The 230,185-nt window shown below is 37.0% G+C and carries 237 protein-coding genes, 7 tRNA genes, 1 other RNA gene and 5 pseudogenes (1 of these 250 cut by a window edge); 162 read left to right on the top strand and 88 right to left on the bottom strand.

Annotation, left to right across the window (positions count from 1 at the left end; genetic code table 11):
* Positions 1–1,241: the 5' portion of a DUF262 domain-containing protein gene (locus CVT05_RS04740; RefSeq protein WP_107697981.1), read on the bottom strand. The gene continues 472 nt to the left of window position 1, outside the view; only the first 1,241 of its 1,713 coding nucleotides appear in the window; the start codon lies at positions 1,239–1,241; its stop codon lies beyond the left edge, outside the window.
* 138 nt (positions 1,242–1,379) lie between these two features.
* Between CVT05_RS04740 and CVT05_RS04735 the strand changes: the two genes are divergently transcribed.
* The 4 genes from CVT05_RS04735 (at position 1,380) to CVT05_RS04720 (ending at position 5,486) form a co-directional block, all read left to right on the top strand.
* Complete coding sequence (locus CVT05_RS04735; protein WP_107697980.1) at positions 1,380–1,589, top strand: hypothetical protein; 210 nt, start codon at positions 1,380–1,382, stop codon at positions 1,587–1,589.
* 368 nt (positions 1,590–1,957) lie between these two features.
* Positions 1,958–3,157, top strand: coding sequence for an ATP-binding protein (locus CVT05_RS04730; protein WP_107697979.1), 1,200 nt, complete (start codon positions 1,958–1,960; stop codon positions 3,155–3,157).
* Between the two features lie 110 nt (positions 3,158–3,267).
* Positions 3,268–4,197, top strand: coding sequence for a hypothetical protein (locus CVT05_RS04725; RefSeq protein ID WP_107697978.1), 930 nt, complete (start codon positions 3,268–3,270; stop codon positions 4,195–4,197).
* Positions 4,198–4,271: 74 nt separating this feature from the next.
* A complete protein-coding gene (locus CVT05_RS04720) occupies positions 4,272–5,486 on the top strand; it encodes an ATP-binding protein (RefSeq protein ID WP_107697977.1) in 1,215 nt (404 codons plus the stop codon).
* A gap of 42 nt (positions 5,487–5,528) precedes the next feature.
* On the opposite strand, the gene CVT05_RS04715 is transcribed toward CVT05_RS04720, so the two are convergent.
* From CVT05_RS04715 to CVT05_RS04695, 5 genes are all read right to left on the bottom strand, one after another.
* Positions 5,529–7,979, bottom strand: a complete 2,451-nt coding sequence (locus CVT05_RS04715; RefSeq protein ID WP_107697976.1) for an aminotransferase — start codon at positions 7,977–7,979, stop codon at positions 5,529–5,531.
* Positions 7,969–8,331, bottom strand: coding sequence for a plasmid mobilization relaxosome protein MobC (mobC, locus tag CVT05_RS04710; RefSeq protein WP_107697975.1), 363 nt, complete (start codon positions 8,329–8,331; stop codon positions 7,969–7,971). The genes CVT05_RS04715 and mobC overlap by 11 nt, the downstream gene beginning before the upstream one ends.
* 152 nt (positions 8,332–8,483) lie before the next feature.
* Positions 8,484–9,029, bottom strand: coding sequence for a hypothetical protein (locus tag CVT05_RS04705; protein WP_107697974.1), 546 nt, complete (start codon positions 9,027–9,029; stop codon positions 8,484–8,486).
* Positions 9,007–9,309, bottom strand: a complete 303-nt coding sequence (locus CVT05_RS04700) for a hypothetical protein (RefSeq protein ID WP_107697973.1) — start codon at positions 9,307–9,309, stop codon at positions 9,007–9,009. Before CVT05_RS04700 ends, CVT05_RS04705 begins: the two co-directional genes overlap by 23 nt.
* Positions 9,310–9,927: 618 nt before the next feature.
* The gene (locus tag CVT05_RS04695; protein WP_107697972.1) at positions 9,928–10,629 is read right to left on the bottom strand and encodes an IS1595 family transposase; all 702 of its coding nucleotides are present in this window, start codon (positions 10,627–10,629) and stop codon (positions 9,928–9,930) included.
* Between the two features lie 597 nt (positions 10,630–11,226).
* Between CVT05_RS04695 and CVT05_RS04690 the strand changes: the two genes are divergently transcribed.
* From CVT05_RS04690 to CVT05_RS04670, 5 genes are all read left to right on the top strand, one after another.
* Positions 11,227–13,197 carry a site-specific integrase gene (locus CVT05_RS04690; RefSeq protein WP_234400547.1) on the top strand — a complete coding sequence of 657 codons (1,971 nt, stop codon included), beginning with the start codon at positions 11,227–11,229 and terminating at the stop codon, positions 13,195–13,197.
* Between the two features lie 82 nt (positions 13,198–13,279).
* The gene (locus tag CVT05_RS04685) at positions 13,280–13,531 is read left to right on the top strand and encodes a type II toxin-antitoxin system Phd/YefM family antitoxin (protein ID WP_054195888.1); all 252 of its coding nucleotides are present in this window, start codon (positions 13,280–13,282) and stop codon (positions 13,529–13,531) included.
* Positions 13,521–13,808, top strand: a complete 288-nt coding sequence (locus tag CVT05_RS04680) for a type II toxin-antitoxin system RelE family toxin (protein WP_107697971.1) — start codon at positions 13,521–13,523, stop codon at positions 13,806–13,808. The genes CVT05_RS04685 and CVT05_RS04680 overlap by 11 nt, the downstream gene beginning before the upstream one ends.
* A 363-nt stretch (positions 13,809–14,171) precedes the next feature.
* Positions 14,172–14,501, top strand: coding sequence for a plasmid mobilization protein (locus tag CVT05_RS04675; RefSeq protein ID WP_051282759.1), 330 nt, complete (start codon positions 14,172–14,174; stop codon positions 14,499–14,501).
* A 47-nt stretch (positions 14,502–14,548) separates the two neighbouring features.
* Entirely contained in the window at positions 14,549–16,144 is a 1,596-nt protein-coding gene (locus CVT05_RS04670; RefSeq protein ID WP_072595323.1) for a relaxase/mobilization nuclease domain-containing protein, read from the top strand.
* A 672-nt stretch (positions 16,145–16,816) separates the two neighbouring features.
* Here CVT05_RS04670 and CVT05_RS04665 read toward each other — a convergent pair.
* The 6 genes and pseudogenes from CVT05_RS04665 to CVT05_RS04625 form a co-directional block, all read right to left on the bottom strand.
* Complete coding sequence (locus CVT05_RS04665; protein ID WP_009295461.1) at positions 16,817–16,990, bottom strand: transposon-encoded TnpW family protein; 174 nt, start codon at positions 16,988–16,990, stop codon at positions 16,817–16,819.
* 61 nt (positions 16,991–17,051) lie between these two features.
* Positions 17,052–17,868: pseudogene (locus tag CVT05_RS09685) on the bottom strand (ATP-binding protein).
* Positions 17,869–18,087: 219 nt separating this feature from the next.
* Entirely contained in the window at positions 18,088–18,432 is a 345-nt protein-coding gene (locus CVT05_RS09335; RefSeq protein WP_009295465.1) for a hypothetical protein, read from the bottom strand.
* A 769-nt stretch (positions 18,433–19,201) separates the two neighbouring features.
* A pseudogene (locus tag CVT05_RS09490) lies at positions 19,202–19,390 on the bottom strand (DUF3847 domain-containing protein); the annotation flags it as partial.
* A gap of 501 nt (positions 19,391–19,891) precedes the next feature.
* Positions 19,892–20,245, bottom strand: a complete 354-nt coding sequence (locus CVT05_RS04630) for a cupin domain-containing protein (protein ID WP_009295467.1) — start codon at positions 20,243–20,245, stop codon at positions 19,892–19,894.
* A gap of 77 nt (positions 20,246–20,322) precedes the next feature.
* Entirely contained in the window at positions 20,323–21,240 is a 918-nt protein-coding gene (locus CVT05_RS04625) for a type II restriction endonuclease (RefSeq protein ID WP_009295468.1), read from the bottom strand.
* A 128-nt stretch (positions 21,241–21,368) separates the two neighbouring features.
* Between CVT05_RS04625 and dcm the strand changes: the two genes are divergently transcribed.
* On the top strand, positions 21,369–22,550 hold the full coding sequence (dcm, locus tag CVT05_RS04620) for a DNA (cytosine-5-)-methyltransferase (protein WP_009295469.1): 1,182 nt from the start codon (positions 21,369–21,371) through the stop codon (positions 22,548–22,550).
* A 2-nt stretch (positions 22,551–22,552) separates the two neighbouring features.
* Here the strand turns inward: dcm and CVT05_RS09330 are convergent.
* A pseudogene (locus CVT05_RS09330) lies at positions 22,553–24,396 on the bottom strand (DUF4368 domain-containing protein).
* Between the two features lie 74 nt (positions 24,397–24,470).
* Here CVT05_RS09330 and CVT05_RS04600 point away from each other — a divergent pair.
* On the top strand, positions 24,471–25,466 hold the full coding sequence (locus CVT05_RS04600; RefSeq protein ID WP_234400546.1) for a Cj0814 family flagellar-dependent secreted protein: 996 nt from the start codon (positions 24,471–24,473) through the stop codon (positions 25,464–25,466).
* Between the two features lie 245 nt (positions 25,467–25,711).
* Positions 25,712–26,287 carry a hypothetical protein gene (locus CVT05_RS09485; protein ID WP_234400545.1) on the top strand — a complete coding sequence of 192 codons (576 nt, stop codon included), beginning with the start codon at positions 25,712–25,714 and terminating at the stop codon, positions 26,285–26,287.
* Between the two features lie 61 nt (positions 26,288–26,348).
* Here CVT05_RS09485 and CVT05_RS04590 read toward each other — a convergent pair whose 3' ends face one another.
* From CVT05_RS04590 to dnaG, 15 genes are all read right to left on the bottom strand, one after another.
* A complete protein-coding gene (locus CVT05_RS04590) occupies positions 26,349–27,149 on the bottom strand; it encodes a cell surface protein (RefSeq protein WP_103573289.1) in 801 nt (266 codons plus the stop codon).
* Positions 27,150–27,161: 12 nt separating this feature from the next.
* Positions 27,162–28,328, bottom strand: coding sequence for a Cj0814 family flagellar-dependent secreted protein (locus CVT05_RS04585; protein ID WP_103573290.1), 1,167 nt, complete (start codon positions 28,326–28,328; stop codon positions 27,162–27,164).
* 16 nt (positions 28,329–28,344) lie between these two features.
* Positions 28,345–29,136: a cell surface protein gene (locus tag CVT05_RS04580; protein ID WP_413784138.1), complete on the bottom strand. Its 792-nt coding sequence runs from the start codon at positions 29,134–29,136 to the stop codon at positions 28,345–28,347.
* A 12-nt stretch (positions 29,137–29,148) separates the two neighbouring features.
* Positions 29,149–29,919: a hypothetical protein gene (locus CVT05_RS09480; protein WP_069174572.1), complete on the bottom strand. Its 771-nt coding sequence runs from the start codon at positions 29,917–29,919 to the stop codon at positions 29,149–29,151.
* Between the two features lie 26 nt (positions 29,920–29,945).
* A complete protein-coding gene (locus CVT05_RS04570; RefSeq protein ID WP_054195880.1) occupies positions 29,946–31,079 on the bottom strand; it encodes a Cj0814 family flagellar-dependent secreted protein in 1,134 nt (377 codons plus the stop codon).
* Positions 31,080–31,170: 91 nt separating this feature from the next.
* Entirely contained in the window at positions 31,171–32,925 is a 1,755-nt protein-coding gene (locus CVT05_RS04565) for a hypothetical protein (protein ID WP_002941437.1), read from the bottom strand.
* 105 nt (positions 32,926–33,030) lie between these two features.
* Entirely contained in the window at positions 33,031–34,185 is a 1,155-nt protein-coding gene (locus CVT05_RS04560) for a Cj0814 family flagellar-dependent secreted protein (protein WP_107697970.1), read from the bottom strand.
* 267 nt (positions 34,186–34,452) lie between these two features.
* A tRNA-Met gene (locus CVT05_RS04555) sits at positions 34,453–34,529 on the bottom strand.
* Positions 34,530–34,632: 103 nt separating this feature from the next.
* Entirely contained in the window at positions 34,633–35,622 is a 990-nt protein-coding gene (locus tag CVT05_RS04550; protein WP_107697969.1) for an argininosuccinate synthase domain-containing protein, read from the bottom strand.
* Between the two features lie 59 nt (positions 35,623–35,681).
* A complete protein-coding gene (gene pepT / locus CVT05_RS04545; protein WP_107697968.1) occupies positions 35,682–36,905 on the bottom strand; it encodes a peptidase T in 1,224 nt (407 codons plus the stop codon).
* Between the two features lie 11 nt (positions 36,906–36,916).
* Entirely contained in the window at positions 36,917–38,227 is a 1,311-nt protein-coding gene (dcuC, locus tag CVT05_RS04540) for a C4-dicarboxylate transporter DcuC (RefSeq protein ID WP_107697967.1), read from the bottom strand.
* Positions 38,228–38,241: 14 nt separating this feature from the next.
* Positions 38,242–38,940 (bottom strand): dipeptidase PepE, encoded by a 699-nt coding sequence (pepE, locus tag CVT05_RS04535; RefSeq protein WP_107697966.1) that lies wholly within the window; start codon positions 38,938–38,940, stop codon positions 38,242–38,244.
* The gene (locus tag CVT05_RS04530) at positions 38,937–40,256 is read right to left on the bottom strand and encodes an amidohydrolase (RefSeq protein WP_107697965.1); all 1,320 of its coding nucleotides are present in this window, start codon (positions 40,254–40,256) and stop codon (positions 38,937–38,939) included. The genes pepE and CVT05_RS04530 overlap by 4 nt, the downstream gene beginning before the upstream one ends.
* Before the next feature lie 10 nt (positions 40,257–40,266).
* Positions 40,267–41,502, bottom strand: coding sequence for a M20 family metallo-hydrolase (locus tag CVT05_RS04525; protein WP_107697964.1), 1,236 nt, complete (start codon positions 41,500–41,502; stop codon positions 40,267–40,269).
* A 104-nt stretch (positions 41,503–41,606) separates the two neighbouring features.
* Complete coding sequence (gene dnaG / locus CVT05_RS04520) at positions 41,607–43,283, bottom strand: DNA primase (protein ID WP_107698019.1); 1,677 nt, start codon at positions 43,281–43,283, stop codon at positions 41,607–41,609.
* A 55-nt stretch (positions 43,284–43,338) separates the two neighbouring features.
* On the opposite strand from dnaG, the gene CVT05_RS04515 reads away from it, so the two are divergent.
* Genes CVT05_RS04515 through aroC form a run of 4 tightly spaced genes read left to right on the top strand, consistent with a single transcriptional unit; the run spans position 43,339 to position 46,526 of the window.
* Complete coding sequence (locus CVT05_RS04515; protein ID WP_234400544.1) at positions 43,339–44,370, top strand: tetratricopeptide repeat protein; 1,032 nt, start codon at positions 43,339–43,341, stop codon at positions 44,368–44,370.
* On the top strand, positions 44,348–44,782 hold the full coding sequence (gene rnhA, locus CVT05_RS04510; RefSeq protein ID WP_084042002.1) for a ribonuclease HI: 435 nt from the start codon (positions 44,348–44,350) through the stop codon (positions 44,780–44,782). Before CVT05_RS04515 ends, rnhA begins: the two co-directional genes overlap by 23 nt.
* Entirely contained in the window at positions 44,779–45,450 is a 672-nt protein-coding gene (rnc, locus tag CVT05_RS04505; RefSeq protein WP_107697962.1) for a ribonuclease III, read from the top strand. Before rnhA ends, rnc begins: the two co-directional genes overlap by 4 nt.
* Positions 45,451–45,458: 8 nt before the next feature.
* On the top strand, positions 45,459–46,526 hold the full coding sequence (aroC, locus tag CVT05_RS04500; RefSeq protein WP_107697961.1) for a chorismate synthase: 1,068 nt from the start codon (positions 45,459–45,461) through the stop codon (positions 46,524–46,526).
* A 54-nt stretch (positions 46,527–46,580) separates the two neighbouring features.
* On the opposite strand, the gene CVT05_RS04495 is transcribed toward aroC, so the two are convergent.
* Positions 46,581–47,201 carry an autotransporter domain-containing protein gene (locus tag CVT05_RS04495; protein WP_107697960.1) on the bottom strand — a complete coding sequence of 207 codons (621 nt, stop codon included), beginning with the start codon at positions 47,199–47,201 and terminating at the stop codon, positions 46,581–46,583.
* Positions 47,202–47,463: 262 nt separating this feature from the next.
* Here CVT05_RS04495 and CVT05_RS04490 point away from each other — a divergent pair, with 262 nt between their 5' ends.
* A complete protein-coding gene (locus CVT05_RS04490; RefSeq protein WP_107697959.1) occupies positions 47,464–48,726 on the top strand; it encodes a DNA repair protein in 1,263 nt (420 codons plus the stop codon).
* Complete coding sequence (locus CVT05_RS04485) at positions 48,716–49,024, top strand: YolD-like family protein (RefSeq protein ID WP_234400482.1); 309 nt, start codon at positions 48,716–48,718, stop codon at positions 49,022–49,024. The genes CVT05_RS04490 and CVT05_RS04485 overlap by 11 nt, the downstream gene beginning before the upstream one ends.
* Positions 49,025–49,055: 31 nt before the next feature.
* Here the strand turns inward: CVT05_RS04485 and CVT05_RS04480 are convergent, their stop codons facing one another.
* From CVT05_RS04480 to typA, 7 genes are all read right to left on the bottom strand, one after another.
* Positions 49,056–51,500 (bottom strand): molybdopterin-dependent oxidoreductase, encoded by a 2,445-nt coding sequence (locus tag CVT05_RS04480; protein ID WP_107697958.1) that lies wholly within the window; start codon positions 51,498–51,500, stop codon positions 49,056–49,058.
* 20 nt (positions 51,501–51,520) lie between these two features.
* Positions 51,521–52,090 carry a hypothetical protein gene (locus CVT05_RS04475; protein WP_107697957.1) on the bottom strand — a complete coding sequence of 190 codons (570 nt, stop codon included), beginning with the start codon at positions 52,088–52,090 and terminating at the stop codon, positions 51,521–51,523.
* Positions 52,091–52,503: 413 nt separating this feature from the next.
* Positions 52,504–53,193 carry a tetratricopeptide repeat protein gene (locus CVT05_RS04470; RefSeq protein ID WP_107697956.1) on the bottom strand — a complete coding sequence of 230 codons (690 nt, stop codon included), beginning with the start codon at positions 53,191–53,193 and terminating at the stop codon, positions 52,504–52,506.
* Between the two features lie 19 nt (positions 53,194–53,212).
* Entirely contained in the window at positions 53,213–53,446 is a 234-nt protein-coding gene (locus CVT05_RS09475) for a pyrroline-5-carboxylate reductase dimerization domain-containing protein (protein ID WP_234400543.1), read from the bottom strand.
* Entirely contained in the window at positions 53,418–54,128 is a 711-nt protein-coding gene (locus CVT05_RS04465) for a pyrroline-5-carboxylate reductase family protein (protein WP_234400542.1), read from the bottom strand. Before CVT05_RS04465 ends, CVT05_RS09475 begins: the two co-directional genes overlap by 29 nt.
* The gene (locus CVT05_RS09470; protein WP_234400541.1) at positions 54,125–54,502 is read right to left on the bottom strand and encodes a hypothetical protein; all 378 of its coding nucleotides are present in this window, start codon (positions 54,500–54,502) and stop codon (positions 54,125–54,127) included. Before CVT05_RS09470 ends, CVT05_RS04465 begins: the two co-directional genes overlap by 4 nt.
* A gap of 509 nt (positions 54,503–55,011) precedes the next feature.
* The gene (typA, locus tag CVT05_RS04455) at positions 55,012–56,814 is read right to left on the bottom strand and encodes a translational GTPase TypA (protein WP_072595308.1); all 1,803 of its coding nucleotides are present in this window, start codon (positions 56,812–56,814) and stop codon (positions 55,012–55,014) included.
* A 161-nt stretch (positions 56,815–56,975) separates the two neighbouring features.
* Between typA and CVT05_RS04450 the strand changes: the two genes are divergently transcribed.
* Genes CVT05_RS04450 through CVT05_RS04440 form a run of 3 tightly spaced genes read left to right on the top strand, consistent with a single transcriptional unit; the run spans position 56,976 to position 60,699 of the window.
* On the top strand, positions 56,976–58,376 hold the full coding sequence (locus CVT05_RS04450) for a flagellar hook-length control protein FliK (RefSeq protein ID WP_107697955.1): 1,401 nt from the start codon (positions 56,976–56,978) through the stop codon (positions 58,374–58,376).
* A gap of 8 nt (positions 58,377–58,384) precedes the next feature.
* On the top strand, positions 58,385–59,092 hold the full coding sequence (locus CVT05_RS04445) for a flagellar basal body rod modification protein (RefSeq protein WP_021090228.1): 708 nt from the start codon (positions 58,385–58,387) through the stop codon (positions 59,090–59,092).
* A 5-nt stretch (positions 59,093–59,097) separates the two neighbouring features.
* Positions 59,098–60,699, top strand: coding sequence for a flagellar hook protein FlgE (locus CVT05_RS04440; RefSeq protein WP_199906734.1), 1,602 nt, complete (start codon positions 59,098–59,100; stop codon positions 60,697–60,699).
* Positions 60,700–60,744: 45 nt separating this feature from the next.
* Here the strand turns inward: CVT05_RS04440 and CVT05_RS04435 are convergent, their stop codons facing one another.
* Complete coding sequence (locus CVT05_RS04435; protein ID WP_021090327.1) at positions 60,745–61,170, bottom strand: hypothetical protein; 426 nt, start codon at positions 61,168–61,170, stop codon at positions 60,745–60,747.
* A 112-nt stretch (positions 61,171–61,282) separates the two neighbouring features.
* Between CVT05_RS04435 and ffs the strand changes: the two genes are divergently transcribed.
* An RNA gene (gene ffs / locus CVT05_RS04430) (signal recognition particle sRNA small type) lies at positions 61,283–61,380 on the top strand.
* Here ffs and CVT05_RS04425 read toward each other — a convergent pair.
* The 5 genes from CVT05_RS04425 to dnaA form a co-directional block, all read right to left on the bottom strand.
* Positions 61,367–62,602, bottom strand: coding sequence for an HD domain-containing protein (locus CVT05_RS04425; RefSeq protein WP_107697954.1), 1,236 nt, complete (start codon positions 62,600–62,602; stop codon positions 61,367–61,369). The genes ffs and CVT05_RS04425 overlap by 14 nt on opposite strands.
* Positions 62,602–63,222, bottom strand: a complete 621-nt coding sequence (gene queF, locus CVT05_RS04420; RefSeq protein WP_107697953.1) for a preQ(1) synthase — start codon at positions 63,220–63,222, stop codon at positions 62,602–62,604. Before queF ends, CVT05_RS04425 begins: the two co-directional genes overlap by 1 nt.
* A gap of 17 nt (positions 63,223–63,239) precedes the next feature.
* Positions 63,240–65,549, bottom strand: coding sequence for a DNA topoisomerase (ATP-hydrolyzing) subunit B (gyrB, locus tag CVT05_RS04415; protein WP_107697952.1), 2,310 nt, complete (start codon positions 65,547–65,549; stop codon positions 63,240–63,242).
* Between the two features lie 14 nt (positions 65,550–65,563).
* Positions 65,564–66,637, bottom strand: coding sequence for a DNA polymerase III subunit beta (dnaN, locus tag CVT05_RS04410; RefSeq protein WP_103593768.1), 1,074 nt, complete (start codon positions 66,635–66,637; stop codon positions 65,564–65,566).
* Positions 66,638–66,791: 154 nt separating this feature from the next.
* On the bottom strand, positions 66,792–68,102 hold the full coding sequence (gene dnaA / locus CVT05_RS04405; RefSeq protein WP_054195855.1) for a chromosomal replication initiator protein DnaA: 1,311 nt from the start codon (positions 68,100–68,102) through the stop codon (positions 66,792–66,794).
* Positions 68,103–68,224: 122 nt separating this feature from the next.
* Here dnaA and ruvC point away from each other — a divergent pair, with 122 nt between their 5' ends.
* From ruvC to CVT05_RS04385, 4 genes are all read left to right on the top strand, one after another.
* Complete coding sequence (gene ruvC, locus CVT05_RS04400) at positions 68,225–68,704, top strand: crossover junction endodeoxyribonuclease RuvC (protein ID WP_180371756.1); 480 nt, start codon at positions 68,225–68,227, stop codon at positions 68,702–68,704.
* A 16-nt stretch (positions 68,705–68,720) separates the two neighbouring features.
* On the top strand, positions 68,721–69,410 hold the full coding sequence (locus tag CVT05_RS04395) for an MOSC domain-containing protein (protein ID WP_107697951.1): 690 nt from the start codon (positions 68,721–68,723) through the stop codon (positions 69,408–69,410).
* Positions 69,411–69,544: 134 nt separating this feature from the next.
* On the top strand, positions 69,545–70,060 hold the full coding sequence (luxS, locus tag CVT05_RS04390) for an S-ribosylhomocysteine lyase (protein ID WP_107697950.1): 516 nt from the start codon (positions 69,545–69,547) through the stop codon (positions 70,058–70,060).
* A gap of 1 nt (position 70,061) precedes the next feature.
* Positions 70,062–71,168 (top strand): DNA adenine methylase, encoded by a 1,107-nt coding sequence (locus CVT05_RS04385; protein ID WP_107697949.1) that lies wholly within the window; start codon positions 70,062–70,064, stop codon positions 71,166–71,168.
* A gap of 52 nt (positions 71,169–71,220) precedes the next feature.
* Here CVT05_RS04385 and thyX read toward each other — a convergent pair whose 3' ends face one another.
* The 3 genes from thyX to CVT05_RS04370 all read right to left on the bottom strand — a co-directional run bounded on the left by thyX (position 71,221) and on the right by CVT05_RS04370 (position 75,907).
* The gene (thyX, locus tag CVT05_RS04380; protein WP_103595906.1) at positions 71,221–71,850 is read right to left on the bottom strand and encodes an FAD-dependent thymidylate synthase; all 630 of its coding nucleotides are present in this window, start codon (positions 71,848–71,850) and stop codon (positions 71,221–71,223) included.
* Positions 71,851–71,942: 92 nt separating this feature from the next.
* A complete protein-coding gene (gene flgE / locus CVT05_RS04375; RefSeq protein ID WP_107697948.1) occupies positions 71,943–74,417 on the bottom strand; it encodes a flagellar hook protein FlgE in 2,475 nt (824 codons plus the stop codon).
* Positions 74,418–74,539: 122 nt separating this feature from the next.
* On the bottom strand, positions 74,540–75,907 hold the full coding sequence (locus tag CVT05_RS04370; protein ID WP_107697947.1) for a Na+/H+ antiporter NhaC family protein: 1,368 nt from the start codon (positions 75,905–75,907) through the stop codon (positions 74,540–74,542).
* A gap of 119 nt (positions 75,908–76,026) precedes the next feature.
* On the opposite strand from CVT05_RS04370, the gene pyrE reads away from it, so the two are divergent.
* The 15 genes from pyrE (at position 76,027) to CVT05_RS04295 (ending at position 91,674) form a co-directional block, all read left to right on the top strand.
* A complete protein-coding gene (pyrE, locus tag CVT05_RS04365; RefSeq protein WP_107697946.1) occupies positions 76,027–76,635 on the top strand; it encodes an orotate phosphoribosyltransferase in 609 nt (202 codons plus the stop codon).
* A gap of 243 nt (positions 76,636–76,878) precedes the next feature.
* Entirely contained in the window at positions 76,879–77,568 is a 690-nt protein-coding gene (locus tag CVT05_RS04360) for a response regulator transcription factor (protein WP_072595294.1), read from the top strand.
* Positions 77,558–78,985 carry a DUF3365 domain-containing protein gene (locus CVT05_RS04355; protein WP_107697945.1) on the top strand — a complete coding sequence of 476 codons (1,428 nt, stop codon included), beginning with the start codon at positions 77,558–77,560 and terminating at the stop codon, positions 78,983–78,985. Before CVT05_RS04360 ends, CVT05_RS04355 begins: the two co-directional genes overlap by 11 nt.
* Positions 78,986–79,080: 95 nt before the next feature.
* Positions 79,081–81,147, top strand: a complete 2,067-nt coding sequence (locus CVT05_RS04350) for a multiheme c-type cytochrome (protein WP_021090404.1) — start codon at positions 79,081–79,083, stop codon at positions 81,145–81,147.
* A 44-nt stretch (positions 81,148–81,191) separates the two neighbouring features.
* On the top strand, positions 81,192–81,950 hold the full coding sequence (locus CVT05_RS04345) for an FKBP-type peptidyl-prolyl cis-trans isomerase (protein WP_072595292.1): 759 nt from the start codon (positions 81,192–81,194) through the stop codon (positions 81,948–81,950).
* 20 nt (positions 81,951–81,970) lie between these two features.
* Entirely contained in the window at positions 81,971–82,642 is a 672-nt protein-coding gene (locus tag CVT05_RS04340) for a 4Fe-4S dicluster domain-containing protein (RefSeq protein ID WP_072595319.1), read from the top strand.
* Between the two features lies 1 nt (position 82,643).
* A complete protein-coding gene (gene nrfD / locus CVT05_RS04335; protein WP_103582149.1) occupies positions 82,644–83,609 on the top strand; it encodes an NrfD/PsrC family molybdoenzyme membrane anchor subunit in 966 nt (321 codons plus the stop codon).
* Between the two features lie 14 nt (positions 83,610–83,623).
* Entirely contained in the window at positions 83,624–86,239 is a 2,616-nt protein-coding gene (ccsA, locus tag CVT05_RS04330; protein WP_107697944.1) for a cytochrome c biogenesis protein, read from the top strand.
* Between the two features lie 8 nt (positions 86,240–86,247).
* On the top strand, positions 86,248–87,072 hold the full coding sequence (locus CVT05_RS04325) for an SEL1-like repeat protein (RefSeq protein ID WP_103619466.1): 825 nt from the start codon (positions 86,248–86,250) through the stop codon (positions 87,070–87,072).
* A 73-nt stretch (positions 87,073–87,145) separates the two neighbouring features.
* Positions 87,146–88,267, top strand: a complete 1,122-nt coding sequence (locus CVT05_RS04320; protein ID WP_107697943.1) for a nitrous oxide reductase accessory protein NosL — start codon at positions 87,146–87,148, stop codon at positions 88,265–88,267.
* A gap of 1 nt (position 88,268) precedes the next feature.
* Positions 88,269–88,454 carry a hypothetical protein gene (locus CVT05_RS04315; protein ID WP_107697942.1) on the top strand — a complete coding sequence of 62 codons (186 nt, stop codon included), beginning with the start codon at positions 88,269–88,271 and terminating at the stop codon, positions 88,452–88,454.
* Positions 88,444–89,553, top strand: coding sequence for an ABC transporter permease (locus CVT05_RS04310; protein WP_107697941.1), 1,110 nt, complete (start codon positions 88,444–88,446; stop codon positions 89,551–89,553). Before CVT05_RS04315 ends, CVT05_RS04310 begins: the two co-directional genes overlap by 11 nt.
* A complete protein-coding gene (locus tag CVT05_RS04305) occupies positions 89,550–90,218 on the top strand; it encodes an ABC transporter ATP-binding protein (RefSeq protein ID WP_107697940.1) in 669 nt (222 codons plus the stop codon). Before CVT05_RS04310 ends, CVT05_RS04305 begins: the two co-directional genes overlap by 4 nt.
* Positions 90,215–91,168: a hypothetical protein gene (locus CVT05_RS04300; protein WP_107697939.1), complete on the top strand. Its 954-nt coding sequence runs from the start codon at positions 90,215–90,217 to the stop codon at positions 91,166–91,168. The genes CVT05_RS04305 and CVT05_RS04300 overlap by 4 nt, the downstream gene beginning before the upstream one ends.
* Positions 91,165–91,674, top strand: a complete 510-nt coding sequence (locus CVT05_RS04295; protein WP_107697938.1) for a hypothetical protein — start codon at positions 91,165–91,167, stop codon at positions 91,672–91,674. The genes CVT05_RS04300 and CVT05_RS04295 overlap by 4 nt, the downstream gene beginning before the upstream one ends.
* Positions 91,675–92,104: 430 nt before the next feature.
* Here CVT05_RS04295 and CVT05_RS04285 read toward each other — a convergent pair whose 3' ends face one another.
* The 4 genes from CVT05_RS04285 to rsmA are packed head-to-tail and all read right to left on the bottom strand — an operon-like array spanning position 92,105 to position 96,780.
* Positions 92,105–92,878: a pseudouridine synthase gene (locus tag CVT05_RS04285; protein ID WP_107697937.1), complete on the bottom strand. Its 774-nt coding sequence runs from the start codon at positions 92,876–92,878 to the stop codon at positions 92,105–92,107.
* Between the two features lies 1 nt (position 92,879).
* Positions 92,880–93,833, bottom strand: coding sequence for a KpsF/GutQ family sugar-phosphate isomerase (locus CVT05_RS04280; protein ID WP_107697936.1), 954 nt, complete (start codon positions 93,831–93,833; stop codon positions 92,880–92,882).
* 9 nt (positions 93,834–93,842) lie between these two features.
* Positions 93,843–95,972: a ribonuclease J gene (locus CVT05_RS04275; RefSeq protein WP_199906061.1), complete on the bottom strand. Its 2,130-nt coding sequence runs from the start codon at positions 95,970–95,972 to the stop codon at positions 93,843–93,845.
* On the bottom strand, positions 95,938–96,780 hold the full coding sequence (gene rsmA / locus CVT05_RS04270; RefSeq protein ID WP_107698016.1) for a 16S rRNA (adenine(1518)-N(6)/adenine(1519)-N(6))-dimethyltransferase RsmA: 843 nt from the start codon (positions 96,778–96,780) through the stop codon (positions 95,938–95,940). Before rsmA ends, CVT05_RS04275 begins: the two co-directional genes overlap by 35 nt.
* A gap of 106 nt (positions 96,781–96,886) precedes the next feature.
* On the opposite strand from rsmA, the gene CVT05_RS04265 reads away from it, so the two are divergent.
* Genes CVT05_RS04265 through rlmN form a run of 4 tightly spaced genes read left to right on the top strand, consistent with a single transcriptional unit; the run spans position 96,887 to position 102,736 of the window.
* A complete protein-coding gene (locus tag CVT05_RS04265; protein ID WP_107697935.1) occupies positions 96,887–100,171 on the top strand; it encodes a DEAD/DEAH box helicase in 3,285 nt (1,094 codons plus the stop codon).
* Positions 100,168–100,923 carry an imidazole glycerol phosphate synthase subunit HisF gene (hisF, locus tag CVT05_RS04260; protein WP_107697934.1) on the top strand — a complete coding sequence of 252 codons (756 nt, stop codon included), beginning with the start codon at positions 100,168–100,170 and terminating at the stop codon, positions 100,921–100,923. The genes CVT05_RS04265 and hisF overlap by 4 nt, the downstream gene beginning before the upstream one ends.
* The gene (locus CVT05_RS04255; RefSeq protein WP_107697933.1) at positions 100,923–101,603 is read left to right on the top strand and encodes a purine-nucleoside phosphorylase; all 681 of its coding nucleotides are present in this window, start codon (positions 100,923–100,925) and stop codon (positions 101,601–101,603) included. Before hisF ends, CVT05_RS04255 begins: the two co-directional genes overlap by 1 nt.
* On the top strand, positions 101,600–102,736 hold the full coding sequence (rlmN, locus tag CVT05_RS04250) for a 23S rRNA (adenine(2503)-C(2))-methyltransferase RlmN (protein ID WP_107697932.1): 1,137 nt from the start codon (positions 101,600–101,602) through the stop codon (positions 102,734–102,736). Before CVT05_RS04255 ends, rlmN begins: the two co-directional genes overlap by 4 nt.
* 272 nt (positions 102,737–103,008) lie before the next feature.
* On the opposite strand, the gene CVT05_RS04245 is transcribed toward rlmN, so the two are convergent.
* Positions 103,009–103,923: a pseudouridine synthase family protein gene (locus tag CVT05_RS04245; protein ID WP_103589212.1), complete on the bottom strand. Its 915-nt coding sequence runs from the start codon at positions 103,921–103,923 to the stop codon at positions 103,009–103,011.
* A 185-nt stretch (positions 103,924–104,108) separates the two neighbouring features.
* On the opposite strand from CVT05_RS04245, the gene purB reads away from it, so the two are divergent.
* Entirely contained in the window at positions 104,109–105,440 is a 1,332-nt protein-coding gene (gene purB, locus CVT05_RS04240) for an adenylosuccinate lyase (RefSeq protein WP_107697931.1), read from the top strand.
* A 217-nt stretch (positions 105,441–105,657) separates the two neighbouring features.
* Positions 105,658–108,033, top strand: coding sequence for a ribonucleoside-diphosphate reductase subunit alpha (locus CVT05_RS04235; protein WP_107697930.1), 2,376 nt, complete (start codon positions 105,658–105,660; stop codon positions 108,031–108,033).
* Positions 108,034–108,066: 33 nt separating this feature from the next.
* Here CVT05_RS04235 and CVT05_RS04230 read toward each other — a convergent pair whose 3' ends face one another.
* Positions 108,067–110,025 (bottom strand): AAA family ATPase, encoded by a 1,959-nt coding sequence (locus CVT05_RS04230; protein ID WP_107697929.1) that lies wholly within the window; start codon positions 110,023–110,025, stop codon positions 108,067–108,069.
* 327 nt (positions 110,026–110,352) lie between these two features.
* Between CVT05_RS04230 and CVT05_RS04225 the strand changes: the two are divergent.
* The 12 genes and pseudogenes from CVT05_RS04225 (at position 110,353) to CVT05_RS04165 (ending at position 121,748) form a co-directional block, all read left to right on the top strand.
* Positions 110,353–112,635, top strand: a pseudogene (locus CVT05_RS04225) (ribonucleoside triphosphate reductase).
* Positions 112,636–112,720: 85 nt separating this feature from the next.
* Positions 112,721–113,395, top strand: a complete 675-nt coding sequence (locus CVT05_RS04215) for an anaerobic ribonucleoside-triphosphate reductase activating protein (protein ID WP_084109932.1) — start codon at positions 112,721–112,723, stop codon at positions 113,393–113,395.
* Between the two features lie 74 nt (positions 113,396–113,469).
* Positions 113,470–114,615, top strand: coding sequence for an iron-containing alcohol dehydrogenase (locus CVT05_RS04210; protein WP_107697928.1), 1,146 nt, complete (start codon positions 113,470–113,472; stop codon positions 114,613–114,615).
* A 29-nt stretch (positions 114,616–114,644) separates the two neighbouring features.
* Positions 114,645–115,286, top strand: a complete 642-nt coding sequence (locus tag CVT05_RS04205) for an NAD(P)H-binding protein (protein ID WP_107697927.1) — start codon at positions 114,645–114,647, stop codon at positions 115,284–115,286.
* A complete protein-coding gene (locus tag CVT05_RS04200; RefSeq protein ID WP_107697926.1) occupies positions 115,283–116,053 on the top strand; it encodes an SDR family NAD(P)-dependent oxidoreductase in 771 nt (256 codons plus the stop codon). Before CVT05_RS04205 ends, CVT05_RS04200 begins: the two co-directional genes overlap by 4 nt.
* A 39-nt stretch (positions 116,054–116,092) precedes the next feature.
* Complete coding sequence (locus tag CVT05_RS04195; protein WP_107697925.1) at positions 116,093–117,529, top strand: subtype B tannase; 1,437 nt, start codon at positions 116,093–116,095, stop codon at positions 117,527–117,529.
* 15 nt (positions 117,530–117,544) lie between these two features.
* Entirely contained in the window at positions 117,545–118,225 is a 681-nt protein-coding gene (locus tag CVT05_RS04190) for a putative quinol monooxygenase (protein WP_107697924.1), read from the top strand.
* A gap of 8 nt (positions 118,226–118,233) precedes the next feature.
* Positions 118,234–119,808: a tannase/feruloyl esterase family alpha/beta hydrolase gene (locus CVT05_RS04185; RefSeq protein WP_107697923.1), complete on the top strand. Its 1,575-nt coding sequence runs from the start codon at positions 118,234–118,236 to the stop codon at positions 119,806–119,808.
* 29 nt (positions 119,809–119,837) lie between these two features.
* On the top strand, positions 119,838–120,398 hold the full coding sequence (locus CVT05_RS04180; protein ID WP_107697922.1) for an NAD(P)H-dependent oxidoreductase: 561 nt from the start codon (positions 119,838–119,840) through the stop codon (positions 120,396–120,398).
* A gap of 61 nt (positions 120,399–120,459) precedes the next feature.
* Positions 120,460–120,618, top strand: a complete 159-nt coding sequence (locus tag CVT05_RS04175) for a DUF2798 domain-containing protein (protein WP_234400540.1) — start codon at positions 120,460–120,462, stop codon at positions 120,616–120,618.
* 93 nt (positions 120,619–120,711) lie between these two features.
* Complete coding sequence (locus CVT05_RS04170; RefSeq protein WP_021091887.1) at positions 120,712–121,356, top strand: ferritin family protein; 645 nt, start codon at positions 120,712–120,714, stop codon at positions 121,354–121,356.
* A gap of 101 nt (positions 121,357–121,457) precedes the next feature.
* Entirely contained in the window at positions 121,458–121,748 is a 291-nt protein-coding gene (locus CVT05_RS04165) for a DUF5339 domain-containing protein (RefSeq protein WP_107691581.1), read from the top strand.
* A gap of 29 nt (positions 121,749–121,777) precedes the next feature.
* Here the strand turns inward: CVT05_RS04165 and rmuC are convergent, their stop codons facing one another.
* Together rmuC and ilvD are read right to left on the bottom strand one after the other, a co-directional pair.
* Positions 121,778–123,346, bottom strand: coding sequence for a DNA recombination protein RmuC (rmuC, locus tag CVT05_RS04160; RefSeq protein ID WP_107697921.1), 1,569 nt, complete (start codon positions 123,344–123,346; stop codon positions 121,778–121,780).
* A gap of 80 nt (positions 123,347–123,426) precedes the next feature.
* Positions 123,427–125,100, bottom strand: a complete 1,674-nt coding sequence (gene ilvD, locus CVT05_RS04155) for a dihydroxy-acid dehydratase (RefSeq protein ID WP_107697920.1) — start codon at positions 125,098–125,100, stop codon at positions 123,427–123,429.
* 243 nt (positions 125,101–125,343) lie between these two features.
* Between ilvD and CVT05_RS09260 the strand changes: the two genes are divergently transcribed.
* Both CVT05_RS09260 and CVT05_RS04150 read left to right on the top strand, forming a co-directional pair.
* Complete coding sequence (locus tag CVT05_RS09260; RefSeq protein ID WP_159071215.1) at positions 125,344–125,547, top strand: hypothetical protein; 204 nt, start codon at positions 125,344–125,346, stop codon at positions 125,545–125,547.
* Between the two features lie 75 nt (positions 125,548–125,622).
* Positions 125,623–125,973, top strand: a complete 351-nt coding sequence (locus CVT05_RS04150; RefSeq protein ID WP_107697919.1) for a hypothetical protein — start codon at positions 125,623–125,625, stop codon at positions 125,971–125,973.
* Between the two features lie 35 nt (positions 125,974–126,008).
* Here the strand turns inward: CVT05_RS04150 and CVT05_RS04145 are convergent, their stop codons facing one another.
* The 4 genes from CVT05_RS04145 to CVT05_RS04130 form a co-directional block, all read right to left on the bottom strand.
* Positions 126,009–127,778: an aryl-sulfate sulfotransferase gene (locus tag CVT05_RS04145; RefSeq protein WP_107697918.1), complete on the bottom strand. Its 1,770-nt coding sequence runs from the start codon at positions 127,776–127,778 to the stop codon at positions 126,009–126,011.
* A 265-nt stretch (positions 127,779–128,043) separates the two neighbouring features.
* Positions 128,044–129,168, bottom strand: coding sequence for a cytochrome d ubiquinol oxidase subunit II (locus CVT05_RS04140; protein WP_107697917.1), 1,125 nt, complete (start codon positions 129,166–129,168; stop codon positions 128,044–128,046).
* Positions 129,161–130,696, bottom strand: coding sequence for a cytochrome ubiquinol oxidase subunit I (locus CVT05_RS04135; RefSeq protein WP_107697916.1), 1,536 nt, complete (start codon positions 130,694–130,696; stop codon positions 129,161–129,163). The genes CVT05_RS04140 and CVT05_RS04135 overlap by 8 nt, the downstream gene beginning before the upstream one ends.
* A gap of 1 nt (position 130,697) precedes the next feature.
* Entirely contained in the window at positions 130,698–130,913 is a 216-nt protein-coding gene (locus CVT05_RS04130) for a DUF4492 domain-containing protein (RefSeq protein ID WP_072595258.1), read from the bottom strand.
* Positions 130,914–131,038: 125 nt separating this feature from the next.
* Here CVT05_RS04130 and CVT05_RS04125 point away from each other — a divergent pair, with 125 nt between their 5' ends.
* The 7 genes from CVT05_RS04125 (at position 131,039) to CVT05_RS04105 (ending at position 138,344) form a co-directional block, all read left to right on the top strand.
* A complete protein-coding gene (locus tag CVT05_RS04125) occupies positions 131,039–132,673 on the top strand; it encodes a CTP synthase (protein ID WP_084109918.1) in 1,635 nt (544 codons plus the stop codon).
* Positions 132,674–132,776: 103 nt separating this feature from the next.
* On the top strand, positions 132,777–133,328 hold the full coding sequence (locus tag CVT05_RS04120; protein ID WP_107697915.1) for an NAD(P)H-dependent oxidoreductase: 552 nt from the start codon (positions 132,777–132,779) through the stop codon (positions 133,326–133,328).
* Between the two features lie 234 nt (positions 133,329–133,562).
* Positions 133,563–133,685 (top strand): hypothetical protein, encoded by a 123-nt coding sequence (locus CVT05_RS09625; protein WP_021091888.1) that lies wholly within the window; start codon positions 133,563–133,565, stop codon positions 133,683–133,685.
* A complete protein-coding gene (recJ, locus tag CVT05_RS04115; protein ID WP_107697914.1) occupies positions 133,675–135,249 on the top strand; it encodes a single-stranded-DNA-specific exonuclease RecJ in 1,575 nt (524 codons plus the stop codon). The genes CVT05_RS09625 and recJ overlap by 11 nt, the downstream gene beginning before the upstream one ends.
* A gap of 226 nt (positions 135,250–135,475) precedes the next feature.
* Positions 135,476–135,934 carry a TonB-dependent receptor plug domain-containing protein gene (locus CVT05_RS09320; RefSeq protein ID WP_199906733.1) on the top strand — a complete coding sequence of 153 codons (459 nt, stop codon included), beginning with the start codon at positions 135,476–135,478 and terminating at the stop codon, positions 135,932–135,934.
* 25 nt (positions 135,935–135,959) lie between these two features.
* A complete protein-coding gene (locus CVT05_RS04110) occupies positions 135,960–137,474 on the top strand; it encodes a TonB-dependent receptor domain-containing protein (RefSeq protein ID WP_199906732.1) in 1,515 nt (504 codons plus the stop codon).
* Between the two features lie 285 nt (positions 137,475–137,759).
* Positions 137,760–138,344 (top strand): hypothetical protein, encoded by a 585-nt coding sequence (locus CVT05_RS04105; protein ID WP_107697913.1) that lies wholly within the window; start codon positions 137,760–137,762, stop codon positions 138,342–138,344.
* A 36-nt stretch (positions 138,345–138,380) separates the two neighbouring features.
* Here the strand turns inward: CVT05_RS04105 and CVT05_RS04100 are convergent, their stop codons facing one another.
* The 7 genes from CVT05_RS04100 to CVT05_RS04070 form a co-directional block, all read right to left on the bottom strand.
* Positions 138,381–139,013 carry a protein-L-isoaspartate(D-aspartate) O-methyltransferase gene (locus CVT05_RS04100; protein ID WP_103579928.1) on the bottom strand — a complete coding sequence of 211 codons (633 nt, stop codon included), beginning with the start codon at positions 139,011–139,013 and terminating at the stop codon, positions 138,381–138,383.
* A 60-nt stretch (positions 139,014–139,073) separates the two neighbouring features.
* Positions 139,074–139,841: a carbon-nitrogen hydrolase family protein gene (locus CVT05_RS04095; protein ID WP_107697912.1), complete on the bottom strand. Its 768-nt coding sequence runs from the start codon at positions 139,839–139,841 to the stop codon at positions 139,074–139,076.
* Positions 139,842–140,330 carry a hypothetical protein gene (locus CVT05_RS04090; RefSeq protein ID WP_107697911.1) on the bottom strand — a complete coding sequence of 163 codons (489 nt, stop codon included), beginning with the start codon at positions 140,328–140,330 and terminating at the stop codon, positions 139,842–139,844.
* Positions 140,320–141,342 (bottom strand): ribonucleotide-diphosphate reductase subunit beta, encoded by a 1,023-nt coding sequence (locus CVT05_RS04085; protein ID WP_009494790.1) that lies wholly within the window; start codon positions 141,340–141,342, stop codon positions 140,320–140,322. The genes CVT05_RS04090 and CVT05_RS04085 overlap by 11 nt, the downstream gene beginning before the upstream one ends.
* A 71-nt stretch (positions 141,343–141,413) precedes the next feature.
* Positions 141,414–142,538: a PepSY-associated TM helix domain-containing protein gene (locus CVT05_RS04080; protein WP_107697910.1), complete on the bottom strand. Its 1,125-nt coding sequence runs from the start codon at positions 142,536–142,538 to the stop codon at positions 141,414–141,416.
* 75 nt (positions 142,539–142,613) lie between these two features.
* The gene (locus tag CVT05_RS04075; protein ID WP_107697909.1) at positions 142,614–143,348 is read right to left on the bottom strand and encodes a spore coat protein; all 735 of its coding nucleotides are present in this window, start codon (positions 143,346–143,348) and stop codon (positions 142,614–142,616) included.
* Positions 143,349–143,450: 102 nt separating this feature from the next.
* Positions 143,451–143,526: transfer RNA gene (locus CVT05_RS04070), tRNA-Ala, on the bottom strand.
* 105 nt (positions 143,527–143,631) lie between these two features.
* Between CVT05_RS04070 and CVT05_RS04065 the strand changes: the two genes are divergently transcribed.
* The 5 genes from CVT05_RS04065 (at position 143,632) to CVT05_RS04050 (ending at position 144,215) form a co-directional block, all read left to right on the top strand.
* Positions 143,632–143,706: transfer RNA gene (locus CVT05_RS04065), tRNA-Gly, on the top strand.
* A gap of 8 nt (positions 143,707–143,714) precedes the next feature.
* Positions 143,715–143,801, top strand: a tRNA-Leu gene (locus CVT05_RS04060).
* Between the two features lie 6 nt (positions 143,802–143,807).
* A tRNA-Cys gene (locus CVT05_RS04055) sits at positions 143,808–143,881 on the top strand.
* A gap of 30 nt (positions 143,882–143,911) precedes the next feature.
* Positions 143,912–144,067, top strand: a complete 156-nt coding sequence (locus CVT05_RS09315; RefSeq protein ID WP_187422162.1) for a hypothetical protein — start codon at positions 143,912–143,914, stop codon at positions 144,065–144,067.
* A gap of 58 nt (positions 144,068–144,125) precedes the next feature.
* Positions 144,126–144,215: transfer RNA gene (locus CVT05_RS04050), tRNA-Ser, on the top strand.
* A 524-nt stretch (positions 144,216–144,739) separates the two neighbouring features.
* Here the strand turns inward: CVT05_RS04050 and frr are convergent.
* From frr to CVT05_RS04025, 5 genes are all read right to left on the bottom strand, one after another.
* On the bottom strand, positions 144,740–145,297 hold the full coding sequence (gene frr / locus CVT05_RS04045) for a ribosome recycling factor (RefSeq protein ID WP_002941557.1): 558 nt from the start codon (positions 145,295–145,297) through the stop codon (positions 144,740–144,742).
* Positions 145,287–146,246: a polysaccharide deacetylase family protein gene (locus CVT05_RS04040; RefSeq protein ID WP_107697908.1), complete on the bottom strand. Its 960-nt coding sequence runs from the start codon at positions 146,244–146,246 to the stop codon at positions 145,287–145,289. The genes frr and CVT05_RS04040 overlap by 11 nt, the downstream gene beginning before the upstream one ends.
* Before the next feature lie 2 nt (positions 146,247–146,248).
* Positions 146,249–146,578 carry a preprotein translocase subunit SecG gene (gene secG / locus CVT05_RS04035; RefSeq protein WP_087577410.1) on the bottom strand — a complete coding sequence of 110 codons (330 nt, stop codon included), beginning with the start codon at positions 146,576–146,578 and terminating at the stop codon, positions 146,249–146,251.
* Between the two features lie 66 nt (positions 146,579–146,644).
* Positions 146,645–147,034: a thiamine-phosphate pyrophosphorylase gene (locus tag CVT05_RS04030; RefSeq protein WP_087580439.1), complete on the bottom strand. Its 390-nt coding sequence runs from the start codon at positions 147,032–147,034 to the stop codon at positions 146,645–146,647.
* A complete protein-coding gene (locus CVT05_RS04025) occupies positions 147,021–147,719 on the bottom strand; it encodes a Bax inhibitor-1/YccA family protein (protein ID WP_084109905.1) in 699 nt (232 codons plus the stop codon). The genes CVT05_RS04030 and CVT05_RS04025 overlap by 14 nt, the downstream gene beginning before the upstream one ends.
* 170 nt (positions 147,720–147,889) lie before the next feature.
* Here CVT05_RS04025 and CVT05_RS04020 point away from each other — a divergent pair, with 170 nt between their 5' ends.
* From CVT05_RS04020 to CVT05_RS04005, 5 genes are read left to right on the top strand one after another with little or no spacing between them, the layout of a single operon-like run.
* Complete coding sequence (locus CVT05_RS04020) at positions 147,890–148,534, top strand: carbonic anhydrase (protein ID WP_103618982.1); 645 nt, start codon at positions 147,890–147,892, stop codon at positions 148,532–148,534.
* Positions 148,527–150,371, top strand: coding sequence for a mechanosensitive ion channel domain-containing protein (locus CVT05_RS04015; RefSeq protein ID WP_107697907.1), 1,845 nt, complete (start codon positions 148,527–148,529; stop codon positions 150,369–150,371). Before CVT05_RS04020 ends, CVT05_RS04015 begins: the two co-directional genes overlap by 8 nt.
* Positions 150,372–150,381: 10 nt before the next feature.
* Positions 150,382–150,540, top strand: coding sequence for a hypothetical protein (locus tag CVT05_RS09310; protein ID WP_180997316.1), 159 nt, complete (start codon positions 150,382–150,384; stop codon positions 150,538–150,540).
* A 46-nt stretch (positions 150,541–150,586) separates the two neighbouring features.
* Complete coding sequence (locus CVT05_RS04010) at positions 150,587–151,666, top strand: GGDEF domain-containing protein (RefSeq protein ID WP_234400539.1); 1,080 nt, start codon at positions 150,587–150,589, stop codon at positions 151,664–151,666.
* Positions 151,659–152,711, top strand: coding sequence for a GGDEF domain-containing protein (locus tag CVT05_RS04005; RefSeq protein WP_107697906.1), 1,053 nt, complete (start codon positions 151,659–151,661; stop codon positions 152,709–152,711). Before CVT05_RS04010 ends, CVT05_RS04005 begins: the two co-directional genes overlap by 8 nt.
* 25 nt (positions 152,712–152,736) lie before the next feature.
* Here CVT05_RS04005 and CVT05_RS04000 read toward each other — a convergent pair whose 3' ends face one another.
* The 3 genes from CVT05_RS04000 to CVT05_RS03990 are packed head-to-tail and all read right to left on the bottom strand — an operon-like array spanning position 152,737 to position 155,566.
* Positions 152,737–154,020 carry a TRAP transporter large permease gene (locus CVT05_RS04000; RefSeq protein ID WP_107697905.1) on the bottom strand — a complete coding sequence of 428 codons (1,284 nt, stop codon included), beginning with the start codon at positions 154,018–154,020 and terminating at the stop codon, positions 152,737–152,739.
* 11 nt (positions 154,021–154,031) lie between these two features.
* Entirely contained in the window at positions 154,032–154,574 is a 543-nt protein-coding gene (locus CVT05_RS03995; RefSeq protein WP_084041037.1) for a TRAP transporter small permease, read from the bottom strand.
* The gene (locus tag CVT05_RS03990; RefSeq protein ID WP_087577416.1) at positions 154,574–155,566 is read right to left on the bottom strand and encodes a DctP family TRAP transporter solute-binding subunit; all 993 of its coding nucleotides are present in this window, start codon (positions 155,564–155,566) and stop codon (positions 154,574–154,576) included. The genes CVT05_RS03995 and CVT05_RS03990 overlap by 1 nt, the downstream gene beginning before the upstream one ends.
* 444 nt (positions 155,567–156,010) lie before the next feature.
* Between CVT05_RS03990 and sodB the strand changes: the two genes are divergently transcribed.
* The gene (gene sodB, locus CVT05_RS03985; RefSeq protein ID WP_107697904.1) at positions 156,011–156,628 is read left to right on the top strand and encodes a superoxide dismutase [Fe]; all 618 of its coding nucleotides are present in this window, start codon (positions 156,011–156,013) and stop codon (positions 156,626–156,628) included.
* A gap of 494 nt (positions 156,629–157,122) precedes the next feature.
* On the opposite strand, the gene CVT05_RS03980 is transcribed toward sodB, so the two are convergent.
* Complete coding sequence (locus CVT05_RS03980; RefSeq protein WP_107697903.1) at positions 157,123–158,289, bottom strand: MalY/PatB family protein; 1,167 nt, start codon at positions 158,287–158,289, stop codon at positions 157,123–157,125.
* A gap of 99 nt (positions 158,290–158,388) precedes the next feature.
* Between CVT05_RS03980 and CVT05_RS03975 the strand changes: the two genes are divergently transcribed.
* The 3 genes from CVT05_RS03975 (at position 158,389) to tpx (ending at position 160,742) form a co-directional block, all read left to right on the top strand.
* The gene (locus tag CVT05_RS03975) at positions 158,389–158,844 is read left to right on the top strand and encodes a DIP1984 family protein (protein ID WP_107697902.1); all 456 of its coding nucleotides are present in this window, start codon (positions 158,389–158,391) and stop codon (positions 158,842–158,844) included.
* Between the two features lie 216 nt (positions 158,845–159,060).
* The gene (locus CVT05_RS03970; RefSeq protein WP_107697901.1) at positions 159,061–160,203 is read left to right on the top strand and encodes a trans-sulfuration enzyme family protein; all 1,143 of its coding nucleotides are present in this window, start codon (positions 159,061–159,063) and stop codon (positions 160,201–160,203) included.
* Positions 160,204–160,217: 14 nt separating this feature from the next.
* A complete protein-coding gene (gene tpx, locus CVT05_RS03965) occupies positions 160,218–160,742 on the top strand; it encodes a thiol peroxidase (RefSeq protein ID WP_084109897.1) in 525 nt (174 codons plus the stop codon).
* Positions 160,743–160,787: 45 nt separating this feature from the next.
* On the opposite strand, the gene CVT05_RS03960 is transcribed toward tpx, so the two are convergent.
* From CVT05_RS03960 to CVT05_RS03945, 4 genes are all read right to left on the bottom strand, one after another.
* Positions 160,788–161,339 (bottom strand): ribonuclease HII, encoded by a 552-nt coding sequence (locus CVT05_RS03960; protein WP_107697900.1) that lies wholly within the window; start codon positions 161,337–161,339, stop codon positions 160,788–160,790.
* A complete protein-coding gene (locus tag CVT05_RS03955; RefSeq protein ID WP_107697899.1) occupies positions 161,339–162,193 on the bottom strand; it encodes an S-adenosylmethionine tRNA ribosyltransferase in 855 nt (284 codons plus the stop codon). The genes CVT05_RS03960 and CVT05_RS03955 overlap by 1 nt, the downstream gene beginning before the upstream one ends.
* 78 nt (positions 162,194–162,271) lie before the next feature.
* On the bottom strand, positions 162,272–163,366 hold the full coding sequence (locus CVT05_RS03950; protein WP_107697898.1) for an ATP-binding protein: 1,095 nt from the start codon (positions 163,364–163,366) through the stop codon (positions 162,272–162,274).
* Complete coding sequence (locus CVT05_RS03945; RefSeq protein ID WP_107697897.1) at positions 163,329–166,385, bottom strand: Eco57I restriction-modification methylase domain-containing protein; 3,057 nt, start codon at positions 166,383–166,385, stop codon at positions 163,329–163,331. The genes CVT05_RS03950 and CVT05_RS03945 overlap by 38 nt, the downstream gene beginning before the upstream one ends.
* A 257-nt stretch (positions 166,386–166,642) precedes the next feature.
* On the opposite strand from CVT05_RS03945, the gene rpsJ reads away from it, so the two are divergent.
* From rpsJ to CVT05_RS03730, 43 genes are all read left to right on the top strand, one after another.
* On the top strand, positions 166,643–166,951 hold the full coding sequence (gene rpsJ / locus CVT05_RS03940) for a 30S ribosomal protein S10 (protein WP_009295257.1): 309 nt from the start codon (positions 166,643–166,645) through the stop codon (positions 166,949–166,951).
* A gap of 20 nt (positions 166,952–166,971) precedes the next feature.
* The gene (gene rplC, locus CVT05_RS03935; protein WP_002941563.1) at positions 166,972–167,550 is read left to right on the top strand and encodes a 50S ribosomal protein L3; all 579 of its coding nucleotides are present in this window, start codon (positions 166,972–166,974) and stop codon (positions 167,548–167,550) included.
* A complete protein-coding gene (rplD, locus tag CVT05_RS03930) occupies positions 167,547–168,161 on the top strand; it encodes a 50S ribosomal protein L4 (protein WP_021092445.1) in 615 nt (204 codons plus the stop codon). Before rplC ends, rplD begins: the two co-directional genes overlap by 4 nt.
* A gap of 1 nt (position 168,162) precedes the next feature.
* Positions 168,163–168,444, top strand: a complete 282-nt coding sequence (locus CVT05_RS03925; RefSeq protein ID WP_002941535.1) for a 50S ribosomal protein L23 — start codon at positions 168,163–168,165, stop codon at positions 168,442–168,444.
* Position 168,445: 1 nt separating this feature from the next.
* A complete protein-coding gene (rplB, locus tag CVT05_RS03920) occupies positions 168,446–169,279 on the top strand; it encodes a 50S ribosomal protein L2 (RefSeq protein WP_107697896.1) in 834 nt (277 codons plus the stop codon).
* Between the two features lie 2 nt (positions 169,280–169,281).
* Positions 169,282–169,563: a 30S ribosomal protein S19 gene (rpsS, locus tag CVT05_RS03915; RefSeq protein WP_002941639.1), complete on the top strand. Its 282-nt coding sequence runs from the start codon at positions 169,282–169,284 to the stop codon at positions 169,561–169,563.
* 11 nt (positions 169,564–169,574) lie between these two features.
* Positions 169,575–169,907, top strand: coding sequence for a 50S ribosomal protein L22 (rplV, locus tag CVT05_RS03910; protein WP_002941544.1), 333 nt, complete (start codon positions 169,575–169,577; stop codon positions 169,905–169,907).
* Between the two features lies 1 nt (position 169,908).
* Entirely contained in the window at positions 169,909–170,607 is a 699-nt protein-coding gene (gene rpsC, locus CVT05_RS03905) for a 30S ribosomal protein S3 (RefSeq protein WP_002941650.1), read from the top strand.
* A 2-nt stretch (positions 170,608–170,609) separates the two neighbouring features.
* Complete coding sequence (gene rplP / locus CVT05_RS03900; protein WP_021091116.1) at positions 170,610–171,035, top strand: 50S ribosomal protein L16; 426 nt, start codon at positions 170,610–170,612, stop codon at positions 171,033–171,035.
* Positions 171,022–171,216: a 50S ribosomal protein L29 gene (gene rpmC, locus CVT05_RS03895; RefSeq protein WP_002941625.1), complete on the top strand. Its 195-nt coding sequence runs from the start codon at positions 171,022–171,024 to the stop codon at positions 171,214–171,216. The genes rplP and rpmC overlap by 14 nt, the downstream gene beginning before the upstream one ends.
* 1 nt (position 171,217) lies before the next feature.
* On the top strand, positions 171,218–171,469 hold the full coding sequence (gene rpsQ / locus CVT05_RS03890) for a 30S ribosomal protein S17 (RefSeq protein WP_021091107.1): 252 nt from the start codon (positions 171,218–171,220) through the stop codon (positions 171,467–171,469).
* Positions 171,469–171,837 carry a 50S ribosomal protein L14 gene (rplN, locus tag CVT05_RS03885; protein ID WP_021091075.1) on the top strand — a complete coding sequence of 123 codons (369 nt, stop codon included), beginning with the start codon at positions 171,469–171,471 and terminating at the stop codon, positions 171,835–171,837. The genes rpsQ and rplN overlap by 1 nt, the downstream gene beginning before the upstream one ends.
* Positions 171,837–172,073, top strand: coding sequence for a 50S ribosomal protein L24 (gene rplX / locus CVT05_RS03880; RefSeq protein ID WP_002941666.1), 237 nt, complete (start codon positions 171,837–171,839; stop codon positions 172,071–172,073). Before rplN ends, rplX begins: the two co-directional genes overlap by 1 nt.
* 5 nt (positions 172,074–172,078) lie before the next feature.
* The gene (rplE, locus tag CVT05_RS03875; protein ID WP_002941643.1) at positions 172,079–172,624 is read left to right on the top strand and encodes a 50S ribosomal protein L5; all 546 of its coding nucleotides are present in this window, start codon (positions 172,079–172,081) and stop codon (positions 172,622–172,624) included.
* Position 172,625: 1 nt separating this feature from the next.
* Positions 172,626–172,811: a type Z 30S ribosomal protein S14 gene (locus tag CVT05_RS03870; RefSeq protein ID WP_002941532.1), complete on the top strand. Its 186-nt coding sequence runs from the start codon at positions 172,626–172,628 to the stop codon at positions 172,809–172,811.
* A 9-nt stretch (positions 172,812–172,820) separates the two neighbouring features.
* On the top strand, positions 172,821–173,216 hold the full coding sequence (rpsH, locus tag CVT05_RS03865; protein WP_021091129.1) for a 30S ribosomal protein S8: 396 nt from the start codon (positions 172,821–172,823) through the stop codon (positions 173,214–173,216).
* A gap of 190 nt (positions 173,217–173,406) precedes the next feature.
* Positions 173,407–173,943: a 50S ribosomal protein L6 gene (gene rplF, locus CVT05_RS03860; protein ID WP_054197279.1), complete on the top strand. Its 537-nt coding sequence runs from the start codon at positions 173,407–173,409 to the stop codon at positions 173,941–173,943.
* 10 nt (positions 173,944–173,953) lie between these two features.
* Positions 173,954–174,310, top strand: a complete 357-nt coding sequence (gene rplR, locus CVT05_RS03855) for a 50S ribosomal protein L18 (protein ID WP_085658472.1) — start codon at positions 173,954–173,956, stop codon at positions 174,308–174,310.
* A gap of 15 nt (positions 174,311–174,325) precedes the next feature.
* Complete coding sequence (gene rpsE, locus CVT05_RS03850) at positions 174,326–174,769, top strand: 30S ribosomal protein S5 (protein ID WP_002941646.1); 444 nt, start codon at positions 174,326–174,328, stop codon at positions 174,767–174,769.
* Positions 174,770–174,784: 15 nt separating this feature from the next.
* Positions 174,785–175,186 carry a 50S ribosomal protein L15 gene (gene rplO / locus CVT05_RS03845; RefSeq protein WP_084041206.1) on the top strand — a complete coding sequence of 134 codons (402 nt, stop codon included), beginning with the start codon at positions 174,785–174,787 and terminating at the stop codon, positions 175,184–175,186.
* The gene (gene secY / locus CVT05_RS03840) at positions 175,186–176,448 is read left to right on the top strand and encodes a preprotein translocase subunit SecY (RefSeq protein WP_103580105.1); all 1,263 of its coding nucleotides are present in this window, start codon (positions 175,186–175,188) and stop codon (positions 176,446–176,448) included. The genes rplO and secY overlap by 1 nt, the downstream gene beginning before the upstream one ends.
* A 1-nt stretch (position 176,449) precedes the next feature.
* Complete coding sequence (map, locus tag CVT05_RS03835; protein WP_107697895.1) at positions 176,450–177,208, top strand: type I methionyl aminopeptidase; 759 nt, start codon at positions 176,450–176,452, stop codon at positions 177,206–177,208.
* Positions 177,209–177,240: 32 nt separating this feature from the next.
* Positions 177,241–177,459, top strand: a complete 219-nt coding sequence (infA, locus tag CVT05_RS03830; protein ID WP_002848031.1) for a translation initiation factor IF-1 — start codon at positions 177,241–177,243, stop codon at positions 177,457–177,459.
* A 189-nt stretch (positions 177,460–177,648) separates the two neighbouring features.
* Positions 177,649–177,762: a 50S ribosomal protein L36 gene (rpmJ, locus tag CVT05_RS03825; RefSeq protein WP_002941545.1), complete on the top strand. Its 114-nt coding sequence runs from the start codon at positions 177,649–177,651 to the stop codon at positions 177,760–177,762.
* Positions 177,763–177,765: 3 nt separating this feature from the next.
* The gene (rpsM, locus tag CVT05_RS03820; protein WP_012140556.1) at positions 177,766–178,134 is read left to right on the top strand and encodes a 30S ribosomal protein S13; all 369 of its coding nucleotides are present in this window, start codon (positions 177,766–177,768) and stop codon (positions 178,132–178,134) included.
* 22 nt (positions 178,135–178,156) lie between these two features.
* Complete coding sequence (gene rpsK, locus CVT05_RS03815; RefSeq protein WP_021091081.1) at positions 178,157–178,549, top strand: 30S ribosomal protein S11; 393 nt, start codon at positions 178,157–178,159, stop codon at positions 178,547–178,549.
* Between the two features lie 25 nt (positions 178,550–178,574).
* A complete protein-coding gene (gene rpsD, locus CVT05_RS03810) occupies positions 178,575–179,201 on the top strand; it encodes a 30S ribosomal protein S4 (protein WP_107697894.1) in 627 nt (208 codons plus the stop codon).
* A 14-nt stretch (positions 179,202–179,215) separates the two neighbouring features.
* A complete protein-coding gene (locus tag CVT05_RS03805) occupies positions 179,216–180,232 on the top strand; it encodes a DNA-directed RNA polymerase subunit alpha (protein ID WP_107695885.1) in 1,017 nt (338 codons plus the stop codon).
* An 11-nt stretch (positions 180,233–180,243) separates the two neighbouring features.
* Positions 180,244–180,600 carry a 50S ribosomal protein L17 gene (gene rplQ, locus CVT05_RS03800; RefSeq protein WP_002941584.1) on the top strand — a complete coding sequence of 119 codons (357 nt, stop codon included), beginning with the start codon at positions 180,244–180,246 and terminating at the stop codon, positions 180,598–180,600.
* A 280-nt stretch (positions 180,601–180,880) separates the two neighbouring features.
* Positions 180,881–181,885 carry a hypothetical protein gene (locus CVT05_RS03795; protein ID WP_107697893.1) on the top strand — a complete coding sequence of 335 codons (1,005 nt, stop codon included), beginning with the start codon at positions 180,881–180,883 and terminating at the stop codon, positions 181,883–181,885.
* Positions 181,886–182,008: 123 nt separating this feature from the next.
* A complete protein-coding gene (locus CVT05_RS03790; protein WP_107697892.1) occupies positions 182,009–182,617 on the top strand; it encodes a hypothetical protein in 609 nt (202 codons plus the stop codon).
* Positions 182,614–183,363 carry an ABC transporter permease gene (locus CVT05_RS03785; RefSeq protein ID WP_107697891.1) on the top strand — a complete coding sequence of 250 codons (750 nt, stop codon included), beginning with the start codon at positions 182,614–182,616 and terminating at the stop codon, positions 183,361–183,363. The genes CVT05_RS03790 and CVT05_RS03785 overlap by 4 nt, the downstream gene beginning before the upstream one ends.
* Positions 183,360–184,052, top strand: a complete 693-nt coding sequence (locus CVT05_RS03780) for an ABC transporter ATP-binding protein (RefSeq protein ID WP_107697890.1) — start codon at positions 183,360–183,362, stop codon at positions 184,050–184,052. The genes CVT05_RS03785 and CVT05_RS03780 overlap by 4 nt, the downstream gene beginning before the upstream one ends.
* Positions 184,053–184,128: 76 nt before the next feature.
* A complete protein-coding gene (locus tag CVT05_RS03775) occupies positions 184,129–185,046 on the top strand; it encodes an NrtA/SsuA/CpmA family ABC transporter substrate-binding protein (protein ID WP_107697889.1) in 918 nt (305 codons plus the stop codon).
* Between the two features lie 208 nt (positions 185,047–185,254).
* A complete protein-coding gene (locus CVT05_RS03770; RefSeq protein ID WP_021091089.1) occupies positions 185,255–185,530 on the top strand; it encodes a NifU family protein in 276 nt (91 codons plus the stop codon).
* Positions 185,517–186,071, top strand: a complete 555-nt coding sequence (locus CVT05_RS03765; protein ID WP_021091130.1) for a hypothetical protein — start codon at positions 185,517–185,519, stop codon at positions 186,069–186,071. Before CVT05_RS03770 ends, CVT05_RS03765 begins: the two co-directional genes overlap by 14 nt.
* Positions 186,049–187,332 (top strand): UDP-N-acetylmuramoyl-L-alanyl-D-glutamate--2,6-diaminopimelate ligase, encoded by a 1,284-nt coding sequence (locus CVT05_RS03760; protein WP_107697888.1) that lies wholly within the window; start codon positions 186,049–186,051, stop codon positions 187,330–187,332. The genes CVT05_RS03765 and CVT05_RS03760 overlap by 23 nt, the downstream gene beginning before the upstream one ends.
* A 2-nt stretch (positions 187,333–187,334) precedes the next feature.
* The gene (gene panD / locus CVT05_RS03755) at positions 187,335–187,682 is read left to right on the top strand and encodes an aspartate 1-decarboxylase (RefSeq protein WP_002941539.1); all 348 of its coding nucleotides are present in this window, start codon (positions 187,335–187,337) and stop codon (positions 187,680–187,682) included.
* A 3-nt stretch (positions 187,683–187,685) separates the two neighbouring features.
* Complete coding sequence (locus CVT05_RS03750; RefSeq protein WP_002941513.1) at positions 187,686–188,000, top strand: YbaB/EbfC family nucleoid-associated protein; 315 nt, start codon at positions 187,686–187,688, stop codon at positions 187,998–188,000.
* Entirely contained in the window at positions 187,997–189,106 is a 1,110-nt protein-coding gene (locus tag CVT05_RS03745) for a PDZ domain-containing protein (protein ID WP_107697887.1), read from the top strand. Before CVT05_RS03750 ends, CVT05_RS03745 begins: the two co-directional genes overlap by 4 nt.
* Positions 189,103–190,002 carry a polyprenyl synthetase family protein gene (locus tag CVT05_RS03740; protein ID WP_107697886.1) on the top strand — a complete coding sequence of 300 codons (900 nt, stop codon included), beginning with the start codon at positions 189,103–189,105 and terminating at the stop codon, positions 190,000–190,002. Before CVT05_RS03745 ends, CVT05_RS03740 begins: the two co-directional genes overlap by 4 nt.
* A 134-nt stretch (positions 190,003–190,136) precedes the next feature.
* Positions 190,137–192,047, top strand: coding sequence for a transketolase (gene tkt, locus CVT05_RS03735; protein ID WP_107697885.1), 1,911 nt, complete (start codon positions 190,137–190,139; stop codon positions 192,045–192,047).
* 57 nt (positions 192,048–192,104) lie between these two features.
* On the top strand, positions 192,105–192,899 hold the full coding sequence (locus CVT05_RS03730; protein ID WP_107697884.1) for an undecaprenyl-diphosphate phosphatase: 795 nt from the start codon (positions 192,105–192,107) through the stop codon (positions 192,897–192,899).
* Positions 192,900–193,007: 108 nt separating this feature from the next.
* On the opposite strand, the gene CVT05_RS03725 is transcribed toward CVT05_RS03730, so the two are convergent.
* Genes CVT05_RS03725 through moaC form a run of 3 tightly spaced genes read right to left on the bottom strand, consistent with a single transcriptional unit; the run spans position 193,008 to position 194,974 of the window.
* Positions 193,008–194,246: a hypothetical protein gene (locus CVT05_RS03725; protein ID WP_021091078.1), complete on the bottom strand. Its 1,239-nt coding sequence runs from the start codon at positions 194,244–194,246 to the stop codon at positions 193,008–193,010.
* A 10-nt stretch (positions 194,247–194,256) separates the two neighbouring features.
* Complete coding sequence (locus CVT05_RS03720) at positions 194,257–194,523, bottom strand: DUF493 domain-containing protein (RefSeq protein WP_021091143.1); 267 nt, start codon at positions 194,521–194,523, stop codon at positions 194,257–194,259.
* A complete protein-coding gene (gene moaC, locus CVT05_RS03715) occupies positions 194,498–194,974 on the bottom strand; it encodes a cyclic pyranopterin monophosphate synthase MoaC (protein WP_180998499.1) in 477 nt (158 codons plus the stop codon). The genes CVT05_RS03720 and moaC overlap by 26 nt, the downstream gene beginning before the upstream one ends.
* A gap of 418 nt (positions 194,975–195,392) precedes the next feature.
* Here moaC and CVT05_RS03710 point away from each other — a divergent pair, with 418 nt between their 5' ends.
* From CVT05_RS03710 to CVT05_RS03645, 14 genes and pseudogenes are all read left to right on the top strand, one after another.
* Positions 195,393–196,211: an ATP-dependent protease gene (locus CVT05_RS03710; RefSeq protein ID WP_107697883.1), complete on the top strand. Its 819-nt coding sequence runs from the start codon at positions 195,393–195,395 to the stop codon at positions 196,209–196,211.
* Between the two features lie 12 nt (positions 196,212–196,223).
* Positions 196,224–198,812 (top strand): Sec-dependent nitrous-oxide reductase, encoded by a 2,589-nt coding sequence (gene nosZ / locus CVT05_RS03705; RefSeq protein WP_107697882.1) that lies wholly within the window; start codon positions 196,224–196,226, stop codon positions 198,810–198,812.
* 83 nt (positions 198,813–198,895) lie between these two features.
* Entirely contained in the window at positions 198,896–199,651 is a 756-nt protein-coding gene (locus tag CVT05_RS03700) for a cytochrome C (RefSeq protein ID WP_072595072.1), read from the top strand.
* Positions 199,644–200,900 (top strand): nitrous oxide reductase family maturation protein NosD, encoded by a 1,257-nt coding sequence (locus tag CVT05_RS03695; RefSeq protein WP_072595071.1) that lies wholly within the window; start codon positions 199,644–199,646, stop codon positions 200,898–200,900. Before CVT05_RS03700 ends, CVT05_RS03695 begins: the two co-directional genes overlap by 8 nt.
* On the top strand, positions 200,893–201,570 hold the full coding sequence (locus tag CVT05_RS03690; protein ID WP_084041224.1) for a 4Fe-4S dicluster domain-containing protein: 678 nt from the start codon (positions 200,893–200,895) through the stop codon (positions 201,568–201,570). Before CVT05_RS03695 ends, CVT05_RS03690 begins: the two co-directional genes overlap by 8 nt.
* Positions 201,567–202,115: a c-type cytochrome gene (locus tag CVT05_RS03685; protein ID WP_084109872.1), complete on the top strand. Its 549-nt coding sequence runs from the start codon at positions 201,567–201,569 to the stop codon at positions 202,113–202,115. The genes CVT05_RS03690 and CVT05_RS03685 overlap by 4 nt, the downstream gene beginning before the upstream one ends.
* The gene (locus CVT05_RS03680) at positions 202,115–202,576 is read left to right on the top strand and encodes a c-type cytochrome (RefSeq protein WP_072595068.1); all 462 of its coding nucleotides are present in this window, start codon (positions 202,115–202,117) and stop codon (positions 202,574–202,576) included. Before CVT05_RS03685 ends, CVT05_RS03680 begins: the two co-directional genes overlap by 1 nt.
* 2 nt (positions 202,577–202,578) lie before the next feature.
* Positions 202,579–203,478: a NapH/MauN family ferredoxin-type protein gene (locus CVT05_RS03675; protein ID WP_107697881.1), complete on the top strand. Its 900-nt coding sequence runs from the start codon at positions 202,579–202,581 to the stop codon at positions 203,476–203,478.
* 9 nt (positions 203,479–203,487) lie between these two features.
* Positions 203,488–204,141 (top strand): ABC transporter ATP-binding protein, encoded by a 654-nt coding sequence (locus tag CVT05_RS03670; protein WP_054197251.1) that lies wholly within the window; start codon positions 203,488–203,490, stop codon positions 204,139–204,141.
* On the top strand, positions 204,134–204,961 hold the full coding sequence (locus CVT05_RS03665) for an ABC transporter permease (protein WP_103601062.1): 828 nt from the start codon (positions 204,134–204,136) through the stop codon (positions 204,959–204,961). Before CVT05_RS03670 ends, CVT05_RS03665 begins: the two co-directional genes overlap by 8 nt.
* Positions 204,962–205,096: 135 nt before the next feature.
* Positions 205,097–205,504: a tetratricopeptide repeat protein gene (locus tag CVT05_RS03660; RefSeq protein WP_107697880.1), complete on the top strand. Its 408-nt coding sequence runs from the start codon at positions 205,097–205,099 to the stop codon at positions 205,502–205,504.
* Positions 205,505–205,946: 442 nt separating this feature from the next.
* Positions 205,947–207,002 (top strand): annotated as a pseudogene (locus CVT05_RS03655) (PepSY-associated TM helix domain-containing protein); the annotation flags it as partial.
* Positions 206,983–209,097 (top strand): TonB-dependent siderophore receptor, encoded by a 2,115-nt coding sequence (locus tag CVT05_RS03650; protein ID WP_107697878.1) that lies wholly within the window; start codon positions 206,983–206,985, stop codon positions 209,095–209,097. The pseudogene CVT05_RS03655 and the gene CVT05_RS03650, both read left to right, overlap by 20 nt.
* A gap of 88 nt (positions 209,098–209,185) precedes the next feature.
* A complete protein-coding gene (locus tag CVT05_RS03645; protein ID WP_107697877.1) occupies positions 209,186–209,719 on the top strand; it encodes a chemotaxis protein in 534 nt (177 codons plus the stop codon).
* Between the two features lie 7 nt (positions 209,720–209,726).
* On the opposite strand, the gene CVT05_RS03640 is transcribed toward CVT05_RS03645, so the two are convergent.
* Together CVT05_RS03640 and CVT05_RS09255 are read right to left on the bottom strand one after the other, a co-directional pair.
* Positions 209,727–209,939 carry a molybdopterin biosynthesis protein MoeB gene (locus CVT05_RS03640; RefSeq protein WP_107697876.1) on the bottom strand — a complete coding sequence of 71 codons (213 nt, stop codon included), beginning with the start codon at positions 209,937–209,939 and terminating at the stop codon, positions 209,727–209,729.
* Positions 209,939–210,097 (bottom strand): hypothetical protein, encoded by a 159-nt coding sequence (locus CVT05_RS09255; protein ID WP_159071214.1) that lies wholly within the window; start codon positions 210,095–210,097, stop codon positions 209,939–209,941. Before CVT05_RS09255 ends, CVT05_RS03640 begins: the two co-directional genes overlap by 1 nt.
* A gap of 25 nt (positions 210,098–210,122) precedes the next feature.
* On the opposite strand from CVT05_RS09255, the gene CVT05_RS09465 reads away from it, so the two are divergent.
* Positions 210,123–210,383 carry a hypothetical protein gene (locus CVT05_RS09465; protein WP_234400538.1) on the top strand — a complete coding sequence of 87 codons (261 nt, stop codon included), beginning with the start codon at positions 210,123–210,125 and terminating at the stop codon, positions 210,381–210,383.
* A gap of 177 nt (positions 210,384–210,560) precedes the next feature.
* Here CVT05_RS09465 and CVT05_RS03630 read toward each other — a convergent pair.
* The 3 genes from CVT05_RS03630 to CVT05_RS03620 form a co-directional block, all read right to left on the bottom strand.
* Positions 210,561–210,648 (bottom strand) — tRNA-Ser (locus tag CVT05_RS03630).
* A gap of 43 nt (positions 210,649–210,691) precedes the next feature.
* Complete coding sequence (locus CVT05_RS09460) at positions 210,692–210,997, bottom strand: GNAT family N-acetyltransferase (RefSeq protein ID WP_265094345.1); 306 nt, start codon at positions 210,995–210,997, stop codon at positions 210,692–210,694.
* Between the two features lie 169 nt (positions 210,998–211,166).
* The gene (locus tag CVT05_RS03620) at positions 211,167–211,970 is read right to left on the bottom strand and encodes a M48 family metallopeptidase (protein WP_087577988.1); all 804 of its coding nucleotides are present in this window, start codon (positions 211,968–211,970) and stop codon (positions 211,167–211,169) included.
* 386 nt (positions 211,971–212,356) lie between these two features.
* On the opposite strand from CVT05_RS03620, the gene CVT05_RS03615 reads away from it, so the two are divergent.
* From CVT05_RS03615 to CVT05_RS03530, 17 genes are all read left to right on the top strand, one after another.
* Positions 212,357–213,313 (top strand): transposase, encoded by a 957-nt coding sequence (locus CVT05_RS03615; protein ID WP_107697875.1) that lies wholly within the window; start codon positions 212,357–212,359, stop codon positions 213,311–213,313.
* Positions 213,314–213,488: 175 nt separating this feature from the next.
* Positions 213,489–213,944 carry a hypothetical protein gene (locus CVT05_RS03605; RefSeq protein WP_072594631.1) on the top strand — a complete coding sequence of 152 codons (456 nt, stop codon included), beginning with the start codon at positions 213,489–213,491 and terminating at the stop codon, positions 213,942–213,944.
* A gap of 86 nt (positions 213,945–214,030) precedes the next feature.
* Positions 214,031–215,461, top strand: a complete 1,431-nt coding sequence (locus CVT05_RS03600) for a hypothetical protein (protein ID WP_107697874.1) — start codon at positions 214,031–214,033, stop codon at positions 215,459–215,461.
* Positions 215,449–215,748 (top strand): hypothetical protein, encoded by a 300-nt coding sequence (locus tag CVT05_RS03595; RefSeq protein WP_072594633.1) that lies wholly within the window; start codon positions 215,449–215,451, stop codon positions 215,746–215,748. Before CVT05_RS03600 ends, CVT05_RS03595 begins: the two co-directional genes overlap by 13 nt.
* Positions 215,749–215,762: 14 nt before the next feature.
* Positions 215,763–216,599: a hypothetical protein gene (locus CVT05_RS03590; RefSeq protein ID WP_107697873.1), complete on the top strand. Its 837-nt coding sequence runs from the start codon at positions 215,763–215,765 to the stop codon at positions 216,597–216,599.
* Between the two features lie 18 nt (positions 216,600–216,617).
* Entirely contained in the window at positions 216,618–217,814 is a 1,197-nt protein-coding gene (locus CVT05_RS03585; protein WP_107697872.1) for a hypothetical protein, read from the top strand.
* On the top strand, positions 217,814–218,578 hold the full coding sequence (locus CVT05_RS03580; protein ID WP_072594636.1) for a hypothetical protein: 765 nt from the start codon (positions 217,814–217,816) through the stop codon (positions 218,576–218,578). The genes CVT05_RS03585 and CVT05_RS03580 overlap by 1 nt, the downstream gene beginning before the upstream one ends.
* A complete protein-coding gene (locus CVT05_RS03575; RefSeq protein WP_107697871.1) occupies positions 218,568–218,765 on the top strand; it encodes a hypothetical protein in 198 nt (65 codons plus the stop codon). The genes CVT05_RS03580 and CVT05_RS03575 overlap by 11 nt, the downstream gene beginning before the upstream one ends.
* Positions 218,765–219,574 (top strand): hypothetical protein, encoded by an 810-nt coding sequence (locus CVT05_RS03570; RefSeq protein WP_107697870.1) that lies wholly within the window; start codon positions 218,765–218,767, stop codon positions 219,572–219,574. The genes CVT05_RS03575 and CVT05_RS03570 overlap by 1 nt, the downstream gene beginning before the upstream one ends.
* Positions 219,537–219,896: a hypothetical protein gene (locus CVT05_RS03565; protein ID WP_072594639.1), complete on the top strand. Its 360-nt coding sequence runs from the start codon at positions 219,537–219,539 to the stop codon at positions 219,894–219,896. The genes CVT05_RS03570 and CVT05_RS03565 overlap by 38 nt, the downstream gene beginning before the upstream one ends.
* 53 nt (positions 219,897–219,949) lie before the next feature.
* Complete coding sequence (locus CVT05_RS03560) at positions 219,950–220,342, top strand: hypothetical protein (RefSeq protein ID WP_103588408.1); 393 nt, start codon at positions 219,950–219,952, stop codon at positions 220,340–220,342.
* Positions 220,343–220,759: 417 nt separating this feature from the next.
* Positions 220,760–221,107: a hypothetical protein gene (locus CVT05_RS03555; protein ID WP_107697869.1), complete on the top strand. Its 348-nt coding sequence runs from the start codon at positions 220,760–220,762 to the stop codon at positions 221,105–221,107.
* Between the two features lie 10 nt (positions 221,108–221,117).
* The gene (locus CVT05_RS03550) at positions 221,118–221,453 is read left to right on the top strand and encodes a hypothetical protein (RefSeq protein ID WP_107697868.1); all 336 of its coding nucleotides are present in this window, start codon (positions 221,118–221,120) and stop codon (positions 221,451–221,453) included.
* The gene (locus CVT05_RS03545) at positions 221,453–221,839 is read left to right on the top strand and encodes a hypothetical protein (RefSeq protein WP_107697867.1); all 387 of its coding nucleotides are present in this window, start codon (positions 221,453–221,455) and stop codon (positions 221,837–221,839) included. The genes CVT05_RS03550 and CVT05_RS03545 overlap by 1 nt, the downstream gene beginning before the upstream one ends.
* A complete protein-coding gene (locus CVT05_RS03540; RefSeq protein ID WP_107697866.1) occupies positions 221,820–222,077 on the top strand; it encodes a hypothetical protein in 258 nt (85 codons plus the stop codon). The genes CVT05_RS03545 and CVT05_RS03540 overlap by 20 nt, the downstream gene beginning before the upstream one ends.
* Positions 222,052–222,351 carry a hypothetical protein gene (locus CVT05_RS03535; protein ID WP_072594645.1) on the top strand — a complete coding sequence of 100 codons (300 nt, stop codon included), beginning with the start codon at positions 222,052–222,054 and terminating at the stop codon, positions 222,349–222,351. The genes CVT05_RS03540 and CVT05_RS03535 overlap by 26 nt, the downstream gene beginning before the upstream one ends.
* Before the next feature lies 1 nt (position 222,352).
* Positions 222,353–222,691 (top strand): M15 family metallopeptidase, encoded by a 339-nt coding sequence (locus CVT05_RS03530; RefSeq protein WP_107697865.1) that lies wholly within the window; start codon positions 222,353–222,355, stop codon positions 222,689–222,691.
* Positions 222,692–222,817: 126 nt separating this feature from the next.
* Here the strand turns inward: CVT05_RS03530 and CVT05_RS03525 are convergent, their stop codons facing one another.
* Positions 222,818–223,786 carry a putative transporter gene (locus tag CVT05_RS03525; protein WP_054197246.1) on the bottom strand — a complete coding sequence of 323 codons (969 nt, stop codon included), beginning with the start codon at positions 223,784–223,786 and terminating at the stop codon, positions 222,818–222,820.
* Positions 223,787–223,894: 108 nt separating this feature from the next.
* Between CVT05_RS03525 and CVT05_RS03520 the strand changes: the two genes are divergently transcribed.
* The gene (locus tag CVT05_RS03520; RefSeq protein WP_107697864.1) at positions 223,895–224,341 is read left to right on the top strand and encodes a DUF411 domain-containing protein; all 447 of its coding nucleotides are present in this window, start codon (positions 223,895–223,897) and stop codon (positions 224,339–224,341) included.
* Between the two features lie 44 nt (positions 224,342–224,385).
* On the opposite strand, the gene CVT05_RS03515 is transcribed toward CVT05_RS03520, so the two are convergent.
* Positions 224,386–225,699 (bottom strand): sodium-dependent transporter, encoded by a 1,314-nt coding sequence (locus CVT05_RS03515; RefSeq protein ID WP_107697863.1) that lies wholly within the window; start codon positions 225,697–225,699, stop codon positions 224,386–224,388.
* Between the two features lie 201 nt (positions 225,700–225,900).
* On the opposite strand from CVT05_RS03515, the gene CVT05_RS03510 reads away from it, so the two are divergent.
* The 3 genes from CVT05_RS03510 (at position 225,901) to CVT05_RS03500 (ending at position 228,869) form a co-directional block, all read left to right on the top strand.
* Positions 225,901–227,211, top strand: a complete 1,311-nt coding sequence (locus CVT05_RS03510; protein ID WP_223154647.1) for a hemolysin family protein — start codon at positions 225,901–225,903, stop codon at positions 227,209–227,211.
* Positions 227,212–227,453: 242 nt separating this feature from the next.
* Complete coding sequence (locus CVT05_RS03505; protein WP_107697862.1) at positions 227,454–228,299, top strand: fumarate hydratase; 846 nt, start codon at positions 227,454–227,456, stop codon at positions 228,297–228,299.
* Between the two features lie 9 nt (positions 228,300–228,308).
* Positions 228,309–228,869: a Fe-S-containing hydro-lyase gene (locus CVT05_RS03500; protein ID WP_084109801.1), complete on the top strand. Its 561-nt coding sequence runs from the start codon at positions 228,309–228,311 to the stop codon at positions 228,867–228,869.
* A gap of 32 nt (positions 228,870–228,901) precedes the next feature.
* On the opposite strand, the gene CVT05_RS03495 is transcribed toward CVT05_RS03500, so the two are convergent.
* Complete coding sequence (locus CVT05_RS03495) at positions 228,902–229,375, bottom strand: cysteine permease (RefSeq protein ID WP_107697861.1); 474 nt, start codon at positions 229,373–229,375, stop codon at positions 228,902–228,904.
* A 96-nt stretch (positions 229,376–229,471) separates the two neighbouring features.
* Between CVT05_RS03495 and CVT05_RS03490 the strand changes: the two genes are divergently transcribed.
* The gene (locus CVT05_RS03490) at positions 229,472–229,846 is read left to right on the top strand and encodes a RidA family protein (protein ID WP_107697860.1); all 375 of its coding nucleotides are present in this window, start codon (positions 229,472–229,474) and stop codon (positions 229,844–229,846) included.
* The last annotated feature ends 339 nt before the right edge of the window (positions 229,847–230,185 follow it).

The following is a 230,185-nucleotide window of genomic DNA, read 5'->3' as shown; positions in this document are numbered from 1 at the left end:
TGTATGTGCTCTAAACTCCATCTTTTAGTGCTAAATTCACTAAAAGAAAATCTAATATTAGAGCTTTTGTTATTTAAAATCGTAGCAATATTAAAAAATAGCAGTATATTTTCTATATCCTTTCTATTTTTTTCGTATTCCAACTCATCTATGTCTTCTATTTTAATTTTCTCTTTTATTTTTTTCTTTAAGAAAATATTAAAATCGTTTTTTGTTTCATCTTTTGCCTTGCTATATATCTCCTTGATATCTGATATATTAGATGCTACTAAAAAGCCGACTAAGTGGTAATTTGTAGTATCTTTAAACCAAAATTTAAATGTCAAAAATATCTTTTTTATATCGGTCCATATATGAGATAAATCACCTTCTTTTGCCACATCTGAAAAATGCCTATATATCGCATATCTATCTAGCTCTGTGTTTTTTACTCCAGATAAAATTTCAAAAAGTAGTTCTATCCTGGTCGGATAGTCGTTTTTCGTCAAAAATTTAAAAAATTCATCATCTTGCAGGGTGTATTCTATCTCGTCCCACTCTTTGGATATCTCTATTTGTTTTGTAATAATCTCATTTTCACTACACCCTTTTGGGAAGTTTCTAACATTTAAAAATAATGCCTTGATAAGCTCTGCGTTGGTAAGTGGAATTTTGCCGCTGTTTAACCTGGCGAATATCTTGACTTCGTCTTCACTATCTTCAACTTCGTACCATATAAACTCGATGTGCTTTTCGTCCTCTGAATTTGTAAAAATCTCAAGCATCTTTCTTTTAGTGGTTTTCTTTTCTTTTATTTTTTCTTCAAACCAATTTTCTATCGCTTTATAAGCTTGATACATACAAAAATAGTCCATATTTTTATTACTCTCATCTTGCGTTTTGCTAGTAATATTTTGTAAAAAATCTTTACTATCTTTTCTCGTTTCGTAGCTGAGTGTATAAATTTCGTCTATACCGTTTTCTTCTTTTAAAAGATTTTCTAAATATTTTAAAATGATAAAAATTGTAGTGAGCCTTTGCTGGCCGTCTATGACGTTGTATCGATTTTCACCGATTTTCTTAACTACTAGCGGTTGCAAACAATAAAATTTACCTCTATTTGTTTCTTGCATAAATTCAAGCAAATCATCTAGCAGATCTTTAACATGTAGCTCATTCCAACGATAGCCTCTTTGATATGCAGGCACGTTGAAATTTATTTTTTCATCTATTATATTCCTAACCGATCTTTGTTTTATCATTTTTTCTCCTTTATCTACTACTCTATATCGTCAAAAAGATCTTTATTTTAAAATCCTTTTTTGTGAAATTATACCAGCAAAATAGGAATAAAATTTATCCATTTTTTATTTTAAAATTCATCCAAAAAAGGAGTGGCGATGAAAAAGATCAGACAGATAAAAGAGCTATTTGAGGCTGGTAAAGAGAAACAAGCAAAAGATATGCTAGGTCACTTGCTAAACGACTCGACAAATCAATGCTTTGTCTGTACAAGATGGATATACCACACGATGTGTGGTAGGCCTGAAAACAGCATAGCCAGTGCAGCCGCTATATTTGAGCTCATGCAAAAGAACAAAAGCGTCTAGATATTTGGACGAGTGTATGAACTAGAGGATGATCTTTTTTACATATAGGCTTTCACGAATAGGCTCTTGAAGTTTTCAAAAACCTACAAAAACTGGCAACTCCCTAAATTCTAAAGAATCTAATTAAAGAGATAAATTTTTATCAATGAGAAAAAGGTGGGGTGTTAAAAGTAATGCTTTAATATTAAGGAGATTAAATTTCAAAAAGAACCCAATAGCACTATTAGTAAGGTTGTTTTCTTTCATAAAAATGTATATAGTCATTTGCAATAAAATGTGCTTTTGCTTAAAAAATAATCTTGTATGTATTTTATTCCATGTATTTCTATGATATAATTGTATTGCATTACATAATAAAGGGATAAACTATGCTAGATCAACTTTTCTTAAAGAGCAATGACCTTATAAGGTTAAACAACCATAAATTTAAAAGATACTTTATAGACTCTAAAGATTTGTCTCATAGGCTTATCGTTATCCTTGGACAAAGAGGAATAGGTAAAACAACTACATTGGCTCAGCTGGCCAGTAAAAACAAAAATAGTCTTTACCTAAGCCTAGATGACATAGAGATATCAAACGATATAACCTCGATTATAAGAGAGTTTGTGCTAAACGGCGGTAAATATCTATATCTAGACGAGATTCATAAAAGTAAAGATATATCTGCCATATTAAAATTTGCCTATGATAACTTTAAAGAATTAAATATAGTAGCTACAGGCTCGTCTGCTCTTGAAGTATTAAAAAGCTCTCATGATCTAAGTAGAAGAGCGATCGTTTATAAGATGAGCGGAATGAGCTTTAGGGAGTATGCAGGGCTAAGATACGACATAAATTTAGAAGCAGTTGAGCTTACAAATTTACTTACAAATCATCAGGGGATAGCTATTGACATCATTAACACCTTAAAACAAAAAGAGCTAGCAGTTATTAAGCTTTTTAGAGAGTATCTAAAGGTGGGTTACTACCCGTACTATAACGATATGCCAAATGATACCACCTTTTATCAGACTCTAAGGCAAAGCATAGAAGCTACAATAGATAGTGATCTTTTAAGTATATATCCAAATTTAAACGGCAATACAACAAGAAAGCTAAAGATATTAACTCATGCTATAAGCACGAACATCCCATATCAGCCAAACTATTCAAGCCTAAAATCGCTTGTTGATATAAGGGATGATAGGACGCTAAAAGAGTATCTTGCTATGCTTGATGGTGCTGGACTTATAAGACTTTTAATGAAAAATGAGCTAGCTATAAAAAATATGGATAAGGCAGACAAAATTTACCTTGAAAATACAAATTTAATGTATATAAACAGTCCAGAAATAGGAAATGTAAGAGAAACATTCTTTGCCAATCAGCTTGGAAATATTACTGAAATTTACTCGGGTAAGGCCGGTGACTTTATGGTTGGTAATAAATTTACCTTTGAAATAGGTGGAGCTAAAAAAGGTTTTGAGCAGATTAAGAATATGCCAAATTCATTTATAGCGGCAGATGATATTGAAGTAGGGGTTGGAAATAAAATTCCGCTTTGGCTGTTTGGGTTTTTGTATTGAAAAAGCAAATTGGGAAATATAGAGGAGGTATTAAAGTATGCTGTGCATTTTTATATAATCTACTTTAAACTTCAAAATTGTAATTAAGACATCAAAAATAAGGATACTCTGTGGATATAAATAAATTAAGAGAACAACTGGATAGCTTAAGTAATTCACCTATAATAAAAGCAATTAAAGATTTTGAGAATAGTGCTAATAAAATCTTAAACATCACAAAAATATCAACATTAGGACAAGAAGCAATAAAGCTTCAAAAATCAATGAATAATGATTATTTTAAAAGCATATTTAAAAGTCAAGAAGAATATAAAAAGCTTATGAATTCCATTAATGATGCATTAAGTATCAAGGATCTATCAAAATTAAAAAAAGTAATACCTTTAAACTATGAGAAAATAATTCAACCGTCATATATGGACTCTATAAATAAATATAAAAAAATATATAAAGTCCTTAATACTGCCAATTTAGAAAAAATATGTGGAATAGATATAAAAGAGCTAAACTCACAAATATCATCGTTAAACACAGATCTGTTTAAAAGTTCACTAGATGTTTTAAATAAAGAACGAGAAAATATTACTAATGTTACACCAGTAAAAAATGAATCAACAAAAATTAAATTTCTAAAAAATCCTATTTTTGATGTTATAGAACAAAATGAAAAGATAATAAAGCACCTGGATTTAATAGGTAAAACACTAAATCAAACCTCGTCGTATATTCAAACTCAAAATTTGCTTACACAACAGCAGATAGATGAAAATAGAAAATCGTCGAGACAAGCTTTTTGGGTTGCAATTATTTCTATTTTTATAGCAATAGCAGTTGCGTTATTAAACATTTGGCTATCTAAGACGTCAGCAATTGAAATAAATCAGCACCATAAAGAACTGCTTAACGCATTAGATAGTAGTAGCATCTTAAAGCAACAAAATAAACAAAGTAAGATTTTAGAAGCAATCATGTATGAGATAAAAAGTCAAAATAAGATGAGATTAGAACAAGCAAATAAGCAAAATAATGATACAAAATAGTCAAGCGGTAATACGACTTTAAAATTTATACAAATTATAGTATTATACTCCTAAATATTTAAGGATAAAATACTATGTATATCAAACGAGCCATAAGCGATGAAATAAAAGAGTATATGAAAAGCTTCCCAGTGTTTTTGATAAGCGGGGCTAGACAAGTCGGTAAATCAACACTTGCCTTAAATTTAGATATACCAAATTACGTAACGCTTGACGACATAAACATATATGAATCCGCAAGAAACGATCCTAAAGGTTTTATAGAGCACTGCAATAAGCCTATCGTGATAGATGAGATACAAAGAGTGCCTATACTACTTGTTGCCATTAAGGAATTTGTAGATAAAAAAAGAACAAACGGTCAGTTTATATTAACCGGTTCTGCAAATTTAAAGGGCTTTAAAGATATTTCAGACTCGCTTGCCGGTAGGATAGGTATAGTAGAGCTTTACCCGCTTTCTCAAAAAGAGTTAAGCCATAGTGATGAAAATTTGATAGATATTTTAAGTGGCGATATAGACCATCTTTCGCTAAAGAAGTATGATAATGAGGGCTTATCTGAAAAGATTATAAATGGTGGTTATCCAGAGATCACAAAGATAAGCTCTGAAAAATCAAAATATCTCTGGTTTAGCTCATACATAAGAACATATATAGAATCAGACGCCAAAGAGATAGGCAACATCAGAAATATGGATAAATTTATCACTATGTATCGCCTATGTATGCTAAGAAGTGGCAACATCTTTAACAAAAACGAGCTATGTCTAGAGTCCGGGCTTGACAATAAGACATTTGATAGCTATTTTAGCGTGCTTGAGCATACATACCAGATCCAAAAGCTACAGCCCTATTTTAATAACGCTCTAAAAAGGCTCATAAAAACACCTAAAATTTTTGCCACTGACACCGGAGTGCTGGCACACTTACTTCAAATTTCATCAGCACAAGAGCTTGCAAATTCCCCATATAAAGGTGCTATATATGAGACGTTTGTATTTGATGAACTACTAAAGGCAAATACAAGTAGCAAAAAAAGAGCAAACATATACTACTATAGAACTAGCGACCAAAAAGAGATAGACTTTATCCTTGAGATATCAGGCAAGCTCATAGCCATAGAGGTCAAATCCTCAAAAACTATCAGCAAAGATGACTTCAAGCATATCTACCACTTAAAAGAGAATTTGCAAAGTAAATTTGATAAGGGCATAGTCTTTTACACTGGTGATACGGCCGTAAAGCTAGATGATGATATGTTTGCATTGCCATTTGGTTTTATGGAGTGAGAGATGGCTAATAATTTGGCTTCTATAACAGCTCATAATAGTCTATCTCTCCAAACTATCATATCCTGACTTTATATTCTGTTCTTTACCCTCTGCTCTATTTGATGGTTGTTTTGTTTGCTCTATCCCAAAGTTACTATCAAGTCCTTGATCACATAGCTCTTGCTTTGTTATTTTTAATGAGCCAAATGATATATGATCATTTGTTAGAGAGATCTTATCTGTTTTATAACGCTCCTTTAGCTTATTAAAACCTTGTATATCTTGCCAATCTTTCATATAGGTTTTTATATTATAAATTAAGCCTTGATAGTTAATTTTAACTATATCTGGCAGGTATTTTTTAAAGATTTCAGTTCTATTTATAAAAGCTAAATAGCATCTATTTATATCTAAATGGCCATCGATACCTTTTACGAAGCCTTCATATTCATTTTGTTTAAGTCCTATCTTTTTAATGACGTCATCATTAAAAAGCCCAGTTTTTATCTTTCTAGCCACTTCATCAAATTTATCTCTAATGTAGATATATGGAGTATAGTGTCTATTTAGGCTAAAAGAGTAGGCTGTGTTTTCTTCTGACAAGTAAAGATATCTGCCGCTCTTACCAGAAAGTATTTGATGATTTTTATATTCTTTAAGCACAGCACTCTCGTCAAAGTATTCTATTAGCTCTTTTATAGAAATCTTTGATGATATGGCTTGGTAGCTTGCTCTTTTAATATGTGAGTTGGTATCTTTTGGTTCATGGCTAAGCTCATATCTTCTTAGTTTTTGCAAATCTTCATATATGGCTTTAATATCCATATTATTAATTTCTGTTTTTAAGCCAGCCTCTTCAATGGCTCTTGTATTATCAAAAGTTTTTCCTCTAATGCTTACAACCTCAGATCCTGGCACTGGAGTGTAGTGAAATTTACTAGGATATAGGCTTGAGTTATTTACTATATTATATAGCCCAAGCTCTTTTGTTATCTCTTTTATGTATTCATCATATTCATTTAAGCTTGGAGCCTTTGTTGTGGGTATGATGAGTTTAAATTTCTCTACTTTTGTATCCGGTGCTTGATAGGTGGTTAGGTATATGAAGCCTTTTATTCCTTTACTTTGTAGTAAATTTTGAGCATCATTTGCAGTAAATTTAGAGTTATCTATATCATATATAAGCGTAGGAGTTATGCTATCAATACTGCTAGCTTCTTCACTTTTATCCTTGAAACTTGCCACTGATATAGCTGAATAGTTTTTAAGTATTGATTTTAGATTGTATGGCTCTATTTGTATCGTTTTCCAGCTATTTAACACTTGAGCCTTTAGGCCTTTATTTGGTGTACTAAAGTCACTGCTTACACTCAATGTTATCTTTGGCTCATTTTTATTGGCTTGAAGCTCTATAAGCATTTGCTCTAGTTCATTAACCACGTGAAATAACGCTCCCTTTCTGCCATTATAGACTATCTTACACATTAGATCAGTTAGATTATAAGTTCCCTTAAACCCATCCACTCTTACTTTATATTTATCATTTACCATTTCAGCTTTTGCGGTGATGTTAAATTTTGCATTGATCATAGGCAAAAATTCTCTTATATCGACTGCATTAAGCCTCTTTGCTCTATCATAATAGTCTTTTTTGAAACTCTCATCTTCTTCTATCATTCTTAATAGATAATCAGCTGTAGAATTTTTAGCATCAGCTAGTAACTCTTCAACACTTATATTTTGCTCTTTTGTATCAGCTTTTGGCTCGATCACAACATCTGTTTCTATCTTCATCTGTGTATCTTTTTCTTTGCCTTTCTTAACCTTTTGTGCTGCACTTTTAAAGCTTTCATATTGTTTATTTAGTTGGTCTTCATCCATGCCTAAAAGCTCTATATTATTTAGACCATACTTGTTAGATAAGATGTCATTAACCACTCTTTTAAATTTTTCTGCTGTTTTAGCCATAACAGCTTTTACTTGTTGCTTGGCTGCACCTTTTGTATATATAACTCCACCGGTTTTTACACTATGGGTAAATTTCATATTTTCAAAAGAGACTATTAGATGAACATGAGGTTCTCTTTTTAGTGGTTCACCATTTTTATGTTTCTTGTTTAATGTTCTATTTTCTAGTGCTCCTTCTGGGCGAGGAATGTATGGCTCTTCTTTGATTATAGGCAGATGAGCTTCAGCATAAAAAAGTAGCTCATCTATGTCGTGATTTGGGAAAGTTAGCCTTAAAAAGTCCATTATAAACTCATCTATATTGCCACTTTCATATAGCTTGTTCCACTCCTCTGAAGTAAATGACAAGGATATATGATAGTAGTTATGTTTCTTATTCTTTTTCTTGCTCTGGTGCTTTTCAGACATCTCGATAAGATCTAAATTTCCAGCCAGTGGCAATCTATCATCTTTTTCATCTCTAGTTAGCTTTGAATCTCTTTTCTTGCCAGTTTTTAGATAATCAGCTATGCCTTTTTCTCCCTTTGAGATCTTAACTATCATAGCTACTCTTTATTAGGCTTAAAATTTCAGTTAGCACTGATTGAACTTTGTACAACTCTTCTTGTATCTGCAGTATCGTTTTTAAATCTATATTACCACTAGTCTTATAAGCTATATTTAGTTTCTTTGCTATTTGATTGATGTTGTTAAAAGGTCTAGCAAAATATGTAATGATTGTTGGATATAGCTCTTTCTTTTTTATGGATTCAGAATTTATATTGCCATTATCTATAAGATAGGAAATGATTTCTGATCTTGATATTTTTAGTTCTCTAGCCATATCAGATAATTTGCTATTTTGCTGAGAAGTGATCCTTATAGAGAGCACCTTATCCTTGATATTTTTTGGCATATGATATCCTTTCATAAAATGTACTAGCGAGATGAAGCGTTTTAACGCTTCTTATATCTCGCATTGTAGCCCTCGGCAGAGCAAGATTATACAAGGTATGAAAACGAAGTGTCATACATTGTATGTGTCTTGCTATTAGAAAAATTTGCTTACTACTGAACACTGCTGTCACCATTTGTGTTTAGCCATTTAGTAAAATCTTCGCTAGCTTTTTGGCTATCTTGGTTGTAGATATGGGTGATAAAGCCTTGAAGATTAGACACATCATAAAGTGCTTTATCTAGCCTATTTTGTAGTGCAGCTTTGGTTTCATTTGTCTTATGGCTATCATAAAACAAGTAGCCAAAAAAGAAGGTCGCTTCTATAAATAAAAAGGCAATTAATGCATATACTATCTTTTTCATCAAAGAGCTAAAAGATGAGTTAATCTTTGATATAGTTTTATCTGCACTCTTTAGAGTATTTTGAAAGTTGTTTCGGGCCTCTTTTGTTGCACTTATAAGTTCGGTACTTCCTTGCTCTATAAGTTCTATTTTTTCTTTAAAGCTTTTATCAAAGCTATCTGCGGCTTGATTAAAAAGTTCAATATTATTTCTAATATTTTCACTAGCCTTATTGCTCATTTCGATATGTTCTTGTAGTGCAATTACGGCATTTGCCGCAACTGCTGTATCACTACTCTTGATTGTTAGTGCCATTACTTAGCTCCTCATCGTTGTTTTCGTCTTCTTTAACCTCAGGAATTTGATCTGTATGAGAGGTTTGATGTGTGTCTTTTGCATCATACTCTTTCTTCCATTCGGAAAATTCCTTATTTGATAGCTTGATGTTAAAACGATCTTTTATTACTAGCCTACACTCTTTGATCGTAGCTTGTTGTGGAAACAAGACTTCAAAGCATGCTTGTTTAATCTCTTCTTTTTTCTTGTTTTTTCTAATGATTTTTAAATCATTTAAAAGTATTCTTTTGCTAGCCATATTTTTTCTCCTATAGCTTTTTAAATTTTACAAAGACAGCAATAGCCGTCTCACCAAATAGACATACCTATAGTGTGTCTAATAAGCTCAATATGGTTGGTTCTAATGAAGTTTTTTATTTAAGTAGTTTAAAAGTAGAGAACAATTACAATAAGAGTGTCACCAACTTAATGTAGAAGCTCTCTTTTAAATACTTAAAATATAGCTTCTACTTTTAACTAATTTTAATCATCTTAATCTCCTTTATTTTTAAATTTGTGTATATTATAAGATATTTTTATGGCTAGATTGTTTAAGTGGTCAATAATTATTGATTTTTGTTTCAGAAGCACGATATATCAATGGGTTTTTGCTTATAATTGATTATATAGCATAAAAATACTTATAAATTACTTAATGCTTGTATTTATATGAGGAATCGAAACAAATATCTTAAAATTACAGACCAAAAGTGACTTTTTTTTGAGTATAAAAATAAAAATATTATTAATAACACATACATTTTTAAATTACCAAATAAAAAATTATTACATAATCATCAATTGCGTACCAAATACTCTCCAAGCAAATTCTCAAATTTTGCCTTTAGATATTTTGAATCTTTTATTTTTATAAGGCTCAAGATAAGTTAAGCGGATTCTCTCTTATCAATTTCAACAGTTTCTGATATAAGTTTTCCTGTGTAGTTTTAGTATTATATCTAAATTCATACTCCTTTAGATGAAGTAAAAAATTCTCTTTCTTGATGCCTTTAAATTTAGCTAGTCTATGTTTAGCATATCCCCAGAAATTCTCAATGCCGTTTATATGGTTTTTACCATTAGCAAATTCATTCTTTGAATGCTTTACTCTATAATGAGCTTTAGCTCCATAATCTACTAATCCATCATAAGCTTTCCAACAATCAGAGTATATAGTAGAGCTATCAAGCTCGCTATATTGCGATAGTATTGGTATTAGTTCACTAGCAGAGCAGTTTTTAACTATTTGGGTATAGACTTTGCCATCTCTTTTAAGCATACCGAATACCGGAGTTTTATTTGCTACTCCTCTACCTCTCTTACCTCTTACTCTTTTAGCTCCGAAGTAACTTTCGTCAATCTCTATCTCACCTGAAAACTTACTTATTTTTTCACACTCGCTAGCCATTAAAATTCTGATATTTTTTAGAATTTTATTGATGGAAATTCTAGAAATCCCGGTTAAATTTGCTATTTTAGTAGCCTCTATATCCTCTGCAAAATACTTGAGAATTTCTCTAAATTTCTTCTGCGAAATTCGGGAACGGGCTATATACTTATTTTTCATCGGCAGGATCATAGTTAAAACTCCTTTGAAAGTTTTTAACTTATCTTGAGCCTTTAATAAATGTGAGCCGGTATTTGACCACGCGCAGGATCTCGTGATGCTTATGCAGCCTATCTCTATTTTGTGTTTTATTGCTAGGAAATATGAATAAATCATAATCATCAAAAATATTTTTTAGCCCATATTCAATAGCTATAAACGCCATTTTTACTACACATCTATACTCATTTTATTTAAGTTATGGTAAAAATTTAACCCAGTAGAGTGGCAGATTATATCATAGTAGATGATTCGTTAAAAAATTTTACTTGTTTTTAAAATTTTACAAAAAACGTGTTAAAATTACTGCAAGCTTAAAAATTTGCTACATAAAATTTTGTTTTGCTACAAACATTAAGCTATATTTAATGAAAGGTAACTGCAATATAATATTGTAGAAACATCGTAGTTTAGGTATTTATGGTGTCACGGGGGAGACTTGAACTCCCGACCTCCGGCTTATGAGGATTTTTTATATGAGCTCCTGAAAGCCTGAAATACGCACTTTAGACGATTTTTACTTAGTAGTTACATAAAACTGTTCCATTTTTGACCGGTTGGCTATTAAATATGGGACAACACTTAAGGGAGCGAAACGGTATATATTACTACCGAGTCACACTTGCTCCAAGCATTAGAAAATTTTTTAACGAAAAGCGAGAAATTTGCTTCTCCACATCCACTAATCTCTTGGAAAAAGCCAGAAAAAGGGCTAAAATTCTAGACAACAATCTTTACTTGATAAAAAGGGCGGTTCACATGAATCTTGGTGATAGCATAATCCAATCTTTTGTAAATTCGTTTATGAAAGTAAAGCTTAGTAAGAGCATCAAAGAGCACTCTCTTCTTAATAAGAAGATGGATGTAGAATTTCTAAATGCGCTCAATGACTACTTTAAACAAAGTTTGATAGATGGCGGTCTGCCTCAAATTTTAATTAAGGATATAAGTAATATCACTAACACTGCTGGCGCTCTTGGTAGCAAGAATAAAGAGAACATAGGGCAAACTCTTTTAGAGAAAAACATACTAACACTTAACTATCTTGTATCAAAGCTTGAGAAGAGCAGTGTGCTCTTTGATGACAAGCGTGAGCACTGTTTCCTTGAAGATGATTCTAGTGATAACTTAGCCAAACATGCCAAACCTAGTTCGTTTGACGCTAAGGACATAGCTTCATTCCAAGAAAATATAAAAGAGCTTGAAGATAGTGGTTGTTTGCCCATTACTGATGGGCAGCTTAAGGCTATGGCTCAGAGGATTAGCGAGACGGTTTATGCCATACTAGATCAAAAGTATGGCTCAACTTCAAATTTAAAGCTAGTAAGAACAAAGAATAGCCATAGAAGCATGGAAGATATCATATTGGATCCAAATCCACCAAAAAATATCAAGATAAAATTAGATGACGATAGTAGCTTTAGTATTTTTAATCCTAGCGCCAAAATAACCAAAGAGTATGAGATCAGGCAAGTACTGCAAGCGACATCTGGCTCTAGCAATCAATTCTCAGCTTTAAATTTAGAAGATCAAAAGAGCTTAAAGGATGCATTCGAGATATTTGAGACAAACACTAAAAGAGCTGATAAGTGGTCGCCAGATACGCAAAGATTAGTTACTGGCGTAAAAAAGCTCTTATTTTTATACTTTAACGAAGATACGCCAGTTTATAGGATCACGAGAGATAACTTGCTTGAATTTAGAGATCTTCTTTATAAAATTCCAACCAAGCTAGCTCAAAAGAGTAGGTATAAAGATAAAAGTTTATCTCAGATACTTAAGCTGGGAGAAAAGGACGATAAACTCTCTGAACCTACTATTCAAAAATATATGATAAGGGTTATTCAGTTTTTTAACTACTGCTTTGATAGTGGCTATATAGGTAAAAGCATAACTGCAAAAATGAACGTCAAGATAGACGTAGACCCTAGCGAGAGGGCAGTGCTTCCATACGATGTATCAGAAGCTAGGAAAATCTTTGACATAGTAACCAACATCAAACAAAGCGGAAAATCTCCAAGTTCAAGGATAGAGGCTAGTGAGCTCTACTACGTCACAATGATAGCTGCTTATAGTGGCATGAGGATAAAAGAGATCACACAACTTCATAAAGAAGATATAGTCTTAAAAGATGGAATTTACTGCTTTAACATAAACACAAATGATGGTAAAACTACCAAGACCAAAAATAGCATTAGGTTTGTGCCTATCCATAGTAAGCTCATAGATCTAGGCCTGCTAGAATATGTTAATAGCAAGAAAAGCGGAAATATATTTAAGGTAAGCAATAAGGACTTCTCTGAAATTTTTAGAAGCCAGATCCAAAGAAAGTTTATAGACAAAGACTCTAAAAAGACCTTCTACTCTTTTAGACACTACTTTATAGACTATCTAGTGCAACGCGAGGTAGAAGCAAATCTTATAGCCCAGATAGTAGGACATGAAAAGCAGTATAAAATTTTGCTAAACACCTATGCTAAACCTATTAATGCAAACACACTAAAGGCTAAAGTAGAGATGGTATCGTATGATAATGAATAGGAGTAAATTTCAAAGCATAAACTTTTAAGACTATCTTTATATCTTATTTAGTATTATTTTAGGTATTAAATAAAGGATAAAAATGCAAACCATACAAGCAAATTTCACAGCTAGCATAAGCGAGCTAAAAAAGTCTCCAGCTCAAATTTTAAAACAAGCTGGAGATAATGTCGTAGCCATACTAAACCACAATGTCCCTAGCGCCTATCTAGTACCTAGCTCTGTCTATGAAAAGATGAAAGAGATAATAGAAGAGTATCATCTAAGCAAAGCAGTAGATGCTGCTCTAGCAAGTGGTGAAAAGCCAGTAAAAGTAAGCTTAGATGAGCTATGAGCTAGAGTTCTTGCCAAGTGCTTTAAAAGAGTGGCAAAAGCTAGACAATAGCATAAAAGTGCAGTTTAAAAAGAAGCTAAGTGAGCGTCTAGAAAACCCAAAGGTTACCAAAGACAAGCTACGAGGCTATGAAGATGTCTATAAGATCAAGCTAAGAGATGTCGGCTACCGCTTGGCCTATCAAGTAAAAGATGATGAGATCGTAGTATTGGTGCTAGTTGTCGGCAAAAGAGAGAATAACGAAGTATACGAGATACTAAAGGATAAATTTAACTAAGCATAAAGCTAGACTTTAGTCATCTGTGATTTGTTAGTAACTAATTTCATGTTATTAGCTTGTCCTATCTAAAGTGCTCTTTTATGATGAGCGCAACCCCTATATTTTTATTATTTTATTTTCTTAATTTCATACCAGACTAAATTTCTAAGAGAAATTTAAAAGCTACAAAAATTATATTATATATTTCATAGTATTTTTAAAAAACACGCATTTTAGCGGCCTGAAGCCTACCGAATTCCTTGTTTTAGGCTGTGAAATTTTATAAAATAACCTTAAAAGATATTTAAAGAGCAAGTCTGCCAAAAATTTTATGACATAGGATTTTTGAGTGGCTTCTTCTTGGATTAGGAGTAAATTTACGTGAGTTCTGAAAAGATAAAAAAACGCAAGGTAACCAAAGTCATAACTAAAAGACTTAGGCTAAGTAATGCAGAATGGTTGGTGATTAATAATAAATTACAAGAAAGTGGCCTAACTTTCTCAAAATTTGCCCTAAGAGCTATGTTGTCTAAGCAGATTTATGCACCAATTATGAGAGAGCTTTTAGCTGAACTATCTAGACATGGACAAAACATGAACCAAATAGCTGCCAAATTAAATAGTGGGCAAAGCCTAGATAGAGTTGGTATTGAGATCATAGCGGACGATAATGATGTCTTACATAAAGTGTATGAAGCATTGGGTAAATAATATGTTGCTTGATTTACTTTGCATCAATACAAATAAAGGCACTAGTGATGCTAGTTAAATTTCTTCGTACTTATACTGGTGGTGGCCTTGGGAGCATAAATTATCTTTTAAATGAGAGAAAAGCTGCTGGAACAGCAAGAGTTATAAAAGGTGATGAAAATTTAACTAGAGCTATTATAAAAGGCATCACCTATAAACAAAAGACCTGTTTTGGTGTTTTATCATTTGAAGAGAAGTATGACTTTTTGACTGAAGAGCAAAAACTAAAAATCATTAAGGATTTTGAACGTGCTCTTTTGGGTGAATATATGCTTGAACGTACAAATGTATTATGGGTAGAGCATTCTGATAAGGATGGACGGCTTGAGTTAAATTTCCTTATCCCTAAGATAGATCTTGAAACAGATAGGTCATTTAATCCTTATTTTGCTAAATATGATCAAACTAGAATAGATCTAATTAAAAAGATCATTAACGATGAGTATGGACTATCAAGTCCAGATGATCCAGCAAAAGAGCAAACTATATTGTCTAGCAAGAAAAACATCAATCATTATAAAAATTTAGAAGAGCTAGACCAAAAGCTGCACGATCTGGTTAAGCAAGGCTATATTAAAAATAGAGACCACATGATTGAACTTCTTAAACAAAATGGTATCGAAATAACCAGGATCAACAAAAAAGGCATAACGATCATACTGCCTACTAAAAAAACAAAAAATCGTCTAAAAGGAGGAATATACGATGCAGACTTCACCAGTGCTCAAAGACTTGGAGAACTCAGCCAAAGCTCAAGCAGAAGAATTAGAGAATTCCATGATAGAAATACACAAGCAGAGTGCAGAGAAAATAGGCGAAAACTTGAGGAGCTTATTGTTAAAAGAGATAGATTTAATCAAGAAAGATATGTCGAAAGAACTTCAAAAAACAATATCCTTGCATCACAAGGACAGATCGGTGATAATCTCGCTATCAGTTGCTACCGCACTAATTTTGGGAATAGCAATTGGCTGGGTAGTGCACGCAATGATATTAAAGGAAGAAGTAGCTTGGACGATACCAAAACAATGGAGATACAGCCAACCTACTGCAGACAAGACCCAGAGGGAATATTACATATCAATTCCAAAAGACGAAGAGATAACAGAGAACGAGCGCAGGAAATTTATATTAATGAAAATGGAGTAGAGGATGACAGCATTAGAGAAAGCATTGCTAGAAGAGAACGAGCGCTTGACCAAGATGATCGAAGACGAAAGGAACAGACACGAATTAGAAATAATGAATTTGCAACAAGACTGCGAGAAGGAGCTTGTGATATTACGGACAAATGTGACAGCGCTAATAAAGAAAGTCAAGAGCTTGAACAAAGATTGCAACGACGCCTTAACGGAATCTTTGCAGCAACAAAGAGATATGTACGAGAGTTCAATATCTTGCTTGGAAGAAAAATTAAAAAATTCAGAAGAAAAATTCCAAAATTTGAGAGAAGCATACGAGAGCTTACAGATAGAGCACAAGATGCTACAAGAATATGTAGAGAATTTATAGAGGAGCGTGAATACTCCAAAAAAACCAGCATACATCACCATGTAAGTGATGTATGCAAGGAAAAAACTCAAAGCCTAGAAGATATGTTTTAAATTTAGCGACTATATTAAGTTTATTAGACAAACCATCTCATTTATTACTTCCAAAAAACCTTATTTGTTACGTTGCCATTTTAAAAATCTACTAAAATATATTTTGCAGACCACAAAAAATAATTTAGTCTAATTATTTTTTATACTTATGGCTACCCTTAGTAAACTTAATATTTTATTAAAAATAGCCTATCCTGCATGGCCATTTTTAATTAAGAAAATATTTTTTAGCGTGGGTCAAGGGAGCGGCAAGCTCTCCTTGCGAGCCTCTATGGAGCAACAAATGGTAACATTTTGTAGCTACATAGAGTATGCTCGCCCTAATATCTGAATTGAATTTTGGCGCATACTGGAATTAAATCAGTCCCACCAAAGAATGACTTAGTAAAAGTAAATTTTTGTAATTTTTGTGATTGGCATATTTGTCACTTGTTTATTTTGACTGATAAATTTGGATAGTCAATTATTTTATGGTTACTTTAATTAAAACTTAAAAAGCAAGAAGCTAGGAGGCAAACCACGAATGATATTAGCATCTTAAGCACCAATATAAATTCATACACTAAGCAACAGCACAAACAAGGCAGGTCTGCAAATTTTAGTGATATTTTTAACCAAAAGACCAAAGAAAAGATTAGCGAGCCAAACCTGTAACAACTTGTCAAGGACTTTCTAATCATTTTTATCATTTTTTTGATGTTTTTCACTCTCAATTTCTCTAAGCATTATGCGTTTCAATTTGTCTTGCATTGTTTCAGTAGTATTTTTATTAAAATGTACAACAACTTCATAGGTAGTTTTTCCAATCTTCTTTATTGTTTTTGTTTCTGTATTATTTTTTTGCATATCATCATTCCTTTTCTTGCAATTAAAAAGCGATTAGAATTTTTTACTTTTCCAATCGCTCTCATTCATCTATTAAGTTTTGTGCTTTCTTCAGCTTTTCTTTGCTCTGTATTTTTCTTCTATCAAGTCCCGTTATCCTAAGAGGTAAACACATCTCGATTATCCTTGAATAAATCCTGCCAAGCATTATATCTTCCTGTTCTTTTTCTATATCTTTGAAATTAAGGTTAGTAGTTATAATGGTTGGTCTTGCCTTTAGGTATCTTGCATTGATTACATTGTAAATTTGCTCTAAGGCATATTCTGTATTTCTCTCTATTCCAAAATCATCAAGAATTAGTAGGGTAGGGCTTGTTATCTATTCGATATATTCGTTTCTATCAAGATTAAAGCCGCCTTTTTGTAAGTCGTTTAATATCTGTGCAAAGTTCCTCATTTTTACTGTATGGCTATATTCTGTAATTATAGCGTTGGCAATAGCACAAGCTACATAGGTCTTGCCACTTCCTACATTTCCGTAAAGTAACAGTCCAACATTATCTTTTCTCATTTCTTCAAAATGTTTTACATAGTTCTTTGCTTTTTTGATGATTTCCTTATCTGTATCTTCATCGGCATTTTTAAAGGTGTAGGCTATTTGATTTTTGGATATAAAGCAGCTTTGTCTCAACCTATCTTGTTTTAACAGTTTTTTCTTGTTCAGCTCTATCTCTATCACATTTACAAGCCGTTCTGATAATCATAGGCTTATCCAACATCGGAATTACCTTACCGTCTATTCTTTCATTACAAATCTTGCAATAGATATGTCCGTCTTCTTCATAGTGAGTATCTTTGTTGTAGATAAAATCTGTCCCTTGAATTTTTGTAGTAATCATATTTTCTTTATCATTCATAATTTTAGTCTCCTTTTCTACATCAGGCTCTATAATGCGTTTTTAAGGCTTATTTTTATCTTAACCATAGTCTGACACCTCTTTTATGATTAAACCCTTAAAAACACCTTTTATAGGCTGTCGCTGTCTTCATAGTTGGTTGAATAGGTTCTATGGCTTTTATTTTGATTATTTTTCTGTGATAGCTTTTCTTTATCCTGTTCATACCAATTCATACCAATTAAGGATTGTTACATAGTGGTCTTTGTAGTCTGTGCCTTTACTTTTGATATATCTTAATAGCTTTTCAGTCATTGTATCTGTATGACCTTTCAGCCTATCTTTTAGATTTTGGTATTTTTCATCGGTTAAATGAATATTTTGATACTCTCCATAAAGGGACACTGGGGCAACCTGTTCTATTCTCCTCTTATCTAATCTACCCTTAACTATACTATGTGGACAAACGGTTGACACTTGGTTGTCATTTGGTATACCAAGATTTTCAACCTTGATATATGCTCCATTTTCCGTTTGCGTTATACTTTGCTTTTCTTCAAGATACATCGTTTCTTTTCGTCTGTCATTTCTGATGTAGTTATTTATCTTCCAATAGGTAATGACTATAACCCCTCTTTAAAAGACAATTACAAAACCTTTTGTAATTAGAATTTTTAAGTCATCATCATCTGCCCTCATAGATAGATGAAAATACAGGCATTGGCTACTTAATGGCATATCCAAAAATAAGTCGCTATCCACTATCTTTATTGAAAACATCCTTTTATCTGCCATTTTTCTCTCCTATCTTTTGTTATGAAAATGTAGCAACAAATCGTTACTCCTTTTATCTTTTAAGGAAGTCGTGTTTCACTACCCCCTTTGATTAGTACTGTCTTTGATTTAGGTACACTCCCATTTTGGGAATGTGGCATTTGTCATCTTCTTATTTTTCTTTTGTTGTTTTAGATGTCGGTCTTAAAAATACTTTTGCTTTTCTATAAACTGAATGAGCGTTTTGAAACGGTACAATAGAAAAAGCCGACTATACTTTTAACTTTTGTTGTTTCAGTATGTCGGCTTAATGTAAGCTATCTGTTTCAAATTTTTATTGTCAAGGGTGAGCGATAGTGAATGTGCTTTACCCTTGATGATAAAAAAGCGAATGAATTATATTCAGTTGTCTTTTGCCTTTAATACGGAAAAATGCTTCGGCTTTTTTCTTTGCTCCCCGCAAGGGTAAAAGCACCGCAGGTCGCAAGGACACCTAAAGGGTGTATAATTGCGCCCTTAGAAAATCTAAGGGAATTACAATTATACTATGTCCTTGCGTTTCTTAGTCTTTTTGAAATGCTCTTTGCAAAATAGCCTTTATTTCTTCATTACTTTTCTCGCTTGCTCCCTCAATTAAACTTTCTAAGATTGCTCCTCGCTCTATCAATCTATGGTTTCGCTTTTTTCTTTCTTCAAGGCTCGTTTGCTTTCTGATTTTCTTTTCCTGATTTTTAAGCTGAGATAGTTTCTTTTCATATTTTTTTTCTTCTTACTTGCTTTCAATCTTTTCTTTTACTTTTTCTAATTCTGTTTTTATTGTCCATAAATTTCATCTCCTTTCAAGTTTTTTTCATAAGAAAAGACGATAGATGTTTTACTTTCTATCGTCTTGAATCTGTATTATTCAGCTCGACAAACTGAAATTTGACTTACTTCTTGTATTTCTCAACGATTATGCCTGCTACAATACCTACAATAAATCCCGCCGTAGTAACAGCCGAAAACTTAAACTTACCCCAAAGAGAAGGAAGCGCAGAAATCGCAAGTGCATACCAAAACAGATTACTACTGAGCAACCAACCATATAAATAACTATGCTCACCAGTTGAAATATTAGTAAATAGCCAACCAATCAAGTTGCTCTCACCAATATATCACCAGATATACAGCTATGTATCCCAATGTTATATAAACATTTTTCTTTCTCAAGTATAATCACAATCCTTTGTCAAACGGGAATTTTATTTTCCTGTCACTCGTTTATAGGATCATAGTCGGAAGGGACAGGTGCTACTATACTTACAAAGATGATATCCTCATCTCCAGTATTTTTTGCTCCGTGGCAGGAGTCTTTCTTCGATACTATGACATGGCCTTTCTTGAATGGAACCTCTTCATTAGGCTGGGGGTAGAATATTCCCTCTCCCTGAAGGACGATCCATATATCGTCGGAATTGTGGTGATAGTGCTTTTGCAATGTCTGACCGGGTTTGATAACCCAGACCGATCCGCCTGTAGATTCTGTCTGATAAAACGGTGTTCTGACAGCCTTTTCCGGATCCTCTTTTTTTACAAGGTCCATGCAATAGATTCTCTGTTCGCTCATGATTATTTGCTCCTTTGTATTCCATAGTTTAATCGAAAAAATGCGATTTAATGATATACCGACAAATTCTAATTTGTCTACTTCTTTATGTTTTTTAATCGCTCATCATAATATTCTTCTACAAATTTATGATTTTGGTGTTTTTCAATTTGCTTAGTGATAAGCTCTATCATTTGCTCATTTTGTTCTACTGTGTAGTTGAAATTTTTCCAATGAGAAACATTGTCTAAACATATTTCAACCAACTTTTCAAAGGTTAATACCCTTTCATTATCGGAATAATATGTTTCTTTTATATTTTTTGTTGTTGTAACTTGTATATTAGCCTCATATAGAGTGTTCAATACATCAGAGCTAATAGAAGTATCAAGAGTTGCTAAAAACATTTCTCTTGCACCTGTTCTTCCCATTTCTTCAGGTACTTCTTGCCATCTTTCTCTTAATGTGGTTTTTGCACTAATTAAGACAGTATTTCTCTTATTTACAATGTATTCTAAAACACCCGGAGAAACTAAATCTACCAATTTACCAAGACCTTTATTGACAAACTCTTGTTTACCTATATTACCTTGACTGTCAAGTGGAATCCCTGCACCAATCAAAATGAGTTCTATAATACTTTCAAATTCTTTACCTGCTCTACTCCTCCTACTTTGAGTATTTGACAAAGTCAAAGCATATATATGTTCCGGAAATTCTTCCACAAACCAAGTAATTGCCTCTATTGGTGTAAGAGTTTTGATATACTCATCATCAACTAACTCTTTTAGCATTTTTGAAGTAAAGTCTTTTTCTAATGGCTGAAATTCACTCCAACAGCTATTTCTAAGTTTTTCAACAACTTCACTTGCATTACTTAAAAAGAATTCTTTAGGGGCTTTGTCGTATCCTAATGTAATAAAATTATCATAAACTAAGTCATAAGGCTGTTTAAAGCCTTCTTTCCTTTTTTCTTTAACTAAGTTTTTATATTCATCAAGAGAAATATTTGCCATAACTCTTTTCCTTTCTTGAAAAATTTTCTTCTATATGGTACAATAGTGTCAAATAGAGGACAGTTAGTCCTTGAAATAACATATATAAATATAAACTTGAAATAACATATATAAAAAGGAGAATATATATGAATATTATACCACAAGTCATAGATAATTCCCCTGCTATTTTAATAAAAAATAAGCGTATCAGATTACAAATGACTCAAAAAGAATTAGCTGATGCTGTTGGTATGTCCAAATTCGGAGATAGGACAATTCGCAGATGGGAAAATGGAGAAAGTCAGCCATCGTCCATTGAGCTGAAACATATTTTATCATTTCCTGAAAAAGTACCTTTCCCCAATAATGAAAATGCCCCCTATAAAATCATTGATTTATTTGCCGGAATTGGTGGTACAAGGCTTGGATTTTACCAAACAGGTAAAACAAATGTCGTATTCAGTAGTGAAATTGATAAATTTGCAGTAAAAACATATAAGGCAAATTTTGGTGAAACTCCTTTTGGAGATATTACAAAAATATCTGAAAAAGATATTCCTAATCATGATATTATTGTCGGTGGTTTTCCTTGTCAAGCATTTAGTCAAGCCGGTAAAAAGCTTGGTTTTGAAGATACTCGTGGAACATTATTTTTTGAAATTGCAAGAATTATTAAAGAGAAACGACCTAAGGCATTTCTTCTTGAAAATGTCAAAAACCTAAAATCTCACGATAAAGGTCGTACCTATAAAACAATAGAAAAAACATTAAAGGATTTAAACTACGATGTTCATTCTATTATACTTAAAGCAAAAGACTTCGGTGTTCCACAAAATAGAGAGCGTATTTACATTGTTGGATTTGATAAGGATAAAATAGATAACTATAAAGATTTTTCTTTTCCAATTCCTCCCTGCCCAGATGTTTCTGTGGGAAATATTTTAGAGCAAAATGTTGATACTAAATACACCATTTCAAATGCACTTTGGCAAGGTCATCAACGACGAAAGAAAGAACATAAAATAAAAGGAAATGGATTTGGTTACACATTGTTCAATGAAAACAGTCCTTATACAAATACATTATCTGCAAGATATTATAAAGACGGGAGTGAAATACTTATTGAGCAAAAAGGAAAAAATCCACGAAAACTAACACCTCGTGAAGCTGCAAGACTTCAAGGCTTCCCCGAAAACTATATCATTCCTGTAAGTGATACTCAAAGTTACAAACAGTTTGGTAATTCTGTTGCCGTTACTGTTATCCATGCAATTGCAAATAACATAATTGATATACTTGATACCTGTACTAAAAAAGAGATTAACTAACTTCAATCTCTTTTTTCTAACTTATTAACTTGTATACCTGCCCTTTTCAGAACCTTTAATTTTTCTTGTTTTCTCTGTTCTCTCCTTGCCTTATACCTTTCCTCATATTCCTGTTGTTTTCCATTTACTTTACGCTTTAAGTAGTTTTGATGAAGTCTATCTTTTCTTTCCTTGATTTTTCTCTCTTCTTCCTCAATTTTTAATCTTTCTTCTTCTTCAGTCAATTCTTCTTTTGGTGGCTCATAGTTACCGATAAAATTAAAATATATCTCTATTTTTTTGCTTTGATGTTTGACTACTTTTTCTATTCCTTTCATGAACAATAATCTTTTCTACAAACTCATTTATCATTGTAGTTGTAAGTTCATCAAAATTTTCATATCGGCTTATTAGAGATATAAACTTTTTCGCCTTATCTGTTTCTTTTTCATATCTTAATATTGCAAACTCTAAGTCTTTAATTTCTTTGCTTAAAGCTATTTGCTCTGTTTCATATTGACTGTTAAGTATCTCATATCTATTACTTGGTATTTTTTCAAGTATCATATCTTCGTAAATACGGCACATCAATCGTTCAAGTTCCTGAAGCCTGTTTTTACTTTCCATTAATCTTATTTTTGTCTTTTCTATCTCTACTTTTTCCTTTTCTTCCATTTCATTTTAAATGGAACGGATAAAGGCTTCGTGATCTTCATCAAGATATTTTTTAATGTCTTTTAAGGTTTCCTGTATAAGGTTTAAGACTGCTTCCGCTTTTATCCTGTGAGTAGATGGACAAAACGTTCCACAGGGTACTTTCGTGTAAGCACTGCAAGTGTAGTAGGGAATATTTTTGTAATTACTTGTTCTATGAACATACATTTTACTGCCACAATCTGCATAATACATAAGGCCCAGTTAAAGGGTGATATTCTCCCCAACCATCGGGATACCTTTTTACATTTCCTCTTATCCTTTGCACATTATCAAAGGTTTCTTGGTCTATAATTGCCTCGTGGGTATTTTCAAATATCAGCCAGTTTTCTTCAGATACATATTTGCTTTTCTTATCCTTGAAATGCTTTCTTGTTTTGAAGTTTACAGTATGACCTAAATATTCCTGTTTCTTTAAGATACTTACAATTGTAGAACTGCACCAACGATAAGGATGTTCAAACACTTTGCTTTGATGTAGTCCATATCCTAATTTTTGCTGATGGTAAGCAGGTATATCTACTTTTTCACTTTCCAATATCTTTGCTATTCGATACGGACCATTGCCTTGCATGGTCAGATTGAATATTCTCCTTACTATCTCCGCTGCTTTTTCATCTACAATCCACTTATCTTTGTCTTTTTCATCTTTGATATATCCATAAGGTGGAGAGCTTGCCGTATGCTTTCCGCTTTCCCCCTTTGACCTGAATGTAGATTGTATTTTTCTTGAAGTATCTCTTGTATACCATTCATTCATAATATTTCTAAAAGGGGTAAAATCATCTTCTCTATAAAAGCTATCTACATTATCATTGATAGCAATGAGCCTAACTCCCTTTTGTCTTAAGATTTTCATACATTGACCGACTTTAAGATAGTCTCTGCCAAGTCTACTCATATCTTTTACGATTATACAACCTATTATATTACCTTGATTAACTCCGTTCATCATTGCCATAAAGCCCGGTCTATCAAACTGTGTTCCGCTTATTCCATCATTTGTAAAATGTATGATGTTGCTTAAATTATTTTTACCTGCATATTCTTCAAGGATTTTCTTTTGATTTACAATAGAATTGCTTTCTCCTTGAAGTTCATCATCACGACTTAATCTCTCATAGAGTGCTGTTATCTTTTCATAATTCCTCATTTTTACCCCCTTTCTCTTAGTTTCTTAAATAAAAAAGAATTAAGAAGTACATATTTCACTAATATAGTGATTAAGTGTTCTCCTTAATTCTATTACTCCAAGAGCCAGCTAAATTTACTTATACTATTCCCTCTCAAAACAGCCTCATCTCTTTAAATTTCAGTGACCTTCAAGCTTATGGCTACACAGTGGATAAAGCTGGTTTTATGGGAGCTGACTTTAACAAAGCTGCAGGCTTGCCACAGGACTTTAAAATTCACAAAAGCACGCTTGATGAGCTTAGTAGATTTGCCGAGCGTAACCATGTGCTAAACCGCATCAAGAGCAAGGACGAGCAGATAAAGATCTTTGACAACATCGATATGGCTGACACCATAAAGCACTACTACAGACTATTTGATCAAATGACCTCTGCTTTAGGCGATGATAAAAAGAGCTACACCCTTGCAGATATAGGCAAACTACCAAAAGGTTATAGCACAAAAGGCACTCGCTATGATGCCAAAGGATACTTGCTAAAAGATCTATCAAACTCTACTATCTCAAACATCTACTCTAGCAGCGATGAGCTAAATAGCGCTAAGTCTCTAAGTAAAGAGCTTTCAAGTGCAGGAGTTAGGCTCATAGTAAAAGAGGTTGATTTTACGATGAGCGAAGCAGGTGATGAGTTTAGCTTTAACCCTGATATGTCTGTATATCAAGCAGATGAAGGTTATAGCAAAGAAGCTCTTTTCATGGGATTTTTGCGTAGTTCTAGACCACTACCAAGTGATAGTGCAAAGACTAAGCTAAGCAGTGCTGCCTTAAATGATATCTCAAGCACTGGAGAGCATAAAGAGTATTTTGTGGATTTTGAAAGAGTGGGTAAAGATAGTGAGAGTATAAAAGCACTCATAAAAGAAAGACTTAAAGAGCTAACCCTTTTAATGTATGCAAGATCAAAGAACACTAGTGCAGAAAGTGTTGCTTCAAACGAATATGAGAAATTTAAACCAACTAGCGAGGATATAAATTCTCTAGCAAATTCTTGGAGTGAGAGGATAAGTTCTATCAGTAAGACTTTTGTGTAGGGATAAGTCATATATAAACTAAATTGTTGAAAGGTCGATTTAGTTATTGATTATATTCTAGCCCATAAAAGCATTAAACCTAAGTAGGTTGAATTTATATTCTTTAGCTGAATATGTGTTAGTGTATAAAACAGCATTGCTGGATAGGTGGTAGCAAGATGCTCTAATGCAAATTAATACCATAAAAAAGAATTAAAACCTATGAAAGAGATACTGGAATATCTAAACAAAGCGAGACCTTAACAATGCTTAATAATATAGCCTATTCGCCAAATCTAAATAACAACTCACTATTTGAAGGAGAAGAATTTGCGAGTAGAGTTAATTATAAGAAAGTGATGGGCAATGGCACAAACTTTACTGGAGCTTTTAAATCAAACAATGATGACAAACAAACCATTTGGGGCAAAAAGTCAGATGATGATCTAGAAGGACAAAAGATACGTCAAACTTTAGAAAGATTTGGTGTGTCTTTTAGTAATGAGGGTCGCGAGCTCCTTGAATCGTCTAATATAAGTGTAGATGAATTTATTGAGAAATATTCTAAGGTTATAAATAGGAGTATGCCACAAGAGATTGGTGATTATGGACTAATAGATCAAAAAAGCGATCATGAAGAACAAGACAATCAAACTGACACGCAAAAACAAGAAACCTTTAAGCCTATGCAAGTAACTAAGAAATTTAAAACTTATGATATGCAAGCCGATGAAAAATTTAAAGAATTTTACAAATTTATAAAAACTGAATTTGATAATGGCGAAAGTATATTCGAAATTTTAGAAAAAGTCGCAAATAAAAAAGTGGATAAAACCATATAGAGGGTCAAATTTAAAGCAATCACTACTTTATACAATAAATAAGATAGCTATTTTTTATTTATCAAGCCATCTTATTTAAAATTTGCTTCTTATCTATCTTTTGCATAAGCTCTAAGACATCTATGCCTCTTTTTTCTTTAAAATTTAAAAGCTCTCTTGTATAAAGAAATTTTTGATCCTTGTTTATATCATAGGTCTCATACTTCTTTTTAACCTGCATAGGTTTAAATTTCTTCTCATTTTGCTCTTTAGCGAAATTTGCATTGTATTCTTGTTCTTCTTTGATTATCTGTTTTCTTTGTTCTGCAACATCATTTGTAGCTTTTTCTCTTGCTTTGGCAAATAAAGTCTTAAATTCATCTATGCTTAGATCGGTTCTATTTAAAAGACTAAGCGACTCGTCATTATTATTTGGATAAAGGGAGGACATAGTTTCCATAAAAGCATCTAGTTCATCTTCTTCTTCTTTTGTGCCGATACCTATTAATTTTCCTAACATGGTTGGCTTGCCATCAACAGAGTTGGTAAGTAGCCAATCCATATAGCTTTGTAACTCTCCGACTCTAAATTCTTCCATAGTTTCTGGAGGTTTTGATGCTAAAGCTCTTCTTTCTTTCATGGGGTAATCAGACAGCATACTATCTATTCGATTTATAGTATCTGTTATCCAGCCCTCTTTACTTTGGTCTATATCAATAAATTCTTTTACATTATCAGTCCAGGGTCTAAACATATACTTTGAGTAATCAAATTTTTCTTCGATGACGCTTTTATCTTGCTTGCCTTCTTTGGCTACATTTTCTTTGTGGATAGTGTTATCTTGTATCGGTGTATTGCTAAGTCCGTTTATGCTAGTTATCATTTTAACTCCCCCTTACGCCTTTATATCAACATCTCTTTTTATGCCAAGCATATCTACTAGATATTTTCCAGCTGGGTTTTCATTTAGCTCTTTTACTAAATTTAAAGGTGGCATGCTAAATTTCAAAAAGCTATCCATAAAGTCTTTGCTCTTTTTACCATCTTTGTCTATCTCACCAAAGAGTAGCTTTAGCATTTTTAGATTATGCTCCATCATCTTTTTAAATGAGAGTTCGTCTTCTTCATCTGAATACTTACCGACAAACCCAGTCGTTAGATCTACATAGACAAGGTCTCTTTTATACTTAACATACTCTTGCATATATTCAGGCATGCCAGCTAGATCAGAGTCGCTTGCCTTGTTGAAATTTGCTCCAAATTTCATCTCACCCATAAGCTCAAATAGCTCAAATGCCCTACTAAATTCTTTACTATCTACGCTCTTATCAAAGCCTTGCTTCTTTCCAAAAACGGTAGTTTCACCTTCTTTAATATCAAGGTTGCTATTTATGACGGCTGCTAAAAGTCCGCCTTTGGTTATAGAGCCATCTTTATTAGTGTATCTTTCGCCGTGTGGATCGATAAAAACACCACTTCCCACGCTCTCCTTGCCGCCATTGTTGTTGTTAAAGATATCTGTTGTTGGCTTTAGTGGTTGCCTGCCATCTCCGCCATTAAAGCTTGGGTTGAAAAAGAGCGTGCTTATCATCTGCTTGTTTGACTCTTTGTAGTTAAAGCTAGAAGCAGCTGCATCAAAGTCATGAATGGAGTTATGTATCTTGGTTACTTGCATACTTTGGCGATTATACTCAAAGCCTTGAGGGAAATTTCTTATCTCATCTAAGCTAAAGCTATCTTTTGAATTTAGCGTGTCTTCGCCAACTACTTGTGAGAGTATTTTATAAGCATTGCCAGCAGTCTTTGCTATATCTATGCTTTTAAAGGTGCGACTAAAAAATGAAGTTCCCTCTGCAACATTGACTAACGACTCCAGCGTGCTTGAGTGAATTTTATAGTCACTTGGGATGCCAGCTTGCTTATTAAACTCATCTGTAAAGTAGCCATCCTTATCTACCTTGTAGCCTAAAACCTCAGAGCTCGTTTGTTTAGTGGCAACTTTGGTTGATACCTTTATGTTCTGCTCTAAATTTAAGGGGTAGCTACTAAGTGCGTTTATCATCTAATATCCTTTAAATTTAAGCCATCTTATTTAAAATTTGCTTCTTGTCTATCTTTTGCATAAGCTCTAAGACGTCTATGCCTCTTTTTTCTTTGAAATTTAAAAGCTCTCTTGCATAGAGAAATTTCTGATCCTTGTTTATATCATAGGTCTCATACTTCTTTTTAACCTGCATAGGTTTAAATTTCTTCTCATTTTGCTCTTTAGCGAAATTTGCATTGTATTCTTGTTCTTCTTTGATTATCTGCTTTCTTTGTTCTTCAACATCCTTTGTAGCTTTTTCTCTTGCTTTGGCAAATAATGTTTTAAATTCATCTATGCTTAGATCAGTCCTTTTTAAAAGGTTAAGAGATTCATCGTTATAGTTTTGATAAAGAGAAGACATGCTATCCATAAAGGCTCTTAGGTCAGCCTCCTCTTCTTTTGTGCCAAGACCTATCATCTTACCTTCTATTGTTGGTTTGCCGTCTATAGAGTTATCCCTCAGAAAATCCATATAGCCTTGAAGTTCCCAATCTATCGCTTTTTCTATGGTTTCTGGGTATTTTCCGTATAGAGCTCTTCGCTCTTCTGGAGAGTATTTGTTTGATAGCATACTATCTATTTTATCTATGGTTTTTGTTATCCAGCCTTCCGTTCCTTCTTCTATACCGATTATCTTATCTAGTCCAGCACCAAATGGTCCTTGCATATAAGCATCAACTTTAGCTTTCTCATCTTCTGCAGATAAATTTTTATTACCGTGAGCTATGTAGTCATCTAAAATTTCTTTATATTGCATTGATCCATTGTAGGTAGTAATAAACATTTCAGCTCCCCCTTATGCTGTTTTATCCACTTTAAGCTTTGCCACTTTTTCTAAAATTTCAAACATGCTCTTGCCATTATCAAATTCACTCTTTATAAATTTATAAAGCTCCTTAAATCTCTCATCAGCTTCAAGCTTATAGGTTTGAGATTTTTTAGTAACTTGTATAGGTGTAAATTTCTTCTCTTTCTTATCTTCTTCGTTTTGTGCTTCAAGATCGTTGATAGAATTTATAGTCTCTTTTGCTAGCTCCTCGTCAAGCTCTAAACCAAAGCGCTCATTTAGTGCAAATTTAGTCCAATTGGCTTTAAACTCATCAACGCTCATATCGCTATCAAGTAACTCGGCTGTTTTTGTTCCGCCAAAGGTAAAGTCAGAGAAACCATGCTTTCTGGTATATCTTTTTATAAATTCGTTAACAGATAAAGTCTCTGAGTCACCAAAAGCTCTCTCAAGCCCCAAAGCACCGCTATCATCTATAAATTTCTTTAGCTCATCTATCTTATCTTTTGAAAAAGCGTCGTCATAGCCCATTAGCTTGCCAAGTATGCTTACTCTCGCCTCTCCTTCACCTTTTACGAAGCCAGTAAGTGAGTGATCATATCTGTCGTATTCCCTTGCTTTAGCTTTATCGTCTAGGCTCATATACTTAGGAAATGTCATGCCATGACCCATATCGTTACTAAGTATCTCGTTTATATCATTAAATTTAAAGCCCATCTCTCTTGCTATGTTCTCTCTTGAGAGATAGTTAGGGGTTGAAAGATTATTAGAAATTTGCATTTTACTATCCTTAGTTTCTTTTAAATTTACGCCTTTATATCAACGTCTCTTTTTATGCCGAGCATATCTACTAGATATTTTCCAGCTGGGTTTTCATTTAGCTCTTTTATTAAATTTAAAGGTGACATACTAAATTTCAAAAAGCTATCCATAAAGTCTTTACTCTTCTTACCATCTTTATCTATCTCGCCAAAGAGTAGCTTTAGCATTTTTAGATTATGCTCCATCATCTTTTTAAATGATAGTTCGTCTTCTTGGTCGCTAAATTTATCAAGGCTTTGTCTGTGTCTTACATAATCTTGCATATAATCAGGCAGCATAGAGACAGCACCATCATCTGCTTTTGAGAAATTTACCCCATAAGCCATTTGCCACATAGCGTTAAAGGCGTTAAATGACCTTTGAAATTCCTTTGTGTTGATGTTTTTATCATAGCCGCCATATTTTCCTATCGCAGTGGTTTCGCCCTCGTATATGTCTAGGTTGTGATTTAGCACACCAGCTATGAGACCGCCTTTGGTTATAGATCCATCTTTGTTAGTGTATTTCTCTCCGTGTGGATCCATAAATATACCAATGACCGTATTTTCTTTGCCACCATTTGCGTTGTTAAAGATGTATGTTACATTTTTTGGATGTATCTGCTTGTCTGCCGCAATAGACAAAGAGCCATTGTAAAAAAGCGTGCTTATGGTCTTTGTTGGCGTATGCACAAAGCTATCTTCTACCGCAGAATACTCACTAGCACTAGCGTATCTTTTATCTACTTGCAGGCTTTGTCGATCATAAGAAAAGCCTTGAGGGAAATTTCTTATATCATCTGCGCTGAAGCTTTCTTTTGAGCTTAGTGTATCTTCGCCAACTACTTGAGCTAGCAACCTATAAGCGTTGCCAACTGTTTTAGCTATATCGATACTTTTAAAATTCTTGATGTCTGGGTCCATTATGTCGTTTGATCTGACTAAAGACTCCAACGTGCTTGAGTGAATTTTATAATCACTTGGGATACCAGCTTGCTTATTAAACTCATCTGTAAAGTAGCCATCCTTATCTACCTTGTAGCCTAAAACCTCTGAGCTTGTTTGTTTGGTGGCAACTTTGGTTGATACCTTTATATTCTGCTCTAAATTTAAGGGGTAGCTACCAAGTGCGTTTATCATCTAGTATCCTTTTAGCTTCATACCAAAGATATCGTCTTTTTTGTAAAAAGTTTTATTTTGCCAAGGGTTTTTGGTCTGCATAAATTTACTCCTAAACTCTCGTATCTACCTTTTTATAAAGCCTATCTTTGCTAGATAGCTCTTTAAATTTTAGGTCATTTTCAAGGTAGGTGATGTTGTAAATTTCTTTGGTGGTGATACTTTTGCCGTTTTCAAGTCTGATTAGGAATTTGCTTGTAAATTTATCAGAGAGGTTTTTAACTAGCTTTGCTCCAAGCTCTTTTAGGCTAGATATCTTCTCGTCTTTCTTTATGCCTATATCTTTAAAGTCAAGTCTATTTAGCTCTACATCATTCATGCTCTTAGCATCTAAATTTATACTTGCTCTTTTGCTATCTTTGTCGTCTTTGCTGATTAGCTTGCCAGTGTCGCTATAAATTTCTTTTACCTCTAGCTCTCTTCCACTATCAAATTTAAGCGTGATAGTGCCATTTTTGTTTAGCTTCATGGCTATTACGCTGTCTGTGTCCTTTAGAGCAGCTGCTGCCTTGCTAGTATCACTTTCAAAAGCATGCTTTACTCTTTCTAAATTTTCTAGGCTAAACTCAAGCGCAGTCGCTTTTTCAAACTCACTCTCCATAGCGATCATATAAGATGACTTTGTGGCTTTTAGCTTTGAGATGAGATCATCTGCGTCTTCTACATCATTTTCTTTTAAATTTTTGCTTATCCACTCTACATCTTTGCTGTGAGCGCTAGACTCTTTTTGGTAGTCGTTATAAAATTTCATAAAGCTATCTTTTTGATAGCCTGCGTATGAAAAGCTCTCATCTTGTTTAGATCCAGAAGGTTTTATGATAGGGTTAAACTCGCTAAGCTTTTTCTTGCCGTCAAAGCCAACCTTCTCATAGGCAAAGTTGTTTAAGCCACTCTCTTCGTTAAATATCTTATTATCCCTAAGATCTACCCAGCCGTCTTTGTCTGCATGGTCTTTGAAAAATTTATTAGTCTCTTCTTTGTCTATCTTTTGGTAGCGATACTCGGCTGAAAATAGAGTATAAGGGTTTGAGTTATTTAAACTAACTCTGTAATCAACCGTATTTTTGCTAGCAAAGTCCATAGCCTCATGGCTTAAATTTCTAATATCTTTTTTGATAAAGTCGTTAAGGTTTATCTCGCTTAAAACTTCGCTTAGTTTGAAAATTTTCTCGTTTCCGTCTTTATCGTAGCCTCTAACTTTTAGCTTATTAAAGTATTTATCACCAGAATTTATCACTCCGTCCTTGTTGCTATCAAAGTTAAATAAAAATCCATTTGCATCTAGCTTGCCTATGCCTAGTTTGTCATTATCGTCATAAAGATCCAAAAAGACCTCCACGTCACCCAGTGAGGTTTTTATCGTTTTTTCATAAGCGTAGTCATTTAAATTTGTAAATTTAGTATCTGCTGCCGCAATGGGCTTAATGGGAGTTTTTGAATTTATGGATGAGAAATAGGTTCTAGTTTGATCCACTTTTCTTAATGCTGAGGCATCTTCGCCAAAGAGATATTTGTTTTCAAAGTCTTTTTTGTCCCAGTTTCTTCTTTGTATATCCACATAAGAAAAAGCATCGTTTGTTCCGTTGTCTGCTTTAGCATACTCTGACTTCACGCCACTGGTGCTAGCATTTTGGATGATAGAGTAGGTGCTATTTGAGATAAGCTTAGTAGCTATGTCTTTAAGCTCAGACTTTAAATTTGTATTGTCTAAAGTTTGCACTCTATCTACGCCAAGAAGGACCCTTGAATAGATCATATCTTTGGGTAAATTTATATTTATGGGCTCTAAATTTGGTGATACATTCATTTTAAATCCTTTTAAAATATATATCTTATATCGGCAAATATAAAAAATGTTTAGTAGTATGGTAGCCAAAATGGCTTAGAGCGAATGCCTTCTATGTTATATTTTTTAAAGCTCTCTTGTCTTCATCCTCTCATCAAATTCTTTTAAAACGTCCATTATCTTGCTTGCTAGTCCCTCAAGCGTTTGATCTTTTTTAAGCTCTAAATTTCTAAGCTTTAAAATCCTAGCTAGTATATCTTTTAGATCTTTCTTACCAGATAGTATCTCATTATAATAAGCCTTTGGTATGCCTATCTCGCTTCTATCTTGTTTTGTAAGTATGAGTGTGTCTCTATATACACTAAGAGCCTCGTCAGTTATCCTTGTTGTGCCGCCTTGTAGCACAAGACCTTGCTCGTTTTTTAAAAATGCTACAAAGATTTGCTCCTTTGTATAGCCTTGTTCATTGTCATATACAGACATATCAGGCTTAAAGTCATATCCAGCACTACTAACCCACATATAAGGGATAGTATGCTCAGTTGTCATCACTTCTGGAGAAAAGTCAAGAAAATTTCCATTGACTTCTACATTTATATCGCTTAGATCATTTATTAGCTTGCGTGCATTCTCTACGTCTTGAGTCGTTCTAAATACATGAGTTATCTTCTCATTACTCCTATCGGTTAGTCCATCTATCTCATCACTTGACATCCTACCCATTAGATATTCAGAATAATCTATTTTTTTATCTTTTGAAAAGTAGCCCTTTGGCATCTTTGCTAGATCTTCATTTGAGTAAAACTCTTTACCCTTGCTAATAACTCCAGCTGAAATTTGATCAAAAATTTTATAGTATTGCTTTATGGTATTTGCTAGATCGATATTTGCAAAGCTATCCTCTCCAAATAGCGCATTATCTTTCTTTGTTTCCATTGAAAAATTTATACTATTTGGGTGTTTTTGATTATGCAGCACTATCGCATCAAGTGTGCTTTTGTGAATTTTAAAGTCCTGTGGTAAGCCTGCAGCCTTGTTAAAATCAGCCCCCATAAATCCTTTAGCATCTACACTATATCCATAACCCTCTTGTGAAGTAAATTTGGCCTGATAAAGAGAGTCGATAGCGCTAGATGAAACAAAGTCATTCTTGGGAATGGTGGTTTGGCTGATCGAATTTATATTTGGAGTGTTAGGCAAGAAATTTGCAAAGCCTTCGCTGCTTTTTGTCTGTTTTTGGTAGTGCTGTTTTGTTAAGATGGAGTTATAAGAGACTTTCATAGCTTACTCCTTGAATTTAGCTTCAAAGAGTAAGCAAAAGTTGTGCCGAAAAATTTAAGAGCGAGATAAATTTATTTCTACTCATCTTGAGATAAAATTTATTTATCAGCAAAAATAAAAGCAAATTTATAGAAAGTATCTTGTAAAATAAACCTATCCTGAAAAAATGTACCGCTTTTTATAAAAACTGTACCATACTTTTAGGAAATTTTAAAGAAAGGGAAACTGCAAAAAGGGCAGTTAAAGTATCGATAAGCAGGACATCTATGGTGTCACGGGGGAGACTTGAACTCCCGACCTCCGGCTTATGAGACCAGCGCTCTAACCAGCTGAGCTACCGTGACACTTTAAAATAAGTTTCGGATTATATAATTTTTAAACTTATTTGTAGATAAAAACCATCTTTATCTACAAACACAAGGTAAAAGCACCAAGAATCAAAAACGTCTATTTTACGAAATAATTTTGAGCTAGAGATTTATCCTCAGGTGTGATACTAAATTTCTCGCCAGCGATGTTAACTTCAAATTCATTCTCTTTACTTGCTTTTGTATAAGCAAGTGCGAGCCTTGCAGCCAGCTCTTTGTCAGCTTTACTAGCATTTTTACTTATGAAGCTAACGGCTCCTACGATGTCATCACTCTCTTTAAATTTCACCTGTTCAAATTTATCATTTGGATGTGCTAAAAGAGCGTTATTATCGCTTTCATCACGACCTATTATCATTTTTGTACCATCTGGCAAGCGCAGATGCCTACCAAGCTTTAGCCACACGACATCGATATCTCGCATCTCTTTATCAAAATTTAGATAATCCTTTATCTTCACAGCAAAGCTCTCGATCGTTAGCAAACATCCACCTCCAGGCGTTGCAAAGTCCTCAAAGCCAAATTCCTTTGCCAAAGCAAGCTGCGGCTTTCTATCGCGCCCGCTTATATCAAGTAGCTTCTCTCTATCGACCCAACCCTCGCGCTCTGGCTTAGTTGGTGGCAAAAGCTTAGCGCACATCGGACGAAGCACTAGATCATCCTCATCATCAGCTAGGCGCTTAACCTGAAAGAGTGCATCTCTTCGCTGACTCATCGGCCTTTGACCCAAAACTTCGCCCGTGATGATGAAATTTGCATTTTCACTTTTTAGCATATTAAGAGCTGTTTTAAACATGTATCCGTGGCAGTCGATACATGGGTTAAACTGCTTGCCGTAGCCGTATTTTGGGTTAAAAAGCACATCACGAAGATACTCATTTCTCATATCAACCACTTTTAAGCTAGCTCCAGCCAAAGCTGCACGGCGTCTTAAAATTTCATGTTTTTCTTCATCTACGCCAAATCCAGTATCCATATAAAGTGCGATCACTTCGATGTTTTGATCGCTTATTAATTTCATTGAGAGCATGCTATCAAGCCCTCCGCTAAACAAAGCTAAAGCCTTCATTTTTATCCTGAAAGTAAAATTTAAAGCCTAAATTTACTAAATCTAGGCTTTTATGAAGTTTATTTAGCAGCGTTAATTACGATTTTTTTGATGACTTCACTCGCGGCTTTTAGACTGCGAACTGGCAAATACTCGTAGATAGAGTGAAAGTTGTTTGCCCCTGTGAATAAATTTAGTGTTGGCACACCTTTTGCAGATATCACAGCGCCGTCATATCCACCACGCATCGGCTTTATATTTGGTGTGATATTTAGCTCGCTAAAGGCATCTTTTGCTAGTTTTATCGGAAGTGAGTTTTCATCTTTTAAAAATTTAAAGACGTTTTCATAGCGTGTTTTTAGCGTAATCTCGCAACGATCTCCATAATTTTTGTTAAAAGAATTTGCCATATCGCTTAAAAACTCAAGTCTTTTTTGAAATTTCACCTCATCAAATTCTCTTATGTCGATCTTGAGCGTCGTTTTTGCGCTGTTTCCGCTAAGCTCTTTTACCCAGAAATAGCCCTCTTTGCCCTCGGTACACTCTGGCACTTCGCCGCCTGGCAAAAGTGAGATAAATTTATGGGCAAGAAGTAGCGAATTTACAAGCTTGCCCTTTGCATTCATCGGATGAGCTGAAACGCCTTTAAAGGCCATCGTACAGTCAGCTGCATTCCAGTTTTCATATATTAGCTCGCCTATCTCGCAGCAGTCTAAGCAGTAGCCAAAATCAGCTCCCAGCAAATTTACATCAAGCGCCTTTGCGCCAAGCAAGCCCTGCTCCTCATCAGGCACGAAGCAGATCACGATTTTACCGTGCTTTTCATTAGGATTTTGCATAAAATAGCTAGCCATATTTACAATGCTAGCGATCGCAGCCTTATCGTCAGCACCAAGTAAGCTAGTGCCGTCAGTCACGACTATCTCGTCGCCAACGTATTTTTTAAGCTCTGGGTTGTCGCTAAATTTAAGGTAGATGCCCTGCTCTTCGTTTAGGCAGATGTCGCCACCCGTGTATTTTACGATCTTCGCCTTGGTATCGTTTTTTTGCTCGCTACTTGTATCTAAGTGCGCAAAAAAGGCTATACTTGGAGCATTTTCGCAATTTGCAGGAATTTTTGCTATCAAGATAGCATTGTCTTGTAGAATGATGTCTTTGATACCAAGCGAGCTAAGCTCATCTTTTATAAATTTGGACAGCTCGTACTCGGTTGGGTTAGAAGGCATGACGCCTTTTAACCCATTTTCTTTATTTGTTGTGGTGTTAAATTTTGTGTAGTTTAAAAATCTCTCTACGATATCCATTTTTCATCCTTTTAGATGACAAAAAATGCAATCGCCACAACAGAGATAAACATACCTAAAAATGTTCTTTTAGCGATTTCAACCGGACTAACCATCGCAATACCTGCACAAACGATAGCAGCACCGGCAATCGGGGAAGCTGATCTACCTAAAGCACCAGCAATAGCTGCTGCCATACCAAGCTTATCTTGTTCAAAGCCAAGTGCAGCGGCATTTGTTGTGACAGCTTCGTTAAATGCAAATGTGGCAGCGTCGCCTGAGCCTGTGACTATACCCATGATAAATGGCACAAATGTTCCGCCAAATTTAACATAGCTTTGATCTGTCTTTAACCACGCAATAACCACATCAACGGCTCCGCACGCCTTTAAGCCAGCGACAAATACTCCAGCTGCGATAATGATACCGATAACATCAGCGTAAGCGTGACCCATGCCGTTAAAGAATTCTTTTGTGATCTTTTGTGGGTTGGTAAGCGTAGCAAAGATAGCTATGATCGCACCAAGTATCATTGCCTCAGCAACGCCCATTTTTGTCCATGCAAGGAAGCTATAGTCTTTTGAAAGGCTTGTTCCGCCGATAATTAAGATCACAAGTGGGACAAGTGGCATAAGCGCGTAAATAAAATTTACTTTGAAAGCCGAATTATCTTCGTTTTTAGCACCACCCTCAAGAGTGAAATTTGTATTTTTTTGATAGTCTTTAAAAAGTATCGCGACAATAGTTAATGTGATAACTACGATAGCAAGAGCTGTAAATGCACTAGGAATTTGCACTTTTATGACATCTTGAACAGTATAGTTTGCAACTGTCTTTTTAACAAGATCGGCCACGTATACGTTGTGAGCAGAGCCTGGGCTTAGAACTGAGCCAAATGTACCCGCAAAAACAGCCGCACCAGCCATAGCAGGTCGAACACCTGAGGCCATTAGAAGTGGTATAAGTGTCGCACCAACAGCAGCCGAGCATCCAGCAGCCGAAGGAATGGCTATGTTTATAAAATAAGTTAAAACTGTTGTTGCTGGGATTAATATAAATCCTACGTTTTTAAGTGGCTTTGTAAGAAGACCAACAAGGTGCTTATCGCACATTGTGTATTTCATAACAAAAGCAAAACCCATACTAGCACAAATCGCTTTTATAAGCCCTGCTTTAGTCATATAGTCAGTAAAAGCACTTAATGCCCCCATAGGTTTTAGTGCGATTAAACAAAGCACCAAACCAACACCTATTAGCACCGTTCTTGTCTCTTTTTTTAAGACAAGAAGTGCTACAACTGCAACGATGCCAAGAATGGCAGCTACGAGTTTGAATGATTCCATACCTCTCTCCTTGTTTAGATTTTAAATTTTGTTTTAATTGCTATCTTTTCTATCTCTTTTTTGTACTCAAGCTTTAAAATGTCGCTATGTCCGATGACCTCAACTTCATTACCCCTTATAACTAAAGCTGTGCCCTCAGGTAGAGCATAGATAGTGTCATTTGGATTTGCTATTAAAAATTCCTCCAGCCTCTCTTCTCTACTCTCGCCGTTATGGCCAGCTAGCTTGCCACTTATAAAGTGTGGGTTTATTTGATAAGGGAAGATATTTAGACTATCAAATGACTTTGGCATGATGATAGGCATATCATTTGTAGTCATCATCGTCTTGCCAGCGATATTTGCACCAGCCGACCAGCCAAAGTATTTTGTGCCATTTGCCACAGCTTCTTTTATAGGCTCAATCAAATTTAGCTTATAAAGCGTGTAAAGCAGCATAAAGGTATTTCCGCCACCAACTGCGATACTGCTAGCATTTTTGATAGCTGAAATTTTATCCTCGTAGTGGTGGATTGATTTTATATTGCTATTTTTTAATCTATCAATTACTTTTTGCTCATACTCGTCATTTGTTCGCCTAACTCCAGCGTAAGGGATAAATAAAATTTCTTCCTTGCCGCATTCACCTAAAAATTCCTTAACCCAGTTTTTGCAGTGCCTTAAATATCCAGTATCTTGATAGCTTGAAGCACTGATTAGTAAAGCGTTTTTCATTTTTTTACTCCATTTAGTTTGTAAGCAGATCTTAGATAGACATCGACTCCAGCTACCAAGCACTCCTCATCAAAGTCAAATTTGCAGTTGTGATGGCCTGCTTTTAAATTTGTTCCTATCATCATATAGCCACTCTTTGCGCCCCTATCTTGCAAAGATCTCATAAAATGAGCAAAATCTTCACAAGCACCAAAATCAAGCTCTTTTACGATCTTGTCATCATCTATAAAAGGACTTTGCTTTGCAGCTTCATAGAAAATTTCAGTTACTTCTTTGTCGCTATCGGCTCCGTTTGTGCCGCCAGTTTTTACGACTTTGCTCTCTACGCCATAAATTTCGCTCACACCTTTAACAATATCCATGCATTTTTCATACATAAAATCATTTAAATTTGTGTCTTCACCTCTTGTTTCGCAGGCTAGATAGCCGTTTGGTGCTATGACGTTTCTACCCTCACCTGCTTTTAAAACGCCTACGTTTATCCTAGTCACGCCTTTTGCATGTCTTGTGATACCATGCATGCTTAGCGCCATTTGAGATGCGGCTAAAAGGGCATTTGCGCCATCTTGCGGTGCTCCTGCTGCGTGAGCTGAACGACCGGTGATATGTACATCAAATTTTGAAGTTGCAAGTAGCTTATTTGTTCCACAGATGATGCCTCTATTGGTTTTTGCTTGAAAGCCTATATGACCGCCCAATAGATACTCTACACCATCAAGCACACCAGCAGCTTCCATAGCAACAGCTCCTCTTGTGCCCTCTTCTGCTGTTTGGAATATAAATTTAAATTTGCCGTTAAACTCATCTAAATTTTCAGCTATAAGTTTTGCCACACCAAGGCCTATCGATATGTGACCATCATGCCCACAAGCATGCGTGATACCAGCGATATCTGCACCAAAGCCCTCTTTATAAGGTCTGTGAGTAGGCTCGTCACTCTCTGTCACATCAACACTATCAATGTCAAATCTAAATGCTGTAAATTTACCAGGCCTTTTTGTATCTATAAAGGCAGTTAGGCCTGTTAAGCCATCTTTCATATAAGGAAGATATTTTGCTTCTTCAGGGCTTAGAAGCTTTTTGGCTCTTTCTATTGCTTTTTCGCATTGCTCTTTTGAGCCAAGGCCAAGTCTTGCATCGGCTTTAACTACCTTGTCACCAAGGCTTATTTCATAACCAAGATCACTAAGCCTCTTTGCTAGTACGGCGGTTGTAAAAAATGTAAACCAGCCAGTCTCTGGATGTGAGTGAAAATACCTGCGATCCTTGATCAGCTCGTCTTTTAAAGAAAGAGCCAAATTTGCTATCTTATCCATAGGTTTCTCCTTATTCATTTGATAGTTTAATTAGTGCATTTGTTAAAATTTGTGTAGCTTTGAAAGCATCATCAAAATTTATAGCTTCTGCTATATTGTGACTGATGCCGCCGACACAAGGTATAAAAAGCATGCCAACGCTACTTGCAAGTTTTGTTAGATTCATCGCATCGTGTCCAGCTCCGCTTGGCAAAGTAAGCGTTTTTATGCCAAGTTTAGAAGCCTCTTCGCTTAGTAAATTTATAGCATGCTCACTTAGTTTTACTGGCTCGTCACTGCTTAGTTCTCTTATCTCATAACTAAATTTTAGCTCATAACTTAGCTCTTTTATAAAATTTCTAAGCTCTAAATTTAGCTCTTCTAGGCTTGTCTTATCAATATCTCTTAGATCAACTCCAAGCCGCGCCTCACCTGGCACGACGTTTAAAACGCCTGGCTTTGCATGTGCGTAACCAACAGTAGCCACAGCTGTTTTTTTATTTTTAGCAAATTTATTGGCTGCTATTATGATGTGTGAAGCGGTAAGCAGCGCGTCACTACGCATATTCATCGGAGTTGCACCGCTGTGATCTGCCTTACCATGAATAATAATTTCAAATCTAATAGGAGCGGCGATACCGCTTACTACGCCAACGCTTATGCCGCTTCGCTCAAGCACTGGGCCTTGTTCAATGTGAAGTTCTAAATATGAATGAAGTGAGTGTTCTTTTAAAATAGAATCGTTTAAATTTTGTGGGTTAAGTCCAAATTTACTCATCGCCTCAAAGAGCGAAATGCCGTCTTCGTCTTTTAGCTCATGAAGCCTTTGTAGACCGAGTTTACCACTTATTATCTTACTACCAATGGTTGCTGTCTTAAAGCGACTCGATTCTTCACAGCAAAAGTTAATTAACCAAAGCGGACGCTTTAGTTTAATGCCAGCTTCTTTTATCGAGGTTAGTGCTTCAAGTCCTGCCATGACACCAAGCGTGCCATCATAAAAGCCACCATTTGGCACGCTATCTATGTGAGAGCCCACACAAACCGGCTTTTCACCTGGCTCACAGCCATCATCATATACAGCATAGATATTGCCAACATTGTCAATTTTAAGCTTAAATCCATTTTCTTCTATTAAATTTATAAGAAAATTTCTAGCTTCCAAGTCTTCTTTGCTAAATGCAAGTCTCGTAAGACCACCTCCTTTTAATGCTCCAAATCTGCTTATAGTATTAAAATTCGCTTCAAATCTTTTAAAATTTATCATAATAAATCCTTAAAAATAAAACTAATCTTAAAAACATTTATTACTTTGAACATTTTACATTTAGTTTTATGATTTAAAGCTGAATAAGTGTTAAATTTTGAAATCTAATTTTTTTGTAGCTTGTTGTGTAAGCCTTTAATAATCTCTGAAATTTTTTGCATTATTTCGATTTTATTTGGCTTTTGTGATTTTCTAGTATCTTCGCGAAACTTCTCATAGTATTTTAGCTTTAGCTTTAAAATGGCCTCTTTAAGGCTATCTTCACTAGAAGCTACGTTTGAGCTTTCATCAACATAAATTTCTCTAACAAGCACCGCGTTATCTTCAATATTTGGCAATAAAACAGCTTGAAAATAATCTTTATGATGCAAGAAAAATTTCTCCTCAAGCTCGTTTAAAACGATAGTTTCATAATTTTTATTTGCAAGCATGCTCTTTAAAACGCTAAATTCCAAAATATCGGTTTTATCTTTTTTTTGAGCCACTTGTTTATTTGTTGCAGCATTTGTAAAATTTTGATCTTGTCTATTTATATATCTTTGTCCGTGAATACTAAAAGTATTTAGCTCTATTTTGAGTAAATTTGAGACCAGCGATTCGTAGCTTTTTGCAATTATTGGCTTTAGAGAATTTGTAAATTCCACTATCTCTTCTAAACATTTTTGCTTTTGCACTGGGCGCGTAATATCATATTTTTTTACAATTTGCTCAATATAAAACTCACCAAGCTCAGTCCCAGAGCCAAACATCTCCTTTAGCTCGTCGCTTCTCCCTGCAAAAACCATATCCGCAGGGTCTGCACCATCTTTTATGATTACAACGCTTCCATCTATTTCGTTTTGTACTAAAAGACGAGATGACTTTATAGCGGCATTTATACCAGCCGAGTCACCATCAAAACAAAGTACTACGCTTATCTCGCCTCTTTTTAAAAGTGGCAAGTGATTAGTCGTAAGAGCAGTCCCAAGCACAGCAACGGCGTTTGTAAAGCCAGCAAAGTGCAGCATGATAACATCTAAATATCCCTCTGTGATGATAATCTGCTTTTTTTCAAAAATGCTTTGTCTAGCTAAATGATAGCCGTAAAGTAGCTTTGACTTGTCAAAAACTATGCTTTGTGGAGAATTTACATATTTTGCAGGATGATCTGAGATCGTTCTACCGCCAAAGCCAACTAGTTTTGCCGTGTGCGCATATATGGGAAATGTGATACGCTCGATAAAGCTAGCATAAATTCCCTTCTCGTTTTGCTTTACTATTCCAACTTCAAGCGCCTCTTTTGGTTCGATATTTTCATTTTGTAAAAGCCTAATGGTACTAGCGCTCTCCCCTGCCCAGCCAAGCTCAAATTTCTCGATCATCGCATCATTTATGCCACGAGAATAGATATATCTCACAGCGGCTTCATGCTTGAAAAATTCACTCCTATAAAAGGCATTTGCCTTTTCCAAAATGTGCTTATTTTCTTTTTGTGTTGGGGCTTTGTCGCTTGTGTATTCGAGGCTAAAATTTACAAGACTAGCTATTCTTTCAATGGCTTCTGGATAGGTTAATGTCTCATAATCCATTACAAATTTGATCGCATCTCCGCCAGCCTTGCAAGCAAAACAGTGAAAAATTTGTTTGCTTTGACTTATGCTCATACTAGGATTTCTATCATCGTGAAATGGGCAGACACATTTGTAGTTTGCACCCATTTTTTTAACTGGTAAATAGTGTTCTATAATGTCAACGATATCGATTTGATTTTTGAGTTTTTCTATGGATTTTGGATCTATCATAAGCAAAATTATACAACCGCTTTGTTATAATTAAAGTAAAATTTTATTACAAAGTATGAGCGTGGATATTTTTTTCATTGGGCACAGAGATCCGATATTTAGCCTTATTATTTTATTTAGCATTATTTTGATGATAGCTGCATTAAGCTATGCTTGGGGTATCTTTTCAAGCAAAGATGAGAAAAAACGCATTGAAAAATTTATAAGAAAATTTGATAGCAAAGATGGCATAAGTAGCGAGCATAAACAGATGCTACAAAGCCCAGAGATAGACGCTCAAAGCCTTTGCATGCTAGGGCAAACTTTTGCTAAAAATGGTGATTTTGAAAAATCAATTAGTGTTTATCTCATAGCACTTGGCAAAGTTAGAGATAAAAATGAAAAAGAATTTATCCTAAACGAGCTTGGAGAGGTCTATTTTAAAGCAGGCTTTTTAAAAAAAGCTAGTGAGGTTTTTGAAAAGGCACTCGAACTAAGTCCTAGAAATGTCATCGCACTTCGCTTTCTGACAATGATAGATGAGAAACTCAAAAACTACAAAGAGGCACTTTATGCACTAAACTCACTTGAAGAGCTTGGAGTAAATGTAAAAGATCAAAAGGCCTATATAAAGGCTATCAGCACACTTGATGATAGAAATTTAAGCTTTAATGAAAAGATAGAAGTTCTCTCTCGTCTTAGCCAAAATTTTGAGCTTTTAAAACGCATGATCTTGGTGCTTTTTATAAGACACAATGAAAATTTAGAAAATTTAAAAGATTTTGCCAAATTTGAAGACGTACTTGATCTGCTTTACAACCTAAAAACGCCTATAAATTTGAGTGATGATAAGTATAGATCGCTCTTTTACGCAAAGGGTGATATAAATGAGCCTTGTGAAATTTACGGCTTTGAGTTAAACGCTATAAAAAAGCTAAAGGATGCCAAATTTGACGCAGCAGGACTTAGTTTTAACTACATTTGCAAAAGCTGCAAAAACTCATTTCCTATGCACTTTTACCGCTGTCCGGTCTGTCACGAGCTAGGAAGTGTCAAAATTTTATCCCACATCACAGAAAAACCAAGTGAAGATAGTAACACTTTTTAGCGACGGCTCGTGCCTTGGAAACCCTGGAGCTGGCGGCTGGGCTTACATCTTAAGATTTAATGAAGCGCAGAAAAAAGCAAGCGGTGGCGAGGCATACACAACAAATAACCAAATGGAGTTAAAAGCTGCGATAATGGGGTTAAAAGCGCTAAAAGAGCCTTGTGAAGTGAGACTATTTACCGATAGCTCATATGTGGTAAATAGTATAAATGAGTGGCTTTCCAACTGGCAAAAGAGAAATTTTAAAAACGTAAAAAATGTAGAGCTTTGGCAGGAGTATTTAGAAATTTCAAGGCCTCACAAAGTCGTGGCAAGCTGGGTTAAGGGGCACGCTGGACACCCTGAAAACGAGGAGTGCGACCAGATGGCAAGAGATGAGGCATTAAAAATAAAAGATGAGAATGAAAGATGAGAATTTTAGAAGAATTTGAAAAGAATCTTGGATATAAATTTAAAAAAACTGAGCTTTTAGAAGAGGCGCTAACACACAAGAGCACCAAACAGGCGTTAAACAACGAAAGGCTCGAGTTTTTGGGCGATGCGGTGATGGATCTGCTTGTGGCTGAGTATCTTTTTAAAAAATTTAGCAAGATCGCAGAGGGCGACATGAGTAAGCTAAGAGCCGCACTTGTAAATGAAAAAAGCTTTGCAAATATGGCAAGGCATCTAAAAATGGGTAAATTTTTAAGGCTAAGTACGGCTGAAGAGAACAATGGCGGACGTGAGAAAGATAGCATTTTAAGCGATGCATTTGAGGCTGTGATGGGCGCTATCTACCTTGAGGCTGGACTTGATAAAGTGCGAGAAATTTCGATCGCTCTGCTTGAGCTTTGCTATCCACAGATCGACTTTGCACACCTCGAAAAGGACTACAAAACCGCTCTTCAAGAGGTCACTCAGGCCAGTCTTGGTGTCATCCCAACATACGAACTCATCGGCACGTCAGGTCCTGATCACAAGAAAGAATTTGAAATAGCCTTGCTACTAAATGGCAAAGAAATTTCACGTGCCGTTGGTAGCTCTAAAAAACAAGCCCAACAGCTTGCAGCAAAAGTCGCACTAGAAAAAATCAAAAAATAGGAAAAATTTTGAATACATTTGGCAAAAAACTAACCTTAACGACCTTTGGCGAGAGCCACGGGGTGGCGATTGGTGGCGTGATAGACGGACTTCCAGCTGGGCTAAAGATCGATACAGATTTCATCCAAAGTGAGCTAGATAGACGCCGCCCGGGACAAAGCAACTTTACAACCGCAAGAGATGAAGCCGATAAGATAGAAATTTTTAGCGGTATTTTTAACGGAGTAAGCACTGGAGCACCGATAGGTTTTGCCATTTTTAACAACAACCAAAAGTCAAACGACTATGACAATTTACGTGAAATTTTCCGTCCAGGCCATGCTGATTTTACCTATTTTAAAAAATATGGCTTTAGAGATCACAGAGGTGGCGGACGCTCAAGCGCAAGAGAAACGGCCGTTAGAGTAGCTGGTGGGGCTTTTGCGCAGCTACTTTTAAATGAGTTTAATATAGAAATTTTAAGTGGAGTACTTGGCATCGGCAAAGTTTTTAGCGACAAAATAGACTTTAACTTTGCTAAAAATTCTCAAATTTACGCTCTTGGCAATGAAGAAGCGATGAAAGAAGTGGTAAATAAAGCTAGAAGCGAGCACGATAGCGTAGGAGCTGTGGTTTTAAGCGTGGCTAGAGGAGTGCCAGCTGGTCTTGGTGAGCCGCTTTATGATAAGCTAGATAGCGCGTTAGCGGCAGCTTTGATGGGTATAAATGGAGTAAAGGCCGTTGAGATAGGTGCTGGCGTGAATGTAAGCTCTATGCTTGGCTCAGCAAACAACGATGAGATGGACGAGCTTGGATTTTTAAGCAACAATGCAGGAGGTATACTTGGTGGCATAAGTAGCGGCGAAGATATAGTGCTAAAGAGCCATTTTAAGCCTACGCCTTCGATATTTAAAGAGCAAAAGACACTAAATTTAGCTGGCGAGGCGGTGGATTTTGAGCTAAGGGGTAGGCATGATCCTTGTATAGGCATACGAGGAAGCGTCGTTGCAACCGCGATGATAAGGCTAGTTATCGCCGATATGTTGCTACTAAATGCTAGTACAAAGCTTGAAAATTTAAAGAAAATTTACGGATAAATCTATAAAAATGAGTAAAATTTAGTGGTCAAAAAAGCCACTAAATTTTACAATCTATAAGCAAACTGAAGTTTTGCGCTGCTTTGATCTTTTTTGCCAAAAGATTGTGCTATGCCAAAAATTTATGAGTGTTGCATTAGTTGGCGTATATCTTAGACCGACCTCAACCTCTGAACTTGTACCTTTTTGAGTTAGGCTGATCTCCTCGTCTTCTTGGATCACCACTATTTTTGACTTGGTGTTAAATTTATACTCAGCGCTAATTTTTCCATAATGATTAAATTTACCAGCATCATAGGCTATTTTTGAGTAAATTTTAGCTCTACTTGATGTAACGCTGCTAAATTTTAATGTACTTTGTCCGATATATACCTCATCGCTACCGACATAAGAGAACGCGTAGTTTAGCCCGCTATCAAGTATAAAACTATCAAATTTTATCTTTTTGCCGACGCCAAAGCTAGCATTGTAGTATGGCATCAAGATTTTATAATCAACATCTTTCGCATCAACCTTAGTCTGGCTCCTACCAGCTTTTGCCATGAGGTCGATATAAAAATCACGCGGCAAATTTAGCCTTGAAAAAATACCAAGTCCATAGTTTCTAACTCTACCATCTATTTTGGCATCTTCATCGCTGTTATCAAATGTTGGTATAGCAAAAGCCCCAAGCATAGACTCGCCATTTTTATTTTTACTTTACTAAAATTTACATCACTTCTATCTATTAAACCAATATAAACACCTGATTGTTTACTTTTTTCAATAGTAGAGCCAATTATATTAACTTCTTTATGCATTGCATTTGCTCTGGCTCCACTAATAAAATTTATCCATTTTACTTATTTTGTTTCTAAAAAATTTTTATTAGAAATTTTAGCTTTAAGATCGATTTTTCAAAAACGAACTTTTACTAATTTTCATCTATAATCACCCCATGAAAAACGAAGCACAAAAATTTTATGCCGTCATTGATCTAAAGTCATTTTACGCCTCAGTTGAGTGCGTAGAGCGAGGACTTGATCCGTTTAAAGCCGATCTAGTCGTGGCTGACGATAGTCGTGGCAATGGAAGTGTTTGCCTAGCCGTTAGCCCAGCTCTTAGAGCCAAAGGTGTGAAAAATAGATGCAGACTTTTTGAGATACCAAAGGTTATAAAATTTATCATCGCACCGCCTAGAATGCAGTTTTACATCGACTATGCGGCTAAAATTTATGAGATATACCTAAAATATGTCTCAAAAGATGATATTTATGTCTATTCTATCGATGAAGCCTTTATTGATCTTACTTCTTATGTTAAATTTTATAATACCGATGCAAAATCCATAGCCAAAAAGATAATGGATGAAATTTTAAAAACTACTGGTGTGACGGCCACCTGTGGCATGGGCACAAATTTATACCTCGCAAAAATCGCCCTTGATATCCTGGCTAAGCACAGTGATGATGGGATTGCATTTTTAGACGAGCAACTTTATAAAGAGCGTCTTTGGACGCATCAACCGCTAGATGACTTTTGGCGCATCGGTAAGCAAACTAGGCTAAAGCTGGAAAAACATGGAATTTTTTGTATGAAAGATATAGCAAATGCTCCGCGAAGCTTACTTGAGAAATTTTTTGGAGTTGATGCCTATATAACGATAGATCACGCAAATGGCATAGAGCCAACGACAATAGCTGATATAAAAGCATATAAACCAAGCACAAAATCCTACTTTAGCTCTGAAATTTTACCAAGAGATTACGAGCGTTGCGAGGCGGTAGTCGTACTAAAAGAGATGGCTGATAGGCTAGCGCTTAGGATGATAAACAAAGAAGTAATGGCAAGTGGAATAACGATAAATATAAAATTTGCCGACAAACTCGAACCACACCAGCGTGCCAGCGTTCGGTTTAAGACACCAACAAATGTCTCAAGTGTGCTGATGAGTTCAGCCGAAGAGCTACTTTTAAACAAGATAAAAAATGTTGGGCTGATTAGGCAAATTAGCATCAGTGCAAACGACGTAGTAAAAGAGAGCCTGGCTCACTGTAGTCTTTTTGAGGATGATACTAAAGAAAAGGCGGTTTTAAAATCCCTAAATCTCATAAAAGAAAAATTTGGTAAAAACTCGGTTTTAAGAGCTATTGATCTACTACCAGAAGCCACTGGGCAAGACCGAAATAAAAAGATCGGAGGGCACAAAAGTGGCGAGTAAAGATAGAGCGAAAATTTTTAGCTCGTTTAATCCTCTCTCAACCTTAGAGCGAGCCTTGCGACAAAAAGAGCGAGAAAAATGCGAAAAACTAGAGCTTGATGAGAGCAAAGTCGATGAAATTTTAAAAAAGATAAGCGAGCTAAGACCGGCTGATGAAGTATATGTGAGCTATCATGACGGCTACACCTATACAAGTGCTAGTGGACTAATCTCTGACGTAAATTCCAAAAACAAAACTCTTATGGTTGTAAAAACTAGGATCAAATTTGAAGATATAAATGACCTAAAAATAATTTAGCCCCCATGCGAGGGCTAAATTTATATAAATTCTACAAAGATTGTAAAATTTTTGGTTTAGAAAATGCAGTTATTGGTTTGATCTCGCCTTTATATTTTTCAAGATCAGCTAGTATCGTATGTCCGCAGTTGCTTTGAGCGATACTAGATGTGCCTTTGTCGCGTGTTAGGACATTGATGCAGCCGTGTTTACAAAGGCTTCTTTCGCCAAGCACTTCAGGATCATACCACGCACCTTCGCAAATAGCGATGACGTGCTCTGGGATGATGTCAGTGACAAGCGCTCCTACTAAAATTTCACCCCTGTCATTAAATACTCTCACCACGTCGCCAGTTGCGATGCCTTTTTTCTTAGCGTCGTTTGTATTTATTAGCATCGGCTCTCTAGCACAAACTTCAGCGTAGTTTCTGATTATTGAGTTATTTAGCTGAGAGTGCAAGCGGTATCTTGAGTGTGGGGTTGTGATGCTAAATGGATATTTCTTAGCTTTTTCACTACCAAGCCACTCAAACGGCTCGATCCAAGCAAAGTGTGGAGCAAAGTCTTTGTAGCCAAATTTAGCAATAGTTGGAGAGTATATCTCTATCTTGCCTGATGGCGTACCAAGGCGATTTTTGTGTGGATTTTCTCTAAATGCACTAAGTCTTGTGTAGTATTTTGTCTCTTCATTGTCTTTGTCAAATTTGACATATCCCTCTTTCCAAAACTCATCAAAGCTTGGCATTTTAAGATCTAGTGCTTTGGCTTGTTCTACCGCATCTGCGTAAAATTCTTTTGCCCAACCAAGCTCATCTTTGCCCTCAGTAAAGACCTCTTCTCTGCCCCAGCGTTTGCAAATTTGTGAGCAGATCCAGTAGTCGCTTCTGCTTTCGCCCATTGGCTCAACTACTGGCTTATAAGCCACGATGTATTCGCTCGATGGGACACTTTGGTTGATGTCATTTCTCTCGACTTCTAGTGCCACTGGTAAGACGATATCGCTTAGTTTAGCTGTGCTTGTCCAGTATGGCTCAGCAGTTATTACAGTATCAAATTTACGCCATGCTTTAACGGCGTTATTTACATCTTGATGCCTTGTAAACATCGAACCAGAAGCCATGTAAGCCACTCTCATGTGTGGTAGCTTGATCTTTGAGCCGTCATAGTCTATCTCTTTGCCAGGGTTTTGCAAAGCCTCGATCGATCTTGAAGATGGGATGGTGACGTTTTTAAATTTCTTCCACGGCGCGCCGTCGATGTTTTCGTATTTCTCGTCGATGCGAGTACTTAGGCCTTTTAGCACCGGAGCGATCTTATCCGTAGCGCCCGCAGAGTCGTATCCTAGGCTAAACTCAAATCCAAGCCCCTCTTTGCCTATCTGACCTAGCATCGCGCTAAGTGTTACGATGCCCCAAAAGCCCATCTCGCCGTGATCTTGTCTTTGAAGTGACCTGCCTGCGATGATGACGCTTGGCTCTTTTGCAAGCGCTGTTGCAAATTTAGCGATATCTTCGGCTTTTACGCCACAAATTTTGCTCGCCCAGTTGATATCTTTGACCACTTTGTCGGTTGTGCCAAGTAGGTAGTCTTTAAATTTATTAAAGCCGACTGTGTATTTTTTGATAAATTCCTCGTCATAAAGCTTGTTTTCATATAGATAGTGGCACATGCCAAGCATCATTGCTACGTCGGTATTTGGACGAACGATGATGGTTTCAGAGCCAAGATATCTTGTGGTGTCATTTTTAAAGACGCAAACGCTATAAGTTTTTATGCCTGCCTCTTTTATCTTTTTGATGCCAAGATAGCCATCGTGTGTTGGCGGTTGCCATGAAATTTGACCAGTTACAAGTGGGTCAGTGCCCCAAAATACAACGTTTTTAGCGTTTTTAGCGATAGCCTCCCACTTTGTCGGCGCATCATAAACGGCGCTGTTGCCTAGGACGTGAGGCATGATGACAAGGCCAGCACCCGTTGAGTAGTCGCCACTCTCTTCTACGTATCCGCCAAGCACTTTTAGCATCCTGTGGCCAACAGTCCTACCCCAGCTGATCTTGCCGCTACCGCCCCACCAGTAGCACTCGCCGTAGATGCTCTCAGGGCCATATTTGTCAAAATTTTCTTTTAAAGCTTTTGCTGCTAGATCAAGGGCAGTCTCCCAGCTAACGCGCACAAATTCTTCTTTGCCACGAAGCTCGCTCTTTGCTGCGCCTTTTGCTTTTAGATAGCTCTTTCTCACGTATGGATAGAGCACGCGGCTCTCGTTTTGGATGAGGTCTGGCAAGCTATTGTTCATGGTATTTGGGAATTTATCGCCCTCAAATGGATCAACGGAGACGATTTGATTTGAGTTGGTATTTGCCCAAAATAGACCAAATCTATTTGCTCCAAAAGTTTTCTTTTGGTCAAAAATGGTTTTTGTCACACCTTCAATCTTGTTCGCTTGTGCCGCAGTGGCTGCAAGTGCAGAAAATTTTATAAAATCTCGTCTTTTCATATTTTCTCCCTTATGAAAATTTATTTTACTTTTTTGGCATTGTGTTGTAAGTATTTGAGTACTAAATTTAGGTCAGTTTCGTCTAGTGCTACAAATTTTGCATCGACCATTCCAGCTAAATTTGCTGGCCACTGAGCCGCTGTAAAGCTATTTGGCTCATGGAGTCTATGACATGCTGAGCAAGTTTCTTCGTAAATTTTCTTTGCCTTTGCGTAAAGCTCTTTTTGGTTGCCACCAAGCGCGTCATTTGGCACTTCATAAAGCCCATCAACTTGGTACCAAACCTCGCCGTAGTCATCTTCAAGATCTTTTACTTTTTTGAAATTTGCCTCACTCTCGTCATTAAAAGCTACAAAGATTTCTGGATCTTCTATACTTCTTTGAAGTTGGGCTAAGTAATTTGCCGACACGACGCCACTAACCTTGATCTTGCTCGTTTTATCGCCTTTTTCAACGACTTCAACTGGCGTTAAAACCTCGATCTTTCCGATCATCTTGCCATCTAGCGTTATATTGGCATCTTTTGCGATGACATCGGCACTAAAAGCAAGACTACATGCTAAGACAGGGGCTAAAAATAGCATTTTCATGTTGCAATCCTTAAAAATAAAATTTAAAAAAATTTTATAACCTAATGACTTAAAATTACATTGTTATATTTAGCTTTATTTAAGAAAGTTGATATTTGCTTTTGTTAAAAATAAGATTTAGTAGAAAATTTATCAATGAGTTTTATTGATCGTCTTAATGATTAAAAGCATGAACAAACACAAGCTCTGTAAAAATTTTACTTTTGAGTCTAGTGAAGTAAAAATTTAACTTCACTTCACTGGCTACTATAAAAAGTATGGCAAAGTTTTTATAAACTTAAAAACATAAATTAGTAAACTTCTTACAGTATTTATAAATATGCTAAAAGTTACTACTCTACATTGCTAGCTATGTTAAGACTTTCTAGAGTTTTATCGTTTTAAAATTTTTATCAAAACGCCTTATTGTCAATTTAACAGCTTTGCTTATCGCCTAGCTCGCACGCCCTTTTTTGCATTTGCTTTGCCTTTTTCGCGTCTTTTTTTACTTGCTCGTATCTGTTTTCGTTGAAATTTCCCTCATACAGCCACGCCGCTCTCGCGCAGCCGCCTACGTAGCCTAGCTTACACGAGCGCTCGTAATACTCCATCATCTCGCCTATATCGCCTCCCGTTCGCTCTATCATCCAGCCCACGTTGTAGCATCCGGGAGCGTATTTTTTGTTGCATAGGGTATTGTTTATCGCAAACGACTGCACCTCGTCGCCCAGCTCTTCTTGCATGAAATTCGCTAGCGCCAAGCAACCGGGCAAATACTCGTAAAGGACGCAGCTAGCCTTGTAATACGCGCTAATCTTAGTCTCGCGCTCGCTCTTATCCGCGGCTTTTACTAGGTTATTTTTATAAAGTTCGCCCAGATAAAAACAGCCCTCGCCGTCTCCTTTGGCGCAGGCTAGGCTAAATAGCCCCTCCGCCGCGCCGTAGTCTTGCTTTAAGTTAGCCGCTACCATGCCCGCTTGCACGCACTCTTTGGTGGCGTTTAGGTCGGGATTTTTGCATTTTTTGAGCTTTTCTAGCGTATCTGCAGCTAGCAATGGCGAAAGGCCCGGCTCGCTAGCGAATAAATTTATCGCCGCAAGTAGCGCAAATAATAAGATTTTCATTTTTATCCTTTAAATTTACCTAACCCCTCGCTTTGGCGATGCAAGCGGCGACGGCATCCATCAAGGCGCCGCGAAATCCGCCCTTTTCAAGCGCGGCAAGTCCCTCGATCGTGGTTCCCGCGGGCGAGCAGACCTCGTCTTTTAGCGCGGCCGGGTGCTTGCCGCTTTGGATCAGACGCGCCGTCCCTTCTACGGCTGCCGCAACGGCGTCGTAGCAAAGCTGCCTAGGCAGTCCGCCCCCGCACGCCCGCATCGGCCGCAGCCTCGATAAAGGCGCACGCATACGCGGGCAGGCTGCTTGCGATGCCCGTAAATGCGGCAAAACCAGTCTCGTCTATCTCGTAAATTTTACCGATTTTAGCGATTATCTCGCGCACGGTCTCTTTCTTGGCCTCGCTAAATCCAGCGTCAAAGCAAAGAGCCGTGGCCGACGCTCCGATGCAAGCCGCGATATTTGGCATCGCACGAGCTATATAAACGCCCTCGCCTACGATTTGCCTAGCGCGTTTTATGTCAAAATTAGGCGCCAAAAGAAGCAAAATTTTGCCCGCAAGATCAGGCGCGATCAGACGCAAGATAGCCTCGTAGCTAGCGGGCTTAGTAGCCAGCACGATCGCGTCCGCTTCGCGCGCTAGATCCGTTTCGCTCGCGGCTATTTTTATACCGAATCTCTGCCGTAAAGCTTCGTTTTTGTTTCTGGCGCAGGCTATGATTTCAAATTTCGTCTTTTTTTCGCATTCATGCAGGCTTGGGGTTTTATCCATTTGCGCTAAATTTTCAGTCCCGCGCGCCTCGCTGCCGCCGCTGGATTTTCGCCCCTCCTCGGCCGAGTTTCGCACTACGCCGACCTCGTCAGGTTGCACTCGCCAAAGCGCCTCTATCATCGCGCCGCCCATATTTCCGCCGCCGATGAAGCCTATTTTTACGTTTTTCATTTCGCCGTCTTTTTTAAAACTCCGATTTTGACCGCCTTGCCCGCGATCGCCGTATTTACCGCCGCGCTATCCGCCCAGATCGCGCCCGTAACCTGCCCCGGCGCCAAGGTATAAACGCCGCCCGTCTGCGCCTCGTCGCTCGCCTTAAACTCGTTGCCCACGACCAGCTCATAAACGCCGTTCGTATCGTTTTCAAATTTGATCGCCGCTTTTAGCGTCGGCTCCATTTTCTGCTTCGCCGCGCCTGCGTACTGCTCGAGCATGTTTTTACTAAGCTTGCCGTAGACATCGCCGTCTTGGCTTAGATATATCCGCACGGCGCGCTTATCCGAGTTTTTGCCGCCCTTTTCGCCCTTGCCTACGCTAACGCTCATCTCATAGGCGGTTTCTCCAGTCGGGAAGTTCTTAAATTTTGCGTCCGGGACGAAAACCCGCACGTTGTCCGTTACCGTTTTCGTTTCGTGCGTCTGAGGCGTTATACCCGTTAGCACGATCGTGGATTTCACGTCCGCGCCTTTATCCGAAACAAGCGCGGAGATTGGCACCCGCGTAAGTAGCGTCGTCTCGTAGCAGCCGCCAAAAATAAACGCCGCGGCGAGAGCAAAGATAAATTTTAGTTTTTTCATCGGTTTCCTTTAAATTTACGCCGATTTTAGCATAAACTAGGCATTTTCATATTGATTACATTAAAAGCAAAAATAGAAAAGTGAGTATGGTATTTTAAAGCATAAATAGTTTTAAGATTGATAAATTTTAATCGTCTTGAACAAAGCCAACTTAAATAAATAATGCAAAAAAGTATGAGAAATTTATGTAAATTTTTTGCTGTTTTTAGAGTTTAATTATTAGCCCCTTTACAAAGGGGCTAGATGACAAATTTTGATTAAAGTTTTGCTTTTCTTTTGCGCTCTGTTGGGTCTAAATAGCGCTTGCGAACGCGGATATTTATAGGCGTAACCTCGACTAGCTCGTCATCTTCTATCCACTCTAGCGCACGCTCAAGGCTTAGCTTTCTAGGTGGCACAAGCTTGATCGCATCGTCACTACCACTAGCACGCACGTTTGTTAGGTTTTTGCCCTTGATAGGATTTACATCAAGGTCGTTTGGACGGCTGTGCTCGCCGATGATCATGCCCACATAGACTTTTGCTTGCGGATCAAGGAAAAGCACGCCACGATCTTGCAAATTAAATAGCGAATAAGCAAGCGTTACGCCGTTTTCCATCGAAACTAACGCGCCATTTGTTCTGTGCTCGACTGTGCCGCTTAGTGGTCTAAACTCCAAAAAGCTGTGGTTCATAACGCCCTCGCCTTTTGTATCAGTCAAAAACTGACTTCTAAAGCCGATAAGTCCGCGCGCTGGGATCTCAAACTCGATCCTTGTTTGGCCATCGCCTGTTGGGTTCATAGAGACCATTTCCGCTTTTCTTTTGCCAAGTTTTTCTATGACTGTACCTGTCGTATCATCAGGCGCATCGATAACCAAAAGCTCGTATGGCTCGCATTTTACGCCGTTTATCTCTTTTACGATGACCTCAGGTCTGCCAAGTAAAAACTCATACCCTTCACGGCGCATATTTTCAGCCAAAATAGTAATCTGAAGCTCGCCACGGCCACTTACTTTAAATTTGCCCTCGCCGATATTTTCATACTTCATCGCGATATTTGTCTTCATCTCGTTTGCAAGGCGCTCATCGATCTTGTTTGATGTGACGTGTTTGCCCTCAGTACCTGCCAATGGGCCGTCATTTACAGAAAATACAACGCTAAGTGTCGGCTCTTCGATGTGAAGAGGATCTAGTGGATGAGGATTGTTTGGATCAACGACGCTATCGCCAACGTCAAGCGCATCAAAGCCAGCGATCGCTACGATGTCGCCAGTACCAGCTTCGTTAATATCGGTTCTTTCAAGACCCATAAAGCCGATAAGCTTTGAAATTCTACCAGTTGTCTTTGTGCCATCAGCCTTTGCAAGCATCACGTTTTGGTTTTTAGATATCTTGCCGTTAAAAATTCTTGCAATACCGATTTTGCCGACGTAGTTATCATAATCAAGAGTAAACACTTGAAGCTGAAGTGGGTTCTCGTCGCTGCCGCTTGGAGCTGGTACGTGAGCCAAGATAGTCTCAAAAAGTGGCTGCATATCTTTGTTTTCATCGCTTAGTTTTAGCTTTGCATAGCCATTTTTAGCAGCGGCATAAACGACTGGAAATTCTAGCTGCTCATCGTTTGCATCAAGTGCAACAAAAAGATCAAAAATTTCATTTATAACGCGGTCTGGATCGCCTGCTGGCTTATCTATCTTATTTACGACGACGATTGGGCGAAGTCCTAGTGAAAGTGCCTTTTTGACGACGAATTTAGTTTGTGGCATAACGCCTTCTTGCGCATCGACAAGCAACAAAACACCATCAACCATCTTAAGAACACGCTCTACCTCTCCACCAAAGTCGGCGTGACCCGGGGTGTCTATGATGTTGATCTTTGTATCTTTGTAGCGAATAGCAGTATTTTTAGAAAGAATCGTGATGCCACGCTCTCTTTCGATGTCGTTACTATCCATTACACGCTCGCCAAGGTTTTGATGCTCATTAAATGTTCCTGACTGTTTCAAAAGCTCATCAACCATTGTTGTTTTACCGTGGTCGACGTGTGCGATAACGGCTATATTTCGTATCTTTTCCAAATTTTTCTCCGTTTATTAGTTTGCTATTTTTCGTTTGTCAGTTTTAAAATAGGGGCAGATTATAGCCAAATTTTTATAAATTTTAAGCTGATATCAAGAAATTAATTTTTGGAATAGATTTTGCATGTTTGGCATTAAGTTTAAAAATTTGAAAGGTTTAAATGCAAGCTTATACAGCGAAAAATAACGTAGATTTGCTGGCTCCTGCTGGAGGTAAAAAGCCATCTGCTTCTAAGAAATCTCAAAATAACGGCGAATTTTTGTCGATGGTTTTAGATGCAGCTGCGAGTAAGGCAAATAGCGGCCAAAAAATCACTGAAAAAGATGTTAAAGAGATAGTAAAAACGGTTACCACTCAAAAAGAGACACTGCAAAAAGCACAAAGCGAAAGCGTGGCAAAAATTTCAACTGCACTTGAAGAAAATTTGGACGAAAATACAAAAAATGAGCTCTATGAAAATGCAAATTTCATGCAGCTTTTGCAAGTTTTAGAGATACTAAATGGCAATGAAAAAGTAAGTAAATTTCCAAATTTTAGCGACAAAATAGCAAATTTCTTAAGTGTGCCCCAAAACGTCGAAGAGCTTAGCAACGTTAAAAGCGTTAGCGATCTTATCGACCTTGCTAAGAAATTTGACCTTGGCCTTGAAAATATAGAAATTTCAAACGAAGATGTGCCAAAACTAAATGAGATGTTTAAAAATTTAGGTAAGAAAGAATTTTTCACACCGATAAAGACCGAAGAGAAGCCTTTTTACCTAAAAGAGCTAAAAAATGAAGTCGAGCAAACTATCATCAAAAACGAGCCAAAAGAGGTCGTAAAGCTTGATACTTTGTTAAAAGAGGTAGTGGCAAATCCAACTAATGAAACTAAAAATTTAGTAAAAGAAGAGCCTAAAAAGCTAGATAGCGAAGTAAATCTTGATGATGAGATAGTGGATGTTGAGCCAGAGGAGCAGCCAAAAGAGCCAAAAGTAAAGGTAAATTTACACGAGCAAAAGGCGCAAAAAGCCCCAACTTTAGAGTCGTTACTCTTCCCTGAAAGAGAACAACAAAAAAATGAGAATTTAGAGAGCAAAGAGACATTTAATAGCGATAATAAATCAGAACTAAATCAAATGGTAAAAGATATCGCTAGTAGTGCCAAACACCAGCTTCAAACAAAGGCTGAGATAAAAGAGACGCTTAGTAACTTCTCTTCTACACTAAAAGAGCAGGTGCAAAATTACAAAGCTCCAATCACTCGTTTTAACATAACACTTAATCCACTAAATTTAGGCGAGGTCGAGATTACGATGGTAAATCGAGGCAACAACTTACATGTAAATTTTAACTCAACTACTGCTACGATGAATCTCTTTTTGCAAAATCAAGCCGAGTTTAAAAATAGCCTTGTAAATATGGGATTTACCGAGCTTGAGATGAATTTCTCAGATCAAAATCAAAGACAAGATAAAAAAGAACAAGCAAAAAATAAATACAGCTCAAATCAAAGCGATGAGAGCGAAAACACTCAAGCGGAACAAAGCTTGCTTGAGCTAGTAATACCAAGATATATTTAGGAGAGATCATGGCTTCAGTTTCAGATATAACTACACAAACAACACAACAAAAAAACGCCGAGAAAAAGGCAAAAGCAAAGCAAGATGCGGCAGCTGGCACAGGAACTAACCCAAATGCGCAGCTAGATAAAGACGCATTTATGAAGCTACTTTTAACAGAGCTTCAGTATCAAGACCCAACAAGCCCTATGGATACTGAAAAGATGCTCACACAAACTAGCCAACTAGCATCACTAGAGATGCAACAAAATACAAACTCAGCTATGAAAGAGCTTGTAAATCAGTTAAAATCAAATGCAAATGCCTACGCTATCTCAGCCCTTGGAAAAATGGTCTCAACTGGTTCAAACTCGGTTTTACTAACAGATGAGCAAAAAACTGTAAATTTTGCACTTTATTTTAAATCAGATCTTGCAAATGGTAAGCTTGAAATTAAAAATGCAAATGGAGAGGTCGTTCGTTCAATCGATATAAAAGATCTAAAATCAGGAGTTCGCAGAATATCTTGGGATGGCAAAGATGATTCTGGAAAACAATTACCAAACGGCGCATATACAGTCTCTGTTAATTACACTGGAAAAGATGGTAATTCATACAAGACTCAAGTAGGTAGCTATCCGGTTGAAGCAGTAAAATTTGTAGATGGTAAAGCCATGATAAAAATAGCAGGCGAATATGTTCCAATGGATAAAATATCTGAATTTTACGAAGGATAAAAGCCATGATGAGAGGTTTTTACAACGGAATTAGTGGCATTAAAACACAAAGCTTTGGCATGGATGTTTGGGCAAATAATATCTCAAATATCAACAACGTAGGTTTTAAAGCTTCAATCCCTGAGTTTAAAAATTTAATCAATCAACATATGGCTTCTGCTGGAAGTGGTCCAACTAACAATCAAGTAGGTCTTGGAGCTACGAAGCAAACGACAGCTTTAAAGATGACAAATGGTAGTTTTCAAAATACTGATAATAACTTTGACCTAGCCATAGGCGGTAAAGGCTTTTTTGGTGTCGTTGATAAAAATGGTAGAAACTACTACACAAGAACAGGTAGCTTCGATATAGATGGGGCTGGAAATTTAGTAGATAATAAAGGCAACTTGCTTCTTGGTACGTTAACAAGTTTTACTCCAGTTACTCCAAGTGCTAATGCTCTTAGAAAATATGGTCAAGCAAAAGGTACCACGCAGGCATTTACTGCAAAAGAAGAAGATCTAAAACTAGCCGATACTGGCTCACAAAAAGGCATAAATTTACCTCATTTCTTATTTATGCCAGCCAAGCAAACAAAAAATATAGATTTTAAAGGCAACCTAAACTCAAGTCTAATAACAAATAGACAAACAACAGCCATTGATGCGGCAAATTTTAATTATACACTCGATAATACAAACAAAACTATCTCACTAAATGGGCAAATCCCGCTAAGTCAGACAAGATTTGGTGCAAAAGCAGGTGATAGCGTAGTGGTAAAAGTAAAAGACGGTGATGGTAAATTTAGTGAGTTTTCAACCACGCTAGAGAGCGATGGCAGCTGGCATATAAACAATAAAAGCCTAAAATTTATGAATTTTGCTAGCTTAGATATAAAAGCAGAAGTTACATCACTAGTTGAAGTAGCTAATAAAGAAAAACTAAGTTCAGAGATATATAACAGTGATGGTACAAAGAGCTTAGTAACTATAAATTTTACAAAGCAAATCCCTCAAGGTGGTGATCAAACCATTTGGAATGCAACAGCTACAATAACCGATGCTAATGGTGTTGTACAAAATACAGCTATGGGAACACTTACTTTTGATGGTAGCGGTAGGCTTGTTACAAATACATTAACAAGCGTTGGAAACGTGGCTTTAAATTTTTTTGGCGATGGAGATGCAAATGTCTATAATGGCATAACAAGCTCGGCTAATTCAAAAAAAGACTTTGTCATAAAAGCAGATGGCTACGCCGAAGGAAATCTCACAAAATATAGCGTCGATGATCGTGGAAATATAATGGCAAATTTTGATAATTCTCGCTCATTTATAGTTGCAAAAATAGCTCTATATCACTTCCAAAATGAGCAAGGCGTATCAAAAGTGGGTGATAATCTCTATGAAGCAACTCCAAATTCAGGTGAAGCATTTTTTTATAAAAATAAAGCTGGTGAGACCATTTATGGCTCACAAATTCTTGCAAATAAACTTGAAATGAGTAATGTCGATCTTGGTCAAGCGCTAAGTGAGGTTATAGTCACACAAAAGGCTTATGAGGCTAGTGCAAAAAGTATCACAACAAGTGATGAAATGATCCAGACTGCTATTCAGATGAAGAAATAATTTTTATGCTAGTTGATGATTAAAAATTTAAAATGAATGATAATTTTAAGAATAGAGTTTGACTTCGTTTATTAAAAACTCATAAACTCTTTGCTGAACTAAAATCTCTTCCTCACAGCCACTCATCAAGCGACGAAGGTGAGAAAAATCTATCTTTTTGGCGTATCTTTTATGATCTTTTAGGTCTTTATCAATGCTTAAAAGTAGTGCATCAAGTGTGATTCTATCGTTTCTTTTAACTCTTGTTACATACTCTTTAACAGTTTGGATCAAAAAGTCTTTTCTGGTTTGGTCATTTTCATAAATTTCATTTGTAATGTCATTTAAAACAAAAAAATCATCTTCGTCTGGGTCAAATTTAGCAGAGATCATAGCGGCAAAAATTTTGGCACGAAATTCTAAAGATTTGTGATGATAGATAAAAAAATCTCTAAAAGCTGATAAAAAACGAAGTTTAAACTTTCCAGACATTACTCTACTTTTTGTGAAATTTTGGCTGATTATATACTTTTAAAGCTAAATTTTTAAAAATGTAACTATAAAACTAAATTTAAGTATAGTTTTTGTATGATTGCGAAGCTCCTTCTTAGACCTGTGCAATGCTTTTTATGAGCACCGCTTCAGGGTGGGAACACAGCAGAGCACTTGTATTAAGTGTGTGCCGCAGTCATCTGAGAGGGGGTCTTTCTAAACCAAAATGCTCATTAAAATCATCGCAAATTTCTAAAAAATCCACTCCATCGATCTTAGGTTTTTCGCTAAAAAATTTATACATATTATTAAAGCCGTCAGTTAGCTCTTTTGACTTGACGCCGTAGCTTATAGAAATTCCAGCTTCGATGTAGGCTGAGAGCTTGTCGCAGTATTTTAGCGCTTTGCCGTCGATCGGATTAAATTTATCATCATTTACGTTCTCCATAGTCCCTTCATGGCAGATGATCTTGCGCTCGTAAGTCCTATTTTCAAACTCATCTTTTATAAATTTCTCGCCATCTTTTCTGATACCAAGGATGTAGCTAAACTCATCTTTGATCTTTTCAGGCACAAATGGCAAAATCCTCTCATCAATAAGCCTCATCTCATACTCGCTGATGATCTCATTTAGCCCCTTTACACCGTATTTTACAGGGCTTATGATGTCCCTTGTGAGACTCTCTGGCAGATCGTGAAATAGTGCACAAAAGAAGTTATTTTCTAGGCGTTTTTTGCAAGCTTTTGCTTTGAGTGAGTAAAAATAGCTAAGTATCGCAACTACTAGCATATGTCCTAAGACCGCTGTTTCAGGGATACGAGGCGTTTGTGCCCAGCGCTTTTGAAACCTTAACCTGCCACTAAGATCAACTAGGCGGGCTAATTTTTGATTCATAGCGATCTTTCTAACGCCAATTAGCTCATAATAATCCTCAATCTCCTCTTCAACCTTAGCTTTAAGCTCGTCGATGTCGCTTAAAAACTGACTCGTTTGATAGACGATGGAAAATTCCCATCTAGTGGCAAGATAGCTAGCTGCTTTTAGGATAAGGCGTTCTTTTTCATGCTTTTTATCACTTTTAAAATAACTTTTAAATCTCTCTAAAAACTCCCCATCTTCAATATCTGAAATAAGGCTATCAAGATTACTTAAGACCCAGCTATTTATCTGCTCTTTTTTTGTCTTTTGGATATGGTGAAAGACGTCTGGACGTATGTCTGTGACTACGACCCTACTTAAAAACTCAAAAATTCCAGCCTCAATGATATAGTTCATATCGGCGTCTTGCTCTTGTTTTGCTATGAAATAAGCGATGATAAATTTATGAGCTTGCTTATCAAGCTCGACTAAATTTGTCATCTTTGGATAGTCGTTCCAACGTGATATAGATGCTGCTTTAAAGATATGTTCTATAAGCTTAGCACTTATCATTATTTATCCTTTTTGACTACTTTTGGCTTCTTATCATCGGCATAGCTTATCTTTCTAAAGCCCTCTTTATTTGAGCTTCTTCTTGGCTTGTCATCTTTTTTAAATTTATCATCTCTGCTGCCTCTATTGCCACGATCACTTGTACTTCGTCTCTCGCGTGGCTTATCACTAAAGTTTTTCTCTCTACTTCTTGGAGCGAATTCTTTTTCTTCAGCTGGTTTTTTTACGACTAAATCAGAGCTGATTTCAATAACCGTATGAACATTTCCACGTGGGTTAAAGTCGCCCACTATCTTCATAAATTTAGGCTCAAGTTTTTTTTCTAAAACAGAGTAAATTTCATTTATACTATCTTCGTGGCTGATGTTGCGGTTCATAAAGCTATTTATATAAAGCTTTATCGCTTTTAGCTCGACTACAAGCTTATTTGGTATGTACTCAAGATAGATTGTGGCAAAGTCAGGATAGCCAGAGCGAGGGCAAAGGCAGCAAAATTCAGGCAAAGTGATCTTTATGACATAGTCCCTTGTTTGCTTATTTTCCCAGACCTCAAGGTCACTCTCTACGTCAAATTCTTTCAAAATTTTTTCGCCATATTTTATATCTAGCTCTTCGCTCATCTTTTATCCTTTTTCTTTTAAATATCCAAATGCTTAACGTCTTTTGCGTGGTCTTGGATGTAGTTTCTTCTTGGCTCGACCTCATCGCCCATAAAGAGATTAAACGTATCAGAAGCACTTATAGCGTCGTTTATATCGATCTTTAAAAGTCTTCTGTTCTCAGGGTTCATCGTAGTTTCCCAAAGTTGCTCAGGGTTCATCTCACCAAGACCTTTGTAGCGCTGAATATATGCGCCTTTTTTCGCATTTTTCTCTACTTCATCAAGCACTTCTATAACGTCACTATGCAAGTCTAGGCCGCGCTCTTTTATCTTTTGGCTAATATAAAGCGCCTCTTCGTAAAGTGGATTTGTGAATAAATTTTCATTTACTACAAGCTCTTCTAAGCCGCTTTCAGTTTGCACATAAATTCTAACCTCATCTTCGCTAACATAGTGGTTTAGGATGTTGTGACCCTCAGCTTTTAAGAAATTCTTTAAAATTTCAAAAATTTCATTGTAGCTTTTTGAGACAATGTCTGGATTTTCTATCATATAGCGGATCGCTGAAAGGACGTTAAAGCGTTTTTCAAGCTCTTTTAAGACGCTTCTATAGGCTGCAACGATCTTTAAGAAATCAATCAAATCAGCACTACCGATACCCTCTATATCAACGCCCTCTATGCCAGTTTCGATAAGAAATTCGTTTAGTGCCTTTTCATCTTTTAGATAAATTTCTTTCTTACCTTTTTTATATCGGTAAAGTGGTGGCTGAGCTAGGTAGATGTGACCATTTTCTACAACTTTATTTAAAAATCTAAAGAAGAATGTTAAAAGCAGTGTCTGGATGTGGCTACCATCGACGTCAGCATCGGTCATGATGATGATCTTATGATATCTAAGCTTCTCAGCATCAAATTCATCTCCGATACCGCAGCCTAGAGCTGTTATCATATTTTTTATCTCGTCAGATTTTAAAATTTTATCCAGTCTTGCCTTTTCAACGTTTAGAATTTTACCCTTAAGCGGCAATATCGCTTGGAAAACTCTATCACGTCCTTGTTTTGCAGAACCGCCAGCAGAGTCGCCCTCCACTAGATATAGCTCGCTAATTACTGGATCTTTACTCTGACAATCAGCTAGTTTGCCAGGAAGTGTGCCTACGCTCATACTCTCTTTTTTACGAGTTAGATCCCTAGCTTTTTTAGCAGCCTCTCGACCACGAGCTGCCATTAGAGCTTTATCCATTATCGCTCTTGCTTCGATAGGATTTTCTTCAAAATACTTTGTAAGCACGTCAAAAACCATCTTTTGAACGATAGGTTTTACGTAGCTTGAGCCTAGTTTGCCCTTTGTTTGTCCCTCAAACTGCGGCTCTGGCACTTTTACGCTAACAACTGCGATAAGTCCCTCGCGGATATCTTCGCCAGTTATCTTTGTATCTTTTTCACGTGCAGCAGCGTTTGCTTGAACGTAGTTTGTGATAACTCTTGTAAGGCCTGCTCTAAATCCAGCCTCGTGTGTACCACCATCTGGAGTTTTGATGTTATTTACAAAGCTTAATAAATTTTCACTATAAGTGTCGTTGTAAAGTAGTGCAAAATCAACAAGCACGTCATCTTCGCCGCCACTAAATGATACTGCTTTACTGACAGCATTTGCCTTGTTCATATCAGTTACAAAGCTCTCAAGTCCACCCTCAAAATGAAAGCTCTCGCTTCTGCCATTTCTTTGATCTTTAAAATTTATAGTTATCTTTGGGTTTAGATAGGCTAGCTCGCGAAATCTTTTTACTAAAATTTCATCATCAAATTCAGTCACTTCAAATATGCTATCATCTGGCCAAAACTCGACTTGTGTGCCTGTGCGGTTTGTAGTTTTTATAACTTCAAGATCGCTTTGTGGGATACCTTTTGCAAATTCTTGTCTGTGAAGCTTGCCATCACGTTTGATATTTACGACTAACTTTTTAGAAAGAGCATTTACAACAGATACACCAACGCCGTGAAGACCGCCTGAGACTTTATAAGTGTCCTTGTCAAATTTACCACCAGCGTGAAGCACAGTTAAAACAACAGTCGCAGCTGAAATTTTCTCAGTTGGGTGCATATCTACTGGGATACCACGGCCATTATCGCTAATGATCGCTGAGCCTTCTCGTGTAAGCTCAACGTCTATCGTATCGCAGTATCCTGCCATCGCTTCGTCAATAGAATTATCAACGACTTCATAGATCATATGGTGAAGACCGCTTATATTAGTATCGCCTATATACATGCCTGGGCGCTTCCTAACCGCCTCAAGACCTTTTAGTACTTTGATATTTTCTGCGCCGTAATTATTTTCCATAATCTTGCCTTATCTTATAAATTTATCGGCATTATTATTGTTGTTAATTCTTTTGAATTTACAACAAATGCTAGTGAGCTTTCATTAAATCCAAGCTCAAAATTTTCGTCCTCGATACTACTTAAAAAGTCAAGTAGATATCTATTTTTTATACCTATGAAAAATTCATCTCCAAGCTCTAAACCAGTTTGATAATCTATCGTAGTTTTTGCTTCAGAATTATCTTCTATAACACTTTCAAATGTTATATTGTCTTTTGCAAAAGATATTTTCATTGTATCGCTTAGCATTGAGATAGTTTTTATGCCTTCTATCATCTTATCTCTACTTAGCTGAAGTCTTTTTCTGACCTCTTTTGGTATGACACGCTCATAGTCTGGAAATTTACCATTTATAAGTTTTGTGAAAAATTCAAAATTTTGGCTTTGTGCGATTAAGATATTTTCATCATAGTAAATTTCTATCTTGTCAAAAAATAGTTTTTGTATTTCATTGATAGCTTTTTTAGGGATTATTAGTGAAAATTCTTTTTCTGTTGGTGTTTGAAATTTAAATACACTAAGTCTTCTTGTATCAGTACCAACGATGTTTATAAAGTCTTTTTTAATATCAAGAAAAGCTCCATTTAGTTCAAATTTTGGGTTATTACTATCAATACTTGGTAAAATTTTCTTTAAACTTCTTCCTAACATAACAGCATCAACATCAAATTTTGATTTACCCTCAATCGTTGGAAATTCTGGGAAATCTTCAAATTTATACATTGGAAGTTTATATTTTGAGTTTTTTTGTTTTATATAAAGATAGTTATTTACAGTTTCTAACATCACTTCTTCGTCTTTTAGACTTTTTATAATGTCAAGTAGCTTTTTACCATTTGCAGTTGCGTAACCTTCATCAACGATTTTTGCATTACTTAGCTTGTATGCTAGACCTATTTCATGATCAGTTGCTTTTATGTTTAAAACACCATCTTTTGCTGAGATATAAATGTGAGAAGTTATAGCACTAAGATCTCTTTTTTCAAGATATGGATTTGTATTTGTTACTATGCTTTCAAGCATATTTTTGTTTATTAAAACTTTCATTAAAAACTTCCTTCTATTTTTAAATTTAATTTTTTTGTTTTAGTAGGTGATGTTAAAAAGTGAAAAGTGCTTTTAAACATCGAAATACAGCTATTTGAAATGTGAAAAATTATATTTTCTTTTTCACATTTATTCATAAATTTCATATTGTATTTTATCCTTTTGTCAAAATTTTGTTTTTTAATTCAGTAACTTTTAGACTAAAAATTTCATTAGTTTGTATTAGCTCATTTATCTTTTTAATATTATGACTAACGGCACTGTGATCTTTCATACCAAAATAGTTTGCAATTTGCGGCATTGAGTTTGTTGTAAGCATCTTTGCAAGATATATGATGATTCGTCTTGCTTCTACGATATTTGTAACTCTTGATTTGCTTTTTATATCACTTTGTTTGATATTTAGTTCTTTACTAACTATTTCAACGATAGTATCGAAATTTATATTTTCACGTTTTTCTTTGATTAGATCTTTTAATATACTTTTTGCAAGATCAAGTGTGATTTCTTCTTTCATAAGAGTTTTAAATACGTTTAAATTTATGATAGCTCCCTCGATCTCACGGATATTATCTCCCATGTTTGTAGCTATGTAGTTTATGACCTCTTTATTTAGATCGATTTTATCAAATTCACATTTTTTAATGATGATAGCTATCTTTGTATCAAGTTCAGGTGGCGTAATATCAGCCATAAAAGCCTTATCAAATCTTGAAATCATCCTATCCTCAAAGCCTTTTAGTGTCTTTGGAGGTCGATCTGAAGTCATAACTATTTGACCATTTTTTGCTAAAAGTTCATTATATGTGTTGAAAAATTCTTCTTGGATTTTATCAGTTTTACCAAGAAACTGTACATCGTCTATTAGTAAAACATCGCAGTTTCTATATTTTTCACGAAATTTTGGCATTGAGTGGTTATTTATGTGACTGGTAAAATCTATCATAAATTGTTCGCTAGTTACACAAATAACGGTTTTTCCTTTATTTAGGCAGTGATTTCCGACTGACTGGAGTAAGTGAGTCTTGCCAAGTCCCGTAGTCCCGTAGATAAAAAGTGGATTATAAAGTACGCCAGGCTTTTCAGCGGCTGCTTTTGCGCTTAAAAATGCGTATTGATTTGACGCTCCACATACAAAATTTTCAAATGTGTAGCTTGGATTTAAAATGCTACTTTGTGTTTTTATCTGCTTAACATTTATTTGATTTTGTTTTGATACCTTGCTACTTTTAGTAGATGAAATTTCTATATTTGGTTTTATGCCTGTTCTAACTTCATATAGATGAGCGATTTTATCAGCATATCTTGTATTTATAAATTTAGCCATCAACTCATTTGGTGCAGTAAATACGATAATATGATCGTCTGAAGCCTTTTCGTTAAATTTTAATTGTTTTATATAACTTTGGTATTCTTCAGGTGAAATTTGTGTTGAAAGATTTTCTAAAATTTCGTCTGCTATCAAATTTTTATGCCTTAAATTTCGAGAATTTTTATAGTGATACTATCTTAATTTTAATAAAACCTTTGTTAAACTCTGACAAACTTTTTCACATCGTGAAAAAGTCGTGAAAAAGTATTGAAAAGATAGTGATGAAAATTTTAGGAATCGACCCAGGCACGAAGAATTGTGGTTATGCAATACTTGAAAAAAATAAATTGAAAACTACTCTTCTTGAAGCAGGACTCATAAAAATAAAACCAAACACACTTCAATATCAGATTACCGAGCTTTGTGAGGGGCTTGATCTCATCTTTAAAAATCATAAATTCGACGAAGTTGCCATCGAAGATATATTTTTTGCCTACAACCCAAAAACGGTTTTAAAGCTCGCTCAGTTTCGAGGAGCACTTAGCCTTAAAATTTTACAGCTTCATGGTGATTTTGCTGAGTATACGCCACTTCAGGTGAAAAAAACTGTCACTGGCAAGGCCAAAGCTGATAAAGAGCAAGTGGCATTTATGGTGAAGAAAATTTTAGGTATAAACAAAGAGATAAAACCGCTTGATATCACCGATGCAATCGCGATTGCACTAACTCATGCGAATAATTTAAGAGTAAGCTAAATTTGATAGGAAAAAGATGGCAATAGTAAAAGCATTATTAATTGGCGAGGTGAAAAACTATGGCTCGCAAAGTGCAACTGATAAGTTAAATACACCATGGAGTTCAGCTATATTTAAAGTAGCTCAAAATGGCGAAATTTTCGCAAATGAACTTGGCTTTGTGGGTGATAGTGTCGCTGATACAAAGCACCATGGCGGCCCTGAAAAGGCAGTTTTTGCAAATTCATTTGCAAATTACGCTGATTGGGAGAGTTTTTTAGGATTGAAAAATATGGCTTATGGAGCTATGGGTGAGAATTTATGCATTTACGGTCTTGATGAGAGTAGTGTCTGTGTAGGTGATATCCATAAAATCGGCTCACTAGTCCTTCAAGTATCGCAGCCAAGAAAGCCTTGCTTTAAGCTCTCAAAAAGATGGGGTAATGAAAATATGGCTACTCACATCTTTGAAACCGGCTTTACTGGCTGGTATTACCGCGTCATAACACCAGGATCGTGCAAAGCAGGTGATATGATAGAAGTTATAGAAAAAGATCCAGTTCATATGAGCATTTTAGAAGTAAATAGACTTTTTTACGCTCCAAATAAAAATTTAAATTTACTAGAGAAATTTAACTCTCTTACTACTCTTCCAAAAAGTTGGTACGGTGATATGGAAAGACGTATTCAAGGTATTTATAGTACGGAATATATGAGAAATTTATAATAGTAAGTAAAATTTTTATTATTTTAATACCCACAAACATTCAGATATTACAAGGCTTATGTGAAATTTTGCATGAGCCTTTAAATTTTAAACATTTTTTACGCTAGAATTACCAAAAATTTAAAGGAGAAGATATGCCATTACTTGATAGTTTTTGTGTAGATCATGTGAAGATGAAAGCCCCAGGAGTAAGACTAGCAAAAAGTATGAAGACCCCAAAAGGCGATGATATCAGCGTTTTTGACTTGAGATTTTGCAAGCCAAATGAAGAAATTTTACCAGAGAAAGGTACTCACACTTTAGAACATTTATTTGCTGGCTTTATGAGAAACCATCTAAACGGCAACGGCGTAGAGATCATCGACATCTCGCCGATGGGCTGTAGAACTGGCTTTTATATGAGTGTGATCGGCACACCTAGCGAAGAAGCTGTAAAAAAGGCATGGCTTACTTCGATGAAAGATATCCTAGAGGTCAAAGATCAAGATAAGATCCCAGAGCTAAATAAATTTCAATGCGGCACTTACAAGATGCACTCACTTGATGAGGCACACGCCATAGCAAGCAAAATTTTAGCACAAGGTCTAGTCATCATAAATAACGATGAGATCAAGCTTGATGTTGATGCTATGGGACTAAAAAAGCACTGATTTGAAACCAATAAAACAAGAAAATCAAGCCTATCTAAAAGAGCAAATTTTAACCTATCTTGGTAACAAACGCTCACTTTTAGGCTTTATCGAGCGAGGCGTAAAATACGCAAAAGACGAGCTTAAAAAAGAGAAGCTTAGCTGCTGCGACCTCTTTAGCGGAAGCGGCGTGGTGGCTAGGTTTTTAAAACAAAATAGCGAATTTCTAGTCGCAAACGACTTGGAGCTTTACAGCTTCATCACAAACTCATGCTACCTGCAAAACGCCACAAATGAACTAAAAAATGAGATAAATTTCTGGCAAAAAAGACTTGAAAAAGAGATAGAAGATAATCTTTCTGAAGGCTTTATAACAAAACTTTACGCTCCAAAAGATGATGAAAATATCGCTTTTGGCGAGCGGGTCTTTTACACAAGAAAAAATGCTATCTTCATCGACACTGCAAGAAGGCTCATAGATGAGCTAATGCCGGCTGAGATGAGAAAATTTTTCATAGCCCCACTTCTTTATAATGCAAGTGTACATGCAAATACAAGTGGAATTTTTAAAGGTTTTCATAAAAATAAAGATGGTATCGGTCAGTTTGGTGGCAGGGGGCAAAATGCCATCTCAAGGATCACTTCTGATATAAATTTGACTAAGCCAATTTTTTCAAATTTTAGTGTGCCATTTGAGGTCTATCAAAAGGATGCAAATTTGCTGGCAAAAGAGCTTAGTAGTCTTGATCTAGTCTATCTTGATCCGCCCTATAACCAGCACCCATACGGCTCAAACTACTTCATGCTAAATCTCATCGCAAGCTACGAGGAACCAAGTAAAATTTCAAAAGTTTCAGGCATCGCAAAGGACTGGAACAGATCAGTTTTTAATAAAAAATCATCAGCAAGCGAGGCATTTTTTGAGCTCATAGCAAATTTAAAGGCAAAATTTGTACTCATTTCGTTTAACTCAGAGGGCTTTATCAACCAAGATGAATTTGATCAAAACCTAAATAAAATTGGCAAAGTTCATCTACTTCGCCAAAAGTATAACGCCTACCGCGGTAGCAGAAATTTAAAAGCCAGAAACATCCACGTAGACGAGCTTCTTTACGTTTTACAAAAGTAAATTTAGCGCTCATTTCATCACTTCTAAATCACAAATCACACTAACATAAATGTTAGTTTTGCTCATCCTCTGGCAAGCACTTCTCAAAGATAAATTTATGCTCATTTGGCAAGGCGTCGTAGATAGCATTTGCTAAATTTCTTATCTCCCAAAGGGCTGATTTTGAGCTTCTAAGAGAGATAAAATTTTGCAAGCTTCTAGCGTTTATGCTCCATGTAAGCTCGGTTTTATAGCACTCTGGTAGGCAGTATTTAACGATATCAAGGCTTTTTGTGGTTGAAGCTAAAATTTCACGTAAATTTTCAAGCGCTTTTATGCTCGCGTTATCGACCATTTCGTCATTTGTTAGCACGATAAATTTAGCTGCACGCTCAAACTGCCCTACTTCAAATTTCTCCTCTTTTTTTAGCTCTTTTAGCGTGTAGCGGGTTGATTTGACGCTTAGGCTCGCTAAGCGGTGGCGGGCTAGCTCTTGAAGTAGTGCGCGCGAGATGCCTTGGATGTAGAAGTTGTAGTAAAGATGCTCTAGTGTTGAAGCGTGTTTAAATTTATTACCCACCCTGTCTATCAGCTCGACGTCTTTTTCGCCGCCGTTGTCGCCTTTTTCAAAGCTTTGCCAGCATGTGCGGATCGCGTGAGAGCAGATATTTAGTGGGGTGTGATTTAGAAGCGTTACTTGCATATTTTCTCTTTTTGTGAAATTTTTTAGCATTTTACAAAAAGAAGGCTGATTTTATTTGTAAATTTAAAAGGGAGCGAGCGCCCCCTTTATGATTATTGTTTTAGTTGAAGAAGTGTGTTTAGCATCTCATCACTTGTTGTGATCGTTTTTGAGTTTGCTTGAAAGCCTCTTTGGATGACAATAAGATCTGTTAGCGCACGGCTTAGATCGACGTTACTAGCTTCAAGTTTTGAAGCTGCGATCGTTCCCTTATCGCCTGTACCAGCTGCACCGATGACTGCTTCACCTGAGTTTGCGGTTTGTGAAAAGACATTTCCGCCCTCGCTTTGAAGACCTTCGTTATTTGTAAAGGTAGCAAGTGCTACTTTGGCTAGGCCAAAGCTTTGTCCATTTGAAAATGAGCCTATTATTGTTCCAGTCTCATCTATTTTTATGCCATTTAGAGTGCCGCCTGTGTAGCCATCTTGTGAGATTGACTCAGTTGATGAGTCTTTATCAAAGCTTGTTAAGCCGTTAAAGTCAGTTCCCAGACCAAAATTTAAGCTAATGTTTTGGCCACTTTGTGAGCCGTTGTTAGCTGAAAATGTTATCGTTGCTGGGTGGAAACTTGCAAGTGAGCCATTTGCGTTAAATCTAGCTGTTCCAGTTATAACGTTATCTGGGCCTTCACCTGTGTAGTTTATTTTAGCTGGCTCTGGCACTTGTATAACCATGCTCCACTCAGTTCCACCATCTGTTGTGGTACCAGTTTTTGCCCATTTGATACTAACTGTGTGTTTTGATCCAAGTGAGTCAAAAATTTCTGCCGTTGAGCCGTGGCTTGACATCATCATCTTTCCACTTGCTCTTAGAGCTTGGCCTGGGCTTAGTGCGCCATCAAGTGCTTTCATAATAGTTGTAAGTCTAACATTTTCATTTATAGCTGAATTATTTGTACCTTGAGCTGGCTTTGTAAGACCAGTTGTTGTCATATAAAGTGCATGATCTGCTACTTCATTTGATGGATTTTCTAGTTGAAATTGACCTAGTTTATTTACAGTAATCTTTGTGCCATCATTTAAATCATCAGCAAGTTTTTTAAGTGCTTCGATACCAGCTGCGTGTTTTGCATCTGGAGTACCAGTTGCAGCGTTATAAGCATTATTATAAGCTGTTTGGCATGTTGTATCAGCTATAGCTGCTCCACCAGTACCCGGAGTTATATTATGAGCTTCTGTTGCTTTTTTTATAGCATTAGGTACAGCTGAGTTTACTCTTATTTGACCGTCTCCATTGTAGTCAACGTAACTCCTTGCATCTTTTTGCATAGCAGCACGAAGATCTTCTGTTGTAGTTACTTGCCTTTCTTTCGCATCATTGTATTCGTGAACTGCTGTTGTTTGTGAGCTCGTATAGACATATTGATAAGCTGTGATAATATCTCGATTTTTTAAACCGCCATTTGCCACTCCCATTGCTGTCGTTGCTGCTACTAATTCATCACCAGTATTGACAGTTAAGTGAATATTTTTTGTCTCTTTTGTAGTACCTGAGTTATTTCTATTTATAAGTGTTAGTTTATTACCTTCTGAAATTTCAGCTCTAACGCCAGTTTTATTATACTGAGCGTTGATAGCAGCTGCAACATCGCTTATGTTTGTTACATCTCCGGTTATATTTACACCATTTAATGTTATATTTAATTTTTTTGCAGTTCCATTATTAGTAAGTGAACCAACATTATTTGGTGATTTACTTCCTATTTCAAATTTTTCAGTTTTAGCATTTGCATAGCTCACCCAGATACCTTGTCCATCTCTTAAAGCAAGACCATTTCCAAGCTCATCAAATGTAACACCTAGATCTACACCACGCTCTGTTAGGCTTTGTTCTTTTCTTGAGTTCGTATAAAACTGATCGTTATTTACATCATTCTCGTTGTGGACTTCGTTTGGATCTAAAATTCCGTCATTGTTATAGTCACGTCCACCAGCAACCGAGTCTAGTGAATAAATAGGAGTGCTTCTTTGGTCGATGGTATTGCCTGAGTCAAGGTTGCCTTTTATCTTTACTTCTGTTGTCGCTCTTGCTGGAGTAGTAAGACCCTCTTTGATCACGATATTTTTTATCGGTCCTGTTGAGTCTATAGTACCAGTCTCTTCATCTCTTGTCCAGCCTTGAACGATATAACCGCTATTGTTTACGAAGTTACCAGCCTTATCACGGACGAAGTCGCCGTTTCTTGTATAGTATCTTGTCGTTCCACCATCTGGAGATACGACAAAGAAACCATTTCCTTGAAGTGCAAGGTCTGTTTGCTTATCAGTAGATGTTAGTGTGCCTTGTGAGAAAATTCTCGTAGTTGAGTTTATAGTCGTTCCTAGACCTATTTGCATAGCATTTTGACCGCCTAGCTGACCTTGTGGAGCAGTAGCGACTCTTGGAGTTTGGCTTAGTATATCAGCAAAATTTGCACGATTGTATTTATAACCATAGGTATTAACGTTTGCGATATTGTTGCCTTCTACGTCCATGGCTATCTGGTGGGCTTGTAGGCCTGAAACACCAGACCAAAGTGATCTCATCATTGACTTATCCTTTTTGCATTTTAAATTTTTATATTTTTCAAAAAGCAAAAGATGTTCCAAAAATTTATATTGATAAAAAGTAGAAGAAATAAAAAGAAATTTGGCGTTAATTACGCCAAATTTTATCCAAGTATCATAGCTCCAACGATACCACCGATGATGAGTGGTATGTTAAAAAATATAAATGTAGGTACACAAGTATCATATATGTGGTTGTGTTCACCATCAGCATTTAGACCGCTTGTTGGCCCAAGTGTGCTATCGCTTGCAGGACTTCCAGCATCTCCTAGAGCTGCAGCTATGCCAACTAACAAGATAATGGCTGGTACGCCAAAACCAAGGCTAACGCATAGTGGCACGTAGATAGAAGCTAAAATAGGGATCGTACCAAAGCTAGTGCCTATACCCATTGTTACAAGTAAACCAATAAGAAGCATCAAAAATGCTCCGCCTATCTTGCCGCCAGATACCAAGCTAGCGTATTTTACAAGCTCGTCTATGCCGCCACTCTCTCTTAAGATAGTGCCATAACCTGCAGCAACTAGCATGATAAATGCGATAAATCCCATCATAGCAAGGCCGTTATCCATGATCTTATCTACTTTTTTGTATTCGATACCGCCAAAAACGACCATAACCAAAAGTCCAAGTAGTGCGCCAAGAGGTAGCAGCTCAGTATAAATTTGCACACCAAAAGCCACAACTGCACCAGCTAAAACCGCCCACTCCTTTTTAGTCATCTCAAGGCTTTTTGCACGCTCGATCTCATCAAGCTCTTCTTTTTCAAATTTTGAAGTTTTATAAACTCTTTTTTTACTGTAAAAAAGTATGGCAAGGATAAGTCCAATAAGCATCGAAGCGCCACCTATCCACATAACAGAAGAGATATCAGAAATAGATGTTGTTATGCCGTTATTTGCTAACTCTTTTTTTAAGATATTGTGAAAAAGCAGACCAAAGCCAACGCTAAGGCTTACATAAGGTGCTTGAAGACCAAATGTCAAAGCACAAGCTACGGCACGTCTATCTATCCCCATTTTGTTCATAATAGCAAGAAGCGGCGGGATTAAAATAGGTATAAAAGCTATGTGAACTGGGATTAAATTTTGAGATAAGCACGCTATAAATGCAATAGTTAGTATAAAAATCACTTTATTTGAGCTAAGGAATTTACTCAAAGCATTTATCAAGATAGCAGTTAAATTTGTATTTGCGATGGCGGCTGCTAAAGCACCAAGTAAAATATAACTAAGCGATGTTTCAAGATTGCCTTGCATACCGCTTATAAGGCTTTGCGTAGTCTCTTTTAGGGCCGTAAAGAGGCTATCTATCCCACCTGCAATGCCACTTTCAAATCCACTAAATCCATGCTTATACATTACTCCCGCAACAAGAGCAGAGATAAGGATAGAAAGCAAGATGTTAAAACGCAATAGACAAAGTATCGTCATCACTAAAATGCTAAAAACAACAGGATTAAATATAAGCATGAGCGTCCTTTTTGTGAGTGTTGAGAGATTATACAAATGTGTGGCTTATTAAATTTTAAAAAGAGTGGCTTAAGTGGGCTTGTGTTAAGATTTTGAGTAAATTTTAAAAGGAAAAAATGATGGATTTAGAGAAAATTTATAAAGAGGCTGGGGCATATTTAGAGGGACATTTTTTGCTAAGTAGCGGTAATCACTCGCAGTTTTATCTCCAAAGTGCAAAGGTGCTTGAAGACCCAGCTTTGGCTGGAAAGCTAGCTGACGAGCTTGCCTGTGTGATAGAGAAATTTGGCATTAAATTTGATAGCGTTTGCTCGCCTGCACTTGGAGGAATTTTAGCTGGCTATGAGCTAGCTCGCGCAGCAAAGAAGCGTTTTATCTTTACAGAGCGCGTTGATAGGGTGATGAGCTTAAGGCGCGGATTTGAGGTAAAAAAAGGTGAGAAATTTATCGTTTGTGAGGATATCATCACGACTGGCGGCTCGGCACTTGAAGCAGCGCACGTGATAGAGAGCCTTGGCGGCGAGGTAGTTGGCTTTGCAGCGCTTGCAAATCGCGGCTTTTGTAAGGTCGCAAATTTAGACAATGAAGCTAAGCCAAATGCTAAACTACCAAGCGATAAGCCATTTTTTGCTTTAGGAAATTTTGAGTTTGAAATTTATGAGCCTGAGCATTGCCCACTTTGTAAAAATGGAAGCAAAGCGATCAAACCTGGAAGCAGAGGCAACTAAAATTTATACTATAAATATAGCTATCTTTCTTTTTAAAATTGATCGATAGCTAAAATTTTTAGAAAAATCCAAAAATAGTACTCATAGAAAAATTTTAATCAAGACTTCAAATCATTTCAACAAAAATTTATAGTTTAATTTTTAAAAGTAATATGTCTTTTATATTGGTATGAATTTTTTTTAGATAATCTTATTTTTTAAGCTACCAAGTGATAATATCTGCTCAAAAAGCGAGATGAAGCTATGCAAGAATATGATATTTTAGACGTTTTATCAAATAAAAAGGTCCTTTGCCTTGAAGATGAAGAGGCGATTTTAAAAAATATTTGTGCTTCTTTGGAACTATTTTTTGCCGAAGTAAATGGCGTAACAGATGGCTATGATGCACTTGAGCTAGCGATGAGCGATGCTTATGATGTTTTGGTACTTGATATAAGCGTGCCAAATATCGATGGCCTAGAGATCGCTAAAAAAGTAAGAACTATAAATCAAAAAATTCCTATCGTGATCTTATCAAGCCACGTAGAGCAAGAGTATTTGTGGAGAGCAGTTGAGCTAAAGATCACAAGGTATCTTGCAAAGCCATATGATAAAAAGTCATTTATAAAAGCCCTAGAAGACGTTGCTTTAGAGCTTGTTGGACGCAAGCCGACTCTTAGGCTAAATGATGAATTGGAATACGATTTTGGTAAAAAAGTACTTTATATAAATGGTGAAATTTCTCATCTAAGCAAGAGTGAAAGTAGGCTTTTAGAGTATTTTTTAAATAACAAAAATCAAACTATAACTTATGAACAAATTTTTGATTATATTTGGGAGTATGAGCAGCCAAGCAAAGAGGCGATAAAGACGATCGTAAAAGAGCTTAGAAGGAAGCTTGGCAAAGATGTGATTAAAAATTTATACGGTGTAGGTTACCTTTGTGAAATATAAATTTCAGCTAATCGTTAGTGTTTTTATCTTTGTTTATCTCTTAATATCCGCACTTGTTTTAAATTTTTATAATAATCTTGCAATGAAAGATGCCAAAAAAGAGGCGTATTATGTGCTTGAGAGTATAAATTCTGTAAGAGAGTACATTGCGGGCGTTCAGCGTCCGCTAATAGAGCAGCTAAAGCGTGATGGCATTATAAAAGAGGATTTTTTTGACGAGAGATTGCTCTCATCTTCATATATAAGCCGTGAAATTTATAATATCCAAAAGAAAAAATACAATCTTGACTTTGACTACAAACTAGTTGCCATGGCACCTTTAAATAAAGCTCATGAACCAAATGAATTTGAAGCGCAGGTGTTAAGAGGCTTTAAAGAGAATAAATTTAGTGAGTTTTCAAAGATTATAAAAGATGAAAACGGCTCACAATTTTTTGTAGGACTTCCTATAAGAAGTCAAAATACATCTTGCCTAGCCTGTCACAATAGCGAAAGTGCTCCAAAACAGATGTTGGATCGTTATGAAATTTCAAATGGAAAAATTTCTGAAGCAAGTGAGATGATGGCAATGCTATCTTTTAAAATCCCACTACGTGCCATTTTTTCTTACCATTTAAAAGAGGTTGTCATCATAATGAGCGCGATAGCCTTTGTATTTGGGATATTTTTGCTACTTGTTTATAAGATGCATAGGCGCGGAGAAGAGAGCAAAAGACAGACCGAGCAGCTAATGATACATCAAAGCCGCCTAGCCTCAATGGGCGAGATGATAGGCAATATCTCACATCAGTGGAAGCAGCCTTTAGCTCAAATCAGCTCAGCTTTAATAAATTTAGAACTCTATCAGGAGCGAAAAAAGCTTGATGAAGCAAAAATTTATGAGTTTATAGAAGAGACTAGCAAGCAGATAAATTTTATGTCTGAAACGGTTGATGATTTTAAAAACTTTTTTAAGCCAAATACTTTAAAAAGGGAGTTTAGCGTAGAGGAAGTGATAAATCAGACTATAAAAATTATAAACGCCTCACTTAAGAAATATCAAATCGAAATAGAGATCGATATAAGAGAAAATTTTACGATTTTTGCAAATTTTAATGAAATAATCCAAATTTTAATAAATATTATAAATAACGCAAAAGATGCATTTAAACAAAGCTATGTAAAGCCAAGAGTAATAAAAATTTATACTTTTATAAAAGATGATCGTAAAAATTTATGCGTGCAAAATAATGCAGGAGCGATAAAGGCTTCGTTTTTAAAGGTTATCTTTGAGCCACACTTTAGCACAAAAGAGTCTGGCAGTGGGCTTGGTCTATATATGAGCCAACTTATCGCTAGCAAAAATAACGCCCTAATCTTTGCTAGAAACGTAGATGAAAATAGTATTACATTTACAATTAGTTTCGAAAATTTATAATTTATTAAAATTCCCCCTTTTCTACCCTTTTTTGGTGTTAGTATTATCAGTATGAAATCATTTTGATTTTAGGATAAAAATTTAAAGGAGGGCACATGAGAAATCTACAAAAAGCCTTAGCTGGTTTGCTCATGGGTGTTAGCATCTTCGCTTCACAAGCCTGTTGCGAAGAGCATAATATGCAGATGTCCGATAAAGCACGTGATGTTATCGCAAATCCTAAAGGCACACTGCAAAGTAGAGGTGTTATCTCCTTGCAAGACTACGTTGTAGAAGAGCAAGAGATGTATAACTGGTTATTTAAAAACCACCCTATTTTTACAAAGTATGGTGGTAAAACCGTCGGTAAAATGGTCGTTCACGACCGTGGCTTAGAGTGGCTTGCCGAGGGACATGGCTTTGATATGTCAAAGCTTAGTAAAAGAGATGGCGGTAAGGGCTATAGCTCTATGATGTATAGAATTCCAGCCACTTCATCGCTTCAGTTTCCTAATAAATTTGTAGGACCAGAAAAGTGCGGTGAGTGTCACCCAGCTCAGTATGAAGTGTGGAGCAGATCTCGCCACGCAACTACCATGCGTTTCCCTGGCGAGCACCCAGAGGTTAATAACAACCTAACTGAGCCAGTATTTGACAAAGATACAGCTTCTATCCTTCCAAAAGGTATTACTCCAGATGTTATCTACGCAACTGTTGGTCACTTAAGAACCAAAATGGGCTACGTTGATGCGTGGCTACTTCGTGGTACTTACTACGTTGAGGGCGGTTTGCTAAGAGATGGTACAGGTCAGATCGTAGCTGGTGGTAACCAATGGCAAAGAACATGGGCGTTAAATTTAGACGACGCTACTGTTAAAAAGATAAAAGAGCTTGTCCCAGAATTTCCTGGCACTCTTGAAGAGTACGGCGATAATGGCGGATATGTTAGAGGTCTAGCTTCATACGCCGCAAAACATAAAAAATCAATGTTTTTCCAAGCAAACTCATCATATTGTGAAGTTTGTCACCCGGTTAAATTCGATTTCAAATCAAAAGCAGAATTTTACGCAGCACTTGGTAATGCTAAAGAGCTTCAAAAACACACTATCTCAAAAGGCGTAAGCTGTGAGGAGTGCCACGGAGCTGGCGGTCACCTTGATGGAGCTACAAATTTTAGAACATCAAACTGCGAACGCTGCCACCAAAGATTTAACTTTAGCCCAGATCTAGCTCGTGCTAATCCTCTTAATAACGGTAAGCTTGATCTCTCACTTAGCTCTAAATTTAAATCAATGGGACCAGGATGTGGTTCTGAGGGTTCACAATCATACTTTACAGCTCACTATGACAAAGGTATGAGATGTGTTACTTGCCACGATCCACACGATAACACAGGTCCAGTTGTAGGCGATAAGAGTGTAACAGGTATGAACTATAACTCAGAACAAGGCTATCTAAGCTCATTCTATACTAAACCAAAAATTAGAAAAGAGTGTAAAGATTGCCACGAGACTCAAGCATATATCGCATCTAAAGCAGATACTCACAAAGATAACACTTGTGCATCTTGCCACATGCCATTTATGATGAGTTGTGAGAATTTCTACGCTGTTCAGTTCCAAGACAACGCTGGCTTTGATACTCAAAGAAGATCTCACATCTGGAAGATCATGGTTGATCCAAAAGAGAAATCTCTAGTACCAGGCGATGCTGCTAAAGGTCCAAGAGATGCTAAAGATTGGCACTTTGAGAGAGATAAAAATGGCCATAACTACGTTGACTTGATGTGGGCTTGCGCTAGAACATCTTGGGCGGATAAAGATATGAAAGATACCAAAGGCTGCCATAGCCCAGTACTATCTGAGCTAAAACCAACACTTCACTTCAAAAACCAAAAACAAGTTTATGATGAAGTCATGGGATGGCAAACTCCAGTTAAGAATGAATTCTCTGAAGTTAAGATTGGTATTGAAGGACTTTACTCACTACTTGAGACTAAAAAACTTGATGCAAGTGATAAAGTAAGAGTTTATGAGCTTATCCAAAATGCTCAAGAGATCATCGATATGGTTGAAAAAGATGGTTCGTGGGGTATGCACGGATTTAAATTTACTAAACAAAAACTCGATGCATCAAAAGAGTATATAAAAGAAGCTCAAAGAATTTTGAATAAAAATTTATAGCATTTAGGGGCTAGTTTTAGCCCCTTTAATCTTAAGGGTTTGATATGAAAAATAAGGTTTTAAAATTTACGCTACTTCTTAGCTTAAGTGCTTCTGGTTTGCTTGCAAATGTAGATTCAAATGAGTCTTATGCTATGGGAGCAACAAGTGGTGGATATGTTTTAAAAGGGTTACTTGAACAAAAACAAATAGGCATTAGCTACGATGCTGAGGCCGTTATCAAAGGTTTTAGTGATGCACTAAAAGGAGAGCTAAAACTAAGCGATGATGAGATAGCAAAGCTACTAAACAAAAGAGCTGAAAATTTAGACAAGATAGTAAAAGAAAAAGAAGCCGCCATACTTAAAGAGAATTTAAAGCAGGGCAAGGCTTTTATGGATAAAAATGCAAAAAATAAAAATGTAAAAACGACAAAATCAAAATTGCAATATGAAATTTTAAAATCAAGCAAAAAGGGAGCGACTCCAAAACAAGAGAGTATCATCATAGCAAACTACAAAGCTAGCTTTATCGATGGTAAGGTCTTTGATGAGACAAAAGAGGCTCCAGCTCATCTTTCTATGCTAAATTTGATCCCAGGTCTTGAAGAGGGCTTAATGCTCATGAAAGAGGGCGATAAGTTTAAATTTGTTATCCCGCCAGAACTTGCGTACGGCGATAGCGGCATGGAGGGCATACCTGGAGGCGAGACTATTGTTTTTGAGATAGAGCTTGTTAAAGTCTTAAAGCCAGGTGAATTAGCCGAGGCTGCAAAGAAAATTCACGAAAAAGAACTAAATGAGGGCATCAAAAAGCCTCATTAAGATATAAAATGGAGTTAAAAATGCAAAATCAAAAAAATAGAAGAGCCTTTTTAAAAAGCATGGTAGTTGTGGCTGCTGGTGCTGGTGCGGCAAGTAGTGGTTTTGCTTTTAAGAGTGAAGAAAGTGTAAAAAAACCACACTTTGGTATGATATTTGACCAAAATAAATGTGTTGGCTGTACCGACTGTGAGATAGCTTGTAGAAAGGTAAATTTAGTCCCAAAAGGGCAGATGAGACTTTTTATAGAAGATAAGACTAATCCTAAAAATTTACTCGATAAAAGATTTGTAAGAGTGTCTTGTCAGCAGTGTGTCGATGCGCCTTGTGTAGCTGTTTGTCCAACCAAGGCTTGTCATAAAGACGAAAAAACTGGCATACAAACTACAAATATAGATGACTGCATCGCCTGTAAATACTGCATCGTAGCCTGTCCATATGATGTGAGATATATTGATAAGGTTACGCACTCAGCTCAAAGCTGTAACTTTTGCGTAGATACAAATTTAAAGGACGAAAAAGAGCCGGCCTGCGTAGAAGCTTGTAGATATGAAGCGATCGTCTTTGGTGATCTTAACGATGAAGATTCGCACATCAGTAAGCTACTAGCCGTAAAAGATAGCATAAGGCTAAGAGCAGAGCTTGGCACAAAACCAAGCCTTAGATATATTCCTAAAGTAAAAATGGGGGTGTAAGATGGATGGTGCATTAAATTTTACTGCAACATTTTCGCATGGAGTAGAGTGGGGCTGGCCGATCGCTGTTTATCTTTTGCTAGCTGGTATGAGTGGTGGAGCGCTAATCGCTGCCATACTTTTAAAACACTATAAAAAGCAAGAGAGCTTTAGTCCATTTTTCAAGGCTGCTTCGCTTTTAGCATTTGTTAGCATCATGCTCGGTATGGTTTGCTTGATAGCTGATCTTGAAAAGCCGCTTTTATTTTGGAAAATTTTGATTAATTATAATTTCACATCAGTTATGTCTATCGGTGTTGCTGGACTTTGTGTATTTATACCGCTTAGCTTTTTGATGTGCCTTTATGCATTTAATGATGAAATTTCAAATTTCTTAGCCAAAAGTTTAAAATCCTTTAGCGCTCTTTTTGCACTAATAATGAAAATTTTAATACCACTTTATCCATTTTTAAGTCGTATTTGTCTTATTTTTGCTGTAATAATTTGTGCTTATACTGGATTTTTGATCTCAGTTTTGATTAGATTTCCACTTTTAAACACAGCTGTGCTTCCAGCTTTATTTATAGCTTCAGGACTAAGTGCTGGCATAAGTGGCAGTAGCTTGGTTGCAGCAGCTTTATTTAAAGAAGATCCGCATTCAAGCGACCTTCATTCGCTTCATAGCATAGAATTTAGCGTTTTGGGAGCTGAAATTTTACTCATTTTAATGCTTTTTGTATCGCTTTTACTTGGTTCAAGTTATCAGCAAAATGCAGCTGTTGCTTTTTATAGTGGCGTTTGGGCAAATTTCTTTTGGCTTGGTGTTGTGCTAGTTGGCTTTATTGTGCCTTTTGTTTTAAATTTTGCATTTGGCAAAAAAGTAGCTAGCTTAAAATTTAGCTTTTATATCAGTTCATTAGCGGCTGTTATCGGTGTTTTACTGCTTAGGGTGTTTATACTTTATGCGGGACAAACTTATAGCATCTAAGGCAGAGGCGAGCGATGAGAATTTTAAATATCTACCGCTTGTCTTTGATATTATTATTTATTCTTGCTTTTGGTGCAGGACTTGCGACTTTTTTAGAAAATTTTTATGACACACAAACGGCCAGAGTGCTTGTTTACGAAGCGCTTTGGTACGAGTGTGTTATGTTTGCTTGCACTATTTGTTTAGCTATTAGCATCGTAAAAACCAAGATGTATAAAAAATTTGGCGCATTTTTGATACATCTTGCTTTTATCGTTATCTTCATCGGGGCTACGCTTACAAGGTATTTTGGCGAAGAGGGCGTTATACATCTTAGAGCTCTGCAAAGCTCAAATGTAATGCAAAGCGTCAAGCCTTATCTTAGGGTTGAAACGCTTGGAGAAAATTTTAGTTATCCACTAAAATTAAGCTTATTTGGTGAAAACGACTTTGAGTTTAAAAATTTTATAGACGGCAAGGAATTTATAATTAACTTGCTTGGATATAAAAAAGATGAGAAAAACGCTCCTGCTACGCTTAGTTTAGAGATAAGTTTTAACGGCGAAAAAAAGAGTATTAAACTAAAAGGCGGAGCTGGATATGAGCTGGAGCCTAGTGTGCTAAGTTTTGGTGGGCAAGAGGCGAAATTTTACTTTAGCTCAAAGGCCTTAAATTTACCATTTTCATTAAAGCTTGACGAGTTTATTTTAGAGCGATATGTGGGGCTAAATAGTCCATCATCTTATACAAGTAAAGTAAGTATCGCTGGCGGCAAGTACGACATCTCGCTAAATAATCCACTAACGATTGAAGGCTATAAAATTTTTCAGTCTTCATACGATCCTGATGAGCTTGGAAGCGCTTTTGAGATCAGCCGTGATCCTGGCAAAATCCCAACTTACATAGGATATTTTTTGCTTTGCGTTGGCTTTTTGGCAAATTTATTTAGCAAAAAGAGCCGATTTTTTAGGCTGCTAAATTTCATAAAAGGCTCTCAAATAGCATTTTTGGCTATTTTGCTTTTAAATGCTACTCCAAATTTTGCTAATGAAAATAATAAAAATTTAGAGGCACATGCAAGCAAATTTGCCAAAATTTTGACTCAAGCTGATAGCAGAATCGCTCCAGCTGGCTCTTACTCAAGAGCTGTGATAAGTAAAATTTCAACCAAAACTACGCTATTTGGGCTTAGCAGCGAGGAGCTAATGCTCTCTTTTGCCATCTCACCAAAAGAGTGGATGGATAAAAAGATAGTAAAGATCACGAGCAAGCGTGTGGGCGAGCTTCTTGGCGTTAGTGAGAAATTTGCTAGCTTTAATGACGTTTTTAACGAAAATGGCGAGTATAAGCTGGCTAAATTTGTAGAAGCTGCAAATGAAAAATCCGCCTCAAAAAGAGATAAATTTGATAATGACGTGATCAAATTTGATGAGAGACTAAATGTCTTATACCTTGCATTAAAGGGAGAAATTTTAAAATTTATCCCAGCTAAAAATGGTGATAAATTAACATGGCTAGGCGTAAATGAAGCCTTTGGCTCAAGTGAAATTTCAAGCGAGCTTAAAAGCGTTTTAGGCGCTTATATAGAAAATTTAAGCCTTTGTGTAAAAAATGGCGAGTGTACTGGGGCTGATAAGAGCTTGGAGAAAATTTCAAGCTATCAAAGAAGCACTCTAGGCTCCCTTGCGCCAAGCGAGGCAAAGGTGGAGCTTGAAGTGCTTTATAACCAAATGGAAATTTTTAAATTTCTTATATATTTTTACATGATCCTTGGGCTAGTTTCGCTCGCTCTTGGCTTTTATAGGCTATTTTCTGGAAAGAAATTTAGATTTGAAAAAGCGCTTAGCCTTGCATTTTATTTTGGCTTTGCGGTGCATTTGTTAAATTTAGCTCTTCGTGCTTATATCTCAGGGCATGCACCTTGGAGTGATGCCTATGAGAGCTTAGTGTATATCTCGCTTGCAAGTGTACTAGCTGGAGTTTTATTTTTTAAACATCAAAGCTTTGCTCTTGGAGCTGCTTCACTTTTTGCAAGTGTTAGTTTGCTTGTAGCTCATCTAAATTTTATAAATCCACAAATAACAAATCTAGTCCCAGTTTTAAAGTCATTTTGGCTTAGTGTGCATGTAAGTGTCATTACGGCAAGCTATGGCTTTTTAGGTTTTAGCTTTGTGCTCGGGCTTCTTGGGCTTCTTTTAATGGCTATAAAAAATCAAAAAAACGAGCAAAAGCTCAGCGAGCAGATAAGATACCTCGCCGCAACTAATGAGCTAAGCCTCATCATAGGACTTAGTTTGCTAACTATTGGAAATTTCCTTGGCGGCGTCTGGGCGAATGAGAGCTGGGGTAGATACTGGGGCTGGGATAGCAAAGAGAGCTGGTCGTACATTACGATAATTATTTATGCTATTGTGCTTCATTTAAGATTTATCCCAAGATTAAAAAATATTTTTACCTTTTTAGTAGCTAGCGTGCTCTCTTTTGGTTCAGTTATTTTTACCTATTTTGGTGTAAATTTCTATCTAAGCGGACTTCACTCATACGCAAATGGCGATGGATTTAGCGTTTCGAATTTGCTTTATTTGCTTTTAATGCTTTTAGCTTTGCTAATCGCCTTTGCTTATAGAGGTAAGGATATAAAAGAGATTTAGGAGATATGATGAAAAAGAGTTTAGTTTTATTGTTTGCTTGTTTGGGACTATTGAATGCTGGCTATATCAAAGAGGCTTTAAGCGCAAAAGACGATCACAATAAGCTAGCACAAATTTATGAAGATGCTTGTGATAAAGAGAAAAAGGCATCAGGCTGCTACAATCTAGCTGTGCTTTACAGCAGAGGTGATGGCAATGTCAAAAAGGACGAAGCAAAGGCAGCAATGCTTTATGAAAAAGCTTGTGATCAAAACTTCTCTATGGCTTGCAGCAACCTTGGCTACGTCTATGAAAAAGGCAAAGGTGTGGAAAAAGACCTAGCAAAAGCAGTTAAATTTTATGAAAAAGCATGTAGCGACAACGAGGGTTGCACGGAGCTTGGCTTGCTTTATGCAAATGGCACCGGCGTGACAAAGGATATTAAAAAGGCAAAAGAGCTTTATGAAAAGGCTTGCAAAGCAGGGGACGGCATAGGATGTAGTAACCTTGGCTATCTATACGCGCAGGGTGAAGGTGTCGAGAAAGACTATGCAAAAGCCAAAGTAAACTACGAAATGGCTTGCGCAAACGAAGCTGGCATAGGGTGTGATAATCTTGGCTTTTTATATGTATATGCACAAGGCGTTGATCAAAACCTCACAAAAGCCACAAAACTTTATGAGCAAGCGTGTATATATGGATATGAAAAGGGCTGCAATAATTACGCTATCATGCTAGCTGAAGGTAAAGGCGTAAAAGAAGACGTGGAGAAAGCACGTGAAATTTTTACTAGAAGCTGCAAAAATGGCTTAAAAGAAGCGTGCGAGAATTTAGAAATTTTAGGAAAGCATTGATGCTTGATAAAGTTAGCCCAGTGGCATTTAAAGCTTATAAATATAAAAATAAAAAATACTAAAGGAGATAATTATGATTTTACGTTCTATCTTGAGTTCAGCACTACTAGCAACCATACTTTTTAGTGCTTCTACAAATGAACAAGCCGTCAAAATGAAACCGATGTTTCAAAGCGTGGATCCTAGCAAGGCTACACTAGTAGGAAATGGCGAGGGCAAGGAGTACTGCGCCGTTTGTGGAATGAATTTGGTTAAATTTTATAAGACTAATCACGTATATAACGGCAAGCAAGTAGCATCACTTCACTGCTTATACGAGCTAACAGAAGGTAAGATCCCAAGCGACGCGCAGGTCGTCGATACTAAAAATCTAAATTTAATCGATGTAAATAAAGCTTTTTATGTCGTTGGTAGTAGTGTTAAAGGCACAATGACTAGAAATAGCAAATACGCCTTTTCAACCGAGGCTGACGCAAAAGAATTTCAAGCAGAAAATGGCGGTGAGATAATGAATTTTGCTAAAGCTTACGAGATCGCTGGACAAGACTTCGCAGGCGACAATAAGATGATCAAAGCTAAGCGTGAGGACGGCGTTTACGCGCATGGTAAGGAATTTTACGAGGCAAACTGCGACAAAACTGATCCAAAAAGCTTTAAGGCTATCTCTGAGCTAAAAGCTCATCTCAAAAAAGTATGCGACGCAAAAGAGGCCAGCAAAGCCCAAGAGTACGACAAGCACTTGCAAGCCGCTGCTCTTTATCTATGGGATGCTCCGGCAAATGTAGGCGCTAGCAACCAAGCTTCAAAAGCTAAACAAGAAATAAAAAAACCTGAGAGAATAGTCGTACCAAAAGGTGCAAGATGTGCGGTATGTGGCATGCTTGTCAAAAATTCTCCATGGGCAACACTCATCAAAGCAGATGGCAAGGATTATTATTTTGATGGTGTAAAGGATATGGCACAATTTTACTTTGTGGATGGCAAAATGAAAGATGCTTATGTGAGTGATTATTACACGCTAGAAAAGCTTGATGCAAAAGATGCGTTTTATGTTCACGGTTCAAACGTTTATGGACCAATGGGTGATGAGTTTATCCCATTTAAAGATGAAGCAAAGGCAGAGAGCTTTTTAAAAGATCATGCTGGCAAAGGTGTCATAAGATTTGACGAGATAAAGAACTTTATCGGTAAATAGTGTGAAATTTCTAGTTTTTTTGGCGTTATTTTTTGGACTTTCTTATACGCTTTTAGCAGCACACTATCTTTGCTTTGATCATAAAGCAAAGCAAGATGAGCTAAGAGAAATTTCTAAGATAACAAGAGCAAATGCTGCTTTTAGTTTTAACCAAAAGGGGCAAAAAGGCTTTGTCTATGATAGGTAAAAATTTTATAAACTATGCTGTGGTTCTACTTTTTAAAGATAGGAAGGATCACCTTTTTAGCTTTTGCCTCTTTGCACTCATTATTTTTGTGCTAAGCTCGGTACTTTTCATCTCTGGATCGATCCAGCATGATCTTATAAATTTAGTAAAAGATAGATCAAGTATCGTAGTGAGCGCATTTCGTGCTGGCAAAAATGATCTCATGCACCCTGGCTATATCTACGACATCTCGAAGATCGATGGAGTAAGTGATGTAAGGGGCGTAGTTGATGGGGAGTACTACTTCGTTCAAAAGCGCGTCTGGTTTCATCTATATGAAGATGATAGCTTAAAAGAGGATGAGATGATCGTAGGAGAAGGTGTAAAGGCAGCGATGAATGAGCTTTACTACGATGAGAGCTTTAATTTTCTAACTGAAGAGCGCATGATACCAGTAAAGATATTAAAGACCATGCCGGCACAAAGTGGTTTAATCTCAAATAACGCTATATTTTTGCATCCAAATACGCTAAGGGCTATCTTAAATTTAAAAGATGAAGAGTATACAAAGCTCTATGTTGAGGTGCCAAACACCGATGAAATCAGTGAAGTAGCTTTAAAGATAGAGAATTTATACCCAAATTCTTTCGCCCTTAGTATAGAAGATGAGGTGGCTAAGGTTAGGCACCTTTACTATTATAAGGGTGGAATTTTTATGAGCATTTACGTTAGTGTTATGCTTATATTCTTTGTCTTGCTTAAAAACCAAATTTCACTCGCCTATGGTAGTAAAAAGCGTGAAATAGCTATTTTAAGAAGCATTGGTTTTTGTATAAAAGATATTATATTTTTAAAATTTATACAAAATTTCATCGTGAGCGTTAGTGCTTTTTTACTCGGTGTTATGCTGGCTTATCTTTTTGTTTTTGTATTTAACGCTCCGCTTTTAAAAGGGATATTTTTAGGTGATGAGCTTTTAAATTTTACAAATTTCACGCCTATTTTAGAGTTTGACAAGCTCTTTTTGATCTTTGTTTTTGGTGTGATACCATTTTTGGCGTTTGTACTCATACCTTCATGGAGAGTAGCAAGTAGTGACATAAATGAGGGGCTAAAATGATAAATATAAGAGGTGTTAGCCTAGTTTATAACCAAAACAAACAAAATGAGTTTTGTGCTTTAAAAAATATAAATTTAGATATTAATGACGGCGAGCTAGTGATACTAAAAGGCATTAGTGGAAGCGGTAAAAGCACCTTGCTTTCGCTTATCGCCCTACTTCAAAAGCCAACTAGTGGAGAAATTTTGATAGATGGCACTAACATCGCAAAACTGCCTGATGCCTTTTGCTCTGAGCTTAGACACAAAAGGCTTGGACTTGTCTTTCAAAATTTTAACCTCATTGAGGGGTTAAGTGTATATGAAAATTTACTAGCTCCATTTGCTCTAACAAATTTCAAGGCAAATGTGCGAGACGAGATGATAAAAAAGGCTCTAAGCCTCGCAAATATCGCTCATAAAAAAGATGAGAACGTATCAAATTTAAGTGGTGGTGAGCGTCAAAGATGTGCGGTAGCTAGGGCTTTATCTATGGATGCTGACATCATCTTGGCTGATGAGCCAACGGCAAATTTAGATAGACAAAATGCATGTGCATTTTTAGGCTTGCTAGAGTCTTTTAAAGCTCTAAAAAAAAGTGTTATTGTCGCTACTCACGATAGCATTTTTGATGAGCTAAGTGCAACAGATAGGGTTGTCAGCTTACAAAATGGAGAGATAGTATGAGTGTCTTTTTATCAAACGCCGTTATTGCCTTTTTGTTAGCGGAGTTTGTGCTTTTAGTTTTGATGAGTATTTCGCTCTTTTATGTCGTTAGGATCGTGAGGTCGTGGGATTACAACGCACTAACATCGCTTCAATACTCGCTTGAAAAACAAAACTATCTTGTAAATACGATCTTACTTTTTTGCGTCTGTATCAAGATCGTATTGTTTATATTTTTTGCACTTTGCCTAAATGAGCTCTCTGATATTGTGCCTGGTGCTATGTGTTCAGCTGGCGTGATTGGCTCAAATAAATTTGGTGGTATATTGATGCTCACTAAAATTTTGCTGATCTTTGGGCTTGGTATCTGGCTGGTTATAAATAAGCTTGACTTGCAGGCTCTAAATTTCCCTTATCTAAAGAAAAAATACGCCATTTTTATCTGCCTTTTTGTCATGATACTACTTGAGCTTGGCATAGAAATTTCGTTCTTTTACAATATTCCACTAAAAGTGCCGGTCTTTTGCTGCTCTGTCACTTTTCAAGCCCCAAAGCTACCATTTGGCTATACAAATTTTGGCTTAGTAAGCGTATTTTATGTGCTATTTTTTGTTATTTTGGTGCTAAATTTTTTAAAGCAAAGTATGGCGAGCTTTGTGGCAAATTTGTTGTTTTTGGTGCTTAGCTACTATGCCATTACCTACTTTTTTGGCCTTTATGTTTACGAGCAGCCGAACCATAAATGCCCATACTGCATGCTAAAAAGTGACTATTTTTATGTTGGCTACCTCATCTGGGGCAGTTTATTTCTGGGCGTTTTTTACGGCCTTATGCCATATCTTGTTGAGATCATTACAAAGACAAACTACTCACACAAGCTTAAATTTTCATCGATCTGGCTAGGCGTTTGCGTGCTGATATGCTCGCTTTATGTACTCAAATACTATTTGCTAAGAGGATTTTTATTTTGATAAAACAAATTTTTTCTTTGTGTTTGTTAACTCTAGTCTTAGCCGTACTTGCCTATAATGCCGACATAAGTGATGATAAAATTTTAGTTTTAAATAATGGCAAATCAGAGCCGATCGAGCAACTTACGCCAAATAAATTTATATGTTATGAGAGCAGGACACTGATCGCTGATAACAACGACACAGCCCAAGCCATCATGCCAAACGGCGACATCTACTTTTTTAACGACATCACAAATTCTTTCATCTGGTATATGGCGCAAAAGAGCAAAGATAAGATCAAGTTATATGTCTATTCAAGAGATACGAATCGCTACATTCTAGCGCAAGATGCCTGGTACTCAAGGGTTGATATCACGCCGATGGGATACGGCATAGGGGCGTACGAGTTTCACACATATGGCATAAACGACAACTATTTTAAAGAGGTCTTACTATACGCAGCACGTGGTGAGACACTACTAAATCCATACATAAACATCTTGCTTTCAGAAAATAAGATATAAATTTATGTAGCTCTAAATTTGTTAGAGCTCGCTTGGTTGTTTTTGGTATTAAAAGCCTTATTTGTTTAGTTTTTTGTAAAATCGCATCCTTTTTGATCTTCCAAATCACATGCTTTGCCAAAATATTCTTTTGCAGTGCGGTATTTTGTCTTAACTCTTATTCGTTTTCATACAAAACTCCTAAATTAGAGCAACAATCAATATTTCCACTGTCATAAACATTTTGTTATTGTTTAGCCACTTTTTATCGTAGAACTTTTATCTAACTTCGAGTCTAAGCTCAGAAAGATCCTTACAAAAGATGGTAGCTAGTAAAATGAAGGATAAAAGAACAGCCTTTTTCATTTTTTCTTTATTTTTGTAAATTTTTAAATAAATTTGTAGTTATTTTTGTTTGACTTGCCTCCTTTTTAGAGAAAGCAAGCCAAATTTAGTATCTAACGTTATTAACTTTTAAAAAGTCTCTTAGGTCTTCATATTCGCTATTTTCGAAGTAGCGCCATTTGCCAGGCTTTAGCATATCAAGACTAACACGCCCAAAACTAACCCTTTTTAGATCCATCACTTCAAGGTCAAAGTAGCCAAAGAAGCGGCGTAGCTCCCTGTTTTGCCCCTCGTTGATGATGACCTTTAGTTTTGTATAGCCGCCGCTTGAGCCAAAGACTTTATAGGCTAGAAATGGCTTAAATTCCATTGATTTTATAGTGGTTTTTGCGTGAGCGCCTTTGGTGGCGTCCTTGGCAAAAAAGCCATTTGTCATCGCCTCAATTACCTCTTTTGTCACTTCGCCTTTTACTTTTAGATAGTATTCGCGCTCTAAGTCGCTATTCATCAAAGCTGTGGCGATTGCTGGAGCGTCAGTTAGTAAAAGTAGCCCCTCACTTGCATAGTCTAAGCGCCCTACGCTAACAAATTTTGCAAATTTCTTATCTAGCGTGTCATAGATCGTCTTTCGTCCGCGGTCATCTTTTTTGCTAACTAGTTCACCCTTTTGTTTATGATAGACGATAACAGTAAATACCTTTTTTAGCTTTATCAAACGACCATTTATACGCACTTTATCATCTTCATCCACGCTTGTGGCAAGGTCGCTAACCACTCGTCCTGCTATGCTAACCTTACCAGCTTTTATCAGCTCATCTGCCTCACGGCGTGAGTAGTTTGTGTTATGTGAGATAAATTTATTTAGTCTTGTTTTTTTCATTTTATAGTCCTAAATTTGCAAGGTCATGGATGTGTAAAACGCCCGCGGGCACGCCATTTTCTACAACGGCTAGAAGCTGAATTTTATACTTTTCTATCAAGGCTAATGCATCCACAGCTAACATTTCCTTGTCGTTTATCTCTTTTGGATGCAATGTTGCAAATTTCATCGCTGGCTCGTCTAGATCAAAGTCTTCTCGCATAAGTGCACGTCTAAGATCGCCGTCACTTAAAATAGCATCTAATACACCATCTTTATTGACGATTAGGACCGTGCCAAGTTTACCGTGTGTCATAGTATCGATTGCACTTTTTAGGCTTGCATTCCAGCGAACTATCGGTAAATTTTCGCTTCTCATCACATCTTTGACCTTTAAAAATAGCCTCTTACCAAGGCTGCCACCTGGATGAAAATTTGCAAAGTCCTCTTTTTTAAAGCCTCGCCTTTGCATCAAACAAACAGCCAACGCATCGCCAAGAGCTAACGTTAGTGTAGTTGATGCTGTTGGAGCGGCATTTAGTGGGCAGGCCTCTTTCTCTACATCTATGCCAATAAATGCATCGCTAAATTTACCAAGCGAGCTTGTTTTACTTCTTGCCATTGCGACGGTCTTTACGCCAAAGCGCTTTACGTGAGGTAAAATTTTGATAAGCTCATCGCTTTCGCCACTAAAGCTAATGGCTAACAAAACATCATCCTTTTCTATCATACCAAGGTCACCATGCATAGCCTCTGTTGGATGCAAGAAAAAGCTTGGCGTACCAGTACTTGCAAGCGTAGCGGCGATCTTTGCGCCTACATGACCGCTCTTGCCTACGCCTGTTACTATGACCTTGCCTTTTGTATTAAATATCAAATTTACAGCATCTTCTATCTCTACGCTTTTAGCATGTCTTAAAAGCTCGTTTGCTTCTATCTTTAAAACTTCGGCTGCGATTTGGTTGATTGTTTGCATAAATTTCCCTTACATTAGATAGATGATCGGCACGATAGTTGGGTACTTTTTGACCTTTCTAAAGATATGCTTTCTGATCACTTGACGCACTTGTGACTCGAGCAGTCTGCCATCTTTTAAAAGCTCCTCTTTGACGTTGCTTAAAAACTGCGTCAAAATTTCTTGCATCTCTTTGCTAAACTCCGCATCTTGTTTATTGCCCACAAGGCCGTAGCTAATGACACGAGGCTTGTTTATAAGCTTTGCGCCATGACGTGAAATTTGAGCGATTATCATGACGACACCTGCTTCGGCAAGGTTTTGTCTATCGATGACGACATCGTCTGAGATTTGTTTATTTATTTGATTGTCTATGAAGACTTTGCCGGTTTTTACCGTTTTTAAACGTTTTAAGTATTTTTGACAGATCTCCATTTGATCGCCATCGCTCATTAGATAGATGTTTCTCTCGTCTACGCCGCAGCTTATAGCTGTCTCTTTGTGTTTTGCGATGTGATTGTACTCGCCGTGAACCGGGAGGAAAAATTTAGGCTTTATTAGACGTAGCATCAGCTTTTGCTCTTCTTGTGCTGCGTGACCGCTCACGTGTATCTCGCTAAAGTCTTGATAAGCGACGCTTGCACCTGATTTTATTAGGAAATTTAATACAGTTGAGATACTGCTTTCATTACCAGGGATCGCCTTTGAGCTGATTATTATCTGATCGGTTGGCTTTATTTTGATGTATTTGTGTTCATCAGTAGCCATTCGGTACAGCGCGCTCATAGTCTCACCCTGAGAGCCTGTGGTAACGATCAGAACCTCGTTATCTTTAAATTTGCCAACCTCGTTTGCATCGATAAAAATTTTCTTATCAAGCTTGATATAGCCAAGCTCCATTGCAGTATACAAATTTCTCTCCATTGATCTACCGATGACACAGACTTTGCGGTTGTATTTTAGCCCCCACTCGATCGCCTGATAGACGCGGTGGATGTTTGAGCTAAACGTACTCATTATCACGCGGCCTTTGGCCTTTGAGAATATCGCATCAAAGGTCTTGCCAACACTGCTTTCGCTTTTGGTAAATCCTTCGCGGTAGCTGTTCGTGCTATCGCTCATTAGACATAATACACCTCTTTCACCGTAGTATGCAAGTCTACCAAGATCTGTCGGATAGCCATCTATCGGCGTGTGGTCAATCTTAAAGTCACCCGTATGGATGATGGTGCCTGCCTTTGTCGTGATCGCAAGTGCGCTAGCGTCGATGATGGAGTGGGTGATATGTATCCACTCGACCTCAAAGTCGCCTATTAGATATGGCTTTCTTTTCTCGACAGAACGGAAAAGTGAGCGCTCCTGCTTTAAGCCGTGCTCTTCAAATTTGTTATTTATCATACCAAGTGGCAAAGGTGTGGCGTAAATCGGAAATTTAAACTCTTTGTAAAAATATGGTACTGCGCCGATGTGATCCTCGTGCGCGTGAGTGATAATGACGCCTTTTATCTTGTCTTTTATTTTTCTAACATAGTCAAAGTCAGGGATTAGTATATCCACGCCGTGCATGCTCTCGCTTGGAAAGCTCATTCCGATATCAACGATGATGGCGCTAGTTTCGGTTTCAAAGATAGTCATATTTCCGCCGATCTCGCCAAGACCACCAAGTGGAGTTATGCGAATTTTATGCTCACTTGAGTTTAGATACTTCATCGGCTCCAGACGAAGCTCGTGAACGGCCTTGTTTGCCACCATTGCACTTGCGATATCTTGCTGCCATTGTTCATTGCCGTTTAGTTTAGCTGGTAAATTTTTCTTTGGCTTTTTAGCCTTTTTTGGTTTATCTTTTTGTTCTTGTGTTTTGGTTTTTGTTTCTTGTGATTCTTGTTTTTGCTCTTTTGGCTTATTATTTTCGCCATTTTTGTTTTGATTTTTGTTATTTCTTGGCTTTTTTGGGCGAGGATTTTGACTCTTTGGCTCGGTGTGTGCTTCATTTTCAGCCTGCTCTGCTGCAAAGAAGTTATCTATTACACTTTTGCTTGCTAGTGAAGCTTGCTCGGTAGTTTCGCCTTCTTGTTTTGGTTTATTTTTTGGTCTAAATCTTCGTCTTTTGTTGTTTTTACTTTGGTTAGTTACAACTTTCTCTTCGTTTTTGTCGTTCATTATCTTCCTTTAATCTTTCAAATACTTTTAGATAAGAATCGACATCTAGCTCATGTGGACGTAAATTTTTAGCTAAGCCTAGATCTTCAAAAATTTCTTCTAACGCTTTTTTGTCGAAATTTATGGATAAATTTTTCAAAAGCGTCTTTCTTGGGGAAGCAAACGTAGCTCTTAAAAATGCTTTAAAAGCCTCGTATTGTTTTGCATCTTTGAAAATCCCGTCTTTGCCAAAAATCTTTTTTGTTTTTTGTAGTTTGATGACTGAAGATGTGACCTTTGGGGGTGGATTAAAAAGCTTTGCATCCACGTCAAACAAAAGCTCACACCTGCCTTGAAGTGAAGCGAGGATCGATAAAGAGCTAAATTCTTTATCCTTGCTCTTTGCACTAAATTTAAGAGCAACCTCTTTTTGTATCATCACGATAAGCCCAAGGCATTTTTCGTCATCTATCGCATTTAGGATCATCTTCGTAGCAACGTAATAGGGCAAATTTGCGACCAAAAAGTAGTTTTTGCTACTTAGTCCGCCCTCTTGCTGCCACTGCTCTAAAGCATCTTTACAAAAAAGTTTTAATTGTCCATTTTGGATCTCATTTGCAAATTTGACCTTTAAAATTTGAAACAGCTCACAATCTATCTCAAAACAGGTCGTCTTGTAAATTTGCAAAAGTCTAAATGTCAAATCACCTAAGCCAGGCCCAATCTCAACGACGTTTGCTACGTCATTGGGTATCGCTTGGATGATCTTATCTAGTGTCGCTTTGTCCTGTAAAAAATTCTGTCCAAAGTGCTTTTTTGCCTTTATCATAGCCGCGATATTAGCCAAAAATTACTTATACAATGATTACAAGTTTAGTTTAATCATATATAAAATGGATTATAATCACTAAACAATAACGAAATAGGGCATAAATTTGAGCAAAGCAAATACCTTAAAATACTTTTTATTATCACAATATTTAGAGCCAAAAACCTTAGACGAGCCGAAAAAGACAAATACCAAATTTAAAAAATCAATGGACCTTGAGATCGCAAATTTTGATGAGAAATTTGTCCAAATTTTAAGAGCGTTTGATAGGCCGCTTTTAAAAAATGGTGTAGAAATTTCAATTTATGGCGGCATTTTTGAGACGGACTTGCTTGCCCTTGCGATATCAAAGTTAGCAAATGTGAAATTTGAAAAAGAGCAAATTTTGGATGAGCTGCGATCTGAGCAAACGAGCTTTGATAAGGCATTTTGCTATAAATTTAAGCTTACTGGTGATTTGGTATTTTGTAAAGATGATCAAAATTTTGCTTTAAAAGATATAAATTTAGATGATGATTTAACTCCGTTTTTTACACCAAACTCGTCTGATGATCTTTTCATCTCAACAGCTCCTTGGGCAATGGCTCGCCTAAATCATCTAAAAGAGATAAGCCAAAGTGACTTTAGCAAAGAATGCGAGCACATAAAAGATAAGCTATCTATCTATAAAGAAAAAATGGAATTTGGCAAATATATAAAGCTTATAAACGATGAGCTAAAAAGTGCACTTAAAACACCATTTTGTAATGGTTTCTTAAGGCTTGAGATAAAGATCATAAATCCAAATTTTAAAGAAAACGACAGCCTTTTAAATAGCTTTTTCATAGATGATATAAATTTGCTTATAAAATTTTACGAGTCAGGCAGGACGCACGAGCTAACGGATCAGTTTTTGGACGAGGGCAGTGAGAATAAATTCGAAAGACTTGATGTAAGAGATGAGCAAAATAAAAGGCTTGTTAGAGATTTTTTTAAAGCAGAAGAGTATCCAAGATCAGCCTTTGCTAGCGACTTTGCTTTAAATTTTTCACAGCAAATTGCCGTTAATAACATCATTAAAAAATTTAAAGAAAAAAGTGGTGGAATTTATAGCGTAAATGGTGCTCCAGGCACTGGTAAAACAACACTTTTAAAAGATGTAATGGCTGAAGTTGTTACGCTTAGAGCGATGAAGCTCACACAAATGAGTAGACATGATATCTTTGCACCAGTTCGAGATAGTAGCGATAAGGTGCTTTATTTTACTCTAAATAAAGAACTTCAGGGCTACGAGATGGTTGTTAGCTCTTGCAATAACGGTGCGGTTGAAATTTTAAGTAAAGAGCTTAGCCAACTAAAAAGTATCGGTAGTTACGCAGGCGAGATTGATTATTTTAAATTTATAGCTACAAGGCTTCTCTCGGCCGATGAAAAGACAAATTTTGGAGAAAAATCTTTTATCTCAAAACCTGCATGGGGGCTTTTTTGCATACCTCTTGGCTCAAAGCAAAATAAGTCAAATTTTGTTTTTAACGCGATTAATGGCGTAAAGATCGAAAAAACACATAGTCAGTTTGAAGATATTTCAAAAGAATTTAAAGAATTTATAGAGCAAGATGGTTTTTTGATGGGGCTTGGTAAGTATTTGGCTACCGGCGAAGGAGTTGATGATTTTGATACGGCAAAGGAGAAATTTAATCAAGCTCTACATGAAGTAAATCTACTTTTTAGTGAGATCAGGATCAAAGAAGAGGAGCTAAAAAGTATAAATAGTGAGCTTATAAATATCGATAAAAGACTTGAAAACTATAATTCAGCAAAGCAAATAGACGAGCTTTTAAAGCCACTAATAGATGAGCTGGATTTGAGCAAAAATGAACTAGAACAAAAGGTGGCTGAAGCTAACGAGCTAACAAGGCTTATTGGTCAAAATGAAATTTTACAAGAGTATTTAAGTGCGCCTATAAAGCCATCATTTTTTATTTTCCAGCAAATTTTAAAGACGCAAGCTTTTGAAAAATATAACAATGAAGCGCAAAAAGTTAGTGAGATAAATCGCCAAATAGCTGAGCAAAATTTGAAAGCAAGCAAGCAAAATAGTGAAAACAAAGAGAAGAGTGAAGTAAAATTAAACGAACTAAAAGCTCAAATAACTCAGCTTGAAGAGAAAATTTTAGAACTTAACACCAAGATAGACTATCTCAACAAGCTTAATGGTGACTTTGTTAGACGTCAAAAATTAATTGGCAGAAGTGAAGAACTTGATAGCTTTTTAAATGGTACTTTTAATCAGAGTAATGAAGAAATACAAAAGAGCATGCCATTTATGATGGAACGTGATCTTGATGAGAAATCCCACAAGACGAAGCTTTTTAATGCAAGAATCAAGCTTTTTAAAGAAGCACTTAATCTGCATAAAGCTACTATCTTTGCTTGCAAAGAAGCTGTTAGAACAAATTTACGAGCTCTTAGTATTATATTTAATGATGAAAAAATGGCTGAGAAAAACGGGATTGAGGCTAAAGATAGACGTGAAATAATAAAAGGATTATTTTTACTAACGCCAGTTGTTAGTTCTACTTTCGCATCTTTTAATAATACCTTTAAAGAGCTACTAAATGGTGATATAGGCTTGCTCTTAATAGATGAGGCAGGGCAGGCAAATTTAACTAACGCATTAGGTGCACTACTTCGCTCAAAGATGGCTGTTGTAGTTGGTGATCCACTTCAACTTGAGCCTGTTACAACATTACCACCAGCTTTAAATAACGCTATTTTACGCTACTGCGATGCAAAGGATGAGTTTAATCTACTAAAATCATCAGTTCAACTTCGAGCCGATAAAGTACAAAATATTGGTACATATATAAAAGGAGAGGGTAAGTCCATTTGGGTTGGTTCGCCACTTATCATTAATAGAAGGTGCGCCGATCCTATGTTTAAAATTTCAAACGAAACAACATATGATGATATGATGATACTTGGCAGAAGTAGTGAAAGTAAACTTAGTGATCCTAATATCAAAACAGAATGGATTGATGTTAGTAGTGATGAATGGATAGGTAATTATAATAAAGCCGAAGGTATGATCGTTAAAGAGCTTTTAGATGGTAAGCTAGCCAAGCTAAAAGATAGTGTTAAAATAATAACACCTTTTAAAGATGTTTGTAAAAATTTAAAAGGGGCTGGTACCATTCACACCATGCAAGGCAAAGAAGCTGATGTTGTTATCTTTGTCCTTGGCGGTGCTACAAAAGGTGCTAGAGCATGGGCTGCTAGTACGCCAAATTTACTAAATGTAGCACTAACAAGAGCAAAAGAGGTTGTTTATATAGTTGGCAACCGAGAAAATTGGTCTAATTTGCCATATTTTGAGGTAGCAGCTAGAAAAATAGATAAAGGACAGATTTGAATCATTTTGCAAAACGTATAATCCCATGCCTTGATGTAAAAGATGGCAGAGTTGTAAAAGGTGTAAATTTCGTAGGACTTGTTGATGCTGGAGATCCTGTCGAGATAGCTAAAAGATACAATGACGAGGGCGCTGATGAACTTTGCTTTTTAGATATCACTGCCTCTCATCTTGGGCGTGATACGATAGTTGATGTAGTAAAAAAGGTTGCAAGTAAGCTTTTTATCCCACTAACAGTTGGCGGCGGTATACGCACGTTAGATGATATATCACGGCTTTTAAATGCTGGCTGCGATAAAGTAAGCTTAAATTCATCAGCTATACAAGATCCAAATTTGATTGATGAAGCAGCTAAGAAATTTGGCTCGCAATGTGTTGTAGTAGCGATTGATGCTAAAAAGATCGAAAATGGCTATAGTGTTTTTATAAATGGTGGCAGGATCGATACCAAAAAAGATACCTTTGCTTGGGCAAAAGAGGTTGAGTCACGCGGAGCGGGGGAGATATTGCTAACGTCCATGGATAACGATGGCGTCAAACAAGGCTTTAATCTTGAGTTAACAAAGATATTTAGTACGCTTTCTATACCAACTATCGCAAGTGGTGGTGCAGGTAAGATGGAGCACTTTAAAGAGGCTTTTGAGGCCGGGGCTGACGCGTGTTTGGCTGCTTCGATATTTCACTTTGGTGAAATTGAGATAAAAAAACTAAAAGAGTATCTCAAGGCAAATGGCGTTGAGGTTAGGCTCTGATGTTAGTTATCTCTGCTGGAAAAAATGAAATTTTTGACTTTGCTTTGCCAATGGGTGTGGGACTAGTTGATATGGCGATAAATTTGACAAAATTTTTACAGAAACGAGCATGTATTGGAGCGGATGGAAAGAGTATAAATTTAAAAAATATCGATCCGCACTATCTTGCAAAGATCGAAGCTAAATTTGCAAACTCATCAAATCCAGAGCTACAAAATCTAAGCCAAAATTTATCAAAAAATCCTGAACAAAATTTGTATCAGATGCCAGAAAAAATAGTTTTCGTTGGCTCGGCAGGTCTTTATAAAAATGGTGAAATTTTGCAAATTTATGAAAGCTCAGTTGGGGCAAATGTCGAAATTTCCAGCGTAGAAAATAGATCTTATTCACCGATTGAGTATGAAATTTCTTCTATCGTTTCACGTGAAACTATCAAAACAAATTCATCAAATTTCATAACTACAGACAAAAATTTGGCTCATAAGATGTTTGAAAAGGGTTATTTTTTAGAAAATATGGAGTTTTTTTCTGTTCTAAAAGTAGCTCAAATTTTTAAAATTCCAGCTTATGGAATTTTCGTAGCGACAAATTTTTGTGATAAAAATGCACATGCTGATTTTATAAAAAATCACGCAGAGGCCAAGAAAATTCTAACAAAATATATAAAGGAAAATATGTGATAAATTTGCTTGATCTTAGTATCGGTGAGCTAAAAGAGTTAGTTTCTCCACCATTTAGAGCAACACAAATCTACGAGTGGATATATAAAAAAAATGCAACCGAATTTAGCCAAATGCTAAATTTACCTAAAGATATGCGTCAAGATCTGGCTGAAAAATTTTATATCGATCCTTTAAAATGTGTAAAATTTGAGCAAAGTAGTGATGGTTCGATCAAGTATCTTTTTGAGCTAAAAGATGGGCTAAAGATAGAGAGTGTCTTACTCCCGATGAAAGAGGAGATTAGTGATGAGAATGGAAAGATTAGTCGCCATGCTCGTTATACAGTTTGTGTTAGCTCACAGGTTGGCTGTAAAATGGGATGTGCTTTTTGTCTAACAGCAAAGGGCGGGCTTGTTAGAAATTTGACTGCAGGCGAGATTGTGGGGCAAATTTTATGGATAAAAAGAGAGAATAAGATACCTTATGAAAGACGCATAAATGTCGTTTATATGGGTATGGGTGAGCCACTTGATAATCTTGCTAACGTTAGTAAAGCGATCAAAATTTTAGCACTTAACGAGGGTCTAGCCATATCTCCGCGTCGTCAAACCGTTTCAACTAGCGGACTTGGCAGCCAGATAAAAAAGCTTGGCGAGATGGATCTTGGTGTGTTATTGGCCATATCGCTTCATGCTGTTACTAATGAGCTTAGAAGCCGTCTGATGCCGATAAATAAGGCGTATAATATCGAGGCTGTTATGGATGCTGTTAGGGGATTCCCTATCGATATGCGCAAACGCGTGATGTTTGAATACCTTGTTATCAAAGATCTAAATGACAGCGTTAGTGATGCAAAAAAGCTGGTAAAACTACTGCATGGTATCAAGGCAAAGGTAAATTTGATCTATTTTAACCCGCATGAAGGCAGTGAATTTGGACGACCCGAGCTTACCAGCATGCTAAAATTTCAAGAATATCTAAGAGATCACGGCGTTACTTGTACGATCAGACAGAGTAAAGGACTTGATATAAGTGCAGCTTGTGGACAGTTAAAACAACGCAACGAAAATGCAAAATTTAAAACCATTCCCAGTGATAAAAATTTAAAAAGACAGTCGCTTGAAAATAATAGTAAAGCCAGTGTGAGTTAGAATGAGTGCACTTGATATAGCCGAAATAGTCTTTGTTGCTATTGTGGTTTTACTCGGATTAGGGCTTATTTTAAAAGTTTTAAAAGATGAAAAAGATAGGCATAAATTCTAAGCCTTAATATTAAGAAAAAATATAGCTCTCATAAAGAAATAAAGTGGAGCATTAATTACATAAACTACAAAATTATTATTGTGGTATCTAAAAGTGAAAAACTTTGGCAAAACGTAGGTAAGGGTTTATGAGAAATAGAAATTTATTAAAAAATTTTGGACTAAAGTAAACTCTCTTTTGCAAATCTATAAAACTCGCTTTCAGCGTCAAATTTGCTTTTTATGTTATAAAAAATTTCATCAAATTTAAAAGAAATTTCATCTGAGTGGAGCAAGAGCCTTTTTGCTCCAGTTAAATTTATCCGTTCACGCTCGCTCATCTCTTTATCTAAAATTTTCTCGATCTGTGGACGTGACAAACCATAAAGTGGTTCGCCAAGTATCTTGTGTTTCACATGAAACAAATGTAAGCGAATCTGATGCTGCCTGCCAGTGAGTGGGATAGCCTGAACCAAAGTTGCATCGATATCGTCAAAATATCTAATCGGCAAAATTTTAGTCACAGCACTCTTACCGTTCTCACAAATTTGCATTCGCATTTTCACATCGTCGTAGTTGTTTGCTAGATCCATTTTGGCATCGATCGTAAATTCTCGTTCGATCTTGCCTTGTACCATCGCGACGTAGCTTTTAAAAACCTCTCTGTCTTCAAAAATTTTCTTTAGTCTAATCGTAGAATTTCTGTCTTTTCCAACGACTATCACGCCACTCGTCTCAAAGTCCAGCCTATGAGCCACGCTCGCATCTCGTCCAAAAAGCGTGTAAATTTCATCATTTAGTGAGTACTCACAGTGTCTGCCATTTGGGTGGCTTAGCACTCCACTTGGCTTATCAAATACGGCAAAGCTCTCACACTCAAAGATCGGCTTAAGTCCCTTTGGCTCAGCCTCATAGTCGATCAAAAAAATATCGCCACTCAAAATGGCATTTTTCTCACTCACGACACTGCCGCCACATATCAGCCTACCTTTATCTATTAGTCGTTGCGCCTCTCTCATACTAAAGCCAGTTTTCATTAAAATTTCATACGCTTTTTGTTTGTTTGCAGTGGCAATAAATTTATTTACGTATGGCAAGGTAATCCTTTTAAAAATGAGTGAGCTATCTTAAGCACAAATTTATAAGTATATAACCGACATTTCAGCACGGATTTTATATAATCCAAACTTAAATTTTATAAAATTATACGATGTGATTTTTGGCTTTCAAGGCTAAAATTTACTTTTATGATAAAGAAAAACTAATACAAAAAGGTTCAACAATGGTCGAAAGATACTCACGCAAAGAGATGGCTGATAAGTGGAGTATGCAAGCAAAATACGATGCTTGGCTCAAGGTAGAAAAAGCTGCCGTTAAAGCTTGGAATAAGCTTGGCTTCATAAGCGACAGCGACTGCGAGAAAATTTGCAAAAATGCTAAATTTGAAGTGGCTCGCATTGACGAGATAGAAAAGACAACAAAGCACGACGTGATAGCATTTTTAACAAGCGTCAGCGAGAGCCTTGGCGATGAGAGCAGATTCGTGCATTATGGCATGACCTCAAGCGACTGCATCGACACAGCTGTCGCACTTCAGATGAAAGAGAGTCTAGAGCTCATCATTAGCGACGTAGAGGAGTTTATGCAGGCGGTCAAAGATAGGGCAAACGAGCACAAGCACACGCTTATGGTCGGCAGAAGCCACGGCATCCACGGCGAGCCGATAACCTTTGGCCTTGTGCTTGCCATCTGGTACGATGAGATTGCAAGGGCGCTAAAGCTCATCAAAGATGCAAAAGATACGATCAGTTACGGCAAGCTCTCAGGTGCTATGGGAAATTTAGCTCATGCTCCGATGGAATTTGAAGAGCTAACGTGCGAGGAGCTAGGTCTTAAAGCTGCCCCAGCGTCAAATCAAGTGATCCAGCGTGACCGCTACGCACATGTGGTGAGCGCCATCGCAGTTCTAGCCTCTACTTGCGAAAAGATCGCAGTCGCCATTAGACATTACCAAAGGACTGAGGTTTATGAGGTTGAGGAGTATTTTAGCCCAGGACAAAAGGGCTCAAGCGCTATGCCACACAAACGCAATCCAGTCCTTAGCGAAAACATCACCGGCCTTTGCAGGGTGCTGCGCTCATACGTCACACCAGCGCTAGAAAATGTCGCCCTTTGGCACGAGCGCGACATCAGCCATAGCTCGGTTGAGAGATTTATCCTACCAGATATGTTTATCACAGCTGATTTTATGCTGGTTCGTATCAAAAATTTGATAGCAAATTTAGTCGTATATCCAGAAAATATGATGAAAAATTTAAATTTAACGGGCGGTTTAGTCTTTTCACAGCGCGTGCTTTTACAACTGCCTCAGCGTGGAATTTCTAGAGAGGACGCCTACAAGATCGTTCAGCGCAATGCTATGAAGGTCTGGGCAGACTTGCAAGAGGGCAAAAAAGCGATCGACGAGCAAGGTCACAGCCTATTTTTACAAAATTTGCTAAACGACGAGGACCTAACTAAAAGCCTTAGCAAAGATGAGATCAAAGAGTGCTTTGACTACAACTACTACACCAAAAACGTAGATAAAATTTTCGCCAGAGTCTTTGGCAAGTAATTTAAATGCAAGAAGCAAATTTATGCTTCTTGCTTCAAAATATCACTTCAAAAATTTTTACAATCATTTTAAAATAAGATCAAATTTTTTAATTTTTAAAAATAAAATATTATTTTTTGAGTCAAATTTTATATCTAAAATCACTTTTTTAACAAAGAGAGTTTTTATCTCCTTTTGGATAAAATCCCAAATTAAAATTTAACATGGAGAGATATTTTTGAAAGTTATAAAACGTAATGGCAGAACAGAAGAGCTTGATATAAGTAAGATTAAAAAATACACAAACGAAGCGGTCCTTGGACTAAGCAACGTAAGCCTTAGCGAGCTTGAAGTAGATGCGAAAATCCAGTTTAGAGATATGATAACGACTGAGGAAATTCAGCAAACTCTTATAAAAACAGCAGTTGATAAGATCGACATCGACCGCCCAAACTGGACATTTGTTGCTGCAAGGCTATTTTTATACGACCTTTATCACAAAGTATCTGGCTTTAACGGCTACAACCACCTAAAAGACTATCTCGTAAAGGGCGAAAAAGTAGGCCGTATCATCCCTGGACTAAAAGAGAAGTATGATCTTGAGGATCTAAACGCCTACATTAAGCCCGAGCGCGACCTTCAGTTTGCATACCTTGGTATCAAGACGCTTTATGATCGCTATCTTATCAAAGATAAGAGCGGCATGCCGATCGAACTGCCACAGCACATGTTTATGGCGATCGCGATGTTTCTTGCGCAAAACGAGCTAGATAGCCAAGGCTGGGCCAAGAAATTTTATGACCTTATCTCTAAATTTGAAGTGATGCTAGCCACGCCAACACTCTCAAACGCAAGGACTACACGCCACCAGCTAAGCAGCTGTTACGTAGGCAGTACGCCTGATAATATCGAAGGAATTTTTGATAGCTACAAAGAGATGGCGCTACTTTCAAAATTTGGCGGCGGTATCGGCTGGGACTGGAGCAAGGTGCGTGCGATGGGTGGCAGTATTGACGGACACAAAAACGCAGCTGGCGGTATCATTCCATTTTTAAAAGTGACAAATGACATCGCAGTGGCGGTCGATCAGCTAGGCACTAGAAAGGGTGCGATCGCTGTTTATATCGAGCCTTGGCATATGGACGTGAGCGATTTTCTCGATCTTCGTAAAAACTCAGGCGAAGAAAGACGTCGTGCACACGAGCTTTTCCCTGCGCTTTGGATAAACGACCTATTTATGAAGCGTGTTAAAGAAAATGGCCGCTGGAGCCTCTTTGACCCAGCTCAAGTAAGCGATCTTTGCGACCTTTATGGTGAGGAGTTTGAGAAGAGATATTTAGAGTATGAAAACGACGAAAATATCCAGAAAAACACCATCCTTGCAAAAGAGCTTTGGAAGAAAATTTTAACTAGCTATTTTGAAACTGGCATGCCATTTTTGTGCTTTAAAGACAATGCCAACAAAGCAAATCCAAATGACCACGAGGGCATCATCAGAAGCTCAAATTTATGCACCGAAATTTTCCAAAACACAGCGCCAAACTACTATAAGATCAAGATCACTTATGAAGATGGCGGTGAGGAGCTATTTGACGAAGAAGAAGACGTCACTGTAGATAGTGGCATAACTAAAAAAGCCAAAAAGCTTAGTGCGCTTGATAGCCTAAAAGGCAAGCAAATTTTCATCGTAGAAAAAGAGAGCATCGAGGGCAAAACTGCAGTTTGCAACCTTGCAAGTATAAATTTAAGTAAGATAAATAGCAAAGAGGACATCGAGCGTGTCGTGCCGATAGCCATTAGGATGCTTGATAATGTTATAGATCTCAATTTCTACCCACACAAAAAGGTAAAGCACACAAACCTAGCTTCTCGCTCGATCGGCCTTGGTGTCATGGGTGAGGCGCAAATGCTAGCCGAGAAAAACGTAAAATGGGGCAGCTATGAGCATTTGGCGCTGATAGACAGCATAATGGAAAACATAAGCTACAACGCGATCTACGCTAGTTCAAATTTAGCCGTAGAAAAGGGCGTCTATCCAAAATTTGAAGGCTCAAAATGGAGTAAAGGCATCATGCCGATAGACACTGCAAACGAGAGTGCAAAAGCTCTTTTAAACGACAAAGGCGGGCTATTTGACGAAAATATCTGCGACTGGGACAAGCTAAGAGAAAAGGTTAAGCGTGATGGTATGAGAAACGGCTACCTAATGGCGATTGCTCCAACTAGCTCGATCTCGATCCTCGTTGGCACCACTCAGACCATCGAGCCAGTCTATAAACGCAAGTGGTTTGAGCACAACCTAAGCGGCATGATCCCAAATGTCGTGCCAAATTTGAGCCCTGACACTTGGCAGTTTTACACACCAGCTTACGAGCTTGATCAAAGAATTCTTATAAAAGCAGGCGCTATTCGCCAAAAGTGGATCGACCAAGGTCAAAGCTTAAATATCTTCATGAGCTTAGATAAAGCAAGCGGCGGATATCTAAGTGAAATTTACACGCTTGCGTGGGAGCTCGGACTAAAATCAACCTACTATCTACGCTCTGAAAGTCCAGATAGCGAAAAACTAAACGACGTGGCTGACCGCTCGATCGAATGCGAAGGTTGTCAGTAATGCTAATAAAGCATCAGTGCTCCAACTGATGCTTTACTTTTTATAAAAATCTTTTATTTCTAATATCCAGATTGGAATAAATTTTTCATTATTTTCCTTCTCTTTAGATATTTCTACATATTTTTCAGCAAATTTAATTTTATTTGATCCTTCGTTTTCTTCAAAATAATTTTTTAAATCAATACTTTTTAAATTATCAATAAAACTTGTATTTCCATTATTTTTTTGTATATTTATCTGATATTTGTTTGATTTATCCAATTTTTCCATTGTTTCTTTGAAAATTATAGGATTTAAAGATTGTTCTATATCAGTTTGAGTAGTATCTGAATTTTCAAGTGTATATAATCGTGTTTCATCGTTTCCAATATTGCATAATCTTCTAATTTTTAAGTGCTTATTTCCATCTTTAATGTACTCTTTATGTCTTATCTTATCTGTATCGATTAGACAAAATACTTTTCCTCTTAATTTGTCATCCTCTTTTTTTAGAGGCAGTTCTAAGTGTTCATAAATTTCTGAAACTTTTGTATTTCCGCCAAGAGGTAAAATTCTTAAATTATTTTTCACTTCATCTTTAAAAAAATATTCAAAGTATATTTTTTCACTCACGCCTTCTACTAAAAGCCAGTTATATGGTTTCTCGCAGTATAGTGAGTAATATATAGCTTGAACTAAATCATTTATACTTTTTAAATTAAAATCATGAGGAATTTCATTTTTACTTTTTTGCATATCGTTTTTTACTCTTGCCTTATAGTCATACAGATCATAGGTCTCAAAAAGTATTTCCTTCTTATTTTTTGTTTCTTTTTCTGTTAAAAAATGTCCAAAACCTTCATTTAAGATAGGCAAGAACCCATACCAATGAGTAGTAATAAACACTTGACAATTTTTTGAAACTTTATTCAATCTATCAAATTGCTCATAACAAACAGAAGTATGGAGTGAATTTTCTGGTTCATCTATTGCTATAATTGTTGCTGAATCTCTATCTGTTTTTATTAGAAATGCGGATATTATGTCTATCAGGGCTTGTCTTTTTTCTCCTGCACTTAATTCACTAATTTTTTTATTATTTTTATATAAAATTCTTTTTTGAAAATATGCTTCTATTATTTTATTTACAATATCATTTTTTGTTATTTTATTATTTCTTTGCTGTCCTGTTTTATACTCATAATTATTACGTAGGCTATTTTGTATTTCTTTAATAAAATTATCTAACCTTGGATTAATTCCATTTGTACCATCTAGCTTAATACCAGACAACATACTTTCTATTTCTTTTTTTAGTTTTTTTCCAAAAACTTTTTGCATTTCTGTTGTTTCTATTTTTGTAAAATTTTCTATATTAAGTTCGACCGGAAAATATATATATGAGTAATGATCTTTTATGATTTGTAGAATTTTATTATATTTTTTGGCGAGCTCACTCTTGTACTCTTGAATTTCTTCTGTTGATATTGATGTTGTTATGTTTATATTCTTATTATCAAGTACCTTACTGAGAAATTCTTGCGCTATAGTGAAGGTTCCAAAAGATATTTTTGGGCTACTGTTTGATATAAATTCTTCACCGATCATTAGAAGATAATACTCTTCTTTAGTTATACCTTGTTTTAATAAATCATCCCTAATATTTTTAAAGCCTTTAATATCAGCACTTCCGGATAACGATTTTATATTCCAGAAAAAATCATTAAGTTTATCTATATCTTTTATACAATGAGCAGGAAAAATACAATCAGATTTTTTAATTAAAAAAATTGGAACAAAAAATGGTTTATTTCTTTCTCCTGAAGTTGCATTTTTATTAATGTTGTAGATTTTTTCATTAAAGAAACTATCAAATCCTTCAAGAATAGAACTTTTGCCTATTCCATTTTTACCAACATAACTTATAAAGTTAAAATCTAATTTATACCCTATAGGAATAAAGTTTATGCCCTCATATGCTTTTATATGTCTTAAATAAAGCCCAACAACCATGTACGCTACCTTTATGTAAAAATATCATTTATTGGTATATGATTAAGATGATTTTAAAATTTATATCGTTAAGTCTACCTTAGGATTTCATTATTTTTAAAACTGTATTTTTAAAAAATAAAATTAAAATAATTATTTAAGTAAAAATAATCAAATTTTAGTTTAAGATACATAAACTAGGTAGAAATATACTTAAGAAAACTTTCCAAAATTTTATATTTTTTGATAAATATTATTAAACAAGATAAAATAGTTATCTATTGTTTAAGCTTTCTTGTCCTATACTTTTAAACTTTATATTGAAAAATTTAGAAGAAAGAGCGAGTAATGCGTGAGATTTTAAAGAGAGATGGCACAAGACAAGAATTTGTAGCATATAAGATAGTAGATGCGATAAAAAAAGCATTTGCTAGCGAAAATTTAGCTTATGATGAGAAAGTTTTTACAAATGTTGTCCAAGATATCTTTCAAAAATCAAGCGCGATAACAGTCGAAGACATCCAAGATGCGATCGAAAAAGAGCTATTTAATAGTGGATATTTCGACGTTTTAAAGAGCTTTATGCTCTACCGCCACACGCATAAGCTTCAGCGTGAGCAAATTTTAGGCCTAAATGACGATACGACTTACATAAACTCAACTCAAACGATAAATGAGTATATAAACGGCACCGACTGGAGAATTTCTGCAAACTCAAATACAAGCTACTCAAACGCAGGTCTCATCAACAACACCGCTGGCAAAGTCATAGCAAACTACTGGCTAGACGCTGTTTATAGCAAAGAAGAAGGTCTAGCTCATAGAAATGGCGACTATCACATACATGATCTTGACTGCCTTACAGGATATTGTGCTGGTTGGAGCTTGCGAGCTTTGTTAAACGAGGGCTTTAACGGCGTTCGTGGCAGAGTTGAGAGTAAAGCACCAAAGCACTTTAGAGAAGCACTTTATCAAATGGCAAATTTCTTAGGAATTTTGCAAAGCGAGTGGGCTGGCGCTCAGGCGTTTTCTAGCTTTGACACATATCTTGCGCCTTATGTTTTCAAAGACGATCTAAGTGACGCTGAGATCAAAAAGGCGATCACTAGCTTTATTTTTAACTTAAATGTACCTGCGCGCTGGGGACAAAGTCCATTTACAAACGTAACCATCGACATCACTTGCCCAAGCGACCTAAGAGATCAGATTCCAACGAGTGATGATATACACCTCTTTACGAATGTAAAAGATGAGAAAATTTTGAAAAAAGCAAACGAGCGTGGCAGAAAAAATTTGATCGATATGACCTACAAGGACTTCGAGCCTGAAATGGCACGCATAGATAAGGCATTTTATGAGGTTTTAACAGCTGGCGATAAATGCTCGCAGCCTTTTACATTTCCAATACCAACGGTAAATATCACAGAGGATTTTGACTGGGATAGCGAAGTAGCGGATGTGCTCTTTGAAAATACCGCCAAAATGGGCTCAAGCTACTTTCAAAATTTCATCGGTTCACAATACACTTATGACGAAAATGGCAATAAGATAGAAAACGAAAAAGCTTATAAACCAGGACATGTTCGCTCTATGTGCTGCCGCTTGCAGCTTGATCTAAGGGAGCTTTTAAAACGAGGTGGTGGTCTTTTTGGTAGTGCAGAGATGACAGGCTCTATTGGCGTTGTCACTATAAATTTAGCTCGTCTAGGATACAACTTCAAAGGCGATAAAGTCGCACTTTATAACAGGCTAAGCTATCTTTTGGAGCTTGCTAAATCAACGCTTGAAAAAAAGCGTAAATTTATACAAGAGATGTATGACAGAGGGCTTTATCCTTATACGGCTAGATATCTAAAGCACTTTAACAACCACTTTAGCACGATCGGTATAAATGGTATGAACGAGCTTCTTAGAAATTTCACAAATGATAAGGAGAATATCTCAACAAAATTTGGACGTGATTTTGCTATCGAGATGGTTGAGTTTTTACGCGATAAGATAAGGACATTTCAAGAAGAGACTGGAAATTTATACAACCTTGAGGCGACTCCAGCTGAAGGCACAACATACCGCTTTGCCAAAGAGGATAAAAAGCGCTATCCAGACATCATTCAAGCAGGCGGTGGGGAGAATATTTACTACACAAACTCAACCCAGCTTCCAGCAAATTTTACAGATGATGCTTACGAGGCACTTGATTTACAAGATGATCTTCAGACTTCATACACCGGTGGCACAGTATTTCACCTTTATATGAAAGAAAGGATCAGCTCACCTAAAGCTTGTAAGGAGCTTGTAAAGAGCATAATCTCAAATTATAAGCTTCCATATATCACTATAACGCCTGTGTTTAGCGTTTGTTCAAAACATGGCTACATTGCTGGAGAACATGAATTTTGTCCGCTTTGCGATGCAGAATTAATAGAAAAAGAGAAAAACAATTCCAAATAAGGAGAGGAAATGACAGAAAAAGAAATTTTAGAAAAAGTACAAGACAAACGCACAAAATGCGTAGTCTATACTCGTGTTATGGGTTATCATCGCCCAGTTGAGAGCTTTAACCTTGGTAAAAAAGGTGAGCATAAAGAGCGTATTAAATTTGATGAATACGCAAGTTGCTGCAAAAGATAATCACCGCAGCCAATAAAAATATAAAAAACTCAAATAAAAAAGGCACAATCTTCTGTGCCTTTTAAATCTCAAAAGGTCCATAAATTTGCATAAAGTCTTTAGTATAACGCCATTTACTACGCTTGATTATCCAGACAAAGTGGCTGCAGTAGTTTGGTTTGCAGGCTGTAATATGCGATGCGTGTATTGCTACAATATAGAAGTTGTAAATTCAAATGGCAATATAGAAATGGATGAGGTTTGTAACTTTTTAGACCGCCGTATAGGTAAGCTAAATGGCATTGTCTTTAGCGGTGGCGAATGCACGGCAAATCCTTTGTTTTTGAAGCTTGCAAGAGAGGTTAAGTCAAGAAATTTTTGCCTAAAGGTCGATACAAATGGCTCTCATATTGAGATTTTAAAAGAGGCGATAGGCGAAGGGCTGATTGACTATATTGCACTTGATTTTAAAGCGCCAAAAGAGAAATTTACGGGCGTAACTGGCTCAAATTTATATGAAAAATTTATTAGCACACTAAAATATCTGCTTGAGATAAATTTTGATTTTGAAGTAAGAACAACCGTGCATGCAGATTTTTTAGATGAAGCAGATATTTCTTTGATGTCTGAAATTCTTTATGACCTTGGATATAGAGGCAATTATTATTTGCAAAAATTCCTTAGCACAGGTGAAAATTTTGGAAATTTAGTTGATGCTAAAAGTAGCTTTGATCCGAAAAAAATCATTTCAAAACTTCCTATCAAACTAAGAAATTTTTAAATTTCTACTCATTATTTTTAACAAAAATTTTTGCTTTGCAAAACTATAATCATTAAAACTAATAAGGAGAAACTATGCAAAATTTTAGCTTTTTAAACCCTACAAAAATAGAATTTGGCAAAGACAAAGAGCAAAATATCGGCAGATACATGAAAGAATTTGGCGTTAAAAAGACGCTTATCATCTATGGCAGCGATAGGATCATAAAAAATGGCCTTTTTGATATCGCAGCAAAGAGCCTAAGTGCAAATGGTATCGAGTTTTGCAAGATAGGTGGCGTGAAGTCAAATCCAGTGCTAAGCAAGGTAAATGAGGCTATAAATTTAGCTAAAAAGCAAAGTGTCGATAGTGTGCTAGCCATAGGCGGTGGCTCAGTGCTTGACACGGCAAAGGCTGTGGCCGCTGGAGTTAGATATAACGGCGACGTTTGGGACTTTTTTACCGGCAAAGATCCAAGCGAAGCGCTTATGATCTTTGACATCATAACGCTTGCGGCAACTGGCTCAGAGATGAACGGCGGCTCAGTCGTCACAAACGAAGCCACGAAACAGAAATTTGCTATGCACGGAGCATGTCTTTACCCAAAAGTATCGGTGATAAATCCACTTCTTCAAGCAAGCGTGAGCAAGGAGTATTTGGTCTATTCAGCTTCTGACATCATCGCTCACAGCATCGAGGGTTACTTTACGGCGAGTATTCAGCCTGAGATCATAAATTTATACATCGAAGCAAACATTAAAACCGTTATGAAAACAACAGAAATTTTGCTAAAAGAGCCAAGTAATTACGACGCTAGAGGCGAGTTTGCCTGGGCTGCGACGATGGCGCTAAATGGCTTAACTTACGTTGGCACAGCTGGCTACTCATATCCAAATCACATGATCGAACACGCCATAGGCGCGGTGGTTGATTGCGCGCATGGAGCTGGGCTAAGTGTGGTCATGCCAGCTTGGATGAAGTGGTATAAAAATAAAAATTTAAAGGCATTTAAGCGCTTTGGCAAAGAAATTTTTGGCGTTGATGACGCAGACGCAGGCATTGAAAAGCTAAAAGAGTGGTTTAGTAAGATTGGCACACCTACAAGCCTTATTGAAATCGGCGTTGATGAAACAAATTTAGACGAGATCATGACGCTAGTTTATGACTACGCCAAGGGCAGGGGCTTGGAGCAAATTTATACAAAAGAGGCCATAAGTGAAATTTTTGCCTTAGCGAGATAGAATTTATCTAAATTTTACAAAGGAAAGATATGAAAAAGATCGCCCTTATAGCTGGAGCCAGTGGCGCTTTGGGAAGTGAGATTTTAAAAAATTTATGCCAGAGCGAGCATTACAGTAAGGTTATCGCCCTTGCTAGGCACGAACTAAATTTTACTCATGAAAAGCTTGAAGTAAAGATAGTAAATTTTGATGATTTTAAAGATGAGGTGCCATTTATTGCTGATGATGTATTTTGCGCGCTTGGCACGACGATGAAAGTGGCAAAGCACAAAGAGCAGTTTTACAAAGTCGATGTGACCTATCCGATAAATTTCGCCAAATTTGGCTTGGAGTGCGGTGCAAAACGCTTTGTCTTGCTCTCGGCTGCAGGCGCAAACAGAAAGTCAGGCTCGTTTTACCTAAAGGCAAAAGGTCAAGCAGAAGCAAAGATAAAAGAGCTTGGATATAGCTCATTTCATATCGCTAGGCTGCCACTTATCGAAGCTGAGAGAAAGGAATTTAGACTTGGCGAGTATCTGGCGATAAAGGCGTTTAAATTTATCCCAAAAGGCTTTTTTGACGAGTATCGTCCGATGAGGGCAGCTGACATCGCTAAAGTGATCGTGGAAGTAGCGCAAGATGACCACAGCGAAGGTGTCAAAATTTATAGCCCGGTGGAGTATGCAAAGTGAAAAGATACATCGCCATCACTGGGGCAAGCTCAGGCATAGGAGCAGCCGTGGCAAAGGCATTTGCAAGGCGCGGGGAGAATTTGATCCTAGTTGCAAGGCGCGGGGAGCTTTTAGAGGAGCTAAAAAGCGAGATAGCTAAATTTGCAAATGTCGATGTGGTGATAGAGCTTTGCGACCTTTCAAAGCAAGAAAATGCCCTTTCTCTTTGGCGTAATTTAGAAAAATTTGAGCTAAAAGCGCTTATAAACAATGCTGGCTTTGGCGACTATAACAAGGTTGGCGAGCAAAATTTAGACAAGATCACGCAGATGATAAATTTAAACATCATCTCTCTTGTGACGCTATCAACGCTCTTTACTAAAAAATATAAAGACAAAGATACTCAGCTTATAAACATCTCTTCGATAGGCGGCTACAAGATCGTGCCAAACGCCGTCACATACTGCGCTAGCAAATTTTTCGTCAGCGCATTTAGTGAGGGTCTTTACCACGAGCTAGCACAAGACAAGCAGGCAAAGATGCAAGCAAAAGTGCTGGCCCCAGCTGCCACAAAGACAGAATTTGGCATGGTGGCAACTAGCAAAGAGAGCTACGACTACGACAAGGCGTTTAAAAAGTACCACACGAGTGAAGAGATGGCGGAGTTTTTGCTACGCCTTTATGATAGCCATTACTGCGTTGGCTCGGTCGATAGAGATAGCTTTGAGTTTAGTCTAAGTAAGCCAAAATTTGACTATGCGGTCAAATTGGGGCCAAAAGATAACTAGGCGTTAAAGCAAAAGTAGGACAAAATAAAAAGGTGGATCATGAAATGCGTTAGAGTTGCTATTTTAGGGGTTTGTTTAGTAGGTGCTTGCTTTGGAAATGAACTTAAATTTGATGAGAGTAAATTTGAGCTAAAAAGCGTGCAAGTTGGCGATAGGACGCTTAAATTTAGAGCCTACGAGGGCATAGTCTATGTGGCAAAGCCAGCTAGCGACTACGAGGTCTTAAATTTCTACGTGCCAGAGGGTAAATTTAGCGACCAAAAGGGTGCTATCTTTATGCCAAACGCTATCGGCGGCTACATGCCAGCTAAGCCACAAAAGCCAGAAATTAAAAACGAAAAGCCAAATGCCACCCTTGAAGCGCTTTTTAGAGGCTATGTCGTGGCAAGCGTTGGCGCTAGAGGCAGGACGCTAAAAGATGGCGAGAAATTCATCGGCAAAGCGCCAGCAGCGATAGTCGATCTAAAAGCGGCCGTTAGATATCTTAAATTTAACGACAAATTTATGCCAGGCGACGCAAATAAAATCATCTCAAATGGCACGAGCGCAGGTGGTGCGATGTCGGCACTGCTTGGCACTAGCGCAAACGCAAAAGAGTATGAGCCATATCTTGACGATCTAGGCGCTGCGAAGGCAGACGATCAAATTTATGCAGTCTCAGCCTATTGTCCTGTTACAAATTTAGAGTACGAGGACGAGGCGTATGAGTGGATGTTTGGGAATTTGGATAAATTTGAAAGGATAGACTTTTCAAGTCTTGATGCGGCTAGCTTTAACGACAGGAGCAAAAAGCCAAATATGATCACAGGCGAGCTAAATGCCACACAAAAAGAGCTCTCACGTGAGCTAAAGAGTAAATTCCCAGCCTATCTAAACTCGCTAAATTTAAAAGACGCCAAAGGCCATACGCTAAGCCTTGATGAAAATGGCGAGGGCAGCTTCAAAGAGTATATAAACGCCCTCATCTCAAAGGCTTTTACCGCTACAAAAAACAGCGATAAAAGCACGCTCACACCTAAATTTGTAACTCTTGACACGCAGGGATGCGAGCTTGGATATACGTTTAAGCTAGAAGACTTCATCGCCTCGCTAAAACGTGCCAAAGCGCCAGTTGCCTTTGACGGCCTAGCTCTTGAAGCCCCTGAAAACGAGCTTTTTGGCGATAGCAAAACGCCTGCAAAGCACTTTACTAAATTTGCTAAAGAGCGAAGCGTGGGCGAGATGGCTGATGAAAATATCATCAAGATGATGAATGCGATGAACTACACCGCAAACAAAAATGGGGCGAAATTTTACCGCATAAGGCAGGGCACAAATGACACCGACCTAGCCCTTGCCGTGCCTGCCATGCTAGCACTTGCGCTTAAAAATGCCGGACGCGAGGTGGACTTTGAAGCGGTTTGGGGACAAGGACATGGCGGCGACTACGACTTAGACAAGCTTTTTGCTTGGATAAAAAGAGTTGAGCAGAAATAAATTTAAGGAAATTTGATGTTTAAAAAACTATTTTTACTAGCTGTTTTGGCAGCTTTTGCCTTTGGGGCGGAGGCTAAAGTGAGCTTGCACGAGCTACTTGTAACGCCAAATAATAAGACTTTGCTAAAGCAGCTTGGCAGGGAAAATATACTAAGTTCAAAGAGCGAGCCAGGTACGCAGGCGGTATTTTTTGCAAGCGCAAAGAGCAAGCCAGAGCTGTTTTATGTTCTTGAGTTTTACAAGGACGAGGCGGCTTATAAAAAGCATATAAGCTCGGCGCACTATAAGAAATTTACAAGTGCGAGCGCTGAAATTTTAGCTAGCAAAAAGGCTATAAGCGTGAAAAAACGGGCTGCGTTTTCTAAAAATTTAACCCCAGAGCGGCTAAAAGATGCCTATTTTCACATCACAAATTTAAGCCTAAAGGCAAAAAGCGATGCGAAATTTGAAAAGCTAGTGAAAAAATATATGCAAAAAAGTGTAGATGAAGGCGCAAATGCGGAGTTTGCTTTTAGTCAAAAGGACGCGCCTAGCAAGTGGGTGCTGGTTGAAATTTACAAAGATGAGGCTAGTTTTGAGAGCTACCGCCACAGCGCAAACTACAAGGCTTACGCCAAAGAGCGAGCGGGGCTGATAGATGAATTTGACGGCTTTGCTCTCAAGAACGAGACTTCATTTAGCAAGATAAAATTTTAGGAGATATTATGAAGAAAATTTCACTTTTTTGCGCCTTGGCGCTTTTTAGCAGTGCGGCATTTGCCCTTGATAAGGCGGGCTGCGAGAGTTTAAAGGATCTAAAGATCTTACATAACGATATGATAGATGCGTTGTGGAACGAGAGTGGCGAAGTCTCGGCTGATAAGATGTCTGCGCTAACTGGCGGTAGTAAAAATATGATCAAAGCAAAGCCCCACTGCGTGGTGCACGGCAAACTCTATAAACGCACCGGCAGTGACGGCAAAGAGTACGCCATAGACTACGAGCTAAGGTTACCAGAGCAGTGGAATGAGAAGTTTTTATTTCAAGGAGGCGGTGGCATGGACGGCTTTGTAGCGCCTGCTCTTGGTGCAGTGCCGATACGAACAAGCACAGCCACGCCAGCGCTTCTTAGAGGCTACGCGGTCGTTACTACAAACTCAGGCCACCCAAAGCCAACGGCTGAGTTTGGGCTGGATCAACAAGCAAGGCTAGACTACGCATACCAAGCCATCGGCAAGGTCACAGACGCAGCTAAACAAATTTTAGTCGCCGCATACGATAAAGCCCCAAAACACAGCTACTTTATGGGCTGCTCAAACGGCGGCAGGGCAGCACTTATCGCAGCTCAGCGCTATCCGCTAGAATTTGACGGCGTCATCGCTGCAAACCCTGGATTTAGGCTATCTCGCGCGGCGATCGCTCAGCAGTGGGATAACCAAGTCCTTATGAAAATAGCTCCGAAAAATGAAAAAGGCGAGAAAATTTTTGCAAATGCGCTAACACAGGACGACCTTGACAAGCTAAGCCAAGCCGTGCTTGAAAAATGTGACGGCCTAGACGGACTAAAAGATGGGATCATCAATGCTTGGGAAACGTGCAAATTTGACCCAAAAAGCTTAAATTTGCCAAAGCAAAAGATAGAGGCGATAGAGAAAATTTTTAATGGAGCCAAAAACAGCAAGGGCGAGCAAATTTATAGCGGCTGGTTTTACGACTCAGGCGTGAGCGCTGAGGGCTGGAGGCAGTGGAAGCTGGGCGACTCGCAAGATGCCAGCAAGCCAAACGCTAGAAATATCACGCTCGCAAGTGGCTCTATAAACTACTACTTTTTAACGCCTGCGCAGCCAAATTTTGACACGATAAATTTTGACTTTGACAAAGATACGCCAAAAACTTTCGAGACCGCTGCGATAAATGACGCTGTATCAACAGACCTTAACACATTTAGCGCAAATGGCGGCAAGCTCATAATAGTAACTGGCGTCTCAGACCCAGTTTTCTCGGCAAAAGATCAAAGGGACTGGTTTAAAAAGCTAGAGGCTGATAATGAAAATAGCCAAAATTTCGCGGCATTTTTTGCGTTACCTGGGATGAACCACTGCGGTGGAGGCAACGGCATAGATGACGTCGATCCTCTTAGTGCGCTTGAAGCGTGGCACGAAAAGGGCGAAGCACCAAAGAGTATGCTAGCTAAGAGCAAGACCTACGCTGGCAAGGAATTTCTAGTGTGTGCCTATCCAAAGGTGGCTACATATGTTGGCGGTGACGCGAGCAAGGCAAGTAGCTTTGTTTGCAAGTAAATTTAAGAAAGTAAATTTAAGGGGTAAAAATGAGTGAAATTTTAGTCGTATCAGGTCACACTGACCTTGAAAATTCCTTTGCAAATAAGATTATATTGGGCGAGCTAAAAAAGCAGGTGCCAGAGGCTAAATTTGACATGCTAAGCGAGCTTTATAAAAACTACGTGATAGACGTAAAAGCCGAGCAAGAAAAGCTAGTAAAGGCTGATGTGATCGTGCTTGTTTATCCATTTTTCTGGTACGGCGTGCCGTCACTTTTGCAAAAGTGGCTTGAAGATGTGCTAGTTCATGGCTTCTCTCATGGCAGCAAAGGAGATAAGCTACGTGGCAAGAAGCTGGTGCTTTCATTTACCTCTGGCGCGCCTGAGGAGCTTTATAAAAAAGAGGCGCTTCAGCGCTATGAGATAGAGGAATTTTTGCCGCCACTTAAGGCACTAGCAAATACTTGTGGGATGGAGTTTACAGGATATGTTTATAGCGGAGGGCTATCGTATCAGAGTAGGCACGATGAGGCAAAGCTTGCTTTGATGAGGCAAAAGGCGCTTGATCACGCAAAAAGATTAGGGGAGCTGATAGGCAAGATTTCATGATACCAGCAAAATTTTATAGATATGTTTTTGCGTTTATAATGTCAGCATTTATGGCTTTTTTATGTCATTTGTGCTGACATATTTAAATCTTGGCTTTGTTGATGGCTTTGTAAAAATTTGGCTAACTGCTTACGTAAAAGCCTTTGTAGTAGCTTATCCTGTGCTTTTGCTAGTTTCTCCATTTGTAACGAAACTCACACAAATTTTATGTAAAAAATAAAATAATAATATACGTTATCAATAAAAATTATTATTTACTTATTTTAATTATTTGGTTATAATCCAATCAAAATTTATCAAAATAGGAGTCAAAATGAGACAGTACGAAACATACAAATGCGAAAAATGCGGCAACGAGATCGAGGTGCAAAAGGTTGGCGGCGGTACACTAACCTGTTGCGGCGAAGAGATGAAATGTGTGACTGAAAATTTAACAGCGGTAAATTTGATGAAGGCATTTGCTGGCGAGTCACAAGCTAGAAACAAGTATGAGCTTTACGGCGATCTAGCCAAAGAAGCAGGCTATCACGCGATAGCTAGACACTTTTACGAGGCAGCTGAAAATGAAAAATGGCACGCAAGAGCTGAGTTTAAAAAATATCACGAGCTAATGAACGATCCAATTGACAAGATGGATAAAAATTTACTTGATGCGGCAGCTGGCGAAAACTACGAGCATACTACGATGTATCCAGACTTTGCAAAGATCGCAAAAGAAGAAGAGCTAAGAGATGTTGAGAGGCTATTTAACGCGATCGGTAAGGTTGAGGTTGAGCATGAAAGAGAGTATCTAGAGCTTAAAAAGATGCTTGATGAAGAGGGCTTTTTTGAGAGCGACGAGGAAGATATCTGGGTTTGTGAAGTGTGCGGACACGTTCACAGAGGTAAAAAAGCTCCAGGCGCTTGCCCACTTTGCAAAGCTCCAAAAGAGTATTTTAAACGCGAATTTCTAGGCTAAAAAGCCAAAAATAGCCAAGGTGTTTGCCTTGACTATTAATTTAAGTTATAAAATATTATAAAAATGATACAATCCTTTCAAATTTTCACAAGGAGAAAGAGATGAAAAAATCACTTTTAGTTTTAGCTACTCTTGGCTTTGCACTAAGCCTAAACGCTGCAGATCTTACAGATACTTGCAAATCATACTTCTCAGACATCGATAAGATGGTTGAAGCTTACAAAAAAGCTGGTCAAGAGCAACAAGTAAAAATTTATGAAGATCAAAAGAAACAATCAATGGATCAACTAGCTTCTTTACCAAAAGAGCAACAAGACGCTACTTGCAAACAAGCTAAAGAGATGTTTGCTCAAGTAATGGAACAAATGAAAAAACAAGGTCTTTTAAAATAAATTTTATGGCTAGTTTTTCTAGCCATATCCTACTCCTCTTTTTCTAATTCGTTATTTACGCCGATCTCTTTTACTTCTATATCTTTTTGCTCATCTGGAGACAAGCGTTTAAAATTTTCAAGCCTACTAACAAGACCATCTCTACCACTAAAACTTGATGCAAGGGCGTTAAAGTGTTTATTTGCAGTATTTAGTGTATTGCTAAGTCTATTCATGTGCTCGGCCACATTGCGGACTTTATCATAAATTTTAATCGCACTCTTTACGATATTTTTGGCCTCTTCATTGCCACGCTCTATGCGCCATAAATTTGCCACTGTACGAAGAATAGGCATAAGCGTAGTGTGAGATACTAGTATTACGCGCTTTTGAAATGCGTAGTCAAAAAGTGAACTATCAAATTTCATAGCCTCGATATATGCCGGCTCAATTGGTATAAACATCAATACAAAATCAGGGCTATCAGGTACGATCTCGCCGTAATTTTTACTATTTAAGCCATCTATGTGATTTTTCATAGAAGCAATATGCTCTTTCAATGCTAAATTTAGCTCCTCCTCATTGCTGGCTGTGATAGCCTTTTCGTAAGCTATAAGTGAGACTTTGGAATCAACTATTAGATGCTTACCATCTGGTATCTTTACTATAAAATCAGGAATAAGACGTTTGCCTTCTTCGTTTTTGAAATTTTGTTGCGTCAAGTAATGCTCATCTTTTACAAGTCCAGAAGCCTCAAATGTGCGTTCAAGCTGTATTTCACCCCAGTTTCCAAGTGTTTTATTGCTACCTTTTAATGCAGTGGCTAGTGAGTTTGCCTCTTTTGACATTGAGATACCAATTTCACTTATGTGCTTAATCTGCGTTCCTAGCGCGCTCATGCCTTTAACTGATTCGTCGTGGACTGCATTTACGCGCTCTTGAAAGGTTGAAATTTGCTCCTTTAGCGGCTTTAGTAAAAGATCTAAAGAATTTTGGCTATTTTGTGTGAAATTTGCACTTTTTTCTTCAAATATTTTATTTGCAAGATTAGAAAATTCCAAATTTAACTCATTTTTTACTTTTAATAAATTTGCCTCTTGCTCTTTTAGGCTATTTTCTTTTGCTTCTATTTCATTTCTAAGCACAGCCATATCACGTTTTAATCTATTTTCTCTCTCATTTGCTTCAGCTAAAGCATTTTTATTTTGATTTAGTTCAGCTAGTGTTGCAGTAAAATTTGCCTCGTTATTCTTGGCCCTTTCATTTGCTGTACCGATACTCTCTTTAAGCTCGTTTATCACGCGCTCCATCGCATCTTCAGCTTCGTCTTTTTGTGCTATTTTGGTTTTTAGCGCATCGATCTCACTGATGAGTTCGTCTATTCGCTCGTGATTTGATATAAGCCTTGCTTTTTGCTCACTGATTAGCTGCAGATTTTCACTATTTTTAGATACTAAATTTGTTAGATTTGATGAAATTTCAAAATTTTCTTGCTCTTTTTGCGCCAAATTTCGCTTTAGCTCGAGTTTGTCTCTATTAAATGAATAGATGACAAATATCGCAATCAAAAATAGTACTCCTAAAAATATGGCAGCATAAAAATAGAAATCTTGTTGCATTTAGTATCCTTAAAAAATGAAGAAATTTTTATATTTTTACAAAAGCAAAGAGACTACTCCTTGCTTTTGTAATAAATTTTTTATGCTTCTAGCACTGCTCCGTTGCTTGCGTTTGTGACTAGTTTGCGGTATTGCCTTAGCCAGCGAGAGGTTAGCGGTTTATCAACTGGCTTAAATTCTGCTCTTCTCTTTGCGATCTCGGCTTCGCTTAGGCGAACGTTTATCTCGTATTTATCGACGTCTATATCGATGATATCGCCATCTTTTAGCAAGCCTATCATGCCGCCTTCAGCTGCTTCTGGGCTTACGTGACCGATACTTAGACCCCTTGTCGCCCCGCTAAAGCGACCATCTGTGATGAGCGCCACGTCTGCACCAAGGCCTCGTCCCATGATGAGTGAAGTAGGGCTTAGCATCTCTTGCATGCCAGGGCCTCCGCGTGGGCCTTCGTAGCGGATGACGACGACATCGCCTTTATCTACTTTACCGCTTGAGATACCAGCTATCGCTTCATCTTGTGAGTTAAAGCAGACCGCTTTTCCGCTAAATTTACGCTCACCAACGATGCCAGCTGTCTTGATGACACAGCCTTGCTCAGCTAAATTTCCAAACAAAATGGCAAGTCCGCCAACTTGTGAATAGGCGTTTTCTACTTTGTGGATAATGCTTTCATCTTTGATGACACTTACCTTTACGCGCTCTCCTAGAGTTTCGCCACTAACTGTGAGATTGTCTAAATTTAGCATGCCATTATCTCTACGTGAAATTTCTTTTATCACCGCATTCATACCACCAGCTCTGCCGATATCCTCCATATGCACATTTGGTAAGCTTGGGCTGATCTTAGCGATGTGAGCGATGTTTTGACTGATTTTATTTAGCTCTTTGATGTCTAAATTTACGCCAGCCTCTCTTGAGATGGCTAGCATGTGAAGGACGGTGTTGCTGCTGCCGCCCATCGCCATATCAACGACAAGTGCGTTGCGGATCGCCTTTTCATTTAGTATGTTTCTTATCTTAAATTTCTCATCAAGTGCGATCTCACAGATTCTACGAGCAGCCTGTCTAATAAGCTCCTCACGCTCTGGAGTTAGCGCTAGGATAGTGCCGTTGCCAGGGAGTGCTATGCCCATCGCTTCACAAAGCGTGTTCATGGAATTTGCTGTAAACATACCGCTGCAACTACCACCACTTGGACATGCGTTGCACTCGATATCTCTTAGCTCAGCCTCATCTATCTCTTTGGTCTCAAATTTACCAACCGCCTCAAATGCAGTCGCAAGATCAATTGGCTTGCCATCTTTTGTGTAGCCCTTTTTCATTGGACCACCGCTTACAAACACGGTTGGGACATTGACCCTTAAAGCACCCATAACCATGCCAGGGACGATCTTGTCGCAGTTTGGCATACAAACAAGTGCATCAAGTGCGTGAGCGTTCATCACGGTTTCGATCGAGTTTGCGATGATCTCGCGGCTAGGCAAGCTATATAGCATGCCTCCATGCCCCATCGCGATGCCGTCATCCACACCGATACAGTTAAACTCAAATGGAATACAGCCATTTTTGCGAATCTCATCTTTTAAAATTTGCGCATATTTATTTAAGAAAAAGTGGCCTGGAATGATCTCTATAAAGCTGTTTGCAACGCCGATAAAGGGTTTATTAAAGTCATCATCTTTTAACCCAGTCGCACGTAAAAGTGAGCGGTGTGGGGCTCTTGTGTAGCCTTTTTTGATTATATCGCTTCTCAAATTTGATCCTTTTTTAAAATTTGAGAGGATTTTATCACATATAAAGTATCAAAGATTTTAAAAAATTTTTGCAAATTTGAAAATTTTTTTATTACATAAATAACACATTAAATTTTTAAAATTTATCCAAAAAGGATGAGCTAAATAGCTACAAAATTTCGGTAATTTTAATCAAAGCAGTGTACAAAATAATAACGTAAAAATATTATCAATGTGTTATAAATATTGATTTATAGGGCTTTATTGTACCTTGGTACAATTTACAAGACTTATGAAAATTTATACAATGCGATAAAATTTTTTAACAAGGATGAGAAAATGATCACAAAAACAGAGGGCATAAAAGTGATGCCAATGCAAACTAAAATTTTAAATTCTGGCGCAAACTTTTATAAAAATAACTTCACAAATACAACTTTAATTTTTCCTTTTTACGCGAAGAAGTAAAACAACTTCTAATCTCCAAAACAAGAGCGATTTAGCTTTTATTTTAAATTTAATTTATAGTTAAGAGAGTTTTATATGCAAAGTGAAAAAACAGAAATTTTACTTGATGAAGTGAATGAAACAATAGATTCGATATTTAGAACCTGTAATAAAAATGGTGGAATAAAGAAAGCTTTGGAAAATAGAAAGCTAAATAAAGAAATTTTGAAAGATAAATTTGCATCGATCTTTTTAAAATTTGATCAGATAGACGATGATAATTTTAAAAGCATAGTTCTTGCAAGTGATGAAACAAAAGAGCTAAGCGATATGGTAAAAGCATTTGAAGCGGATAAAGATATAGACTTGCCAGAGCTAGAGCGAGCGATAAATTTTAACCTTACTAGAATCAAAGAAGCAATCTATAAATTTCAAAACAACAACTAAAAGCTGGTGCGAGAAAAATCTCACACCAGATACTGCTAATAACTAAATACCTCCGGATCAATAACCATCGCCCTATAAGCGACATCATCTCTTGAAGCAGAGTCCACATCCATCTCAAATTTGATCTCATTTGTCTTTGGATCAATCTCAACTAAGACCATTTTGATAGTCTTGTCAGGACGGAGTAAATTTACATTTGAGCTTGAGATGAAGTAGGTATTTTTATCTTTTTGCCACTCGACGTTGCTAGTAACTGCGCTATAAAAGTCAAAGCCACGCTCCTTGCCAAACTGCCAAGTTTGTTCAACCGTACCCCTTTTCTCATCTATCTTATATTCAACCGCACGGGAGTATTTATCCTCTTTAAAGGCTGGCTGCTCCATGCCCCTTGCATCGCCATTGTCAAAGACGCTTAGGTGTTTTATGCTGCCTTTGTTGTCGTATCTTGGCGTTAGCCATGCGGTGTGCTGAGTCCATGACCAGTCAAATTCGCCATCGCATTTTGAGTTTTCGCATTTTATCTTATTGCCTTTGCTATCGACTGGAGTTAGCACTTTGGCTTTAAATTCTTCACTCCAGCCTTCAGGCGAAGCTAATATCCATTTTACTTTTTTATCGCGGCCGATTTTAACGATACCTTGGTGGCGAAGTGAGAGGATGATACTATCGTCGCTCTCATCGTATGAGATAGAATTTACGTGAGCCCAGTTTCTACCTGTGCCAGTAGAGGTGATGTCGCCAAATGGCTGATCGTCGCTTATCTTGATCTCTTTTGCGTCCATATCGATATTTAGGCAAACAGCTCTTGCATCAAGCGCTTTTATGAGATTGCTGCGGTAGACGTTGTTGCCAAAAATTTCATTTAGATCCCACTCTTCGACCACTTTACCGGTGCTATCGACCTCAATGATGTGATCTCTTATGGTGTGAGAAATTTTACCGTCTTTGTGGTGGTAGTTGTATTTGCCAACTCTAAGAAGTGCGTGATCGTCCTTTAATGGCATAACTTCATGGCTTAGATCGATGTAGCCTCTTGGAAGCGGGCGGTTATAAATTTCTTTTCCCATAAGGTCATATCTAAGATATCTTTGTGCCATGCCAAAGCTGATATCGCCGTTTTTTAGCTGATGAAAGCCCATCATCATGCCTCCATCCATCACTCTGCGCTCGCTGCGGTCGTAAAATTTTTGATAGTCAAGATACCATCTAACCTCACCTTTGGTATCTACGATGTAGTTTTCTGTAAAGTCGTTCCAGCTAGCAGCTCCACCATTTTTCCAATCAAGTGGTTTATAGACGCTTGTGATCGTGTTATTTATGAGATAGAGCCTGTTTTTAAAGGCAGGATCGACCTTTTTGATGCGAGTCTTTTGCATGTGAGAAAATCTAAAATCACGGCTATATGTGACGATAGGCTGGGCGTAAATTTTATACGTTTCTATCTTTTTAGCTCCGTTAAATGTATAACTAAGCACGACCTCGTTTAGATAGTCAGGATAAAGTCCCCAAATAGGCACGCCATCATGCGTAAGCAGGGCATGCTCTGAGACGTTGTAGTCGATGTCGATGCCGCCATCTGGCTTGCCTTTTACTTTGACATGGATATCTCTGATGTCTTTGCCAGCTCTATCGATGATAGCAGTTAGAGGCGATACGTCGTAAGGATTTATAAAGACTGATCCAAGCTCGCCTTGAACCTTTACGTGATGAGCCAGGACTCCAGCCTCTAGTGGTGTGATGCCTATACTAAGACCACTAACCAAAACAGCCGCAAGGGCAACAGAACCTAAGAAATTCTTGCTCATTTTCGCTCCTTTAATAAAATTTAATGATATCTTACTACCCAAATTTCACACAGAACTAACGCTTATATGAAAAGTGGCTTAAGTAAATTTATAAAAGAGTTGTTTTAAAGGGTAAAAATAAAAAGAAGAATTTAGGAGCAAATGCCCCTAAATTTTAGTTATTTGCGTCAAATTTCTTAAGAGAAAAAAGAACAAATTTATAGCTAGCAAACAATGTCACTGGCCAAAGTATCAAAAAAATTCCTGCTTCTAACATCTTTTATCCTTAGTATGCGTGATGATCGTTTTTGATCTCATCTTGCGTGATCTTCTTGCTATCTATCGCTCGCCAAACGACGATGATGTAGGCAAGCACTACTGGTACTAGCAAGCTAACATATGCCATAACTCCAAGTGTATAGTGGCTAGAGCTTGCATTTTTGATAGTTAACGAGCTAGCAAGGTCGCTAAATGATGGATAAAATGCTGTGCCATTTAGGCCTGTTATCAAAAATAGCGCAGTCACAGCTAGTGTTACGCCAACGCCGTAAGCAAAAATTCCACGGATACTTTTTGTAAATGCCCCTTGGAAAATTCCAACAAGTACCAAAACAACGCCAACAAGAAGCAATATGCCAACGATAGGCATCTCGATCAAATTTATAGCGTATTTGTAAGGCATAAGGCTAACTACGCCGTTTGCGTCGTATGCAAAGCCATCTTTTGTAAGTATCCACGCAAGAAAGCCTAGGAAAAATGGTAAGAATAGCACGGTGTTGATAAGTAGCTGTTTTCTAGCGTTTTGTATAAAATCGCCATCAGCGATGTTGTTCATAAGATATAAGCAGCCACCTATGCGAGATAGGAAAAACATTGCTATGCCAAGTAAGTACAAGTAAGGATTTGCCAATGCTTCAAGGCCGCGAAATGGAGTCTTCCACTCGACAAAATTGTGTTCATTTAGTACAAACGCACTACCGCTAAAAAATGTACTAACCGCCATGCCAATAAGGATAACGCCAAGTGAGCCATTTATGAAAAGGAAAATTTCATAAGTTCTAGCGCCTAAGAAGTTATCAGGCTTTTTGCGGTACTCGTAGCTTACAGCTTGGATGATAAAGCAAAATAAAATAGCCAGCCAAACCCAGTAAGCACCACCAAAGCTAGTAGCATAAAATAGCGGAAATGCCGCAAAGCATGCGCCGCCAAACATAACAAGCGTTGTAAATGTAAGCTCCCATTTTCTACCGATAGAATTTATAAGCATATCTTTTTTAAGCTCGTCCTTGCCAAGGCTAAAGATGAGCGACTGCCCACCTTGAACAAACATCATAAAGACTAAAAGTCCGCCAAGAAGGCTAACTATAAACCACCAATAAATTTGTAAATTTTCTAAGCTTAAACTATGCATGGTCGTTAAATCCTATCTTTATTTGCTTAAGCATGATTTTGATCTCAGCAATTAGCAAGACCGTAAATAAAACAGCAAATAATATAAATGAAATTTTGATATTTGAGTCTGCTAAATTAGTAGCTCCAACGCCAACGGTCATGAGATCTTGTATCACCCATGGCTGACGACCGACCTCTGCTACTATCCAGCCAGCTTCAGCTGCGATGTAGCCAAGCGGTATAGTAAAGAGGCAGATCCACAAAAACGCTCTTATGTTTTCAAATTTATATTTTCTTGAGAGATTTAGATAAAGAGTGATAGCAAAAAGAGCTATGAAGTAAGTGCCAAGTGCGACCATGATGTGGAAGCTATAAAATGTAAGCGCAACTGGTGGCACAGCCTCTTTTGCGTCTTTAAGATAGCCATATCCTAAGAAATTTAGGTTGCTTTCTAAATTTGAAAGCGAAGTTTTCATTAGGCTCTCGTCATTTGCTTTTTTGGCTTCTTTGTAGTTTTTAAGAGCCTCGATAGCAACTTTGCCCTTTGCCATCTTCTCTTCAACGCTCATTATGCCGCGCTCGCTGTTGCCATAAAGTAGGTCGTTTATACCTGGCGTAAATGAGTCAAGCTCTCTGTTTGCCATGATGCCAAGTGCGTAAGGTACCTTTATCTCAAGCAAAAAGGCATCGCTCTCGTCGCCAAGCTTTTTAGCTAGGTTTAAAATACCAGCGGCAACTAGACCAGCGTTTTTCTCGCCATTATAAAGTCCCTCCATCGCAGCAAGCTTCATAGGCTGCTTTTGAGCTACAAAATATGCACTCTCATCGCCACTAAGTAACAAAAATGCCGAAGTGATAAGTCCAAATGCGCTAGCAACGACGATGCTTTTTTTAGCTAGCAAGATGTGGCGTTTTTTGATTAAAAACCAAGCAGAAATTCCTATCACAAAGATGGCTGAGATGGTGTAGCCGCTAGTTACTGTGTGTAAAAATTTGCTAATGCCAAGAGGATTTAGCGCGACTTCGAAGAAATTCTCCATCTCCATTCTAGCAGTATCTGGGTTAAATTTCATGCCTATTGGATACTGCATCCAGCCATTTGCGATTAAGATCCAAAGCGCGCTTAAATTTGAACCGATCGCAACAAGCCAAGTTGAAAATAGGTGAAATTTCTTACTAACTTTATCCCAGCCAAAAAACATAATGGCAAAAAATGTACTCTCCATAAAAAATGCGAGCAAGCCCTCAATCGCAAGAGGAGCACCGAAGATATCGCCGACAAACCAGCTGTAATTCGCCCAGTTTGTACCAAACTCAAACTCCATGATGATGCCAGTAGCAACGCCGATAGCGAAATTTATACCAAAGAGCTTTAGCCAAAATTTCGTTATCTCAAGCCAGACTTTATCGCCGGTTTTAACATATATCGTCTCCATAATGGCGATGATAAAACTTAGCCCCAAAGTAAGTGGGACAAACAAAAAGTGGTAAATGGCAGTCAGCGCAAACTGAGCCCTAGACCAGTCAACAAAATCCATCTCAGACATTTTATTCCTTTATTAAATTACGAATTACAAATTCGCTTTTTTCTTCGTCGGTTTGAAATTTGGTATTAAGAGTCTCGTCAAAGATAAAGACCTTTAAAATTCCAAACATAATGATAAGCTTTATTATTATGAGAAGCCATAATTTCTTGCCTATTTTCATGTTTTTAAAGCCCTCTATATATAAAGAGGCAATGATGTTTAAGTAGTTTTTTATCATAGTTTTTGAAGTCTATAACAAAAAGACTTAAAGAATAATTTTTAAAATTTATACGATTAATGCCTTACTAAATATTTAAGGGGTATAATCCGCAATTAAAAAATAAATAAATTTAAGGAAATTTAATGGCAAAAGAGACGAAGTACATTTTTATCACAGGTGGAGTTTTAAGCTCACTTGGAAAAGGCATCGCAGCTGCGTCTATCGCGACTCTTTTAAAAAATTCCGGACTAAAAGTAAGTGTTTTAAAAGCTGATCCATATATCAACGTAGATCCTGGTACGATGAGCCCGTTAGAACACGGCGAAGTCTTTGTCACAGACGATGGCGCAGAGACAGATCTTGACCTTGGTCACTACGAGAGATTTTTAGATGAGAGCCTAAGTCAAGATAATAACTTCACAACGGGCAGAGTTTATAGCTCAGTGATCGAAAAAGAGCGCCGTGGCGACTACCTTGGAAAGACTATTCAAGTGATCCCTCACATCGTTGGCGAGATCGTTGATCGCATAAAAAAAGCAGGCGAGGGTAAAGATGTGCTAATCGTTGAGATCGGTGGAACTGTTGGCGATATCGAGGGACTACCATTTTTAGAGGCGATAAGAGCGCTAAGGGTGGAAGTTGGAAAAAAAAGAGCGCTAAATATCCACCTAACTCTCGTGCCATTTATCAAAGTAGCTGGCGAGCTAAAGACAAAGCCAACCCAGCATAGTGTAGGTGAGCTAAGACGTATAGGCATAACACCAGACATCATCATCTGCAGATCTGAAATGCCACTAAACCGCGAGCTAAAAGATAAGATCGCAGCAAGCTGTGGTGTTGAGAAAAATTGTGTCATAGAGAGCTTAGACAGCGCAAGTATCTATCAAATCCCACTTTCATTTTTAAAGCAAGACATACTAACTCCAATCGCTGAAAATTTAGGCTTTAATGAGCTAAAACCAGACATGGCAAAGTGGGATAGCCTAGTAAAAAGAATCATAGCTCCAACAAATGAAACTACAATAGCATTTGTAGGTAAATATATCGATCTAAAAGAGAGCTACAAGAGCCTAACTGAGGGTATCATCCACGCTGGAGCAAATTTGGATGCTAGGGTAAATTTACGCTGGATAGATAGCGAAAAGATAGAAGAGAACAATGTAAATGAGCTTTTAAAAGACGTAGATGGCATCTTGGTCGCTGGCGGCTTTGGCGAAAGGGGCGTTTTAGGCAAGATGCAGGCTATAAAATTTGCTCGTGAAAATAAGATCCCTTATCTTGGAATTTGCCTTGGTATGCAGCTAGCACTCATTGAGTTTGCAAGGGATGTTTTGGGCTTAGAAGATGCAAATTCTATGGAATTTGACAAAGAGTGTAAAAACCCTATCATCTATCTAATCGATAGCTTTATCGACGCTCACGGCAAAAAACAGATAAGAACGCACACAAGCCCACTTGGCGGCACGATGAGGCTTGGAGCATATAACTGTGAGATAAAACCAAAGACACTTCTAGCTGAAATTTATGGCAATGCAAAGAGTGTAAAAGAGCGCCACCGCCACCGCTACGAGGCAAATCCAAAATATAAAGAAATTTTTGAGAAAAATGGTCTTTTAGTAAGTGGCGAGAGCGATGGGCTGATAGAGGCTATCGAGCTAAAAGGCCATCCGTGGTTTGTGGGCGTGCAGTGCCATCCTGAATTTACTAGCCGTCTAACTAAACCAAATCCTGTGATATTAGGCTTTATAAAGGCAAGTTTAGAAAACGTCAAATCTTAAATTTAGAGCCATCTGGCTCTAAAAATTCTTTTAAAATTTTGCTGTTTTATTCAATTATTTACCAAATAAATCCCACTTCTTTCTATAAATTTTTAAGGAAAAAATGAAAACTCTAATCATTCTAGCCCACCCTGACATCCAAAACTCGGTCATAAACAAACGCCTACTACAAGAGGCTCTCAAAGAGCCGCAGCGCTTTAGCGTTCATGATTTGACGCAGATTTACGCAGGCGGCAACATCGACGCCGCGCGCGAGCAAGAACTCATCAGAGCCCACGACGCCCTCGTTTTACAGTTTCCGCTTCACAACTTCTCCTGCCCTCCGATTTTAAAATCATGGATCGACGCGGTGATGACGCACGGCTTTGCCTACGGACGCGGTTCGGACGGCATAGCGGGGCGCAAGATAGCTCTAGCCGTGACCGCAGGCATCAAAAAGAGCGACTACAGCCCGCAAGGACGCTATCATTTTAGCTTGCGCGAGGTTCTTACGCCGTTTGAGCTTGCGTTTAAATATTATTTTCGCGCCGATTACCGCGACTTTTTCGCATTTTACGGCGCTGAAGAGACTCCGGGCGTAGACTACGTATCAAGCGACAGCGAAATAGAACGAGGCGCTAGAGAATACTTGGAGTTTTTGCGAAATTTGGAATAAATTTTAAATGGTTTAAGCTTTATGGCATAAACCATTTAAAATTTATAAATTTGATTGTATAAATTTTTGCTAATACTTACTATTTTTGGCGGGTTAAATTTGTAAAGACTATCAATTTAACAAAGCTTTTAAGCTTGCCATGAGCCCTAAAATCTTACTTTCATTTAAAATTATAAGAAATTAAATTTCAAAAAGATATAATCCAAGCATTCAAAATAAAGACGAAAGATTGCGATGAAAAAGAAGTATTTTTATAGCCAAATTTTTGGCAATATGGGTGTAAATTTAAGTGAACAAGTGGCATTAAATAAAGTTGGTAAGTTCTTCAAAAATTCTTACCAAAACCATGCTAAATAAAGAGGATATAAGGAATTTACTAGCGCATAGATTTTGTAACGACATACATAAAAAAATTAGTGAAATTCCGACACCAAGTGCCTTAAAAGATATCTATAAAGGCGCTAATCGCATAAAAGAAGCGATCGAGAAAAACGAGCGCATAGCCATTGTGGGCGATTATGATGTTGATGGTGTTGTTTCGAGCGTAATTTTGGCCGAGTTTTTTGATGATCTTGGTGTGAAAGACTACCTAGTAAAAATTCCAAATAGATTTAAAGATGGATATGGGCTAAATCCTGAGATAATAGACGAACTCTCAGCTGATGTAAGCTTAATTATTACCGTTGATAACGGCATCTCTGCAAACGATGCGGCCATTATTTGTAAAGAAAAAGGCATCGATCTTATTATTACTGATCATCACATGCCCCCAGCTGTTCTCCCAGAAGCTTATGCGATTATTAATCCAAAACAAGAAGACTGCAACTTCCCAAATATCGAAATTTGTGGCGCTGAGGTCGCTTGGTATTTGGTTGGAGCGCTAAAGGATGTTTTTGGACTAAATTACGATATGAGCAAATTTCTAGAGCTTTTAGCTATCGCGATAATCGCTGATATGATGGAGCTAAGAGATATGAATAGAATGCTTGTTCGCCTTGGCATTTGTAAGCTAAATGCGTCTAAGCGTTCCGCATTTCACGCTATAAAAGAGTTTTATGGTAAGGAAAAATTTGAGTGTGATGATATTAGCTTTCTTATAGCTCCGCTTATAAATTCAGCCGGACGCATGGACGATGCGATGAATTCATTTAACTTTTTGCGCGCAAAGAGCATAGAAGAGGCTTACAACTACCTTGATACGATCATTGAATTTAACAACTCCAGAAAAGAGGAGGAGCGCCAACTCTTTGAGTGTTCGCTAAAGGACGTAAAAGAGGACGATGAAGTCATCATCACTTGGGGTGAGCAGTGGCACGAGGGCGTGATAGGTATTGTGGCTAGCCGCCTAGCAAAGCACTTTGCAAAGCCAGCTATCGTCTTTAGTATCGATAAAGGTCGTGCAAAAGGTAGTGCTAGAAGCATTGGCAAGCTTGATATCTTATCTCTTATAGCAAGCCACGAAAATTTACTAACAAGTTACGGCGGTCATAAAGGAGCGGCTGGACTTACGCTTGCACCTGAAAATTTGGTGAAATTTAAAGAAGCGATAAATAAAAGTTGCTCATGCCTAAATATGCAAGAGTGCAAAAGCTCGGACGAACTACTTGGTGACATAATGCCAAGCGAGATAGACTTTGAACTACTTGAAATTTTAGAATTTTATGAGCCATACGGACAGAAAAATCCACGTCCAGTCTTTAAGATAAAAAATGCTCTTGTTAAAAATGAAAGACTTATAGGAAGAGATCAAAATCACCTAAAGCTCATCTTGCAAAAGGATAATAAAACACTTGAGGCTCTATTTTTTAACTTTACAAAACACGCTAGAGTTGGCGAGATGATAGATATTATCTTTTGTATATCAAAAAATTCATTCCGCGGACTTGTTACCCCACAGCTACTCATAAAAGAGATTTTATAAATTTTATCTCGGTTTTATAATGCTAAAATTTTAATGAAACCGAGATCGCTTCGGCTTTAATTCACAAAAATCGTTTCTTTATATATTTAATGTAGTCCAACTAAAATAATACTATTTGACTCAAATTTCTGTATTGTAAAATTAATGTTATATAAATATTTATACTTTATTTAAGTTCATTTTTGCTTTAATTTTAATTTTAAATATTAATTTCATAGGACTAAATATGAAAATTTCTTACGTTTTAGCATTTGCTTTAGTACCAAATTTAATGCTTGGTGCTGAGGAAACGATAGACTTGGCTCCGGTTACCGTTTCCGCAAAGATACAAAAGTCCGTTCTTGACGAACCGACAAAGGCTCAAATAGTAGGCAAAGGCGCGATATTAGAAAACGGCGACATCGCTAAATCGCTTTTAAATTTAAGCGGCTTTACGATGGAGCGCAAGGGCGGAGGCGGCAGCGAGGTTTATTACCGCTCGCAGACGGCGGCTAGGCTGCCGGTGCTAATCGACGGTAGCACGCTAAACGGCGGTTGCGGCATGCGTATGGATACGCCCATTACCTACATCTCGGCACAAAATTATAGCTCGGTTCGCATCGTAAAAGGCCCGCAAGACGTCAGATACGGCGCGCTCATTAGCGGCGGTATATTTTTCGATAGAGAGGATAGCAAGGCTGTATAAACCGAGCTTTGGAGGAAACGTAAGCGTGCTGGGCGGCAGTTTTAAGCGGTTTGAAACTACCGCGGACGTAGCGTCGGGCAACGAGCTGGGCAGCTTAGAAATTTCCGGCGGACACTACCAGAGCGACGATTATAAAAGCGGCGGCGGGCAGAAAATGCATACGCACTATAAACGCAACAGCGTCTCGCTCGTGGGTACGCTAATGCCCACAGATACTACAGCCTTGCAGTTAAGCGCGGATCTGGGCGAGGGCGAAGCAGCGTATGCTGACAGGATGAGGGACGGCGTGCAGTTTGACCGTAAGTCTTTCGGACTCAAATTTGAACAAGACGTCGGTGAGCACAAGATCAGGCTAAGTTCGTACTATCATCAAATCGATCACATAATGGACAACTTTACCATGCGTCCGGTGGTGCCGGGTGCAGGACTTGGCAAAGGATATAGCATCAGCCACCCGATACGCGATATGTACGGCTTTAAGCTAGAGGGCGAGTTAAATTTCGATAATCTAACCAGCTTCATCGGTGTAGGATACTCTGAAGATACGTTTAAATGGCGAGGCGCCGGAAATGGAATGAAGGGTGTAACAAAAGACAAAATGGGCGCCGCCATATCAAAGCCGCACGTAAAAGAGCGCAAGGTAACGTATAAAACGATATATACTCAAAACGAATACGTCCTTGAAAACGACTACGGGCTTTTTGGCGGACTTAGGCTAGACGTCGGCGAGAGAAAGCAATTACTAACGCATAAAAGTAGGAGCGAAAATTTATTCTCAGGCTTTTTTAGATACGAAAAATATCTGCAAAATTTAACGCTCTACGCAGGACTAGGTCACGCGCAAAGGTTACCGGATCACTGGGAAACGAATAAAGACGATAATCTCAAGCTAAATAAAGAAAGAAACACTCAGCTTGACTTTGGCACCGTGCTAAAAGATAAAAATTACGAGCTAAACGCGAATTTCTTTGTCTCGAAGATGGATGATTACATAATGATAAAATATAGTCCTATGGGCATGTCATCAAACGTATTTAATACCGATGCCTTACTATACGGCGGCGAGATTGAGGGCGATACGCTACTGGCCGATATATTTAGACTGGGGGCGGGCGTATCCTACGTCTACGGCAAGGTGACTAAAAACGCGGGCGGCCTAAAAGACGGCGACGCGCTGCCTAAGGTTTCTCCTCTAACGTTTAAACTAAGCGCCGGCCTAGAAAAGCCAGACTGGTTCGTCAAAGCCGATTTCTACGCTAACGCGTCGCAAAACCGCGCGCAAAAAGGCTACGGCGACGTGGGCGGTATGGATCTTGGCAAGAGCGATAGCTTCTGGACGCTAGGACTAAGCGCGGGCTATAAATATAAAAATTATCAATTCTTGCTAGCGGCGGAAAACCTAAACGACGCCAAATACGCCTATCATAATTCAAAAGGCGGCTACGGTGGCGGTATCGCAGGCTACGAGACTATCCCAAACGGCACGAGACTTTATGAGCCCGGCAGAAGCTTTTGGGCGAAATTTAAAGTGCATTTTTAGGGCGTAGCTCGGTTAATTCGGCATAGCTGTGAGGTTAGATTTTGCCTTAAAAGCTATGCCAAATTTGAGTATTTTTATTCTTAGCTTATAACAATACTCATGCTTACTACATTTACTTTTATGGATAAATTTAGAATCAAATTAAAGTCCATGTAACACCTAGCATAAAATAGCTTATTAAATTTTTAAAGCCAAAGGATGATTAAAATAGGGCTTTGTTAAATTTAAATTTCATATAGATTAAAAGCTTGACTGTAAAATCATAAAAATTTCGAAAGGAGAAGTATGAAAAAATTACTTGTAAAATCGAGCTTGGTTCTAGCTTTAGTAAGTTCAGCGGCACTAGCTCAAGGTGCATTTGTTGGTGGTGAAGGTGATTATTCGTTTAACTCAAAAATCAAAACAAAAAACATAGCAAGTAGTGAGAAAAATAACTTCAAAAAAGGTCACTATGGTCTTGGCTTTTATGGCGGTTATGATTTTGACAGCTATAGAGCTTATGGCGGTTATTATTATGACTTTAAAGCTAGAAAAAATGCTGGTGAATCAGATGCAAAATGGAGTAAGCATAAATTTTTAGGCGGCGTTGATTATACGCCAAATATCACTGAAAATTTTAAAGCCGTGCTTGGTGGATACACAGGTCTTGGCTACTTGAGCGTTAGAGAGAGATTTAATAACGAAACAAGTAAGAAAAATTTCAAAGGCTTGCTAGTTGGCGCAAAAGCGGGCGGTATCTACTCATTTGATGAGCATAACGCGATCGAGTTTGGCTTAAAAGCTGATAAGACTTTTTATAAGAAAAATAGCGGAGCTCAGCTAAGAGATACGACTATAGGAATTTATACAGGCTATACTTATAGATTCTAACATTTAGGCAAAGCTTAGGCTTTGCCTTATTTTAGGCTACTCTCTACCTTCAAGAAGTGGCACAAAAAGGCACTCATCTAAGTACTCTTTTTCTAAATTTCCATCTTTATCTTTTTTAAATTTAGCGATAAATTGCTTGTCATCTTTCTTCATTGGAGCTACTAAAATTCCACCATTTTTAAGCTGCTTAAATAAATTTGGCGAGATCTCATCAGCAGCTGCCGAGAGTAAGATACGATCAAACGGTGCGTAGCTTCGCCAGCCATTGTTGCCGTCATCATACCTTACGTGCACGTTTCTGATCTTTAATGCCTCGAAGCGTTTTTTCGCCTCCATGGCTAGTTTTTCTATACGTTCGACGCTAAAAATTCTATGTGCAAGCTTGCTTAAGATCGCTGCTTGATAGCCACTACCGCAGCCTATTTCTAGGATATTGTCCATATTTTCGCACTCTAGTGCCATTGTCATCTTTGCCACAGTTAGCGGTGAGCTGATCCACTGATTGCCCAGTATCGGCTGAGCGTCAAGTTTATAAGCATGTGCAGTGATTGGTACAAAAATTTCACGCTCAGTGGTAGCTATCGCATCGAACAAAAGCGGACTTAGTGTGATCTCATCGGCTATATCGCTAGCTAAATTTTGGCATTTTATCGCTTCTAGTTGGGTCAAAATTTATATCCTAAATAAAAATTAAATCGTTATTATACGATTTAAAACTTATCTTAAAATTTATAAAATCCCTAAATTTTTCTTTATCTGTGCGATCAAATTTGCGTCAAAAACCGCACTTTGCTCTAGAGTGCCATCTGGCAAAAATACCCCAGCACGTTCTAGATCAAGTGAGCTTGAGATCATGACGTAGCAGTTGTTTGCGATAGCTAGAGCCTTGCAAAGGCTAAGGTAGGCTTCCTCTCTGGCCTTGCCCCACATGGCTGGTACCATGATGATATTACAGCCTCTTAGCTTTGCCCAAAGCCTGCTATCGCGTAGTTCAAAACAGATTAGCACGCCAAGCTTTAGCCCTCTAAAGTCAAATGCATTTATCTCGTCCACATCGCCAGCGGCAAAAATTTCATGCTCTAAATTTGGCCTAAAAAGTTCGGCTTTAAATTGTGAATGAAAGACGTTATTTGAGTTAAGAAGCAAAAATTCATTATAAATTTTTGGTTGGTGCGGATTTATATTTGAAATTTGAGCGAGCCCTGCACTCTTGTTTAGGCTAGTAAGATGCGTAAAACCAAGAAATTTATCCGGGCTAAGTGCCTCTTGTAAGCGCTCAAGCAGCATCGCATCAAAGCTACCTATCATGCCACCAAGCATCGCTTTGTTTGCCCCAGCAAAAAAGCCGTCAAAGTCATATCCGCTGATGCAAAGCTCGCTTGCAAGTAGGAGTGAATTTTCGGGCGCAGCCTCAACTAAATTTGCAAGCTCTTCTAGCCGCTCGGTAGCACTTTTTGCCTTTAAAGTTAGGCTTATTAGGTTTAAATTTTTGCTCATCTATTTTCCAAATACAAATGTTATAGGTTTTTCATCATGGCAGTCTTTTGGAATTTTGCAGTTTATATCCGTGCCACCGATGTTTGGTGTAGCTTTTAAAATAACGCTTATGGCTGTGATTTTGTCATCGCGCTGTGAGAGTGGATCATTAAAAACCCAGACCTCGAAGCCAAGACCTCTAGCCTCATCATGTGAAACTACTCTTACCTCTTTTAGGTCTTTTGCTTCAAAGCCACACTGCTTGTTTATGCCAAGCATCACGTCATTTCCTAGAACGGATCCTAGCGGCGCGAAACTTGGTGCAATTTCGCCGTTTGGCATCTCTTGATAGACTTCCGCTTGGTTTGTCTCTTTTATCTTGACAAGCTTGTAGGCGTAGAAATTCTCGAGATTATTTTTATTTACTTGATCAATTATCCTTTGACTACTACTCGCACACCCCACAAAAAGCACGCAGGCAAGGGCTAAGATGCTATTTTTAAAAGTCATCAAAGCTGATACTTCCCTTGCTATAGTTTGTCACCTTTGCTTCAAAGAAATTTGACTTTTGGTCGTTAAATTTGGCAAAGTCATCGACCCATTTGATCGGGTGAGCGACGTTGTATTTGCGTTTTAGACCGATCGCAACTAGGCGCTGGTCGATGAGATAGTGGATGTACTGCTCGATGATATCGTCTGTAAAGCCCATTATTTGGTTTTGGGTGATGTATTTGCCCCATTTGATCTCTAAATTTCCAGCTTTTTCAAACATATCATAAATTTTTGCCTCAGTCTCAGGCGTGAAAAGGTCAGGCCTCTCTTTGCGAACTGAATTTATCATGTTTTGAAACAAAAGCAGGTGCGTGATCTCGTCGCGTTGGATGAAGCGTATCATCTGCGCTGAGCCTAGCATCTTGCCAGCACGTGCTAGAGCGTAGATCGCTGTAAAGCCGCTGTAAAAATAAATACCCTCTAAAATTTGGTTTGCCACCATCGCAAGAAGTAGTTTCTCATCAGTCACTTCGCCTGCAAGCTCCTCATAGACGCTTGAGATGTAGTCATTTTTCTCGCGCAAGACGTCGTCGTGTTTCTCCATCTCGTAGATGAGATCGGTGTTGTCACAGATCGCTTCGACCATGACAGCGTAAGACTTGCTGTGGTTTGCCTCTTCGTAGGCTTGGCGGCTTAGCACGGCGTTGATCTCTGGTGCGGTGATGTAAGGGTTGATGTTGTCAGCCAGGTTGTTTGTCTGGAAGCTATCCATCGAGATGAGCTGGCTCCAAACTAGGTCATACATGCGTTTTTCAGCCTCTGTGAGGTTGTAAGCGTAGTCACGCACGTCGTCTGTAGTGTCGACCTCTTTTGGAAACCATGTGTTTGCCTCCATGAGGTCCCAAAGCTTTAACGCCCACTCGTATTTTGCCTTGGTGAAATTTAAAATGCCGTGTGGGTTGCCGTTAAAGACTCTTCTGTCAGTCAAATTTTCATTTGAGCTTGGGTTGTAGATGCGTTTTCTGTTCATAAATTTCTCTCTTGTTTGTGGTAAAAATTTCTTAAAATCTTACCCAAAGCAAGGTAAAAATTTACTTTTATTTAGACGGCTTTGCTCCTTTTTATGGTCATCAAAAAGCCAGTTATTATTAGTAAAACTGCGATCACGCAAGAGATAGCAAAGACGATCTGACCGACCTCGCCAAACATCTCTCCAGTGTGCAGGCTAAGCACCTTGCGACCAGCCTTTTTTGCCTCTGGGATGCTCTCAGCCTTGCTAACAAGCTTGTTTTCTTTGATCTTGCCAGCGCTCGCGTCAAGCTTTAGTTTGCCCACTTGGCTCTCGCTAGTTTCGTAGTTTATGGTGTAGGTGCTTTGGTTGTTTTCAGGCACGTTTATCGTGAGCGATTTTAGCTCTAGCGTGACATTGTCTTTAAAAATTTGCTCCGCGGTCTCGATCTCTTTAAATTTCTCATCGCTTATTGGGATTAAATTTCTTTGAGGCATTGCTCTTTGCGCTTGGCTTGGTTTTAGCTCGAAAAATACGCTATTTACGCTGTTTCTGACCCAGCCATAAGACCAGTAAAGACCAGTTAGAGACATCACGACAAGTAGGATTGCCACGTAGGTGCCAAGGCTCGTGTGGAGGTTGTAAAAGCAGGCGTAGCCCTTTGCGTTTGTTTTGATCTTTAGCGAATTTAGCAAATTTCGCTTTATCGCTGGTGCGTAGAGGATGAGACCACTGATAGCAAGCAGAGCCATGATGATAGAGCTAATGGCAACTATTTGTTTGCCGATATTGGCTGGGACTTTGCTATCAAGCAGAGCAAGGCCTAGATTTCTATGTAGGCTTAGTATTATCATGCGAGTCTTTTCGCCCCAGTCCTCACTGATCACCTCGCCACTTCTTGGATCTATGAAGAAATTTAATTGCTTTTTATCCTTTGTAATGCTTATACGATAAGCTTCATTTGCTCCACCTATTTGTAAGCTTTCAAGCGTATCAAATTGAATCTCATTTTTTGCTTTAGCTAGGAGTTCATTTAAACTTAAATTTTCTTTTTCACTAGGAACTAGGTTTATAAAATTTTTATTTATCGCACTTTTAATCTCTTCTCTATAAGACGCAAATGGTGCTGAAAGAGTCATGAATATTAGCGGAATAGCCGCAATTAGCCCAATTATTAGGTGGATGTTGAAGATGATTTTTCCTCGTTTTAAAAACATTTTTTTCCTTTAAATTTTAATAGCGAATATTATTTTATTTTTTGTTAAGAGGAGATAAATTTGGTAAGAAATTTGCTATTTATTTTGGGCGATCGGTAAGAGATACTCAAAGGTTCTGATGACTGCGTTTAGATCCTTTTTATTTAGAGATTTAAATGGTTTTAGTAAGTAATAAAGTGGTTTAAATTTTATAATTAGCTGTAGTGAGCGCGCGTAAATTTCACTCCCTCCGGCTGCCAAATATTCGCTAATGACTTCGCTTGCAAACTCGTCTGAAATTTTAAAACGAAATAACTCATCTATAAAAACAAGCAGATCGCGACACTTTTGAAGCTCTAGGTCATGGCTAAAAAATTTTGACTCAAAGTCTAAAAATTTTATCTCATCATTTTTTATGGCAATGTCCCTAAGAGCCGGGCGTCCGTGCGCAAAATTTAATGCGTGAAGTCCAGCTAGCGCGTGGGCCGCTTTTAGTAGAATTTCATGTTTAAATTTTTCATCGTTGCTATACTTAAAAAGCCGAGAAATCGGTTCACCGACATCTTCTATCACGAAAAACTCAGTACTTTTTAGAATGAGTTTTGGGGCAGGAGCTTTGGCTTCGTTTAAAATTTCAAGTTTCTTTATTTCGTTGGTAAATGATTTATAAGGATTTGGCTTGAAAATTTTAGTTAAAAAACTACCTTCAATATTTTTTTCAATACGTTTTAACCAAAATTTTTGTCCATCAAATTCAAAGCTAAAGATACGATCATTGCCGTCACTATGACTTTTTAAAATTTCATTGACATATTGTTTTAAATTTTGCATATTTGTAATTTAGCGAAAGAAATCTGAATTTTTACATATATGTGGCGTAAATTTTAGTAAAAAGTAGTGAAAATATATTAAGCAAAAGAGATAGTAAAGCACTGGTGGAGTTAAGCGGGATCGAACCGCCGACCTCTTGAATGCCATTCAAGCGCTCTCCCAGCTGAGCTATAACCCCAAATAGATTTTGGCATTTTATCTTTTTATGGCTTACAATATTTTGAAATTCGTTTTAGTAAAATAAAATTTTAAGCAATTTTTGGATAATATTGCAAACTTTAACGCGGGAATAGCTCAGGGGTAGAGCACAACCTTGCCAAGGTTGGGGTCGCGAGTTCGAATCTCGTTTCCCGCTCCATTAACTTAGCCCGAGTGGCGGAATGGTAGACGCAAGGGACTTAAAATCCCTCGGTAGTTTTTACCGTACCGGTTCAAGTCCGGTCTCGGGCACCACGATATGGCGACATGGCCAAGTGGTAAGGCATGAGCCTGCAAAGCTTTGATCCCCGGTTCGAATCCGGGTGTCGCCTCCAAACTTCAAAAATAACTACTAAGGAATAACAGTGAGAAATTTACTTTTAGCAGTGTTTATAGCATTTTTTGTGGCTGGTTGTTCAAATACTTGGCATGGTGTAAAAGAAGATACTCATAATGCTAAAGAATGGACCAAAGAAAAGATAAATGATGGAGCTACATATATTAAAGAAAAAACAGAGTAAATTTTAGAGATTATAGTAAATTTTAAGCAAAGTTAGTTATAATCACAAATCTTTAATTCGGGAGATGGCTGAGCGGTCGAAAGCGGCGGTCTTGAAAACCGTTGAGGTGTGAAAGCCTCCTGGGGTTCGAATCCCTATCTCCCGGCCATCTATCTAATTCCTTGTATATTTTATAAAGCATTACCTAGATTTATCGTTCATAATGGCTATAAAAAAATTTCTATAAATATTCAGTCCAAAATTTACTAAAACTAAAAATAGTAGTAAATTTCTTATTCAAAGTAAGATATTCTAAGATAAGGAAAAGTTTAAGAGTTTTTATATTTTATTTTTGACTATCTTAAATTCTCAAAATAATATTTGTAGTAGCACATCCAAAATACATAATAGGTAGTAATCCTGTGTATAAATATATGTAAAATTAATAATATTGAATAAAGAATTTAAGACGAATCCAAAATAAGAATTTAAACTAAAGCAATCCATGAAAATAGTTTAAAGTTAAAGTGGCGGCTATGTTTTATGTAGTCTAGGTTTTATTTATATTTAATAGATAAAAGTACAACAGACAAAAAATAAACTACTTGCTAATAAATATTTTTTTGAAATATTATTTTGAGAGAATATCTAGCCACATAAAAGTAGCTAGATAAGGAAAAATTTCTAAAAATTTTAGATTTTTAAAAGCTCGGCTTCTTTTTCTTTTACAAGAGTATCGATTTTTGCAGTGTAGGTGTCAGTTATCTTTTGAACCTCATCTTGACCTTTTTTGCTCTCGTCTTCTGTTATAGCCTTGTCTTTTTCAAGCTTTTTGACCTCGTCATTTGCGTCTTTTCTCACGTTTCTGATGCTAACTTTGGCCTTTTCGCCCATAGCTTTTGCGTGTTTTGCATTTTCTTGGCGTTGCTCGACGGTCATCGGTGGGAAAAATAGCTTAACGCTCTCGCCGTCGCTATTTGGATTGACGCCGATATTTGCAGCTTGGATGGCTGATGAGATCGCTTTTATCATGCTCTTTTCCCAAGGAGTGATAGCGATAGTTGAAGCGTCACTTGTAAGCACGGTGGCTACTTGGTTAAGCGGAGTTGGCGAGCCATAATAATCAACCATGACGTTATCTAGGATGTTGATATTTACTTTGCCAGTTCTTAGCGTTGTAAAATCGCGCTTTAAAGAAGCGATCGCCTTTTCGCAACCCTCTTTTTGGGTATCGTAAATTTTATTTAGCATTGGTGTCCTTTATTAGAAGTTTTGTGCTTCTGTGATGATCTACTTTTAGCGACATTAACACTTTGCGCTTATCAAGTGGTGGGTTAAATTTACACTCAAAAACGCCATTTGTCATAGGTACTTTTCTAAAGCCGTCAAAGCCAGTCATGAAAAAACTACCTTCACTGGCGTTTGTATCAGTTTTTATAATGAGTTTATCTATTGCATTATTTTGTGGATAGCTATCCGGAAATATCCACTGGGCATTTAGAAATTTACTATTAAAAGTTAGTGCTATTTTTGTACCGTTCATTACGGGCGTTCTGTAAAGATCGTAAACGTCGCTTTTATCTGAAACTGCGCCTGAGTTTTGATTTAAAAGTGCTAAAAAGCCAAATTCCTTTGCAAGAGCAACCACTCTACTATCGATCTCGCCGTAAGGCACTGCGAAGTATTTTGGCTTATAGCCCATGTGTTTTTCAAAGGTTTCAACGCCCTTTTGAAAATCCTCTCTTAATGCCTCATCGCTAAGCTTCGTCATCCTTGGATGAGCGTACGAGTGGTACCCAATCTCGCCATAAGCCTCAAGTTCTTTAATCTGATCAAAATCCAAATAATCGCCATATTTATTTGCACTGGCTTCCACATAAAGCATTAGTGCAAATGGATAGTTATACTCTTTAAATACACTAAGGGCCTTGTTATAGAAACTTTTATAACCATCATCTACAGTGATGACGATCCAGTTATCAGGTATTTTTTCGCCAGCATTTACAGCATCGACTAGCTTTGAGAGCTTAACGACTTCATAGCCATTATTTTTGAAATATTCAAACTGCTCTCTTAAATTTTTAATAGAAATATCAGTGCTTGTATGTCTTGGATCATCAAAGCGATGATAGACTAAAATATGAGCGTCTGCTAAAGCAAATGTTAGCGTCAAGAATGACGCTAAAAGTGTTTTTATCATTGTTATTTTGCTGGAGTTTGTGGTGCACTAGGAGCTGATGGTACGTCGGTTGACTTTGGTATGACTAGAGATTTACTATCGACGCTATCAACGATAGAGCGTTTTAGATCTTTATTGTAGAAGTATCCAAGTGCAAGTGTATTTAAGATAAATAAAATACCTACGATAAAAGTAAATTTAGCTAAAAATCCAGCTGGTCCTTTTGCTCCAAAAAGACTCTCGTTACTTCCGCTATATGCCCCAAGTCCAATAGATGAGCTTTTTTGAAGTAAAACAGCGATAGTTATGATGACAGCTAGAGCAAACTGTAAGATCAAAAATATTAAACTCACGAAATTTCCTTTAAATTTTTAAAAATAATTGGTTGCGATTATACAAGAAAAGATTTAAATTTTTAGTTAAAGTTCTTTTTCAAGCTCATAAAGCTCGTATCTTATGCTTTTAAAAAGCTCGGCTTGTTCTAAATTTATGAGCTTAAAGCACTCTTCAAGCACGCGAGCACTCTCCTGAGCGCGCTTAAAATTTGCAGTGATTATCTCATCTAAATTTTCTCTAGCTTGCTCGCTTTTTGTGCTAGTTTTTAAAACGTCGTTTTGAGAATTTCTAAATTTTAAAAATTCTTTTTGCGGGATCTTTGCCTTGTGGCGGAGGGATTTTATCTTATAGGCGAGCTTGGCGTCATCAAAGACATATCTTTTCATATCTTCAACAACGCGAAGCCCTTCTTTTAGCCTATTTAGATTCGCATCTATTACTCGGTAGATGCGCTCATCTTTAGTCGTTTCTATTAAAAATTCCTAAAATTTGTAGTAATGATGTAAATAGATTTACAAAATCAAGATACAAAGCAACTGCGCCTTCAACTGGAGTTTCGTAGTTTCCACGGATAATATTTTGCGTATCAAAAAGTATATATGCGCTAAATAGGATCGATGAAATACTTGCGATTACAAGTTGGAACATTGTACTTTTAACAAAAATATTGATAATAGCTGCTGCAACGATAACAATTAAGGTTATGAACAACATTTTACCCATTGTTGTAAAGTCACGTTTTGTATTCATTGCAAAGACACTTAATGCACCAAAAGCAACTGTTGTTAGTCCAAATGCTTGAGCTACAATACCAGCTCCACTTGGCATGGCAAGGATCGCTGAAAGTAGCGGAGTTAACGTAAGACCACTTATGAAAGTAAACGCAAATAGAAGTATTAAATTTAATCCCTCTTTACGTTTAGCTGCCATTAAGCCAAAAAGTAGTGCAAACTCGACTATAACAAGTCCCCAAAACAAAAATCTATTTGCCGCAAAAACGCCAGCGATGCTAATACCTACATAAGCGCCAGCTGTTGCTGAAAGTAGTGATGCTGCAAAAAGTTGATAAGTTTGTTTTATAAAAGTACTTAGTGAGCTTTGAGAGTACGCAAGTTCTTCTTGATTTTGTTTTGCGTAGTTCCTATCATACAGACTCATTTTATCTCCTTATGAATTTTTGAATGAGTTTAGCCTAAAATAATTAAACAATGAATAAAAAGAATTTTAACAAATTATATTAGTTAAAAATTTATATGTTAAAGTATTTTTTAGATTAAATAAAAGTTGCTATAATCGCGTAAAAATATAAAAAATGGAGATAAATTTCTATGGATGACTCGCTACTTGAAGGTGCGGTAAAATTTATGGAAGATGGCTTTTTGGAGCATGAAGAGCTCTTTAAAAGTCTACAAAATAGACAAGACCCACATACCCTTTTTATATCCTGTGTTGATTCAAGAGTAGTACCGAATTTGATAACAAACTGCCTCCCAGGCGAGCTTTTTATGGTGCGAAATATTGCAAACATCGTGCCACCTTATAGAGTGAGCGAAGAATTTTTGGCAACGACTTCGGCTATCGAATATGCATTAGAGCTTTTAAATATCAAAAATATCATTATTTGCGGGCACTCTGATTGTGGTGGATGTGCAGCGCTTTATATGGATGAAAAAAAGCTCAAAACTACGCCAAATGTTAGAAATTGGATAAAGCTAATAGAGCCGATCAAACGAGAAGTGCTTAAATTTACAAGCGACGATCCAGCAAAGATGGCGTGGCTAACTGAGAGATTAAATGTGATAAATTCGATCGAAAATATAATGACCTATCCAAATGTAAAAGAGGAGTATGAAAAAGGAAATCTTCAAATTTATGGCTGGCACTACATTATAGAAACCGGTGAAATTTTCAGCTACGATTTAAAAGAGGGCACATTCAAACTTTTAGCAGATAAAAGAGGTGAAAATGCGTAAAATTTTAACTATCATCTTGCTCTCATTTGTAATGCTTTTTGGTGCTGAAAATAATAAAACACAAGAAGAAAATATACTAAGCCTAACAAATCAAATTTTAACTTTAAACAACCAAATCCAAATCATAAAAGCACAGCAAAAAGATACAAACTCAACAAAAGCTGATAATTCAAATTTAGCTGGACTTCAAAAGAAAAAAAATGACCTTTTGGAAAAAATTCCACTATATGTTATGCAGATTGAAGTAACTCAAAACGATATTGATAAATTTATTTTGCAAAAAAATAATTTAGAAAAAAAAGTAGCTAGATTAGAAAAGCAATTAAATAAAGATGCTTACGTTCAAAGTGCTATTGAGCTTGAGAAAATGAAGATAGATTATGCATACTTCTCAGCTTTAATTAATCTTGAAGAGATATTTAAAAAAGGTGCTAAAGCAAACTCTATAAAAGAGGTGATAGATAACGGACTTTTAAATCTACAAACAAATTCTTACGTCAGCATAAAAGAGCTAAAAGATTCGCTAAATGAGACTTCAAGCTCTTACGATAACGCATTTGCCGAGCTTGATCTAAAAAAAGAGACTGATGAGGAAATTTTAATCTATCTTAAAAACAATGCCGATCTTCTAAGTTCAAGCATGATCTTATCAGAGCTAAATTTAGTCGATACGGTCGAATATATAAATAAGCTAACTTCTATAAATTCGGCAAAATTTAACGTTGGCAAGATCGTAGTTATAATCGCAGTATTTTTATTTTTTGTCTCACTTACAAGAATTCTTGCCAAACTCACATACTGGCTTATGTCACTTATTGCATCAGGCGAAGGCGTAAAGGAAGCAAAGGATCAGATAGTAGATATCGTTAAAAAGCCTATCTCTGCACTTCTTATCATTTATGCACTAAATATTTGTATAGGTGTTGGCTTTTATCCAGTACCAGTGCCACTAACTCTAGCAAATATATTCTCGATCGTCTATATAGTCGCATTTTCATGGCTTGTTTTAACTATCCTAAATGGTTATGGCATAGTAATAATCGATAAAATTGCACAAAAGAGTAGACGAAAAGAGGTCGTAAATTTAGTTTTAAAAGTAGTCTACGTAATTGTATTAATAATCGCACTTTTACTAATTCTTCAAAAGCTTGGCTTTGATATATCAGCGCTCATAGCTTCACTTGGTATCGGTGGTCTTGCTGTTGCATTTGCTGCAAAAGACATCATCGCAAACTTCTTTGCTTCTGTTATGATGCTCTTTGATAACTCATTTTCGCAAGGAGATTGGATAGTTTGTGGTGATATAGAGGGTACTGTTGTTGAGGTTGGCTTTAGAAAGACGACTATTAGAAGTTTTGATAATGCTTTAATCTTTGTGCCAAACTCAAAACTAGCAAGTGATCCTGTTAGAAACTGGAGTAGAAGAAAAGTCGGTAGACGTATCAGAATGCTAATTGGCATTGAGTATGGAGCGACAACTGATGAGATTAAAAAATGTGTAGATGACATAAAAACTATGTTGATAAATCATCCAGATATTGCCAAAAGTGAGGATATAACAGCAAAGAAAAAAGGGCTAAAATATAGACAAAGTATAGTTTCGGTTGATGATTATGCTGGATATAAATCAAATTTATTTGTCGTGGTTGATGATTTTGCAGATAGCTCGATAAATATCTTAGTTTATTGTTTTGCAAAGACTATCGTTTGGGGAGAATTTTTAGATGTCAAGCAAGATGTAATGCTAAAGATTATGGATATTTTAAAGCAAAATGGTCTAAATTTCGCATTCCCAAGCCAAAGCTTGTATATTGAAAGTGTCAAAGATAAAATTTAAGGAGAAAACAATGAGTGATGAATTTGACTATGAAGAAGTAGAAGAAGACTACTCTGAATTTAATGACGATGAGGACGATAGTAGCGATAGTTATGACTATAATTACGATGAAAATGACTACAACTACGAAGATAGTGATGAGGATGAAGATAGTTACGACTCTTATTAAAAATACTTAATGAAATTTAATGGAATAAATTTACAGGGAGTTTTGTTTGACACACGATTTTGTAGATCAAAGTAGTTATAAAGCGATTGATGATATCTATAAAACGATATTAGACGTTATGATGGTTGCAAATGCACTATCATTGTTGCTTTTTATGATCATAGCTACACCACTACTTTTTATGTGCTTATTTTTTATAGCAGCTGGAATATTGCTTAGAATAAAATTTGACATAAAATATAGAGTATTAATATCCCTAGCATTTCACCTAAATATCATATTGCTTGTTACTATTATTGTTACTACTATGGGTTGGAATACTGGAATTTGGATAATACTTGTTGGTGTAATTTTTATAAACTACTTCCTAGCGTTTGATTCAAAGAGCCTTACTTATATAATGGCATTTTTAGAACTAATCTTGCTTATACTTCTTTATTTTATTCATAAAGATGAGGCGCCGCTGATCCCATCAGCTATACGAGGGACGATAGTTATATGCAGCATTATTTTTGCTTTTTTTATTGTTTTAAGACTTTCAATGTTTGCAGATATCATCACTTCTAGTGGATATCAGCAAATAAGAAAAGAGACGGAAGAGCTTGAAAAGGACTCAAAGCATGATTTTTTAACGCAGCTTTTAAATAGAAGAACAATAGAAAAAACTTTAAGATTTGAACTAATTGCCAACAAGGAAAGAAGTGGTAATACAAATTTAGTCATAATGCTAGGCGATATTGATAATTTTAAAAAAATAAACGATACATACGGGCATGACTGCGGTGATGAGGTCTTAAAAGATGTAGCCAGTGCCTTGAAGAAATCATTTAGAGGTAAAGACTATGTTTGCCGCTGGGGCGGAGAAGAATTTTTGATAATCTTGCCCGATACAAAGATAGAATTTATCCATGAAGTGAGCAAAAGGCTTAAAAAACAGATAAACAACGCAAAACTTCCAGATAAAACTCCAGTTACTATGACCTTTGGCATGCTAATATGTGCAAATGGTGTTGAGGTGGATTTTGAGCAAGCCATAACTTTAGTAGACAAGCTGCTTTATGAAGGCAAGCTAAATGGCAAAGACCGCATCGAATTAGAAATTTTAAAAAAGGGCTCGGATGCGTAGAATTTCACTCTATACGGCTCAAAAAATTATCATATTTTCAATATTATTAACTCACGTCTGTTATTTTTTTATTTTTTTATTTATGAAAGAAGAAATTCTAGCGGTTACGAATGTATTTTCAGTAGCAACCTATCTTTTTCTTTTAAGGCTTATCTACGATAGCCCTGAAAATAACAAGATAACAATGCTTATAGTCCAGCTTGAAATTTTATTTCATGCATTAGTTTGTATGCTGACACTTGGATGGGGATATGGATTTGGATTATTGTTTTTAGCGTCGTCGCTAATACTGTTTTTTACTTCATTTACCTATAAATTTTTTAACTACATAATAGTTGTAGTGCAAATAATTTTATCCATAGCCTGCTATGTATATTTAGATGGCCAGCCTGTAAAAGATTTTGATGGCTTTAAAGATCTACTTTTCGTTTTTAACTTAAGTATGGTTTGTGTGTTTTCGGTTGTTGTTTCGTACCTTTTGGAGAGCTCAAATTTATTTATATTTTTAAGTATCTTAGAGGAAAAAGAGATGGCTGAAAATATCTTAAATCACGATCCATTAACAGGACTTTTAAATCGTACTTCGATGCAGAAAATTTTAAGTCAAAATGATCTTTATAAAAATAGGGACTTTGCTATCGTTATGTGCGATATTGATAACTTTAAAAAGATAAACGATACCTATGGACACGGTGCAGGAGATGCTGTTTTAAAAAGCTTATCGGGCATATTTAAAAATACATTTAGAGATAAAGATAGAGTAGCTAGATTTGGCGGAGAAGAATTTTTAGCAGTTGTCTTGAGTGTAAAAAAAGATGCGGCTGTAAGTATCGTAGAGCGTGTCAGAGAGACTTTGAGTAAAAATATAGTTGAGTTTGAAAACATAAAAATCAATGCAACAATGACTTTTGGAGTAGTTGCTCATGATGGTACGGGAGAATTTAGCTTAGAAAAGATGATAAAACAAGCTGATAATCTACTTTATGCTGGTAAGCGAAGTGGTAAAAATATCGTTATGAGTGCGGATTACGACCCAAAAGCATAAATTTAGAGGCAAGAGCCTCTAAATTTTAATGTCCATACATTATGTTTGGCAACCAAAGAGAAATTTGTGGTATATAAGTAACCAAGATAAGGCCAAAGAATAAAGTAAGTGTCCACGGCAAGCACGCCATGATGACCTCTTTTAAGTTCATATTTGTAAGACCGCTTGCGACAAATAAATTTAGTCCAACAGGCGGAGTCACCATACCTATCTCCATATTTACAACCAAGATAATGCCAAAATGTATCGGATCTATGCCAAGTTGCGTTGAAATTGGAAGCAAAAGTGGCACCATGATCATGATAACGCTTGAAGGCTCCATGAACTGACCCATGATAAAGAGCAGGATATTTACAAATATCAAGAAGCCTATCATACCAATATTTGCGTCAAGTATCATCGAAGCGATCGCTTGAGGGATCTGCTCGCTAGTTAGCAAATATGCAAAAACAACGGCGTTTGCGATGATGAAAAATATCATAGCTGTTGTAAGGGCTGAGTCTAGGCAGATATCCCAAAGATCTTTTACCTTTATATCTCTATAGATAAAAAGTGAGATAAATAGCGCATAGACCGCACTTGCCGCTGCAGCTTCAGTCGGAGTGAATATACCTCCATAAATTCCGCCAATAACCACGACAACGATCAAAAGCGCCCAAAATGCTTTGGCAAATTTCTGCACTCTTACTTTAAATGGCTCAGCCTTAGTCGCTTTAAAGCCAAGCTTTTTTGCGCCAACATAGGTTTGAACGAGCATAAAAGCGCCGAGCATAAGACCGGGTACAACGCCTGCCATAAAAAGCTTACCGATACTAACCTCAGCAGTTACGCCATAAACTATCATAACAACTGAAGGCGGGATCAAAATTCCAAGCGAGCCGGCCGTTGTTATGCCGCCCACCGCGTACTCTTTTGGATAGCCAGCCTCTTTTATTGCCGCAAACATAATTGAGCCAATAGCTACAACCGTCGCAGGTGAGCTTCCAGAGACCGCTGCAAAGATGATGCAGGCAAATATCGCACTCATAGGCAAGCCACCTGGCAAGTGTCCGACCATAGACTTTGCAAAGTCGATGATACGTCTTGCTGAGCCGCCTTTGCTTAGTAAATTTCCGGCCAAGATAAACATCGGTATCGCCATTAGCGAAAATTTATTGATACCATCGAAAATTAGCTGCGGGATCGTAGCGATGTCTATATCTGTAAAAAATATCATCGTTAAAACGGTGCTAGTTCCCAGCGAAACAGCCACAGGCACGCCTATTAGCATTAGCGCAAAAAGTAGGATAAATAAAAATGCTATTGTCATCTTTTTTCTCCTTAATCTTTGACTACGCTACCATGAGCTAGCTCGTGCGCTTCGTTACTCACAACGTTTTCAGCAGGCGTTAGAGCTACTTTTATGGCTTTTTCAGTAGAGCGGTAGCTAGCTGTAACGAAGGCTATTGGAAGTACTACCATAGGTACCCATTGTGGTATGCCAAGGTCTATTATCATCTGCTCGATCTCGTGAAGAATTTGTAGATAATCAATCGAATAGACTGCGATAAATAACAAAAATACAGTGGTTAGCACATGAGAGAAGATTAAACATGCTTTTGCAAGGGCTGGTGGAAATTTTTCCACCAAAATAGTTACACTGACGTGAATGCCCTTGTTAAAGCCATACGCTGCGGCAAAAAACGCTGACCAGATAAAAAGATAGTTTGATAGCTCGCTCGCCCAAGACCAGCTTTTATCGAAAAAATATCTAGCCATAACATTTGCAAAGGCTAGCAATGTTCCACTTGCGAGCCCAACTACTGCGATAGTTTTATTTAGTGAGGCTATCGCTATATCAAGGACATTAAAAAAGCTCTTCATTATTTTGTCCCAAGAGTCTTTTCTATGAGGTCTTTACCGATAACATCATAAAATTTAGGATAGATTGACTGCATAACCTTCTGCCACTCAGCCTTTTGTGCGTCATCGATCTTATAAATTTCTAGTTTTTTACTAGCAGCGATGTATTTTTCAAGCTCAGCTATGACGTGAGCGTCCTCTTTTGCTGTCTCTTCTCTCTCGAAAGCTGTTGCTTCGCTTAGAGCTTGTTTTACATTTGCTTTTAGATCATCTGGTAGCTTGCTCCAAAATTTATCACTCATAACGACTAAATAGCCCAAATATCCGTGACTTGAAAGTGTAAGCGAGCTTTGAACTTCGTGAAATTTTGAGTTATAGAAATTTGAAAGTGGGTTTTCTGTCGCATCAACTACGCCTTGTTGAAGTGCAGAGTAAACCTCTGAAAATGGCAGAACTTGTGGGTTGCCACCAACTACTTTAATTTGTTCTTCAAGTACCTTTGAGCTTTGGATTCTAAATTTTTGTCCTTTTGCATCTTCTGGCACAAGAACTGGTTTTTTGCTTGAGCTAAAATGTTTAAATCCAGCATCCCAATAATCAAGTGCCACAAAGCCTTTTTTTGTAACAAGGGCTTTTAGCTCCTCGCCGACCTCGCCGTCTTGGACCTTATGAAGGTGTTCTGCGTCTTTAAAGATGAAAGGTAGGTCAAATAGCTGAAACTGCGGCACAATAGGCGTAAATTTTGAAAAACTTGGAGCTGCCATTTGAACATTGCCAAGCTTTAACGCACCAAAAACTCTATCGTCGTCAAGTAGCTGCGCTGATGGAAAGACTTGAACTTTTAATTTACCGCCACTTAGCTCCTCAGCACGTTTAGCAAAAAAGTCAGCTGCCTTGCCTTTTGGTGTAGAAGCTGCAACAACGTGAGCAAATTTGATCGTATAGACCTTGTCTGCACCAAATGCTAAGCCACTGATGGCACAAGTAAAAAGTAAAGCTTGTAAGAATTTCATCTTTTATCCTTTGTAATGGTTTTGTTAAACGCATTATAAATTTTAAAAATAAAAATTTAGAAATTTTGTTTCGTAAATTCACAGCTATTTATTTTTATATGTGTATTTTAGTAACAATTGTACTCTTAAAAGCTAATTTATATTTTCAAAAAATTTTTATAATTTTTCGATAACTAAACTTTTAAAGTATATTTGTTACTTTTTTACACATAAAATTTATTTTATTTTTACTTTTAATAAATTTTTGAGTCCATTTAAACAAATGTATGGGGTATTTTGCTCTAAATTTTTCTTTTCTATAAGTTTAAAAGTCAGTCAAAAAAATGTAAGTTTAGTCTTGCTTAAATTTAGCCTATATTTTATGGCTAAATTTAAAAGATTTTTATTTATTAATTTTTTATGGCTATAATACGAAACAACAAATTTTATTATTAAGGAATTATTATGTTTGAACTTAGAAAACTTCCATTTGATGCAAATAGTAATGCAGTAGTTAGCGCAAAAACCTGTGAATACCACTACGGCAAGCATCATGCAACTTACGTAGTAAATTTAAACAATCTCATAAAAGATACAAAATTTGCCAACGCATCTTTTTATGAAATTCTAACAAATAGCGAAGGTGGGCTTTACAACAATGTCGCTCAAGTTTATAACCACGACTTTTACTGGGACTGCATCGCTAAAAAAAGTGAGATGTCAAGCGAGCTAAAAGCTGCAATCGAAGCAAATTTTGCTAATTTTAAAGAGGAATTTTTAAAAGCAGCTACAACGCTTTTTGGCTCAGGCTGGGCGTGGCTTGTATTTGATCCAAGCAGCAAAAAGCTAGAGATCGTACAAACTAGCAATGCAAAAACTCCAGTGAGTGACGGCAAAGTGCCACTTTTAGTCGTTGATGTTTGGGAACACGCTTACTACATCGACAACTTCAACGCTCGCCCAAAATACCTAGAGACATTTTATGAGAACATAAACTGGGAATTTGTAAGCCAAGCTTACGAGTGGGCGCAAAAAGAGGGCCTTGGCTCAGTCGAGTTTTACACAAAAGAACTTCACAAATAATATCTGGCGGGGTTTCCCGCCTTTAAATTTCTACTTTTATCTAAATTTTTAAAATCATCAAATTTATCAGCAAAAACTATCTTGTTTTAAAAGAAAGTGTAACATCAAAAATGGCTCAAAATTTTGTTTTAGCAAACAATTTCTCTTAAAATTAAAACCAGCATAAGCTATCTTAACTTCAAATTTCTGCTTTGTTGAAAATTTTAAACCACTGCTAAATTTTATAAGCCATGGGTATAGAATTTATCACTTCAAAAAGGTACAAATTGCTCGCTTTAATCTACTATATCGTGATTGAGAGAGGTTATATACTTAAATTTAAGCAAGCAAATAAAAACTAGTGTAGGCCATTTTGTCTTTAAATTTATTAGCAAAACTTGATTTGATATTTAAAAATGTTGGGGCAATGTTCACTGTTTCAAAAATGCCCCGAGCTGTATTAATTAGGCAAGGGTAGCTTAAATTTCAAAGCCACCCAGCCAAATTTACTCAATTTATCTTTTTGAAGTGTATAAATTTATACCATTTTGTAAGCGTTTTAGCCCCTCAAGCACTCTGGCTCTTTGGGTTGCTATATTCATACGAAGGAAAAATCTATCTCCCCTGTAAGCATTGCCGTCATTTAGCCATAGTCCAGCTTTATCACGCAAGAAATTCATAAAGTCGCTCGAATCCTCGCAAAACGCGCTGCAATCAAGCCATAAAAGATAAGTCGCATTTGAAGGCAGAAGTTTTACTGGCAAATTTTGCTCTTTTATGAAATTTATAACGATTTTTTTGTTTTCAAAAAGATAATCTCTAAGCTCATCAAGCCATGTTTGACTATCGTTAAATGCCGCTATTGTCGCAGTTATCGCAAATGCGTTTGCTTCACCTATCTCATCATAATTTACAGCTGCATTTATTCTGGCACGTATTTGCTCATTTGGCGTGATGATGGCTGAGCTTTGAAGTCCTGCGATATTAAAGGCCTTTGTAGGTGAGATGCATGTGATCGAGTTATTTTTACACTCTTCGCTAACGCTGATAAATGGCACGTAGCTTAGACCAGGATCAGTTATGTCGCAGTGGATCTCATCGCTGATAACCAAAACATCGTGCTTATAGCAAAGCTCGCCTATTTTTTTAAGCGTCTCTTTGTCCCAAATTTTTCCTATTGGATTGTGAGGATTGCAAAGGAGCATCATAGTTGTTAGTGGTTGAGCTAGCTTTGCCTCAAGGTCTTCAAAATCAATCTCATAAGAGCCATCTTTATAGACAAGGTCGTTTGATAAAATTTCACGACCATTATTTTTGATGCAGTTAAAAAATACGTGATAGACGGGAGCTTGAACTAAAATTTGATCTCCTGGATTGCTAAATCTTCTAATCGCAGTAGAAATCGCTGGTATAACACCAGTGCAAAAGCACATCCAATCGTTTTCAAAGCTAACATCATGACGCCTTTTCCACCAGCCTTTAATCGCTTCATTCCACTCTTTTGGGATAAATGAGTAGCCAAAGACGCCATTATCAAGACGCTTTTGTAGGGCATTTAAAATTTCAGGTGCAGCCTTAAAATCCATATCAGCAACCCACATTGGCAAAACATCGTTTTTCATTCGCCATTTTGATGAGTTAGTGCCATCTCTACTAATAAGCGTATCAAAATCGTACTTCATAGCTTTTCCTTAAAATAAAATTTTAAATCAATTATAACCCAAAAGATACTAATATAATTTGAAATTTTCTCTCAATTTAATATTTCAAAAGGAAAAATGATGAAATTAGCTCAGGCTCTCATTTTAAGAGCCGATACACAAAAACGTTTAGAGCAGCTAAAAGGTAGGTTGCTCGATAATGCAAAAATGCAAGAAAATGAAAGACCTAGCGAAGATCCAAAGCTTCTTTTAAAGGAGCTTGATAGGCTAAGCGATGAGCTATTTAGACTGATCTTGGCTATAAATTTAACAAACTCAAGTGCAAAATTTGAAGGTGTGAGTCTAACTGAAATGATCGCTCAAAAAGATACGCTAAGCCAAAAAGCAAGCGTGCTTAGGGATTTTGCCAAAAGTGCAAGCCAAAAGGTCGATCTTTACTCAAATAGTGAGATAAAAATTTTAAGTAGTATTGATGTGGCTATGCTTCAAAAGCAAATAGACGAGCTATCCAAAGAGATCAGAGAGCTAGATATGAAGCTGCAAGAGGCAAACTGGCAAGTTGATCTTGTAGAGTAAAATTTATGGTGGAAATGTAGCTAAAGGCGAGTAAAAAGAAAAATTTATTAGGCTTGCGGGGAGAGAGCAAAAGCTTAAATTTATCCCAGCAATTTAAAAAATGTATTCTTAAAAATAAATGTTACTACCACTTACTGATTTAGCTACGTTTTGGGTGGGTTTGGGGAAGATTAATCTTTATTATGTAAGATTTCATAAAATTTTAAAAGGAAATTTATGAAACTTGACACCTTGATCGTAAAAGGCATTGAAGCTAAGAATAATCCAAATAAAGCTGTCATTCCGCCTGTTTTTTTAGCAAGCACATTTGTGCAAGATGATCTTGAAAATTTTCAAGAATTTGCATATTCTCGTGGTAGCAACCCAACCAAAAAAGCATTTGATGAAATTTTTGCAAAGGTTGAAGGCAGTAAATACGCTTTTAGCTTTGGTTCAGGCATGGCAGCAACAGCAGCTGCACTTAGCCTTATAAAAACGGGACAAAAGGTCCTGCTAAATAGCAATGTCTATGGTGGCACTTATAGATATGTCACAACTGTTTTTGAAAGCCACGGCATAAAGAGCGAATTTATAGATGATCTAAATTTTTTAAGCGAAGATGACATAAGTGACGATGTGGCGGCGATATTTATCGAAACCCCGTCAAATCCTCTCTTAAGAGTGACAGATATCGCTAGAATTTCAAAAATCGCTCACAAAAAAGGCGCTCTAGTCATCGTGGATAACACATTTTTAACGCCTTATTACCAAAGAGTACTTGACCATGGAGCTGATATCGTGGTTTATAGCGCTACAAAATATATCGGTGGACACGCTGATGTGATCGCTGGTATCGTCACGCTAAACGATGATACTTTGGCTGAGAAGATAAAATTTGCTAAAAACACTCTTGGTGGCATCATCAGCCCGATGGACGCATACTACCTAATACGTGGGCTTAAAACGCTTAGCGTTAGGTTTGACAGACAAACGCAAAATACACATAAAATAATCAAATTTTTACAAAATAATGACGCTGTTAGCGTGGTGCATTTTGCCGGCTCATATAGCGAGCAAGAGGCTAAGATGCAAGCAGCTCAAGCAAGCGACATCGGCGCTCTTATCTCATTTGAGCTCGATGAAAAATATGATGTAAATAAATTTGTAAAATCGCTAGAAATTTTTGATTTAGCAGTGAGCCTTGGTGGTGTAGAAAGTCTCATTTGCAGGCCTGCAACTATGACGCATGAGGCGTATCCAAAAGAGGTACTAGATAAGATAGGTATAAAGCAAAACTTGCTTCGCCTAGCAATTGGTATCGAAAACGTTGATGATCTAATAGCAGATCTTGATCAAGCATTTAAAAAAGCAAAAAAATAATAAAGGAGATAGATATGGCAACTACAAAATTTAAAGGTAGTGAGGTAAATTTAAGTGGAAACGAGGTCTTTGTTGGCTCTTATGCGCCTGAAGCAAAAGTCGTAGCGCAAGATCTTAGTGAGTTTAGTGTAGGCGGAAATAATGGCGTAGAAGTACTTGTTTGCTTACCATCACTTGATACTGGCGTTTGCGCAGCAGAGGCTCGTAAATTTAACGAAAAAGTAGCTGGCAAACACGGCGTAAAACTTAGCATCATCTCAAATGATTTGCCATTTGCGATGGGTAGATTTTGCACGACTGAAGGCATAGCAAATTTACATGTTGGAAGCGACTTTAGATACGGAGAATTTGCTAAAAACTATGGCGTTTTAATGAGCGATGGCCCACTAAAAGGACTACTTGCAAGAGCGGTATTTGTCATAAATGATGGCGTAATAATTCATAAGCAAATCGTTCCTGAAGTGACAGAAGAGCCAAACTACGATGCTGTATTTGATGCTATTAAAAGTAGCGGTAGTTGCGGTTGTGGCTGCCATTAAAAAAGACGTTATCTAGGCATCTATTTGATGCTTAGATAATTAATCTTAGTCAAATAGAGATTTTTCAAAAGACTTTACTACAAAGCTTTTTCTATGAAGGCTTGAATAGCCAAACTTAGCAATGGCATCTAGATGTGCCTTTGTGCCGTATCCTTTGTGCCCAGCAAAGCCATACTTTGAGTAAATTTTATCCCAGCCTTTCATTAAACTATCGCGGCTAACCTTTGCTAATATGCTAGCAGCGCTTACCCCAGCGACCTTGCCGTCAGCTTTTATCATCGTTGTGATACCAACGCCATAGTCTAAATTTCCATCATAAATGATCTCAAAACCCTCAAAGTGCACCTTAAAAATTTTGAGCGCTCGTCTTAAGCACTCACTTAGCCCAAGTTCGTCTATTTGCGCATTTGAGAAGTAGATGATGAGAAAATTTGAGCTTTTTATAATCTCTTTAAAAAGTTCCTCACGCTTTTTTGCGGTTAGTTTTTTGGAGTCGTTTAGACCTGAAATTTCTTTATTAAGCACGCAGGCTGCTACGCTTAAAGGCCCAGCTAAAGCCCCACGTCCAGCCTCATCTATGCCACAAATTTTTGCCATTAAAGTCCGATTTCATCGCTAAAATATGGTTTTAGCTCATCAAGTGGCACACTAATTTGCTCCTCGTTTAAAAAGGTAAGCCCAAGTGGCGAAAGTACAAAATTTTCGCTAACACCTGCTGTTGCGAGGATTGCTTTTAGATGAGGGTCGTTTATATCTTTAAAAATCTGCTTTAACTTTAGCTTTTTGTTGGTTTTAAGTAAGACGACATCGCAGCTAGTTTTATTATTTTTATATGTGCAGATACTTTTTATTTTGTCATTTATATAGTAGATATTATCTAGGCTTTCAAATTGGTTATTTGGCCATTTTTTACGCTCACTTTTTAGGTCATAAAGTGTCGAGAGTAATTTATTTTTATTTTTTTTAGCCGATTCTTTGGTAAATATGTCGTTAATTATAGCTTCGTATCTCGTGCCATTTGCTTCAGTCATTTGTATGCCAATATTTAGCATTTCATACTCTTTTTCTTTTTTGATAGTCGCATTATAGGCTTTGTTTTTAACGATTATTTTGCCCTTTAACTCGCCATTTTCATTTTTAACGTCTAAATTTATCTTATCAGATACAGCATTTAGCGATGAAATTTCACTGCTATTTTGCTCAAGATTACCTTTTTCGTAGTCATATTTTGTACCATCAAAAAAGATATGTCCGCTTATCTTGGCCGGCACTTTAAAGCTCTTGCTTTGCTTGAAATTTTCAAATTCATCTTTAAAATAGTTCATATAAACTTCAAATTTTATACCATTTGCCTCACCAATAAATTTATAAAATTTTGCCCAGTTTTCGTGATTTATCTCATAGCCAAATAGGCTTACTATAAGTATAAAAATCCCAATAAATGCTCTCATGTCCGTCCTTCATAGTTTTGTTGATTATAGCTTCTTTACTTTAAGCTTTTAAAACAATAATCAAATAAAGGTTTAAATTTATAAACCTAGACTCCACCTAGAAAATGGCAAAATTTCGCATTTTATGCCCTCAAGGCTAAGCTCAGCTTGGTTTGCAACGCTAATTATTTGAAGCTTACTTACACCAAGCTCTTTTAAGCTTGCGTGGAGTTTTTTAAATTTTAAAAAGATGATCTCTGGTGCAGAAAACGGCACACAGATGATCGCAATCTTCCTTTTATTAAGGAAGAAATCAATCTCTTTTGTGTAGTAAATTTCATCTTTAAATTTAAGCAATTCGCAAAAAACGACATTTGCAAAGACAGCTAAAAAATCCTTTTTTAGATACAAAGCGTTACGAAGTGCAAAATTTGTAAAGTAGAGCTTTTTGCTCGTGCTGCTCTCATCTAAATTTGGTACTAATTCTATAAAGCCATTTTCATTAAGGCTGGCTACCGCGTTATAGACACTATCTTTTGAGATTTTCATCTGCTCTTTTAAGTTTTTGTAGATACCAAAAGTACTAAGCACATCGTGACATTTTGGAGCACATTCTTTTAAAATTGCAACGCTTTGCTCGCTTAAATTTGCTCTTAAAAGCTGTTGTAAGTGAGCTGTGACCTCGCTGGAGTCTAAAAAGGCACTTGCTATCTCGTTGCCGTGAGCCAAAAAATAGCTAAAAAGCAGGTCTTGGTCCAAATTTTTCTTAAAAAATAGTATAAATTCCTCGTAGTCAAGGTAGTTTAAATTTATGCGTGCAAAGCCTTCAAGTGAGAGCGAAAATTCCTTGCTTGTAAGGATAATATTTTCAAGTGTTGCGCCCTTTAAAAAGTCTAAATTTATAAGGTCAGCAGCTTGTAAATTTTCAACTGCAAGAACCTTTATCTGGGCATTTTTTTCTAAAAATTCTTTCAAATTTGCTAAAAGCAAGGCTCTGTCTATCCTTAGATCGTCTAAATTTACATAAAGTCTCTCCTCGCTTTTATAATGGCTCAAAAACTCATAAACAAGGGCTGTTTTGCCACTTGAAATGGTGCCTATTATAAGCGTCTTTGGCGAGATGATTTCGTATTTTCTGGGGATAAATTTACTTGATTTAAGCGGCTGATTGTAATAAAGCTCTAATTGGTTCATTTTCTCCCCTTTGTAAGATGTATATGTAAATTTTTACTATACCGTCAATTCCCCCCCCCGTTATAAGCGCGATTTCATTGCTCGTTAATTCATAAAGCTCAAAAACAAGTTTGTCTATTTTTTCGTCACTTGCCTTGATTTTGTCGTTTAGTGCATCGATATTTTCTTTGGCTTCTAGCTTTTCATCAAGGCTTAAAGTAGGCATGTGCTTCTCGTAAAGCTTGATTTTTTCATTGGCTTTTAAAATTTCATCGACCAAATTTATTATCTCGTTTGCTAAATTTTCATTTTGTGGCGTGAATTGGGGAATAGGTAAAATCTCTAAGCGATTTATTTTTATTTCGCCTTCAAGTCCGCCTCCAGCATAGAAAAAGTTGAAAATTTTATAAACAGCTGTTGAATTTAAAAAAGCTAATAAAAATTTTAAATTTTCGCCAGTTATGCAATATGCAGTATTGTCTGGAATATTATTATTTATATCGTAAGCAAATTTTGGGCTTTGCACCATTCTGGCACATAAAATTTTCTCTTTTTCGAATTCCTCATAATAAGCGATGTTATCTTGCGTCTCAAACCACTTATTTGATGTTTTTTTGCGGCATTTTTTACCATTTATGGTTTCGCCACTTTGTGCTATATAAGGTAAGAAAGTTTGTAAATATCCCTTAAGACTTGGAAAATTTTCAATATCTATCTTTAACGCCGGAAATGTGCAAATGAGCCATAGCCCAGCCCACTCATAGTCATAACGCTTTATATCTCGACCCCTTAAGATCGGTCTTATGAGCTTTTGTGTCTGTTCTCTTTCTTCTCCAAAGCAGTTATTTAAAATTTTATCACGGGTGTCACTATCAATAATGAAAGCTTCGTTTAGTCCAGTTTTAACACCATAATTGATATTCACACCCCAATCTTTTAATGGCTTTGCGACTTTTTCGATTTTACTTTTTAGCTCAAATTTGCTCTTATCAAGGAAAGTAAAATTTGTTTCGTTTAGCGTGGATTGTGGTATTTGGATAAATTTTTGCATTTTTAAATTTATGGTGCTTGAAGCTAGGAAATTAAATTTTGAATTTTCACCTGCTCTTATTTTTTTAAAAATAGTAATCGCGCTATCTACGCTCGCGTCTTCAAAAACTTTAACCCCAGCAAAATCAATAATGTGTGTTATTTGCGTATTTTCTAGTATAAATTTACGCAAATTTGCACCATAGCTGGCACGGAAAAATTTATTTGAACATATAAAACCTAAAAGTCCATTTTCTTTTAGATGCGTAATGCCAAGCTCATAAAAATAGACAAACAAATCAGCCGTGCCGCTATAAACTTTATATTTTTGTAGAGCTGGCTTTTGCTCTTTTATCGCCTCTTGTCTGACATAGGGAGGATTGCCGATAACGACATCAAATTTAAAGTCAAAAGGAAATTCTAAAAGCGAGTTTGCTGCTATCAAATTTTTACTAAGATCTGTCAAAACTCGTCCTTTTGCAGCTGTGCGGAGCCAAAGAGATAGTCTGGCGATCTCGACCGCATCGGCATTTATATCTACGCCGTAAAGATTATTTTCTAAAATAGTGCTTTCTATATCGTAAAGTCCCAAGCCCTCGCCCTCATATACTTTGCGGTAAGTGTCTAATGCGCCATGCTCGGCAATTAGAAATTCTAAAGCTTGGTTTAAAAACGCACCAGAGCCGCAAGCTGGATCAAGTATCTTAAGAGATAAGAGCCACTTGCGGTAAGCATAAATTTTGTCTTTGATCTCACTTTCTGCTTTGGTTAATTTTTTGGGATTTTTTGGTGCTAATAGCTCATTTAGATCAAGCCCTAGCTCATCTTTTTTGGCTTTACAAAGCGTACCAAGTGAATTTTCAACGATAAATTCTGTTATAAACTCTGGTGTATAAAATATGCCATCTTTTTTGCGTTTGCTCTGTTTGGCATCAAATTCATTGCCATTTATTTGCGCATTTAGCTCTTCAAGGTCGTTTAGTGAGCTTTCAAAGATATGTCCTAGGATATTTACACCGATGTCGCTTAAAAAGTCATAGTCACTTAAAAACTGCGCTTCAAGCACGCTATCGTCTATCTTTAGTGTATCAAGCTCAGTATCTGTGGCAAAAAGTCCGCCATTGTAGCGTTTGATATCAAGACGTTCGCTGCCTTCATCGATGGCTTTAAAGTAAATTTTGTAAAAGTCATAAAAGCTTAGCTCGGTAACTTGGTTTTGAAATTTATCTTTTATCTCGGCTATCGTGCGAAGTCTTAGTAGTCCGCGGTCTTCGGCAAATAGTATAAAGACAAACCTATCACATAGTTTTTGAGTTAGGCTTAAAAGCCTATTTTTATCAATGCTAGTATTGTTTTTGCAAATATTTTTGAAAAGCGTAAGTCTAAATGCGCTAAAGTCTTTATAAAATTTGTTTGAAATTTCACGCTCGTGAGTGGCAAATTTTTCTTTTAGCTTTAGCGGCAGATCCGTGCTAATGCTCTCAAAGCTAAGCAGTAAATGAAGTCTTTTAAACTCGTCAAAGTTTGCTGTAAAAAGGTCAAATTTTTCAAATGTTGTCTTATTGCCGATGTAAAAGCGCAGTTCATTAAAATTTGAAACAACGACATATTTGGCATTTTCATGCGAGATAAAATAGCGAAAGGCTTGATCTATTGGGCTAAGCTCGCGGTTGGACGGAGTTTTATCAAGATGCTGTGTGGTCTGATCTTTTAGCTCGATCACGCATCTAACTTCGCCATTTATCAGTATCGCCCCGTCTGCCTTTTTGCCGTCAGTTTCGTTCTTTTTCTCACGTTCAAGATTGAAATTTGCAGGATTAGTAGTATCCAAAGTGTAGCCAAGGCAGTTTTCAAAGATATCTTTTAGAAACTGCGTTTGAAATTTCTCTTCTTTGAAGCTCTTAATGTCGCTAGCTTTTGCCTGATACATTTGCAAATTTATATAACGCTTTTTAAGCTTCTCCTCGTCTTGTTCTTGAGTTAATAAGAATTTTGTATTAAAGATCGGCATCTTTTCTCTTTAAAATTTTAATTTCTTGGAATTTTATCTTTTTAAATTTTATATCTTCCTTATTAAAAGGAAATAATTAATCAAAATTCATCAAAAAATAACGTTTTTCTTGACAACTATAATAGCTTTTTTGTAAAATCGCGTTCTCTTTACGAAAAGACAAGCGTCTTTGCTCGTACGATCGCTTGATCCTATGCGAGTTATTTTGATGTAAAGAGGTCGCGAGTTTGCGACAAGTTCTTTTTAAAGGAAAACACATGGAAAGAATCAGGTTAAAGCTAAAAGCTTACGACCATAGAGTTCTAGACCGCACTGTTGCAGCAATCGTAGAAGCTGTCAAACGAACAGGTGCCGACGTTCGTGGCCCGGTACCAATGCCTACAAAGATCAAACGCTATACAGTCTTAAAATCTCCACACATCAACAAAGACTCACGTGAGCAGTTTGAGATGAGAATACACGCTCGTATGCTTGACATCGTAGCTGCTACTCCAGAAACTGTAGATAGCCTAACAAAACTCGACCTAGCTCCAGAAGTTAATGTCGAAGTTCGTGCGATGAAATAAGCGGACAAAAGGATAAGAGTATGGAATATATTGTAGAAAAAATAGGCATGAGTAGAACGATTGCCACGAAGAGTACGCCAGTTACACTACTTAAGCTAGTTGAGGCTAAAGTATGTGAGATCGACGAAAACAAACGTGCTATCGTAGCGTATGCCCACACTAAAGCAAACAACAAAGCTATCGCTGGTCAGCAAAAGAAATACAATCTGACTGCAGAATTTAACAAATTTGCTACGCTTGAAGTAGCTAATAGCGAAGTTGGAAACCTAGACTTTACACCATTAAACGAGGCTAAAATTTTAAAAGTTAGCTTTAACTCAAAAGGTAGAGGCTACCAAGGTGTGGTAAAAAGACATGGTTTCGGTGGTGGTCCAAAAAGCCACGGCTCACGTTTCCACAGACGCCACGGTTCAATTGGTAACTGCGAATGGCCAGGTCGTGTTCAACCAGGTATGAAAATGGCAGGACACATGGGTAATGAGAAAGTTACTGTTAAAAACGAGCTAATAAGCTTTGACGCTCAAAATGGCATCGTAGTTGTAAAAGGTTGCGTTCCTGGTCACAATGGTGCAATGGGTAAAATAAGGATTGTAAAATGAGTAAAATTCACGTATTAAACGATAAATTTGAAAATTCAGGCGAGCTAGAGCTTCCTGCAAGCTACGCTGAAGTAAATCCGCACAACCTATATCTTTATGTAAAATCTTACCTTGCTGGTATAAGAGCAAATACGGCTCACACTAAAAGCCGTGCTTTTGTAAGCGGTGGTGGTAAAAAACCATGGAGACAAAAAGGACGTGGTGGTGCAAGAGCGGGTTCAACTAGAACTAACGTTTGGGTAGGCGGTGCAGTTGCATTTGGTCCAACAAACGAGAAAAACTATTTTCAAAAAGTCAATAAAAAACAAAAAAGACTAGCTCTTGAGTACGCTTTGGCAGTAAAAGCACAAGATGGTAAAATTTTCGCAGTAGATAGCATCTCAATCGAGTCTGGAAAGACAAAAGATGCAGCTAATATCATCAAAAATTTAAAAGTAAAAGATGCACTTATCGTTAAAGATTTACTAGACGACAAAACACTACTTGCTTTTAGAAATTTAGCAAACTGCTATGTAGTAGATGCAAATGAGGTAAATGCTTATCTTGTCTCTACATTTAGTTCGGTTATCATTGAAAAAGCTGCACTAAAAACTATAACAAAAGAGGGCTAAAATGGCGGATATAACTGATATCAAAACAATTATTTATACAGAAAAAACTCTAGGCCTTCAAGAACAAGGCGTTGTTGTTATCCAAACTTCACCAAGAGTTACAAAAAACAGCTTAAAAGCGGTTTTGCAAGAGTATTTTGGAGTAACGCCTGTTCGCGTAAATTCACTTAGAATTAGCGGCAAGGTTAAGCGTTTTAGAGGAAGAGCAGGCCAACGTGACGAGATAAAGAAATTCTACGTTAAGTTACCTGAAGGCGTAAGCCTAGAAAATACGGAGGCGTAAGATGGCTATAAAATCATATAAACCATATACACCTAGTCGTAGATATATGACTGGACTAAGCTCTGAAGATATAACAGCTAAACCAAGCGTTAGAAGCTTGCTTGTTAAAATACCTGCATCTGGCGGTAGAAATAACAATGGCCGTATAACTTCAAGACATAAAGAGGCAGGTGCAAAAAAACTTTATCGTATCATCGACTTCAAACGTCGTAAATTTGGTATAGAAGGTAAAGTTGAAGCGATCGAATACGATCCAAACAGAAACTGCCGTATCGCTCTTATAGCTTACAAAGATGGTGAAAAGCGCTATATCATTAGACCAAATGGCCTAAATATCGGTGACGTTATCGCATCTATCGATGAGGGTTCACTAGACATTAAACCAGGCAACGCTATGAAACTAAGATTTATCCCAGTTGGTACTATCGTTCATAACGTAGAGCTAAAACCTGGTAAAGGCGCTCAGATAGCTCGTTCAGCTGGCGGTTATGCTCAGCTAATGGGTAAAGAAGAGAAGTATGTTATCTTAAGAATGCCAAGTGGCGAGATGAGACAAGTACTAGCTGAGTGTATGGCAAGTATCGGTGTAGTTGGCAACGAAGACTGGGCTAACATCACTATCGGTAAGGCCGGACGTAATCGCCACCGCGGTATCCGCCCACAAACACGTGGTTCTGCTATGAACCCAGTTGATCACCCACACGGCGGTGGTGAAGGTAAGAAAAATTCAGGCCGTCACCCAGTTACTCCATGGGGTAAACCAACTAAAGGTGCTAAGACTCGCCGTAAAAAAGCTAGCGATAAGCTTATAATTTCAAGAAGGAAAGGAAAATAGAGATGGCAAGATCACTCAAAAAAGGTCCTTTCGTAGATGATCATGTAATGAAAAAAGTTATTGCCGCAAAAAATGCAAACGATAACAAACCAATCAAGACTTGGTCAAGACGTAGCACGATTGTACCTGAAATGATTGGACTAACATTTAACGTTCATAATGGCAAGAGCTTTATTCCTGTATATGTTACAGAAAATCATATAGGCTATAAACTTGGCGAATTTGCTCCAACACGCACATTTAAGGGTCACAAAGGCTCAGTGCAAAAGAAAATCGGCAAGTAAGGGGAGATGATATGAGTAGAGCAATTATAAAATTCGTAAGACTTTCTCCTACAAAAGCAAGACTTATAGCAAGAGAAGTTCAAGGCATGAATGCCGAGCTAGCACTTGCAAGCTTGCAATTTATGCCAAATCGTGGTGCTAAATTTATAGCAAACGCTATTAGCTCAGCAGTAGCAAATGGCGGATTTGAGCCAGAAGAGGTTGTAGTAACTAGTTGCCGCGTTGACGCTGGTCCTGTATTAAAGAGATTTAGACCAAGAGCAAGAGGAACAGCGAGCAAAATTCGCAAACCTACTTCTCATGTAATGGTAGAAGTATCTAAACCTGAAAAGAAGGAAGCATAATATGGGACAAAAAGTAAATCCAATAGGTCTTAGACTAGGAATTAACCGCAACTGGGAATCTAGATGGTTTCCAACCAAACAAAGTCTTCCTGAAAATATCGGTGAAGATTACAAAATTCGTGCATTTTTAAAGAAAAAACTTTACTATGCAGGAATCAGCCAAATTCTAATCGAAAGAACGGCTAAAAAACTTCGTGTAACCGTAGTTGCAGCTCGTCCTGGTATCATCATCGGCAAAAAAGGTCAAGATGTTGAAAACCTAAAGAACGAAGTTAGCAAACTTATCGGCAAAGAAGTAAATGTAAATATCAAAGAAGAAAGAAAAGCTCAAGCTTCAGCTCAACTTGCTGCTGAAAACGTAGCTATGCAACTTGAAAAGCGTGTCGCATTTAGACGTGCTATGAAAAAAGTTATCCAAGGTGCTCAAAAATCAGGCGCTAAAGGTATCAAAATTTCAGTTGCTGGTCGTTTAGGTGGCGCTGAGATGGCAAGAACCGAGTGGTATCTAGAAGGTCGCGTTCCGCTTCATACTCTTAGAGCAAAGATTGATTACGGTGTAGCTGAGGCTCATACGACTTATGGAAACATAGGTATTAAAGTATGGATTTTTAAAGGTGAGGTTCTTCAAAAAGGTGTTCAACCTGAGAAAACCGAAGAAGAAGCACCTAAGAAAACACGTAGAGCAAGAAGAGGTAAATAATTATGTTGATGCCTAAAAGAACGAAATTTCGTAAGCAAATGAAAGGTCGCAACCGTGGTTATGCGACTCGTGGAGCATCTTTAGCAACTGGCGAATTTGCACTTAAAGCTGTTGAGGCTGGTAGAATAAATTCTCGCCAAATAGAAGCTGCTCGTCAAGCTCTAACTCGTCACGTAAAAAGACAGGCTAAAATTTGGATTAGGGTTTTCCCTGATAAGCCACTTACTAAAAAACCTCTACAAACTCGTATGGGTAAAGGTAAGGCTGGAGTTGAAGAGTGGGTTATGAATATCAAACCTGGTCGTATAATATTTGAAATGGCTGGTGTTAGCGAAGAGTTAGCTCGTGAAGCTCTAACTTTAGCTTTACACAAACTTCCTTTCAAATCAAAATTTGTAACGCGAGAGAGTGAAAATGAAATATACTGAGTTAAAAGATAAGAGCGTTGCAGAATTAAACGCGTTGCTAAAAGAGAAAAAGGTGCTTTTATTTACTTTAAGACAAAAGCTAAAAACTATGCAGTTAAGCAACCCTAATGAGATTAGTGCTGTTCGCAAAGAGATAGCTCAGATCAACACTGCAATTAGTGCAACAAGACAAGGGGCGTAAAATGGCATTAAAAAGAGAAATTCAAGGTGTTGTTTTACAAAAAGCTGGAGATAAAACAGCTACTATTTTGGTAGAAAGACGCGTTATGCACCCAAGATACCATAAATTTGTAAAACGCTTTAAAAAGTATTTAGTTCACGATGAGAAAAATGAGACAAGAGCAGGCGATACAGTTGTTGCGATCGAGTGCAGGCCACTTTCAGCTCGCAAGAATTTTCGCTTAAAAGCTGTATTGGCAAAGGGAGTTGAGTAATGATTCAAAGTTTTACAAGACTTGCAGTTGCTGATAATAGTGGTGCAAAAGAGTTAATGTGTATAAAAGTTCTTGGCGGCAGCAAAAGAAGATACGCTACACTTGGCGATATCATAGTTTGCTCTGTTAAAAAAGCTCTTCCAAATGGTAAGATCAAAAAAGGACAGGTTGTAAAAGCTGTTGTCGTAAGAACTAAAAAAGAGGTTCAAAGAGATAATGGTTCGTTAATCCGCTTTGACGAGAATGCAGCTGTTATACTTGATAGCAAAAAAGAGCCAGTCGGCACTCGTATTTTTGGACCAGTTGGACGTGAAGTTAGATATGCTAACTTTATGAAGATTGTTTCGCTAGCTCCGGAGGTTTTATAATGGCTAATGTAAAATTTAAAGTCAAAAAAGGCGATACTGTTAAGATCATCGCTGGTGACGATAAAGGCAAAACTGGTAAAATTTTAGCAGTTCTTGCAAAAAAAGGTCAGGTTATAGTTGAGGGATGCAAAATAGCTAAAAAAGCTATCAAACCAAGCGAAAAAACTCCAAATGGTGGTCACGTAAATAAAGAGATGCCAATTGACATATCAAATGTCGCGAAAGTTGAAGGATAAGAGATATGAGTAGATTAAAAGATAAATTTAACGAAACTATCAAGCCAGCTCTCGTAAAAGAATTTGACATCAAAAATCCAATGCTTATCCCTGCACTTGAGAAAATTGTGATCAGTGTAGGCGCTGGAGACTCTGCTAAAGATCAGAAAGTGCTTCAAAATATGGCTGATACCATTTCACTTATCGCTGGACAAAAAGCAGTTATCACTGATGCTAAAAAATCAGTTGCTGGCTTTAAAGTTCGCGAAGGTTTCCCTGTTGGTATCAAAGTAACTTTGAGAAAAGAGCAAATGTATGCTTTCTTAGATAAGCTAATCAGCGTTGCTCTCCCAAGAGTTAAAGATTTCCGTGGTCTTCCAAAAAATGGCTTTGATGGACGTGGAAACTATAACTTCGGTCTTAGCGAGCAGCTAATGTTTCCAGAGGTTGAGTATGATAAAATTTTACGAACTCATGGTATGAATATTACGATTGCTACTACGGCTAAAAATGATAAAGAGGCATTCAAATTGCTAGAGCTATTTGGTGTGCCGTTTGCAAAAGGAAAGTAAAATGGCAAAGAAATCAATGATAGCAAAAGCTGCACGCAAGCCAAAATTTGCGGTTCGCGGCTATACTAGATGCCAAATTTGCGGTCGTCCGCACTCTGTTTATAAAGATTTTGGAATTTGCCGTGTTTGCCTAAGAAAAATGGCTAACGAAGGCCTAATACCTGGTCTTAAAAAAGCAAGTTGGTAAGGAAGAGAAATGTTAAACGATTTAATATCAGATGGATTAACACGCATTAGAAATGCAAGTATGAGAAAGCTTGAAACTGCGAAATTGCTTCATTCTAAGGTTGTTGAGGCTACTCTTTCTATCCTTGCAGCAAAAGGCTATGTAGAGAGCTACAACGTTATCGAAGAAGGTAACAAGAAATTTATAAATGTAGTTTTAAAGTATGATGAGTACGGCAGAAGCGTTATAAATGAGCTTAAAAGGGTTTCAAAACCTGGTCGTCGTGTTTATCAAGGCAAAGACGACATTAAGCGTTTTAAAAATGGTTACGGAACAGTTATCGTTAGCACAAGCAAAGGCGTTATGAGCGGTATTGAAGCAAGTAAAGCTGGCGTTGGCGGCGAAGTTCTTTGTACAGTTTGGTAATAAACTGCATTAAACGCTATTTAACCTTATGATTTTAAGGTTAAATTTTTAGCTTGGTAAAATTTTAGATTTTGCCAAAGCTAAATTTAGAAATTCAAATGAAGGTTTCGTCAAATTTGACGATAAAATTTACGGCATTGTGGTGTTTATTCGTAAATGTAGGAACACCCTAGACAAGTAAAGGAAAAAAATGTCACGTATTGGAAAACAGCCTATCGCTATCCCAAGTGGTGTAGACGTTAGCGTTGAAAATAATGTCCTAAAATTTAAAAAGGGCAATCATATAAAAGAGCTTGACACAAAAGGTCATGTTGATGTCAAGGTAGAAAATGGTCATATAGTTTTTGCTCCAAAGGGCGAAGATCGCCAAAGTAGAGCTTACTGGGGAACATATAGAGCACTTGCTAATAATATCGTAACTGGTATCACTGCGGGATTTACTCGCCAGCTTGAGATCAACGGCGTTGGTTACAAAGCAGCTGCAAAAGGTAAAATTTTAGAGCTTTCTCTTGGTTTTTCACACCTTATCAACTATGAGCTACCAGCAGGCGTTGAAGCTAGTGTTGAGAAAAACGTTATTACTATCAAAGGTGATGACAAACAAGTAGTAGGTCAAGTGGCTGCTCAAGTTAGAGGATTTAGACCACCTGAGCCATATAAAGGTAAGGGCGTTAAATATCTAGAAGAACGCATCATCCGCAAAGCGGGCAAGACATCTAAGAAGTAAGGAGCGGTAAATGACAGCAAAAGTACTAAAAAGAAAAATCGCTCTTAGAATTAAGAGAAAAAGAAGAATCAGAGGTAAAATTTCTGGTGTTGCATCTTGCCCAAGAGTTTCTATTTTCAAATCAAACAGAACTCTTTATGTTCAAGCAATTGATGACGTTACAGCTACTACACTAGCTGCAGTAGATGGTAGAAAGATAGGTATAAAAGCAAATAAAGAAGGTGCGGTCACTTTAGCTAAAGAATTTGCTAAGGCTTTAAAAGCTAAGAAGATAGATGTTGCAGTTTTTGATAGAAATGGTTATTTGTACCATGGCGTTATCGCAGCATTTGCTGAAGCTTTAAGAGAAAATGGCATCAAGCTATAACCCAAAGGAAAATCGATGGAAAAATATAATAGAGAAGAATTTGAAGAAGTAATCGTCGATATCGGTCGGGTTACAAAGGTTGTTAAAGGTGGTCGTAGATTTAGATTTACAGCTTTAGTTGTTGTTGGTAATAGAAATGGTCTAGTTGGCTTTGGTTATGGCAAAGCTAAAGAGGTACCAGATGCGATGAGAAAAGCAATTGACGACGCATTTAAAAATATTATCCACGTTAAGATCAAAGGCACAACTATCCCTCACGACGTAGAGGTAAAATACAACGCAAGTAGAATGCTACTTCGCCCAGCTAGCGAGGGTACCGGTGTTATTGCTGGTGGTAGTGCACGTCCTATCATCGAGCTTGCAGGTATTAAGGATATCCTTACTAAATCACTTGGCTCAAACAACTCAGCAAACGTCGTTCGTGCTACTATAAAAGCACTTAGTTTGCTAAAAAGCTAAGAGAAAGGAGTTAAGATGGCATTAGAAAAATTAACACCTGCTGCAGGTTCAACTCATGCAACCAAAAGAATAGGTCGTGGTCAAGGTAGCGGCAATGGCAAAACTGCTGGCAAAGGTAACAAAGGTCAAAGAGCAAGAAAAGGCTACAATGAGAAAAGAGGTTTTGAGGGCGGACAGCAACCACTTCAAAGACGCCTTCCAAAAGTAGGTTTTACTTCTAAATTTGAAAAACCTTATGTTATTAATGTCGAGAAAATTGCAGCTATAAAAGAGCTTACTGAAATTTCAATAGCAACAATAGCTAGCGTTCATAAAATTTCAAAGAGCGTTACTAAGATAAAACTAATCGGTGCAAGTGCAAAAGCTCTTGCTTCTAAGATCAAAGACGAGAACGTTAGCGTTAGCGGAACAAAATAATGGATAAAACACTGACCAACAAGATTTTAATCACGTTGGCATTTTTGTTCGCATACAGGATACTGGCTTATGTGCCAGTTCCTGGTGTTAATGTCGACGTAATTAAAGAATTCTTCAATTCAAACAATAGCAATGCCTTGGGCTTATTTAATATGTTTAGTGGTAAAGCTGCTGAGCGTTTAAGTATTATCTCTTTAGGTATCATGCCTTATATTACAGCTTCGATCATTATGGAGCTTTTAGCAGCAACATTTCCAAAATTAGGTCAGATGAAAAAAGAGCGTGACGGTATGCAAAAGTATATGCAAATCATACGTTATGCAACCATCGTTATCACTCTTGTACAATCAATCGGTGTTTCTATCGGACTTCAAAGCTTAAGCGGACGCGGTGGCGAACAAGCTATCATGATAGATATAAATTTATTTATCGCGATCTCTGCTGTATCTATGCTAACTGGAACTATGCTACTTATGTGGATAGGTGAGCAGATCACACAACGTGGTATAGGTAATGGTATAAGTCTTATCATCTTTGCAGGCATCGTCTCTGGCATACCTAGTGCGATCGGTGGGACTATAAATTTAGTAAACACCTCTGAGATGAATTTCTTAACAGTCATCGCTATTTTAGCGATTATTTTAGCTACCATTGGTGCTATTATATTTGTTGAGATGGGTGAAAGGCGTATCCCTATTTCTTACTCAAGAAAAGTGATAATGGAAAATCAAAACAAACGTATAATGAACTATATACCGATCAAAGTAAATTTAAGCGGTGTTATTCCACCGATATTTGCTAGTGCGATTTTGATGTTTCCAAGTACGATCTTGCAAGCTAGCACAAATCCAATCATTCAAGCTATCAATGACTTTTTAAGTCCAAATGGCTATATGTTTAACGTTTTAACATTTTTATTTATTATCTTCTTTGCGTTTTTCTATGCATCGATCGTATTTAACACAAAAGATATAAGTGAAAATTTAAAGAAACAAGGCGGATTTATCCCAGGTGTTAGACCAGGCGAGAGTACAGCTAGCTATCTAAATGAAGTAGCTGGTAGGCTAACTTTAGGTGGTGCTTTATACTTGGGTATCATTTCAACGCTGCCTTGGGTACTTGTAAAGACTATGGGTGTTCCATTTTATTTTGGTGGCACGTCAGTACTTATAGTTGTTTCAGTAGCACTTGATACTATGAGACGTATAGAAGCTCAGTCTTATACAAATAAATACCAAACTCTAAGTGCAGTAGGTCTATAAAATGGCTATCACGCTAAAAAGACCAGCTGAGATAGAGAAAATGAGAGCGGCGAACAAGATCGTCGCTCGAACTCTTGATCACGTTTCTACGATCATAAAACCTGGAATTTCACTTCTTGAGATAGATAAAATTTGTGAAGATATGATAAGGGCTGCTGGAGCAAAACCGGCTTTTAAAGGGCTCTATGGCTTTCCAAATGCAGCTTGCATAAGTGTCAATGAAGTGGTGATCCACGGAATCCCAAATGAGTACAAGCTAAAAGAGGGCGATATCGTTAGTGTTGATATTGGCTCAAATTTAGATGGTTATTTTGGTGATTCAGCTAGGACTTTTGGAGTTGGTAAAATTTCAAAAGAAGATGAGGCTTTGATTGCTTGCTCAAAAGATGCGCTATATTTTGCGATTGATATCATAAGAGCTGGTATGCATTTTAAAGAAATTTGCTACGAGCTTGAGAAATTTATACTAGGTAGAGGCTATGTACCTTTACGTGGATATTGTGGTCACGGCATAGGTAAAAGGCCACACGAAGAGCCAGAAATTCCAAACTATCTTGAGGGGCATAATCTAAAAGCCGGACCAAAGATAAAAGATGGAATGGTTTTTTGTATAGAGCCGATGATCTGCCAAAAAGATGGTACGCCAGTTTTAGGAAGTGATAACTGGAAAGTAACCTCAAAAGATGGTTTGAGAACCAGCCATTATGAGCATTGCATGGCGATAGTTAATGGTAAAGCTGAAATTTTAAGCCAAGCATAAAATTTATAGCAAATTTAAAGAAAGGAGAGTTTGTGGCAAAAGACGATGTCATTGAGATTGATGGAAATGTTGTTGAAGCACTGCCAAATGCAACTTTTAAAGTTGAGCTTGACAACAAACATATAATTTTATGTCATATCGCCGGAAAAATGAGAATGCATTATATAAAGATAATGCCTGGCGACCGCGTAAAAGTAGAACTTACGCCATATAGCCTAGATAAAGGCAGGATTACTTATAGATATAAGTAAATTTAGCCTCTTGGCAAATATGCTAAGTAAATTTAAAGCTGGTTTTGGATAAAATCCAAGCTTTGCGAAAAGCTGTATGAAGAATTATTTTCAAAGTTCCCCACTTATTTTGAAAATAGTTGGTCTAAATTTCTTCTTTAGACCTGATGCAGCCCCTAAAAAAGTGGAATAAATTTTTAGGAGACTAAAATGAAAGTTCGTCCTTCTGTAAAGAAGATGTGTGACAAATGTAAAATTGTCAAACGTAGTGGCATAATTCGTGTTATCTGCGAAAATCCAAAACATAAACAAAGACAAGGATAAGGCATGGCACGTATTGCAGGTGTAGATTTACCAAACAAAAAGAGAATAGAGTATGGTTTGACTTATATCTATGGTATAGGTCTTTACAAATCTCGTCAAATTCTTGACGCAGCTGGAATTTCTTATGACAAGAGAGTCTATGAGCTTAGTGAAGACGAAGCGGCAGCTATCCGTAAAGAAATTCAAGAGCATCACGTCGTTGAGGGTGACTTGAGAAAACAAGTTGCTATGGATATCAAAGCTCTTATGGATCTTGGAAGTTATAGAGGTCTTCGCCATAGAAAGGGTCTTCCTGTTCGTGGTCAAAAGACTAAAACTAATGCTAGAACCAGAAAAGGCAGACGTAAAACTGTCGGTGCAGCTACTAAGTAAGGCAAGGGTTAAAGGATAATAAATGGCGAAAAGAAAAATTGTTAAGAAAAAAGTAGTTAGAAAAAGCATAGCCAAAGGTATCGTTTATATCAGTGCAACATTTAACAACACTATGGTAACTGTAACTGATGAAATGGGAAATGCTATTGCATGGAGTAGTGCAGGTGGCTTAGGCTTTAAAGGTAGTAAAAAATCAACTCCTTATGCAGCTCAGCAGGCAGTTGAAGATGCTCTAAATAAAGCAAAAGAGCATGGTATAAAAGAAGTTGGTATTAAGGTTCAAGGTCCAGGTAGCGGACGTGAAACGGCTGTTAAAAGTGTAGGAACTGTTGAAGGAATTAAAGTATCTTTCTTTAAAGACATTACACCTTTACCACACAATGGTTGTAGACCGCCAAAACGCCGCCGCGTATAATTAGAGAAAAATAGGAGAAATTATTATGGCTAGATATACAGGACCTGTTGAAAAATTAGAAAGACGTCTTGGTGTGTCTCTTGCGTTAAAAGGCGAAAGAAGACTTGCTGGTAAAAGTGCTTTTGAAAAAAGACCTTATGCACCAGGACAACATGGACAAAGAAGATCAAAAATAAGCGAATATGGCTTACAACTTCGCGAGAAGCAAAAAGCTAAATTTATGTACGGTGTTTCAGAGAAACAATTTAGAAGATTATTTCAAGAAGCAGCACGTCGTGAGGGCAACACTGGTGCTCTTTTGGTTCAACTACTAGAGCAAAGACTAGATAATGTTGTTTACAGAATGGGCTTTGCAACAACTCGTCGTTTTGCTCGCCAGCTAGTAACTCATGGACATATTTTAGTAAATGGCAAAAGAGTAGATATACCATCTTACAGAGTTGAGCCAGGTGCAAAAGTAGAGATTGTTGAAAAATCTAAGAACAATCCACAAATTGTTCGCGCAATAGATCTTACAGCACAAACCGGTATTGTTGCTTGGGTAGATGTTGAAAAAGAGAAAAAATTTGGAATTTTCACTAGAAATCCAGAAAGAGAAGAGGTTATCATTCCTGTTGAGGAAAGATTTATAGTAGAGCTTTATTCAAAATAATAGAGGGTATAAAGATGAGAAAGATTACTACATCAGCTTATATGCCAACTGAAATTGAAGTTAAAAGTGTTAGTGAAAATGTTGCTAACATTACAGCATATCCTTTTGAGGCTGGTTATGCTGTTACTTTGGCTCACCCATTGCGTCGTCTTCTTTACACAAGTACAGTAGGTTTTGCTCCTATTGGTGTAAAGATAAAAGGCGTTAGCCACGAATTTGACAGTATGCGTGGTATGCTAGAAGACGTAGCTTTTTTTATTATAAATTTGAAAAAAATCAGATTCAAATTAAAAAGCATTAGCGAGCGCGAAGTTATAGAGTATAGCTTTAAAGGACCAAAAGAGATAACTGGGGCTGATCTAAATAATGATCTAGTTGAGATCGTTAACCCAGACGCATACCTTGCTACAATAAATGAAGATGCTGAGTTAAATTTTTCAGTTATCATTCAAAAAGGTATCGGATATGTTCCTAGTGAAGAGATTAGAGAAGAGATCGAAGACGACTATATCGCACTTGATGCTTTTTTTACACCTGTTAAAAAGGCAGTTTACGATATACAAAATGTCTTGGTTGAGGATGATCCAGACTATGAAAAGATTGTATTTACTATAACAACTGATGGTCAAGTTAGTCCGATAGAGGCTTTTAAAAATTGTTTAGAAGCCATGTATCAACAAATGTCAGTATTTAAAGGAATTTTAGATATTGATGTTAGTACTCCAGTTACTAGCTCAAGTGCAGGCGGTGAGTTTTCAAAGTTACTTTCTAGCGTAGAAGATCTAAATTTAAGCGCTAGAAGTTTCAACTGCCTTGACAAAGCTGATATTAGATTTATTGGCGAGCTTGCATTAATGGACGAAAATGAGCTTAAAGAGCTTAAAAATTTAGGTAAAAAATCTCTTGAAGAGATTAAAGCGGTTATGGAAGAGATAGGCTATCCAGTTGGTGCCGATGTGTTAAAAGATGGCAAAGAGCAACTAAGAAAGAAAATAACCGAGCTTAAAGCACAAATGAGTGTAAAAGAATAAAAGGACAATAGATGAGACATAAACACGGATATCGCAAACTTGGTAGAACGTCATCTCATAGATCTGCATTGCTTAAAAATTTGGCGATAGCTATCATCAAAAGCGAAAAGATAGAGACGACTTTACCAAAAGCAAAAGAGCTTAGAAGCTATGTTGAAAAGCTAATCACAAGAGCTAGAAAAGGTGACTCTAATGCTCATAGAGCAGTATTTGCTTCTTTACAAGATAAAGAAACAACAAATAAATTAGTTACTGAAGTAGCTCCAAAATTCAAAGAGCGCAATGGTGGCTATACAAGAATCATCAAGACTCGTGTTCGTAGAGGCGACGCGGCAGAGATGGCTTATATAGAGCTAGTAGCTGAATAATTATTAGAGAGCTTTGGCTCTCTTTTTTATTTTTTATATAAAATTTCCCACTTTTAAAATAGAATCTTTCTTCCAAAAGCTTTCTCAAACTATAAATTTCTTTAATTATCTATCAAATTTATTAACCAAAAAACCATAAAATTTTTTATAGTTAAAAGTTGCAAATTTTCTAATCTAAAATCATATATTTTAAATTTTTACCTTTGAACTCTATGCTAAAATTTTATTTTATAAAGACGATATTTGTTTCAGGCATCTAATAAATTTCAAAGGATTTGAGATGATAGGTAGTGTAAATGGAGTTGGCACAAATTTTTATGTTAGCTCACAAAGTAGTAGAGCGCAAGAGCTTGATACTAAAAATACTAAATCCAATATAGACAAAAATTCTTTAAATGATTTATCTAGCAGTTTGGTTGATGAACGAAAAAGTCATACCTATACTAGAGGTGAGCCAATAAATCTAAATGAAACAAATACGATAAAATTTCAAAAAAATAGCGAGAATCTAACATTTGCTAGCAATTTCTCACTCTCAGGCATAGCTGCTAATGGTAAGATAAGCATCTGGGGCAAGCTCATGGGATACGACAAACAAGTCAGCCAAGATGAGATAAATGATCTCAAAAATTTTATCAATCAGACCAAAGCGCTTGGCTTTGGTAGAGCTCACGAAGAGATCATAGGATATTATCCAACAGATGTCGATCTCTTTGCAAAAGAGTACACGTCAAAACTTGATGGCAACATACTTCTCGGGCTTGGTCACAAGAGCCACGTGGAAGGGTTTGAGATACTTGATAAAGACCTAAGCATAGATGAGTTTAAAGATAAGTGGATTGATTATGCACTTAGGCAGTATCTTGGTGAAAGAGTCGGCGTGGAGAGCATTACGATAGGCAAAAAGGCTATCTCTATGCTAACAAGCACTAATAAGCCTCCAGTTGAGTATCAGACGCTACAAAATATAAATTTTACTGACGAAGAGAGCAGGCAGAGATTTCTTACGCTTATGAAAGCTGGCATGAAGAGTGGGGCGGATTTTAAAGAGGTGGTAGAGGGCGTGCTCTCGCTTTATAATATGCAAAATACGGACAAACTTGATGGCAACAAAGTCTATGCTTCAGTGATCGGACGAAGCGAGAAACTGGCTACTTACGACATCAACAAAGATGAGAAATTTGCCTATCTTAAGGAGCTAATGCAGCTTGAGAAAAACGGAGTTGATATACTAAAGCTAATGGAAAAAGTGGAGCAAAAACATAAACTAGATATAAAAGTGTAGGCTAAGTTTAGCTTTTTGTACCGCCTATCTTTTATGATTTTAGTCATAAGAGGCTCTTTTTACTTGGTTTAAATTTTTAAATGATAGAATCTTGATTTCTATTATTAAAATTACGGAGAACTCGTGAGAAAGCTACTTTGGCTAAATCCCGTTGTAAAAAATATGTATGACTTCTCTGCATTAAAAGAGCTCTTTCAAAACAAGGGCTTTAACATAGTACAGTGCGAAAAAGATCATGTTAGCGATATCAAAAATTCATATAAAAATTTATGCTCTAAAGGTATGGTTTTAGACAGTCGCTGTCCAAGAGCTGTAAATTTTATAAGATCAAATTTTAAAGAATTTTCAAACGATATTTCAAGCTTAAATCCCATTTTAATAGAAAGCGCCATTGAGCTTAGCTCAAAGCTAAAAGAAGATGAGTGGCTTTATATAACAACGCCTTGTGAGGATTTGGCAGAGCTTGGAAATTCTTTAAAATTAGAGCGAACTACATTTTTAACATGGAAAAATTTTAAAGAGTTAAACGACATAAATTTACAAATAAGCAAAATAGAATCAAGCCCGATCCCACCTGGATTTTTTGAAAATTTAGGCATAAAAACACTAAGCTTATGCAGTAAAGAAAAGATACAAAACGCATTTTCATATAAATTTAGCGAGCTTAAAAACTATCAGATCATCGAGCTTTTATACTGTGAAAATGGCTGTCACAATGGAGATGGGCTGTGATAGAAATTTTTAAAAAGAGCGTTTTGATCCTAGCGATCTTTGCCCTCTGGCAGGTTGTTTGCGAGCTTAAAATTTTCACACCTTATATATTGCCAAGTCCTATTACGACAATTAAAACGATGCTTGATATGAGCTTAAACGGTGAGCTAATAACGCATGTAATGATTAGCTTTAAGCGTATATTTATTGGCTATATTTTGGCTTTTGTTTTGGCATTTGCTTTTGGCGGAGTGGCGGCGCTATTTCCAAAAGCTAGTATTTATTATGAGTGGATACTAGAGTTTTTTAGAAATGTTCCGCCACTTAGCCTTATTGCTATTTTGGTACTTTGGTTTGGTATAAACGAAACACCAAAAATTATTATTATCATCCTAGCATCGTTTTTTCCAATGTTTTTAAGCATTTCAAAAGGGCTAACTAGCTGCGATGTGAAGCTTATTGAAGTTGGTAAAATTTTTTGTTTTAGCAAATTTGAAATTTTTTACAAAATCATCCTAAAAAATGCCATAAAGGATATCTTTGTCGGTATGCGTATAGGTTTTGGCTACGCGATGCGAGCGATTGTGGGAGCGGAGATGATTGCAGCTTCTAGCGGGCTAGGCTATCTCATACTAGATGCGGAGGAGCTTTCACGTGCAGATAGGATATTTGTAGGCATTTTTACGATTGGAATTTGTGGCGTACTCATAGATAGGATATTTTTATTTTTGATATCTAAATTTAGCTTTTTGCGAAGCGAAAAATGATAGAAATTTTAAATTTATCAAAGCTTTTTTTTATTAATGGCAAGCGTATCGACGTTTTAAAAGAGCTAAATTTAAGCATAAAAAAAGATAAGATCACCGTAATACTTGGCAGAAGTGGATGCGGTAAAACTACGCTTTTAAGGCTTATTGCTGGACTTGAGGGTGTAAGTCTAGGCGAGATAAAATTTAAAGAGCAAGCAAAGATCGGTTTTGTATTTCAAGAGCCTAGGCTTATGCCTTTTTTAAATGTCTATGAAAATATCGTATTTGCGCTTAAAAAGTATGAGATAGACGAGGCAAATATAGATAGGCTCATATCAATGATAGGGCTTAGCAACTTTAAATTCGCCGCTGTTTCGCAGCTATCTGGTGGCATGAGTTCGCGCGTTTCTCTTGCAAGAGTGCTTGCATACGAAGCAAATTTGATCCTTATGGATGAGCCATTTGCGGCACTTGATGCTTTTACGAGAGCCAGCATGCAGGCTGAAATTTTAAAGCTCCAAACTGGTAAAACCATCATTTTTGTAACTCATAATGTAGATGAAGCCCTATATTTAGCAGACGAGATAATTTTGCTTGAAAAAGGCGGGATGAAATCAAGCTATGATCTATCAAATCTAACTAAGCCAAGAGATTTGCTTTGCGATGAGCTAATAAACTTAAAGCGTAAAATTTTGAGCGAAATTTAGCATTTTATAAAATGATAATTAAAACCAAAACGAAGCAAAAAGTTATATAATTTGGAAAATTTTTAAAGGAGCAAGTATGAGAAAGTTTTTTAAGATTTTGTGTGCAGCCTCTTTGCTTTGCCTAGTAGCAAACGCAAGTGAGCTAGATAAGATCGGCATGACCTACGTCAAATCGCCGCTAAACGTCCCCTCAATCGTCGATAAATTTAAAGGCTTTTATGCTAAATCTTTTGGCATGCCAGTCGAGTACTCCGAGATCACCTCAGGTGCGAAACAAACGCAAGCGCTCGCTTCAAACTCACTTCAGTTTTTAAATTGCGTTGGCGGAACTTCAGTCATACTTGCCGCGGCAAATAAAGCTGACATAAAGATCATAAGTGCATATTCAAGAGCACCTGAAGCTTTTGCGATATTTGCTAAAGATAAAGGCATAAAAACTGCTAAAGACTTAAAAGGTAAAAAAATAGCAGGCCCAAAAGGCACGATATTAAATGAGCTTTTGGTTAGGTATCTTGCTCTTGGTGGACTTGGCATAAATGACGTAGAGTTCGTTTCTATGGGTATCCCAGCTGCACAAGCTGCACTTGAAAATGGTAGTGTCGATGCAGCACTTCTTGCTGGACCAACTGCTTATAATGCTAAAAAATCAGGACTTAGTGTCGTAACAACAGGCAAGGGCGTCATCACTCCAGTCATCGTTACTGCCACAAGTGGAGAATTTTACAAAAAGCATAAAGATCTAGTTGAAAAATTTAAAAAGGCTCAAGATGAAATTTTAGCTTTTATGAAAGCAAATGAGGAAGAGGCATTAAAATTTACAGCTGAAGAGACCGGGCTTAGCATAGAGGCGGTAAAGAGTATGTATCCGCAGTATGACTTTAGTCCAAAGATCACGCCTGAAGATATAAAAGCACTTGAGGCTACGCAAGAATTTATGCTTGAGAGCAAGATGATCGAGCAAAAAGTAGATATAAAATCGCTTCTAATAGATTAAACAAAAAGGGCGAAATTTGCCCTTTTATCCTAAAACTTATAATCAAAAATTTACTAAATTTTAGCTCAAATATTTAAAAACTAAAGCTGACTAGGCGTATCAAAAAGGTTTAAATTACAAAGCAAAATTAGCACTAAGCAAAAATATAGCCATTATTTTTTGCATTTTTATTTTGCTATAATAGCCCAAAAATTTAATAGGAAAAGATATGATCCCATTTAGCGATGAAGAACTTTTAAAACCAGTTAGTGCGAGTTTGCAAAAGGTATTACCAATGCTTGAAAATGATGGCGGTGGCATGGAACTACTTGGCATAAAAAACGGCAAAATTTATGTAAGACTTACAGGGCATTGCCATGGATGTGCAGCTAGTACAACTACACTAAAATATGGACTCGAAAGACAACTTCGTATGGATATTCACCCAGAGCTTGAGGTCGTAAATATCCCGATTGGCGAGGAATTTGACATTGATAGATTATAAAAAAATAGGCATTAAACACTTCAAACGTTCTAAATTTAAAGAAGCGATCTTTTACTTCTCTCTAGCTTACGAAAAGACACAGGATAAAAATTTACTATTTTTGATACAAATTTGCTCCCTTGGCGAGAAAAATGCAGAGGAAGCAAAGCTTTTATTTGACTATTTTATGGATAAACTAAGAGCTGGCGAAGATGATGAAGGAATGGATGAAATTTTAAAAATTTTAGAATCAAGATTGGCTAGCGATGAGTATTTTGAAGAGCAAGACGCGATCAGCTACGAGGACTTTAAAAAGGCTGTTTATAAGGACGGGAGCTTCAAAAAGGTCTTTGAAAATATCATGTTCTCAACCAAGGTAATGATCTCAAACAAAGATGATTTTTTAGAATTTTTGGGAAATTTGATAAAAAATGACTTCATCGAAATGAGTATAAACTATCTTGAGAGTGCGGCGGTGATGTTTGGTGGCGATGAGCGCATAGATCAGCTTTTTAAAGAGATACAAAAAAGACAAAACGATGAAAATATCAGTAGAAAATAGCTTCATAACAGATGACTCAAACGAGTGCGAGCAGGGTGCATACTTTGTGCAAACTACTGCAAATGCAAAATTTGCAGAGGCAGCGGTAAAAAATGGCGCTAAGATAATCAGCCTTGAAGAGTGCAAGAAGCTTTTAAAAATCGATGAAAGCTTAAAGATAGTTGGCATCACGGGCACAAATGGCAAGACCACAACGGCTGCTGCTATCTATGAGACTTTGCGAAATTTAGGCAAAAAATGCGGCCTAAGTGGCACAAGAGGGGCATTTATAGAGGGCAAGCAGATAGATGACAAGGCGCTTACGACAAGTGCCATTTTAAGGACGCTTTCTTATCTCAAAGTAGCTAGTGAGCAGGGCTGCGAGTACTTCGTGATGGAGGTTAGCTCGCATGCGATCGCTCAAAAGCGCATAGAGAGCTTGAAATTTGCTCTAAAAATTTTTACAAATTTAACTCAAGACCACCTCGACTACCATAAGAGCATGGAGGAGTACGCTAGGGTAAAGTCGAGCTTTTTTGATGATGATTGCATGAAGCTTATAAATGCTGACGATAATGGCATTAAATTTAATCCAAAAAACGCTTATACGTATTCGCTTAAAAAGCCAGCCAGCTTTGCGCCGGTGGTTTATGGGCTAAAGGACGGCATAGACGCGGTTATCAAGACGCCAAATGGCGATGTGGAGATAGACTCAAGCTTGCAAGGCGAGTTTAATCTTTACAACCTAATTGCAGCCCTTGGCGCTGTTTGCTTGCTAGAGCGTCCAGACGCGACCGCGCTTTCAAAGGCGATAAGCAAATTTAAAGGGGTTAGTGGCAGAATGGAAGTGGTTAGCACCGATCCGCTAGTCATCGTGGATTTTGCTCATACGCCAGATGGTATCGAAAAGGTGCTAAACTCGCTTAGACATCTAAATTTGATCGCAGTCTTTGGTGCAGGCGGCGATAGAGATAGGACAAAGCGCCCAAAAATGGGAGCGATTGCCCAAAAATACGCAAGAATTTGTATCGTCACAAGCGACAATCCAAGAAGCGAAGAGCCAGAGAGCATAATCGATGAAATTTGCGCTGGTATGAGTCAAAATGAAAATTTGATACGAAACGCCAACCGCAAAGAGGCGATCGCACTGGCTATCAGCAAGCTAGAACCCGGCTGGGCGCTTGTCATACTTGGCAAAGGCGACGAGCCATATCAAGAGATAAAGGGCGTCAAGCACCCATTTAGCGACAAAGAAGTAGTAAAAGAGCTTTTAAAGAGGTAAAAATGAATATAGAAATTTTAGCTAGCAAGATCCACAGAGCCGTCGTAACAGACGCAAATTTAAACTATGTTGGCTCGATCAGCATCGGCGAGGAGCTGATAAAAGCTGCAAATTTGATAGAAAATCAAAAGGTTGAAATTTTAGACGTAAATAATGGCGAGAGATTTGCCACCTACGTGATAAAGGGCAAAAAGGGGGAAATTTGCCTAAACGGCGCAGCTGCTAGAAAAGTCTGCGTAGGAGACGTGGTCATCATCGTGGCATACGCTAGTATGAAATTTAAAAAGGCTAAGAAATTTAAGCCAACCATCGTGCATGTAAATAACAAAAACGAGATCATAAAGGAGTAGGCGATGTTTGAGGGATTTGACTTTTCAAAGATGGGGCAGATGCTTGAGGATGTGCAAAAGCAGGCCAAGCAGATGGAAGAAGAGAGCAAAAATAAAGAATTTGGCGCAAAAAGTGGCGGCGGACTGGTAAGCGTGAGAGCAAACGGCAGTGGCGAGATACTTGATATCAGTATAGATGATAGCTTGCTTGAAGATAAAGAGAGTATGCAAATTTTACTAATAAGCGCCGTAAATGACGTGTTAAAATCAGTTGAGGCTGACAAGAAAAATACCGCTTCAAGGATGCTTGGCGGCCTTGCTTCGATGGGGATAAAATGAGACTAAAATATAAATTTGCCCTTGCTTTTTTGCTATCAGCGCTTTGCCTAAACGCCGATCCTAGGCCTACGCAAGAGGACTTTAACGCCTGCTTTGAAAAGAACAAAAACTCAATCGTCTCGGTAAATAAACACTTTGGCGTGGCTATCACTAAAAATTTGATCGCAGTGCCAAAAAGTGACGGAGCTCCGCTTGGCGAATATGTCAAATTTGACCCATATTTGCAGCTTTTCTTAGTGCGCTCTAGCAAGGAGCTAAGCCCTGTTGTGATGGCTGATGAGACTAACGAGGAGCGTATCAAAAAGAGCACTTGGGTTGGCATCTTAAATGACTCAAACAACACCGTCATGGGTCACATCAAGTCTTTGGGACAAAATTTAGGCGACTTTGACACGCTAAGCTTCGAGTATAACGCGACTGGCGAGATAAACACGCCTTGTTGCAAGATGATAGGCATAGCTGTTGGAGCTGATAAATTTATACCAAATCGTTATTTGAAGCACTTTGTATCTTATGATGATGTATATTACGGCGATATCGGCGTAAAATTCTTGCAAAAAGAGGATAAATTTTTTGTAGGTCTTGTCGATCCTTTGGGCCGTGGCAAGATGATGATGGTAGATGATGAGCTTGTTAGTGTAAATGGTATCAAGCCAAAGAGCTTAAGAGAGCTAAATGAGATGGTATTTTTTGCTCCAAAGGGCGCAAAGCTTGACATCATCGTGAAGCGCGATAAACAAGAAATGCTCTTTCAAGTGCCAGTAAGTGGGGATGTGAAATTTAACCAAAGCCTTGATGTAGACGCCCCTTCGAGCCTTGATATACCAAATTTCAACATCATGCCAAAAGAGCCACAAACAATGCTTGATGATAAGGTTTTGGTGGATTATGGTATCACGGTGGATAAAAATTTAGTCGTTACCAAGGTCGAGCCAAAGTCAAATGCAGAAATTTTTGGCATCAAGACCGGCGATAAAATTTTGGGTTTTGATAAACAAAGCGTGAGTAGCCGTGAAGAGCTTTTAGAGAAGCTTGGTGAGTTAAAAAATTTTACGCTTCTATTTACTAGAAATGACTTTCAGTTTTTTGCAAGAGTACCAAAATGAGCCTACTTGAGGACTTCGTAAAATTTCTAAATGCAAATTTGCCAAAGGCGCCTAGCTTTCACCCCTACTACGAGGAGGCGCTTGGGGTGATGCTAAAGGCTGGAGGCAAGCACTTTAGGGCGCTTTTGCTTCTTGGCGTGGTAGAAAATGTCGATAAAAGCCTCACGCAAAAGGCTATGAGAGTGGCTTTGGGGCTTGAGATGATGCATACATACTCGCTCATCCACGATGATCTGCCTTCAATGGATAATGCAAGCCTAAGACGCGGCACGCCAACACTTCACGTCACATACGACGAAACGACTGCTATACTTGCAGGAGATGCGCTAAATACTCATGCTTTTTATGAAATTTCACGTGCCGAGCTAAGCGCTGAAACGCGTATAAAATGCGTGGAAATTTTAAGCCAAAATGCTGGCGTTAGCGGCATGGTGCTAGGTCAGGCGCTGGATTGTTTTTTTGAAAATACAGACAAAGAGGATATCAAAAGGGCAAAGGCTAAATTTGGCCTATCTGGCAAGATGCTAAGCCTTGATGAGCTAGTCTTTTTACACATCCACAAAACCGCAAAGCTCATCGCTGCTAGCCTAAAAATGGGCGCTGTGATAGTAAATTTAGACGAAATAGAGTGTGAGAAAATTTATGATATCGGCCTAAAGCTCGGCCTTGCTTTTCAGATACAAGATGACATCATCGATCTTACAAGTGACGAGGCGGCCGCTGGAAAGCCTGTGCATAACGACTTAGCTAAAAACTCATTTACAAATTTACTTGGTCTATCTGGCGCAAAAAAGAAAAAAGATGAGCTAATTTGCGAGATAGAAGAGACACTAAAACAGATAGATGCAAACATTGCAAAGATGATTTTAGAGCTTACGGATAAACACCTTAGATAAAAGCTAGAAATTTCTAGCTTTTTTACTACTAAAAATTTAAAAAATTTATATCACTATTTAGACATTTTGGACAAAAATGCAAGGCAAGTTTTAATCACTTTTTTGTATAATCTGACGTAATAAAAGGAGATCATATGCTAAAAAAACAAGCCGATACTATAAGATTTTTGTGCGCTGACATGGTGCAAAACGCTAACAGCGGACACCCAGGCGCACCTATGGGCCTAGCTGATATCATGGTGGTTTTAAGCAACTTTTTAAAACACAATCCAAAAAATCCAAAATGGCTAAATAGAGATAGGCTCGTTTTTAGCGGTGGTCACGCATCAAGTCTGGTTTACAGCTTTTTGCACTTAAGTGGCTACGATCTAAGCCTTGATGAGCTTAAAAATTTTCGCCAACTTGGCTCAAATACTCCAGGTCACCCAGAAATTCACACTCCAGGCGTTGAGGTTGCTACTGGCCCGCTTGGTCAAGGCGTAGCAAATGCAGTCGGCCTAGCCATGGCAGAAAAATACGCTGCAAACGTGCTAAACGAGCCAGATAATAAAATAATCGATCATAAAATTTACTGCCTTTGCGGCGACGGCGACCTAGAAGAGGGTATAAGCTATGAGGCATGTTCGGTAGCCGGAAATTTAAGACTGGACAACCTTGTGCTCATCTACGACTCAAACAACATTACGATCGAGGGCGACACAGCGATCGCATTTAGTGAGGATGTAAAAGCGAGGTTTGAGGCACAGGGCTGGGAGGTCGCTCGTATCGATGGACACGACTACGATCAGATCGAATTTGCACTTGAGCAAGCAAACGAGAAAGAGTCGCCATATCTCATCATTGCAAACACACGCATAGCACGTGGTGCAATGGAGCTTGAGGGCAGCCACCATAGCCACGGCGCCCCACTTGGCGAAGAGATCATCAAAAAGGCAAAGGCTGCAGCTGGTTTTGATCCTGAGAAGAAATTTGCCATTGATGAGGACGTGCTTTTAAGGTTTAGAGGCGCGGTAGAAAAGGGCGATCTTGAAGAGGCTATGTGGAATAAAAAGGTTGAGGCGCTAAGCATTGAAGGTAAAAATTTACTAAACTCACTTCTTAATCCAGACTTTAGCAAGATCGAATTTCCAGACTTTAGCGACAAAAAGCTAGCCACAAGAGATACAAACCATGTCATTTTAAATGAGATAGCAAAAAAACTTCCTGGCTTTATCGGTGGCAGCGCAGATCTTGCTCCATCAAATAAGACCGAGCTAAAGGGCATGGGAGATTTTCCAAATGGTAAAAATATCCACTACGGCATCAGAGAGCATGCCATGGCAGCTATCAACAACGGTATCGCTAGATACGGCCTTTTCTTGCCATTTTCAGCAACATTTTTTATTTTCAGCGACTATTTAAAGCCAAGTGCAAGGATAGCAGCGCTCATGGGCATCAAACACTTTTTTGTCTTCACGCACGATAGTATCGGCGTTGGCGAAGATGGTCCGACACACCAACCTATCGAGCAGCTTAGCACATTTAGAGCGATGCCAAATTTCTACACTTTCCGTCCAGCTGATGGTAACGAAAACGCAGCTAGCTGGCAAGCGGCTCTAAATTTAAACGCTCCAAGCGCATTTGTACTTAGCCGTCAAGGACTTGACCCACTTGCAAAAGGCGAATTTGGTGAGGTTAGCAACGGCGCATATCTGCTAAGCTCGTCAAAAGAAGCAAAGATAACATTTATAGCAAGCGGTAGCGAGGTCTCACTCTGTGTAAAAGCAGCCGCACTTCTAGCTGAGCAAGGCATCGGCGCAAATATCGTATCAGCGCCTTGTTTTGACCTACTTTGTGAGCAGCCAGCTGAGTATGTGGCTAAAATTTTAGATAAAAATACAACCATCATCGCAGTTGAAGCTGCAACTGGCTTTGAGTGGTATAAATTTGCCGACGCAGTTTATGGCATGAACAGCTTTGGCGCTAGTGGCAAGGCTAACGAGCTATTTGATCACTTTGGATTTACTCCGCAAAAGCTTGCAAATTTTGCTAGCGAACTTATATAAATTTAATCTTGGGGAGTAAAATCCCCAACTGCAATCTAAAATCAAAAAAGGTATTTTATGGAAATTTCTCACGTTATTGTTTTGGCCTTGGTGCAAGGCATAAGCGAATTTTTGCCGATATCTAGCTCGGCTCATCTTATCTTGGTGCCAAAGCTACTTGGCTGGCCAGATCAAGGTCTTGCCTTTGACGTGGCAGTGCACGTTGGTACGCTAAGTGCGATACTTTTTTATTTTAAAGATACGATTTTTAAGCTACTTCGTGACTTTTTTGCCTCGATCGCACAACGAAAGATGGTAGGCGATAGCTTGCTTGTCTGGTGCGTGGGATTTGCTACCATTCCAGTTGGGATCTTTGGACTTTTATTTAACAATATTATCGAAGAATACGCAAGAAGTGGCGTTGTGATCGCTATTACTACGATCGTCTTTGGCATAGCACTTTACTTTGCTGATCTTCGCTCATCAAACAAAAGCGAATATGAAATGACCATAAAATTTGCACTTATTATTGGCCTTGCTCAAGCTGTGGCGCTCATCCCTGGCGTCTCAAGATCAGGTGTAACGATGACGGCAGCCTTATTTTTAGGTTTTAGCCACAAGGGAAGTGCGAATTTCTCATTTTTGATGTCGATCCCAGTCATCATCCTAGCCGGTGGACTTGAGAGCATCAAGCTCATAAAAGACCCAAATGCGCTTCCTTGGAGCGATATCGCCCTTGGAGTCATCATAAGTGCAGTTAGTGCTTATCTCTGCGTTAAGCTATTTATGGGGATCATCTCAAGGATTAGAATGCTTCCTTTTGTCATCTACCGCTTGATTTTAGGAGCATTTTTGCTTTATCTATTTTTATGATTTTAAAGCTTTAAAAAGTAAAGGCCAAGTGTGGAAAAATTTTCACACTTGGCAAGAATATATAACTCGAGTATCTTTCAGGAAAAATTTCAAGATAAGCTTGGTAATTTAATCCTCTTTTTTATCTTTTTTAATAACATTTAGCAGATCTTTTGCAGCTTGATAAGCCCTATCTCCAAATTTCTTAGCTTCTGATTTGATGTCAATTTGTTTGATGTCTTCAAATTTTTCATTGGCTTTTTTCTCAAGATTAGCGATCTCTTGTTTGATCTCTTCGATTTTATCGTTTGTATCAAAATTTAGCTTTAGCTTTTTACTCTTGTCATTTAGCTCTTGTTTTAGGGCTTCAAATTTATTATTTGCCTCGCTCATAAGCTTTGCCATGCCATTTGACTTTAACTCTTCTATCCTTGAAATAATCTGCTCTCTTGCTTGATCGCTAATGCGTTTAAATTTAGCTAGGTTTGTATCTAGCTCGCTATTTATCACATTTTCGATCTCATTTCTTGCTACACCTTCAAATTCCTTTTCAAGTTCCCTAAGCAAGGTTATAAATTCTTCATCAATATTTTTTAAGTTTAGTAGTTGTGAGTTTAGCCTAAGCTCATCTGGAGCAAATTTAGCCTCATCTTTAAGTTTTTCTATAGCCCTTAAAATACCATCTCTTGTGCCACTTATCGCTCCACTTATCAGCTCTTTTGCAAAGATATGACCCTCATCTGCTAAATTTGCCGCTGCTATGATGATGTTTTTTGAAATTTCAAGTATCCGCTCTTTGCTAAACTCTCCTCCAATTATCGCAACATAGGTCATATTTTTAGCTATCGCACCAGCTGTTTCTTCGACATCTTTTGCACCTTCAAGAGTTGTTAAAAATGCGATTTGAGCGCTCTCTTTTAAGATACCAAGAAGTCTTGTTTCTCTAATGATCGCATTATTTAAAAGCTCTAAAATTTCCTCTTTTTCACTAAAATTTCTATCTTTTACGACCTCTTCAGCTGCTTCAAATGAAATTTTGAGCCTATTTTTTATCTCTTCACGTTTTGCTTCTATTGCACGATTTAGCTCATCTTTTTTATCAAGTAGCTCGTAAAGTGCCTTTTCTTCAGCACCGACAATGGCTTGATTTATCCCTTCCATGGCACTTTTTAGATTTTTTGCATTTATGAGATCTTCTTTGTTCATTTTGTCATAAAGTTCGTTCATTTTAGCCTTTAAAATTTCTGGCAAAGCATTTATATCTTTGTTTGCAGCATCTTGAAAGAAGTTATTGCAAAGAGCTTTTATGCTTATTAACAAGCCATCACTGCTTTTATAATCATGTAAATTTTGTTCTAAATTATTCATATCTTTTACCTTATAAAACGTATTTTGCTTCGTGTTTTAGTGCAGAAAATATCTCTAGCCTCTCTTCTTCGCTCAAAACTAGTACGGCTAAGTCATAGCTTGCATACTTTTTATCTTTGCTAAATTTTGAAAAGACTAGCTTAAATTCTCTATCTTTTACTATCTCTTTTACCTTTTCTTCTACATTGACATCTGCATCAAATATTATTTTGTATTCCCAATGCGTTGGGTAATCAATTTTTGCTTTTTTGTTATTTAGATCGCATATACTCGCCACTTTTTCCTCCTGTTTTACTCTCTAACACGATATTACTTATTTCCATGCTTTTATCTATAGCTTTTACCATATCATAAATGGTCAAAAGCCCCACGCTAACGCCAGTTAATGCTTCCATCTCAACGCCTGTTTTACCCTCTATTTTTACGCTCACATAGAGCTTAAAAGCACAAATTTCAGGCAGCTCCTCGATATCACAATCCACACCTAAAATAGCTAGTGGATGGCACATCGGGATTAGTTCGCTTGTCTTTTTTGCTCCCATTATCGCAGCAACGACAGCCGTTTGGATAACTGGACCTTTTTTACCAGTATTTTCTTTGATCGTTCTAAAGGCCTCTTTGCTCATCTTGATGATCCCGCTAGCAGTTGCTACTCTTTTTGTTGGATCTTTTGGGCTCACATCAACCATTTTTGGACGATCTTTCTCATCTAAATGCGTTAGCATTATCTCTCCTTTTTTGGCGGATTATAGCCTATTTAAACAAATTTAAATTACCAATAGGTTTAAGCTAAAAATATAACAAATACATAAAATCTAGCTTTTTACTTAAATACTAAAGAGAATTCTCATTCCTTAATATAATTATTTAATTTAAATAATTTTCTTAAGAAATAATTCAAATTTAAATTTTTGTGCAAATTAGTACTAAAAATAAGCGATTCAATAAATAATAAATTTTATTAAAACTATATTAGTATTGATTAAATCATAATGTCTATATAATGTAAATAATAAAATTTAAAAAAATTTATTGATATTTTTCTTTAAAAGCTTAAAAAAATAAATTAATCGCTAATTTGCTTTTAAGAGTTAAGTATGTATAGTTTTTTTGCTTATTAAATTTATGATGAAAGTGCCTTGGATTATGAGATTTCTGCTTTGTATAAGTTTGTTTTTGATAACAGCTTTTGCCCAGCAATTAGGCTGCTTTATTAATGAAAGCAACCAAAGCATCGTCTTTATAAAAGATGGACAGATTAAAAATTTGGATCTAAAAGAGACGATTTATAAAAATCAAGAGTGCGGAAATGATGGAGAATCCTTTTATATCGCAAATTTAAATAATGAGATTATTGAGGTAACAAATGAGAAAAATTTCTTATTTGCTATGCCAAATGTTGGCTGTAAAATTTCACAAATTGTGGCAATTAAAAATAAAATTTACGTAGCTTGCGATATGGCAAATGAAGTCAGCATAGGCGTTTTTGATAAAAATCTAAATAAACTTTTAACTAAAAATTATAAAGATGTTTATAAAATTTCAAGCCTTTTGCCAATTGATGATGAACTATTTTTTACAAGCTTTAACGGCAAAGCATTTTTGCTTGATAAAGAGCTTAATTTAAAAGAGAAAAAGCGTGTCGGCTTTGCTCCGCTTAGCGCCTGTAAATTTAAGGGGAATGATATTTTACTTGGCTTTAGAGATGGAGAAATTTTAGATTTTAAAAGTGGAATTAAAAAGCAAGTTTTAAAATCTAAAATTTCAGCTCTTGCGTGTATGGAGGATGAAATTTTTATAGGTGATGGGGATGGAGTAGTTTATAAATTTGACAAAGATCTTAAACTAAAAGGACAAAAGATTCTTTTTAGCAATGAGATAAAAAGAATTTTTATAGATAAAGGCGTCTTAAATGGCGTAAATTTAGACAATGAGATAAAGAGTTTAGAGATAAATTCATTTTAAAAAGGAGAGTAAATGCAAAAGTTATTTTGTGTCGCAAGTGCTGCGTTGCTTGGGCTATCTTTAACGACTGCTTGTGCTGCTAGTAGTGACCTTGAAAAAGTCATGAAAGAGCGTGGGCTAAGCGAAAAAGATGTCCTTGCAGCTGCTAAAACTTATCAGCCTAGCGGTAAAAAAGATGATTTCATCGTCTTTTCATCTGGCGGGCAAAGCGGTCAAGTGCTAGTTTATGGCGTTCCGTCGATGAGAATTTATAAATACATCGGTGTTTTCACACCAGAGCCTTGGCAAGGATATGGCTATGACAATGAGTCAAAAGCTGTTTTGAAACAAGGCAACATCAGGGGCAAAGAGATAACATGGGGCGATACACACCACCCAAATTTCACTGAGAAAAATGGTGAGTATGTTGGTGATTATTTATTTATCAACGATAAAGCTAATCCAAGAATCGCAGTTATAAATTTGCATGACTTTGAGACAACTCAAATCGTTGTAAACCCTATCATGAAGAGTGAGCACGGCGGTAGCTTCATCACTCCAAATAGCGAGTATGTTATCGAAGCTAGCCAATATGCAGCCCCACTTGATAACAACTACCACTCAATAGACGACTATGAAGCAGTCTATAGAGGCGCTGTAACTTTTTGGAAATTTGACTATCCAAAAGGCAAGATCGATGAGAAAGAGTCATTTTCTCTTGAGCTTCCACCATACTGGCAAGATTTAAGTGATGCTGGTAAAGGCGAGAGCTACGGCTGGGGCTTTACAAACTCAATAAATACTGAGATGTATACTGGCGGTATCGAAAAAGGCCTTCCTCCATTTGAAGCAGGTGCAAGTAGAAATGACACTGACTTCTTACACGTTTATAACTGGAAAATTTTAGAAAAACTTGTTCAAGACAAGAAAAACTACAAAGTTATAAATGGTCACAAGGTAGTTACAATAGACGCTGCTGTAAAAGCAGGTGCATTATTTTTGATCCCAGAGTCAAAGAGCCCACATGGTTGTGACGTAACTCCAGATGGTAGATACATCATTATTGGCGGAAAGCTTGATACTCACGCTTCAGTTTATGACTTTAGAAAGATCAAAGAGCTAATTGATAAAAAAGAGTATGCTGGCACTGACCCATACGGAATTCCTATCTTAGATAGAGAAAAATCAATGCACGGACAAGTAGAACTTGGCCTTGGACCACTGCACACATCATTTGACTCACAAGATGGCGTACTTTATACTTCACTTTACGTTGATAGTCAAATCGTAAAATGGGACTATAAAAATTTAAAAGTGCTTGATAAGATAAATGTTCACTACAATATCGGCCACCTTGATACAATGGAAGGCAAATCAGCAAAACCAGTTGGCAAATATGCAATCGCGCTTGATAAACTTTCAATCGATCGCTTTAGCCCAGTTGGCCCACTTCATCCACAAAATCACCAGCTAATAGACATCACTGGTGCAAAAATGGATCTAATCTATGATATGCCAATACCACTTGGCGAGCCACACGATGTTGTTTCAATAGCTGCTAGCAAACTAAGCCCAGCGCTTACTTACAACATGGGTACAAACTCAAGAACAGGCGAGGCTAGCCCATATGCAACTCTAGCTGGTCAAGAAAGAGTTGAGAGAAATGGCAAAAATGTAACTGTCTATGCGACAATGATCAGAAGCCATATCAACCCAGAGCATATTGAGGTAAATAAAGGTGATAATGTAACTATCCACCTAACAAACCTAGAACGCGCTCAAGATGAGACTCACGGCTTTGGCATCGACCTTTACAATATTCACGCTTCACTAGAGCCTGGCAAAACCGCTTCAGTAAATTTCGTAGCTGATATGGAAGGTGTCTTCCCATACTACTGCACCGAGTTTTGCTCAGCACTTCACCTAGAGATGATGGGTTATTTACTTGTTAAAGATCCAAATAAAAAATATGAATCTGCAAAAAATAACAAGCTAAAAACTCTAAGCCCAGAAGCTTTAAAAGCCGAATACGACAAAGTAATCGCAACTAATAAGGCAACTGACGATGTTATCCAAGAGGTTGTTAAGTACCTAAAAGAGAAACATTATGAGAAATATCCAAAAGTAAAAGCTTTAGTTGATGACGCACTTGATCAATACGGCCACATCAAAGAGGTAAAAGCTAAAGCTGACGAAGCTTACAAAAAAGGCGACGTAAACGGCGCTATCCTTTGGGAGTACCAAGTATGGCAATACATGGTTAAAACAGCTGACGTTGGCTTAAGAGCTAAAAATAACCTAGCTAAAGAGATCGCAACTCCGATGAGTCCAGCTGCTGCAAAAGGTGAAGAGGCTTATCTAAAAGGCGGATGTAATGGTTGCCACGTTATCGGTCAAGTAAGCTCAGGCCCAGACCTAACAGGTGTTTTACTAAGACATGAAAATGGTGAAAAATGGGTGGCAGAATTTATCAAAGATCCTGCTAAGTTCTATAATGATGACTATATTAAATCAATGATTGATTACTTTAACCTTAGAATGCCAAATCAGCACATGAGTGATGAAGAGATCAAAAATATCATCGAATACCTAAAATGGGTAGATGAAAACGCTGGTATGTAGTTTTTAAAGGGGCGTTTTGCCCCTTTTTAAATTTTAAAATTTTATTTTTAGCAGATGAAATTTTAAAATTTAAAGGAGAGATCATGAGTAAATATAAAATTTATACCATTGTTGCACTTGTCTTAATGACTGTTTGTTTTACTTTGCCTGTTCTTGGTTGGCACGGAGCAAAAGAGCGTATAGCTGATGGTGATGAACTACCATCTTATACTTACGGTATATATAATCTTTATAGCTCATTTCAGTATAAAAATCATCTTTTATCAAAAGATGTAGCAAGCGATCTTCATAAGATGATCGAGCAAAAAGCAGAGATAGGCACACCATCTTTTCCTATCTGGTACGTCTCTCTTGAAGCTCCAAATTATCCAAAATCAGCCTTTCCTGATGGAATTCCTGTATATTTTCACGTAGATGGATATAGTGGCGATGTGCATGAGATGAATACGATAAATCACTACATCGGTATGTATCCTATGGAGCATGGTGGAAATTTAGAGCGAGCGATAGCACCTTATTATTTGCTTATTTCAACGCTTTGTATGCTTGCATTTTTGTATTACAACGGCAAATTTAACTCACTTCTTATGGTTCCAACCATTATCGCGCCTGTGCTATTTATGAGCGCATTTGCAGGATGGCTTTACTGGTATGGACACAATATGCAAGAGTGGGGTGCATTTAAGATTAAACCATTTATGCCAACAGTTTTAGGCGATGGTAGCGTCGCGCAATTTACAACGCACTCTTATCCAAGTATCGGATTTTGGGTTATGATCGCTATGAGCGTATTTTGCATACTTGCAGTATTTTCAAAGAAAAAAGAGCTAAATGCGTAAAATTTTTATTTTTGCCCTTGCTTTCTTGCCTATTTTTAGCTCCGCAAATATCCTTCAAGATGCAATAAATAACGCTAGCCCTGGCGATGTTATAAAGCTAGGGGACGGCATCTATGAAGGAAGCATAACTATAAATAAGCCTCTTAGTATCGTTGGTGAGGGCAAAAACGCTCATATAAAAGGAAATGGTAAAGGCACAGTTGTAAAGATTATTGCCTCAAATGTTACGCTTAGAAATTTAAAGATAAGTGGTAGCGGAAATGACCTTGGTGAGTTAGATGCTGGCATTGGCTGTGATAAAGCAAATAATGTCTTGGTTACGCAAAATGACTTGAGTGATGTGCTTTTTGGGATTGATTTTAAAGAGTGCAGTAGCTCAAAAATCACTGAAAATAACATCACTTCTAAAAAAGGGGCCAGTCTTGGTTTTAGAGGTGATGCTGTTAGACTCTGGTATAGTCATGAAAATTTAATAGAAGGCAATTATATTTATGATAGCCGCGATATGGTTGCATGGTATGCAAGTCACAATAAATTTTTAAAAAATAAAGCGATTCGCGGTAGATACTCACTTCACTTTATGTATGCAAATCAAAATTTAGTCGAAAACAATGATTTTATCGGCAATGCAGTCGGAATGTTTTTTATGTATTCGGCTGGCTCAAATATAAAAAATAATCTTGTTATGGATAGTGATGGCGCTTTTGGTATCGGCATTGGTCTAAAAGATGTTTCAAATTTTACTATCGAAAATAACACACTTATCTATAATGCAAGAGGAATCTTGCTTGATAACTCGCCGTTTCAGCCAGGCTCAACGATAAATTTCTTAGGCAATAAAATTTTACATAACGTCGTTGGCGTATATTTTCACGCCACTCAGGGGACAAGTATCTTTGAAAATAATGATTTTATAGGCAATATGGATATCGTTGCGAACGACACTCCAGGCGATAAAATGGCATTAAATCGGTGGAGTAAAAATTATTATGATGAGTATGAGAGCTTTGATAGAGATAAAGATGGCTATGGCGATACGCCGTTTATGCATCTATCGTATGCCGATCAGCTTTGGCAGTATTATCCGAATTTGCAGTTTTTCTATGGCTCAAGTGTCTTTAGTATCTTAAATTTTTTAGCCAAACTCGCACCATTTTCTGAGCCAGTAAAGCTACTTGAAGATAGTACGCCAAGGATAAAACCACTTGATGCTTCAAATTTTAACGCATTAAGGGCAAAACGTGGATAGAAGAAAATTTATAATTTTAGGCTCAGTCGCAGCTGCCGCAGGATATGGCATAGGTAAAATTTTGCCAAAAAGTAGCGGCGATAAACTCTATCTTAGACCGCCAGGTGCGGTTGATGACTTTGATGATCTTTGTGTCAAATGCGGTCAGTGTGTGCAGGTATGCCCTTATCACAGTATAAGTTTGCTTGATATAAAAGATGGATATTCAAATGGTACAGCATACATTGATCCTAAAAAGAGAGGTTGCTATTTATGTGATCTTTTCCCATGTGTACTCGCCTGTCCAAGTGGTGCGTTAGATCATGCTACAAAAGTTGTTGATGATGTGAAAATGGGCGTTGCTGTCTTGAGTAATGCAAATGCCTGTATGTGCCTAAAAAGAGAAAAACTAAGCGAAGATAGCGTTGAAGATTTACTTGTCCGCAAAGTTTATAACGATAGAGAAGAGGCAGAAAAAGATAAGATAAAAGGCAAAATCGGTCAAATTTGTGACCTTTGTGTCAGCATTTGCCCAGTTGGCGATAGTGCAATAGTAATGAGCGAAGCAAATTTACCACTCATAAAGCATGGCTGCGTTGGGTGTGGGGTGTGTGCTGAGGTTTGCCCTGTAAAAATTATAAATATTGCCCCGAAAATGAGTTATGATGAAATTTATAAGGAGAAAGAATGAGATTAATAATGTCTTTAGTGGCTGCTGCTTTGCTATTTGTCGGCTGTGAAAAGAGCGATGACAAAGCGCAAAAAGCAGCTAGCGAGCAACCAATAAATGTAGCCACGAGTGCTAGCATAAAGGTTGAAAAAAAAGAAAATAATCAAAGTACAAATAAACAAAATGATTTCATAAAATACGATATGCACGGCGAAAAGAGCGTAAAATTTGGACTTGAAGATAATAATGTAAGCCGCCAAATCGGTGCTTTAGCAATGGTAAGAACCCCTCTTCAAACTATAAATTTAAGACTTATAAAGGGTAGACTTAGCAAAAATTTCATTACAAAATGCTCAGCTTGTCACGATGATTACGCAAATGGCATCATCGGGCCATCACTTTTAACAAAAAGTGAAAATGAAATTTATACAATGATAAATGCTTATAAAAATAAAGAAAAAGTCAATGTTTTAATGCGAGACCTTGTTAAAAAAATGGATGATAGTGAAATCAGAAATTTAGCTAAAGAAATCAGTGATTTTAATACACAATTTAGGAGCAAATAATGAAAGTAGGAAAGATTATAACCATTATTTTAGCGGTAGCAATTTGCGGTATCATGGTGTTTATGTTAAGCCAGACTCCGCCTAAAAAGGAAAAAGTAGCAACTAATGCTCAGCCAAAAGTAGAGCAAAATTTTACAAAAGAGCAGCCAAAGTCTAGTGAAGAATTTGCTAGCGAAGATGAGCTAAAAAAGGTAAAAGAGCTAAGTCTAAGTGTGGCTAAAGTGCACAATGAAGGCGTTAGCAAGCAGTATCTAACAACTTGTGCTCCGTGTCATGGTGCAAATGCAAAAGGTATCGTTGCTCCTGATATAACGCATCTAAGTAAGGATGAATTACTTAAAAAGCTAGCTGATTATAAAGCTGGTAAGGTGCAAAACTCACTTATGAAGGGGCTACTTACAAATGTTAGTGATAGCGAGCTTGAAAGCCTTGCAGATGAAATTTCTAAATTTAAAAAGTAAAAATGGACAAATATAACACTCGTGCGACGGTTAGAAATGTAAGCTTTCTAAGCACGTTAATCACAACTACAAAAGATGGCAAGAAACGTCCTAGTATACGATTTTGGCGCATTTTTAGCATTATTCTAGTCCATCTTTTATTTGTGCTTTCATATAGAGTTGATATACAAATTTTAGAAGGCGACATCAGTGCCTCAAGGATATTTGGTTTTCACTTGGCAGATGCTTTTATGAGCCTGCAAGTCTTTTTGGCGACACATGAAATCCATGTAAATTTAATAATTGGCTCACTTAGTATCTTGGCCTTTTATATCATTTTTGGCGGTAGAGGCTTTTGTTCTTGGATCTGCCCATATTCATTAATAAGCGAAATAGCTGAGAAGATCCATGAAAATTTACGCGCCAAAAAGATAGTAAAACCACGAGTTTTTGACACAAAGTGGCGATATGTTTTTACCATTTTATTTTTAACCCTTAGCTTTGCTAGTGCAAGCCTTACATTTGAAATTTTTAATGTTGTTGGGATTTTTTCAAGATTTATTATCTATGGCTATTTTCATGCTATTTGGTTCGTTGTGGCTATGCTTATGGTTGAAATTTTCTTCTCACGTAGAGCTTGGTGCAGATATGTCTGTCCTATTGGAGCTACTTACTCGGTGCTAGCTAAACCAAATGCCATAAAAGTTAGCTGGGATAAAGAAAGGTGCGATCACTGCTTAGTTTGCACTGATGTTTGTCTAGTGCCTCACGTACTTTTTATGACAAAAAAGGGAGCAAAGCTTGATGAGAGCAAAAATATCTTTAGGATAGCTGGTGCTGATTGCACGCTTTGTGGTAGGTGTATTGATGTGTGTCATCAAGATGCACTGAAATTTGACAACGGCTTTAAAAAACTAATATAAGGAAAATTTTTGATAGATATAAAAGAAGTAACTAAAATTTTTGGCTCGCAAAGGATACTTGACAATGTTAGCCTAAACGTAAAATCTGGTGAAAAAATAGCAATACTTGGACAAAATGGAGCTGGCAAAAGCTCGCTCATGCGTATCATTTTAGGAGAATTTATCCCAAATAGTGGAAGTATCGCGATAAATGGCGTAAATACTCTAAAAGATAGAAAAGGGGCTTTGAAATTTATCTCATTTGTGCCACAAACCCCACCACCGCTTAAATTTAATCTACGTGAGCTTTGTGAGTTTGTTTGCAAAAGCTCAAATGTAAAATTTGAAGAGATTGAGAAATTTAGCAAGCTTTTAGAGCTTGATTTGCATGCAAATTTAAATAAGCCATTTTATAAGCTCTCTGGCGGCATGAAACAAAAGATGCTAATAGCCATCGCATTTGCTAAGGATAGTGAAATTTTGATGTTTGATGAGCCAACGGCAAATCTTGACGTGAAAGCAAGGCTTTCTTTTAAAAATTTACTTGATAACTTCACGCAAAACAAAACACTTGTTTTTATTTCACACCGTATCGATGAGATAGCAAATTTATTAGATAGATGCGTCTATATGGATCTTGGCAAGATCATCAAAGAAGAAAATTTAAGGAGCAAGAGTGAATAATCTTTTTTTAATAGCAAAGCTTGATGTAAAAGAGTCTTTTCGCTCAAGATGGTTTGTGATATATGCTGCGCTTTTTTCTGCTTTGATGATAGGATTTTTATTTAGCGGAGTGACTGACTCACGTGTGCTTGGCTTTTCTGGGCTTACTAGAGCACTGCTTTTGTTTATTCAAATTTGCGTCATCATTGTGCCTATTTTTATTCTCATCTCAACCGTAAGAAGTATAAATCAAGATAGAGATACAAATTTGCTTGAATACATCCTTAGCTTCCCGCTAAGCCTTAGAGAGTATTACTTTGGCAAGGCACTGGGCCGTACATTTGTTGTTTTTGTGCCACTTTTGTTTGCTCTTTTGCTTTGCGTGGTGGTTGGCTTTATCAAGGGCGTGTCGATACCTTGGGGCGTGCTGGTGCTTTACTTTGGACTACTTTTTAGCTTAAGTATCATTTTTTTATCTCTTGGATTTTTTATCTCAAGCGTGATTAAAAATCAAGAGACAGGCCAAGGTGTGGCGTTTTTACTTTGGCTTATAATGCTTGCATTTATTGATCTAGCATTAATTGGACTTCTTATGAGAAGTTCAGTCGATGAGTACGTTATTTACGCTATTGCTATACTAAATCCGATAGAACTTTTCAGGATAGCAGCGCTTAGTCTTTTTGATCCAAATTTAGCGGTTATCGGTACTGCATCTTATTTTATTTTAAGCACCTTTCCAAAGGCGACATTTGTAGCTTACGCGATTATTTATCCGCTCTTACTAGGCATTATTTTGCTAGTTTGTGGCTATTTTGCCTTTAGCAAAAAAGATTTGGTTTGAGATTGTTTTTTGTTAAAGAAAAGTTGGTTTTAAATTTAGACGAAACTTGTATTATTCCACTTGTCCAACAAGAAACCTCCTTTTTGTAATAGCTCCCTTTCCCCCAAAGGGAGCTAACTTCTTCCAAGGAAATTTATGAAAAAATCCATTTTATTTTTAGCATTTGCACTTCTATCTTTGAATGCAAACTGGGATATAAATATGCAAGAGTGCATTAATAAAAGCAACGTTAAAGCTTGCGAGAATTTTACAAAAAAGCTTTCAAGTGAGTGTGAAAATAAAGATAAAATTTCTTGCTTTATCTATGCAGATATGCTAGGACGCGGCCTTGGCGCAGAGAAAGATACGCAAAAATCTTTTGAGATATTTAAATCGCTCTGTGATGATGGCAGCAGTGAAGCTTGCTATGAGCTAGCGACAAAGTATCTGCAAGGAAATGGCACTGAGCAAAGCTTTGATCTTTCTGCAAACGCTCTTGATAAAGCTTGCAAGATGGGCAGCAAACGAGCTTGCAATGTATTAGAGCTTGTGCCTAAAAACTAGCTATTTTAATTTTGTACTTTCACTAATTAAAAGAAATTTATTAAATGCAGCTTCTTTAAAGTTAAATTTACTTTAGTATTACTTGGAATTTCTTTTTTATTAACTAAAAATTTTATTAAAATTTATGCTTAAATAATACTATTTCATCGTCCTAAATGGACCCTCCTTTTTGTAACTGATAAGTCTTTGCTTCCCCCTTTTCTGGCTTTTCGTATACACAAAGAGGAGTTGTTTATTCTTTTAAAAATCAAATCTATTTATTTTTTTTCAATTTACATTCTATAAAAATTTTTCTTTTTTGAAATCATAATTGATAATAGTTTTAAATATTATCAAAGTAAATTTTGTGTAAGATTGCGATCCATTATCAAAACCTACCATCAAAAGGCTTTAAAACAAAGTTAAATTTCTAAATCAAAAAAATTTTTATAAAGTTCACGCTTATTTATCTCTTTTATTTTTCATTCCACTTGCAGTAGTTTGTTTTAGTGGTGCGATCCTCGTTTATAAAGATGAGCTAAACAGTCTTCTTGCTCCAAATGTCGTAAATGTAAATTTAAACAAAGAAAATTTAAGCAAAAGGATCAGCTTTGATGAGCTAAGAGAGATCATCGCAAGCGAGCTTGGCGGCTATGAGATGGTCGGCATCAACATCGATGCAAACCTTAAAAAATGCGACAAAATTTGGTTAATCGAGCACAATGATAGTCAAAAAGAGTGGAAATTTATCTATTTTGACGCTTTTAGCGGTAAGATAAAGAGCGAGCCCCTCGCACATGATGAGGGATTTTTTGGAGTTTTAACCGAGCTTCATGAGTCGCTATTTCTAGGAAAGAGCGGTCACGTTATCCTTACTTTAACCGCTATTTTTACATTTTTTATCTGCATAAGTGGTTTCGTGATTTATAGAAAATTTTGGCTGACACTACTTAGGCTTCGTGTAAATAGGCTAAATATTTTTATGAGCGACATTCATAAAATGATAGGAATTTTTTCTACGCCTATTTTACTACTCATTTGCATAAGTGGGGCTTGGTGGGAATTTCAGATGGCACGCACGCCAGAGTTTAAAAATGACTTCGTAATAGACACAAAAATTTATAACAAAAGTTTATCCCTTGATGAGATGGTGGCCAGCTCGAAAAAAGAGATCAAAGGTTTCGAGCCACACTTCATCTCGCTACCTTTCATGCAAGGGGCAAACATCCGCATCTTTGGCTACGTGATATGGCAAAGTTTAGTGCATAACGAATACTCAAGCGTGATCACCTACGACAAAGATAGCGGTAAGCTAGTTAGTGTCCTAGACATAAAAAATGCAAATTTAAGCGAGAAAATCCTCTCGACCTTTAGAAGATCGCACTTTGGAAACTACAACCAAACTACAAAATTTATCTGGTTCATAGTGGGCATCTCGCCGTTAGTTTTGAGCATCTCAGGGCTTTATCTGTGGTTTAGAAAATTTAAAAGGAGAAAAAATGAAAAAAATTTTATTTAGCTTAGTTGCTTTAAATTTGGCGTTGCCTCAAATTTATGCTAGTGAAAATGAGAAGGTTTTAGAAGCGGTAGATGTCGTGGAAAGCGAGCGAAGAGACGACGCAAACTACTTTGCAAAAGAGCTTGTAAAAAGCACAACTAGGCTAAATTTAACCTCTCGTCAAACGCCCCAGTCGCTAACAGTGCTAACAGAGGCTAGACTAAAAGATCAAGGCATCAAAGACTATCAGGTGCTTCTTAGAAATGTACCTGGCGTCACGCTAAACAAATGGGACGAGCGCGTATATCCGACGGCTCGTGGCTTTGCGATAGATTATTACTTGCTTGATTCAATGCCTAGCTTTGGTGGCTTTAGTCTTGGCGCAAATGATATGAGCTTGCTACCTTATGAAAGAGTTGAGGTGGTAAAAGGGGCAAATGGCCTGCTTGCAGGTGCTGGCAACCCAGCTGCAAGCTTAAATTTCATAAGAAAAAGGGCAGACTCAAAGGAGCTAAAAGGGAATTTTGGTGTAAGTGCTGGCTCATACGATAGATACGGCGTAAATGGTGATGTGCAAACGCCTGTAAATGAGAGCGGAAGCGTCAGAGCGAGGCTATCTTTTACGCATGAGAAGTCGCACTCTTATATGGATTATTACAACCGAAAAAATAGCGCAATTTATGGCGTCGTAGATAGCGACATAGGTGATAGCTCATGGCTTAGTCTTGGTGCGTTTTATCAAGAGCTAAGACGCCACGGGGTTAGATGGGGCGGCATGCCAGCTTTTTACGCAGATGGTTCTAGGACAAATTTTAGTAAAAATGAAATTTTCTCTCAGCCTTGGACGAGGTGGGATATAAAAACACTTGATTTTTATGCTGATTTTAGGCACTACTTTGAAAATGAAGCGAGCTTAAATTTAAGTTACTCATTTAGACGGGCAAACACTGACTCAAATCTACTCTACTACGGCGGAGCGGTAAATTTAGACGGTACTGGCAATATGAGTGGTCTTAGCGTCTATGCAAACAAAAGAGAGGAGAATATCCACAACGTAGATGCATACGCAAATATCCCTTACGAGCTAGCAAATTTATCTCATGAGTTTGTCTTTGGCGCTATGTATAACAACTATAAAAAAAGTAGCGATAGGGTAAGTAGCTACTGGCTGCAAAAGAACACACCAGCTGGGCTTGCTTATACAGCTAGAAGCAGGATTGATTTTAAAAATTTACACCTTGATGATCCAAAGTTTCCTTACGAAGATCAAAACAACAAAGACAAAACGATACAAAAGGCATTTTATGCGGCAAATAAACTATCAATCACCGATGAGCTTAAATTCCTACTAGGTGCCAGAGTGAGCTACTACAAATACGAGATCGAGGGCGGCAAAGACAATAGAAATTTCACAAATGAGATCACACCATATCTTGGCGTAACTTACGACATCGGAGCAAACCACACTCTATATGCTAGCTACACGAGCATATTTAAACCTCAAACCGCAAAAGATGCAAATGACAAATATCTTGATCCTATCCAAGGCAAGGACTATGAAGTGGGCATCAAAGGCGAGTATCTTGACGGGGCGCTTCAAGCAAGTCTTGGTGTCTTTAAGATCGTACAAGACAAGCTTGGCATAAACACTGGCAGGAAAAATCCAGCGACAAATGCCGACATATTTGAAGCTGGCAAAGGCGTGACAAGCAAGGGTGTCGAGCTAGATATAAACGGCGATATTACTAAAAACTTAAGCCTAAGCTTTGGTGCAACGCACTTTAACGCAAAAGATGCTAATGGCGAGAAATACGCTACTGACTCATCAAGAAGCACGGCAAATTTATTTGCAAAGTATGAGATCAGAGACTTTAGGGTAGGGGCTGGAGCTATGTATAAGAGTAAAATTTACACTGGCGAAGGCGCAGATGAAATCACACAAAAAGGCTACACTTTAGCTAATTTGATGTTTGGATATAAATTTGCTAAAAACTTTGATGTACAGCTAAATATCGATAATCTCTTTAACAAAAAATACTACGAAGGCATCGGCAAAAACATGATGGTTTATGGCGATCCACGCACCTTTAATCTCAGCTTTAACTACAATTTTTAATCTAATTAAATCACCAGCTAAATAAGCTGGTGATAAATTTCAACTCCTAAAGTGTATAATTAGAAAAATATATTTTAGGATGAGTGTCATGTTTAAAGTAGAGGTTATTTATAAATTCTGTCTTGTTTTAGTTCTTATTTTAGGGCTTTGTATGCTCGCATTCTCTGGTGTAAATTTTGCACTTGGCGAATATAATGAGTACTTACTAAATGCCCATAAAATCGCAGGTTTTTTAATATTGCTTGCCGCAACACTTCATGTTATAAATCGCAGAAAAAAGCTAGTAAAGCTAATGAATGAAACAATGGATGTGCTAACACGCAGTAAAAATCCAAGCATTTGCAATATGGACCGAATCATCGCCTCACTAGAGCCATACAGCATAACTGAAATTTCGCAAATGTTGGGCTTTGACGAGGCTATTTTTTGCGAGACTTTACGCAAAAACGGCGTCAAATTTAGCGGCGCAGATCAAACCCTGCGCCAAATCGCTTCTTTAAACGACGAAAAGATATTTTTCGTGCTAGTTCTCATCATCGAGGCGAAATTTGGCAAGAGATTTTGTGGCGAACTAAAGTATAAACGTGGCGGAAAACTTAAAGATAAAAAAATGGTCGCATAGAGCTAGCTTAGCCTTTGCTAGCTTGCGCCATGCAGATGAAGCTATCTTTACTCCAGCGCCTAAACGCGCAGTCGTAGCAGCTCGTCTCGCCGCCGCAGCTCGTCTCCTCTTCGTCGCTATCTAGCTTAAATTTAGCGCAGTTTTGGGCTATTTGATGAGTTTTTTCGTAGTTAAATTTGCTGTATTTAAACTCATTTTTCTCATTGAAATTTTGCATCATCAAAATTCCCGAAGCTCTTTTATGTTTAAATTTCTAAACTTGCCATTTTTGTCTTTTCGCACAAGTAAAGTTGCCTTGTGATCCCAGAGTATAGGCTTTAAAGCCCCATCTAAATTTATCATCTCATCTTTTGCTAGTTCTTTAAAATTCTCGCCCAAAACCGCTTCGATAAATGGAAGCTCTATGAGCTTAACAACGCTTAGCTTTGGCTCATTTAGTTTAAATTTGCCCCTTATCTTGCCATCATCGCCGCTAAGCCTAAGCCCTATACCAGCGAGCGCGCAGGAGCTCATACAAAAGACGCGCTGGGGGCTTGGCGGCGAGCTAAGCGAAACGGAGGAGGCGCGGCTAGCGGAGTATTTTAACAGCGGCAAATACAAACCAAGGCAAGAATTTATGCACTGGGCGTTCGTAGCTGTCGATAAGGCAAATAGAATTTTATAGTTAAAATTTCTTCTAGAATGGAGCAAATTTGATGCTAGTTATATGCCTAACTATGACAAAAGTAAAAGATAATTGGCAAGATTTTAGTAAGTTTTAAAAAAGTAGTCTTTTGCTTAGTGCCAATGTTTTAAGCAATAAAAATAAAGGTCAAGAAGCTTTAGGTTGTAGATAGTTTTATGGCGGGCAGAGAGAGATTCGAACTCTCGGTGAGTTGCCCCACACACGCGTTCCAGGCGTGCTCCTTAAACCGCTCGGACATCTACCCATAAAAAGTGGAATTATATCTTTATTTGCTTAATGCTTGGCTTTTAGAGCTTTAGCCCCAAGATAACGATATCTTTATACTCGCCATCCATCAGGCAAACGCCAGTCAGTTCTCCCCATTTTTCAAAGCCAAATTTCAAAAACAGCCCAAGGCTTGCTTTGTTTTTGTTAAAGATTAGTGCGATGATGTTTTTTAAATTTAGCTCTCTAGCTTCATTTAGGCTGTGGGCTAAAAGCTGTTTGCCGATGCCCCATTTAAGAGCCTTTTTAGCGACATAGATGCTTATCTCTACGCTTATATCGTAAGCGATTTTAGGATTAAAGTCACTTAGTGAGCAGTAACCTAAAATTTCACCATTTTTTTATAGACAAAGATTAAGCGAGAGTTGTTGTGAGCTTTAAACCAAGGCTCTTGCTCTTTGTGCCGACTGGCTGCATATTAGCAGTCGTAATTTTTCTAAAATACACTAATTATAAATTTGAGCAATCTTAGGATCGCTCAAATTTATTCGATCAAGCCTAGCCTCTTTTAGCAGCTTGGTAGACTGGCTCAAGCTTTGCTGCGATCTCTTTTAGATCTTTTATCCTACTCTCGTTTGATGGGTGTGTGCTTAAAATTTCAGGCACCTTTCCGCCACTCATCTTGCTCATTTTTACCCAGACTTCGACCGCTTCTTTTGGATCGTATCCGGCTCTTGCCATTAGCTCAGTGCCGATGTGATCAGCTTCAGTTTCATGTGAGCGAGAAAAGGGCAGAGATATGGTGTATTCGCTAGCTAAATTTAGAGCATTAGCTCCAAGATCGCCAAGGCCAGTAGCTGTGGCTATTGCAAAGATACCTATGCTTTTCATCTGATCAGCACTTGCTTGCTCCCTGCTGTGCTCTCTAAGAGCGTGTGCGATCTCGTGACCCATGACCGCAGCTAGCTGTGCATCTGTTAAATTTAGCCTTTTTATGATGCCGCTATAAACGACTATCCTGCCCCCTGGCATGCACCAAGCATTTAGCGTATCTTCATTAATGACATTCACTTGCCACTTCCATTTTAGAGCGTCATCTCTAAAAACACCAGTTTGGGCGATTAGCCTTTTAGCGATATCTTGAACTCTTTTTGTAAGGATCGGATCAACATTTAGCTCGCCTTTACTCCTAGCAGCTGTTAGCGTCTTGACGTAGGCTTGGGCTGAGCTTTGCTCCATAGCTTCTGATGAGACTAGCATAAACTGCTTACGATCAGCACCAACAACGCCTGCTTTTGTAACGCTTGAGCAGCCAGTGAAGAGCAAACTAGTTGCTAACAATGTAAGTAGAAATTTTTTCATTTTTATCCTTTTTGGACTAAAATTCTGCGTATTATAGCCTGAGTTAGATATGCATTGTTAAACGATGAGAGAAATTTAATTTTTGTGATATCAAAAATAGTAATTTGCTATTTTGCAAATTTTAAACTTTCATTCACCCCTAATAATTAACTACTAAAATTTGTATGATACTTCCATAAAATCAAAGAGAATTTACCTTATTTCGTTTCGTTTTTCTCTTTTGATTTTATAAAATTTCCATAAGCCCCTGTTACTAAAATAAGCGATTTTCCACGCTGTAGCCAAGATTTAGGGCTTATGGGTTAGTGTTTCGATTAAAAATCTTAGTGCTTGACACTGAATACAAGAAAGAAACATAACCTAAATTTTATTCAGGAGTATCAAAAATGAAAAAAGCGTTTTTTTGTGGTGTTGATGTTTCTAAAGATAAAATCGACGTTTGTTTTTTAACTTCTATTATGAGTGAGAAAGCTAAATTTGAAACATTGCCTAATAACTATGAGCTTATCAAAGTTTATTTTGATAGTTTTAAAAATGATGAAATTTTAGTTGTTTTTGAAGCAACTTCAAATTATCATTTAGCACTTCAAAAGGCTTTATCTGATTTAAGTATTAGATATTGTGTTACAAACCCCTATAAATCATCTTTATTTTTAAAGCATCTTAGCACTATAAAAACTGATACAAGCGATAGTTATGGCTTGGCTGTTTATGCTAGGACTTTTAAAAGTGAGATTGCACCTGATAAGTATAATGCCGAGTATTTAGAGATAAAAAGTTACAATTCAACCTTAAATTTGCTCCAAAAAATAAATACTCAACTTAAAAATTTTAAAAGTTCTCAAAAAACTTTAAATAATAAAGTAATTGATAATGTTATCGCAAATCTTATAAAAGAGATTGCAAAACTTCAAGCTATGCTTCAAAAACTGGCTTTTGACCTTGTTAAAAAAGCTATTCCAGAAACCGAAGAGATCATTAAAGAAAACAAAGGCTTTGGCATTGATCTCGCTTTAAATTTATTTCCACAACTGCATTTTAATAGGGATAAATCTGAAAAACAATTTATAAGTTTTATTGGTCTTAGTCCTAGAATTTTTCAAAGTGGTTCAAGTGTTCATAAAAGCCAAAAGATAAACAAAATGGGCAATTCTAATATAAGGCGTATTCTATTTATGACTGCATTATGTGCCATTCGTTTTAACGCTAAATTTAAGGCACGTTATGAGCGTTTATTAGCTAACGGCAAAAAGAAGATGACTGCTATTGTTGCTGTTATGTGTGCGATAGTTCGTTATTTAAAAAGCTTATTCCCATTTAATCCAGAAATAAAGGCTATTTAATGAGAAAAATCCATTATAAGCTAATCTTTTCAGTTCTTGAAATCCTATCATCTAAAAATTCTTTAACAAGGGCTGATATATGCGATCATTTAAAGATTAGCAAAGCTTATCTTTCTCAAATTATTAGTAATAGATATTTAATAAAAAATCAAATTTTTTCAAAAAGGATAAAACAATGGCAAAAAATGCAACAGCTCCATTAATGGACAGTACAAGCGAAAATCTTTATAGAGAAATTTATCAATCTCTCAACCAAAATTTAGATTGTTTCGAGCAAAAGATTAAAGTCTTAAAGACTAAAAAGATCGATGGTAAGCAAAAGCTAGATAAAGATAACAACCCCATTGTAAATGAGCTTGGAGAGTTTGAAAAGTGGGATGATAGCTATGTTCTGACTTTTGTCGCTTTAAATAGCGGTGGTGAGCATACCACAAGGATAACGCAAGAGCAATACCTTGATCTAAAAGATGACGAAGTTTATATCGCTAGTGGTAAGATCGAATATAGGATTTATAAGGACGCTTATAATTCAACTCCAGTTATTGTTTTTAATAAATTTGTCCCTGCGATTGATAGTTTTGTCACGGCAATGCTAAAACTTGAAGCACTTAAAAATGGCTCGAATGCTTGAAAAATAGGGGCTAAACCTTAGCCCCGTGCCTAGACTATCAGCAAGGTTAGGCGGGACAAGCTGGGTTTTATTAAAGGTTTAAAAAAATGATATATAAAGACGATAGATTTAAAATACTTCATCAAGGCATCGATACTTTAGTTATCGGCGTAAATTGTATTGATGAAAAATTTTTTAATACAACTTTTTCAAGCTTTATTCGCAAGATCGCTACGCTAAAACAACAAGCACAAAATTTACGTACATTTGGCGAAAAGTATATTTTGGATGATTTGGGCTTTGATTACGGAAATTTTAAAGTATCAAGTAAAGGCTTAGGTCAATATTTTGGATATTTTTCAAACGATGATATATTTTGTACCATTTCAGATACTAAATTTAAGCCAAAAGGGCTATATCATTTAAAAATTCAATTTAGAAGCATATTTTTACTTAAATATGGACACGTTAGAGCCTATGAGCTTGTAAAAAAATTTTTAAGTGATATATTTAAAGAGCATTTTAAAATAAGTGTTTTAAGGCTCGATCTTGCAACTGATGTAACTGGCATAAAATATACTCCACAAGATTTTTTACAATTTAGAAGTTTAAAAAGAGTTTCTAACTATTCAGATCAATATAAAAAAGATGACGATGATTTAATAATTGATGAAAATTCACCAGTTTTTAATGATATAACTGAAATTAATGTCAATAATTTTATGCGTTTTACTCGCTTTGAAGGTGTAAGCTTTGGAAAAAATCCACACATGTTTAGGGTTTATGACAAGATAAAACAAGTTCAAAGCAAAAATATTTCAACTTTAATTTTCACAAAATGGGAAATAAATGGCTTTAATCCTGCTGTTGATATGTTTGTATTTAGACACGAAGCGGAGTTCGGACGATCTTCAATAAAAAGATTAATCCCTATTAATGAAAGTGATGAAAATGCTTATATTTTTAATCATTTGGGAGCTTTTTGGTCGCAAGGGCTTAGTATTTGTAAATGGTATGATCTAACTGATGATGAAATTAATCGTTTAACTGCTGGCACTATTCAAAGTGATAGTGCAAGAAAAATTTATCAAAGATGCGATTTTGATGATAATAGGCTTAAATTTTGGGATATGCTCTTGCCTTGGGGCGATGATAAATTTAAAGCTCTTACTATGCACGATCTTATTCAGTCAAAGGATATTAAAAAAGCAAAAATGGCTTTAAAAGCCTTTGTAAGTGCTGTTTATACTAATTTGGGTGTTAGTGGTGAAAATTTTTTATATGTTTTTACTGAAACACTTAAAGATCTTGAAAATGATGGTTTAACTCTTCACGAATACGGCTTATCAAAGCTTGCCGGCAATTTTTTAAAAAATGAAAAAACTATAAAAAGTCAGAATTTAAATATAGATAATCCCCTTTTTGATGTTTTTAACGCTTCTTTAAATGATTTTTTTGTTGCCATTAGCAAAATAAGAAATGATGATTATATTCATCCTATAACGAATGCTTTAAAGGGGTTTCAATGCAAAAATTAAATGCTTATGGTCTTTTGGTGTGTGAATTATTAGATAGTGGCAAGGATGTTATTTGTATTGATATTAAATGTCCTATCGTTAAAAGGCTTTACGCCAAAAAGCTTGGTTTTATTTGGGCTGATATTGTTATTGGTAGTAGAAAGGCTTTTTACTCGGCTCTTGATGAATTAAATATTCTTTTTATTCAAACAAATTTGAAAAAGCTATTAGATAGCAAAGGTTATTCTTTGCGAAATGGTCGTAAATATATTTTTGCTGTTAAACAGCCTAGATTAGATTTATTTTAAAAAAGGGTTATAAAATGTTAAATATTATTAAAAATTTAGGTGCTTTCTCTTTAAGTGATAGTGGTTCTTTAATAAATAGTCTTAGTCAGTATCAGCCTTGTAATTATTCTTTAGATGATATTAAAACTATTCATCGTTGTAATGCTAGTGATCCGATATATCTTAAAGACATTTATTCTAATCAAATTTTCGTTAAATTGTTTGATTTTTTGGTTTATGGTGGCGATGATGAATTTTTTATTTGTGATTGTATTTTAAATCCTTTAGATGTTTCTGATATACGTTTTGCTATCTCTGGTCTTTACGTTGAAATTGAAAAGAAAGATATACCAAAGGGGCATAAGCTTCTCTCTTCTGATTTTAATCTAGCTAATATTTTTTCTTCTGCTCTTCTTGATTTGCCATTTTCAACTATACAAAGTGATATTACTTTAGGAGCTTTTTCTAAAGGTCAAATCGTTCAAATTAAAGATTTTAGCTTGCCTTTTTATGTTTTAGGTTGCTCTTTATTACAACTTGGTCTTAATAAATTTATTCTTTTTTATGATGTTTTTTGCCTTGATTATGAATTAGTAAAACTCGGTGTTTTTAGCGTTCGCCGAATTTTTGTTCCAGCTGGATTAGTTAGACCATTTAAGTTTGATAAAACATTTTATAAATATGTGATTGCTTTATATGCTTATATTTTTAAGAGTTCTGCTGTTAATTCTCTTGATTTATCTGATGTTGTTAAACAAATTTTTGAATATTCTGGTGAAGAAGATTTATTTAGTTTATTTTCAAGATTACGCAATGAAGCTGTTGAAAAGCAAGCTAAATCCGAAAGTAATGAGCCACCTATTTATTTATAAAGAAAGGGATTTTTAATAATGTATTCTGGTATTACTCAAGCTATTAGTAAAGTTAGTCAAGTTAATAGTGCTTTAAAAGCTGGTGGGGTTGCTGGTGCTATTGGTGCTGGTGCTAATTTTGATTTAAAAGATAACCCCGTTACTGATATAACTGCTCTTGGTATTTGGGGATTAAAAAATGTTTATAATAGTTTTTTTAATAAAAAAGAAAGTGTCGATGTTGATAAAAATATAAAAGAGCTTAGTGAATATTATGCTAAACAACGTGAAGCTAAAGCAATAGATGCACAAAAAGAAAAAGAAAAACCTAAAGAAGATAATTTACCTAAGCCATCTGATAACGATAAGTCTAGTAGTGTCCCCTTAACTTTACTTGGTGTTTTAGATCAGCAAAATCATATATTAAAGCTTATGTCTTTAAATTTAGCTGTTTTAGGAGCTGTGAAAAATAATGCTTTTGATAAACAAGCTAGCGCTAAAAAAGATAACTTATATAATCAATCTCCAGAAATTCAAGGGCGTGTTACATTTGATAGAAAAACTGGATATTGGGTTGATCCTACTACTAAAACGCTTTATAATCCTTATACTGGCGATCGTATATATGATAATGCTTCGTCAAATACTGGCACTAATTCCGCTGTTTCTACTGGTGTAGATTTTAAAGAAGTGTTAAAATCTCAAGAAAAAATTAATAGTGAAATTTCTAAATATATCTCAACTATTGGCGAAAATCAAAAAGTATATAATCAAAATTTAGAAAAGCTTGTTGTTAATTCAAAAGAGTATTCGCAAGCTATGAAAGATGGTTTGGCTGGTGTTAAACTCAAAGCCAGCGTTGCTGTCGATAATAATTTAAACGCTTCTTTAGCTATTAATAAGCCAGTTGAAATTTCTTTCCCAGCTTCTTATGCTGAAAACCAAAAAATACTTAGTGATAATTCAACTAAAACGCTTGAAATTTATAAAGAAAAAGCTGATTTTGATAAGACCTCGATTGCTGTAAAGGATCTCGACGGCAATACTATTGCTAACGCTTCGCCACGTGATATTGCTTTATCTCGTCAAGCTGTTCAGGCTCGTGTTTTAACTGATGAAAATAGTTTTGAATTAGATAGCGATGCTTTAAATTTATTTGATATACCTATCCCAAATTTTAAAGATTTGTTTGATACTGAATTACCTAGTAAAACTTTACTTAAGGATTTAAAATAATGGCTGATAAACGTTCTGAAGCTGGAAGAATTTTAAAGCTTGGCATTGATGAAATGTTTGAAGACTTAACCTATAGTGTTGCTTATGATCAAGTTTTGTCTAAATTAAAAAATAGTGGTATGGATGACGGCATTTTAAAAGATGCAATAAATAGTGGTGTCACTATTATGTTTAGCGCGGCTTTAGTAAAGTATATTCAACTTCAAGAAAGTGTTGTAAATAAAATTATGAGTATTGTTTATGCTGGTGTTGTAGCTTTACTATCCCCTTTAGGTAGATATGCCAAAAATAAGCTTAGTAATATAAAAGGCGTTAAACTTAATAGAATGCTTGGTTTTTTAACTGGCAATTTTTCTGATCGTATTGGTGTTGCCAAAGTTTTTGTGGAGTGTGGTAATCAAATTATAAATACTAATAATTCTAATAGTTCAGCACTCCAAAATGTCAATACCGTTATTAATCAACGCCAGCATATTTTAGAAACTAAAAATCAAGAATTTAACTATGCAAAAGCAAAGGTTGATAATATAAATCAAACACTACTTTTTAAGCTTTTTAGCTCTCGCTTTACTCCGCAAGATAAAGAAATTCTTAGACGTATAACTGGAAGTGATAAGATTGATATTGACGCTTTAAATCACGTTGCTGATTTTATGTTTGTTACTGATGATGCTGGTAATGTTTTGGGTCTTAGTGAGATGTTTATTACTATGATGAATGGACTAGGCTATTTTAATGGAAAGGATAAAAAGCATGGCTCTTGATTGTGAAAAGGCTTTTGAAGAAGAAATGAAGAAATTTGATAGTATTGGTGCTTGTCTTGCTCGTATTGAAAAAATATTAATTGACAATTTAAAAGATAAAAAAGATGATAAAAGCGGTTTGGCATCTTTGGATGAAACAAATCGTCTTTTAAAAATTCTTTGCCGTGATCTTGTAGGTAAAGAATAATGGTTTCTTTGCTGTGTGGTTGCTGTAATAAGAAAAAAGATTTTACTTTTTATATTGAGAGAGTATTATTTTTTCGTTCTAATACTGAAAATTTAAATGCTAGTATTGATGAAAAATATGATAAGAAAGATGCGCTTTTTGATTGCGGTTTTTCTGGTAATAGTTGTATTCGTGATAAGCGTATTTCTTCTCTTTTTGGTCTTGGCTTTTATTTTTCTGCTTATACTAATTCTAGCATTAAAAAGGCTAATGCCCCTTTACATATGCATTATAATAGCGATGATGCTGACGATTATGAATATAGGGTAGGCACTGATTTTTTAACTCCATCTGGTAAGATTAATATTACGGATTTGCCCAGCTCTTCCGAAATTTCTTCTTATTTTGATAGTAATTTATTCTTTTCTTTTAGTGATCGATCTGATTACTTTTATTTTTGTATTCCTGCATCTTTTAATTATGTAAAATATACCAGCCGTCTCTCCTTTTCTGATTTTTCTTGTTATTCATCTTCTAGCCCCTTTTTTAGAAGTGATCTTCGTCTTGGTCTTTTGGATTGTGACTATACTGGTATTCATACTGAAGCTTTTAATCTTTTTTCTATTTTTTCTAGTTTTGTTAATAAATCTTTTGTTTATGAATTTTCTGATTTTATTAATGTATTTGAAAATTCTCTCTCTTCTTTTTATTCTCAATTTTACAGCGATGTAACTAATTTTAAATTACAACATCGCTATTTATCAGTTTATCGATTTTCAAAAAAGGAGTATTATGCCTATCTACAAAATTACACAACAGCAAGGCAATAGGGTTATCACTTCAACACTTGAAGCTAAAAGTGTTTCCGATCTAATTGCTTTTTTAGATGCTGTTTCTACTGCTGAGATTAAGTATATTTATAAAGTCGAGTTCGAAACTCAAAAAACTAATTTTCCGTCTGACGACTTCAATTACAATAAGCAGTTTAAAGCTTTTGTATCTAATAAAAATCGTATGTGCAAGCAAATTTTAATTCATAATGTAAAAAAGACTAAAAACGAAGCTGAAATATCTGCTTTAATTAAAACACATTTAGAAGTAGGCGGACTTGCTGTAAAGGGTGTTTCTTGTTCGCTTTTTATGGATAAGTAAGAATTTAATAATTTGTCTTTATAATTATTTCTTTATATAAAAAGGAGTTGCTTATGCTTAGAAAGATTGTTGCTTTTTGTTTGTTTTTTAATATTTCTTTCGGATATAGTTATTTTGATAATTTAAAAGAGTCTTTTATTAATATGTCAGATGTTGAAGCATCTGAATTTATTTGTAAAAATTATCCTTATGTTGTTATGGCTTCTGGTCGTTCTTATCTTAAGGGGTCTATTTGTTATGTCGATTATTCTCTTTATGATGATAAAAAATTGGCTGAAGCTGAAAACGTTTTAAATTATAAATTTTGTAATTATGATGAGTTAAAAGCGTTTTTACACTCTAAAGGCTCTTTGGAAGTTAAATTTTATGGATCAAATAAAAACTTACTTAAAACTATTCGCTACAATAAAGTTTCACGTATCCCTTGTTCTTTGATCAAATTTTAAATCTTTTTTATGTGTTCTTTTTAATAGATGTTGTCCCCCCTCTCAAACACGGCACCCCACCGCTCTGCGGTGTGTGCCGTGTTTTCTTTTCTTCCCTTTTAGTTTATTCTTTTTTATTATCTTATTTTCTTTCTCGATCTTTTATCTTCTTTAGTTGTTTTTTGTTTGCGTTGTGGCGATAGTTTCTGCGATTGCTCGAATATCTTAAAACTTATAATTATGTCTTTTTGCTAGCTATCGCCACGCAAACACTACGCGGACGAAAAACGCGAAAGCGTTTTGAGCGTGCTGAAGCGTCCTTAATATAACCTTAATTATTTAACTTTCTCTTTTTTGCTTAATATTCTCTTGTTTAAAACGTTTTAACAAAAACAAGCAAATTTAAAAAAGTCGAATGACAAAAGAAAGGATAAAAAAATGTTAAGACAAACAATAGATGGACTTTATGCAAAAAGTCTTACTTTTTCTAGTGGTAGTGATGAAGATGCTTTACTTCCGCTTTTAGCTGGCAAAGTTGAAAGTTATTCAGTCTTTGGCGATGGTGGTACTGCTTTAGCTTCAACACCTGATCCACTTAATCGTAAAAATGTGATCGTTGGTGCTAAAACTACGACTGGTAGAATTTCTACTATGGTAACTATCCCGCACGTTAAACAAAGTTATATGTTTCAAAATTTTCTTTCTGATTTTACTGGCAAATTAGATGCAAATTATGATACTGCTGTTAAATGCGATTATGTAACTTTGAAATTTGATAGACTTTAAGGAGTAAGAGATGTCTAAATGTTTAGTTAAAAATACAATAAATAATAGAACTTATGGCTTTGCTTTGCCGTGCGGTGGTGCTGAAGCTAAAGCATTTTGTGATAATGCTCTTGAAGGAACTTACGTAATACTTTCTCGTGCTAGTGAGCAAGGTAATTCAAGCGAAGCAAGCGTTATTGAATATACTATTACTGGTAAAAATACGGCTGGCAATAAAACCACTTTCAGTTTTTATACTAAGCCTAGTATTGATGAAGACCAGATCAAAACCGCTTTAGCTGGTAAAAAATTTAACGGCGTTAAGTTTGATGAAATTTACGTTATTAGTGCTAGAAAAGTAAAGTAGTGTTTTCAATATTAAATTTAAGCTCCCTATTTGGTAGGGGGCTGTTAATACATATATTTGCTTATTCTATTTTGCTTCTTTATATATCTTTTTTAAAAGGTGAAGTAAGAAACTATGATGCAAAAGTTAGCACTTTAAAAGCTCATCTAGCAACTGAAAAAGAATATACTAAAAACGCTTTTTTAATTATTGATAATCAAAATTTAAAAATTAAGCAATTAAAAATAGATAGCGAAAAAATATCTAAAGAAAATAATATTTTAAATCAAAAATTACAAAAACGTTTTAGCACTATCGAAACACCTAAAACGGATGACTGCTTAAGTAAGCTAAAATTTTACGATACTTTACTTTTAGAGTTTAGCAATGGTAACTATTCCAAATAAGCTATTTTTCTTTTTCTTGCTATCTTATCTTGTTTTATTTGTTGGTTGCTCTGCAAAATCTTCACAAGGTGCTATTCAAGAAGCTTATATGCCTATAAAATGCGACGTAACAATTCCAGATAAACCTGTTTTTGATCCATTAAATCCAGAAAGTTTAAAAGATTTAATTATTTATTGCATAAGAGTAGAAGATTTATTAAAAGGCTGTGTAAATGGACAATTTAAACAAGGACGATAATTATTTAATTTTAGTTCTTTTTGTTGGATTTATAGCATCAATTTTAAATCTTGAAACTAAAGATTTTTCTAAAATCAAATATAAAATTTTATCTTATTTGCTTAGTTTTTTAAGTTCTATGTTTTTATGCTGGATTAGTTATGAAATATTTTTTTTCTTTCTAAACAATATTAGGGTTTCGGTTGCTCTTGCTGGTTTTGTAACTTGGCGTGGCACTGACTGGATATATTCAAAAATTGACAAAGCCTTAGATAAAAGGATAGAAAGGGATTAAAATGACACTTGGCGAACATCAAGAAGCTTTTATGAAAGACGTTGAAAAACTTTTAGCTTATCTTCATTCTAATGGATACTCTGTAAGGGGTGGCGAATTAGAAAGGACACAAGCCCAGCAAGAAATTTATTATAATAGTGGTAAAAGTAAAACTATGAATTCTAATCATCTAAAAAGATGTGCGATAGATTTACATATATTTAAAAATAACGTTTGGTTACAATCAAAGCTAGAATTACAAGATATTGGCAATTATTGGGAGAGCTTAAATACTCTTAATCGTTGGGGCGGTAATTTTAAAAACTTTCTTGATGTTCCACACTTTGAAAGAAATTGTTAAAAATCTCTTGACTTCTATCTTAAAATCTTGGCTTCGCTTATCGCTTAGCTCAAATTTTAGAGCCGAAATTACTCGCTCATGAAATTTTAAAATTTACTAGAGTTTATTTGGTATATAAATTTACGCCTATGCCTTATAGTTTATATTTCTCTCAAACTCTCTCAAACGTTTATTTACGGATCTTAACTCTGTTATCGTCGTCCAGTTGTCGATAAATACGCTAAAACTCTCTCTAACTTGAGAAAAAGCGTTGCTAGCTTGTATAAGCACACCAAGCGTTATAACGCCGCTAAATAGGCCATTTCCCATGATGATATAAGGCACGATGACAAGAATTTGTGAAAAAGAGATGAGCCAAAGGTTAAAGTAGCCATAGTGCAAAAATAGTTTGTAATAATTTAACTTTACGCCCGTAAAAAGCTCTAACATGACGTTTGGCTGGCAAAATTTAGACTTATCGTCCTCGCCATAAACTAGCTCTTTTCTAAACGCTGCTTCTGCTTTTTGGTTGTTATACTCGATATGCGGGAGTTTAATGCCCACAAACCACGAAATAATTAAGCCACCGATGCTAATTATTAAAGCAATATAAACAAGCGAGCCTTCGATATCTTTGATGTAAGGCAAACTCACGCTCTTGCTTAGCTCCCAAAGCACTGGTATAAAGGCAATTAGCGTCATGATCGCCCTTAAAACTTGCACGCCAAGGCTTTCCATTATTTTGGCAAAGCGGTAGACGTCTTCTTGGATACGCTGCGAACTACCTTCGATATCACTTTTACAGTTTTGCCAAAATTTTAGATATCTAAATGTCATCGCCTCTCTCCAGCGAAAGACCCAGTGGCTAGCAAAAAACGAGATCACAGTGTAAGTCACGACGTAAGGCATAGCGATTTTTATAAAGTTAAAAATTTCTCGCCAAAACTCACTTACATCATGATCTTTTGAGTTTTGCACGATGTCGTAGAAATTTTTATACCACTCGTTTATACGGACATTTAGGTGTGTTTGATAAACAAGAAGCAAGATGATAAATATCGCTCCGCCATAAGCCCAGAGTGCCCATTTTTTATCTTTAAAAAATGATGAAAACATAAAGTGCCTTTTGTAAATTTTGGCGAATTATAGCAAGCAATATTAAGCATTTATATAAAATTTAAATGCGAGCTATATCATTTTGCAAATTTTACGTAAAGGAAAATGATGAAGAAATTAGCATTTTTGGCCCTTGGCTTTTTTGCAACATTTGCGTTCGCGGCTGATATGAAGGTCTATAAAAGCCCAACTTGTGGATGTTGTACTAGTTGGGGTGAGGCGATGCAGAAGGCCGGATTTAGCGAAGAGGTTATAAAAGTAGATGATATAGCTAAAGTTAAGAAAGAATTTAATGTGCCGCTAGAGCTTTCAAGCTGCCATACAGCAATCATTGATGGATACATCATAGAAGGTCATGTTCCAGCCTATGAGGTAAAGCGCCTACTAGAGCTTAAGCCAAAAGATGTAGTTGGTATCGCAGTACCTGGCATGCCGATGGAGAGCCAAGGTATGGAGCAAGGCAGTAAAGCTGAGCAATACGATGTTATTTTATTTAAAAAAGATGGCTCGCAAGAAATTTTTGCTACTTACATCGGCACAAAAAAACTAAGATAACTTCAAAAATTTTTAAATTTAGCTCATTTTTTGACGAGCTAAATTTAAAAAGAAATTCCCTTGCTTACAGCAATAATACAAAGTAAAAATGTTAGCGGGACGTAGATAAATTTGCCTACAAAATACCAGAAATTACCATAAGATCTATTTGCTCCAGAATTTATCTCGTCTAAAATTTCATCTTTTTTAATAATCCAGAACCAAGAAATAGCACCGATTACCGCACCGATTGGAATGATATAGATCGACACAAAGTCCATCCAAGGCCCCCAACTGCTAATAGGCTCCATAAATGCTCCTATGCCAAAGCAAACTGCACAAAGTAGCGTGAGCGTCCAAAATCTACTAAGGAGTGGGAATTTATGCATTAGTGACTCGGCGACTACTTCAAACATATTTTGAAGTGAAGTGATACCACCAAAGATAACAGCTGTAAATAAAATAATGGCAAAAATTTGTCCGCCGATCATATTTTGTAAAATTTTAGGAAGCGTTACGAAAAGTAGCTTTGGACCTTCGGCTGGATCCATAGCATAGGCAAAGACCGCTGGGATCATAACAAGAGCCGCCACAAGAGCTGCGATAGTATCAAAAAAGGCTGTAGTTTTAGCACTTTCAACGATATCTTCATCTTTTGAAAGGTAAGCTCCATAAACTATCATGCCAGATCCTGTGATAGAGAGCGAGAAAAAGGCTTGACCCATCGCAGAAACCCATACCATCGGGTCTGCAAGCTTACTAAAGTCAGGGATAAAAAGGAATTTATATCCATCAAATGCATTTGGTAGCATCGCGACATTTATAGCCAAAATGCTAAATAATACAAAAAACAGTGGCATCATTATTTGATTTGTTTTTTCGATACTTTTTGCTCCAAAAAATAGCGTAAGAAGCGTGCCAACAACGATGATAAAATGATAAGGCAAGACTGAGTAATCTTGAAGTGCAAATGAGTTAAACCAAACGTTCGTATCAACGCTCATAAATGAGCCAGTAAGCGCCTGAGTAAGGGCTTTTAGTACGTAGGCGATGATGACTGCGTAGCCGATGGCTATGCAAAGTGAGCCAGCAAGCGGAAGCCAGCCAATAATACTGCCAAATACACCTAAATTTCTACTTTGCCAAGCATATTTATATGATCCAAGCGTACCAGTTTTTGCACGTCTACCGATCGCATACTCCGCACTCAGACCAACATATGAAAAAAGAGTTATGAAAAAAACATAGATGAGTAAAAACGCTGCACCGCCATTTGTGCCAAGTTTGTAAGGAAAGCCCCAGACATTTGCCATGCCAACTGCTGATCCAACACAGGCCAATATAAATGCCCAACGCGATGAAAAATTCTTTTTGCTCATTGTAAAATCCATAAATTTAGTGATGAAAATAATGTTATCAAAATATGATTTAAGAAGTTTTTATAAATCTTAAATTTAAGAAATGTTGTTACTTTTGGGCGTGGCTAATTTGACCGCTAAATATAAATTCGCTATAATCAGGCAAAAATTTTTAACTCTTAAGGATCATAATTGAACCCCAGTAGCGATAATTCGCTTTTAATGGTAATACTTGCCATTGTATTCATTTTACTAAATGCCTTTTTTGTTTTATCAGAATTTTCTCTTGTTAAAGTTCGTAAGTCTAGACTTGAAGAGCTTATCAAAGAGAAAAAGCCAAACGCTCAGCTTGCTTTTGAGATGTCAAACAAGCTTGATACTTATCTTAGTGCCACTCAGCTTGGCATCACACTAAGCTCACTTGCTCTTGGTTGGATCGGTGAGCCAGCAGTTGCAAGACTTATAGAAGCCCCACTTAAAAATTTCTTCAACTTTAGCGATATCTTAGTTCATACGGTTGGTTTTGCGATCGCATTTACGCTTATTACGCTACTTCACGTTGTAATGGGTGAGCTTGTGCCAAAGTCAGTTGCTATCGCAAAGGCCGAGACTTCAGTGTTAAAAATCGCTCGTCCACTTCACTTTTTCTGGGTGTTATTTTCGCCTGTAATTAAGCTTTTTGATATTTTAGCGACCATTGGACTTAAAATTTTAGGTATCCAGCCAGCTAAAGAAAATGAGCTAGCGCACTCTGAAGAAGAGATAAAAATCATCGTTGGTGAGAGCTTAAAGGGCGGCGTGCTTGATAGCTTTGAGACTGAGATCATTAAAAATGCAGTCGATTTTAGTGACACAGTTGCAAAAGAGATCATGACGCCAAGGCGCGATATGATCTGCATAAATAAACAAAAGAGCTTTGAAGAGAATTTGCAAGTCGTATTTGAATCAAAATACACTCGCTTTCCTTATATAGACGGCTCAAAAGATATTATTTTGGGCATGATACACATTAGAGATATTTTGCAGCTCCACTTTAGTAAAGATAAAGAGAAGAGTTTTGATTCAATTGTTCGTAAATTTGTCATCGTGCCTGAGAGCCTTTCTATTTCAAAAGTGCTTGTAATGATGAATAAAGAGCAAATTTCGGCTGCACTCGTAGTTGATGAGTATGGCGGCACAGCCGGACTTCTTACGATGGAAGATATAATGGAAGAGGTGCTTGGTGATTTTAATGACGAGCATGATGAAGTCGATCAGCACTACAAAAAGATAAATGACAATATTTATGAATTTCAAGGCAGATACGATCTAGAGAGCGTTGAAGAGGTTCTTGGTATAAGCTTTGACGAAGAAACAGATCAAGTAACGATCGGTGGATATGTATTCAATCTAATTGGTCGCTTGCCAGTTGTAGGTGATAAGATCGAGGATGAAAACTGCTACTACGAAGTAAGAAAGATGGATGGAGCCAGTATCTCACGTGTAAAAGTTAGAAAAAAGATAAAAAATGAAGAGGAGAGCATTCAGTCTTAAATTTATATATTTATGGCTTAAATAAGCCATGTTATGTAAATTTCTATCAATATTGTGATGCTCTAGACTCAATTTTCGCCATCGCTTATTTTATTAAATTTGTTTTAGACAAGTCTTCTAGTTGTAGTCATGCAAAATAAACTCATATAAATTTTTTCGAGTAGATATCCAGCAGTAAAATTTAATCTTAAATTTTAAATATAGTTAATATAATTAAAAATTGTTTTTTACGAGGAGTAAAGATGAGAATAATAAATACAAAAGATATAAGAGAAGTTGTTGCCAAGCTTTGCAAACAGGCCTGTTATGTTGTGACGCCAGATTTAAAGGCTGCTTTTACAAAGGCTCAAAGTAGCGAAAGCTCGTCACTAGGCAAAGATATTTTGGGCAAAATTTTACAAAATGCTAAGCTTGCGGAAGAGGGTGTTGCGCCTATATGCCAAGATACCGGTATGACGGTTGTTTTTGTGCAGATCGGCCAAGATGTGCATATCGAGGGTGGATATATTGAAGATGCGATAAACGAGGGCATTGCGGAAGGCTACATTGAAGGTTATCTAAGAAAGTCAGTCGTTGCTGAGCCACTTTTTGAGAGAAAGAATACCACAAACAACACTCCAGCTGTCATTCACACTAGGATCGTACCAGGAGATAAGCTAAAGATAAAAGTAGCTCCAAAAGGTTTTGGTAGTGAGAATAAGTCAGTTTTAAAAATGCTTGTGCCAGCTGATGGTATAGAGGGTGTAAAAAAAGTCTTTTTAGAGGCTGTAAAATACGCTGGACCAAACGCCTGTCCTCCGCTAACAATAGGCGTTGGCATAGGTGGTACGATGGATAAGGCAGCACTTTTAGCAAAAGAAGCGGCAGTTCGTTCAGTTGATAGTAAAAATTCTGATCCAAGATATGCCAAATTAGAAGACGAGTTACTAGAGCTTGCTTGTAAAACTGGTGTTGGTCCTCAAGGGCTTGGTGGTGATACTACCGCCGTAAAAGTAAATGTCGAGTGGTATCCAACTCACATAGCAGGTCTTCCTGTTGCTATAAACATTAACTGCCATGCTGCACGCCACGCAGACGCTGAGCTTTAAGGAGAGAAAATGTCAGAAGTAAAAAGAATAACAGCACCATTTGATAAAGAGGTGGTAAAGAGCCTAAAGGCAGGTGACAATGTCCTAATATCAGGCACTATCATAGCAGCTCGTGACGCTGCACATAAGGCACTTACTGAAACATTGGCACGTGGCGAAAAACTACCAGTTGAACTAAAGGGTGAGACTATCTACTATGTTGGACCAACTCCAGCCAAGCCAAATCAAGCTATCGGTGCAGCAGGCCCAACAACAAGCGGCAGAATGGATAAATACACCCCAACTATGATAAATGAAGTTGGTATAAATGGTATGATTGGTAAAGGCTACAGGAGTGACGCAGTAGTCGAGGCTATGAAAAAATCATGCTGTGTTTATATGGTTGCTATCGGCGGCATCGGAGCTCTCATTAGCCAAAGTATCAAAAAATATGAAGTGCTAGCTTACCCAGAACTAGGACCAGAGGCAGTGGCTAGGCTTACAGTTGAGGACTTTCCAGCGATAGTTGCTATTGACTGCGAAGGTAATAACTTCTATGAAGTTGGCCAAGCACCTTACAAAAAGATCTAAATTTATCCCGCTAGCAAGCTAGCTAGCGGACTTTAATAATATCCAAGACACATCGTTTCAGTTAATTTTATGCGTTTTTCAAATGGAGCAGGTGAGAAAAATTTACACTTTTCAATGTAAATTCTATAAGAATAGCTAAGATTAAAATCATCATAAAATTTCTTCAAGTCTATAAATTTGATACCGCAAATCTCATGAAATTTAAAGAACTCGTAGATCTTAGAACTATTTTTTGCTACAAGATGAGATGGAGCAAGTGAGGTAAAAGAGCAAAATACACCCGTTGGAATAAGTCCATTTAAAGGTGTGCAGGTTTTTATAATGTTTTGAAATTTGACTGGAATGCTATTTTTTCTAAGAAAAACTATTCTTGAGTTTTCAAATTTAGCACTTATGACATTTTTCCAAAAAAGATAAGCATTTGATGAGATGCCAGCTTTTTTAGCCAACTCAGCACCGAGTACATAATCATCTAAAAACTCATTTGGTGCGAGTATATTTTGCATCTTCATCCTTTTGAAATTTTGCCCATTATAGCTTTTGGAGACTAAAAATTTAGAAAATTTATAGTAGGATTTTACGAAATTTCAAAAGGAGAAAATATGAAAAAACAAATCTCAACAAAAAATGCTCCACAAGCGATCGGGCCATATTCTCAAGCTATTAGCGCAAATGGATTTTTATTTATCTCAGGTCAGCTTGGTGTCACACCAGCGGGTGAGTTTGCAGATAGTAGCGTAGAGGCCCAAGCTGAGCAATCACTTGAAAATTTAAAAAATATCTTGACTGAAGTAGGACTTACTTTTGATAATGCTGTAAAGACTACAATATTTCTAGCAGATATGGCGGATTTTGTTAAAGTAAATACTGTGTATGCTAAATTTTTTAAAGAGCCTTATCCTGCTAGAAGTACAGTAGCTGTTAAGACCTTGCCAAAAGACGCACTTGTGGAAATAGAGCTTATCGCGGCTTATTAATAGAGATTGTGTAAAAGTTCATATAATTTAATGTTTAATATGATGGAGAGCAAAAACTCTCCAAATTTATATTTCAAAAACTAAACCCTATAAACCTATAATAAAAATACATAACTTAAAATTTTTAATCGCCAACAATTTTTTCTCAAATTCCCTAATTATTTCAACTATCTTTAAGTATTGCTCATATATAATTCCAGCTCACGAAACGAGAAACCACCTTTAACTTCATTGGTTAATAAAGCCTTTTCTTTTTATCGTTGTTCTTTTAACTTACAATTGTTAAACTATTAGTCAATCTTTGAAATCTAAACAAGTGATCGATTGAGCCAGTCTATT

Source organism: Campylobacter concisus (assembly GCF_003049705.1).
Taxonomy (GTDB): domain Bacteria; phylum Campylobacterota; class Campylobacteria; order Campylobacterales; family Campylobacteraceae; genus Campylobacter_A; species Campylobacter_A concisus_AR.
Note: the sequence above shows the minus strand (reverse complement) of the source record. Positions and strands in the feature narration are given on the sequence as shown.

Coding starts and splice junctions, on each gene's coding strand:
- CVT05_RS04735 (WP_107697980.1), top strand. CDS start 1,380: ATGAAAAAGATCAGACAGATAAAAGAGCTATTTGAGGCTGGTAAAGAG.
- CVT05_RS04730 (WP_107697979.1), top strand. CDS start 1,958: ATGCTAGATCAACTTTTCTTAAAGAGCAATGACCTTATAAGGTTAAAC.
- CVT05_RS04720 (WP_107697977.1), top strand. CDS start 4,272: ATGTATATCAAACGAGCCATAAGCGATGAAATAAAAGAGTATATGAAA.
- CVT05_RS04715 (WP_107697976.1), bottom strand. CDS start 7,979: ATGATAGTTAAGATCTCAAAGGGAGAAAAAGGCATAGCTGATTATCTA.
- mobC (WP_107697975.1), bottom strand. CDS start 8,331: ATGCCAAAAAATATCAAGGATAAGGTGCTCTCTATAAGGATCACTTCT.
- CVT05_RS04705 (WP_107697974.1), bottom strand. CDS start 9,029: ATGGCACTAACAATCAAGAGTAGTGATACAGCAGTTGCGGCAAATGCC.
- CVT05_RS04700 (WP_107697973.1), bottom strand. CDS start 9,309: ATGGCTAGCAAAAGAATACTTTTAAATGATTTAAAAATCATTAGAAAA.
- CVT05_RS04695 (WP_107697972.1), bottom strand. CDS start 10,629: ATGATCCTGCCGATGAAAAATAAGTATATAGCCCGTTCCCGAATTTCG.
- CVT05_RS04690 (WP_234400547.1), top strand. CDS start 11,227: ATGGGACAACACTTAAGGGAGCGAAACGGTATATATTACTACCGAGTC.
- CVT05_RS04685 (WP_054195888.1), top strand. CDS start 13,280: ATGCAAACCATACAAGCAAATTTCACAGCTAGCATAAGCGAGCTAAAA.
- CVT05_RS04680 (WP_107697971.1), top strand. CDS start 13,521: ATGAGCTATGAGCTAGAGTTCTTGCCAAGTGCTTTAAAAGAGTGGCAA.
- CVT05_RS04670 (WP_072595323.1), top strand. CDS start 14,549: ATGCTAGTTAAATTTCTTCGTACTTATACTGGTGGTGGCCTTGGGAGC.
- CVT05_RS04665 (WP_009295461.1), bottom strand. CDS start 16,990: ATGCAAAAAAATAATACAGAAACAAAAACAATAAAGAAGATTGGAAAA.
- CVT05_RS09335 (WP_009295465.1), bottom strand. CDS start 18,432: ATGTATCTTGAAGAAAAGCAAAGTATAACGCAAACGGAAAATGGAGCA.
- CVT05_RS04630 (WP_009295467.1), bottom strand. CDS start 20,245: ATGAGCGAACAGAGAATCTATTGCATGGACCTTGTAAAAAAAGAGGAT.
- CVT05_RS04625 (WP_009295468.1), bottom strand. CDS start 21,240: ATGGCAAATATTTCTCTTGATGAATATAAAAACTTAGTTAAAGAAAAA.
- dcm (WP_009295469.1), top strand. CDS start 21,369: ATGAATATTATACCACAAGTCATAGATAATTCCCCTGCTATTTTAATA.
- CVT05_RS09485 (WP_234400545.1), top strand. CDS start 25,712: ATGCTTAATAATATAGCCTATTCGCCAAATCTAAATAACAACTCACTA.
- CVT05_RS04590 (WP_103573289.1), bottom strand. CDS start 27,149: ATGATAACTAGCATAAACGGACTTAGCAATACACCGATACAAGATAAC.
- CVT05_RS04585 (WP_103573290.1), bottom strand. CDS start 28,328: ATGATAAACGCACTTAGTAGCTACCCCTTAAATTTAGAGCAGAACATA.
- CVT05_RS04580 (WP_413784138.1), bottom strand. CDS start 29,136: ATGTTTATTACTACCTACAATGGATCAATGCAATATAAAGAAATTTTA.
- CVT05_RS09480 (WP_069174572.1), bottom strand. CDS start 29,919: ATGCAAATTTCTAATAATCTTTCAACCCCTAACTATCTCTCAAGAGAG.
- CVT05_RS04570 (WP_054195880.1), bottom strand. CDS start 31,079: ATGATAAACGCACTTGGTAGCTACCCCTTAAATTTAGAGCAGAATATA.
- CVT05_RS04565 (WP_002941437.1), bottom strand. CDS start 32,925: ATGAATGTATCACCAAATTTAGAGCCCATAAATATAAATTTACCCAAA.
- CVT05_RS04560 (WP_107697970.1), bottom strand. CDS start 34,185: ATGAAAGTCTCTTATAACTCCATCTTAACAAAACAGCACTACCAAAAA.
- CVT05_RS04550 (WP_107697969.1), bottom strand. CDS start 35,622: ATGAAGGCTTTAGCTTTGTTTAGCGGAGGGCTTGATAGCATGCTCTCA.
- pepT (WP_107697968.1), bottom strand. CDS start 36,905: ATGGATATCGTAGAGAGATTTTTAAACTACACAAAATTTAACACCACA.
- dcuC (WP_107697967.1), bottom strand. CDS start 38,227: ATGGAATCATTCAAACTCGTAGCTGCCATTCTTGGCATCGTTGCAGTT.
- pepE (WP_107697966.1), bottom strand. CDS start 38,940: ATGAAAAACGCTTTACTAATCAGTGCTTCAAGCTATCAAGATACTGGA.
- CVT05_RS04530 (WP_107697965.1), bottom strand. CDS start 40,256: ATGGATAAGATAGCAAATTTGGCTCTTTCTTTAAAAGACGAGCTGATC.
- CVT05_RS04525 (WP_107697964.1), bottom strand. CDS start 41,502: ATGATAAATTTTAAAAGATTTGAAGCGAATTTTAATACTATAAGCAGA.
- dnaG (WP_107698019.1), bottom strand. CDS start 43,283: ATGATAGATCCAAAATCCATAGAAAAACTCAAAAATCAAATCGATATC.
- CVT05_RS04515 (WP_234400544.1), top strand. CDS start 43,339: ATGAGCGTGGATATTTTTTTCATTGGGCACAGAGATCCGATATTTAGC.
- rnc (WP_107697962.1), top strand. CDS start 44,779: ATGAGAATTTTAGAAGAATTTGAAAAGAATCTTGGATATAAATTTAAA.
- CVT05_RS04495 (WP_107697960.1), bottom strand. CDS start 47,201: ATGCTTGGGGCTTTTGCTATACCAACATTTGATAACAGCGATGAAGAT.
- CVT05_RS04490 (WP_107697959.1), top strand. CDS start 47,464: ATGAAAAACGAAGCACAAAAATTTTATGCCGTCATTGATCTAAAGTCA.
- CVT05_RS04480 (WP_107697958.1), bottom strand. CDS start 51,500: ATGAAAAGACGAGATTTTATAAAATTTTCTGCACTTGCAGCCACTGCG.
- CVT05_RS04475 (WP_107697957.1), bottom strand. CDS start 52,090: ATGAAAATGCTATTTTTAGCCCCTGTCTTAGCATGTAGTCTTGCTTTT.
- CVT05_RS04470 (WP_107697956.1), bottom strand. CDS start 53,193: ATGAAAATCTTATTATTTGCGCTACTTGCGGCGATAAATTTATTCGCT.
- CVT05_RS09475 (WP_234400543.1), bottom strand. CDS start 53,446: ATGCGGGCGTGCGGGGGCGGACTGCCTAGGCAGCTTTGCTACGACGCC.
- CVT05_RS04465 (WP_234400542.1), bottom strand. CDS start 54,128: ATGAAAAACGTAAAAATAGGCTTCATCGGCGGCGGAAATATGGGCGGC.
- CVT05_RS09470 (WP_234400541.1), bottom strand. CDS start 54,502: ATGAGCGTTAGCGTAGGCAAGGGCGAAAAGGGCGGCAAAAACTCGGAT.
- CVT05_RS04450 (WP_107697955.1), top strand. CDS start 56,976: ATGCAAGCTTATACAGCGAAAAATAACGTAGATTTGCTGGCTCCTGCT.
- CVT05_RS04445 (WP_021090228.1), top strand. CDS start 58,385: ATGGCTTCAGTTTCAGATATAACTACACAAACAACACAACAAAAAAAC.
- CVT05_RS04440 (WP_199906734.1), top strand. CDS start 59,098: ATGATGAGAGGTTTTTACAACGGAATTAGTGGCATTAAAACACAAAGC.
- CVT05_RS04435 (WP_021090327.1), bottom strand. CDS start 61,170: ATGTCTGGAAAGTTTAAACTTCGTTTTTTATCAGCTTTTAGAGATTTT.
- CVT05_RS04425 (WP_107697954.1), bottom strand. CDS start 62,602: ATGATAAGTGCTAAGCTTATAGAACATATCTTTAAAGCAGCATCTATA.
- queF (WP_107697953.1), bottom strand. CDS start 63,222: ATGAGCGAAGAGCTAGATATAAAATATGGCGAAAAAATTTTGAAAGAA.
- gyrB (WP_107697952.1), bottom strand. CDS start 65,549: ATGGAAAATAATTACGGCGCAGAAAATATCAAAGTACTAAAAGGTCTT.
- dnaN (WP_103593768.1), bottom strand. CDS start 66,637: ATGAAAGTTTTAATAAACAAAAATATGCTTGAAAGCATAGTAACAAAT.
- CVT05_RS04395 (WP_107697951.1), top strand. CDS start 68,721: ATGGCAATAGTAAAAGCATTATTAATTGGCGAGGTGAAAAACTATGGC.
- luxS (WP_107697950.1), top strand. CDS start 69,545: ATGCCATTACTTGATAGTTTTTGTGTAGATCATGTGAAGATGAAAGCC.
- thyX (WP_103595906.1), bottom strand. CDS start 71,850: ATGCAAGTAACGCTTCTAAATCACACCCCACTAAATATCTGCTCTCAC.
- flgE (WP_107697948.1), bottom strand. CDS start 74,417: ATGATGAGATCACTTTGGTCTGGTGTTTCAGGCCTACAAGCCCACCAG.
- CVT05_RS04370 (WP_107697947.1), bottom strand. CDS start 75,907: ATGCTTATATTTAATCCTGTTGTTTTTAGCATTTTAGTGATGACGATA.
- pyrE (WP_107697946.1), top strand. CDS start 76,027: ATGGATTTAGAGAAAATTTATAAAGAGGCTGGGGCATATTTAGAGGGA.
- CVT05_RS04360 (WP_072595294.1), top strand. CDS start 76,879: ATGCAAGAATATGATATTTTAGACGTTTTATCAAATAAAAAGGTCCTT.
- CVT05_RS04350 (WP_021090404.1), top strand. CDS start 79,081: ATGAGAAATCTACAAAAAGCCTTAGCTGGTTTGCTCATGGGTGTTAGC.
- CVT05_RS04345 (WP_072595292.1), top strand. CDS start 81,192: ATGAAAAATAAGGTTTTAAAATTTACGCTACTTCTTAGCTTAAGTGCT.
- CVT05_RS04340 (WP_072595319.1), top strand. CDS start 81,971: ATGCAAAATCAAAAAAATAGAAGAGCCTTTTTAAAAAGCATGGTAGTT.
- nrfD (WP_103582149.1), top strand. CDS start 82,644: ATGGATGGTGCATTAAATTTTACTGCAACATTTTCGCATGGAGTAGAG.
- ccsA (WP_107697944.1), top strand. CDS start 83,624: ATGAGAATTTTAAATATCTACCGCTTGTCTTTGATATTATTATTTATT.
- CVT05_RS04325 (WP_103619466.1), top strand. CDS start 86,248: ATGAAAAAGAGTTTAGTTTTATTGTTTGCTTGTTTGGGACTATTGAAT.
- CVT05_RS04320 (WP_107697943.1), top strand. CDS start 87,146: ATGATTTTACGTTCTATCTTGAGTTCAGCACTACTAGCAACCATACTT.
- CVT05_RS04310 (WP_107697941.1), top strand. CDS start 88,444: ATGATAGGTAAAAATTTTATAAACTATGCTGTGGTTCTACTTTTTAAA.
- CVT05_RS04305 (WP_107697940.1), top strand. CDS start 89,550: ATGATAAATATAAGAGGTGTTAGCCTAGTTTATAACCAAAACAAACAA.
- CVT05_RS04300 (WP_107697939.1), top strand. CDS start 90,215: ATGAGTGTCTTTTTATCAAACGCCGTTATTGCCTTTTTGTTAGCGGAG.
- CVT05_RS04285 (WP_107697937.1), bottom strand. CDS start 92,878: ATGAAAAAAACAAGACTAAATAAATTTATCTCACATAACACAAACTAC.
- CVT05_RS04280 (WP_107697936.1), bottom strand. CDS start 93,833: ATGCAAACAATCAACCAAATCGCAGCCGAAGTTTTAAAGATAGAAGCA.
- CVT05_RS04275 (WP_199906061.1), bottom strand. CDS start 95,972: ATGAACGACAAAAACGAAGAGAAAGTTGTAACTAACCAAAGTAAAAAC.
- rsmA (WP_107698016.1), bottom strand. CDS start 96,780: ATGATAAAGGCAAAAAAGCACTTTGGACAGAATTTTTTACAGGACAAA.
- CVT05_RS04255 (WP_107697933.1), top strand. CDS start 100,923: ATGTTAGTTATCTCTGCTGGAAAAAATGAAATTTTTGACTTTGCTTTG.
- purB (WP_107697931.1), top strand. CDS start 104,109: ATGGTCGAAAGATACTCACGCAAAGAGATGGCTGATAAGTGGAGTATG.
- CVT05_RS04230 (WP_107697929.1), bottom strand. CDS start 110,025: ATGGTTGTTGGGCTTTATTTAAGACATATAAAAGCATATGAGGGCATA.
- CVT05_RS04210 (WP_107697928.1), top strand. CDS start 113,470: ATGCAAAATTTTAGCTTTTTAAACCCTACAAAAATAGAATTTGGCAAA.
- CVT05_RS04205 (WP_107697927.1), top strand. CDS start 114,645: ATGAAAAAGATCGCCCTTATAGCTGGAGCCAGTGGCGCTTTGGGAAGT.
- CVT05_RS04195 (WP_107697925.1), top strand. CDS start 116,093: ATGAAATGCGTTAGAGTTGCTATTTTAGGGGTTTGTTTAGTAGGTGCT.
- CVT05_RS04190 (WP_107697924.1), top strand. CDS start 117,545: ATGTTTAAAAAACTATTTTTACTAGCTGTTTTGGCAGCTTTTGCCTTT.
- CVT05_RS04185 (WP_107697923.1), top strand. CDS start 118,234: ATGAAGAAAATTTCACTTTTTTGCGCCTTGGCGCTTTTTAGCAGTGCG.
- CVT05_RS04180 (WP_107697922.1), top strand. CDS start 119,838: ATGAGTGAAATTTTAGTCGTATCAGGTCACACTGACCTTGAAAATTCC.
- CVT05_RS04175 (WP_234400540.1), top strand. CDS start 120,460: ATGTCATTTGTGCTGACATATTTAAATCTTGGCTTTGTTGATGGCTTT.
- CVT05_RS04170 (WP_021091887.1), top strand. CDS start 120,712: ATGAGACAGTACGAAACATACAAATGCGAAAAATGCGGCAACGAGATC.
- CVT05_RS04165 (WP_107691581.1), top strand. CDS start 121,458: ATGAAAAAATCACTTTTAGTTTTAGCTACTCTTGGCTTTGCACTAAGC.
- rmuC (WP_107697921.1), bottom strand. CDS start 123,346: ATGCAACAAGATTTCTATTTTTATGCTGCCATATTTTTAGGAGTACTA.
- CVT05_RS04150 (WP_107697919.1), top strand. CDS start 125,623: ATGCAAAGTGAAAAAACAGAAATTTTACTTGATGAAGTGAATGAAACA.
- CVT05_RS04145 (WP_107697918.1), bottom strand. CDS start 127,778: ATGAGCAAGAATTTCTTAGGTTCTGTTGCCCTTGCGGCTGTTTTGGTT.
- CVT05_RS04140 (WP_107697917.1), bottom strand. CDS start 129,168: ATGCATAGTTTAAGCTTAGAAAATTTACAAATTTATTGGTGGTTTATA.
- CVT05_RS04135 (WP_107697916.1), bottom strand. CDS start 130,696: ATGTCTGAGATGGATTTTGTTGACTGGTCTAGGGCTCAGTTTGCGCTG.
- CVT05_RS04130 (WP_072595258.1), bottom strand. CDS start 130,913: ATGATAAAAAACTACTTAAACATCATTGCCTCTTTATATATAGAGGGC.
- CVT05_RS04125 (WP_084109918.1), top strand. CDS start 131,039: ATGGCAAAAGAGACGAAGTACATTTTTATCACAGGTGGAGTTTTAAGC.
- CVT05_RS04120 (WP_107697915.1), top strand. CDS start 132,777: ATGAAAACTCTAATCATTCTAGCCCACCCTGACATCCAAAACTCGGTC.
- CVT05_RS09625 (WP_021091888.1), top strand. CDS start 133,563: ATGAAAAAGAAGTATTTTTATAGCCAAATTTTTGGCAATATGGGTGTA.
- recJ (WP_107697914.1), top strand. CDS start 133,675: ATGCTAAATAAAGAGGATATAAGGAATTTACTAGCGCATAGATTTTGT.
- CVT05_RS09320 (WP_199906733.1), top strand. CDS start 135,476: ATGAAAATTTCTTACGTTTTAGCATTTGCTTTAGTACCAAATTTAATG.
- CVT05_RS04105 (WP_107697913.1), top strand. CDS start 137,760: ATGAAAAAATTACTTGTAAAATCGAGCTTGGTTCTAGCTTTAGTAAGT.
- CVT05_RS04095 (WP_107697912.1), bottom strand. CDS start 139,841: ATGAGCAAAAATTTAAACCTAATAAGCCTAACTTTAAAGGCAAAAAGT.
- CVT05_RS04090 (WP_107697911.1), bottom strand. CDS start 140,330: ATGACTTTTAAAAATAGCATCTTAGCCCTTGCCTGCGTGCTTTTTGTG.
- CVT05_RS04085 (WP_009494790.1), bottom strand. CDS start 141,342: ATGAACAGAAAACGCATCTACAACCCAAGCTCAAATGAAAATTTGACT.
- CVT05_RS04080 (WP_107697910.1), bottom strand. CDS start 142,538: ATGTTTTTAAAACGAGGAAAAATCATCTTCAACATCCACCTAATAATT.
- CVT05_RS04075 (WP_107697909.1), bottom strand. CDS start 143,348: ATGCAAAATTTAAAACAATATGTCAATGAAATTTTAAAAAGTCATAGT.
- frr (WP_002941557.1), bottom strand. CDS start 145,297: ATGCTAAATAAAATTTACGATACCCAAAAAGAGGGTTGCGAAAAGGCG.
- CVT05_RS04040 (WP_107697908.1), bottom strand. CDS start 146,246: ATGATAAAAACACTTTTAGCGTCATTCTTGACGCTAACATTTGCTTTA.
- CVT05_RS04025 (WP_084109905.1), bottom strand. CDS start 147,719: ATGAGTCTGTATGATAGGAACTACGCAAAACAAAATCAAGAAGAACTT.
- CVT05_RS04020 (WP_103618982.1), top strand. CDS start 147,890: ATGGATGACTCGCTACTTGAAGGTGCGGTAAAATTTATGGAAGATGGC.
- CVT05_RS04015 (WP_107697907.1), top strand. CDS start 148,527: ATGCGTAAAATTTTAACTATCATCTTGCTCTCATTTGTAATGCTTTTT.
- CVT05_RS09310 (WP_180997316.1), top strand. CDS start 150,382: ATGAGTGATGAATTTGACTATGAAGAAGTAGAAGAAGACTACTCTGAA.
- CVT05_RS04005 (WP_107697906.1), top strand. CDS start 151,659: ATGCGTAGAATTTCACTCTATACGGCTCAAAAAATTATCATATTTTCA.
- CVT05_RS04000 (WP_107697905.1), bottom strand. CDS start 154,020: ATGACAATAGCATTTTTATTTATCCTACTTTTTGCGCTAATGCTAATA.
- CVT05_RS03995 (WP_084041037.1), bottom strand. CDS start 154,574: ATGAAGAGCTTTTTTAATGTCCTTGATATAGCGATAGCCTCACTAAAT.
- CVT05_RS03990 (WP_087577416.1), bottom strand. CDS start 155,566: ATGAAATTCTTACAAGCTTTACTTTTTACTTGTGCCATCAGTGGCTTA.
- sodB (WP_107697904.1), top strand. CDS start 156,011: ATGTTTGAACTTAGAAAACTTCCATTTGATGCAAATAGTAATGCAGTA.
- CVT05_RS03980 (WP_107697903.1), bottom strand. CDS start 158,289: ATGAAGTACGATTTTGATACGCTTATTAGTAGAGATGGCACTAACTCA.
- CVT05_RS03975 (WP_107697902.1), top strand. CDS start 158,389: ATGAAATTAGCTCAGGCTCTCATTTTAAGAGCCGATACACAAAAACGT.
- CVT05_RS03970 (WP_107697901.1), top strand. CDS start 159,061: ATGAAACTTGACACCTTGATCGTAAAAGGCATTGAAGCTAAGAATAAT.
- tpx (WP_084109897.1), top strand. CDS start 160,218: ATGGCAACTACAAAATTTAAAGGTAGTGAGGTAAATTTAAGTGGAAAC.
- CVT05_RS03960 (WP_107697900.1), bottom strand. CDS start 161,339: ATGGCAAAAATTTGTGGCATAGATGAGGCTGGACGTGGGGCTTTAGCT.
- CVT05_RS03955 (WP_107697899.1), bottom strand. CDS start 162,193: ATGAGAGCATTTATTGGGATTTTTATACTTATAGTAAGCCTATTTGGC.
- CVT05_RS03950 (WP_107697898.1), bottom strand. CDS start 163,366: ATGAACCAATTAGAGCTTTATTACAATCAGCCGCTTAAATCAAGTAAA.
- CVT05_RS03945 (WP_107697897.1), bottom strand. CDS start 166,385: ATGCCGATCTTTAATACAAAATTCTTATTAACTCAAGAACAAGACGAG.
- rpsJ (WP_009295257.1), top strand. CDS start 166,643: ATGGAAAGAATCAGGTTAAAGCTAAAAGCTTACGACCATAGAGTTCTA.
- rplC (WP_002941563.1), top strand. CDS start 166,972: ATGGAATATATTGTAGAAAAAATAGGCATGAGTAGAACGATTGCCACG.
- rplD (WP_021092445.1), top strand. CDS start 167,547: ATGAGTAAAATTCACGTATTAAACGATAAATTTGAAAATTCAGGCGAG.
- CVT05_RS03925 (WP_002941535.1), top strand. CDS start 168,163: ATGGCGGATATAACTGATATCAAAACAATTATTTATACAGAAAAAACT.
- rplB (WP_107697896.1), top strand. CDS start 168,446: ATGGCTATAAAATCATATAAACCATATACACCTAGTCGTAGATATATG.
- rpsS (WP_002941639.1), top strand. CDS start 169,282: ATGGCAAGATCACTCAAAAAAGGTCCTTTCGTAGATGATCATGTAATG.
- rplV (WP_002941544.1), top strand. CDS start 169,575: ATGAGTAGAGCAATTATAAAATTCGTAAGACTTTCTCCTACAAAAGCA.
- rpsC (WP_002941650.1), top strand. CDS start 169,909: ATGGGACAAAAAGTAAATCCAATAGGTCTTAGACTAGGAATTAACCGC.
- rplP (WP_021091116.1), top strand. CDS start 170,610: ATGTTGATGCCTAAAAGAACGAAATTTCGTAAGCAAATGAAAGGTCGC.
- rpmC (WP_002941625.1), top strand. CDS start 171,022: ATGAAATATACTGAGTTAAAAGATAAGAGCGTTGCAGAATTAAACGCG.
- rpsQ (WP_021091107.1), top strand. CDS start 171,218: ATGGCATTAAAAAGAGAAATTCAAGGTGTTGTTTTACAAAAAGCTGGA.
- rplN (WP_021091075.1), top strand. CDS start 171,469: ATGATTCAAAGTTTTACAAGACTTGCAGTTGCTGATAATAGTGGTGCA.
- rplX (WP_002941666.1), top strand. CDS start 171,837: ATGGCTAATGTAAAATTTAAAGTCAAAAAAGGCGATACTGTTAAGATC.
- rplE (WP_002941643.1), top strand. CDS start 172,079: ATGAGTAGATTAAAAGATAAATTTAACGAAACTATCAAGCCAGCTCTC.
- CVT05_RS03870 (WP_002941532.1), top strand. CDS start 172,626: ATGGCAAAGAAATCAATGATAGCAAAAGCTGCACGCAAGCCAAAATTT.
- rpsH (WP_021091129.1), top strand. CDS start 172,821: ATGTTAAACGATTTAATATCAGATGGATTAACACGCATTAGAAATGCA.
- rplF (WP_054197279.1), top strand. CDS start 173,407: ATGTCACGTATTGGAAAACAGCCTATCGCTATCCCAAGTGGTGTAGAC.
- rplR (WP_085658472.1), top strand. CDS start 173,954: ATGACAGCAAAAGTACTAAAAAGAAAAATCGCTCTTAGAATTAAGAGA.
- rpsE (WP_002941646.1), top strand. CDS start 174,326: ATGGAAAAATATAATAGAGAAGAATTTGAAGAAGTAATCGTCGATATC.
- rplO (WP_084041206.1), top strand. CDS start 174,785: ATGGCATTAGAAAAATTAACACCTGCTGCAGGTTCAACTCATGCAACC.
- secY (WP_103580105.1), top strand. CDS start 175,186: ATGGATAAAACACTGACCAACAAGATTTTAATCACGTTGGCATTTTTG.
- map (WP_107697895.1), top strand. CDS start 176,450: ATGGCTATCACGCTAAAAAGACCAGCTGAGATAGAGAAAATGAGAGCG.
- rpmJ (WP_002941545.1), top strand. CDS start 177,649: ATGAAAGTTCGTCCTTCTGTAAAGAAGATGTGTGACAAATGTAAAATT.
- rpsM (WP_012140556.1), top strand. CDS start 177,766: ATGGCACGTATTGCAGGTGTAGATTTACCAAACAAAAAGAGAATAGAG.
- rpsK (WP_021091081.1), top strand. CDS start 178,157: ATGGCGAAAAGAAAAATTGTTAAGAAAAAAGTAGTTAGAAAAAGCATA.
- rpsD (WP_107697894.1), top strand. CDS start 178,575: ATGGCTAGATATACAGGACCTGTTGAAAAATTAGAAAGACGTCTTGGT.
- CVT05_RS03805 (WP_107695885.1), top strand. CDS start 179,216: ATGAGAAAGATTACTACATCAGCTTATATGCCAACTGAAATTGAAGTT.
- rplQ (WP_002941584.1), top strand. CDS start 180,244: ATGAGACATAAACACGGATATCGCAAACTTGGTAGAACGTCATCTCAT.
- CVT05_RS03795 (WP_107697893.1), top strand. CDS start 180,881: ATGATAGGTAGTGTAAATGGAGTTGGCACAAATTTTTATGTTAGCTCA.
- CVT05_RS03780 (WP_107697890.1), top strand. CDS start 183,360: ATGATAGAAATTTTAAATTTATCAAAGCTTTTTTTTATTAATGGCAAG.
- CVT05_RS03775 (WP_107697889.1), top strand. CDS start 184,129: ATGAGAAAGTTTTTTAAGATTTTGTGTGCAGCCTCTTTGCTTTGCCTA.
- CVT05_RS03770 (WP_021091089.1), top strand. CDS start 185,255: ATGATCCCATTTAGCGATGAAGAACTTTTAAAACCAGTTAGTGCGAGT.
- CVT05_RS03760 (WP_107697888.1), top strand. CDS start 186,049: ATGAAAATATCAGTAGAAAATAGCTTCATAACAGATGACTCAAACGAG.
- panD (WP_002941539.1), top strand. CDS start 187,335: ATGAATATAGAAATTTTAGCTAGCAAGATCCACAGAGCCGTCGTAACA.
- CVT05_RS03750 (WP_002941513.1), top strand. CDS start 187,686: ATGTTTGAGGGATTTGACTTTTCAAAGATGGGGCAGATGCTTGAGGAT.
- CVT05_RS03745 (WP_107697887.1), top strand. CDS start 187,997: ATGAGACTAAAATATAAATTTGCCCTTGCTTTTTTGCTATCAGCGCTT.
- CVT05_RS03740 (WP_107697886.1), top strand. CDS start 189,103: ATGAGCCTACTTGAGGACTTCGTAAAATTTCTAAATGCAAATTTGCCA.
- tkt (WP_107697885.1), top strand. CDS start 190,137: ATGCTAAAAAAACAAGCCGATACTATAAGATTTTTGTGCGCTGACATG.
- CVT05_RS03730 (WP_107697884.1), top strand. CDS start 192,105: ATGGAAATTTCTCACGTTATTGTTTTGGCCTTGGTGCAAGGCATAAGC.
- CVT05_RS03725 (WP_021091078.1), bottom strand. CDS start 194,246: ATGAATAATTTAGAACAAAATTTACATGATTATAAAAGCAGTGATGGC.
- CVT05_RS03710 (WP_107697883.1), top strand. CDS start 195,393: ATGAGATTTCTGCTTTGTATAAGTTTGTTTTTGATAACAGCTTTTGCC.
- nosZ (WP_107697882.1), top strand. CDS start 196,224: ATGCAAAAGTTATTTTGTGTCGCAAGTGCTGCGTTGCTTGGGCTATCT.
- CVT05_RS03700 (WP_072595072.1), top strand. CDS start 198,896: ATGAGTAAATATAAAATTTATACCATTGTTGCACTTGTCTTAATGACT.
- CVT05_RS03695 (WP_072595071.1), top strand. CDS start 199,644: ATGCGTAAAATTTTTATTTTTGCCCTTGCTTTCTTGCCTATTTTTAGC.
- CVT05_RS03685 (WP_084109872.1), top strand. CDS start 201,567: ATGAGATTAATAATGTCTTTAGTGGCTGCTGCTTTGCTATTTGTCGGC.
- CVT05_RS03680 (WP_072595068.1), top strand. CDS start 202,115: ATGAAAGTAGGAAAGATTATAACCATTATTTTAGCGGTAGCAATTTGC.
- CVT05_RS03675 (WP_107697881.1), top strand. CDS start 202,579: ATGGACAAATATAACACTCGTGCGACGGTTAGAAATGTAAGCTTTCTA.
- CVT05_RS03660 (WP_107697880.1), top strand. CDS start 205,097: ATGAAAAAATCCATTTTATTTTTAGCATTTGCACTTCTATCTTTGAAT.
- CVT05_RS03650 (WP_107697878.1), top strand. CDS start 206,983: ATGAAAAAAATTTTATTTAGCTTAGTTGCTTTAAATTTGGCGTTGCCT.
- CVT05_RS03645 (WP_107697877.1), top strand. CDS start 209,186: ATGTTTAAAGTAGAGGTTATTTATAAATTCTGTCTTGTTTTAGTTCTT.
- CVT05_RS03640 (WP_107697876.1), bottom strand. CDS start 209,939: ATGATGCAAAATTTCAATGAGAAAAATGAGTTTAAATACAGCAAATTT.
- CVT05_RS09465 (WP_234400538.1), top strand. CDS start 210,123: ATGAGCTTAACAACGCTTAGCTTTGGCTCATTTAGTTTAAATTTGCCC.
- CVT05_RS03620 (WP_087577988.1), bottom strand. CDS start 211,970: ATGAAAAAATTTCTACTTACATTGTTAGCAACTAGTTTGCTCTTCACT.
- CVT05_RS03615 (WP_107697875.1), top strand. CDS start 212,357: ATGAAAAAAGCGTTTTTTTGTGGTGTTGATGTTTCTAAAGATAAAATC.
- CVT05_RS03605 (WP_072594631.1), top strand. CDS start 213,489: ATGGCAAAAAATGCAACAGCTCCATTAATGGACAGTACAAGCGAAAAT.
- CVT05_RS03600 (WP_107697874.1), top strand. CDS start 214,031: ATGATATATAAAGACGATAGATTTAAAATACTTCATCAAGGCATCGAT.
- CVT05_RS03595 (WP_072594633.1), top strand. CDS start 215,449: ATGCAAAAATTAAATGCTTATGGTCTTTTGGTGTGTGAATTATTAGAT.
- CVT05_RS03590 (WP_107697873.1), top strand. CDS start 215,763: ATGTTAAATATTATTAAAAATTTAGGTGCTTTCTCTTTAAGTGATAGT.
- CVT05_RS03585 (WP_107697872.1), top strand. CDS start 216,618: ATGTATTCTGGTATTACTCAAGCTATTAGTAAAGTTAGTCAAGTTAAT.
- CVT05_RS03580 (WP_072594636.1), top strand. CDS start 217,814: ATGGCTGATAAACGTTCTGAAGCTGGAAGAATTTTAAAGCTTGGCATT.
- CVT05_RS03575 (WP_107697871.1), top strand. CDS start 218,568: ATGGCTCTTGATTGTGAAAAGGCTTTTGAAGAAGAAATGAAGAAATTT.
- CVT05_RS03570 (WP_107697870.1), top strand. CDS start 218,765: ATGGTTTCTTTGCTGTGTGGTTGCTGTAATAAGAAAAAAGATTTTACT.
- CVT05_RS03565 (WP_072594639.1), top strand. CDS start 219,537: ATGCCTATCTACAAAATTACACAACAGCAAGGCAATAGGGTTATCACT.
- CVT05_RS03560 (WP_103588408.1), top strand. CDS start 219,950: ATGCTTAGAAAGATTGTTGCTTTTTGTTTGTTTTTTAATATTTCTTTC.
- CVT05_RS03555 (WP_107697869.1), top strand. CDS start 220,760: ATGTTAAGACAAACAATAGATGGACTTTATGCAAAAAGTCTTACTTTT.
- CVT05_RS03550 (WP_107697868.1), top strand. CDS start 221,118: ATGTCTAAATGTTTAGTTAAAAATACAATAAATAATAGAACTTATGGC.
- CVT05_RS03540 (WP_107697866.1), top strand. CDS start 221,820: ATGGTAACTATTCCAAATAAGCTATTTTTCTTTTTCTTGCTATCTTAT.
- CVT05_RS03535 (WP_072594645.1), top strand. CDS start 222,052: ATGGACAATTTAAACAAGGACGATAATTATTTAATTTTAGTTCTTTTT.
- CVT05_RS03530 (WP_107697865.1), top strand. CDS start 222,353: ATGACACTTGGCGAACATCAAGAAGCTTTTATGAAAGACGTTGAAAAA.
- CVT05_RS03525 (WP_054197246.1), bottom strand. CDS start 223,786: ATGTTTTCATCATTTTTTAAAGATAAAAAATGGGCACTCTGGGCTTAT.
- CVT05_RS03520 (WP_107697864.1), top strand. CDS start 223,895: ATGAAGAAATTAGCATTTTTGGCCCTTGGCTTTTTTGCAACATTTGCG.
- CVT05_RS03515 (WP_107697863.1), bottom strand. CDS start 225,699: ATGAGCAAAAAGAATTTTTCATCGCGTTGGGCATTTATATTGGCCTGT.
- CVT05_RS03510 (WP_223154647.1), top strand. CDS start 225,901: ATGGTAATACTTGCCATTGTATTCATTTTACTAAATGCCTTTTTTGTT.
- CVT05_RS03505 (WP_107697862.1), top strand. CDS start 227,454: ATGAGAATAATAAATACAAAAGATATAAGAGAAGTTGTTGCCAAGCTT.
- CVT05_RS03500 (WP_084109801.1), top strand. CDS start 228,309: ATGTCAGAAGTAAAAAGAATAACAGCACCATTTGATAAAGAGGTGGTA.
- CVT05_RS03495 (WP_107697861.1), bottom strand. CDS start 229,375: ATGCAAAATATACTCGCACCAAATGAGTTTTTAGATGATTATGTACTC.
- CVT05_RS03490 (WP_107697860.1), top strand. CDS start 229,472: ATGAAAAAACAAATCTCAACAAAAAATGCTCCACAAGCGATCGGGCCA.